This window comes from Lachnospira pectinoschiza, assembly GCF_020564355.1.
In the GTDB taxonomy this organism is placed as follows: domain Bacteria; phylum Bacillota; class Clostridia; order Lachnospirales; family Lachnospiraceae; genus Lachnospira; species Lachnospira intestinalis.
Window position 1 is genome coordinate 346029 of record NZ_JAJCRR010000003.1, and the last position, 199381, is coordinate 545409.

The window sequence follows — 199381 nt, forward strand, 5'->3', positions numbered from 1 at the left end:
TTCACATTTAGGCACAAGGGCAAGATATGGGAACTACAAAGCAAAGATTTCCTACTCTCCCCATATGCCCGAAGAATATAAAAAGGCTTGGAAACCGCACCAGAAAACAAGGGGAATCTTAGCGTTGTATTACTATTGGTGCTATCAGTTGGGGATATTTCCCAAAGGCACGGACTACAAGCCGACAAGCCCGCTTATGAAAGAGGAGCTTCGGAAACTGGATGAGATTACCACACAGGTACGCTATATGTCGGAGCATAACATCTCCACCCTCTCCGATTTGCACGCCGACAGGGAGAAGAACCAGACGGAAATGGACAGGCTTACCAACTATCGGCGGCATTTGCAGAATAAGATACGGCGTGCTTCACCCGCCGAGAAAGAAACGCTCCGAGAAGAAAAAAACGGGGTGACGGAACGGATAACGGAGCTGCGAAAGCGGCTGAAATATGCGGACGGGATTGAAAAACGCTCTGCCCACATTGATGACTGCTTGAACCAAATCCACGATACGGTTGAAAATCAAAGGTCAAACCAGAATGGCAGGACAGACCGCAAGAGGGAGGACGCATTGCGATGAGCAGACTGACAGAACAGGAACTTACGGAAATTTTAGACGAAAATAAGGGTATCTCAATGGTAAACCCGAATAGGGTGTACCCGCCCCTGCCGCCTGCTGAAAACATTATGCCCCTTATGCGTATCCCTGAACAGGCAACGCTCTGCGAGAAAATCGGCGGCACGGAATATACAGTGACCGCACATTTCCGAGAGGACGGGAGGGACTTGCTTGGGCTTCTCAGCAGGATATTCATGCGGGACACAGCAGATTACAGTTTTGATTCCGAGGGTTATGATGAGGATTAAGAAATATCGGAAAGATTATCGCTTTAAAGCGTTGAAGTTTGACCGCAGGCGTGGTATACTGTATCTACACTTCATACTATCGTGTCTGCTGTCGGAAAGGAGAAAGCATTGCAAAGACAGCAGGAAGAAATCACCGCCTTGTACTGTCGTCTGAGTCAGGACGATGGACGTGAAGGCGAGAGCAACAGTATCGTAAATCAAAAAGAATATCTATTCAAGTACGCTAAGGAACACGGGTTTCCAAATCCCACCTACTATGTGGACGATGGCTATACGGGTACGAATTTTGCTGGGGTTAGATAGCGATACTTTTTACATCTACCATGTTACGGCGGTCATGGTTGACAACTTGCGTCGGCTCCTGCTCGGTATCAACCTGTCCGACAAAGCTGTAATGGATTTCGATTTTCCGGGTGTTGGTTTCCCGGTCTAATTCATGTATCAAAATACGGTCGATAAACTCATGGACGTTTTCATAGGTCAATTCCTGTATGTCGCTGTATTTCCCGACAATCTGAATAAACCTTGATATATCCCTTTTTCGCTCGGTAACGGTTGCGATCTGCTGTTGTAACTCGTCTATCCTTGCGGCAAGGGATTTCTTTTCGTCCTCGTAGCCGGAAGTTAGAAACACAAACCGTTCATCTGTCAGTCTGCCTAATGCGTTGTCCTCGTACAGCTTGCGGAAAAGCGTGTCAAGTTCGGTCATACGCGCCTGTGCTTTGGAAAGTTCCTTTTGCTGCTGCGCTAATGCCTTTCTCGCTTCCATGTCGCCGTACTCGGTAGCTTTACAGATAAAGTCCTGTTCGTGTTCCTTAACATACTGCAAAACCCGCCGCATATCTTCCAGCACTAAATCAAGAAGTACGTTTTTGCGGATATAATGAGAGGTACACTCGCTGCCTGTCCTTGCCCTGTTGCGCCATGCGCCGCAAGAATAGGAAAACCTGCGCGGCTCGATATTTACGCCCTGTTGGTAATACATCTTATGTCCGCAACCAGCGCAAAACAGCAAGCCGGAAAAAATATCAATCTCCGCTGCTTTTGTCGGGCGGTGGCGGGTAGCAATCCGCTTTTGCGCAAGTTCAAAGGTTTCCTCGTCAACAAGCGGCTCATGGGTGTTTGGGAAGAAATAGCGTTGTTCTTCTTCGTTCTTCCGGGTCTTTTTCGACTTGTAGGATACCTTGTGAGTTTTCGCGGTTATGGTATGCCCTAAATATTCCTGCCTTGCTAATATGTCATAGAGCGTTTTGTCCGGCCAAGTATAGGGGGCGATCATTGCCCGCTGATACCGCGCCTGTCCTGTGCGCTGATAGCGCAACGCTCCAATCGTCAAGACTTTGTTTTCCGCAAGCCATTTTTGGATTTCGCACATACGCACGCCGCTAACAAACATAGCGAAAACCTGTTTGACAATCGGCGCGGTTTCCGGGTCGGGTATAAGGTGGTGGCGGTTGTTCGGGTCTGGGATATAGCCGTATGGATATTCCCCGTTGACACGCTCGCCTTTTTGCGCCTGTGCCTGTTTAACTGCACGGATTTTCTTGCTTGTATCGCGGGCGTAAAACTCGTTAAACCAGTTCCGCAAGGGGGTAAACTCGTTATCCTCCCGCGCTGTGTCAACTCCGTCGTTAATCGCGATATAGCGCACTCCGTTTTCGGGAAATACAATCTCTATGAGTTCGCCCGTTTTCAGATAGTTTCTGCCAAGACGGGAGAGGTCTTTGGTAATAACCGTCGCCACTCGTCCGGCTTCCACTTCCTGCAACATCGCTTGCAGCCCCTCGCGCTCAAAACTCACGCCGGAAAATCCGTCGTCCACAAAAAACTTTGTGTTCAAAAAATGGTGTTCGTCCGCATAGCGTTGAAGTATCATTTTTTGGTGCTGTATGCTTCCGCTTTCTCCGGCCTGCATATCCTCTTGACTTAAACGGCAGTAAAGGGCGGTGATTTTATTCGACTGTAACATTAGTCCTCCTTTCCGACAGCCGAATAAACAGGTATAATGTGTTGCTATCATTATACCATATCCCGCCGCCTAATGCACTACTCGGACGCTAAAAAGCCCGGATTTCCGGGCTTTTTCTGCAAATCCTTTACAATGAGTTTTTCAATCTTTTTATGGATTGTATCGGTTGCCTTTTCACTCGGCAACGCTTGAACAAGATAGGTGATTTTCCCTATTTTGCGTTCGGTTGTAATTGTCTGTTTTTTATCCATTAGAAAAACCTCCTTTTCCTGTATGGATAAACTATATTCGTCAAAAGGCAAAACGGGCGGTTGTTAGCTGCAACCTCACGGGAGTTTCACCCCGGCCCATGCTTATGGGTGCGCCGCGCAATACTTTGAGGGTGTTCAACGCGGGAGTATCATTGTGCCGCCTTGTATGTCGTCGCCCACAAGCTGCTAAACTTGTTTTACGGCGCGGTAGTTCTCGCTCGACTTTTCCCCAACGGGGAAAAGCGGTCATGGCGTACCCGCCGCCCGGCTCGGTACAGACGGAATGTACCCGTTGCCTGTTATGCTGCGCACCAAAGGCCGCTTTCTTTGTCAAGGAACAATAGGCTTTGTCGGCCTGTAACAGTACACCGTTTCCGATGTGCTGTTACGGAACGACAAATAGCCCATAACGGGAAGCGTGGAAAGGGGACACGCTCCCCGCATGGGCTAAAAGATTATCCTACATGAAAAGCAAGGGTGCGGGTAATAAGGCGCACTTGCAGCCTGTTACGCATTTCCTCGTCCACATAGGAATAGGTATTGCCCGCGTCGTCTTTCAGCGTGCGGGTACAAAGTTTCGCTATGTAACCCTCGTAATGCTTCAAGATCGCGCACATGGCGGTTGTGTCGCCGTTTGCCGCTGCGGAAATGACAGGGAACGGCAACAGATTTTCAGATTTCCTAACGGTATTCATCATCTGCTTTTCCCTCCAAATACTGTTTGATTTTCGCAAGCGCGGATTTCCTGTGCCGGAAAACCGTCGTGCGTACAACATTCAGCAGTTCAGCAATTTCCGCGTCGCTCATGTCCAAGAAGTAGGACAAAAGGATAATGTCGCGTTTCCTTTCGGGCAAAGCGTTAAGGGCTTCGGCAAGCAGTTCATTTTTGACGAGTACATCAAAGCCGGACACTTGAAAACGGAAATAATCGCTTTTGTATTCGTCCGTTGTGAAAAGCTGCGCGAGTTCGCTTTCGCTCAAATCCGAAAAAGGTACTTCGCGTGCTGCGCGTTTCGCAAGAGTGCGGCGGTGGCTTTTCGCTTCGCCAACCAAAGTTTTCTTTGCTAATGCGTCGTACTGATGTTGTATTCTTTCCTTGTCGGAAGAAGATAGCTCCATAGAGTTCACCTCCTTCCCGCGTGGAGTAGAGGACGGGAGTTAAGGGCTTGTCCTCTCTGCCCCTTTCGCTCCGTACCCGTTCGGGAGATGGCTCTTGAGTGCGTTTTTCAGAAAAAAGTTGAAAAAAGCAAAATGCGCCCGTCCGCAAGACGCGGACGAGCGCAAAGGAAATGTAAGAAGTATTTAGATGTATTGACAGTTCATACTCATAGCCGGAATATCCCGCTTGCGGAGCATAGCTTTTTTTGACCGCAAAGCATTAGGCGGGTTACAGTAAATAAAAATGGACACGGCGATACCTCCCCGATACCGCCGTATCCTTAAAAAAGGGCGACTTTAATACACTACCCGCAATCCATTCTATAATAGGGAACAGCGGCTTTTGCGCAATATTAAATAAAAAAGCCGATAACACATAGGTTTTTTGACCTAATGCGTTATCGGCTCTGCGTCTATGCGTCTGGCACTTTTAATCATTTTTTTTTGAATTTATTATATGTGTTAGCTAACTGTCCACAAGCCGCGTTAATCTCTCTGCCATGAGAAACTCTCATAGTAACTTCAAGTCCTGCTTGCTCTAATTGATGTTTGAATGCAACTATTTCCCGTTTCTGTGGTGCTTTAATTCTTGAATTGCTTGTTGGGTTGTATTGTAACACGTTAATCATAACTTTTTTGCCCCGAAACCATTTTGCAAGTTGTCTTACATCTGAGGGCCGGTCATTTATACCCGGTAAAAGCAAATACGCAAAGACAATTTTGCGATTATGCCTTTCAGAATAGGATAAGGCTTGCTTAACAACATCTTCAATAGCATATATGCGCATGTGAGGAATAATACGATTTCTTGCAGATTGTGTTGCTGCGTGTAAAGATATTGTCAACTGAATTTTAAGATGTTCCTCGCGCAATTTTTTTAATTGATCGACCGGACCAACTGTTGATATGGTAATGCCGTCGGTTGGAAAGTTGAGCCCATATCTATCTCGGAGAATATGGATTGCTTTTATCAAGTTGTCATAATTGAATAAAGGCTCTCCCATACCCATAAAAACGATACGGTTTACTTTTCGACGCAACAATATAATCTGTTGTACGATTTCTGACGATGTTAGATTACGAACAAAGCCATTTCGCCCGGACTCACAAAAAATACAACCAACAGGACAACCGACTTGTGTGCTCACGCAAACAGTTCCACCATCTCGCCGCTTGATAAAAACCGTTTCAATGTATTTGTTGTCTTTCAGTTCGTAAACATACTTTTCAGTATCACTGCTTTTGCAAATATTTTTTACCAACATTGATAGATTTTTTTTGCGTGGTAATTGCTTATATAATTCTTCATATAAGGCTTTTGCTTCATTCTCGCCAATAACTTCCGACATTTCTTTGTAAGTAAATCCGTATGGATCATTCCGTACTTCCGCAGGCGTATATTTAGGTAAACGTTTCATTTTTATATCCTTTCTTCTAAATAATAAAAGTTTGTTTTTCTGTATTTTTGATTACAATCTCTAATTTTTCTACATCAATGATATGCGTCAATTTGCATTTAGGGCAGAAAAGAGGAAAATCTTTTAATACAGTATTATGAAATACTTGAACTCTCGTCTTTCCGTTACAAATCGGACATTTTATCCAATATTTTTTAAGCATTATATTTCACTCGTCCTTTTTACACAAAAAAATGCAGGTCAATCCTCAACATGAGCATTGACCTGCATTTATAATGCACAGAGCAGTACAACAAAACTAAGGCATAGCTTGCACTATGTCTATACTATATCTATACGTCGTTAGTTTTTTGTATAGCATCCGCAAAATAAGCATGACAAAAAAGCCCATGTTGAAAATGGGAAAATCCTTTTTTTCAATGCTTATCTAATACGCATGCTATGCAACATAAACGCCGCCTCCTTTTACATAAATTTTATTTTATCAGAAAATCAGTCTACTGTCAATACACAACAGGAAGTATTTAACCTAATGATATGAATTGTGTGGACATATCCAAAAAGAAAGGTGAACTGTAAAATGTAACAGGGTGAATGAAAGTCCTCTTGTTTATTCTATGTGTCGAGCCCGTCTATGTGTCAGATTGCATTTTCTGATAGACTGTTTCTTTTCGTGACTTATCAAAGAAAGTTCTCCTGTCGGGTATGTTCCAATTGTTTATTTCGGATATAAGCGTCTAATTCACAATTATATTCGTAGAGGCGAAAGACTACTTTGTTCTAAAAGGTATTTCTATATCTCTAATGAATCTTCCGCGTTCACCCACATCTGCAAATTTCCATCAAGATATAATCTTGCATATTCAAGTGGTTCATCAACTGCAAGTGAAGTTAATGCACAGTCTGATCCGGGAGTGGTTTTTAAATTCTTTTCTGCTTCCCAACAATCAATGCGAAGCATATAGCCAGCACTGGTATAAACATCAATACTGTTTCTGTGTGGATTGTATTCTGAAAATATCGTTCTCATCGTATCCTATCTCCTTATCATTCAATCAATCATCAGATACAAAAATCAGAAGCATTTCAATCAGTTCACCATGTCACTTTTATTTTGTGTTATACTGTTTTATATGATTTTCTTGCCCTTGTATTTGCCCTTATCAGAATTCGTAAACACTGATGGGACGATATAACACAAGGGAAAGAATAAGGGAAAGCTCATCTGCGATAAATCCAGTGTTTTCAAGGGTTGGCAGAGAATTTAATAACAAGATATAACAGTTATCAAATCTCTTAAAACAGGTGAAATCTCAATCGGAATTTGTAAAGGAGATATACAACATGAAGAAAGTCTGCTTAGCGGTTTTGCCAGCTTTAACAATAGTGTTAGAATTATTACCCTTGGGAGCAGTTTGTATTTTTGCAACATCTCCAACAGAAAGAGTAAAAGAAACATTCTCATACTTTAGCCTTACACCGTTTGGCTATGCAAATTTTGCTCCACTTATTACAGCCACACTTACTGTTGCCATCTTCTTACTTTCATTGTTTTCATTGAAGAAGAAAGGTGTTCTCAAAGCATTGTTTGTCCTTTCCATTATTACAGTAGTTATTTCTCTTTTGCCATTGATGTATGGCTTAAACTACTATACCCTTGTAGGAGCCTTTATAACAGTAACACTTGTAATAGAAAGTATTTTGGCTAAGATACAACAAAAGTAAAGCGATAACTTCCAATTTTTGAAACTGAGAAATCGGGATTTGTCGTTTTATTAATTTACATATATGCCTTTTACATAAAAAAGTGTTATTTTAGTTCCGCAACCGTTCGCAACCAAAGAAATATCGTGATAGTTGGTGGTAGCAACCATGAAATTTCGCTATCATGAAGTCACGAAAGGAGGTAATTAAGTGAAATATGATTTTTTAGGAGTTATTGTTTTTGGTATTGTACTGCTAATTGGGGTGGCGGTGATAGCGGCATTTATCACTGTGGGAATTTTCCTCATAAGAGCATTGAGTAGATATGTCAAATCAGGCAATGTCAGAAAAGAAAAGTCCAGCATCAAGAAATCTCTCGGTGAGGTTTTGAAGCAGCATCGTGAAGAGTGTAAGATGACGCAGGAGTTTGTTGCAGAATCTATCGGCGTAAGCAGGCAGGCTGTCTCTAAATGGGAGACCGGAGCATCTGACCCAAGCACTTCCAATCTGCTTACACTTGCAAAATTGTTCAACACTACGGCAGAAGAACTATTACGTGAAGTACAATAAGCGTGTAAAACGGATGTAAGACAACTGATTCATTATAAAGGAAAGGTCTATTAGATATGAAGAATAAAAAGACAAGAAGATTTAAGATAAGATATATCGTTTTTGGATTATTAGGTGTTATGGCTTTAGCGGCACTTGTATTTATGCGTTTTGGAGGTTTTGGCACAGGAGAAAATGTGAATCCAAAAGAGTTTTTAGCTTATGCTGAACCCGTGGAAAATATAACCGTGCCTGAAAGTGCAAAAATAATTGCATTGGGAGAAGCTACTCATGGAAATGCAGAATTTCAGCAGTTGAAGCTGGAAGTGTTCAAGCAGCTGGTAAAAAAGAATGGTGTTAGGGCGTTTGCCCTTGAAGGTGACTACGGCGGTTGCGAGCAGGTAAACCGATATATACACGGCGGTGAGGGGACAGCACAGGAAGCAGCCGCAGCGATTGGATTTTCCATTTATAGAACGGAAGAGATGGCAGAACTTATCTCCTATATGCGCCAGTACAATGAAAGTGCATTGGAAGGCGAAGACCTTCGCTTTTACGGTTTTGATATGCAGAGGCTTTCTTACAGCATGAGGTTTTTGAAAGAATCCTGCAAAGAACTGGAAGTGGACACAACAAACTTGCAGAAACTTGTGGAAGGTGAAAACTGGAGCAGTGAATGCGATTTATCTACTCGAATTGAAACCCTTACACAAGTGAAGAAAGAATTGGAAAGCAAGAACGGTTCGGAAAATGCAATTCACTTTGTAGATATTTTAATGCAGCATTCCGAGCTTCAAACTCTGACAAATGCTGATGGTGCTACATTAAGAGATCAATTTATGGCAGAAAATGTACAGTGGATTTTACAGCAGGAGCAGCGAAATGGGCATGAAAAAATCTTTGTGACAGGTCACAACAGCCATGTCGCAAAATGGGGCAGTTCTGACTCGATGGGTAAACTTCTTTCCAAGGACGCAGCAAACGGTTACTATGTCATTGGTACCGATTTTTATAAAACCCATTGCAATATGCCGACCCGTTCGCCTGAAAAGCGTACAATTCAGGTGTTTTATTCCCATGACCCTTTAGCAAAGGCGGCAAAACTGGCGGGATTTGATATTTGTTGGTTGGATTTTACTAAAGTCCCGGAAAATTCTGAACTGGGTAGGCAGGCTTCTGAATACACCTATATGGGAACACTTGGAGAAAGCTACTCAATCATTATGCGACTTCTTCCTCCAAGTTATCGAATGTTTCAACCTCCTGCGGTGCTTTATGATAGTATGATATTTGTAACGGATGCGAACCCTACAAAAATATTAGAAGAATAACGTATGCAAAACTTCAAGTTTATCAAATCATATAAAATAAAGAACAAATGGAGAACAACACAATGAGCAAAGCAGTTATTTACTATTCATTAACAGGAAATACAAAAGAAGCCGCCAAAGAGATTGCAAGAAAACTGGGCGCAAAATTATTTGAGATCGATTTGGCAAAGCCGCTTCCGCGAAAACCGGCGGCGAAAATGCTTGTCGGCGGAATGCAGTCCACATTTGGAAGAACACCGAAAATAAAAGGCGTTCCCGATAATATAGATTATTACGATGAAATTATATTGGGAACACCCATATGGGCGGGCTTACCGGCATCTCCGGTAAACACCTTTATTAAAAAGTACGGAGTGGCTGATAGAATAAATGCTGTCTTTACATTCAGCGGCGGCGGGGACAATGACAGATGTATTGCACAGTTGTCAAAGAAACTTAAAAATTTAAAAAGTGAAGTCGCCCTCGCAGACCGTCACAGTGATAAGGCAAAGGATAATAAGGAAAAGCTGGAGCAGTTTGTAAAGGATATTAAGTGAGCAGTCTTTCTGAATCAGGGGGATTTTTAAGGCAGTGTGTATTCCCGGATACGTGCTGTACATTCTGGTGTGTGTCTATGGAATAAACGGCGCACGGGTATTGTAAATGTAATAAAAGAAAAAAGGGCGGTACCGTATAGATAAAATGTCTATGCGGCACCGCTTTTGCTATACATAAAAAACATACAACTATATGCACAATAGATATTGGACATTCCAAAAGAAAGATCATTATAATAAAAGTGTGAAATTTAAGTAAAAAGCTTGACTTAAAGTGAACTTTAACTATTACACTAAAAAGGCATTAAAAATGCCTGCGGAATAGGAGGAGTGTGAATAATCCTTATATTATAGATTATTCACACGGCGAATTGCTTCCGGACGAAAGCAATTCACCAGACAAAATTGTTCAGCGAAGGAGTATGCTATGAAAAAAACAAAAACACTGATTATCACAGCGGCGGCGGTTTCTATGTTTGCGCTGGCTGCGTGTACACAGACGGCAACGGAAGATAAAAATGTGCAGACGACACAGGCACAAATTGATGTACAAAAAGACAGGACTGTGAATTTAACACAGGATAATTCTTACCCGGAATCCTACAAAGAGGAAGTGTTAAAGACGATTCAGACCGTGCAGGACGATATTACGGGCGAAAGTGTTTCATACATTTTCATTACCGATTTGCATTTTGACACGTCAGAAGATACGGAAACGGCGGCATTCCGCCAGCTCCATGCGATTGTGGATATTGCCAACAATACCGATGTGGATTTTGTCTGTGTCGGCGGGGATTTATACAACGGCAGAGATGCAGAAGAAAACGGAAAGCAGATAGCAATGAACAAGATTGAATCCATTTCCGAAGTGTTAGAGGCATGTGAAAAGCCGGTATTTATCTTAAAGGGCAACCACGATGACAACAGTTTTTCGGCGCAGGAAGACGGTAATCTGCTGTTTGATGCCGATTATATCATCAACCGTGAGGAATGGTATTCGGTTACGATGGAACATTTTCCTCAATATGCTGCAAAATATCAGAATGGGTATTATTATTATGACCTGCCGGGAAAGAATACGCGTGTTGTCTGCCTGAATATGAGTGACAGCGATGATACCGTAACCGACGGAAAGCAGGCGCAGATGGGAATGTATTTTTACGGTTATTCGGATGAACAGATTGACTGGCTGCTGAATACGGCAATGGCAAGACAGGACTGTAACTATCTGTTTATGTGCCATGATGCGTTTGATTATCCGCAGGGGTATGTGGCAGGCGATAACAGGGATGTACTGCGTGAAATTTTAACGGCGGCATATACGCATACACCCTTTGAATCAGGTGCGTTTGAAAAAGATTTTTCGCACTGGAACGGAAATGTTGTGCTGTATAATTGCGGACATCTTCATATGGAACGTGCTATCCGGGACGAAGAAACAGGAGGACTGCCGATTTTAAATACACAGATATCCATGTATTCGGAAAAAAGCCAGACATGGATGCAGGATAAAGGATATTCGGCGGTCAGCGGACGTGTAAAGGATACGGCATCGGAAGCCCTGTTTAATGTTGTTATAAGCAACGGCGATAAGATTCAGATTGTGCGGTTCGGTGCAGGCGAAGACCATGAACTACAGTAAAGCTATTAAGACTATCAAATCCTGCCAAACAGAATAAAAAACCGGCAGAGTTTTAATGTATCGGATACATTTGAAATTCTGCCGGGTTCAATTTATTAATTTATCAATTTTTAAAATGTGCAATAACGATTAGAGTGTTTCCGGTTCCGGATAATCGACACCGAAAGTTTCAACCGTAACCGTCTTCATAACCTGAGGATTGCGTGGTCTGTCGCTCCAGTCCGTATCGGTTTCGGCAATCTTATTTAAGACGTCAACGCCTTCTGTGAGCATGCCGAATGCCGCATACTGTCCGTCTAAGTGCGGTGCGTTTTCATGCATAATGAAAAACTGTGAACCGGCAGAATCAGGGTGCTGTGCACGCGCCATGGAAAGAACACCCTTTGTATGCTTTAAGTCATTCTGGAAACCGTTGATGTTAAATTCACCCTTGATAGAATATCCCGGACCGCCCATGCCGGAACCTTCCGGGTCGCCGCCCTGAATCATGAAACCTGCAATAATTCTGTGGAAAATTAATCCGTCATAAAAGCCCTTCTTTACAAGGCTGATGAAGTTGTTGACAGTGTTTGGTGCAACTTCCGGATAAAGCTCGGCTTTCATAATATCGCCATTTTCCATTGTAAATGTAACAACTGGATTTTGATTTGCCATAATAATAATTCCTTTCTGAATATCAAGTATATTCGTTATTGTATCCAGTCATTGCATAAAAGTCAACGTAAATTTTTTGCAAATGTACTATACAATGTATCAAAAAATGTGCTATAATACGACACAAAATGAAATAAGTGGAAAAAGGTATTTTGACACTCATATCAATATATAGAAAATGGAGAAAGAATAAAATGAAGGAAAAAATTATTACATTTGGTGAAATTATGCTGCGTCTTTCACCGGAAAACAGTGAGCGTTTTACACAGTGTCATTCGTTTGAAGCCGTATACGGCGGCGGAGAAGCCAACACAGCCGTTTCTTTATCCAACTTCGGTGTGGATGCGGCTTATGTAACCAAGCTTCCAAAACATGCAATCGGTCAGAGTGCAGTCAATGCATTGCGCCAGTACGGTGTGGACATCAGTAAGATTGTACGCGGCGGCGACCAGATTGGTATTTATTTTCTGGAAAAGAAGACCAGCCAGCGACCATCAAACGTTATTTATAATAGAAGCGGTTCAGCGATTGCACTGGCAGAAGAAAGTGATTTTGACTGGGATGCCATTTTTGCAGATGCAACATGGTTCCATTTTTCAGGAATCACACCGGCAATCAGCGATACACTGGCTAAGGTCTGCTTAACAGCCTGCAAAAAAGCAAAGGAAAAGGGAATGACCGTCAGCTGTGACTTAAATTACAGAAGCAAGCTCTGGAGCGGTGAAAAGGCAAACAAGGTTATGACGGAAATCTGCCAGTATGTAGATATCTGTATTGCCAATGAAGACGATGCGATTGGTATTTTCCAGCTTGAGCCGGTCGGAGAAGGCACAGAAAAGAACGAGTATATTGCAAAAGAACTCATGAAGCGTTTTCCGTTTAAAATGGTGGCAGCAGTTTGGCGTACAGAAACTTCTATCACAACCTTTAAGTTACAGTCTATGATTTATACAGACGGAAAGGCTTATTACAGCAAAGAATATTTCATGCACATTTTAGATTATATCGGTGCGGGCGATGCGTTCTGTGCAGGTCTGATTTATGCCTGCTTACAGAAGTACGATGCTCAGAAAATGGTTGAATTTGCAAATGCAGCCAGCTGCTTAAAGCATACCGTAAGCGGTGATTTCAACCTTGTTACGGCAGATGAAGTCAGCCAGCTCGCATTTTCTGAAAGCGGAAATGAAGTACAGAGATAAAAAAATTTTATAAACTGACATCAACGCTTGAAGCGTCAGCGGGTGCGCAGCCGGTATCAGCCGTAACCGCAACGTCAATGACACTGCCGGGCGTAGTCATATCAGAGGAAGATGAGGGATTGGATTCGTTGTCTTCCTCTGTTTGTTTTTTATACGGTGTTATGGCATTTGCGGCATCGGCGCGTTCCTCGGCTTTGCGGGCGCGTTTTTTCTTTTTAAGCTGTTTGGACGTCAAAGCGGCTTTTTTCTTTGCACCGCAGGATTCTTCAATCTGTTTTTTCTGACGGAGCAGCTGTTCCTTTTTTAAACGGCTGATTTTTAAAGTCCCTTTATTTTCAATCGCATCGGCAATTTTTTGGGCTTCGGCAATGGCTGTTTTTCCTGCATCTGAATTTTTCATGGCGTTGGCATCGGCGCGTGCGGCACGGATAATGCCGGCAACCTGTGCCGGGGATTTGGCATTTGCCATGCGGATCAGATACCCCTGTGCGGTCATGTTCTTTTTAACGACAATTTTACCGGACTGCGTAGTTTTCTTTTTCGTTCTTGACTGTGATTTCGTTTGTGTTGTTGTAAGGCTGCCAAAGCTGCTGCCCAGTGAATTTATAAAAGCAGATGACATTTGCAGGTCCTCCTTATCTTTGATATTATAACGGTATAAGTTTGTGTTGGTTATTCACCCACCTATGAGCAAGCTCATGTGGGTGAATAACCCTTTGACCCTGATATCATATATATATATTATGTGTATCGGCAAAAAATAAAAAAGATTGAGAAAATAAGAAAGTGGATAAAAAATATGCAGAAAAATGTGCGGGAAATCGCAGTCATCATGCAGGATAAAGAAAAAGAATATAAGATATGTGAAAAACTGCGCAGACAGCCGGAACTAAGGGACTTAAAAATTCTCTGCCGGGAGCAGCTGCAGTCCTTAGGACCGTCTGAAACATTTAATAAGCGGTTGAAACGGTTACAACCGTTGGCGGGGCGGGTGCTTTTAACAGACTTACAGGATACGGAACTGCCCGAAGTTGTAAAAAATATTCCGTCAATCGGTTACGGCTTTGATTACAGGGGTAGTGCAAAATATGTCGTGGAAAATACCGATTCAATCGACAAAATGTACTTGGAAACCGTTTATTGCAGATATTACAGATTTCCCCTTGAGATTGCAGAAACCGACAGGCTGATTTTACGGGAAATGCAGCTTGCGGATTTAGACAGTCTGTACGAGGTCTATGATACACTGCGGGACTGTCCGTATATTGAACCGCTGTATGAAAGGGCTGAGGAAGAAGAATTTACAAGACAGTACATCAAAAATATGTACGGCTTTTTCGAGCATGGTTTGTGGCTGGTGATCCGTAAGGAAGATAATAAAGTCATCGGACGGGCGGGGATTGAAAACCGCGAAATTGACGGAGAATTACAAAAAGAACTGGGCTATCTTATCGGAAAGCCGTGGCAGGGCATGGGGTATGCCGCGGAAGCGTGCCTTGCAATTCTTGATTATGTAAAGGAGCGAGAGCTTTGCAGTCATTTATTTTTATGCTGTCATCAAAAAAATATTCCGTCAATCAGCCTCGCACAAAAACTGGGATTTACAGTTTATGCGGAGGATATTGACGGAATAAATCTGTATGTTTGCAGTATCAATTAACGGAATGAATCGGTACTGCTGCAGTATCAACTTATAAGTCGAATGCGTAGCGGATAAAGGCGACAGCATTTTCTAAGTTCGGCGCGGTTACAACGATGCCGTAGCACGGATTATCCATGGTAAAGTCCGTTTCGGTCTTGATCTTGGTATCGGTTAAATCCAGTGCAATCGGAATTTTTGTACCGTCTTCTTTGGTATAGTAAATGATTTTACCGGCTAAGGTTTCCAGTTCCTTATCGGTTAAAACTTCTCTTAAATCCGTTAAAAACGGCTCTTTATCCGTAGAGAAGTAATCGATATAATCAGGACTTGCGATATAACCGTCAATCGAGCCGGTGGATGCCAGTGTGTAGATTTTCTGCTGGCTGGCGCTGACATCCTGGTCTAAAAGTTTTGGAATCAGGGAATAGTTGTAATCACATTCCACACGTTCCTTTTTGCCGTCAATGCCAAGATATCCGGTAAAACCGGTCGTAATGGCATCGGTTCCGGTATCGTAGCCGGTCATTTTACCGTCAATAATAACCATACTGAAAGCGGTTGTATAATTGTTACGCTGAAAAGAGATGACAAAGCTTACAACAGCAATGATTACAAGTACTGCCGCAAGCATAAAATATTTGTAATATTCCCAGATATAGTGAACTTTTTCGGAGAAAGTCAAATCTTTAAACGGAGTCATCTGTTCCTTTACAGGTTTCTTTTTAAAAAATGGCTTCATAGTACTCCTTTCTGCAAATGTTTACAGTTCCATTTTGAAAGACATTAGTCAGTGTAACATAAATTTGTATAAAAGGCACTTGCTTTTAGAAATATTTAATGAAAAAGTAAGAAAAATGCTTTGCTTTTTCGACAGTATCCATATATAATCATACATGTTATCAATACAGAGAGTGAAAGGTAGAAGAATGGGCGTATTTGACATAAACGGTAAATTTTTTAAGACACTCACCAAAGCCGGTGATTTTATTATTCTGACCCTGCTGGCGATGGTGTGCAGTATTCCGGTTATTACAATCGGTGCATCGCTGACGGCGGTGTTTTATGCGGCATTGAAAATGGCAAGGGATGAAGAAGGCTATGTCTGGAAGGAATTTTTTAAATCCTTTAAGCAGAATTTAAAGCAGAGTATTTTGATTGAACTGATTTTAGCAGCGTTTGCGGCAATCCTTCTGGTAGACATTAATGTCTGTGCAAAATGGGCAGCAGACGGCGGCGGTACGCTGGTACAGCTGCTGATGTTTGCGGCAATCGGTATTTTAATTGTGCTGGCAGCGGTTGTGCTGTATGTATTTCCGGTGCTTGCAAAGTTTGACAATACCGTATTTGCAACGATAAAGAATGCACTGGTGCTTTGCATGCACCATCTGCCACAGACCATCAGCATGATGATTGCTACATATGGGCTGATTTATTTTACAACGCAGTATGTCGGTATTATGTTTATATCGATTCCGTTGATTTTTTATATTGATTCATTTATTTTTTCAAGAATTTTGCAGCAGTATGTGAAAAAAGATGAAGCGGATACAGATGAGCTGTAAATATAAAATGCAGTGAAAATGAAAGCAGTAAAAGACCAAAATAAAAAGTCCCGCAGGATTGGGTAGTATCCTGCGGGACTTTTTTTGGAATAAAATATTCCGTCTATATCTGTACGGTTATGGGATACAGATAACGAAAATAATATACAAAAAGGGGATAATTACTCTGTCGAAACAGTCTGTAATTATCCCCGTTGATAATCGTAAAATATATTCTGTAAAAAAAATGTACTATAATGCATCAACACCGCGCTCGCCGGTACGGATACGAACCGCATCGCAGACATCGTAGACAAAGATTTTACCATCGCCGTAAAGACCGGTATTAATTTCTTCAATAACTAAATCAATAATCTTTTCTGCGGTATCATCATCGACAATCGTTTCAACCTTAACCTTCGGAAGCAGGTTACCGCCAAAATCAACACCGTTGTAAGCCTGTTTATGCCCTTTCTGGCTTCCGTATCCCATGATATTGGTAATCATCAGACCGTGTGCATTACAGCTGTTTAAAATTGTCTTTAAATCGTCAAGACGCTCAGGTCTTATAATAATTTCAAGCTTTTTCATTTCTAATCTCCATCTCTATGTGCTTATTTTATCTACAACAGCTGTATCTGTCAATGTGGTACAGACAGAAACGAAGAATGTAAATACAGCAATTGCCTGCACTTATTTTTTTGAAGCTTTTTCTGCGGAAATGTCCATATGCTTTGTAGGAAGACCTTCCATATAAAGCTGCTTACAGGCAGTCAGCATGGTTGAACAGTAGTAAATGGCACAAATGCCGGAACCTGCACCGACAAGAATCGAGGCAAGGGAAATATTGGACATAAATGCGATATAATGAATAAATACCAATGCACCCAGCAACAGCCATACGATTCTGAAAGAACGTGTTGTGGCAGATTTTTCCTGAAATTTTGCTTCTAATATGATGGCTTCCGTAAAATAATAAGTAAAGTAAATTGTAAAAATAGTAGAAAGACCGGCAGCCATTGTGCGCATCTGAGAAGCGCTGTCACCCCAGTCCTTAAAAAGCAGTGCCTGACCGATAACGGCGGCAGCCGTTCCTAAAATAGCGGCAAGTCTTGCTTTTTTAAATAACACATTACGTGGGGCAAGCGGTAAAATACCAATGACAATCAGGATAAAGCCGATGACGTCAGAAAAGACATCAATTGTGGCATTGCCGACCCGGACATAGAACTGTAACACAAGCAGTAAAATGCCAATTAAAATCAGTGAAATATTTTTTTTATTCATACGTTTTTTAAGAGCTCCTTTCAATATGCTAATAATCTATTTTACTGGAAACAAAATGCAGGGTCAATGTATTTGACGGATTTTAGAGAAATTTTATGGCGCGTTGGTTGTGAAGTACCGGTCGATATGCTAAAATAGGGCAAAATATGGATATTAAATGCGTAAGGCGCTTAATAATGATAGAACGGAGAAGCTTTAAGGTTATGCTTGAATGGTCAACACCTTCCATTTCCGATGGTGACTGGATTCGGAAAATAATTGCGGAATCAGGAAATATGGGCAGTGATGTTTCATTTGCCAATATGTATCTGCTTCGTGAAAAATATGACATACAGATTTGCAGTTACAGAGGCTTTTTACTGCGGCACTACAACGGCTATTACGGAAGAAAGGGATATACCTTTCCGATAGGCACAGGCAGCCAGGAAAAAGCACTGCAAGCATTAAAAGAGGATGCAGAAAAACGCAGGGAGCCGCTGTGCTTCTGTCTGCTCACGGAAGAACAAAAGCAGATGTTAGAGGAGTTTTTCCCGGATACATTTGTATTTGAGAGCAATCCGGGGGACAGCGACTACATTTATTCGCAGGAAGAACTGGCAAATCTGGCAGGAAAGGCATTTCATAAGAAGAAAAATCATTTTTCAAAGTTTGTAAGGACGTATCCGGAATACCGCTTTGAGCAGATAGGCGCGGCAAACTGGCAGGATGCGGTGCTTGTGGAAGATATGTGGTATTATGAACATTTGCAGGAAGAAGACGAGTCGCAGAAAAAAGAATATGCGGCGGTCAAAGAAGCGCTGGAGCATTTTGAACAGTTAGAGCTTTCAGGCGGGCTTTTATACGTCAATGATACACCGGCGGCGATGACGGTTGCTTCTTATATTAATGAAGATACGTGTGATATTCATTTTGAAAAGGCGGTCGGTGAATGTGTGACAAATGGTGCATATGCGGCGATTAACAGGCTGTTTGCACAGACGTTAAACTGCACATGGCTGAATCGCGAAGAAGATATCGGAATTGAGGGGCTTCGTAAGGCAAAAATGTCCTACCATCCTAAAATGCTGGTTAAGAAATATAATGCACATTTAAAATGACAGGACACTACAGAATAAATCTGCGGGTCTGATTGGAAAGAAGGAGAGAAAATGCTTTCAAAAGTTTTGAAAAAAGAAACGTGTGCCGAGTGCCGTTTCTGCTGTTCGTTCAGAAGATGCAGTCTTTGGGAAACACCACTGTTTCCGAAAGAGGTTATGGATTCACTGGAAAAGAAGGGCAGTCCGGTTGTGTTTAAAAAGCAGACGGTTTCGGGAAAAGAATACGGTCAGATGGATTTAACAGGGAAATATCGTACGCAGGATTCCGAGGAGGAAGCCGCCTGTGAATTTCTGGATGCGCACAAGGGCTGTACGTTAAATAATGAAGAAAAGCCGTTTGACTGTAAAATATGGCCGCTCCGGATTATGAAGGAAAATGAAAAGTATGTCATTGCACTGACACCGACCTGTCCGGCAATCAATCAGGTGCCGCTGGAACAGATGAAGGCGTTGGTTGAAGACGGACTTGGAAAAACCATTTATGAATATGCGAAGGAGCATCCGTACATTGTAAAGGAATACCGGGAAGGGTTTCCGGTTTTGATGACATTTAAAAAAATAACAAAGAAATAAATGCCGGGAAGCCGCATGAATACTGAAATTGCAAAAAAATAACAAAAAATTTCAAAAAAAATGAAAAAAGTGCTTGCATTTTATTTTTTGTTATTATATAATACATCTTGTCGTTACGACATACGGCAAACGACATTGGGCTTTCGCCAAATGGTAAGGCACTGGATTCTGATTCCAGCATTGTGGGGGTTCGAGTCCCTCAAGCCCAGTCCTTTATCCCTCGCATGATTGCGAGGGATTTTTTGCATTATAGAACTATTTGTTTCGGAGCAAAACAAATAGCTATGATGGCAGATGAGAAATCGCCTTCGCGAATTTCTCATCGCCGCTTCGCAACAAGTTGCTCAGAATGGAGATTGGTGTGAAAATCCTTAAATCTAAGATTTTCACACAACAGTTTTGTGCCGCAGGCGTCACAAAACTGTCCTTATCGCAGAACTGAATAGATTCAGTTCGCGATTCCTCCGGCATTAAAATGCCTGCGGAATGGAGATTGGTATGATTGAATTAGGAAAAACACAATGTTTGAATGTTGTAAAAATCGTAGATTTTGGTATTTACCTTGGTACAGAAGAAGATAAAGTTTTACTGCCAAAGAAGCAGGTTCCGCAGGACATTGAAGTGGGCGATGCACTGACGGTTTTTGTTTACCGTGATTCCAGTGACCGTCTGATTGCGACGACGAAGACACCGAAGCTGGAACTGGGACAGATTGCAAAGTTAAAGGTTTCGGAAGTCGGTAAAATCGGTGCATTTTTAGACTGGGGACTGGAAAAGGATTTGTTCCTTCCATTTAAAGAGCAGACAACGCATGTGGAAAAAGGTGATATCTGTCTGACGGCACTTTATGTTGATAAGAGTAACCGTCTGGCAGCAACCATGCGCGTATATGATTATTTAAGCTGTGACAGTCCATATGTAAAAGACAGCGCCGTACAGGGAACAGTCATTGAAATTAACCCGGATTACGGTGTGTACGTAGCGGTAGATGACCGTTATTTTGGCATGATTCCGAAAAATGAAGTATTCGGAAAGATTCAGATAGGCGATACAATTCACGGCAGAGTATCGAAAGTGCGCGATGACCATAAACTGTCAATCAGTCTGAAACAAAAAGCCTATATACAAATGGATGAAGATTCCAGTATAATATATCATGCAATTGAAAAAAGAGGCGGAAGTCTTCCTTTTACAGATAAAGCAGCGCCTGAGATTATCAAAGCCGAATTTGATATGAGTAAGAATGCGTTTAAACGTGCGGTCGGGCGTCTGTTAAAAGAAGGAAAAATTGAGATTGCAGAAAGCTGTATCAAGCTGAAAAAGTAAAAAGGAGAGAAAGTATTATGCAGAAAGTTATCAGTACAAAGAGAGCACCGGGGGCAATTGGACCTTACTCACAGGCAATTGAAATTAATAATATGGTATTTACATCAGGTGTCATTCCTGTAAATCCTGCAACCGGTGAAATTGCAGAGGGTGTGGAAGCACAGGCAGAGCAGGCATTTGAAAATCTTTGCCATCTGGTAGAAGATTCAGGCTCTAAGGTAGAAAATATTGTAAAGACAACCGTATTTATCAAGGAAATGAACGATTTTGGCAAAATCAACGAAATTTATAAGAAATATTTCAAAGAACCGTTCCCGGCACGTTCCTGTGTAGAAGTTGCAAGACTGCCAAAGGACGTTTTACTTGAAGTTGAAGCGATTGCATGGAAGTAATCTATGTGTAAACGAATTAACAGATTTATTCCGGTACTTTTTGTAAGCAGTATTGTGCTGACGATTCTTGCAGGAGCTGTTATTGCGGTAACGGGTGTGAATATACCGCTTTGGGGCAGTTATCTTATCAGTCAGGCAATTGTACTGCTTCCGGCACTGGTTTACGTAGCAGTCCATAAGATTAATATTATTGCGTGTATGCCGTACCGGAAACTGCGGATATCGGACGGACTGTTAAGCCTGCTGATTGGTTATACGCTGATTCCGCTGATGTTATTTATCAACAGTGTATCAGGACTGTTTTCAACAAATTATGTGCAGGGATCTGTGCAGGAACTGGTTGCATATCCATTTTGGCTGCAGCTTCTGATTATTGCAGTACTGCCTGCGTGTGTGGAAGAATTCGTTTTCCGTGGATTGATTTATCATTCTTACAGAAAAAATGGAATTTTAGGGGCAGCGGTGCTTAGCGGATTGGTCTTTGGGCTGATGCATTTGAATATCAATCAGTTAAGTTATGCGGCGGTAATGGGAATTATATTTGCACTGCTTGTAGAGGCTACAGGCTCTATGTATTCTTCAATGCTGGCACATTTTGCAGCGAATTCCTATTCGGTGATTCTGATGCAGCTGGTGTCAATGACATCAGGCGGCAGTGAACTGCTTGAACAGAGTGCGCGAGCAGCGGAAAGTTCAATGAACAGTGTGCCGGTGATTATTGCACAGCTTGTGATGCTTGGACTTGTGGCGGCAGGGTTTTTAGGAATTGCCTATCTGCTGTTTAAAAAGATTGCAGTCAGAAACGGACGATGGGAGTATCTGAAAGAACAGCTGCATAAGGGCTTTAAACCGCAAAACGGCGAGCGTTTTATAACACCTCCGCTGATTGCAACAGTTGCGGCGGCACTTGCATATATGCTTTATATAGAATTTATATAAAGTTTCCGGATGAAAATGCTTTGGATAAAAATATTTTGGGGACAGTATTGTGATAGAAATGTCACGATATTGTCCTTTTCTGTGAAAAGATGAAGTGGATGGGGTGAATGAACTTTTCGGATTTGGCACATTAAAATGTTTTTGAAATGAGGATATGAAAAATGAATGCAGCAAAAAAACTTGTAACATTTGTTAAAAAAGAAACGGTTTTGTGCATTGCGGGTCTGCTGGCTGTGGTGAGCATGTTTATAATTCACCCGTCAGCAGACTATTTTCGTTATATCGATTACTGCGTGCTTACACTGTTGTTTTGTTTTATGGCAGTAGTTGCGGGCTTTCGCAGTGTGGGACTGTTTGAATGGCTTATTAAAAAAATGCTGTGCTATGTAAAAAATGCAAGACAACTGGAGCTTGTACTGGTACTTGGCTGCTTTTTTGCCAGTATGTGGATTACAAATGATGTCGCCCTGCTGACTTTTGTACCGTTTGCGGTGGCGGTATTACAGGCGGCAGGTCTGACAGAAAATCTGATTTTTGTCATTGTTATGCAGACGATTGCGGCGAATCTCGGCAGTATGTGTACGCCAATCGGGAATCCACAGAATCTCTATTTGTATTCGCTGTCGTGCAGTCCGGTTACAGCGTTTTTAAAGCTGATGTTTCCGGTGACGGCGGTGTCACTTGGATTACTGCTGGTGACGTCGCTTTGTATTCCTAAAAGGGAAATTAAGGTGCAGGCGGAGAGAGCTATTTTGGAACAGGGAGCGGCAGACAGAAAAGCGGCAGGCAGGGCTATATCAGACAGAAAGGCAGCAGACAGAGGGTTGTCAGACAGAAAGATGTCAGGGGCGGAAGTATCGGATAAAGAGGAAATGGTCCGGGAAAATGCAAAAGATGAGAAAGTACGGCTGTGTGGATATTTGACACTGTTTTTCCTGTGTATTCTGACAGTGCTTCATGTACTGGATTACAGAATGTTACTGGCTATTGTTATCGGTGTCCTTTTTGTATTGGACAGACAGTTGTTCACAAAGCCGGATTATATGCTGTTGATAACATTTGTGGCATTTTTTATTCTTGTGGGTAACATTAAAAATATGGACGGCTTCAGTGCTTTTTTAAGGACACATGTGGGCGGACACGAACTGGCAGCATCAATTTTTGCAAGCCAGATAATCAGTAATGTACCGGCGGCGGTGCTGCTGTCGGGCTTTACGGAAAATATCAATGCGCTGATTCTCGGCACGAATATCGGCGGACTGGGAACACTGATTGCATCAATGGCAAGTCTGATTTCTTATAAGCAGTATGCGCTTACGCCACAAAGTGAAAAAGGAAAGTATATGTTGGTATTTACCGGCTGGAATGTTGTATTTCTTGTGATTTTGTGGATTGTGGCGGCTGTATTTTATTAAAGAGAAAAAACGAAAATTGGAAGCGAAAAACACAAACCGGAATCCGCAGGAAAAGCAGGAATGCCGGGACAGAGCGAGAGTGGGGGATACATAGAGGAAATGCATAAGTTAAAAAGAATATAAAAGTTTCTGAACCTTATATCAAAGTAAGGTTTAGAAACTAAATAAAAAAGGAGTTGTATATGAATTACTTCATAACAACTCCCTTTTTATAAGAAAATGAGAAAGGAAAAAATAATAAGAAAAACTAAACGTAGTAATCTATATTCTGTCCAAGATAAGGAGTAACGGAAGATTCCATAATCTTTACCATTCCATCGCCCATATCTTCGACGGTATCTAACGATTTACTAAGCATCGCAACACTGACATCGTTCAAAATGTTCTGTGTGCTCATTGCTGTTGATAAAGAAGCTATATCCATATTGCACCTCTTTCAAATATCTTATCAACTGTTTGTATCTTATGTATGTATTATAATACAAGGATTTGGAAAATGCAACACTTTTTTACAAAAAAATGAAGAAAAAAGAGAAAAAATGTCACATTTTATACAAATATGGTCCAGCAAATGTGCTGTCCCTCAACGTGTTACTTAACTTCGGTCCAGCACATTTGCTGGACTGTGGCGATGCCGAACGAACTATTTTCGCTGGAGTAGGGTGGCAGCCCGGAGGGATTTTATCATAGTGTTACTTGACTTTGGTCCAGCACCTTTGTTGGATGGTGGAGGAAAACTTCGCCGAACGAACTATTTTCACTGGTTAGTATAGTCCGCACATTTTCCGGGCATACTGTGGGAAAAGTAAGGAAAGCGGAGTGTGGGATGAAGCGGTATTTGTATTTGGCGGCAGGGACATTTTTGATGGCGGCAGCATATAAGAGCATTTATCAGTCGGTGGGTATGGTGACCGGCGGATTTTCGGGAATTGGAGTCATTGTAAACCGTGTAACAGGTGGCGTATGGGCGGGCGGCGTGCCACTGTGGATTACCAATGTTACATTAAATGTGCCATTGTTTATTGCTGCATTTTATATAGAAGGAAAAGAATTTATAAAAAACACTGTTACCGGGGCGGTACTGCTTACACTGTACCTGGCGGTGCTTCCGGCAGTTCCCGTAGATGCAGCGGATTATCTGCTGGCGGCAGTGTATGGCGGGGCAGCCTGCGGAGCCGGTATCGGACTGGTGTTAAAATCCGGATTTACAACCGGCGGAACGGATATGCTGGGGGTATTGCTGCACCGGTTTTTCCGCCAGTATGCACTGGCAAGTATTATTCAGGTGCTGGACATGGCGGTTATTATTGCAGGTGTGCTGGTATTCGGAATGAGTGTCAGTCTGTATGCCATTATTGCCGTTTATGTCACGGCGCTGGTGACAGATACGGTGCTGGAAGGCACGAAGCAGGCAAGGGCAGTGTGGATTATTTCCGATAAAAATGAGCAGATTGCACCGGTGGTTATGGAAAAAATGCACCGTGGCATTACACGGTTTCCTGCAAGCGGGGTCTATACGCAGCAGGAAAAAAGTGTGCTGCTGTGCGTGGTTTCAATCAAACAGATACCGTATCTGAAAGAAATCGTAATGGAAATAGACGAAAACAGCTTTTTAATCGTTGGTGATGTTCGTGAAGTAATGGGGAATGGTTTTGTACAAAAGTTACAGTAAATCAGTGTCTATAGTAAATTTGACGAAAATATCCGCAGATATTTGTTGAAATACAATATGGTAATTATCGGCTGATTATTGTATTATTTATAACAACAACAGACGCGGGCAAGATGCGAAAGCGAAAGGCGTCATTTATTTAGGAGGATATTTTAAAATGGCAAGTTTATCACTTAAAAATGTTTGTAAAGTATATCCGAACGGTTTTGTTGCCGTAAAGGATTTTAATCTTGAAATCGCTGATAAGGAATTCATCATCTTCGTAGGACCTTCAGGTTGTGGTAAGTCTACAACTCTTCGTATGATCGCTGGTCTTGAAGAAATCAGTTCAGGTGAATTATGGATTGGTGATAAGTTAGTAAATGATGTAGAACCTAAGGATAGAGATATCGCGATGGTATTCCAGAACTATGCTCTTTATCCACATATGACAGTATATGATAACATGGCATTCGGTCTGAAGTTAAGAAAAGTACCAAAGGCTGATATCGATAAGGCTGTTCATGAAGCTGCTAAGATTCTTGATATTGAACATTTACTTGATCGTAAGCCAAAGGCTCTTTCAGGTGGTCAGAGACAGCGTGTTGCCATGGGTCGTGCAATCGTTCGTAGCCCTAAGGTATTCCTTATGGATGAACCTCTTTCAAACCTTGATGCAAAGTTAAGAGTTCAGATGCGTGTCGAAATCTCTAAGCTTCATCAGAGACTTGAAACAACAATCATCTATGTAACACATGACCAGACAGAAGCTATGACACTTGGTACAAGAATCGTTGTATTAAAGGATGGTATCATCCAGCAGGTAGATACACCAAGCAACCTTTACAACACACCAAACAACCTTTTCGTTGCTGGTTTCATCGGATCACCTCAGATGAACTTAATTGATGCTGAAGTTGTTCAGAGCGGTTCACAGGTAACATTAAAGATGAGCGATACAGTATCTATTACACTTCCGGCTGAAAAGAGCGAAAAGCTTAAGAGCTATGTTGGTAAGACTGTAGTAGTTGGTATCCGTCCAGAAGATATCAAGGATGATGAAGAGTTTGTTGCAGCTCATGCTGATCATACATTTGAAGCTCAGGTTAAGGTATATGAACTTCTCGGTGCAGAAGTTAACCTTCACTATGATATTGCACAGACAACATGTACAGCAAAGGTTAATCCTCGTACAACAGCTCGTCCTGGTGATACAGTTAAGTTTGCGATGGATATTGCAAGACTTCACGTATTCGATAAGGAAACAGAACAGGTTATTACTCACTAATTTGAATAAGTTACGTAATATGAAATCTGTAGAAATGGTTCCAAGAATCGTAATGTAAATCTAAAATTCATGAAATTTTTGAGGAAATGTATAGAAATTGTGCATTTCCTCTTTTTTTTTTTGGCAAATTGCATTACAATAGTAAAAGAACTAGCTAAAATCAAAGGAAAGGAAGTTTGGGATGATATCGAATCAGATTTTACAAACGACAGTTGATGGATTGAAGGCTATATCAAGAGTTGATTTCTGTGTAATAGATGCTGATGGTAAAGTGGCAGCGAAAACATTTGAGGATGCGCAAAACTGCATTGCAGATGCGATTGCATTTATGGACTCTCCGGCAGAAAGCCAGGTAGTGAATGGATATCAGTTTTTCAAGGTATTAGATGACCAGAATTTAGAATATATTCTTTTAGCAAAAGGAACAAGCGACGATGTGTATATGCTCGGAAAGCTTGCAGCATTTCAGATTCAGAATCTGTTTGTGGCATATAAGGAGCGGTTTGACAAAGATAATTTCATTAAGAATTTATTGCTGGATAACCTGCTGAGGGTAGATATGTATACAAGAGCTGAAAAGCTTCATATTGAAACAGATGTGAAACGTGTCGTATATATTATTGAAACAAAACATGAAAAGGATACGAGTGCGCTGGAAACAGTGCGTACATTGTTTGCGGGAAAAGTGCGTGACTTTATCACGGCGGTCGATGAGAAAAATATCATTCTCGTAAAGGAAGTCAAAGGTACGGAAACTTACGATGAGCTGGATAAGACCGCAGAGGTTATTATTGATATGCTTAATACGGAAGCGATGAGTGCTGCACATATTGCATACGGTACGATAGTCAATGATATCCGTGAAGTTTCGCGTTCTTATAAGGAAGCGAAGATGGCACTGGATGTCGGAAAGATTTTCTACAGCGACAAGAATGTGGTGGCATACAACCGCCTTGGAATCGGACGCCTGATTTATCAGCTGCCGATGCCGCTGTGCCAGATGTTTATTAAGGAAATTTTTGATGGCAAATCGCCGGATGAATTTGACGAAGAAACACTGTCAACCATCAATAAGTTTTTTGAAAACAGCCTGAATGTTTCAGAAACGTCCAGACAGCTTTATATCCACCGGAATACACTGGTGTATCGTCTGGATAAGCTGCAAAAGAGTACAGGACTGGATCTGCGTATATTTGATGATGCGATTACATTTAAAATTGCGCTGATGGTTGTAAAATATATGAAGTATATGGAAAGTATTGATACATTTTAATGGAGGAGATTACGGATGATAATCTTAGAGGATGTTACAAAGACGTATTCTTCTGGTGTCCCGGCGTTGAACGGGATTAATCTGCATGTCCAGAAGGGTGAGTTTGTATTTATAGTAGGTAAGAGTGGTTCTGGTAAGTCTACACTCATTAAGCTGTTGTTAAAGGAATTAGACCCGACAACAGGAAAGATTTATGTTAATAAAAAATATCTGAATAAAATTACAAGAAAGAAGCTGCCTTATTTAAGAAGGGATATCGGTGTTGTTTTTCAGGATTTCCGTCTGTTACCGGACAGAAATGTATTTGAAAATATTGCATTTGCACAGCAGGTCATTGAAGCACCGACAAGACAGGTTAAAAGCCGTGTATTGTCCATGCTTTCCATGGTTGGTCTGCTGGACAAGTATAAGGCATATCCGAATGAATTATCCGGTGGTGAACAGCAGAGAGTTGCGATTGCCAGAGCGTTAGTGAATCGTCCGGCGATTTTACTGTGCGATGAACCGACCGGTAATCTGGATCCTGCTAATTCGGCCGAAATCATGAAGATTTTAAATCAGGCAAATAAGCAGGGAACAACGGTGCTTGTGGTAACACACAATATGGAAATTGTACAGCAGATGAAAAAGAGAACAATTACCATGAGTGAAGGTAAAATAATCAGCGATTTGGAAAAAGGTGGATATTTCTATGAAGATTAGGTCAATATTTTATCATTTGAAACAGGGTTTCAAAAATATTTATAGAAACAGGCTGTTTTCCCTGGCTTCAATTGCCACCATTACAGCGTGTGTATTTTTGTTTGGCGTTTTTTATTCTATTATGATGAATTTTGAGTATATGGTAAAGAAAGCTGAAAATGAAGTCTGTGTTACGGTGTTCTTTGATGAAGGACTTTCGGATACAGAGATTAAGAAGCTGGGTGATACAATCAGCAACCGTGTAGAGGTTTCAAGCGTTCATTATACATCGGCTGAAGAAGCATGGAATAACTTTAAGTCAGAATATTTTGCAGCATATCCGGATCTTGCGGAAGGCTTTAAGGATAATCCGCTGATTAATTCGGCATCCTATGAAGTTTATTTAAGTGATGCGGGAATGCAGGGAACGCTGGTTACATATCTTGAAAATCTGGACGGCGTGCGTCAGGTCAACCGTTCCGAAGCAACAGCGAGCGGTCTGTCAAGTGCGGCAAAGCTGGTTGGATATGTGGCAATTGCAGTGATTATAATTCTGCTCGCAGTTTCCATCTTCCTGATTACCAATACGATTGTCATTGGTATTACAGTCCGTAAAGAGGAAATTTCGATTATGAAATTTATCGGAGCAACGGATGCGTTTGTTAATGCACCGTTCTTCGTAGAGGGTATTGCAATTGGTATCATCGGTGCGATTATTCCGATTGTGATTTTCCGTTATATGTATCAGAATGTTATTGCATATGTTTTGAATAAATTCTCAATTTTGAATAACATTCTGGCATTTCTCCCGGTATCAGAAGTATTCCGGATTCTTACACCGGTTGCAATCGCGCTGGGTATTGGAATTGGTGCACTGGGCAGTTTCTTTGCTGTACGGAAGCACGCAAACGTTTAATGAACAACAAGGTGCTGTCGCAGGAAAGCCACGAGATGACTCTTGCGTGGCACCTTTCGTTTTTGGGGCGAAACATATACCCTGATGGGCATAGTCGCTTAAGAATGGAGGAAAGTATGGCACATAGGCGAATAAAAAGAGGGATTTCCGTAGTTCTTATTCTGTTTATGCTGGTCATTTATGTCAATGCGCCGTTTGGAAACGGAATCCGCGCATTTGGGGATACAGTAACAGATTTGAATCAGGCAAAAGATAAGCAGGACCAGTTAAGCAGTCAGTATGAAGATACGAAAAAACAGCTGGAACAGCTCCAACAGGAATCTGCGGATACGAAAAGTTATATCGAACAGCTGGACGGAAAAATGTCAACGCTGGATAGCAGTCTGCAGTCACTGAATACGCAGATTGAGGATATGCAGAATCAGATAGAAGAAGCCAGGGTCAATCTGGAACAGGCTGAAATTGATGCAGATGTGCAGTATGATTCGATGAAATTAAGAATCCAGTTTATGTATGAGAGAAATGAAGATACATATCTGGACATTTTACTGTCTTCATCGAGTCTTGCGGATTTGTTAAATAAAGCGGATTATATTACAAAAATTTCAGAGTATGACAGACAGAAGCTTCAGGAGTATGAAGAAACGATTCAGTATATTGAGCAGACAAAACAGAATTTGGAAAGCGATTATGCGGAACTGGATATGATGAAGATTTCACTTGAAGATCAGAAGTCAGCGCTGGCTCTGGTACAGCAGGCAAAGGAACAGGAACTTGCGGCGCTGTCAACACAGACGACACAGACAGCATCGACAAAGGCGCAGCTTGAAAAAGAGATGCAGGAGCAGGAGAATGAAATCTTAAATCTTGTAGCGAAGAAGCAGCAGGAAGATGCGGCAGCAAAAAAAGCCGAGAAAGAAAAGAAGAATCAAAACAGCAGCTCGGGACAGAATAGCAATAGTAACAGTAATAGCAGCAGTAACAGCGGAAACAGTTCAACACCGTCAAGCAGTGGATTTATCTGGCCAACGGTTTCAAAGCGTATTACATCGCCGTTTGGTGATACGGAGGATCGAAGTTCGCCGCATAAGGGACTGGATATCGGTGCAGTCAGTGTTGGTGTTGCCGGTGATCCGATTTATGCTTCAGCATCAGGAACTGTTATTATTGCAAAATATAGTGCAACTGCGGGCAATTATATTACGATTGACCATGGAAACGGATTCAGTACGGTTTATATGCATTGTTCGGCTTTGAAGGTTTCGGTCGGTGATACCGTAACGCAGGGACAGACCATTGGATTGATGGGAACAACAGGAAATTCAAATGGTGTCCATCTGCATTTTGCAATGATTAAGAATGGAACGTATGTGAATCCACAGTCGTATTTGTAAAGAAAATTACTTATAAAGAACGGCATAGGTGAAGATATATAGCTGCAGAACAGCATATTTATAAGGAAGGAAGCCGTAAAAACAGCAGGAAGGATTTAGACAGCGCATGAATGAGTTAGAAGAAAATCAGCAGACGGTGAAAAAGAGCGGATTTGGCAGAGGTCTGATATTCGGTGTGATAGCCGGTTTGTCAATTGCCATACTGGCAGGTGTTGTTCTTTTAAACGTTTTTTATCACAAAGGATTTGTCCATATAGGCGTAAATGGTGAAATTTATGTGCAGGATACAGCAACGACAGAAGATGAAGGCATTGGCAGCGAGGTAGAAGCAAAGCTGAATGCAATGGATTCTTTAATGGATTTGTTCTACATGGAAGATGTGGATACGGACACGGCAAAAGAGATGATTTACAAGGCGTATCTGGCATCTTACGGTGATAAATATACGGTTTATTATACACCGGATGAATATCAGAGTCTGGTGGAATCCACAACCGGAAAGTTTTATGGTATCGGCGCGGTCTGCCAGAAAAGTGATGACGGTGCAGTGCTGGTGATTGACGCGTATGAAGACGCACCGGCTTATGCGGCGGGACTTCGCAATGGCGATAAAATTACAACGGTGGACGGAACTGATATTACGGACATGGATTTAAGCAGTGCGGTGGCGTTGATAAAAGGTGACAAGGGAACCAGTGTCCATTTGGATGCAATCCGTGATGAAACAGCTTTTTCCGTTGATGTGGTGCGGGATGAAATTCATACCCAGACCGTAAAATATGAAATGCGGGAAAATCAGATTGGATATTTGTCAATTTCGGAATTTGACGATGTTACGACGCAGCAGTACAAGGATGCGTTGCAGGCGTTGGAAGATGCAGGCATGCAGGGACTTGTGATTGATTTGCGGGATAATCCGGGTGGTGTGCTGGATACGGTTGTCAAAATGCTGGATTATACACTTCCGGATGGGCTGATTGTGTATACAGAAAACAAAAGCGGCAAAAGGACAGAGTATAAGGGGACAGACGGTCATGAACTGGATATACCGATAGCAGTTTTAGTCAACGGCAACAGTGCCAGTGCTTCGGAAATTTTTGCAGGTGCCATGCAGGATTACGACAAGGGTGAAATTATCGGAACACAGACCTTTGGAAAAGGAATCGTTCAGACGATTAAGCCGTTGACGGACGGAAGTGCCATAAAACTGACAACGGCAAAATATTACACACCAAACGGTCAGAATATCCATGGACAGGGTGTGACACCGGATATTACGGTAGAACAGGGAACAGATGAAAATGAGGACGCTCAGTGGAATACAGCGGTTGAATATCTGATGGAGGAAATGCAGAAATAGATATGAATTTTCAACCTGTACAAAATAAATAAAATGAATATATAGTAGATAAAGAATAAGCCCCTTTGGCAGACATGGTAAATTGTACCGGTTCCAAAGGTTAGACGTAAAAATCTAATCTTTTGGAGAGCGGTACAAAGAACCCGGACTGCTGCAGGGGCTTTAATTATTACAAAAAATCGTCAATGCACAGCGGGCTGCCGAGCGGTTCACGTAAGACCTGAAGACACATATCGCTGCGTGTGCCCTGTGACCATTTGATAAGTGTCATACAACGGTTTTCGATTTCAATCGCAGTAATGCCGGCGGGGGATACACAGCTTCCGGTGTTGCAGTACGGAGAGGTACGGTTTCCGATAACGGGGCGGTGGGTGTGACCGGCAATCAGAATCAGTTCGTGCTGTTTTGCCCATGCGGACAGCTTCTTTTCCGTAGTATTTTTCTTTGTGTGGTTTTTGGCGGCACTGGTTGGATCAGGGATTCCAAGGGATTCCAAAGGACGCCATACATAGCGGACAAGAAACCGTGAAAGCCGCCAGAAGGTGCTGTTTAACAAATCACTTTGATGTCCGTGCAGTAAAAAGAGGTCTTTTCTTTTGGCGCAGTCTTTTAAAATAATTCCGGGATAAAATGTAATTTCGGGAAACAGCGGGATTTCACACTGCTCCTGCCAGCAGAAGCACGAAGAAAAACAACGTCCGCTAAAGTGGGCACTGCGTTTGGTAATATCGTGGTTACCGTAGACGGCGTAAAACCGGTGTTTCGCATAAAAGCGGGAGAGCAGTTCAAAACTTTGGGCATGCATTTCGCGAATCGGGCACATGGAGCGGTTTTCCCAAAGTTCATCGCCGTCACCCAGTTCAATATAAGTAAAGCCGTGGGAAAAGTAGTATTTTAAGGCAGCAAGATAGAGATATTCATTTTTCAGGAAATTATCATTGCTTCTGCCTGTTCCGCGGTGGCAGTCACTAAACAGTACATATTTTGACGAAGGATTTAAGGGCAGGCAGAAAGCGTTTTCATAGGCATTTGTAATACGTGAATTGGCACTCATAGACAGGTCACCTCCGGCATCGGTGGAATTTCTGCGTTTTGTGGCGTTTCATCCGCAGCAGGCGGCGGAAGGCAAACGGCAGATAAAAGTACAGATATAGAATCTGTTCATAACAGTCGGCAAAAGGTCGTGTGATTTTATTAAAAATACGACAATAAATGCGGTTTACGCGCTGTGCCATGTGCGTAACAAACGGACGTTTACAGCGCGGCTGGAAGCTGTGCGGTATGCCGAAGGTAAAGGCAACGGAAGCACTGCACAGTTCAATATCGTAAGGGCAGTACCCTTTGGCAATCAGTGCATCGGCGAAGCTGTCCGCCATTTCACGGTCTAAAAAGGTGATGGAAATGCGCAGTGACAAATCCTGCGGATAGGCAAAAAATCCCGGACGGAAGCCCGTCAGCCACCAGTGGGTCTGTCCGATGCAAAACAGTGGTCTGCCTTGATAAAAAAGCTGCATGGACAGCGGCAGCATGAGGGAATTGGAAATGCTTTCAAAGCGGGCATTGGTAAGCCGGTCCGGTGACAAAATTGTATCGGCACGGTAGATGCCGATTTCGGCACCGCAGCTGATACCGTACTGACCTTTCCAGAATTCAATCAGCCATGTTCTGTTATCATAGTCAAAATAAACCGGTTCGCAGTCAAATACCATTTTAAAATGTGGTGCTGAGTAGTCAAAAAGGCGTGTATAGCCAAAGGTGCGCTGCCACGAATCAATATCGGATGTGATAATATTCTGCTGTGGGCAGGAGAGAAATCCAAACGGCTGCATCAGTTCGTCAAGCAGCTTTTTCTGTGCACAGGGGCTCATATTGCGGATTTTTTGGATAATCCGTTTTCTGCGCCGGTGAAAAAAGACCGCAAAAAAAATACATATCAGGATGAAAATGCCGAAGAAAATGTACATAGGAAAATCCTTGAGCTTGTTTTTATTATGATATGCGGGTGGAGATGAAATGTGTGCCGAAAGAAACCGGGATAAAATGAAGATGAAACGGATTCGTATAAAGTGTGGCCTATGTTGAAATAATTAAATGAAGTACATTTATAATAGAAAGAAAATAAAAATAGAACAAATGTTTGAAAATGCTGTACATTAAAAAATGGGTGTGGTATAATCCAGTTAGAAAAGAAGCCGCAGTGTTGAAAGTAGAGGATAGAGGTTATGGAGCGTTTTAAATTAGTATCAGAATATCAGCCGACCGGCGACCAGCCGCAGGCAATCGAGAAGCTGGCGAAGGGTTTTGAGGAGGGAAACCAGTTTGAAACGCTGGTGGGCGTTACCGGTTCGGGCAAGACATTTACAATGGCAAATATTATTGAGCGGGTGCAGAAGCCGACACTGATTATTTCGCATAATAAGACACTGGCGGCACAGCTGTACGGGGAGATGAAGGAGTTTTTCCCGGAAAATGCAGTAGAGTACTTTGTTTCCTATTATGACTACTATCAGCCGGAAGCTTATGTGCCGTCCAGTGATACGTATATTGCAAAGGATTCGGCAATTAATGATGAGATTGATAAACTGCGCCATTCGGCAACTGCCGCACTGTCAGAGCGGCGGGATGTGATTATTGTAGCTTCGGTTTCGTGCATTTACGGTTTAGGTGCGCCGGTGGATTATCAGAACATGGTGATTTCGTTAAGACCGGGCATGGAAAAGGATAGGGACGACGTAATCCGCAAGCTGATTGACATTCAGTATGTCAGAAGCGATACGGATTTTAAGCGTGGTACATTCCGTGTGCGCGGGGACGTTTTGGAGGTGTATCCGTCAGCATCCAGCGGCGACGCGGTCCGTGTGGAGTTTTTCGGGGATGAAGTAGACCGGATTGCACAGATTGATTCACTGACAGGTGAGGTCAAGCTGGAATTAGACCATATTGCCATTTTCCCAAACTCCCATTATGTTGTTGAGAAAGAAAAAATGGAACAGGCGATTGTGAATATCAAAGCGGAGTTAGAGGAGCGTGTAAAGTTCTTTAAAAGTGAAGATAAGCTGATTGAGGCACAGCGGATTGCGGAACGGACGAATTTTGATATTGAGATGATGCAGGAAACGGGATTTTGTTCGGGTATTGAGAATTATTCCAGACATCTTGCGGGACTTCCGGCAGGGGTGCCGCCGTATACACTGATGGACTACTTTCCGGATGATTTTTTAATTATTGTCGATGAGTCGCATATCACGATTCCACAGATACGCGGCATGTATGCAGGCGACCAGTCCAGAAAGTCGACACTGGTGGATTACGGCTTCCGTCTACCGTCTGCGAAGGATAACAGACCGCTGAATTTTACAGAATTTGAAAATAAGATTTCGCAGATGCTGTTTGTATCGGCAACACCGGCAGCATACGAGCGGGACCACGAACTGCTGTCTGCCGAGCAGATTATCCGCCCGACAGGTCTGTTAGACCCGGAAATCAGCGTGCGTCCGATTGACGGACAGATTGACGATCTGGTATCGGAGATTCACAAAGAAACTGAAAAACATAACAAGATTCTTGTGACAACACTGACAAAGCGCATGGCAGAGGATTTAACGGATTATCTGAAAGAACTGGGAATCCGTGTAAAATATCTGCATGCGGATATTGATACACTGGAGCGACAGCGCATTATCCGCGATATGCGCCTGGATGCGTTTGATGTGCTGGTCGGCATTAACCTTTTAAGAGAAGGTCTGGATATTCCGGAAATTTCGCTGGTTGCCATTCTTGATGCGGATAAGGAAGGCTTTTTAAGAACGGAAACCTCACTGGTACAGACGATTGGACGAGCCGCACGAAACAGCGAAGGACACGTTATCATGTATGCGGATAAGATTACGGAGTCTATGGAAAAGGCAATCGGGGAAACAGAGCGCCGCAGAAAGATTCAGCAGGCATATAATGAAGAACACGGGATTACGCCGCAGACAATCCGCAAAGCAGTGCGTGATTTAATCAGTATTTCAAGAGCGGCAGAGGCAGATGACAGACCGTCCGACACGTTAAAGAAGGATTATGAATCCATGAGTGTCAAGGAACTGGAAAAGGTAAAGAAAGAAATTGAAAAGAATATGCATAAGGCGGCGGCAGAATTAAACTTTGAGGAAGCTGCGGCCCTGCGTGATAAGATGATAGAGATTAACCAGTATCTTTATGAAAATAAGTAGATGATAGTAAATAAAGGAAAAACATTGTCAGAAAATGGAGGAAACAATGGAAAAGGGAAAATTCAGGCAGTTTATTAAAATACGCGGAGCAAATGAACATAATCTGAATAATATTTCGGTCGATATTCCAAGAAACGAGCTGGTTGTGCTTACAGGGCTGTCCGGTTCGGGAAAGTCTTCATTGGCATTCGATACCATTTATGCGGAAGGTCAGCGAAGATATATGGAATCCCTGTCTTCTTATGCAAGACAGTTCCTCGGACAGATGGAAAAACCAAATGTAGAGAGTATTGAAGGCTTATCTCCGGCGATTTCCATTGACCAGAAATCTACGAACCGCAATCCGCGTTCAACGGTCGGTACGGTGACGGAAATTTACGATTATTTCCGACTGCTGTATGCAAGAGTCGGCATTCCGCATTGTCCGAAGTGTGGCAGGGAGATTAAGAAACAGACGGTTGACCAGATGGTAGATGTGATTATGCAGCTGCCGGAGCGGACGAAAATCCAGCTTCTGGCGCCGGTTGTCCGCGGACGAAAAGGTGAACATGTCAAGTTGTTTGAACAGGCTAAAAAGAGCGGTTATGTCCGTGTAATTGCAGACGGCAATATGTATGAACTGACCGATGAGATTAAGCTGGAAAAGAATAAAAAGCACAATATTGAAATTGTAGTGGACCGCTTATCCGTGCGGGAAGGAATCCAGAAGCGTCTGACCGATTCGATTGAAACTACACTGAAACTGGCAGATGGCCTGATGACAGTGGATGTCATTGACGGTGAGCCGATGCATTTCAGCCAGAGCTTTGCCTGCCCGGATTGTGAAATCAGTATTGAAGAAATCGAACCGAGAAGCTTCTCGTTTAACAATCCGTTCGGTGCGTGTCCGGAGTGTTTCGGACTGGGCTATAAAATGGAATTTGATGTCGGACTGATGATACCGGATGAGCGGTTAAGCATTGATGAAGGTGCGATTGTGGCAATGGGCTGGCAGTCGGTGACGGACGAGGGCAGTTTTACAAGAGCGATTATGAAAGCACTTGCGGAAGAATATCATTTCAGCCTTTCTACACCGTTTCAGGATTATCCGCAGGAAATCCGCGATATTATTATTCACGGAACAAACGGACATTCCGTAAAGGTGCATTACCGCGGACAGCGCGGCGAAGGTGTGTACGATATAGCGTTTGAGGGCTTAATCCGCAATATGCAGAAGCGTTACCGTGAAACCGGTTCGGATACAATGAAACAGCAGTATGAAGAATTTATGCAGATTACACCGTGTAAGGCATGTAAGGGTCAGCGTTTAAAGCCGTCTTCCCTTGCCGTGACTGTTGCGGATAAAAATATTTATGAGATTACCAATCTTTCGATTGTTAAATTGCAGGAGTTTTTACAGAATATGCAGCTTTCGGAAAGACAGCTTGCAATCGGCAGTCAGATTTTAAAGGAAATTAAAGCACGAATCCAGTTCTTAATGGATGTCGGACTGGATTATCTGGCACTGTCCCGTGCAACAGCGACCCTGTCGGGTGGAGAAGCGCAGAGAATCCGTCTGGCAACACAGATTGGTTCGGGGCTGGTAGGTGTTGCGTATATTTTAGACGAGCCGAGTATCGGACTGCACCAGCGTGACAATGACAAGCTGTTAAAGACACTCCTGCATTTGCGTGATCTGGGAAATTCCGTGCTGGTGGTGGAACATGATGAAGATACGATGCGTGCCGCCGATTATATTGTGGATATCGGTCCGGGTGCCGGTAAGAATGGTGGAAATGTCGTGGCAGTCGGAACGGCTGAGGATATTATGCGCTGTAAGGAATCGGTGACAGGTGCGTATTTAAGCGGTAGAATTAAGATTCCTGTACCGAAGGAGCGCAAAAAGCCGACAGGCTGGATTACGGTCAAGGGCGCAAGAGAAAACAATCTCAAAAATGTAGACGTGGATATTCCGTTGGGTGTGCTGACCTGCGTAACCGGTGTTTCCGGTTCGGGAAAGAGTTCACTGGTCAACGAGATATTGTATAAGCACCTCGCAAAGTCTTTAAACCGTGCAAGATGTATTGCAGGAAAGCATGACGACATTGTCGGAATTGAGCAGTTGGACAAGGTCATTGATATTGACCAGTCACCAATCGGACGGACACCGCGTTCTAATCCGGCAACATATACCGGGGTATTCGATATGATTCGTGATTTGTTTGCGGCAACAACCGATGCTAAGGAACGCGGATACAAAAAAGGACGTTTCAGCTTTAATGTTAAGGGCGGACGCTGCGAAGCCTGCTCCGGTGACGGTATTATTAAAATTGAAATGCACTTCCTGCCGGACGTTTATGTGCCTTGCGAAGTCTGCGACGGCAAGCGTTACAACAGGGAAACGCTGGAGGTTAAGTACAAGGGCAAGAACATTTACGATGTACTGGATATGACGGTGGAAGAAGCCGTTACCTTCTTTGACAATGTGCCGAGTATCCGCCGTAAAATCGAAACACTCAATGATGTCGGACTGTCTTATGTCAAACTGGGACAGCCGTCTACAGAGCTTTCCGGCGGTGAAGCACAGCGTATCAAGCTGGCAACGGAGCTTTCAAAGCGAAGCACGGGAAAGACGATTTATATTTTGGACGAGCCGACAACGGGACTGCATTTTGCCGATGTGCATAAGCTGGTTGACATTTTGCATAAGCTGACGGAAGGCGGCAATACAGTGGTGGTAATCGAGCATAATCTTGATGTGATTAAGACGGCTGATTATATCATTGATATGGGACCGGAAGGCGGCGACCGCGGCGGCACAGTGATTGCCAAGGGTACACCGGAGGAAGTTGCAAAGGTCAAGAAGTCCTATACCGGGCAGTATGTGAAGAAGTATCTGGAGACGGAGTAGTTCGGGAATGAAAAGTAGTGTGGCGATACAGCCGATTGAGAAAGAGTGGAAAGACAGATGATTCGCGGAGTAATATTTGATATGGACGGTGTGATGATTGATTCGGAGCGCCAGTCTAACGAAGGGTGGCTTTGGGCGGCAGAACAGCTTGGCGTTGAAATGCCGATGTGGCTGATTGACAGCTTTAAGGGCGCACCCAACACATTGAGCTGTCAGTTTTTTGACAATTATTACCATGGCAAAATTGACTATTGGGAAGCACGAAAACTCAGAACGGAGCATATTTATAAAATTCGGGAAAAAGAAGGTTTGCCGATAAAAAAGGGACTGTTTGAATTGTTGGATTATATCCGTGAAAACGGAATAAAGTGTGCAGTTGCAACGTCTACCCGCAGGGAAAGTGCTGAAAAGACCCTGCATACGATTGGTGCATGGGAATATCTGGACAATGTGGTTTATGGGGACAGCGTGGAACACGGCAAACCCGAACCGGATATTTTTCTGGCGGCGGCAGATAGAATTGGTGTGCCGCCACAGGAGTGTATTGTCATTGAAGACAGCATTAACGGCATTAAGGCGGGACATGCCGCAGGCATGAAAGTCGTGCATGTGCCGGATACGATTCAGATTGATGATACAATTCGTGCGCTGACTTACTGCGTGTGTGAGCATTTAGGCGAGGTGCCGGACGTGATTGAAAAATTAAATGCGCAGGTGTAGATTTGCCGGGAGTTGACAAAGAGGATTACAAAATGACTTTTTAAAAATCAGATTTTAAAAGTGAAGTAAAACAGGCAGAATAAGGCAGAATTGGCGGTTGCCAAGTATGGATTTGTTTTGTATAATGAAATAATACAATGAGCAGCAAAAGTAAAAGTTTCTGTTAATTAGGAAATGATTGCGCAATAAGAAGGAGGAAAACAGTGAACAGCGAATTAGTGTTGGTTCTTGATTTTGGCGGTCAGTACAATCAGTTGATTGCAAGACGTGTCAGAGAATGTAATGTATATGCAGAAGTGATTCCATACACAACAAGTCTGGAAGACATTAAAGCTAAAAATCCAAAGGGTATTATTTTTACCGGTGGTCCAAACAGTGTTTATAAGGAGGATTCACCGTCTTATGATAAATCAATTTTTGAAATTGGTGTGCCGATTCTCGGAATCTGTTACGGTTCACAGCTTATGGCATATAAGCTGGGTGGAGAAGTTGCGACAGCACCGGTCAGCGAGTACGGAAAGACAGATGTTGAAGTAGATACGTCTTCCCTGCTTTTTGAAGGAGTGTCTGCAACGACAACAACATGGATGAGCCATACGGATTATATCGCAAAAGCACCGCAGGGTTTTAAGATTACAGGCCACACAGGCAACTGTCCTGTTGCGGCTATGGAAAATGCAGAAAAGAAGTTATATGCGGTACAGTTCCATCCGGAAGTAATGCATTCCGTAGAAGGTCAGAAGATGTTGCACAATTTCTTATTTAATGTATGTAAATGTACCGGTGACTGGAAAATGGATTCTTTCGTGGAAACAACGATTGCACAGATTCGTGAAAAAGTCGGTGACGGTAAAGTACTTTGTGCGTTATCAGGCGGTGTGGATTCATCTGTTGCGGCCGTTATGCTTGCAAAAGCAGTCGGCAAGCAGCTGACCTGCGTATTCGTAGACCACGGTCTGTTACGTAAAAATGAAGGTGATGAAGTAGAAGCTGTATTCGGACCGGATGGTCCATATGACCTGAATTTTATCAGAGTCAATGCACAGGAACGTTTCTACAGCAAACTTGCAGGAGTTACAGAACCGGAAGCAAAAAGAAAGATTATCGGAGAAGAATTTATCCGTGTATTTGAAGAAGAAGCAAAGAAAATCGGTGCTGTCGATTATCTTGTACAGGGAACGATTTATCCGGATGTCATTGAATCCGGTCTTGGAAAATCTGCAACGATTAAGTCCCACCATAATGTAGGCGGACTTCCTGATTATGTAGATTTCAAGGAAATCATTGAACCGCTTCGTATGCTGTTTAAGGACGAAGTAAGAAAAGCCGGACTGGAGTTAGGAATCCCAGAATATCTGGTTTACCGCCAGCCGTTTCCGGGACCGGGACTTGGTATCCGTATTATCGGAGAAGTAACGGCAGATAAGGTTCGTATCGTTCAGGATGCGGATTACATTTACCGTGAAGAAATCGCTAAGGCAGGAGTAGAAGGTCTTGGACAGTATTTCGCCGCCCTGACGAATATGCGCAGTGTCGGTGTTATGGGCGATGAGCGTACTTATGATTATGCCGTTGCACTCCGTGCCGTATGCACAGCTGATTTCATGACTGCCGACTGCGCCCAGATTCCATGGGACGTTTTAAGCACAGTTGCAAACAGAATTGTCAACGAAGTCAAAGGGGTAAACAGAGTGCTGTACGACTGCACGAGCAAACCGCCGGCTACGATTGAGTTTGAATAAATCGAGTTGCTTAAAAAAGCCAGTGTTTATGCGGGTTTCAGCGATTTCGATTAGTCTTTTGATAACAAATTGATAACAGTCATAGCAAGTGCCATTATTCTTGTTATCCAGTGGTTTATGGGTAACGGAACAATTAACAGGTGGCTTGCAGACTAAAGTTCGGAGCTTGGCTCTGAACAAATTCCATATTATAAACTAAGCCCTTAGCTGTGGTTAATAACCATAGTTAAGGGCTTTTTTGTCGTTGCCAAAGCATCTGTAGGGAGCTGCCAGTGGCAGGTCCTGTAGGTGCTTATTTATCTTTCAAGTGGTCTTTGAATGCTTCCACGAGAGCGTCACTTAATTCCTGTGATGGAACTTTTGCCCAACGCTGTGTGGTGTCGAACTCTGGATAATGGTAACGCCAGTTATCGTATTCTTCTCTGTTGATTTCTTCGGAAGATAGCTTGTCTGCCTGTTCTTTCCAAGCATACAGCATTTTGAGGAGTTCATATGCTTCTCTGCCTTTGTCCTTGTTGACCTTTAAGCATACCTCTCCGTCTGCTTCACTGACAGTAAGACCGTAAATATCTTCAAGGGTAAACAGAGTGTGCATAAGACCGATATAGCTGTCTATGTCAGGAACATCAAGAGCCTGTGGAGAAACATCAAGCACCTGTGCCAATGCATTTGTAAGGTCTGCTTTCGGTTTGCGTGTACCAGTTTCGTACTGTGCCAAACGCACATCAGCACTCTTTTCTGGAAAACCGATTGCTGTACCGAGATACTTTTGTGTCATACCACGCATTAGTCTGAAAAAATGTATTCTTTCGCTGATAGCCATAATGATACGCTCCTTTTATATTTAGTGAAATAAGTATAGCAGAAATGTTTAGTGGAAGTCAAGAAAAACCGAAACAAAAATGTTTAATATTTTCTTTGCAACCACTTGACAATAGCAAATATGTTTAGTAAAATAAATTACGAATTAAACAAATATGCTTAATGCGACAACTGAATGACCGTCCGAAAAGCCAAACCGCCAAGACCTCGTCGGAGCAAGTTCCGTATCGTTCGCTTGTGTGCAAGCACAAAAGCTCATTCGCTGCACTGCTCCTCCTCTTCCCCAAAAGTCTCCGACTTTTTGGGAACCCCTATACGAGCGAGCGCCTGATGTACTGCGGTGCATTGGGACAGCACAGCGCCTGCCGACAAGCAGGAGTGCCTGTTGGAACTTTAACACGGAGAAAGCGGCAAGCAAAAAATTATTTTAAGAAAGGAAGAAAAAGGATATGGAAAACAGATTTATCCGAGCCGAAGATGTGGCTCAGGAACTAAACGTATCAAAACCTTATGCATATAAACTCATCAGACAATTAAATGAGGAATTGAAAGCAAAGGGCTTTATTACGATTGCAGGGCGTGTAAATCGCCAGTATTTTTACGAAAGGCTCTACGGAGCAGGAAAGGGGGAAATGTAAATGCCGGTATTTAAGAATGAAGATAACGGTACTTGGTATGTGATGGCAAGGTATGTGAACTGGAAAGGGGAACGCAAGCAGAAATGCAAGCGTGGCTTTGCTACCAAACGAGAAGCACAGGAATGGGAAAGAATGTTCAAATTGCAGACTTCTTCAGACCTTGATATGAGTTTTGAAGCCTTTACGGAGCTTTATATCAATGATGTGAAGAACCGTTTGAAGGAAAACACGTGGCTTACCAAAGAGCATATCATACGCACAAAGATACTTCCGTATTTCGGGAAACTGAAAATCAGCGAGATTTCCACAAAGGAGATTATTACTTGGCAGAATGAAATGCTTGCCTATCGTGATGAGAAGAAAAAGCCTTATTCACAGACGTATCTGAAAACGCTGCACAATCAGTTGTCCGCCATTTTCAATCACGCTGTCCGCTACTATGAACTGCGTTCCAATCCTGCGGCAAAGGTGGGAAATATGGGACGTGAGGAACACAAGGAAATGCTGTTCTGGACAAAGGAAGAATACAAGAAATTCTCTTTTGAGATGATGGACAAGCCTGTTTCCTTTTATGCGTTTGAAATGCTTTACTGGTGCGGTATCCGAGAGGGCGAGCTGTTAGCTTTGACTCCGGCAGATTTCAACTTTGATAAGGAAACAGTCACAATCAATAAATCCTATCAGCGTTTGAAAGGGCAGGATGTGATTACTTCTCCGAAAACGAAAAAGAGCAACCGCACGATTAAAATGCCGAAGTTTCTGTGTGAGGAAATGAAAGAATATCTCGGTATGCTTTACGGATTGAAGAAGAAAGACCGTATCTTTACGGTGACGAAAAGCTATCTTCATCACGAGATGGACAGAGGGGCAAAGGCGGCAGGCGTGAAGCGTATCCGCATTCACGATCTCCGTCACAGCCACATTTCACTCTTGATTGATATGGGCTTTTCTGCGGTGGCGATTGCTGACCGAGTTGGTCACGAAAGTATTGATATTACTTATCAGTACGCACACCTCTTTCCGTCAAAGCAGATTGAGATGGCAGAAAAATTAGATGATTTAGGGAAAGGAGATTTTGAAAATGTCAGCTAAGAACAGAGATAACAAAAATCGTTGGAGGAATATCACAGTAGGGTTTCGAGTATCGCCCGAAGAAAACGAACTCATTAACAGAGCTGTAGCTCTATCAGGATTGCCAAAACAGGAGTATTGTTACCGCCGTTGCTTAAATCAGGATGTGGTGGTACAGGGCAATCCGAGAGTGTATAAGGCGTTGAAAACGGAATTTGCCACAGTCCTTGCGGAACTGAAAAGGATTGAAGCAGGAAAAGGTGTGGATGATGAACTGCTGAGTGTAATAGAACTGATTTCCATTATTCTCGGCGGTTTGAAAGGAGAGGATGCGAATGGAGAATAAAAAAGAAATGACTATTCCAAATGTATCTGCGGCAACAGATGCGGAACAGTCACTTTCCAAATGTACTGACAATAGTATAGTCAATCAGGATACGGATTTCAAGGGGTACGAGCAATCTTTTGAAGAAATGCAAAGGGAAATACTCAGACAGTTAGACCCTTCCTATCTGAAAACAGTATCAATGACAACGCTGTATGATACGGTGTTTGAGGTTCAGACACCACTTATCGACGGTCTGCTCCAAAGGGGAACTTACCTTTTCGTAGGTTCCCCGAAAGTGGGAAAGAGCTTTATGATGGCACAGCTTGCCTATCATATCAGCACAGGCACACCGCTTTGGGAGTATAAGGTGCGTAAGGCAACGGTGCTTTATTTTGCCCTTGAAGATGATTACCCACGTTTGCAGAAGCGATTGTTTCAGATGTTCGGTGCAAAGGAGACAGGCAATCTGTATTTCGCAACGGAATGTAAAACGGTCAATGGCGGACTGGAAGAACAGATAAGAGGGTTTATGAGGGAACACCCAGACACAGGCTTGATTATCATAGACACCTTAAAGCGTGTGCGTGAAGCAGGCGGAGCAGATTACAGCTACGCAAGTGATTATGATGTTGTGGCAAGGCTGAAAGCGTTGGCAGACAGTTACAAGGTTTCAATGCTTATTGTTCATCATACACGCAAACAAAAATCGGAAGATATATTCGATATGATTTCAGGCACGAATGGTCTGATGGGTGCGGCAGACGGTGCATTTGTTCTCAGTAAGGACAAGCGTACTTCCAACAATGCCACACTTGATGTTGCTGGCAGAGACCAGCAGGATATGAAAATCCATCTTGTAAGGGACAGCGAGCGATTGGTGTGGAACTTTGCAAAATCGGAAACGGAGATGTGGAAAGAACCGCCCGAACCTCTGCTTGAGAAGATAGCGGATACGCTCTTTTCGGAAAGTGACAGATGGGAAGGAACTGCTTCGGAACTTTGCGAAAGGCTTGCGGTGGATATAAAGCCGAATGTACTTTCTTTAAGGCTCAGTATCAACGCAAGCAGGCTGTTTCGTGATTACGGTATCCGTTATCAGAACAGCCGCACACACGACGGAAGAAAGGTTTCACTTTGGAAAGAAACCGAGCAGACGGCGTGACAAACGGTGTCAAAGGTGTCAATGTTTTTGAGAGCAGCACGCTGTGAAAAACATTGTCACCATCGTCACACTTTGACACCGGATAAAGTTTAGGGGAGTGTGCAGAGAGTGCCTTTTCAAAGGCGGCTCTTTGGTCTCGCCTGCTGGCTCGGTCGGTTCGCAGGCGTGTGTGCCACCGGCACACGCTCACCCCTCGGAGAGCCTTCGGAGAACGCAAAACCTGTTTACAGGTCGCATTTTTGATGGGTGTACCCGTCAAAAGTGCTTTTGCGTTACTTTTGACAAAAGTAACAAAACCTGAGAATGTTGAAATTTACAGATGGGAGATGAAAAAATGCAGAGAACGATAAGTGCAATGGTCGGTAAAGGCTCGGTCAATCACAATAGCCGAAAGTTCCGAGCAGAAAATGTAGACGGAACTCGTACTCATCTCAATATCGACTACTGCAATGAAAATATAAAGACAGTTTATCACGAATTGTTTGATGAAGCATTGGAAAGATACAATGCCAAGCAGATAAGGTCAGACCGAAAGATAAAAGATTATTATGAAAAAATCCGAAGTTCCAAGCAGGAAAAACCGTTCCACGAAATCATTTTACAGGTGGGCGGTAAGGGAAATATGAACGCCGATACGGAAAACGGAGAACTGGCAAAGCAGATTTTAGATGAATACTATCAGGGTTTTCAGGAGCGAAATCCACAGCTTCGGGTGTTCTCGGCTCATCTGCATATGGATGAAGCTACACCACATCTGCACATAGATTTTGTACCTTTTACCACAGGCAGCAAGCGTGGACTTGATACAAGAGTGTCACTAAAGCAGGCTCTTGCAACGCAAGGTTTTAAGGGCGGCAGTCGTGGCGATACGGAGTGGTCGCAATGGATACAGTCCGAAAAAGAACAGCTTGCGGCGGTGATGGAACGTTATGGGATTGAGTGGGAACATTTAGGCACACACGAAAAACATCTTTCTGTTTTGGATTATAAAAAGCAGGAAAGAGAAAAAGAAGTGGCGGCATTAGGTGCGAAAATCGAGCAGAAACAGATTGAATTTGATGTGTTGTCGGAACGAGTATTGAACTATGATAAGGCAAAAGACGAGCTGTCAAATCTTGAAATAGAGCTTGATACTGCACCGAAATATCAGTTGCCAGAACCAGAGAAATTTATGACTGCAAAGGCATATAAAACCAAAATGGCAGAGCCGGTTGTAAGGAAATTGAAGCAACTTGTCAAAACGGTGCTTGCCCGCTGCTTTGAGGGGTGGGACAACTATCATAGGCTGAATACAGCGAATGCACAGTTATACCGCACCAATCAGCGTTTGGAGAAAGTCAATGAAAGATTGACCGAAGAAAACAAAATCCTAAAAGCAGAAAATAAAGATTACAGCCTGCTCCGTAAGGTTTTTGGTCGCAAACAGATAGATGATTTGTTGGAGCAGGCAAGAACAGTTAAAGGTCGCAAGCGTGATAATACACGATCACGATAGACAAAAATCACAGGAGGAAAAGGAAAATGACAAAGACAATTTTTGAAGAAATGGGCGGAACTTATAGACAGGTGGGTGATTATTTATTGCCGAACATCACAGTACCAGCCGAAGAAGAAATAGAGCCGATTGGTTTATGGGGGAAACGACATGCAAGGCATTTAAAGGAACACTATAAAGTGTTATATATGAACCTGCTGACAAGCGGAAAGCTGCATAGTTATCTTGCAGAAGTCGATAAGCAAGCAGAGGATATGTTTCTTCGACTGGTAAAGGAATATGCCGACAGACAAGATGTGACGGAACAATTAAAGAAAGATAATCCCTACGAATGGATTGGAAGAATGAATAATATTCAGGCTTGTGTGAGGGAAGTTGTAGGAACGGAGTTGATTTACACATAAGCGTTTTACGGTATGGTGCTCCTGCGTTTGCTGGAGTGCTGTGGTTGTGGTTGTAAAGAGGTTGTGAAAGATTGAATTTCGTAATGGTTGGATGTATAATTAGGAAGTGAAAATTTTAATTTGCACTTCCATAAGGTGAAATGTATTGACACAAAAAATACAGTATGATAGTATTGCCATTAGAAGAAAGAAAGGCACATTTTGTGTAAGGTGAGGAAATGATTAATAGATAATTTGATTTAAGTAAGACACATATAGTTATTGAGCCTGTAGAGAATAGGTTTGTTTTGTGTACGCTTAAGTTGGATTATCGCAAGAGGCATTTCCTTTGTTTTCCTTTTGGAAAAGAAATAAGGGTCTATTTAGCGAGTCTATTTTTGCGTATGCAAAAAAGACTCGTTTTTGTGTGTTCAAAATAATAATTGGCTCAGACTTCGAAAAGGAGAAACTTTAATGTTGCAGATAAAAAAATTAAATTTAACACATAAAAAAGACCTGAGAATAATTCTTAATGATTTCAACCTTGTGCTAAATGATGGAGATAAGGCAGTTATTATTGGAGAAGAGGGAAATGGGAAATCGACATTAATGAAGTGGATATACAATCCGTCGCTTGTAGAAAACTATATAGAAGCAGATGGGGAAAGGATAATGGGACACGAACGTCTTGGTTATCTTCCGCAGGAGATGCTCGATGAAGATAAGGAAAAAACAATATACGAATATTTTTCTGAAGAGGAAATATTCTGGGAGAAAACGCCTAAAGAATTGTCTGTTATTGCGGGAAAATTTGGAATGAAAAATGATTTTTTCTACAGTAACCAGACAATGGGTAGTCTTTCAGGAGGCGAAAAAGTCAAGACACAACTTATGAGGCTTTTCATTCGCGATGTTTCTGTGCTGTTGTTGGACGAACCTTCCAATGACATCGACATTGCGACGCTTACATTACTGGAAAAAATCATAAATGACTGGAAGCACATTGTGCTTTTTATTTCACACGATGAAACGCTGATAGAGCGTACTGCCAACATGGTGATACATATCGAGCAGATTATACGAAAAACAAAGGCGAGATATACCGTGGCAAAGCTTCCCTATAGACGCTATGTGGAAGAACGGCTTCATAAATTTGAAATCCAAAAACAGCGGGCACTGAGTGACCGTAGGGAGAAAAAGATTCGCGATGAAAAATATCAAAGAGTTATGCAGAGTGTACAAGGTGCATTAAGAAGTTGTACCAGACAAGCACCGTCTGTTGCCAAAAACTTAAAGGACAAAATGCATACGGTTAAGGCAATGGAACGAAGATTTGAAAAAGAAGATGAAAATATGACTCAGATGCCGGAACAGGAAGAAGCAATCTTTGTCAAATTAGGGGATGAAAACTCACACATTCCCGCAGGAAAAACGGTCATAGAATATGAACTTTCAAAGCTTGTGACTCCGGATGGCAAAAGAATTTTAGCAGAAGGAATTCATTTAAAAATAAAAGGTTCAGAAAAAATCTGTATGATAGGAGCCAACGGGGCAGGAAAAACGACTCTTCTAAAAAAGATAGCGGAAGAACTCCTAAATCGGAATGACATTAAAGCAGAATATATGCCTCAAACTTATGAAGACCTGCTGGATTTGGATGTTACACCGGTTGATTACCTTGATAAAACAGGAGATAAAGAAGAGCGTACAAGAATTAGAACATACCTTGGTTCACTTAAATACACACCAGATGAAATGGAGCATCCGATTCGGGAGTTATCAGGCGGACAAAAGGCGAAAGTGCTTCTCTTGAGGATGAGCTTAAGTGGTGCAAATGTTCTTATTCTGGATGAACCGACAAGAAATTTTTCACCATTGTCCGGTCCGGTAATAAGAAAAATGCTCCGAGAATTTCCGGGGGCTGTCATTAGCATTTCTCACGATAGAAAGTATATTGAAGAGGTGTGCGATAAAATATATCAGCTAAATCCTAATGGATTACAGCTAATTGGTGATTGATAACAAAAAGGATGAAAGACTGACAAATTTCAGGCTTTTAGTGAGTTGGAAAGCATACAAAGATTTGAATTTGGAGGATAGATTATGGTACGTACAGAAGATGCATGTGAAATTATAAAATATGCTTTGCAAAACGAAATTAAAGTATATTTAGATGGCGGATGGGGTGTTGATGCACTTCTTAAAAGAGAATCAAGAATACACAATGATATTGATTTGTTTGTTGAACTGAAACATTATCATGATTATATTTATGTGATTAAGCAGCATGGATTTGAGGAAGTAAATACTGATTATACAACGGATGGTCATACTGTCTGGAAAGATGATAAACAAAGAATCATTGATTTACATTGTTTTGAATTTACAGATGACGGAATTGTTTATGAGGGAGATATATTTCCATCAAAAACTTTTTCCGGTATTGGAAAAGTTGGAGATATAACTGTTTCTTGTATTGAACCATTGAGTCAGGTAATGCTTCATTTGGGATATGAACACGATAAAAATGATGTGCATGATGTGATGCTGTTGTGTGAAACATTTCAAATAGCAATACCAGATGAATATAAGGAAAAGTAAAATTTCAGTTTTGTGTTGAATCTCTAAGCAAAATAGCTTATAATTTGACATGCTACATATAGTTATTATCCACAGTTATCGAGTAGGTGTTATCAATGCCGATAACAAAATGATAACATTAGCTCGTATAGGCAGGATAATATGGATATATCAAATAATCAAAAGAACGAGAAACATTACAGAGAATAATTCCTAAACAAAAAGCGTTAGTCTTTGTAGAGTTTGAATAATTTCAATTTGACTCTGATTATTTTATATGGCAGGTAGTCTATAGGATTGCCTGCTGTATTCTTATTGTTGCAAATGTAAGATCGTTTTTGTTGCCATTGGAGTTGATAATTGTCAAAAGATTAATATAAAAGGTTAAGTGCCTTTTAGTATAATTATAAAGGAACATAGGAGGAAATTATGGCTGAAGAAATTAATGTAAATAAGATAAGTGCAGAAGTGATTAGTGAGTTGGCAAAAAATACAGCGTGTTTTGTTGTTAAAAAATTAGGTAAAGTATATAAAGATATTGTAAACAAGGAAGATATCGACTATGGTACTGCGTTTGAGAAATATTTACTAGAAGCGGAACAGCATATAGGCATGGCTAAAACTATTTTATATGGACAAACTCCACATTATCTGTATTCTTTTTTTGAGTGTATGGGAATAAGTAATCGGCAACATATTATTGATACGTCCAATGTGAATAATATATTGGATATAGGGAATAAAATAATTATCACAGGTACTGGTGGAATAGGAAAAAGCATGTTGATGAAACACTTTTTTTTAAATACTATACATGCAACATCATATATACCTATATTGGTAGAATTAAGGGGATTGAATGAGTATATACCAGAAAATATATCTATTGAAAAGTATATATATAACACACTTGGAATTTTTGGATTTAAGCTTGAGGAAGAATATTTTAGATATAGTTTAGAAACGGGGTGTTATGTAATTTTATTTGATGGTTATGATGAAGTGAAGAATGCAAATGCACAAAAGGTAACGCAAGAAATAATTGATTTCAGCAACAAATATTCTGAGAATCATATTATTTTGTCTTCTAGACCGTTAGATGAATTTGTAGGCTGGTCAGACTTCAAAGAATATTCAGCAATTGCTTTAAACAAAGAACAAGCGTTATCTTTAATTTCTAAATTAGATTATGATATAGAAATAAAAAATAAATTCTATAAGCAATTGGATGAAGAATTATTTGAAAAGTATGAATCCTTCGCCTCTAATCCCTTACTATTAACGATAATGTTGATGACTTTTGAAGAACGAGTTTCGATACCGGATAGCAAGACGGATTTTTATGAGCAGGCCTTTTCAGCTCTATTTCACAAACATGATGCTATGAAAAAGGGTAAATACAAAAGGGAGAAACTATCTGGGCTGGGGTATGAAGATTTTAAAAAAGTATTCTCGTATTTTTGCTTTAGATCTTTCTTTAAAAATCAATATGAATTTACAGAAAAAAGTGCTTTAGAGAATATACAAAAAGCTAAAGAGAAAGTGTATTCTTATGGTACTTTTAGAGAAAGTGACTACTTGGAGGATATGACAAAAGCAGTGTGTATGTTGGTACATGAAGGATTAAATTATCGCTTTTCACATAGATCGTTCCAAGAGTACTTTGCAGCTGTTTATACAACACAGTTGAGTGATGAAGAACAACGTCAGTTTATTTTATCTTGGTTGAGAGCAATGTCTGGGAGAATGACTACAGATTTTCTTGACATATTATGTGAACTCCAGCCAGATAGATTTATGAAGAATATTTTGTACAATCCACTTTGTGAGTTATACGATTTATATGAGGCAAATGGATGTTCCGAGGATTGGTTTATAGAATATATGTATTCAGGAATATCAGTTCATTTTTCTGAAAATCGAGGGGAAAGAATATACGTCCAGATTAATCAAGCATACTACCACACGATATTTGTATGTATGTTGCATTATTTGCATTATGAGTATGTAGATATGGAATGTGATGAGGAGTATGGAGAAACTATTAGTGAATTAAAAGAGAAATATGGGAAAAAAGTTGTGCAAATAGGAATAACGTTTGAACAACTTAGGGAGGACGCATTATATGATAAGGTAAAGAGAGCAATAAAGTGGGTAACACAAAGAATGAATTATGTTTTTGGTGAATTAGATAAAATAGATATTAATACTTTTGGAAAAAAGAGAAAATTTGAATCCATGTTAGATGAATTGTAATAATGCTCATGGCAACACTTTGGCAACAGAAAATCAGTAAGCCAAAATAAAATGTGTAAATGAAGAAAAATATCGGCAGATTTTTAATGAAAATCAAACAAAATAGTTTAATACAAAACAACAACTTGCCGAGTTTGAATAATTTTCAAAAGCTCGCAAAGCCTAGTAAAATGGGCATTTGCGGGCTTGTTTTTTGTCTTGTGGTACTAAAATGGTACTAAAGTGAGCTGTGCGTGAATAGTTTCATTTACGCTTGAGGCCATGTTATTTTCCACTCAAAATATTCGTTAGGAGAAATCTCTCCATTATTTAATTTCGTTTTCATTTCACACCATTCCGTAAGGAAATCATTTACCAATCCATATTCAAAAGTTAATGCGACAGGTGAGCCTGCACTTTCATAATCATCTTCATTGTAAGTTGGTCTGGCAGCCTCGGAAGGTTTTGCCGGAGTCATTGCAGTCAGATGAATCAGGTTGCCGGGAGCTGTGTACTCTGGGAATCTTGTACCTTTTCCACGTGCAGGAAGTGATGTGGCACTTTCTTCAAGCCAGAAAAGTGTTTCGATAATATCTTCAGCAGCACCAAGGCTGTAATCAGAGATTGCCTTGTAATTGCAGTGCAAAGCATCAGCAAGTTTTAGAATCATATCTTCACCGGGAATGCGGGCACCGGTTTCATACTGGGATATGCGGACAGACATATTTTTGCCTTCAAAGCCAAGTGCACCGCCCAGCTCATCCATTGTCATTTTACGGAATACCCGTATTTTCTTTATTCGTTCACCAATTGTCATAGTGTAGTCACCTCCGTTTATCTGTCCCTGATGGACTGTTAAAGACAGTATAACACGAAAAAAATGAAAATGGAATTTTTTCTATACGAGAACATTAGAAAAACCTCTTGACAATTCAATACAACACGGTATAGAATAATATCAATTTAATTATCTATACGATATGGTATTGAAAAATTACTAAATGAGCGGTACCAGAAATCTAACAGGCATTTGCCAAGACATTCATAGGAATCGAGCGAATGCAGACACTCCCCCAAGCGGACCGAGTACCTCGAGCAGGAGCGGGCGGTATTACAGGAGATTATCTCAGGTAAGGAGGCTGGTAGTGACATCAGCAGAACTGGTATGGAGAAACGCCAAAACAAATATTTAAAGGAAAGGTGGTGAAAGGCATGAACGAAAAGTTTTTAGAAGTAGGAGATGTGATGCAGATTCTTGGAATTTCAAGATCAGCAGCATACAAGCTTATGAGACAAATTAACAGTGAACTTGAAAAGAAGGGTTACATTGTGATTCGTGGAAAAGTAAGCAGAAAGTATTTTGAAGAACGCATTTATGGTATGAGTGATGCAGGATAAGCAACAGGTAAGAAGATTGTGACAGGGGCAGGTGCAGAAGCGATACGGCTTAGGCATCTGCTTCTTTCATATGGAAAGAAGCAGATGATGAATATGCCAGCTTATAAAGACAGTAAGACAGGCACCTGGTTTGTCAAATTCTATTGTAAGGACTGGACTGGGGAAAATAAACAGATAAAGAAGAGAGGATTTGCAACAAAGAGGGAAGCACTTGATTATGAGCGTAATTACAAAATACGGCAGGAGAATAATCTGGATATGACATTTGGAGAGTTCTGGAAGCTGTATACAGAGGATGTGAAAAATTATGTCAAACTCAACACATGGCTTACCAAAGAACACATTGTGGATACAAAGATACTTCCATATTTTAAGAATCTTAAGATGAATGAGATTACACCGGGAGATGTACGCAAGTGGCAGAATGAGATAGTTGCATTCCGTAATGAGAATGGGAAGAGTTATTCCCAGACTTACAAGAAGACAATGCACAACATTTTAAGTACGATATTCAATCATGCGTGCAGGTTTTATAATCTGAAATCAAATCCGGCAAGACAGGCCGGAAATATGGGCAGGGAAGAAAAGAAGGAAATGCTTTTCTGGACAACTGAGGAATATAAGAAGTTTTCAGAAGCGGTGATTGACAAGCCGGTTTCATTTTATGCATTTGAAATGCTGTACTGGACGGGAATGAGATTAGGTGAACTGCTTGCTCTTACAATGGAAGATTTTGATTTTGAAAAGAACCCAGTCAGAATAAATAAATCGTATCAGCGGCTGCAGGGGCAGGATGTTATTACAACACCGAAAACACCTAAGAGCAACAGGGCAATTAAGCTGCCGAAGTTCCTTGCCGAAGAAATGCAGGAATATTTTGCAATGTTATATGACCAGACACCAACAGACAGGATTTTTCTGGTAACAAAGAGCTTTCTTCCTCATGAGATGGAGCGTGGTTGCAAATTATCCGGTGTGAAGAAAATCAGAATCCATGATCTAAGGCATTCGCACATTTCACATCTGATTGACCTCGGGTTTTCCGCAGTTGCAATAGCTGACAGGGTTGGTCATGAGAGTATTGATATCACATATCGTTATTCACATCTGTTTCCGTCAAAGCAGGTGGCAATGGCAGACAGACTTGATGCTGTCAATGCAAGCTTTGAGGATTGTGAAGAGCAGGATGAAGATGTAGATATTATGGAGGCAGAGGAAACAGAACCTATGATTGATATGGATGCGGCTGCGGAAAAGATTATAAGCATTGATAAGTACAAGGCAGTCTGATAATGCCTATGCAAAACATTATGAATCATGCTGGTACAAGTTTTGCAGGATATATGGATCAGGAATTAAAAGAATAGATTTTATATCGGAAGGAGCAGATTATTATGAGCGAGAAAAGGCTGGATGCCAAGAACAGATGGAGAAATGTCGTGGTAGCATTTCGGATGTCACCGGAGGAAGCACAAGAGCTGAATGTGAAAGTTTAACTCAGCGGACTTTCAAAACAGGATTATATCATCCAATGTCTGCTGAAGCATGAAATCAGGGTTGTTGGTGGAATGAAGGTGGCAAAGAAAGTACGGGTTCATCTTGATACGATACTGGAAGAATTACAGACGTTAGATGAAGCAGACAGAGGTATAGATGTTGAAGAACTGCTGGTTTCATTAAAGCATGTGCTTGATATCCTGCAGAGTGATGAGAAAGGCGGTAATCGTTATGAGTAAGACAACATTTGAAAAGCTTGGCATCCCATATGAAGAAAGAGATGGAATCTTCTATCCGGTTCTTGTCGCAGGAACAGAGAAGGCAGATATAGATGTAGGAAAGTATGGGCGTATGTGGATTAAATATATCAAGGAAGAATATCCAATGAGATATAAGAGTCTGGTGCGGTTCGGCGAGCTTGAAGAGAGAGCGAATGAAGTCAATGATACAGCATATGAGCTGCTCGATGATATTGAAGCTAAGTGGCTAAAAAAGCATAAGCCAAAGAATCCAAATTCCTTTACGGAACAGTTACAGCTAAGAACACAGACCAGGATGATGGCAGAGGAAATCGTTATTATGGATGTGGTGATGCAGTTTCATTAGTGTGGGGGCAAAAAGTGCCGCCAAAACATGAAAATGGGGGCAAAAAGCGCCACCATATCAGTAATTGTGGTGGAATATTAACCACCACATATCATATACAGGGTGCAGGTGCTCCTGCCAAGACGAAAAATTATGTAAACGCTGATGGCGTTTATATTTTTTCGGGAAAAGGTCCGACCTTTTCCGCATCTTGCAAAACCAGTGAACACTACTTTTAGAAAGGATGAAAAAAGCAATGGTACAGATAAAAAGAGATTGGTTTGATACAGCATTAGAAAACTACGAAAGGGGAGAAACGTATGGCAGATGGAAAGCGAAGATACAAGTCTGACAGGAAAGATCATAAGGTATCTGTGAAGCTGTCGGAGAAAGATATGGATATTCTAAAAGCGGCACTTAACCGGACGGGAATGACAGCAAGTGCCTATATAAGAGAATTGATCCGGACGGGCGGCAACATAGATACAAGTTATCCTGAGGACAGGGCAAAAGCAATCCGTATCATAGCAGGTATTGCAAATAATATTAATCAGACGGTAAAGCTTGGCAATTCACAGGGGAGATTGTATTACAGCGATATTGATAAATTGCAGAACAGTCTGGATGATGTAAAGAAAACATTCGGGGAGGTGCTGGAAGTATGGCGATTACAAAGATCTTAAATATACAGGAGTCAGATGGCAGAAATCCGGCATCACACCTGAAGAATGCTTTGGAATATATACAGAATCCGGATAAGACAGAAGAATGTGTACTGGTGGGCAGTATTAACTGCCTGCCGGATACGGCATTTGAGCAGATGGAGGAAACGAAGAATATATTTCATAAGACAGGTAAAAGGCAGGGCTATCATGTGATCATATCATTTTCACCGGAAGAAAAAGTGACGGCAGAACAGGCAATGTATGTGCTGGAGCACTTTGCAAAGGATGTGCTTGGTAATGATTATGAGGCGGTGTATGCAGTTCATACTGACAGGGAACATATGCATGGGCATCTGATCTGGAATAGTGTGAGTATGACAACCGGCAAGAAGTATAATTCACCTAAAGGCAACTGGAAGAATCATCTGCAGCCGATTACAAATAAATATTGTGATGAACTTGGACTTTCCATTATGCCGGCAGAGTACAGCAGGAATCCAAAAAATATCAGCAGGGATAAGTGGGAAAAGGAAATGTCAATGAAAGAGATAATTCTAAGGGATGCCAAGATGTGTGCATATGCAGCCGGGAATGTGGAGCATTTTAAATATATGATGAAAAGACTTGGATATGTATTTAAGAAAGACGCATGGATGGAGGTGCAGGCACCGGGATTTCGGTATTATCATAAACTGGCAAAGCTGGACGAGATGTTTTCAGAAGATATGTTACGGCATTATGTGGATATGCCTTGGATGGCAAAGCCTTACTTTTATTCGTCGGATATCAGGAGACTACACAGGGCGAAGCTGTCACCATTCCAGAAGAAGTTTTATGCAAAGCTATACAGATTAAGGGTTGTAGAACAGAAGCGTTTTGTAGTTTGTGGAGCAAAGTATGCAGAGGATTTGAAGCGGTTTCATCAGTTACAGGATGAATATCTGCTGCTTGTGAATAATGACATCAAAAGTATTGTGGAGCTTATGGATTTCATAAGTGAGAAAGAAGATAGGATTCAGCAGATTGAGGACAGGCAGAAGGAGATATACAGAGAAAGTTCTAGTCGGAAACGCATTATAAAGAATGAAGAGCAGTACCGGGAATATCAGATATGGCACATGGAAGTGCAGGAAGAACTGGATGAGCTGAAGCAGGAGAAGAGAAATGTTAAGAGGCAGATACAGCTTGCTGATGACATTATAAAAGAAGATTTGTATACGGCTTATTATGCGGTGTCGGGGAATGAGGAGATTGTTGTTGACAGGGATGTTGAGATACCGGGGATGGATGAAGAGACTGAGGTTGAGAAAGCAACGGCAGTAGTTGTTGAGCATGATGCAAATGTTGATGTGATGAATCCTAACAATAAGCAGAATGAAATAGGCAGACTGAGAGAGCAAGCTGATAGTGCGAGAAAACAACAGACTGATTTAGATGGCATAGGAAAACCAGAGATTCATAATTCGTCTGATGTGAATGTGACAAGAATGGACGAAAGTATAACTGATGTAACAGATAAAAGTGAATTTGTTGGAACTAGAGAAACTGAATCTGTGGATAAAACAGACTGGATTGTCAGGAGAATATCAGAGTTTGGTGGTTATGAGAATGTCAGTGATTCTGTTAAGGCTGATATATTCGGATTTGATATTGCTGATGTAAGTGGAAGCATAAGGTTGTTCTCGGATGTGATGAAAAGGCTGGGGATAAAACTGGATGGAGATGGGCTTTATGAGGAGTTTCAGAGGATTTAAGATGAGAGTGTTGGTAGAGATACTAATAATGAAAAAGTAGAAGACAAGATGTGGAATAGGGGCAGAGGAAGATGATTCCTCTGTTTATTCTATAAATATGGGTTAGATATAGACAGATGTATAACAGATTGAAAAAATCAATTTCAAATTGTAATAAATTGGATTCGATGATATAATGAAAAAGAAATGATAAATAGTTGTAATGATACGAAAGGGATAATAATGGCAATCAGATACAACAGATTATGGAAAAAATTAATAGATGAAAATATGATGAAGATAGACCTTAGAGAAAAGGCTGGAATTACCACAAATGCTTTGGCTAAATTAGGAAAGAATGAGCATGTAAATACACAGGTTCTGGAAAAAATATGTAATGTATTGCATTGCAATATACAGGATATTATGGAATTTGTTCCAGACGAGGAAAGGGAAGAACAGTAATATGGCTAAGAAGAAAACAACTGAAAAGGCATTGAACATAGATAACATTTTATTTAATTGTAGAGATTATTTACGTGCGGCACGTAATTCCGGCTCATTCTTTGAAAAAAGAGATATGATGCTTACGCTAGTGTTTTTGAGGTTTATCGGCGAAAAGTATGAGGATGGAATTGAAAATCTAAAACAAACACTTAAAGAGCAGGGATTAGATCCGGAAGATGAGAACATTAGAGCAGCATTCTTTGATGATGCTACTTTTGCAGATGGTACATATAATTTACCACCAGAAGCAAGATGGTCGACTATTATCAGTACACCGGCACCACAGCTTAATGTTGCACTAGATACAGCTTTGCAAAGGCTTGAGGAAGAAGATCCACAGTTGAAAGGCTGTTTTGTTAAAGGAACATTTACAGCACGCAATTTAGCAGCTAATGATATAAAGAAAATTGTTGATGAAGTGAACAAAATCAGTCATAAGACATTTGGAGAGGAAAAAGACCTTATTGGTCGTGTATACGAATACTTTCTTAAGGAGTTCGCAGTAAATGCTACAAAGGAGGAAGGAGAATTTTATACACCTCATGACGTAGTTCAACTTATTGCAACGATGATTGAGCCTTATGATGGCACCTTATATGATCCTTGCTGTGGTTCGGGAGGAATGTTTATTCAGAGTGCTGAACTTGTAAAGTCAAAGCAGGGAAACTTAAATGGTATCAATGTATATGGTCAGGAAAAAGAACCGGCTACATATCGCCTTGCAAAAATGAATTTGGCTTTGCGTGGAATTAGACATAATCTAGGAGAAGAAGCAGATTCATCATTTACACATGATTTACACAAGGGGTTGCACTTTAACTATATTATGGCAAATCCCCCTTTTAATCTGAAGGGCTGGTATAATGACAATTTGAAAAATGACGGTCGATGGTCTGACTATCAAACGCCACCTGAAAGCAACGCAAATTATGCATGGATTTTGCATATACTTTCACATTTGAAGAAAACTGATGGAGTAGCAGGATTCCTTCTTGCGAATGGTGCATTGAATGATAGCGATACATTGGAAATACGTAAGGAACTGATTCAGAATGATAAAATTGAGGCTATCGTTGTTCTGCCAAGAGAATTGTTTATTACTACAGATATCAGTGTTACTCTGTGGATTCTGAATCAGAATAAAAAAGGCGGAAAATATCATGGAAGAAATCTCCGAAACCGCGAGCATGAGATGCTCTTTATGGATTTACGCCAATGGACAGAAAATGCTGTTAAGGGTGAGAGCAAAAAGAAAGTTCGGTTGGATACAGAACAAATTGAGAAGGCAGCAGATATTTATCACACATGGCAATGTGAGGGAACTGATGGAGCAGACTATGAGATGCCAGAACTTTACCGTAGTGTGTGCATTAATGAAATAGAAAATAAAGGCTGGGCTCTCACACCAAGCAAATATATTGAGTTTATTGACCATGATTTAGATATTGATTATGAAAAGGAAATGGTTCGTATTCAATCTGAAATGAAAGATATATTAAAGCAGGAAAAGAAATCCCAGCAGATGCTGGAAGCGGCATTTAGGGGGATTGGTTATGGGATTGATTAATATTAGATTGGGAGATTACATTGAACGCTCCACGATAAACAACAAAGACTTAAAGTATGGGGTTGATTTGATAGTTGGTGTAAATAGTCAAGGTGTTTTTGCAACTCCTAAAGGGAATACAGATGGAGTAGATTTAAAACCTTATAAAATTGTCGAAAATGGAGCTTTTGTGTACAACCCAACTCGACTTGAATTAGGTTCAATTGCCTACCGTACTGAGGGATTATGTATAGTATCTCATTTATATATGGTTTTTTATCTGACGGATGAGGGAAAGAAAATCATTGATCCAATGTGGTTATATATTTATTTTAGGCGTTCAGAATTTTGCAGAGAAGTGACTTTTAGAAATTTTGGAAGTCAAAGACCAGAATTCAATTTTAATGATATGAGTGACATAGTTATTCCACTACCGGATATTGAAATACAGAAAAAATATGTAGATGTTTATAATGCTATGCTCGAAAATCAAAAAAGCTATGAACGAGGACTGGATGATTTAAAACTTGTTTGTGATGCGTATATTGAGGATTTAAGGAGACAAATGCCTTGTGAGGCTATTGGTCCATATGTTGAAGAAAGAAATGAAAAGAACATTGATAATGCTATTGATTTATTTCAAGGTGTAAATGTTGATCATGTGTTTACAGAGCCTAAACGTGTTGCTGAAGATTCTGAAAATGGCAGTGTTGTAAGAACAGGACAATTTGCTTTTAATAAAGTAATGAAGGCACATAATACAAAATTACCAATTGCACTACGTGAAGGACCAGATTGTGTTGTTTCTAATTCTTATCAGGTGTTTGAAGTTACTAATACTAGCAAGTTATTGTCAAAATATCTTTTGTTATGGCTTAATCGTGATGAAACTCAAAGATATGCTGGATTTATTTCATTCGGAACGACGAGAGATATTTTTACCTTTAAAGATATGAAAGAAATATCTATTCCTATACCAGAAATTAAGATTCAACAATGCATAGTAGACATATTTTCATGTTATCAAGCTAGGTGTGACATCAATGAACAACTCAAAGCACAGATAAAAGATGTCTGTCCTATTCTTATCAAAGGTTCTATAGAAGAGGTGACAAAAGCAAAGGAGGCATAGTCTATGGCAAGATTAAAAGAATACAATGGTCATTATTGTGAATCAGAATATGAATATGCCTTTATTGGCTTTTTAGAAGCAGAAGGTTGGAAGTATTCTTCTGGTAATAATATCCGTCGTGTCACAAAAAGAGATGTACTGATTGCTGATGATTTCAAGAAGTTTATAGCAGACACCAACCCGGATTTGACAGAAGACGAGGTGACACAGATATATGATAATGTTCGTCTTGTAGGTGCGGAAAGTGATTTTGCCACTTTGCACAAAGTGTATGGTTGGATGGTAAATGGTGTTCAGTTTACACAGCAGGATGGGCTGCCAAGAATGATACCACTTATTGATTTTGATAATTGGGATAAGAATATCTTCCGTGTAGTGAATCAGTTTACAGTAGAATATACAAATAATGGTCAAAAAGAAAATCGCAGACCGGATGTGCTTCTGTTTGTAAATGGTATGCCCTTGTGTGTCGTTGAACTTAAAAATCCCGCTGATGCAAATGCGACTATTTATGATGCTTGGGAGCAAATTAATATTCGTTATTGGAGGGATATTCCGCATCTTTTACACTATTGTCCTTTGGCTTGCATTTCAGATGGTGTGAAAACAAGATTAGGTACAGTGCGTACACCTTACGAGCATTTTTATGCTTGGCGCAGAGTAACTGAAAGAGATGCTGTATCCACGCTTCCTTTTGCAGAAACAGAAACTATGATAAAGGGTGTTTATGCACCAGAGCGGTTCTTGGAGATTTTCAGAGATTATATTTATTTTCAGGATAGTATTTACGATAGTGATGAGGTAGAAATCGTATGCCGATATCCTCAGTTTTTTGCTGCAAGATTACTCAAACAAAGTATTATTAAATCAGTAGTTGAAAAAAGTGGTAAAGGTGGAACATACTTCGGTGCAACCGGATGCGGTAAAACATATACGATGGCTTTCCTTGCACGTCAGCTTGCGCTTCGTTGTATTGATATTCCGGAAATCGGTTCACCAACAATTATATTAATTGTTGACAGAGATGAACTGCAAAAACAAGGTTCAAAGCTTTTTACAAAGAGTAAAGAGTTTCTTAATCTTGGTGAAGTATCTGTTGTAAAAAACAGAACACAGTTAAGGCAGGAACTTGGTGCAAGACAAAGTGGTGGTTTTTATATTTGCACCATTCAGAAATTCTGCGACAGAGAAGATGACAAAATCGGACTTATCAATGATAGGCAGAATATTATATGTTTTTCAGATGAGGCTCACAGAACTCAGCTGGAGCACTCTAAGAAAATTCAGTTTAGTAAGGATGCCGATGAAAATATGAAAGCTATGGTTTCAAAACCATATGCAAAAGTATTGAAGGAAGCATTTCCACATGCTACTTTCGTCGGTTTTACCGGAACACCTATTGCGGAAACATATCAGACCTTTGGTGATGAAATTGACCGATATACAATGGATCAGGCAGTTGCAGATGGACTTACTGTTTCCATTAAGTATCATCCGCGTATTGCAAAGGTATTGCTTGATAATAAAAAAGTAAAAGAAATTGAGAATTATTATAAAAAATGTGCGGATGATGGTGCAACATATGAGGATATCGAAGCAAGTAAGAAGGCAATGAGCTCCATGGAAATAATTCTTGGTGAGCCTTCCAGACTTGAGCGTCTTGCTACAGATATCCACGACCATTATGTTGCGTCTTGCGCAGGTGATCCGGATAGAATACAAAAAGCAATGGTTGTATGTTCTAATAGAAAGATTGCTTATGCATTATTACAGAAGTTTAAGGATAAATACCCAGAATGGTTTGAGGAAAAGAAATCACCAGATGGGGTTTCTGTAACGGAAGAGGAACTGAAAGAATTGAAACCAATGCCATTTATGGCAATGGTATCCAGTGTTGGCAGTAACGATGAAAAAGATATGTATGATTATCTTGGCGGAGTTAAAAATGATAAGCGTTCAGAAGAATTGGATGCTGCTTTTAAACAGGAAAAATCAAATTTCAGTATTGTCATTGTTGTAGATATGTGGATTACGGGCTTTGATGTTCCTTGCCTTACATATTTATATAATGATAAACCTCTCAAAAAGCATTTGCTGATACAGACAATAAGCCGTGTAAACAGAAAATATCCGGGGAAAGAATATGGTATGGTTATCGACTATATTGGTATTCGCGACAATATGCGTGAAGCCATGAAGGTATATGGAGGCGATACATCTGTTGCACCGACAGCCGATGATGTAGAGCAGGCTACATCAGTCTTTAGAGAAGAACTTGAAGTATTGAAAAACATGTTCACAGGTTATGATTTATCACCATTTTTAAATCCGGAATGTGATCCGATAGAACGATATAGACTTCTTGCAAAAGTAGCAGAATATGTATTTGTATCAACAGAAGAATTACAGTCGGAAGGAAATAATGGTGTTCAGAAAGTTTCCTTCAAAACCTACTTTTTAAAGACAGTAAAACGAATGAGGGCAGCTTTTGATATTTGTCAGCCTTCCGGATATCTTGGAGAAGAAGAATCTGCACTTGCACAATGCTTTATGGCTATAGCAGGTTTTGTTCGTAAGATGAGCGGAACAAGTGAAGTAGACACTGATACGATGAATCGTGCAGTTTCAAAGATGGTTGAAGAAGCATTAAAATATAATCAGGTGGAAAGTGTTCTTGAAAGCGGAGAGGAAGAAGATATTTTTTCTCCGGAATATTTTGAAAAATTATCTGATGTCAAAATGCCGGCAACTAAATTGGAACTTCTTGTGAAAATGCTCCGTAAACAAATTAAGGAATATGGAAAAGTTAATCAGTTAGCTGCAAAATCATTTCAGGAAATGTTGGAAAAGACGATTGCAGAATATCATGAAAGACGTAAACATCTTACTGCTGAAGAAGCCGGTGAGACACAGGAAAAGGCATCAGAGGATATCATTAAGATTGCAACGGAACAGGCTTTAGCTATTCTTCGTCAGATGAACGAAAATAGAGAGAGTTTTCGAAAAATTGGCTTAACATTTGAGGAAAAAGCATTCTATGATATTTTGATTTCTCTGCGTGACCAATATAACTTTGAGTACGGAACAGATAAAGAGGTAGATGGTGTTGCAGTCAATGATAAATGTAAAGCATTAGCTAAGAAGATAAAGGATATTATTGATACAAAATCCTCATTTGCTGATTGGCTCAATAATCAGAATGTTCGTAACCAATTAAAACTTGATATAAAAATCTGCTTGGTGAAGAATGGTTATCCACCACAGTATAGTCCGGAAGTATTCAATAAAGTTATGGAACAGGTGGAGAATTTTGAGGAGTATTCCATAACAGAAGATATAGGAAATGAAGTAGATAATTCTGCAAAGATTTATCAATATGAGCCAGAGTATAAGGTGATGAAGGTTGCGGAAGATTCGATACATTATGGTGATTCAAAAAATAATCAGTAGGGAGGCGTTGAAGATGAAGTACATTTTTTTCTATGATGAAACAGAGCATAGTAGAAAGATTAATTATGAAACTGTTACCGCGAATAATTACTATGATAATTTCATAACAGGAATTGTAGGGTGGAAAGCAGAAGATGATGAATGTATTTCTGACAGATACCTTGCTTTTGAATCGAAGTATGATTATAGAAAAAAAGACGGAGAATTAAAGAGTCAGACTATGAAAGTAAAAGATTTTAGGCTTGGGTTTGCTTCTCTTAATAATCATACGATTGAGTTATATGAAGACCTTGTATCACTATTTGACGAGAAAATAATTATTTATTTCTCTGTGTTTAGCAAAATAGAGTATGTTATTAGCCAGCTGTTTGTAAATTATCATAATTCTATGTTTGTTGATGTTGATTACATGAAATACTCAATAATTAAGGCTATCAATGTATATCGACCACAAAATGTGATAGAAGCAATTTATAAAGAGCCACAAATATTTGTTAAAGAACTACGGTCTTTTTTAGAAGATAGGATTATTAAAAATCAAGCGAATACTGCTTTGAAAGAGCATGAGAATCAAGCATTTCAGGAAATACTTTTACTGCTTGAGGACACAGAGGTACCCGAAACATTAGATTGGTCCTATTTTGCACCTTTTGAAGGATTTAAGAAATTGTTGACAGAGATGAATGTTAATGAATATCAGTTGATGATTGACCGAGAAGGAAAAGAATCGCATACATTGAATTCTGCAAAGAATGTAGGACTTAAAAATGTCATCGAAGAAGATTCTAAGGATTATATTGGAATCAGAATGGCTGATATGCTTGCTGGATTGATATCTCGATTGATGCAATCATTGAAGATATCGTTAACTGGAGATTATAAAGATGGGAAAATGAAGAAGACACTTTTAGATTCGGGCTGGTTTGCATTGAATCAAAGACAGCTTGAGTTGTATAAAAAATTATATCGGGTAATTTGTGAGATTAATGACTATTGGTACAAATCTTTTTCTGGAATTTATTCGGATGATTTAGTGGCTTTTGTAGCACTTCTTCAATTTATGAATCATTTTTCAGATGCAGATGAGATTCGTAATAGTAAGATAGAAATGCAACCAGAATATTACAATGCTTTTGTCTGCGAGAACTTGAACGAACGTTATAAAATAATGAGAAACAAATTACCGATTGATCCTATAGTAGAAGATGGCAAAGATTATTTTTATAATCAAAGAGGTGCAAAGGTTTATAAGGATATTAACAAGCAACCCATGTTGCCATTACATAGTGGACAAAATGAGTTTTATGTTCTTTCTGTTGGATTTTCACAGAATGGAACTCCATTAGTAACAATCTCTGAAAATGATAAGCCTATATGTTATAGGTTGCCAAATGAGTACAGTGATTGGACTATGACTGTTGCTGGGGTTTCCAGTATGGGTGAAAGATTATTTCCATCAAAAGTGTTATTTTCATTAATTGGTGGAAGGTATTTGGTTGATATTTTATAGATTTTAGGCATTTTAGAAATTTAAATATATAGTTTTGAAAAGTAGGTGAATGATGGAAAAGATTTTTTCGTATAATGTAGATATAGACAAAACAGCATATATGAATTGGAGAACCAGACAGCATCAACCCATTCATGATATGATGATTATTGCTGATGGATACATGAAGGCAGCGATAATGCTCGCACAGGACTGTTTGCAGGACAATATGGATAAGAAGGCTGATAGTGTGGTTTTCCCAATGTTGTTTTCGGCAAACCATGCAATAGAGTTGTATCTAAAATCTATAAACTGGTCTTTGAATATGTTGCTTAATGCGAAAGAGTCCTTTTGTGGAGGGCACGATATCAGGCAGATATGGAATACAGTAAAGAAACGTATGATAGGTTTTGAAACCGATAAAGAACAACGAAAACAATTTAAGGAAATGACCAAAGAGCTGGACGATTATATTTCAGAATTATATGATAAAATCGATAAAGATCATAATGCTAATGCAAAGATGAAAAATATGGATTTTTCACGTTACCCGTTTAATGCCGATGACGAATATCATTTTTATATCGAAAATTATGGAAATGAAGTTGTTGATTTAGAGATGTTTGTGGAGATATTCAAAAAGATAGGTGATAACTTAAATTGTATTGCTGGATATTATGAAGAAATGGCAACATTTGTTCCTGATTATGATTGAGAGAAAGCATGGTAATAAGTTAGGGTACATATCTGTATAAAAGAGTGTTCACTATGTGAAGTAAGGATAGGAGGAAAGCATGAAAGTAATAGACGCTAACACATTTGTAAATAGTTTTAAAATTAAGCCGGATAAAAGTATGTCTTTCCTCCTGGGAGCGGGAGCATCTGTATCATCTAATATTCCATCAGGTGGGCAAATGGTATGGGATTTTAAAAGAACGTTGTATTGTACAGACAATAACATTCGGACAAGTTTGTATAGTGATTTGTCTAAGGAGAATGTACAGAAGGAGATACAATCATACTTTGACGGGCGAGGGGGATACCCGGAATTATGGTCGCCAGAAGAATATTCATTTTATTTTGAAAAGTGTTATCCGTCAAGAAGTGATCGAGAGTATTATATTCGAAATAAAGTACGAGATATAAAACCGTCATTGGGATATTTATGTATGGGGGAATTGATAGTCAATGGAAAAATAGATTTAGTTTCAACGACTAATTTTGATGATTTAGTACAAGCTGGTGTTCATTCAATTAATCCAGGGTTTTCAATTAAAACAATATCATCTGCGGTTAGCAATAGTGTCGGATTTGCGTTGAATGAGGGATTCCCTAATATAATAAAGTTACATGGAGATTATCTATTTGATAAACTAAAAAACACAGAGTCAGAATTGCAAAAGCTAGAGGATAAAATTGCAGATATTTGGAAGACCTCTATAAAACAAAATGGATTAATAGTTATAGGATATGCTGGCAATGATAATTCTGTTATGTCTGTATTGGAAGAATTAATCAATGAAGGCGGTATAAAGAAAGGGGTATATTGGTGTAAACCAAGAGGCAGTAAACTTAGTATAAGAGCATGCAAATTTATGGAGAACGCATGTAATGTTAATGAACAGTCAGCTGTGGTTGAAATTGATGGTTTTGATGATCTCATGTATAGTCTATATTTGGCTATGAATTTGGAAAATACCAATATTGATGAATTATGGAAGGGGCATGATAAAAAACAAGAGATTTTATATGATGCGATAGGAAGGCATACAGCATCAGCAATTACTAATGCATTACCAGCAATACAGTTTCCAAGAAAATGTTATGTATTTAGTTCAAACATTACCACTTGGAAAGAATTACGGGCAATAACAAATAATTCTTGTGTTGCTATTTTACATAAAGGAAAAGTATGGGCATTAGGTAGCAAAAACGGAATTTTAGAGGCTTTTGCAGATAAAAACATTAGTGATATTGAGGAAGTGGATATTCCAATATATATGATGAAATTGGAACATTCGGATGTTATTGGTATGTTTTATGAGATTATAGAAAATAATTTGTTAAGCAAAGGCTTGTCTTCATTTGGAAAAAATAAGTACTTTGATAGAAATAGCAGGCGATTAAGAAACGGTTATTTTGTTTATGATGCAATTAAAATAGCGATGACATTTGTTAAAGATAATGTAGTTATGAATTTATTGCCTACAGTATATGTATTAAAAAGTGACGGATCTCAATTAGATAGATTTGCGTATCAGAATATTGTAAACAATGAAATGTCAACACTATATAATAAGCAGATGAATGAAAAGGTAGAAATATGGGTACAGAAATTATCAACGAACAGGAAATTAATCTTTGAATTAGGAAATGCTATATTGGAGTTTAGTACACAACGAATTCGATTTGCAGGAACAGGCAGCATTGATAAATGTTATCAAGCAAAGGAAACTGAACTTGCTTTTGACTATGAAAATGACAGTTGCATTGCAGTCAATCAATTAAAAGGTTTAATTAATTATGGACCATTAGAATCATATGCTAATCGAAGTGTACGATTAGCAGTGCTGTCGCCTAGAGAATGCGCAGCAGATATATGGAGGCACTTAAATGAACTAAATAAGCACCATGCAACAACTTTAAAGCAGGATAAGGCATTTTTACCAGAATATATAGGATTTCAAGATGTTTTTAGATGTGGATTGAATATTCCAAATGGAAATGATACCAAAAGATTTAAGGGTTATTCTTTAAGCGATGCTTTAAAGGCATCTGCTGAAGAGTTTTTTAATGGAATTTGTCGATATATTGATGTGATGGAAAGAGAAAAGCATGAATTTGATGTTTTGGTAATCTATATTCCAAATCGGTTAAGTAAAATGCGAGAACTGAAAAATGAAAATGTTTATTTTGATTTGCATGACTCACTAAAAATATATTGTGCAGGAAAAGGTATTGTTACACAGATAATAGAAGAAAGATCAGTCCATACTAATAGTGATATGGCAAAGATTATGTGGGGGCTTTCCACGGCTATATATACAAAGGCTGTTGGAAAATTGTGGAAACCAAAGATGACAAGATATGACACGGCGTATATTGGATTAAGTTATGTACAATCAATAAAGAATAATGAAAAAATATCAATTGGTTGTAGTCAGTTGTTTGACTCAGAAGGAAATGGGATGGAATTGTACTTGCGTCCGTTAAAAGATCCACAGATTATACAGAAAAATCCGTATATGAGAAGTGGAGATGCTTGCCGCCTTATGAACAATTTGAAAAGAATTTATGACGAGTCGGTTCCTTTGCATAAACTAAATCGAATTGTAATACATAAGACAACACATTTCACAAAGGAAGAAATGGAAGGAATAACAAAAGGACTTGCAGGTGTGGATAATATTGAGCTACTGCAAATTCAAGAATTTTCTGCGTGGCGGGCTATAAGATTTCAGAATGATGTTGCAACACTATTTCCGATTCAAAGAGGAACGGTTATTCCACTTGATAAAGATACATTTTTAATCTGGACACATGGAAGTGTTCAGCATGATGAATTGGCTGGAAAAAATTTGAATTATTACAAAAATGGTAGAGGAATACCTGCACCATTATTGGTAAAAAGATTTATGGGAAAATCATCGGCTCTGGAATTGGTCAATGAAATTCTAATGCTTACTAAAATGAATTGGAATAGTGGGGACGGATTATATAAAATATTGCCTGTAACGCTGGATTTTGCTAAGGCATTGTCCCGTGTTGCTAAGCAAGACTTAGTGGTCTATGATAGACCGTATAATTTTAGATATTTTATGTAAGGATTATCAATAATCAAGAATGAAATCTGTTTAAAGGAGTGGCATCGAATGATTAATATATATACAGAAAAAAAAGAGTCAAAAGATTGGATTCTTCAAAATGACTTGTATTTCAATTTGAATACATGTAATGAAGAAATGTCTGAAAATGAAATAAACCTCATTCGGCAAGTGGATGAGGCAAAACTGACACCAGATAAGCACATTGAAACAAAATATGGATTGGGCACAATACGTAATTTGTCATCTGGATGTAAGACATTACTCAATATAGTAAAGCATCCTGATAAGGTGGTGTGCGTAGAGGAATGTGGTCCAAATGTATTAAAATTTATATTTGCGATGGATGATATAAAGATATATATGTCACGCCCCACACTTGCAGAGATTCCGGATAATGTAGAAATCAGGTTTAATGATAAAGATATAGTAACCGGTAATTCAGGATACAATGCTTGGTGGAGTAAAGAGTATGAAAGGAGAGAAGCGGATGATCTATAAGAATATTACATTTAAAGCGGATCCGTTTTCATACGATTTGATGTTTGATGACAGAATAACTCTCGTTGGTGGAGATAGTGGCACAGGTAAAACTGTTCTGTATGAAATGTTAGAAGATTTAAGACTTACCGACCAATATAAAGCAATTAAACTGTTCAATTACAAATCAGATAATCTTTTAGAGGCAGTTAAACAGTGTAAGGACAATTTTATCGTGATTGATAATGCGGATATTTTGATTAATGATGAAATCAGAAGATTCATTAATTTTGAATTTTCCAATCAATATATGCTTTTTTTGAGAAATTGTGATGGGCTCAATGTATCGGATAAGAGCTTTAAAGTGTTGAAACTTGAAGATAACAGGATAACACTAGAAGAGGAGTTGTGATATGAAATATTTATGGACAGAAGATACAGGTGCAGGACTTCACTTCTGGAAACTGCTTAATCAACTTTTCTTTGAAAATGCATTTGTAGTTGAAAGTAAAGAAAGCAATCAGGGAATCTTGGATGCCCTTACAGTTTTGAAACTAGAAAATGATGACGAGTATTATATTGCATTTGATTATGTAGTTGACAATCAGGATATTCGTAATAAGTATCGCTTGTTGAAATCAATAGCAGAAAAGTCAAAAGGAAAGATTATACTTCTAGATATGATTTGTTTCGAACACTTAATTCTTGCATTTGACAAGCTGGTTACTTGGACGGGCACCGGTAAGGTAGATAAAATCAAGATTCGTGAAGATGTTTTGTCGGCAATTGAGGATCATAGAATAAATTTGTCAAAGATTGATGACGAGAAGACTTTACAGTATTTGGCTAGTTTTAAGAGATATTCTACAGAGCGAGTGATGAAATCACTGGTAGGCGAATTTACACAAAACGAGAAGTGGTCTGTTAAAGGTCCACTTATGGGTGAATGTTGGTATAAAGATTGCTGCGTATCTGAACATCCGGATAGTCTTAGGTGTGGAAAGCCAGAAGTTGAAGGTGGAAGTGAGAAGATGCGGATGTTGATGCAGTCGGAAACAGTCAGAAAGGTACTGCAAGTAGTAAATTAGGTATTATAAAAGTGAAAAGGAGGAGGCATTATGGAAAATGTAGGGTTAAGATGGTATAAATGCGATTTTCATTTACATACAATGACTAGCAGTTGCTATCAGAATAAAGATAATGACACAGTTAATGATTGGATTACGGAAGTAAAAAATAAAGGATTAAATTGCATTGCAGTTACAGACCATAATGATTATAGAGAAATTGATGAAATAAAAAAGCTTGGAGAGGAAAATAATATAGTTGTATTTCCTGGTGTTGAATTATCTTGTGACACAAGTAAAATTCACATTTTGGTATTATTTGATATAGACTGTGATGGTAATACTGTACAAGAATTTTTAAATCAGTTAAAGATCTTTAAATCAAATCTTGGGGACAGTGGACATACAGCAGACGGAGATATTTTTCATGCATGTGAAACTGCTCAATCAATGGGTGCATTAGTAATTCCTGCACATATAGATGAATTTAGTGGACTCTCAGATATGAGTCATGATAATATATGTAAGCTTTTAGATAGAAAATATATTAATGCTGTTCAAGTGGTCAATAATGATATTTGGGATAATTACGCTAATGAAGGAATTGCTATGATTTCAAAAAAATTAACGGAAAAGTATGGAAAACCAATATCAGAGGAACAAGCAAAGAAATGGCGTAAAGTATATGAAATGGCAAAAAATATAGATGTCCCTATGTTAAGATTTTCAGATAATCCATTTTCGGATAAATCGTCAAAACATGGATTGTGGGGAATAGGAAAATCGTATACATGGTTAAAAATGTCCCAAACTCCTAACTTGGAAAGTGTAAGACAAGCCTTAATTTCATATGATATGAGAGTTAGGAAAGATGTAGAGTGTTCTAATATACCGGATAAGCAGCCAGATATGATTATAAGAAAAATACAAATTTCTGATTGTATTTTGAATGAAAAAGAAGATATAAAAATTTCCTTTAATCCGCAAATGAATACAATTATTGGAGGTAGAGGAAGTGGAAAATCTTCAATAATTAGAACTATTGCTGGAGCGATGAATTCATTCTCTGGCGAAAATTTAAACGTTATATCAGAAGAACAGAAAAATTTTTATAAAGAAAATGGTAAGTCAAAGAGTAGTGGAACAAGAAAGGGAATATTCAAAAGAACATCTCAAGTTTCAGTATTTATTGAACGCTTGAGTGATTTATATAAAATAGAAGTCACCGATATTAAGGGAATGGAGAATCAGACTAGAAAATTATTTAAGTATATTGATGGAGAGTGGAATGTCATAGAGGATGAGCATTTTCTGGATTTATTTAAAGCACAAATATTTACGCAAAAGCAGATTTATGAACTTGCAATGGATTCAAATTCTTTAATGGCAATTATTGATGCAGATATAAAAGAATTACCACAATGTTTATCTGAGAAGGATGCTGCATTAAATAATTTAGTATCAAAGGCATTGGAGATTAGCAATAGTAAACGAATAATTCTTGATAAGCCAAGATTGGAAACAGAATTATTAGATATTGAGAGCCAAATTTCTAAATATGAAAAAAGTGGTATTTCTGACACACTTAAGGAAAAACAATTATTTGATGATCAGGAAAAAGCTCTTTTATCTTATATTGACAGAAAAAAGAATAAAATAGATGAAATAAAGAAATATTTGGATGAAGTAGTTATAGCATATGATGATGTGACAGATTCTGAAATAAAGTTGCTATTGGAAGAAGATTTGAACGAGTTTAAGTTAGATATTAATCGTTTGAATCAATTTTGCAATGAAATGTTATCGAAAAATGACAAGTTATTTGAAAAAGTTGATAATACTGAATGGAAAAAGAAAAGAATAGCAATTCAAAATAAGTATGTATCTGTTATGCAAAATCTACAAGATAATGGATTGGATACTGTTAAGCTCGATACTCTTATGGAGCAGAGAAATAATAAGAAAGAAGAAATTGATAGGATTCTAATCAAGGAAAAGGAATTATGTAAACTAGAAGCGGAATATGAATCATTAGAAAGTGTGTATAGAAATAAAGTTGATATAATATATAAACTAAGAAATGATTTTATTCAAGAAGTTATTGGTAATGATAAGAATGTTAAGTTCCAGTTAGCTAAGAATAGGAACAGAAATTCATTTATTAACACTTTGAAAGCTATTATGCAAAAGGAAATCACATCTGTAGATGATGATATTAATGAACTAGCGGATTTATATTTAAAAAAAGAAGATGGAATTGAAAAGTATAAAAAAATGCTCATATCTATTAGAAATAAAGAAGATCAGAAATCATTAAGTAAAAAGACAAGAGATATTATAACAAGTATAGCAGAAGACTCGTTTGCAAGAATGATTGCGTTTATACCAGATGACGATTTGATTGTATCTTATAGACCAGAAAAGGCAAAAAAATTTATTCCTTTATCAAATGCATCAGCGGGACAAAAAACAACTACGATTTTGACATTTTTGCTTGCTTATGGAAATCAACCGTTATTGTTGGATCAGCCAGAGGATGATTTGGATAATAGATTAGTATATGACTTAATAGTTGCTAGACTTAAGGTTGCAAAATCGAAGAGACAAATTATTGTTGTTACACATAATGCTAATATACCAGTGAATGGAGACTCTGAATATATTATTTCGATGGACTCTGAAACAGATATTATTCAAGTTAATCAAACAGGAACAATGGATGATGAAAGTATAAGACAAGAGATTTGTGATGTTATGGAAGGTACAAAAGATGCATTTGAAATGAGAGCAAAAAAATATCATTTCCATATCAAGGAATAATTGAATATTGCATATACGCAAGTTTAATATTATAATATCCTTGTGGCAACAGTTTGGCAACAACCATTCAGTAGGTCAAAATAAATAGTGTAATTGATATATTAATATGCCCCATACTCAATCAAAACTTAACTAAAATAAGTTAAGTGCAACCTGGGACATAATGAGTTTGAATAACGGACTAAAATGCCGAAAGCCTGTATTTATGCGGGTTTCCGGCATTTGTTTTATCAAATGACTCTAGTTTGGCTCTATTTGTGGGTGGAGTAATGACTTTCGTAAATCAATATATTGCTTTGCTAGGTTGATTAGGAGAAAAGATGACAGATAATGAAAAGAGATTTATAAAAAGTATATTTTCGGGAGACAGTAGTGGTCATGACTATTATCATACAATACGAGTATATAAACTGGCTACTAAAATCGCAAAACAGGAAAATGCAGATGTTAAAACAGTGCAGTTGGCAGCTCTGCTACATGATGTGGACGATATTAAGCTTTTTCACGACAATTATGCTACCAAGAAAAATGCAGTTGATTTTATGACAATTAATAAAATAGATGGTAAAAGGATAGAGGCGGTACGCAAAATTATAGATGAAGTTTCATTCGCAGGAACTGATTCGGTCGTACCTGATACCATAGAAGGAAAATGTGTGCAGGATGCAGACCGACTTGATGCTATAGGAGCTATTGGAATTGCCAGAACATTCGCATATGGTGGTAGTAGGGGAAGAAAGATTTATGATCCGGAAATAAAATCTAAAATGGGAATGAATAAAGAAGAGTATCGGAATAATCAAGATTCTACAAGCATTAATCATTTCTATGAAAAGTTGCTTTTGTTGAAAGACATGATGAATACGACTGAGGGAAAGAAACTGGCAGAACATAGACAGGTTGTAATGCAGGAATTTCTGAATGAGTTTATGCTGGAATGGGAAGGGAAAATGTGATGGAAGTAAAATTTTATGATACAGTTAATGATGAACTATTGAAATTTGCAGTAATTATCTCACAGAGTAACGGAAAGTGGGTATTTTGCAAACATAAAGAAAGAGATACATATGAAGTGCCGGGAGGGCATAGAGAAGCTGGGGAGAATATTTTTGAAACAGCTAAAAGGGAGTTGCAGGAAGAGACTGGGGCTATCAAATTTGAGATAAAACCAATATGCGTATATTCGGTGACAGGTAAGACTAGAGTAAATGATACTGGTGAAGAAACATTTGGACTGCTTTGTTTTGCAGAGATAACAGAGTTTGCGAAAGAATTACATAGCGAGATGGAGAAAGTTGTGCTTATGGATGAGTTGCCTGAGAACTTGACATATCCGTTGATACAGCCGAAATTGATAGAAAAGTATTTACAGGTAAAGATAATTCTATAATTGGAGCAACAGTAACTGTCACAGTCGATAGACCATTAGGAAGTTATCATCCTGAATATAAGGATATGTATTATCCAATAAATTATGGTTACATTGAAGGAGTTATGGCACCAGATGGAGAAGAGCAGGACGCTTATATATTAGGTGTAAATGAACCACTAAAGAAGTTTACAGGTAAAATTATTGCCATTGTTCGGAGAAAAGATGATATAGAAGAAAAGTGGGTAGTTGTGCCAGACGGGGTAACTTTTTCAAAGGAAGAAATCAGGAGACAGATTCATTTTCAGGAACAATATTTCGACAGTGAAATTGTGATGTAATATTAAGGAGATTGCTATGTCATTAGGATTAAAAAGAGGAATAGTGCAGCTTGAACCACATGATAAACAGTGGGATGAGGCTGCCATTCAAACAATCAAAATACTTAATTCTATATTAGGAGATGATGCTATTGATATACAGCATATTGGAAGTACAGCAATACCGGCAATTAAAGCAAAACCGATTATTGATATTGTCGTTGGGGTAACTGATTTTGATAAAGTAATGTTACATAATGAGCAATTACGACAAGTGGGAATATTTTATCGAGGTTCAGATGTGGAACGTCAGCTTCTTTATGTAATGGGCGATATGGAAAATGATACAAGAACGCACCATATTCATATTGTGAAATGGAACGGAACTGAGTGGAAAAATTATATTCATTTCAGAGATTATCTAAATGATAATGAGAATATGGCTTTGCAGTATCAGAAGGTAAAGGAAGAACTGGAAGGTAAGTATGCAGATGATAGAGTAGCATACACTAATGGAAAGCAAGAAATGATAGATATTATTCTGAATGGCAAATAGATTGTTGACATCAATTGCCAAGACTGGTATATTATTCAACAAAAACAAGGAGAACATACACATGAATCAGAACTTATATTCAAGACATTATATGTACATGTATTACGGACGTACACGGCTATAAACATGCAAGGTTAGTGCATTAGGTTATAGCGTGTAGGTCTTTTAGTCTAGTGCATAAAACCAGAATATAAGAGAAGATTTTACATACATTGCATCTTATTAAATTGGAGTTATCGCACTGGACATTGAATGTTTGGTGCGATTTTTTATGTTTACAAGAAAGAGGTGCAGAAAATGAATGATTTAATTGAACTTAAACTGATAACAAGAAAAGATGCTGAATGTCTGCATAAACTGCAGATAGAAGCGTTTATGCCATTATATGAAAAATATCAGGATGATGCTACAAGTCCGGCGAAAGAAAGCCTTGAAACAATAACAAAGAAGATAGTTGATGATAATTCGGATTTCTATTTTATTTTGTTTAATGGTGAGAAAGCAGGAGCTGTAAGAGTTAAATGGCATAAAGGGCAAAAAGTACACAAGAATGTAAATTGGATATCTCCTATTTTTGTTATTCCAAAGTTTCAAAATAAAGGAATTGCCAGTAACGTAATCAAACAATTATTTGATATTTATCCGAATACAATAGAATGGTGGTTATCTACTATTAAGCAGGAAGAGAAAAATTGCCATTTGTATGAAAAATGTGGATTTGTTCGAACTGGAGATGAAATAGTTGTAAACGAAAATATGACATTAGTTTTTTATGTAAAGAGTTATATTGAGGTAAGGAGATTTAAGGAAGAGGATGCAAAAGAGGTCAGAAATCTTATTGTCAGGAATTTCTTAGAGGTTAATAGTAAAGATTATGGCATATCAGCAATGGAAAAACTTGCAAAGGTTTACAATGTGGAAAAGGTTTTGAATGTGGCAAGTTATGCGCATATGTACGTCTTTGAATTTGATGGAAAAATAGTTGGAACAGGTTCTATCTCAAGTTTTTGGGGAAGTGAAACAGAAAGTATACTTTTGTCCATTTTTGTCCTCCCGGAATTTCATGGAAAGGGTGTTGGAAGAAAAATCATAAATACATTAGAAACGGATGAATTTTATGTAAGAGCAAGCAGAATTGAGATACCAGCATCTATTACAGCAACGGAATTTTATAGAAAATTTGGATATGATTACAAAAATGGTGTTAAGGAATTGGATGATGAACACCATTACAGATTGGAAAAGTTTAAGGCGGCAGGGTTGAAATAACAACAGATAATCAATTATTTTTATTTGGATAGGCTACAATTAACTGGACAGATTTTTTAAGGCCATATAATCTATAATAAATACACAAAGGAGCACTCATTATGACCGAACCAAAACAACGAAGAAAACCTCGTAAATATACCGATGAATTCAAACAGCAACTGGTGGAACTATATCGTTCCGGCAAACGCAGATGCGATATCTGCCGTGAATATGACATTGCTACTTCCCTGTTTGACAAATGGGTAAAGCAGGCATCCAATTCCGGCTCTTTCCATGAAAAAAATAACCGGACTCCAGAGCAGGAAGAACTGATCTGGCTTCGGAAAGAAAACCAGCAGTTAAGAATGGAAAATGATATTTTAAAACAAGCGGCGCTGATCTTAGGACGAAAGTAAATGTGATCAAAGCAAATGATCACAAATACTCTGTATCAGCAATGTGCCGCGTCCTACAGGTAAATAGAAGCACTTATTATTATGAAGCAGCAACAAAAAAAGATGAATCAGAACTTACTGCAGACATTCAGGAAATTTTTAGAAAAAGCCGGAACCATTATGGTACACGAAAGATCAAGAAAGAACTGGTTGATTGCGGGAAACAGGTATCATGGTGCTAGAATATAAATAGTACAAGCCAAAATGAGAAATTCCAAATACACATAAGCATGGTACAATAGAGATATGCTGAAGGAGGATCTCATATGGCAACGCAACATGACAAACAATTTAAACTTGATGCAATCCAGTATTATCAAGATCATAAAGATCTCGGTGTACGTGGATGTGCTGAAAATCTTGGCATCAGATACAGCACACTAACAAAGTGGCTGAAAGACTTCCGGGAATCAGGTGATATTCTTGCTCGGGGTTCTGGTAATTACGCATCCGATGAGCAGAAGGAAATCGCTCGTCTCAGACGTGAATTACGTGATGCCCAAGATGCTCTTGATGTATTAAAAAAGCAATCAACATTCTGGGAAAATGACGGAAGTCATTTATCTCAAAGTATCTGAAAAGACGGAAGCTGCCCAAAAGGCTGGACGCCGGGTTTCCGTCTCCGGAATGTTGAAATTTTTAGGTGTCTCACGTTCAAGATATCATGCATGGCTCCACCGCGTGCCTTCTGATACAGAAAAACGCCGTGAATCTGTAAAAGAAAAAATACAGGATATTTATGATGATTCCAAGCAGAACTACGGTGCTCCAAAAATCACTGTAGAATTGCGTAAAACAGGTGAAGTCATTTCGGAAAGAACCGTTGGTACATATATGCGCCAAATGGGAATCCGTGCCCAGTGGAGCAAGTCATGGACAATCACCACTAAAGATTCTGATTTCAGCACTGAATTACAAAATATCCTTGATGAGCAGTTTAATCCTGACCGCCCGAACACCGTCTGGTGTTCGGATATCACTTACATCTGGACAATAGACGGATTTGTCTATCTGACCAGTATTATGGATTTATTTTCCAGAAAAATCATAGCCTGGACACTTTCAGAAACATTGGAAGTATCCTGCGTGATTGATACAATAAACAAAGCCAAAGCTCGCCGAAATATCGACCAGCCATTAATCATTCACTCAGATCATGGCAGTCAGTATGTTGGAACGGAATATAAAAAAGCAACAGAAAATATGCAGCGTAGTTACTCAAAGAAAGCGTTTCCGTGGGATAATGCATGCATTGAATCCTTCCATTCAATTATCAAACGTGAATGGCTCAACCGCTTTAAAATTCGCGATTACAAGCAGGCATACCGTTTGATTTTCGAATATCTGGAAGCTTTCTACAATACGAAACGAATTCATAGCCATTGTAACTATATGTCACCAAATGAATTCGAACGAGTATATGAAAGAACACACTGAGGCTGAGCTTCTGGCGGGTTAAAATGGGGAAAAATTTCTCATTTTAACTTGTACTAAATCTTGACATAGAACCAATGCAGAGGTGGAAATCGCCTATGACCCCATGAATACAGAGACTATAAAGGTTGTGTATCAGGACATGAAACCAATCATGGCACACCGGGTAAGTATCGGAGCTTTCTGTGATAAAACGGTGGATGTACCGGTTGGAATGACGGACAAGATACCGGAAACATCCAGATTTCTGGATGCTCTGGAAAAGAAATACAAAGAGGATCACAGGCTGATAGCAAATGCCCTTTCTTTTGGTGATTATGGAAAGGCAGGTGGCAGCCATGTATGAGGAATTCTTTGAGCTGATGCATACGCCGTTTACAAGAGATATTCCGGCAGACAGGCTGTATGGTTCGAGGCAGATAGAAGATGCCCTGGGGAGACTGACATACGTGGCAGACAGGCAGTTGTTTGCGGTAGTTATTGCGGATCCGGGATGTGGAAAATCAACGCTTATCCGGATGTTTGAAAGCAGACTCCCAAAGGATAAATATATGCTGCTGTATCTGTCTGATTCGAAGCTGACACCGAGGTGGCTGTATGCAGGACTTTTTGACTAGATGGGACTGGAGGCAAGGTTCTACCGGGGAGATTCAAAGAGGCAGCTGCAGAAGGAAACTTTGGAAGAATTTCGTTTCCTCTTGAATTACAGGTTTGATTCAGCCAGCCCCATGAGTCTGATACTGGTAGGACAGACAGAGTTGTGGGATCAGAAGCTAAGGCTGCAGAGCTACGCAGCTATCCGACAGAGAATCGATATGAATATCGTATTGAACCGCCTGGACAGGGCAGAAACTGGCAAATATATCGCGGCACATATGGCGTATGCAGGAGTGAAACAGGATCTGTTCACCAGTGGAGCAGAAGATGAAATCTTCAAGGTATCCGCAGGCATACCACGGATGATCAACAGAATCTGCGAGAAAACACTGATGTACGCATATCAACAGCAGAAACGGCTGATAGATGAGCATATGGTGCGATTTGTAGCTGACCATGAAATGGTTGGAGGAATAGAGTAAGAAATCCGGGGCGAGAGCCCCGGAAGCAGTGACAGAAAGAAGAGTGAGTTTGTGACAACGTGTGAGAGCAGAGTTGTGACAGCTCATGGAATTTTTAACAGCAATAACACAACACAGGGAGAAATAAACATGACAGCATATACAGTAAGAGATGCAAAAATAGAGGATGCACAGCGGATACTTGAAATCTACGCGTATTATGTGGAAAATACGGCGATTACATTTGAATATGATGTGCCGTCCAAGGAAGAATTCAAACAGCGCATGAGGAAGACTATGCAGAAGTATCCGTATCTTGTCATTGAAAAAGAGGGAAGGGTATACGGATATGCCTATGCAGGACCATTTAAGGAGCGCGCGGCATATGACTGGGCGTGTGAATTGTCTATTTATGTAGACCATGTTGCGAAGAAATGTGGACTGGGAAAACAGCTATACGCCGCTTTAACAGAGTGTTTAAAGCAAATGGGAATCACCAACCTGTATGCGTGTATCGGATATCCGCAGACGGAAGACGAATATTTGGATAAGAACAGCGAGCAGTTTCATGCACATCTGGGATTTCAGACAGTCGGCACATTTCACCGGTGCGGATATAAATTTAACCGTTGGTACGACATGATCTGGATGGAAAAGATGATTGGAGAGCATCAGAGCCAGCAGCCGCCGGTGGCATACCGGACGGCACAAAAAAACAGGATATAGCAGAAAAATATCGAAAGAATAATGAAATCGGTAAAGCAAAAATAAGCCGCAAAGTATGTATATACCGCCTATAAATCGTCAGATTCAGGTCTGAATGTCTGATTTTATGGGTGGGTATAAAGCGCTTTGCGGCTTATTTTAATAAGTACATCAGTCTGCTTATGCGTCAGCAGAGTCATCAGAAGCGGCAGGTGCGGCTTCCATGTTTTTCGGTAAAACCAGATTTAAAAGAATGGCAACGAGGAAAACAACAGCAACGCAGTTTTCGGCGAAGACCGTCTTTACAATCTGTGGAAAAATATCAAAAATTTCAGGAACCTGTGTAAAACCGATGCCGATACTTAAAGAAAGTGCGGCAATGGTGATATTTCTCTGGGAGAAACCACATTTTCCAATCATCTGAAGTCCGCTGATAACGATGTTACCAAACATCATCAGTGTACAGCCTCCAAGAACCGCATCCGGCAGTGTCGCAAGTAGTGAACCGAAAAACGGGAAAATTCCGGCTAAAATCATAATCACGGCACCGGCGCCAATCGCATAGCGGTTGACAACCTTTGTCATGGCAACCAGTCCGACATTCTGGCTGAATGACGTAATCGGCAGACAGCCAAAAACAGAAGACAATGCACTGATAAAACCGTCACAGGCAATAGAACCGGAGGTTTCCTTTAAAGTCGCTTCGCGGTTTAAACCGGCGGCGGCAAGGGCGGAGGTATCACCAATTGTTTCTGTTGCTGATACAAGGAAAATTAAAGTAACAGAAATAATAGCGTTTATGTTAAATTCCGGTTTAAACGGCAGTAGCTGTGGAAATGCAATGATAGAAGTGCCTTCCAGAGAAGAAAAATCCACCGCACCCAGAATCACAGCCGCAATATAGCCCATAATCAGTCCGAATAAAACGGACAACTGCTTGAAATATGATTTTGCAAAAATATTAAAAAGGATACAGCAAAGCAGTGTAAATGTACCGAGAATCCAGTTCGTGGCAGAACCGAAGGTTTCACTGCCGCTGCCGCCGCCAAAGGAAGCCGCACCGACGGATAATAAAGAAAATCCGATAGCGGTTACAACGGTTGCGGCAACAATCGGTGTAATCAGGCGGATCCAGTATTTTGCAAGAAGTCCTAAGATACCTTCAATAATACCGCCGACCAATACCGCGCCGACAATTGCATTATAGCCGTAGGTTGGTCCGAGGTAGCAGAATACGGATACAAACGTAAAACTGATACCCATAACAATCGGGAGTCCCGAACCGATTTTAAAAATCGGGAAAAGCTGTATTAAAGTACCGATACCGGCAATCAGCATGGCACTCTGGATTAAAGAGGCGCTGTCAGCTGTGGACAGCCCGCTGGCTGCGGCAACGATAAAAATAGGTGCGATATTGGCAACAAACATTGCCAGTATGTGTTGTAAGCCAAAAGGAATGGCTTGTTTTACGGAAATCTTACCATTCAGATGATACAGATTTTCCGTTGAGGTCGTTGTATTTTTGTTCATGATATTCTCCATTTGCAGGCAGTGCGTTTTACCGCCGCTGCCTTTTTACATTAAGTTGTTTTGTATTTTATTTCTGTTTTATTCCTGGCGGAAAGTAATTGTACCAGTTGCGGCATCCATGCTGTCTACAATTGCAAGGGATTCCAGATGATAACCGAGGTTGCGGATAATGCGTCCGCCGGACTGGAAGCCTTTTTCAATGACAATGCCGATACCCTCGACCGTTGCGCCTGCTTCATTTACGATAGAAATAAGCCCCTGTAACGCACAGCCGTTTGCAAGAAAATCATCAATAATCAGTACGTGGTCGTCCGGGCTTAAAAATTTCTTGGAAACAATCACCTGATTCTTGCATTTGTGGGTGAAGGATTCCACTTCCGCAACGTACATTTCACCTTCAATGTTAATGCTTTTTGACTTCTTTGCGAAAACGACCGGAACATCAAAATGGCGCGCTACCATGCAGGCAATACCGATACCGGAAGCTTCAATCGTCAGAATCTTGTTAATATGTTCGTTTGCAAAACGGCGCTTAAATTCTTCACCGATTTCATCAAACAGCTGAATGTCCATCTGATGATTTAAGAAGCTGTCTACTTTTAAGACATTTCCTTCTTTTACAATACCGTCTTTTGTAATGCGTTCTTCTAAGAAATTCATAATTCCTCCTAATAAAATGTGGTTGTTAAAATGACGGGCAGACCCGAATCACATTCGGTCAGGCACATCATTTATAGGATTTTAGATAAATTATAGTCTATCAAAATGGCATGGATGTAGCAATATAAAAGTTGAAATTGGGAGAAAATAACCTATATTAGTTCCGGAGTATTTGTGTTACAATGTCAGAAGATATCTTAGGTAAAGCCGGACATTGAAAAAATCGCAGGATACAGTATAATGAAAAGTAAAATAAAAGGATAAGCCGCAAAGCGGCGGAAACGGGGGTATTTTATGTTAAAGGACTGGAACAGATTGGAACAACCGTCAAAAGAGGAAATGGAACAGCGTTTAAAGAAGGCGCGTGCGCGCTTAGAACAGCAGCAGATTCTGATGAAGGAAAAGAAACTGCCGGTGCTGGTGCTGTTAGAAGGCTGGGGTGCGGCAGGCAAGGGCAGTGTGCTTGGAAAGATTATTAAAAATATTGACCCGCGCTTTTTTAAAGTGGCAGTTATGGATGAGCCGACAGAAGAAGAAGCACGCAAGCCGTTCTTATACCGTCATTTTGTAAAGATACCGGAAGCGGGCAAATTCGTCTTTATGGACAGCGGATGGATGAGCGAAGTGACAAGGGAAAAGCTGCGCGGGGAATTATCCGAGCAGGAGTATAAAAAGAAGATTGAGAGCATCAAGCGTTTTGAAAGACAGCTTACAGACAACGGTTATCTGCTGATGAAGTTTTTCTTCCAGATTGATGAAAAGGAGCAGAAAAAGCGGCTGGATAAGCTGGCGGATGACAAAAATACGAGCTGGAGAGTCAGTGAACATGATGTATGGCAGAATAAGCATTATGATAAATGCATGGATGTTTATGAGCAGTATCTGTGCGATACGAACCAGTCGAGCGCGCCGTGGTATCTGGTAGATGCCAAAGATAAAAAGTGGGCGCAGTTACAGATTTTGGAAACGCTGGTGCAGGGAATTGACACGGCACTTCAAAACAGTACGCTGGCAGTGCCGCTGTTACAGAATGCATTTCCGTTAAAACCGATTGAAAAGCTGGCAGACGTGGCGTTGGATAAGACTTTGACAGAGGAAGAATATGATACTTTGTTAAATCAGTATCAAAAGCGTCTGCGCGAACTGCACAATGAATTATACCGTAAAAAAATACCGGTTATCATTGCCTATGAAGGCTGGGATGCCGCAGGAAAGGGTGGAAATATCAAGCGTATTACCGAAGCGTTAGACCCAAGGGGGTATGAAGTACACCCGATTGCAAGTCCAGAACCGCATGAAAAGGCAAGACATTATCTGTGGCGTTTTTGGAACAGACTGCCAAAGACCGGACATATTGCGATATTTGACAGAACGTGGTACGGCCGTGTCATGGTTGAACGGCTGGAGGGCTTTTGCAGTGAAAATGACTGGCGGAGAGCCTATGTGGAAATTAATGAATTTGAAAAAGAGCTGGCAGACTGGAATGCAGTTATTGTAAAATTCTGGGTGCAGATTGATAAGGATACACAGCTTGCACGTTTTAAGGAACGTGAAAATACACCGGAAAAACGTTGGAAGATTACAGACGAGGACTGGCGCAACCGTGAAAAATGGGATTTGTATGAGGAAGCAGTCAATGAAATGCTGCAAAAGACCAATACAGCCTATGCGCCGTGGCACATTTTAGAGTCCAATGACAAAAAATATGCGAGAATCAAAGCATTAAAGACCGTTATTGAGGCAATTGAGAAAAAAATGGAATAAAAAACGGAGTATCTTATGAACATTTTTGACATCATCGGACCGGTCATGGTCGGACCGTCCAGCTCCCACACGGCGGGAGCGGTAAGAATCGGTTACATTTCGGGAAAATTGCTCGGAGAGCCGGTGAAAAAAGCAGCGATTTTATTATACGGTTCATTTCTTGCAACAGGAAAGGGACACGGCACACAGAAAGCCTTAGTGGCAGGACTTCTTGGCATGGTACCGGACGATATACGGATTCCGGACAGCTTAAAAATTGCAGCGCAAAAAGGAATTGAAATTACTTTCGGCACGGCACAGCTGCGGGAAGCCCACCCGAACTCCGCACAGATTTATCTTACCGGGGAAACGGGAAGGACGTTAGAGGTCATCGGAGAGTCGATTGGCGGCGGCAGAATCAACATTGCACAGATTGACGGAATCCAGACCAATTTTACAGGCGAATATCCGACGTTAGTCGTGCATAACCTCGACCAGCCGGGACACGTGACGGAAGTTACTGCCATGCTTGCAAAAGCTCGCATTAATATCGCAACCATGCAGCTGTACCGCTCGGCGCGCGGCGGCGATGCAGTTATGGTGCTGGAGTGCGACCAGGAAGTGCCGGAGCAGATTGTCCACCGGTTAGAACAGCTTTCGGGTATTAAAAAAGTAACGTATCTGAGCCTTGTATAAAAGCTGTATACAAAAAACAATGCGGAATGGAGAGTATATGATTTATCATTCAATTCAGGATTTATTAAATCTGGCAAAGGAATATCAGATACCTTTGTGGGAGGTTGTATGCCGGGCGGATATGGAAGAACGGCAGGTTACAAAAGAGCAGTCCTTTGAAACGATGCACCGGATGTATGAAGCGATGAAGCAGGCAGACAGCGCGTATGATAAAAATTTAAAATCGGCAAGTGGACTGGCGGGTGGCGACGGCGAAAAACTGCATTGCTATAATGCGGCAGGAAAAAATATTGCGGGAGAATACATTGGGCTTGTCATGGAAAAGGCAGTCAAAATGGGCGAGTCCAACGCCTGCATGAAGCGGATTGTTGCTGCACCGACGGCCGGTGCATGCGGCGTGATTCCGGCAGTTTTTCTGGCATATCAGGAATATTTCCGGGCAGAGGAACAAAAAATGGTGGAAGCGATGTATCTGACGGCGGGAATCGGCGCGGTGATTGCGGAAAATGCAAGCATTGCGGGCGCGTCCGGCGGCTGTCAGGCAGAAATCGGTTCGGCAAGCGCCATGGCGGCGGCAGGGCTTGCTTATTTGCAGGGCGGCGACGATGAACAGATTGTCAATGCCATGGCATTTGCCTTAAAAAATATGCTGGGGCTGACCTGCGATCCGGTCTGCGGACTGGTAGAAGTGCCGTGTATTAAAAGAAATTCAGCCGGTGCGGTCAATGCTGTCACCAGTGCGCAGATGGCACTCGCGGGCGTCTGCAGTGCGATTGCACCCGATGAAGTCATTGATACGATGCGCCGTATCGGCAATGCGCTTCCGGCATGTTTAAAGGAAACGAGCGAAGGTGGGCTTGCAACAACTCCTTCGGCGCAGAAGGTACGCGAAAAAATGGACGGAGAACAGTAACTATGCCTCTTGATTTAACACAACTGTCACAAATTACAGAACCGCTTCTTGCGTGGTATGAAAAAAATGCCCGTGTATTGCCGTGGCGTGAAAATACCGATGCTTACCGCGTGTGGGTATCGGAAATTATGCTGCAGCAGACAAGAGTGGATACGGTGATTCCGTATTACGAGCGCTTTTTACGGCGTTTTCCGGATGTGGCGGCACTTGCCGCGGCACCGGAGCAGGAGCTTTTAAAAATGTGGGAGGGGCTTGGATATTATTCGAGGGTGCGAAATATGCAGAAAGCCGCACAGCAGATTTGTGAAAAATATAACGGCATTTTCCCAAACGAATATGAACAGCTTTTGTCCCTGCCGGGTATCGGTGCGTATACGGCGGGAGCGGTCGCTTCAATTGCATGGAATAAGCCTTACGCTGCCGTGGACGGAAACGTGCTTCGCGTGGTGACACGTCTGACGGCAGATTCCAGAGAAATTTCCGATACAAAATTTAAAAATGAAATCACAGCGGCATTGCAGGAAATTTATCCTGTGGACAAGTGTGGTATCTTTACCCAGAGCCTGATGGAACTGGGCGCAGTTGTCTGCATGCCAAATGGTACACCGCGATGCACGGAATGTCCGCTACAAAGCTTATGCAGTGCCTGTGCAGCGGGCACACAGCCAGCGTATCCCGTAAAGAAAAAGAAAGCACAGCGCAGAATCGAAGAAAAGACCGTGCTTTTAATGATACATGCGGGCAGGCTGGCACTGCAAAAAAGAGCCAAGAGCGGATTGCTTGGTGGCATGTGGGAACTACCGAATCTTTCGGGAAAAGCAGATACAGCGCAAATTCAAAAGTGGCTTGAAAAGTGTGGAATCACGGACTGTCGGATACAAAAAGGCAGTCCGGTGTGCCACATTTTCACACATATCGAGTGGCATATGGACAGTTATCTTATCGAATGTGGAAAAGCAGCCCCGGATTCGGATTTTACGTGGATAACAGAGCAGGCTTTGGAAAAGGAATATGCACTGCCGACAGCCTTCAAAAAAGTGTATACACAAAACCGGCCATTGTGAGAAATTTGTTGACATTGGGCGGTAAGTGGAGTATAAAGTTTATATCGCTATTAACATACATTTATAATAGGAAGAAAATTTTTTGGAGGATGTAACGATGGAAAGTTACAAGTTTTTACTGGATTTGGCAGTGATACTGCTTTGTACAAAGGTATTGGGGCTGGCGACGAAGCGTGTACAGATGCCGCAGGTTGTCGGCTCATTGCTTGCCGGTCTTTTGTTAGGACCGTCTATGCTGGGGCTGCTTACGGAAACGGAGTTTTTAAGTAATGTAGCGGAGCTTGGCGTTATCGTACTGATGTTCTGCGCCGGACTGGAAACAGATATTAAAGAGCTGAAAAAGAGCGGAAAAGCTGCATTTGTTATTGCACTCTGTGGCGTTATCATGCCGATTATCGGTGGATTTGCCGTTGCATATTTCTTTAACAAGCCGGGTGTTATTGATTCGGATGCCTCATGCAGCGTTGTGCTTCAGAATGCATTTATCGGCGTTATACTGACGGCAACTTCTGTCAGCATTACGGTTGAAACCTTAAAGGAAATGGGCAAATTAAAAACTCATTCCGGCAACGCGATTTTAGGGGCTGCCATTATTGATGATATTTTAGGTATTGTGGCTCTGACAATTATTACAAGTCTTGCAGATGAATCGGTGAATGTAGCGGTTGTACTGTTAAAGGTTGTATTATTCTTTGTATTTGCAGGTGTTGTGGGTTTTGTATTTTACAAGTTTTATAAAAAATGGATTGAAAGCGCTGACCGCGGACGTCACAGACATGCCATCATAGCTTTTGTATTCTGCCTTTTAATGTCTTACGTGGCAGAAGCGTGGTTTGGTGTTGCGGATATTACAGGTGCATATATTGCAGGTCTGATTATTTCCAATACAGAGCGTTCTGAATTTATCCAGTCCCGTTTTGACACCCTTTCATTTTTACTGCTCTCACCGGTATTTTTTGCAAGTATCGGACTGAAGGTAGAACTGCCGAATATGACAGGAACGATTATTGCATTTACCGTTGTATTAGTTATTGTAGCGGTGTTGACCAAAGTTATTGGCTGCGGACTCGGTGCAAAGATATGCGGATACAAGCCGTATCAGTGTAAGCGCATCGGTGTCGGCATGATTTCACGAGGCGAGGTCGCCTTAATTGTAGCCAGCAAAGGTGCGGCACTCGGCATGATGGGCAGTGCCTTTATGGGACCGGTTGTTATCGTGGTTGTTATTACAACGATTATCACACCGATTTTGTTAAAAATAGTATTTAAGAAAGGTCCAAACAATTACATACCGGATTCAGAAAGCATTTCCACATATCATACAAAGATCAGCGATTTGAGAAAGAATCTGTTTGGATAGGTTAAAATAGAATGATTAGAAACTGCAGTCTGGAAGAAATTTCCGATGGAAAGTTATATAGTGAAAATGATATGGTAAAGACAGATACGAATCAGTGTCAGGGCTGCAATTCCGTATGCTGTCACGGCATGGGAGATTCGATTGTGTTAGACCCGTATGATATCTGCCGTCTGACAAGACAGCTTCAGATGCCGTTTGAAAGTCTGGTGGAGAAACATCTGGCGTTAAATGTCGTAGACGGCGTGATTCTACCGAATCTGAAAATGGCAGGGGAAAACGAAACCTGTACATTTTTAAATGAACAGCAGCGCTGCCGGATTCACGGTGCAAGACCGGGTATCTGCCGGTTGTTTCCGCTGGGAAGGTACTGGCAGGACGACACACATTTTCAGTATATCCTGCAAAAGGACGAGTGCCACAAGCACAATCTCACGAAAATCAAGGTGAAAAAGTGGCTGGATACGCCGGATTTAGAAGCGTATAACGCATTTCTTGTGACATGGCATGCTTTTTTAAAGGAAATTCAGGCGGCACAGCAGGGACTGGATGAAGGGCAGAACAGAATTTTAACAATGTATATTTTAAAAAGCTTCTTTGCACTGCCGTATGACGGACGCGATTTTTATGTGCAGTTTGAAGAACGCATGAAAAAAGCAAGACAGGATTTGGCAATGGACTAGCCGGAAAGAGAGGAAACATCAATGAAAATCGACTTGTTTCAAATCGGAAATTTTCATGTACGCGGATATGGCTTTATGATTGGACTGGGATTTCTTCTGGCGCTGGTGCTTGGCTGTAAGCGGGCAAAAAAGCTGGAGTTGAAAGACGAATCCGTGATTGATATCGCAATTCTTGCGATCATCGGCGGCTTCTTAGGCGCAAAGATTTTGTATGTGATTGTAAGCTTTAAGGATTTTTTAAAAGATCCGCTTGCGGTTTTGGGGTCTGAGGGCTTTGTTGTTTACGGTGGCATTATTGCGGGGGTGCTTGCGGCGTGGATTTACTGCAAAGTAAAAAAACTCGTATTTTTGGAGTATTTTGATTTAATCATGCCGGAAGTGGCACTTGCACAGGGCTTTGGCAGAATCGGCTGCTTTTTGGCAGGCTGCTGTTACGGACGGGAAACAACCGCCGCATGGGGTATTACATTTCCCGCAGACAGCATGGCGCCGACAGGCATAAAGCTTATTCCGACACAGCTTCTTTCAGCAGCAGGGGATTTTTTGATTGCCGCAATCCTGATATGGATTGCACACCGTTTTTTATATCAGCAGAAAAAGCTGATAACAGGCGATATCGGCAGTATTTATTTACTGCTGTACGGTATCGGAAGATTTCTGATTGAGTTTTTAAGAAATGATTACCGCGGGACGGTCGGATTTTTGTCCACCTCCCAGTTTATTTCCGTTTTTATCGTGGCGCTTGGGGTAACGCTGATGGTTTACCATAGAAAAAAGAATCCGGTAAAGTAAAAGAACAGGATACGGAGTAAAATTTCAAAGGAGAAAAGGGGTAGTGTATGAAAAGTGCAAAAAATGAATTAAAACAGTTTGTAGCCGGAGTTGTTATGTTGATTGTGGGGTTGTTTATTTTATCCCAGAAAGTGGTTGTATCGTCCGGCTGGTTCGGTTACGGCGGAACAATTATGCTTGGTGGTGTCCGTCTGAATTCGGGGATGATTATGATTCCGTTTATTATCGGTATTATATGGATGTTCGCAAGCGGAGCCTCTTTTGCATCGAAGTTGTTTACGGCATTGAGTGTCATTTTGATTGTAGCATCCATTATTTTAAATACAAATATTTACATGGTTTCAATATCAATGTATGAATGGGTTATTATGCTCGTGCTGATTTTTGGCGGAGCAGGATTTGTTGCAAAGGTCTTATTCTCCGATGCATATAAGGAAGAAAAGCATAAGGGGAAAAAGAAAGATGCAGCCGGTGAAGATTCAACACAGGATTCACTGGATGCGGAGATTGAACGCATGAAAAAAGGCTTAAAATAGGCAAAAAATAAAGATACTACTAAAAATACTACCAGGATTCGTCTATGGTAGTATTTTCATTTTCAGCCGGATTTGATAAATAAAAGGTGTAAACAAAATAAATCAACCGCCGCAGGAAGCGGCAGAAAGGAGAAAGTTATGGTTACAGTTGTATCTGTTCTTTCAGTTGTTGCAGCAATTTTTTGTATGGTATTTTTAAGTCAGGGGTCTTTTAGCATGATTGGATATTTTATAGACCTGCCGGGACTCATTTTTTTGGCACTGCTTGTAATTCCGGCTGTATGCATTTCGGGATTTGCAAAAGATTTTGGCAAAGGGCTTGCAATCTCTATGCACAAGAATTCGGAAGTTACATTATTACAGCTGAATAAAAGTATTGAAGCAGTAAAGCTGGTTCAAAAGCTGCTGATTTATGCAGGTGTATTTATCAGTCTGTTTTCATTTGTGGTTGTTGTACAGGTTATGCCGGATGCCGTGCAGTACAGTGCGCAGGAATATATGCAGGTTTTTGGCAATAATTTTGCAGTTGCAATTCTTCCATTGATGTATGCATTGGTATTCAGCCTGCTGTTACTGCCGGTATCAGCAGTATTACAGCGTAAAAAGATTGAATACATACAGAAGTAGCAAAAATGCCTGCGAAATGAGGATTCGTATGAAAAAATTTATTGTGAAATTTGCAACAGTGATACTGTATGTATTGATGGTGGCATATCTGTCAGGATTCAAAATCGGACTGCTGCTGGACTGGAAAGCGCTGGCAGCAGTGTTTTCCGGCAGTCTGCTGTTTTCAGTACCGGCAGTATTCAACGCGGAAAGCCGCAGCTCGTGGCGGGATATGGTCTGTAAAAATATTATTACAGCGGGATATATTGCAACGTTTTTGTTTTTATTTGCCCGCTTAAACCAGCCGAAAGGCTATGAAAATCTGCTCGCGGATATTGCACTGAACTGCCGTCCGCTGCTGTACAGCCTGATATTATATATCCTTTTAAAGCCCGAAAAGCCGGCGGAGGAAGATGAACCGGCGGGAGATATGACGGAGGAAAGTGAAAGTATACGGGAGGATTGTGAACCAGAGGGCAGTGTCCTACAAGAAAAGAATATGAAAAATATACAAAAAGAATATGCACAAAAGGAGGTCTTAAAAGAAAGTGCCATAGAGGTAAAGGAATCGACAGCCGGTAGATATGAAAGCGGTATCGGACAAAATACGGATAAGCGGGATAAAACGGCAGAACAGATTTATTATGCGTTCCGTAACAAAGGACTGACCCAGAGGGAGGCAGAGGTCGCAAGACTGGCATGTTCCGGGCGCTCTAATAAGGAAATTGCAGAAGAACTGGTCATTTCCGAAACGACAGTCAAAAAACATATGCAGCATATTTTTGAAAAACTGGAGATAGGGAGCCGGGAGGAACTGCGGAATATGTAAATAATGGTAAATAATAACAAGCGGTCAGTTCACCGTTGTCACTTGACTTGACTGACCGCTTGTTATTATTTCTGCTATACGGAATTGCTTTTTTTTGATAATATATATTAAAGATACAGTACATGTTTTAGGATATAAGAATGTCGGGTAGGTGATTTTGATGAAAGCAGATGAAGTGATATGTGAGGTTTCAAAGCTGTGCAGGGATTTTCAGGCAGATGAAGTGATTTTATATGGTTCAAGGGCAAAGGGGACAGCCAGAGAACGCAGTGATATTGATATAGCGGTGTCAGGAGTGGAATGTTTTGACGAACTTGTTGAAAAAATAGAAGAACTGCCGACACTTTACAGCGTGGATTTATTAAATATGGATACTTGCAGGAATGAATTGTTATTGGAGGATATTAAGCAATATGGACGAAAAATTTAGCAGACGTTTTAAATCTTTTTGTAATTCACTGGAGGCGTTGTCGGAGGCAAGGGAAAGAGATTTATCAGATTCTTTTGTATTAAGTGGGACAAGTGCTAAATTTAGTATAACATTTGATTTGTCATGGAAGGTTATGAAAGATATACTGGTGCAGTATTACGCGATAACAGGTTTTGTGGCAGGCTCGCCAAGGGAAGTCCTGCGGGAAGCTTTTAAGGCAAATTTAATTTCTGATGATGCATGGATGGATATGTTAAAAGTGAGAAATGAACTTGCGCATGATTATGATTGTGAAATTGTAAAAAAGCACTGCAATACAATTGTTGAAAAGTATATTGATTTGTTTTATGAGTTTGAGGAAGTCGTGAAAAAACTAGGGGATTAGAGGGAAAACAGGTATACAAATTATGAATATAAAACTTATAATATTTGATTTTGATGGAACGATAATGGATACCAAAAAGACGATTGTAGTTTCAAAACAGGAAACATTACGTCAGATGGGATTAGATGTGGCAGAAGAACAGGCTTGTGCCGATACAATTGGTATGTCAGCAAAAATAGGATTTCAGAAGTTATGTCCGGAATTGTCAGATGATATGATTGATTTATGTATGAAAAAATATCGTGAAATTTTTGATGAAACCAAGAAAACAATCCCGCCGTTATTATTTCCTAATATGATTGAAACATTAAACAGATTAAATGAAAAAGGTATTGTTTGCACAATTGCTACTTCAAGAGGACGAGATTCATTACTTGGTTTTCTTGAAAGCATGAACATTGCAAAATATTTTTCGTATTTGTTAGCAGCAGAAGATACTACTTTGCATAAGCCTAATGCAGAACCGGTAAAAAAGACATTAAATGAGTTGTCATATAATGCACAGGACACTTTAGTCGTTGGGGATATGCCATTTGATATACTTATGGGCAAAAATGCAGGTGTGTATACATGTGGAGTAACCTATGGGGTTTCAGGCAAAAATAGTTTGTTAGAGGCGGGAGCAGATTGGGTAATTGATGACATAAGCGAATTATTGGAAATTGTATAAGGAAAGTTTATTTTTTTATCGGCACGATTTCAGATATAGAATAAGTAAATGAATAATTACTTAATTTACAAACACTATTTATTTTATATAACAGAAAAAGTAAACGGAGAAACACACCATGTACTTATTAGCAGAAGTCTTTTTTTATGCCGGACAGCGAAGTAGTCTGCCGCAAGTGGGATACCGACCCGATGCCGTTTTTGATAACGCGGGAAATTACTGGGGAATTACATTTGTTGAATTGCAGGCTGACCGATTTGATGTTCCGATTCCGGCGATTATAAAATTTACATTTGAGGAGTATCATTATAGTGAGGTCAGTGTCGGAGCAACGTTTTCGATTATGGAGGGCGGACACAAGGTTGGTGTCGGAAAGATTATTGGAATGGACATTTAAAGGGGCGGGACAGCCAACACATGATATGAGATAGGGGGAAAAAATATGAAGAAGACAGCAGTAAAATTAAAACATACAGATTTTAATATGAAAGAACACGGTTTTGTGGGACACCTTGCAGAGCCGGAGCAGACCAACGGCAAAGCAGTCATTGTGATTATGGGCGGAGAGCAGAGCTTTCTTCCGGGGATTAAAATAGCAGAGCGGTTTGCGGATTATGGATTCACCGGCTTAGCCGTATCATTGTTTGGCGCAGAGGGGCTTCCGGACACGCCCGACAGATGTCCGCTGGAAATGAAAGGCTTCAAAATACTACAAAACAGAAAGCGTTTCGCACAAAGTTATGGGCATGTGGCTTGCGTATTATGAAGCTTATCAGGATAAGGCGGCGGAAGAAAAAGCACATTTAGAGATCAAAAAGACAAATGCAAGAATATTGATGATTGCGGGAGGTGCAGACGAAGCGTGGCCGGAGATTATACCGCATGATTCCGCTTGTCGGCATGATGTATAAAAGCTTTGGGAAACACAAAAAGGAATGTATGGCGGCGTTTGAACAGTCTGAAAAAGAAATAATAAACTGGTTAAGATAATAAGAATTGGCATGGCAAACTGCTATCCGCATGTACTGGCAGACCTTTGTGAAACCTTTGAAATAAAACCGTCTATTGTGAGGTGGTTGTTGAGAGGGAGATAGATTAGGCATATATAATGTTAATTATTAAAATTTCTGTACGAAAGGTAAAATTATATGATTACGATAAAAGAGTTCTATGGTGATGTTAAAGATATAGATGAGAGTGTTCTTGCAGTGAAATCAGATTGTTTATGGGAGAAAGGTTCACTATTGGATATAAAGAATCTGGTTACGCCACAGTTAGTTCATTTACATATTCTTGTTAATCTGATTGGAAATTGGAGATACGAAGGCTGGTGGTTTATAATGTGCGAAATGGTGCAATTTGTACCTTATATTGCTGAGACATTAAGCCAGGCAGGGGCAGAAGATATGAAAACAGCTTTTGAAAAGGTAATTGACTGCTTTCCCGGAGACACGAGATTTGAAGATTCAGAGGAATATTTTGATATTGTTAATTTTTTACAAAGCATGGCATATAAAGTAAAGAATGAAAGCTTGAAAACTATAACGCGGGAGGAGCGCAAAGCCAATATAAAAAAGCTGCAAAAGTGTGTAGACGAATTGGATGAGATAACCAGCAGGTATTGGGGCGATGATGCGCCTGGTCATGGGTGGAAACAGGCAATAGATTATATTGAATTGAACCGCTAGTATAAAATCAAAAATATATGTATTTATGGACGAAAAATCGCTTAGATATGCGATTAAAGCTCAAAGCATACGGAAAATTTGGAGGTTTTGTCCATTTTCCAGATGTAAAATCTGCCGAAACATGATGACACGTATGAACTGCACCGTCTGCTGGGAGCACTGTTATCCAAGGAACTTACAATAGATGAAAAACTAAACATAAATGGTTTTACTGTAGAGCAGATTGCATCTCAATTACCCTATCGACACATGCTGAACGTATGGCACAAATCAAGCTTTAAAGGTACGGGAGTAATCCTTTATTTATAAAAAATACCGCCAAAGAAATAGTCACCTTAAGCTGTCTGTTTCTTATGGCGGTTTTTGATTTTTTACCGGTATTTACAGAGGACAAAACAGTGTGCAATTAAAATTTTGTTGACAAATACCCCATTGGTGTATATAATTATCTGCGATATTAATACCCCACAGGGGTATATTTTAACCGGTAATATTAAAGGAAAATGAAACATGGGAATGGAAAGAAAAGTTCTTATTATCGATGGCATGACCTGTATTAACTGTCAGAATAAAATAGAGCAGGAATTAAAGAATACAGCAGGAATTTCTAAAGTGCAGGTTTCTTATAGCAAAGGACAGGCTGAAATAGAATTTAATCCGGAAATAGTGACATTAAACCGTATTGCTGCGATTATTGAGAAGCTGGATTATACAGTTATCGATAAAAAGCAGGCAGATTCTTTAAAATGGGTTAGAAGGATTGGAATACTGGCGGTTATTATTTTACTGTATTATCTGTTACAGCATTTTGGTATTTTAAATTTACTTGTTCCGTCAATGCTTGCCGATTCCCAAATGAGCTATGGCATGCTCTTTATTGTAGGGCTTTTAACATCCGTTCACTGTATAGCGATGTGCGGCGGGATTCATCTTTCACAGTGTATTCCTTCGAGGAACGCTGAGAATACAAGTTCATCCAGAATAAATGTCATCATGCCTTCGGTACTGTACAACGCAGGACGTGTAGTTTCGTATACGGCAGTCGGATTTGTGCTTGGCGGAGCAGGAATGATTCTGACAGGCGGTTCGGGCAGTGGAATGCCGCTGCTGTTACAGGGCATATTAAAAATAACAGCCGGATTATTTATGATGATAATGGGAATCAATATGCTGGGGATTTTTCCGGCATTGAGAAAGCTTCAAATCAGATTCCCGCGAAAGTCCGTCATAAAAATCAATCAGAAAAAAAGAACGGAAAAAAGACCGTTTGTTGTCGGACTGTTAAACGGTCTCATGCCATGCGGCCCGATGCAGTCCATGCAGATTATTGCACTCGGTTCGGGCAATCCCATATCGGGAGCACTGGCAATGCTGATGTTCAGCTTAGGCACGGTTCCGCTGATGCTGGGGCTTGGAAGCCTTGTATCGGCGCTTGGGAAAAAATACACGAAGCTTGTCATGCAGACAGGTGCGATACTGGTTGTGGTGCTCGGACTTGCAATGCTTTCACAGGGAGCGGGGCTGGCGGGTATCAGGCTGGATAGGATTTCTCAGGTATCTGACGGTGCAAAGGAATTGGATACGGCTGTGATTGCGCAGTCGGGGAACATTCAGTATGTGGAAAGCAATCTGGATTTCGGGACGTATCCTGAGATTACCGTTTATACGGGTATTCCGGTAAAATGGACGATAAATGTGCCGGAAGAAGTTATCAATGGCTGTAATTACAAAATGATAGTAAAGACCTACGGAATCACCCATGAATTTACACCGGGTAAAAATGTGATTGAGTTTACACCCGGCGAACCCGGCACGGTGCAGTATACCTGCTGGATGGGAATGATTTACGGAGAAATAAATGTTGTTGATAAACAAGGAGAATAAGGACATGAGAAAGAAAAAACTGATAAAACTGATACCGCTGGTGCTTGCAGTAACAGCGCTGACCGCCTGTGGAAATGCGGGTACAGAAGATAAAAGTGCAGGTTCTAAAAATACGGCGGCTCAAAGTACAGCTTCGACAGAAAACGCCGCAGCTGCGTCATACATAACGCCTGCCGTAGAAAACGGACAGTTAGCAATAGATATCGGTACACTGACAGAACATCCGTTATATGTAAATTATGATTCAAACGGAACCAATATACAGATGATTGCCGTAAATGCGTCTGACGGCTCAGCACGATTATCACTGAACACCTGTCAGACCTGCAATCCTTCTCCAAAAGCGTATTTCAAGAAGAGAAGCGGCAAATTAGTATGTCAGAACTGCGGAAATGTATTTAAAATGGACAGTGTAGGCGGCACTGCGGGCGGTTGTAATCCGATGAATATTCAATATACGGTTGCAGACGGGAAGATAACCGTAAATACGGCGGATTTAGACAGCCATGCAAAACTGTTTTCTTCATGGAGCGGTCCGGTAGAATAGAGTAAAATAGCGGTACGGTATATTTTTAAAATGAATATACCGTGCCGTTATTTTTATGATACAATACAGGTATGGTACAGAATTTTTTTAGAAGTTACAAAAAGAGGGGTGTGATAACGATGAAAATAAAACAGCAAAAGCAGATAAAAGCATTTTTAATTGAAGAATTCGGAAATAAAAAGGGATGTGCAGTATCTGACAGGCAGGAAAAAATGCTGGATACATTGATTCAGAATACAAAAAATAAATCCGAAAATCAGATGAAAACCCTTGCCCAGACGATACTTCCACGCATAGCGTTGCATAAGTGCTTGTCTGAGGAAGGCTTTTCAGAAGAAGATGTATATAAGTATATGAGAAAATATATGCTTGATAAAGTAGCAGCAAAAAAACACGCTTCAACGGCTAAAATGGAATTAGTACCGGGATTTTATGCCATTTACAGCAATATCTTTCTTAAAATTATGCGTACAACCGATTTGCAAGAAAGTACGCAGGCATATGGAAATGATTATTATGATGTTACGATTAAAAAATGCCTGTGGCACACCGCCTGCGTGGAAAACGGCTGTGAAAATCTGTGCCGCCTGTTCTGTGATGTCGATGATGTGACATACGGCGGCTTGAAAAAAATAGGTTTTACGCGGACAAAAACCTTAGGTTACGGCGGTGACTGCTGTGATTTTCATTTTTTCAAAAAATAAGCTCTTTTATAAAAACTTTTTTGTTTGACTTTTTTAAAAATCAGAAATATAATAGTCCTTGAACGAGTAGCAGACGAGCGTAAATCCAGTTTTGTTGCTCGTTTTTTTATTTTAAATCTATAACGCCATTAAAAAGTGTGTAGCTTATCAGCGTAAGTCCAGCTTATGCGGTAACTACACACTTTTTTTGTGCAAAAAAACAAAGAGGCAAATCCTCTGCTCCTGCAAAGGGCGCATGCTATGCAAGCTATTGGGCATAGCATACATAGCAGACATTTGCTTCGCAAACAAGGAGGACAAATCCTCTGCTCCTGCAAAGAGCAGTCGCATTTGCTTCGCAAACAAGGAGGATTAAAATGGCAGAAAGTAACAAAATGAAAGAAATTCCGGTAAATAAGCTTATGGTGCAGATGGGAATACCGATGATTTTATCCATGGCACTGCAGGCAGTCTACAATATTGTGGACAGTGCTTTTGTCGGCAATATGAAAGTGGGGAGTGAAGCGGCTTTGAATGCGCTGACACTGGTATTTCCGGTACAGATGCTTATGGTGGCAGTTGGAATCGGAACCGGTGTGGGAACGAATGCGCTTCTTGCAAGAACTCTTGGAGAGGGAAAAAAACAAAAAGCCGCGAAAGTCGCCGGAAACAGTCTGTTTTTAGGTGTGATAATTTGTGCGGTATGTCTGTTGTTTGGCATTTTTGGAGTGAAGGCATATATTTCATCACAGACGGCTGACACGGAAGTGATTGCAATGGGAACAAGTTATTTAAGAATATGCTGTGTGCTTTCTTTTGGAATTATTTTCTTTTCATTATTTGAAAAGCTGTTACAGGCAACAGGGCGTTCCCTTTATTCCACAATCGGACAGGTTGTGGGTGCTGTGGTCAATATTATTCTGGATCCGGTAATGATTTATGGTATCGGACCCGTTCCTGAAATGGGCGTAGAGGGCGCTGCGTATGCTACGGTAATCGGTCAGATTGTATCAGCAGGGTTGTTATTTATTTTTCATATGAAATTAAATAGGGAATTTGAACATGGAATAAAATTCATGAAACCGGATGGCAGAACGATTGCAGGAATCTATTCAATAGGTCTGCCTGCAATCATTGCACAGGCGCTGATGTCTGTCATGGTGTATGTCATGAATCTGATTTTGAAGTTCAGTCCTTCTGCACAGACTGCATACGGATTGTTTTATAAAGTCCAGCAGTTTGTATTGTTCTTAGCATTTGGTTTAAGAGATGCCATTACGCCAATCATAGCGTATGCATATGGAATGGGAAGTAAAAAACGAATCCGGGACGGAATCAAATATGGTCTGATATACACGACGGCACTGATGATTTTAGGGATTTTTATTACAGAAATTTTTCCGGCCGCATTTGCCACGCTGTTTAATGCGGGACAGTCAAGAACGTATTTTATCAGTGCAATGCGGATTATTTCAATCAGTTTTATTTTTGCGGGAATCAATGTCGCCTATCAGGGCATTTATCAGGCGTTGGACGGCGGTCTTGAATCGCTTGTGATTTCACTGCTTAGACAGCTTGTCATTATATTACCGCTAGCAGGAATTTTTTCAATTTTTGTAAAAAACGGAACAGCAGGCATTTCCCTGATTTGGTGGGCATTTCCGATAACAGAACTTGTTGCCTGTGCAGCAGGATATGCATTTTTAAAGAAAATCAGTAAGAATAGAGTGGAAAAATTAAGTTGAGGAGGAAGCAGCAATGGCAAAAAGAATTATTACAATCAGCAGAGAGTTTGGAAGCGGCGGACGTTTTATCGGTGAAGAAACAGCTAAAAAACCGGCATAGACTATTATGACAAAGATATTATCGGTCAGATTGCCGGACAGTCGGGGTTATCACAGGAGTATATCAGGGGAAGTTTGAACTGCTCCGGATTTTTGGGTTCACATACAGACAAATTTCATGTATAATAGAACTGCATGAAAGTGGGGGAAATCCGGCAAGTGTTTTCCCACAGCGTTGAAATCACGGCAGTGAAATGCCTGAGGAATGGAGATTAACATGGAAATTTATGAAATGATTGAATTAGAAGACTGTCCGAGATGTTTAGGACCTTCTATTTTAGAAGAAGAAAACAGCGGTTATTATGTCATGTGCATGGACTGCGGCTGCCAGTCGGCAACATTTGGCTTTAAAGACGATGCCGGAAGACTTGAGGCGGCAAAAAGAACAGCTGAACTGTGGAATGCCGGCAAGGTTATTTTCAATGGCTTTGGCGATTAAATTTGAAAAAGAAAAGGAGTAATGAACGCATGAAAAGTAAAGAAGAACTTTTTAATATGACTGTACTGGAATTAAAAGAATATGTGAATTCTTTATCAAACCCGGAAATTAAAGAAGTGGCAGAAATATTTGAAGACGATGAACATGAAAGAGACCCGCTGGAACTTCTTGCGGCACCGAAGCTGTTTGACTATATGAAATATGCTAATGGCACTGTGGATATTGATTTTAGCCTTTAATTTGACAATGAGGATTAATGTAAATGAAAATAGTAATTATAAATGGAAGTGCCAGAAAAGGCAATATTTTAACAGCAATCAATGCATTTATGAAAGGTGCTGCCGATAGAAATGCGATAGAAGTAATTCAGCCAGACAAATTGCATATCAGTCCATGTAAAGGCTGTGGTGTCTGTCAATGTCATAAAGGCTGTGTAGATAACGATGATACAAATCCTACAATAGATAAGATTGCTGCGGCAGATATGATTTTATTTGCAACACCAGTATATTGGTGGGGGATGTCCGCACAGTTAAAACAGGTTATTGACAAATGCTACTGTCGTGGAATGCAGTTGAAAGGGAAAAAGGCAGGTGTTATTGTAACGGGTGGTTCACCAGTAGATAATATACAGTATGAGTTAATCAGGAAACAGTTTGAATGTATGGCAGGTTATTTGTCGTGGGATATGCTGTTTCAAAAATCATATTATGCTACGGATAGAGATGAACTGGCTAAAAATACAGCGGCAATTGAAGAATTAGAAGATTTAGGGAAAAAGATTGGCTGACGGGTGTTTAAAACGAGAGGAAAATTCAAATTATGAAAAAACGTAAAGCAGCATTTATTTGTGTTCATAATTCGTGCAGAAGCCAGATTGCAGAAGCGTTTGGAAGACATCTGGCGGCTGATGTATTTGAAAGTTATTCAGCAGGAACGGAAACTAAGCCGCAGATTAATCAGGATGCGGTCCGCATTATGAAAGAATTATATGGAATAGACATGGAAGCGGAGGGACAGTATAGTAAGCTGATTGATGAGATTCCGGCTCCGGATACTGCCATTTCAATGGGCTGTAATGTAAGCTGTCCGTTTATTGGCAGACCATTCGATGATAACTGGGGACTGGACGACCCTACCGGAAAAAGTGATGAGGAATTCAGAAGAGTTATTGAAGAAATCAGAAAGAATATCCTTGCTTTAAAAGAAAAGCTGCAATAAAATCAAAAGCAGCCCTGACCGAAACTGCACAGCAGCGGCAGGGCTGTTTTTTCGTTATAGGAAATAGTATCTTATAAAACTTTCGATAAAAATTCTTTCAATCTCGGACTCTGTGGGTTTTCAAAAAATTCCTTTGGTGCATTTTCTTCGGTGATATTGCCGTCAGAAAAGAACATACAGCGGTTGGAAACTTCCTTTGCAAATCCCATTTCATGCGTAACAATTAACATTGTCATGCCGGACTGGGCAAGTTCTTTGATAATTGTTAAAACTTCGCCGACCATTTCCGGGTCAAGCGCAGAAGTCGGTTCGTCAAACAGCATGACTTCCGGATTCATTGCCAGCGCACGGGCAATTGCAACACGCTGTTTCTGTCCGCCGGAAAGCATGGCAGGATAGGTATCCGCTTTATCTTTTAAGCCGACACGCTCTAAGAGTTCATCAGCTTTTTTAGAAGCTTCTTCCTTTGTCATCAGCTTTAATTTGACCGGTGCAAGACAGATATTTTCACGGATGGTCATGTTCGGGAACAGATTAAAGTGCTGGAATACCATACCAATCTTTTCGCGGATCTGGTTGATGTTGACCGACTTATCGGTCAAATCCGTGCCGTGGAATAAAACGTGTCCGCCGGTCGGCATTTCCAGCATATTTAACGAACGTAAAAATGTGGATTTACCGCAGCCGGAAGGTCCGATGATGGCAATGACATCGCCTTTGCGGACGGTCGTATTGACATCATTTAAAACAACATGTTTGTCAAATGCCTTGTGCAGGTTTTTGACTTCGAGGAGAACATCTGATTTAGTTTCGCTCATTGCTTCTTAATCTCCTTTCCAGTTTCTTTACAAGTGCCGAAAGAATAACAACCAGTACAAGGTAAATAAATGCAACACCGAGTAATGGCAGGAAAGCATCATATGTAATGCTTCGGATAATATCACCGCCGCGGGTTAAATCGGTCAGTCCGATATAACCACTGATAGAGGTCTCTTTCAGTAACACGATAAATTCATTTGCAAGGGCAGGCAGTACATTTTTAAATGCCTGTGGCAGAATAACGCTAAGCATGGTCTGACGGTAGGTAAGGCCTAAGCTTCTTGCAGCTTCAAACTGTCCGTTGTCGATAGACATAATACCGGAACGGAAAATTTCGGCAACGTAAGCACCGGAGTTAATGCCGAATGCCAGAATTGCCACCAGCAGCTTGCTGATATTCATAGAGCCGAAAATAATATAGTAAATAATCAGCAGCTGTACCATACTTGGTGTACCACGGATAATGGTCAGGTAAACGGTGCAGATTGCATTTAAAATCTTTAAATTGCCGGTCTTATCATGGCTTGAACGGACAACGGCAACTAAAAAACCGATGACAATACCGATTAATGCGGCACAGGCTGCGATAATCAGTGTATTTTTCAGACCGGTCAGGATGAACTGATAACGGTTATCGGTTAAGAAGTCTGTTTTAAATTTTTCAGAAAGACTTGTACCGCCGGATACGGCATCGTTATTGCGCACAACAATAACCTGCTGTGAAGTGGTGTAAGAATCTGAAAAGTCAATATTTTTCTGACGTTCCGGTGTAACGGTCATACCTGCAATACCGACATCGGCTTTACCGGAAGATACGGCAGTGATGATGGAATCAAATTCCATATCCTCTACTTTTAAGGTCATTCCTAAAGTATCGCAGATTGCCGTGGCGACATCGACATCAATACCGACAATCGTGCCGTTTTCATAGTATTCATACGGCTGGAAATAAGCATTGGTAGCCATAACCAGTGTGCCGTTGGAACGGTTTACATTTTCAGGAGAGGTATACGGAGTTTGTCCGATATTTTCCCCGATGTAATTGTTTAAAATGGCATCAAGCGTGCCGTTGGCTTTTAATGTGTTTAAAGCGTCGTTGATAGAACTTGTCAGGGAAGAATTGCCTTTTGCAATTGCAATAGCGTAGTCTTCGTTAGCAAATTCTTCAGGGAGAATCATTAAGTCGCTGTTTGCGGCAACAAAAGACTGTGCCGGTTGTGCATCAATGACAACTGCATCAATCTTTCCCTGTTTTAATGCCTGAATGGCATCGTTTCCTTTGTTGAAACGTTCAACGGTTGTATTTGAACCGTCCGTTTCATAATCTGATACGAGCGTATCGCCGGTTGTACCAAGCTGGACACCGATTTTTTTGCCGGAAAGGTCGTCTACTGAAAAAACAGTGTTTTCAGCCTGCTTTTTGCCGCAGGAAGTAAACTGTAAAGACAGACCGATACAGAAAAAAATCAACAGCAGGCGAAATACGCGCCAAGCATGATTTTGTTTTGTACGTTGCATACTTTTATCCTTTCTTTGTCGATTTATTTTTTGACATTGTATCATATTATACACTGTAATTGAAAATGCTACAATCTGTATTTGTAAAAAAAATAAGATATGCTATACTAAAAATGCTGTTGGGGGCAAAAGCCTCCAATAATGATACCTGCGGATTGTTCCGTGCTGCGCACTCCCACAATCCTGCCCAATATTCGCATATCGCAGAACTATCGTCCTGCTTTTATGCTCATATTAGGGCGGGTCACAAGGTCATTCACCCACTTATGAGCAAGCTCATGTGGGTTTAGACCTTTTGACCCTGGTATCAAAGAAATTTAGAAAGAAGCAGGAAATGATGAAAATTAGAACACCCGAATATTATAAAGATTTTAAATGTATTGCAGGGGCATGTACGGATACGTGCTGTGCGGGCTGGGACGTGGATGTAGATGAAAAGTCGTATGACTATTACAAAACGGTTGCAGGAAGTTTCGGACAGCGCTTACAGTCGGTTATGGTGCCGGAGGAGGGCGGCGGCTGTACCTTTACGCTGCAAAACGGCAGATGCCCGTTTTTAAATGACAAGAACCTGTGTGATTTATTTATTGCACTGGGCGAAGATAAGCTGTGTGATACGTGCGCCGAATTTCCGCGGTTTATCAACGAATACGGCAGTGAGCGGGAAATCGGACTGGCGCCGTCCTGTAAAACAGCCGGCGAGCTGATGTTTAGCTATCAAAAGCCGCTGACATTTACGGTAGAAGAAACAGATGAAACCGTTTCTTCCTATAATAATATCGACCCGCAGTTATATTTTAAGCTGCGCCAGGCAAGGGTAACGGTGTATAATATCATCCGCAACAGGGCATTTTTAATAGAGGAGCGCTGTATGCTGTATCTGGATTTTGCAAAAAAACTGCAAAAGAAGCTGGATACCGACAGAGTGGATTTAATGGATTATGAAATACAGGCATACGCACAGGCGGATTATCTGCAAGACCGTTTAAAGGATTTGAAAAAGAAATACGGCGGAAAAAATCATACGGCATATGAAAATATCCCGCATTTTTTTGACTGCTTTGCCGGCATGGAAGTTATCAACCCGGACTGGTACGTCTGTCTTGAAAGAAACAGCAGATATTTTAAAAACTGTTGCGGTGCGGAGGACTATGAACGGGAGCTGTCTGAATTTGCGGCATATTATAAGGAGAAGGAATACGAATACGAGCAGCTGATGATGTATTATGTATACAGATATTTTTTGAATGCGGTCAATGACAGCGAAATTCTTTTAAAGGCGAAAATCGGTGTCATTGGATATCTCATTTTAAAACATCTGGATATGCAGTGCTGGCTTGAAAACGGGAAGACGTTGACCTTTACACAGCAGGTCGACCTGGCGCATTTGTATTCGCGCCAGTTTGAACATTCTTATACAAATTTTGAAGTGTATAACGGATATTTTAAGACGAAACGCAGATATGCGTGGAGCAGGCTTATGGAATATCTGGGTACAGGGTGTCCAGATACTCAATAAATGCGCGGGAGCATTCCGGCAGATAAGTGGAATTGTATGCAAGGACAACATCGGTTGCGATATCGCAGTTTTTAACCGGTCTGCATACAATTCCTTTTTTTTGAACCAGCGTGGCGGCAGACTGCGGGATAATACCGACCCCCATGCCCATTTCCACAAAATAAAGGGTCGTACGGGCATCGTCATTGATACAGAACCAGTTCGCACTCAGGTTCTTGTCCTCAAATTCTTTCCGCAAAAGGTGTTCCCAGCGGCGGTATACGATAAGCGGGAGCTTCGTAAGATCATCAAGCGTAATGGAAGAAGAACGGTCGTCGGCAAAAAATGATTCCTGCCCCACTGCAACCAGTGAATCCGTAAACAGCTTCTTGCAGGTCAGCGAGTCCGTGTGAAACGGCGTGCGCAGGAGTGCAAGGTGGATGGCATTGGTTTCAAACTGGGAAAGCAGGTGGTAGGTGTCTGCTTCATTAATTTCATAATGAATACCGGGATACTGCTTGGAAAAGCCGCACAGCCAGCCAAGCGCGTCCGAACCGATTAAGGAAGAAACAATACCGATACGCAGTACACCGTTAAAATGTCGTGCCGCATTCATGGTTTCCTGCTTTGCAACATTGCTTAACTGCAACAGTGAACGGCTGTAATTATAAAGGGTTTCTCCGGCTTCCGTCAGACGGATGGTACGCGAACCCCGCTCAAACAGCGTGCAGTCCAATTCAGCTTCTAGAAGCTTCATCTGACTGCTTAACGGCGGCTGTGACATAAACAGTTTCTTTGCCGCCCCCGAAATACTCCCTTCCTCCACAATCTTCACAAAATAAGAAAGCTGCTTCAAATCCATATCAAAAATCCTTCCTATATAAAAAACGTATATCACATATACATTATAAATATTTTCTGTATTGCTGTATTTATGATAAAATAACAAACGTATGAAATCAAGTCCTAAATCAGAACTGGTCCTATGATAATACAGGCGGTCTGGTGCGGATAGAAAAGGGGTAAAATATGAAGCGAATTTGGATGTATCTGAGTGCATACAAAAAAGAATGTGTCTTCGCGCCGTTGTTTAAAATGCTCGAAGCACTGTTTGAATTGTTTGTACCGCTTGTCGTATCGGCAATCATTGATACGGGTATCGGCAATGCGGATAAAGGTTACATTGTAAAAATGAGCCTGCTTTTAGTGACACTGGCAGTTATCGGGCTGACCTGTGCCATTACAGCACAGTATTTTGCGGCGAAAGCGGCAGTCGGCTGTGCGACCGGTATGCGCCATCATTTATTTAAGCATATCCAGAGCCTTTCCTTTACGGAAATGGACACCATCGGTACGTCAACACTGATTACACGTATGACAAGTGACATTAACCAGGTGCAAAACGGTGTCAATCTGGTACTGCGCCTGTTTTTGCGTTCACCGTTTATTGTATTCGGTGCAATGATTATGGCATTTACGATTGACGTCAAAGCGGCGCTTGTTTTTGTGGTAGCGATTCCGGTACTGGCAGTCATCGTTTTTGGCATTATGCTCTCCACAAGACCGCTTTACAAAAAAGTACAGGCGGGACTGGATAAGATTCTTGGCATTACAAGGGAAAACCTGACCGGTGTGCGTGTTGTACGTGCATTTAACAAGCAGGAAAATGAAATCAGAGAATTTAAACAGGCCAATGAACAGCTTAATCATTTACAGAAATTTGTCGGTAAGATTTCCGGACTGATGAATCCGCTGACCTATGTGGTTGTCAACATTTCCATTATCGCACTGATCTGGATTGGTGCGGTGCGTGTCAATGCGGGAACACTGACACAGGGACAGGTTGTGGCACTCTACAACTATATGTCACAGATTCTCGTTGAATTAATCAAGCTGGCAAACCTGATTATCAACATTACCAAGGCACTCGCCTGTGCGGGCAGAATTGAAAATGTATTTAGTATTAAGTCCAGTATGCAAAACGGCAGTACCACGGAAAGCACAGATACACAGGCTGCGGCAGTGGAATTTAAAAATGTATCCTTACGCTACAGCGGTGCGGGCGATGAATCGCTCACAGACATCAGCTTTACGGTAAAGAAAGGACAGACCATCGGTGTCATCGGCGGTACGGGCTCCGGAAAATCGTCCCTTGTCAATCTGATTCCGCGTTTTTATGACGTGACAAAGGGTGAGATTTATATTGACGGTGTCAACGTCAAAGACTACCGGATTGAAGTCTTACGAGAGAAAGTCGGCATTGTTTTGCAGAAAGCACAGCTTTTTAAAGGAACAATCCGTGACAATATCCGCTGGGGGAAAAAGGATGCGACCGATACGGAAATTATGGAAGCATTAGACATTGCACAGGCACGGGAATTTGTCGAGAAAAAAGACGGTAAACTTGATTCCTTTGTCGACCAGGGCGGTAAAAATTTATCAGGCGGACAGCGCCAGCGTTTAACGATTGCCCGTGCAGTCGTAAGAAAACCGGATATTTTGATTTTAGACGACAGTGCATCGGCACTCGATTATGCAACCGATGCGGCACTGCGCAAATCAATCCGTGAAATGAAAGATGCACCGACACTGTTTATCGTATCCCAGCGTGCGGCATCGCTTATGCACGCTGACCGGATTATCGTACTGGATGACGGAAATGTGGCAGGTATCGGAACACATGAAGAACTGCTTGAAAACTGCGAAGTATATCAGGAAATTTATTATTCACAGTTCCGGAAAGAAAAGGAGGCGTAAGTTATGGCAAAGGCAAATACAGGTACAACCGTAAAAAAAGTGCTGCTGCGCATTAAACGCTACTGGTTCTTTTTGATTCTGTCAATTTTAATGGCAGCAGTGACCGTGGCATCATCTTTATATGTGCCGATTTTAATCGGAAATGCGATTGATTACATTATCGGACCGCAGAATGTAGAATTTAAGGCAATTACGGCGATACTTTCCGAAGTCGGAATCGTTATTGCAATTACGGCACTGTCCCAGTGGATTATGAATATCTGCAACAACAAAATTACGTATCATGTGACAAGGGATATCCGTGACGAAGCGATTGAAAAGATTGAAGTGCTGCCGTTAAAATATATTGACGGACACTCCTACGGTGAAGTCGTCAGCCGTGTTATCGCCGATGTAGACCAGTTTGCGGACGGCCTGCTCATGGGCTTTACCCAGTTTTTTTCCGGGGTGCTGACGATTCTTGGAACACTCGGATTTATGTTATCTATTAATGTGAAAATTACACTTGTAGTTATTGTAATTACTCCGCTGTCCCTGTTTGTGGCAAGCTTTATTGCAAAGCATACGTATCAGATGTTTAAATTACAGTCTGAAACGCGTGGCGAGCAGACGGCGTTGATTGATGAAATGATTGGCGGACAGAAGGTTGTACAGGCATACTGCTATGAAGATGAGGCGCTTGAAAGATTTGATGAAATTAATGACCGTCTGCAGAAATGTTCACTCAAAGCCATTTTTTATTCATCGATTACCAATCCGTCTACCCGTTTTATCAACAGCCTTGTATATGCGGGGGTTGCGGTAAGCGGCGCAATTTCAGCCATTTACGGCAGATTGACGGTCGGACAGTTATCCTGCTTTTTAAGTTATGCAAACCAATACACGAAGCCGTTTAATGAAATTTCCGGAGTTGTGACAGAATTACAGAATGCGATTGCGTGTGCGGCACGTATCTTTGAATTAATCGAAGAAGAGCCGGAAATCCCGGACAGCAAAGATGCCGCAGTGCTTGAAAATGTAGATGGAACGGTTGATTTAGAACACGTAGCATTTTCTTATGTGCCGGATAAGAAGCTCATTGAAGATTTTAACCTGCATGTAAAGCAAGGACAGCGTATTGCAATTGTCGGTCCGACCGGCTGCGGAAAGACGACACTGATTAACCTGCTCATGCGTTTTTACGATGTGAATGACGGTAAAATTTCCGTATCGGGCATTGATATCCGTGAAATGACCCGACACAGCCTGCGTGCGGGATATGGCATGGTATTGCAGGATACATGGTTAAAGACCGGAACCATCCGTGAAAATATTGTCATGGGCAAACCGGATGCGACCGATGAAGAGGTGATTGCGGCAGCCAAGGCGGTTCACGCACACAGCTTTATCAAGCGACTGCCAAAGGGATATGATACCTTTATCACAGAAGATGGCGGTGGATTATCACAGGGACAAAAACAGCTTCTTTGTATTACAAGAGTGATGCTGTGCCACCCGCCGATGCTCATTTTAGATGAAGCGACTTCGTCCATAGATACAAGAACAGAAATTAAGATCCAGAACGCATTTGCAAAGCTGATGGAAGGCAGGACGAGCTTTATCGTTGCGCACCGCCTGTCTACGATACAAAATGCCGATGTCATTTTAGTCATGAAGGATGGCAAAATTATTGAGCAGGGCAATCATGAAGAACTGCTTGCAAAGCAGGGATTTTATGCAAATCTGTATCAGAGTCAGTTCGCAAAGTAAAAAATTATAAAAAAACAGTAGAAATATATTTATTTCCGTTGTATAATACGAATAATAATGTAAAGAAATCATACCGGTAGCCGTTTTATGCTGCCGGATATTTCTTTTTACTGTAAATTTTGGAATTGCCGGATACGGCAGAATGGAGGAACTAATGCCCGTAAAATACGTTTTTGTAACAGGTGGAGTCGTTTCAGGACTTGGAAAGGGAATTACAGCAGCATCACTCGGACGCCTGCTGAAAGCACGCGGCTTTTCTGTAACAATGCAGAAATTTGACCCATATATCAACATTGATCCGGGAACAATGAACCCGATTCAGCATGGAGAAGTTTTTGTAACCGATGACGGTGCGGAAACGGATTTGGACCTTGGACATTATGAAAGATTTATTGATGAAAGCTTAAATAAAAATTCCAATGTAACAACCGGTAAGGTTTACTGGTCTGTTTTACAGAAGGAGCGCCGCGGTGATTTCGGCGGAGGAACCGTACAGGTTATTCCGCACATTACGAATGAAATCAAGAGCCGCTTTTTCAGGGATTTCTCAACAAAGGATACAAAGATTGCCATTATCGAAGTCGGCGGTACAGTCGGTGATATCGAAAGCCAGCCGTTTTTAGAAGCAATCCGTCAGTTCCAGCACGAAGTCGGCAGGGAGAATGCGATTTTAATCCATGTTACCCTGATTCCGTATCTGAAGGCTTCCGGAGAAATGAAGACAAAGCCGACACAGGCGAGTGTTAAAGAATTACAGGGAATGGGTATCCAGCCGGATATTTTAGTATGCCGTACCGAACATCCGTTAGAGCCGGGTATCAAAGATAAGATTGCGCTGTTTTGTAATGTACCGAAGTCACATGTATTACAGAACCTCGATGTGGAAATCTTATACGATGCGCCGCTTGCAATGGAAGAAGAACATTTAGCACAGGTAGCCTGCGAATGTTTACAGCTTGAATGCCCTGAACCGGATTTAGACGAGTGGAGAGCAATGTGCAAGGCTTGGAAGAACCCACAGAAGAAAGTTACGGTTGCGCTTGTCGGTAAATATATCCAGCTTCATGATGCCTACATCAGTGTTGTTGAAGCATTAAAGCATGGCGGTGTATACAACTCAGCCGATGTAACAATCAAGTGGGTGGATTCAGAACTGGTTACGGAAGAAAATGCAGCCGAACTGCTTTCAGATGTATCCGGTATCCTTGTTCCGGGTGGATTCGGTGACCGTGGTATCGAAGGAAAGATTCAGGCAATCCGCTATGCAAGAGAAAATAAGGTGCCGTTCTTAGGACTCTGCCTTGGTATGCAGTTATCCATCGTGGAATTTGCAAGAGATGTTATTGGCTATTCCGATGCACACAGCGTTGAGTTAAAGCCGGATACAACACACCCGGTTATCCACTTAATGCCGGATCAGGAAGGGGTAGACGACATCGGCGGTACATTAAGACTGGGTTCTTATCCATGTGTACTCGATAAGACAAGCAAGGCGTATGAAGTATACGGTGAAGAAACGATTCATGAAAGACATCGTCATCGTTATGAAGTCAATAACGATTACAGAAATGTATTAGTAGAAAACGGTATGAAGCTTTCCGGTATTTCACCGGACGGAAGAATTGTGGAAATGGTAGAAGTAGAAGACCACCCATGGTTCTTAGCAACACAGGCTCATCCGGAATTAAAGTCCAGACCAAACAGACCACATCCGCTCTTTAGAGGATTCATCGGCGCGGCACTGGAATATCAGGAAAAACACAACTAGGTAAATGATAAATGCTCCTGCCTCAACGTTAGCACTTAACTTCGGCGGGAGCATTTATCATTTATGGGGTGGGTGGCAGTCGGGACTTTATTGGTGTTGGTTTATTTGCAGTGAATGTGAATTTACGGAAAGGTGGGACAGAGGTTATGTCTTCAGTGGCGGCATTTGACCTGCCGTTGTCGCGTCTGTTCCGGGGACACCATGACCCTGCAGGAGCGTGTGAAAGGACAGACCGAAGTCAAGTGACAACGTTGAGGGATGTTCTTTCACACGCTCCCCATTTAAAACTCAAAATCTGCATAGTCTTCCGGCAGAAACCGGTGATAGATGATATGACAGCCTTCATCTTTAAAGCAGTAGTAATACGGGTCGTCTGCGTTTCCGGTAAAACGCACCAGCCAGTCAAATTCGCCGTGATTCATTTCTTCAAAAATAACATTTTCAGAAGTATCCTTAAATAAGGAAAAAATATCGTCCATGGTACAGCCGTGGTGCTGTAAAAGTTCTACCAGACTGCGGATAAATTCGTTGGCATCGGTATGCTCATGCACATAGACGCTGCCGTCTTCCGGAATATGAAAGCAGAAGCGGTCTTTTTTAGCCGTAACCGTGACATTTCCCAGCTTTTTCGTAAGAGAAGCCGGAAATCCAGAAAGCCTTGCAAGCATTTCGGCTTCAGAATCCTCTGCTTCAAAAAAATGATTCAGGGAACTGAGTGGATAGTACAGGCGGATGGCTTCTTTGCGAAAACCCAGTTTTGCCTGTTCTTCTTTAATAATATCAATCAGATTTTTTTCAAGTCTGTCAAAATACATACATATCCTCCATATTTGTATTCACGTAAATCATACTACAATTATAGGAATTGCACAAGCGCATTACAAACAGAATAAAATTAAGGAATATATCAGAAAGCAGAATCCGACAGTACCGCGGCAATCCGCAGTCCGTTGTATTCGGCTTCTTTTATTTGAAAATGCGCGGCAGTTTCAGAATCTGCAAAGCACAGACCGTCGCTGTCCGTATCCGGGACATAGGACGCTGCGTAAATTTCTGCTGCAATCCCGTTTCCGGTGGCTTTGGCATAGGCTTCTTTTAAAGTCCAGAGGCGGAAAAAACGTTCCGCCTGTACAGATACATTTTCTGTATCATAAATCCAGTGATATTCTGTTTCTGAAAAAAATCTTTTTGCAACAGACGGTTTAAACGGGCGGTTTCCCTCAACGTCGATACCGCAGGGCATACCGGCAACAATACACACTGCGAAATTCCCGGAGTGGGAAAGGTTAAAATACAGATTTGCATGGCCTTTAAAGTAAGGTTTTCCGTTTGTGCCGCAGGCGGTTTCATAGTCGTATTCCTGCATATAGGTGCTGGCAGCATCTGAAACAGTGACCGGAAATGGAAGTTTTTTGGCAAGCGGTGTATTGTCTGCCAAAGAGCCTGTAACAGAGCCGGATATAAATGCGCGTGTTGTGTAATTGAGCAGAAGTCCGGCGGCAAGAGAGCGGCATTTTGCAGCATCGTTTTTTAAATTACAGATTTTTTGCTGCCGGTATCCGGGTACAAGTTTAAAAGCCTTGTCATACAGTGCCTTGTCGCCTGAAAGGCTGTCCGACAGCGGTGTTATATCCATAATTGAAATTAAAAATTGTGTCATTTTATCTGTTCCCATTTCTCAATCAAAGCCTGCGGTTATGATGCCTGCGGATTATTTTATGCGGTACACTTATGCAATACAGACATCTTGTTACTGGTTTAATCATAGCAGACCACAGCAAAAACGCCAACAAGAATCTAAAAAGATTATGAATACTTCATACAAATGCTAACAATAATAGTAAGGAATTTTACTGATTTTTTATTGATTTATCGTGATATTGTATTTATAATAAGAAATAAATGGGTACAGTGTACTGCCCTTTATAAAATAATGACGGTCCGGCGGAGGAATTTATGGATAATAACAACAGAAATAACCCCAATAACGGCAACAAAAATGACAAAAAGCCGAAAAATATGAATACTATCATTATTATACTGATTGCAGGCGTAATTACATTTATTGCGATTACGATGTTAAACAGTATGATAAAAGATGCAACGTATAAAGAAATTACGTATTCTGAATTTTTGCAGATGATAGATGAGGATAAGGTTTCAGAGGTCAAGTTTGACTCGGACAGAATCTTAATCCAGCCATCGGATTCACAAAAAGACAGTAACGGATTTTCCTATACGTATTATACCGGTTATATTAAAGATAAGGATATTACAGATAAATTAGACGATAAAGGTGTGACGTATTCAGGATATATTCCGGATCAGAGTTCGTCTATTATTGATTTTCTGCTGGTTTATGTACTGCCGATTCTGTTTATCTATCTGATGTTTACATTTGTATACAGAAGACTGTCTAAAGGCGGCGGTATGATGGGCGGCATGGGTGTCGGCAAGAATACAGCCAAGGTCTATGTACAGAAGCAGACCGGCGTGACATTTAAAGATGTAGCGGGACAGGATGAAGCCAAGGAGTCTCTGACAGAAATCGTCGATTTCCTGCACAATCCGGATAAATACGCAAGTATCGGTGCAAAACTGCCGAAGGGCGCACTGCTTGTAGGACCTCCGGGAACCGGTAAAACCCTGCTTGCAAAGGCGGTAGCCGGTGAAGCCAATGTACCGTTTTTCTCGCTGGCAGGTTCTGATTTTGTAGAAATGTTTGTCGGCGTCGGTGCATCACGTGTGCGTGACTTATTTAAGGAAGCACAGAAGCAGGCACCGTGTATCATTTTCATCGATGAAATTGATGCCATCGGTAAAAGCAGAGATTCCCGCTATGGCGGCGGCAATGATGAGCGTGAGCAGACATTAAACCAGCTGCTTGCAGAAATGGACGGTTTTGATTCTTCTAAGGGCTTATTTATCCTTGCCGCAACGAACAGACCGGAAGTGCTTGATAAAGCGCTGTTAAGACCGGGACGTTTTGACAGAAGAATTATTGTCGATAAGCCGGATTTAAAGGGCAGAATTGATACCTTAAAGGTTCACTCCAAAGATGTATTAATGGATGATACCGTTGATTTAGAAGCAATCGGACTTGCAACGAGCGGTGCGGTTGGTTCGGATCTTGCCAATATGATTAACGAAGCGGCGATTGCGGCAGTCAAGGACGGCAGAAAAGTGGTATCCCAGAAGGATTTATTTGAAGCCGTGGAAGTGGTTATTGCCGGTAAGGAAAAGAAAGACCGCATTTTAAGCAAGGAAGAAAAACGCACGGTTGCATATCATGAAGTCGGTCATGCGCTGATTACGGCATTAAAGAAAAATGCCGAGCCGGTGCAGAAGATTACAATTGTACCGCGTACAATGGGTTCTCTCGGCTACGTTATGCAGGTGCCTGAAGAAGAAAAGTACCTGATGACAAAGGACGAACTGATGACAAGACTGGTAACACTGCTTGGCGGACGTGCCGCAGAAGAAGTCGTTTTTGATACGGTAACAACCGGTGCGTCAAACGATATCGAAAAGGCAACACAGATTGCCAGAGCCATGATTACCCAGTACGGTATGTCGGAAAAATTCGGGCTGATGAGTCTGGAAACCGTTGAAAGCAAATATTTGGACGGTAGTGCAAGACTGAACTGTTCCGATGAGACAGCGGCAATGATTGATGATGAAGTTAAAGAACTGTTAAAAGAGTGCTTTGCGGAAGCGAAGAAGCTTTTATCCGAAAACCGCGATGTATTAGACGAGATTGCAAAATATCTGTATGAGAAAGAAACAATTACCGGAAAGCAGTTTATGGAAATTTACCGTAAGGTCAAAGGAATTCCTGAACCGGTAGATACAAGCCATATGACGATTTCAGAAAAGGTTGCAGAAAGCGTATCCTTTAATGAAGACGGAAGCTATTCCTCAACGGTCAATCAGGCACCGCCTGCACCGTGGGAACACCCGCAGCAGACAGAAGCACAACAGCCATCACCAGAGCAGACGGATAAAGATGTTCCGGCACAGAATACAGAAAAAGAGGAAGACCGGAACACAGAGCAATAAATCATAAAAGTTTCAGATATGAAATCCCCATTAGCAGTAAATAAGCTGCTGATGGGGATTTTTTAACAGTACGCTTGACAGCGCACGTTTTGAAATAAAGATTGACAGGGTAAAAGAAATGGGATAATATCAATTTATATTTAGGGAAGGAAAGAAAAGAATGTCATTAGTAGTGCTTGTACTTTTTGGAATTGTACTTTTTAATATGGTACGTGGATATCAAAGAGGTGTTCTTATGGTGCTTTATTCCATTGCAGCATGGGTTGTCATTTTGATTGCGGCGAATGGTCTTGCACCCAGAGTCAAAGATTTTATGGTAAATCACACAGGAATTTATCATTCGATTGAACAATCCTGTGAAAAAACTATCAATGACCGTTTGAGCCAGTCTGTAGATGAGCAGCTGGATCATACTGGAGAAGATACGGCAGGAGTACTGCAGAATCAGGGGATTTATCTGCCAAAGCAGATGGTTGAGCAGTTGGAGAACAACATGGCACAGGCAGGTAATAAAATTGTGCAGGAGAGCGGCATTGCGCAGTATGCTGCAGAATATATTACGCAGTTTATATTGACAGGTATTTCATACTTTTTGACGGTGCTGGTATTAAGCATTCTGTTGGGAATTGTAAAACGTATGTTTATTGTTGCCAACCATATTCCGATACTGGGTGGTGTCAATAGAATTCTGGGACTTTTACTCGGTCTGGTGCAGGGTGTTATGGCTGTCTGTATTATTTTATATTTTGTATCCTTAATCAGCACAACCGGATTAGGAAGCTGGCTCTATGGTCAAATAGAAGTGAATCCTGTCACGCTTGCCATATATAACAGCAATCCGATTGTGGTTTTTCTATTGTATATTTTTAACAGCTGGATTTAACAGCTGCGTTGAATAAGCCGGAAGGTTCCACTGCCGCCTGTATTTATAGAAAATAAATACAGGCGGCAGTGCTTTATGGCAGATTGTCAGTCTGTGTTATAGTTTTTTAAGTTCTCATTTTATTTGATTTATGCTACAATAAATTACAAAAGCTGGAGCAGGCTGCCTTGATGGCAGAAGAGAAATCGCCTGCGGAATGGGGATTAGTATGAATTTTACACATTTACATGTCCATACGGAATATTCACTGCTGGATGGTTCGAGTAAAATCGGAGAGATTACAAAGAGAGCAAAAGAGCTGGGAATGGACAGCCTTGCGATTACGGACCACGGTGTCATGTATGGTGTCATTGATTTTTATAAGGCGGCGAAGGAAGCCGGTATTAAGCCGATTCTTGGTTGTGAAGTTTACGTAGCGCCAGGTTCGAGATTTGAAAAGACACCGGGCGAATCTGAAGACCGCTATTATCATCTGGTACTGCTTGCGGAAAATAATACCGGTTATCAGAATCTGATGAAAATTGTTTCAAGGGGTTTTACAGAAGGATTTTATTATAAGCCGCGTGTAGACTATGAAGTGCTGACCGAGTATCACGAGGGCATTATTGCATTAAGTGCGTGCCTTGCAGGTGAAGTGCAGCGCTATCTTGCGCGTGGTATGTATGAGATGGGAATGGAAGCGGCAAAACGCTATGAGAACATTTTCGGAAAAGGCAATTTCTTTCTTGAATTGCAGGATCACGGCATTTCCACACAGCAGTATGTCAATCAGCAGTTAGTCCGTATGTCGGAAGAATTAAATATTGAACTGGTTGCGACAAACGATATCCACTATACGTATGCAGAAGATGCGGATGCACACGACATTTTACTCTGTATCCAGACCGGCAAGATGGTAACGGACGAGAACAGAATGAGATACGAGGGCGGGCAGTATTACTGCAAGTCGCCGGAAGAAATGGCAGAGCTGTTTTCGTATGCACCGCAGGCAATTGAAAATACGTACAAGATTGCACAGCGCTGTAATGTGGAAATTGAGTTTGGCGTGACAAAAGTGCCAAAGTACGAAGTGCCGGAAGGATATGATTCATGGTCATATCTGAATCATTTATGCTATGAAGGACTGGCAAAGCGTTACCCGGATATGAACGCAGACGGGGAGATTGACAGCACACAGGGGATTTACAACATCAAAGAACGTCTGGAATATGAACTTTCGGTTATTCAGACCATGGGATATGTCGATTATTTCCTGATTGTATGGGATTACATCAATTATTCGCGTGTCAACGGAATCCCGGTAGGTCCGGGACGAGGTTCGGCGGCGGGCAGTGTCGTTTCATACTGCCTTGGCATTACCGATATTGACCCGATAAAATATAGTCTGATTTTTGAACGTTTTTTAAATCCGGAACGTGTGTCCATGCCCGATATTGATGTTGATTTCTGTTATGAAAGACGGCAGGAGGTCATTGATTATGTTGTGGATAAATACGGAAAAGACCGTGTGGTGCAGATTGTTACATTCGGTACGATGGCAGCGCGTGCCGTTATCAAGGATGTAGGCCGTGTACTGGACCTGCCGTATGCCATGGTAGATTCCATTGCTAAAATGGTGCCACGCGAAATTGGGATTACGATTGATAAAGCATTAAAAATGAATCCGGATTTGAGGGCGGCTTATGAGTCCGATGAACAGGTGCGCGATTTAATTGATAAGAGTAAACGTCTGGAAGGACTGCCACGCCATGCCTCCATGCACGCGGCGGGTGTTTTAATCAGCCAGAAAGCAGTTGATGAATATGTACCGCTGTCAGTCGGCTCGGATGGTTCGGTGGTTGCCCAGTTTGTTATGACAACACTGGAAGAACTGGGACTGCTCAAGATGGATTTTCTGGGACTGCGTACCCTTACGGTAATCCATGATGCGGAGGAGCTGATTCGCAAGCACACACCGGAATTTTCGATTGAAGCGATTGATTACAGCGATAAGGCAGTTTACGATTTAATCGGTACGGGAAAATGTGACGGCATTTTCCAGCTTGAAAGTGCGGGGATGAAGTCGTTCATGAAGGAATTAAAACCGCAGAATATCGAAGATTTAATTGCCGGAATTTCACTGTACCGGCCGGGTCCGATGGACTTTATTCCGCAGTATATAAAAGGAAAGAACAGCCCGGATGCGGTTACATATGACTGTCCGCAGTTAGAGGCAATATTAAAGCCGACTTACGGTTGTATCGTGTATCAGGAACAGGTTATGCAGATTGTACGTGACCTTGCAGGCTACTCCTGGGGACGAAGCGATTTAGTGCGCCGTGCCATGTCAAAAAAGAAAGCTTCCGTTATGGAAAAAGAGCGGAAAAATTTTATTTACGGCAATCCGGATGAAAATGTGCCGGGCTGTGTCAACAACGGCATTGATGAAAAGATCGCCGGCAAAATTTACGATGAAATGATTGATTTTGCAAAATACGCCTTTAACAAATCCCATGCGGCATGTTATGCGGTGGTATCCTTTCAGACAGCATATTTAAAAACCCATTATCCGGTAGAATTTATGGCGGCGCTCATGACTTCCGTGGTCGATAATACGGCAAAAGTGGCAGGCTACATTTATGCCTGTCGTCAGATGAATATCCAGCTGTTACCGCCCGATGTGAATGAGTCCGAGCGTGGATTTTCCGTTGAAAACGGTGCAATCCGCTTTGGTCTGTCTGCGATCAAAAGTCTTGGCAGACCGACAATTGCAGCCATTATTAAAGAACGGAAAAACGCACCGTTTACGACCATGCAGGACTTTATCACGCGGATGTTTTCTGAATTAAATAAGCGTACCATTGAAAATCTCATAAAATCGGGGGCATTTGACACCTTTGGCAATAACCGGCGTCAAATGATGTTTGTTTATGCACAATTACTGGATAATGCCGTAAAACAGAGTAAAGATGCCATATCCGGTCAGATGTCACTGTTTGATTTTGTATCTGAGGAAGAAAAGACGGCTTATGAAGTGCAGATGCCGGACGTAGCGGAATATTATAAAGAAGAACTGCTCGCATTTGAAAAGGAGATTTTAGGCGTTTACGTCAGCGGACACCCGCTGGATGAATACGCGGCGATGTGGAAACGGCACATTTCTGCGATGACGACCGATTTTGAACTGGACGAGGAAACCGGCGAATTAAAGGCAAAAGACAATACGCGGGTTACAATCGGCGGCATGATTATGGATAAAACCGTAAAAACGACCAAAAACGGACAGCTCATGGCATTTCTTACGATTGAAGACCTTGTAGGTACGGTGGAAGTACTTGTTTTTCCACAGAGCTTTAACACCTACCGCAGTGTCATTGATACAAGCGATAAAGTATTTGTAACTGGACGTGTCAGTGCCAATGCCGATGAGAATGGAAAACTTATTTGTGAAAAAATTGTCAGCTTTGACAGTGTGCCGCAGAAGCTCTGGATTCGTTTTGCCAATATGGCAGAATATCAGGAAAAGCAGGAGGAACTGACAAAGATACTCGCACCGTCAGACGGACACGATAGTGTCATCATTTACTGTGCCGAGGAAAAGCTAAAAAAACAGCTCCCGCCGTCCATGAATGTCAAAGTAGAAGCCGGGCTGGTTGCACAGCTCCGGGAAGTGTTCGGTACAAAAAATGTCGAAACAACCTAGAAATTATATGGAAAATTGACAGAAATCATAGAATATTCATATTGAAATGCACATTTTTATGAGATACAATAGAAAACAGCAGGAATATAACAGATGATTGAGAAAGGAAGGGGAAGTTCTTATGGCAAAACAGATAAAAACAATTGGTATTTTGACAAGTGGCGGTGATGCACCGGGAATGAATGCGGCAATCAGAGCAGTTGTAAGAACGGCAATTAACAAGGGGCTGAAGGTAAAAGGAATCCAGAAGGGATACAATGGATTAATTAATGAAGAAATTATTGATATGGATAAGCGCAGTGTTGCCGATATCATCCAGCGTGGCGGTACAATTCTTTACACGGCAAGATGTATGGAATTTATGACACCGGAAGGTCAGAAAAAAGGCGCAGAAGTCTGCAAAAAGCACGGGATTGACGGTATTGTCGTTATCGGCGGCGATGGTTCATTCCGAGGTGCACAAAAGCTTGCGGAAGCCGGAGTCAACACCATCGGACTTCCGGGAACAATTGATTTAGATATTGCCTGTACCGATTATACAATTGGTTTTGATACGGCAATCAATACGGCAATGGAAGCCATCGACAAAATCCGTGATACATCGACTTCCCATGAGCGTTGCAGTATTATCGAGGTTATGGGCAGAAATGCAGGTTATATCGCGTTGTGGTGTGGCATTGCAAATGGTGCGGAAGACATTTTACTGCCGGAGCGTTATGACAATGACGAACAGGCATTAATTAACCATATTATAGAAGCAAGAAAGCGCGGAAAGAAGCATCATCTGATTATTAATGCAGAAGGTATCGGACATTCTACCGGCATGGCAAGAAGAATCGAGGCAGCCACAGGCATTGAAACAAGAGCAACCATTTTAGGCTACATGCAGCGAGGCGGTTCACCGACCTGCAAGGACAGAGTCTATGCTTCTGTAATGGGGGCATATGCGGTGGATCTGCTCTGCGAAGGCAAGAGTAACCGTCTGGTAGCGTATAAAGACGGTAAATTTGTCGATTTTGACATCGATGAAGCACTGGCAATGACAAAGGATATTGACGAATACGAGTTTAATATCAGCGCATTGCTTTCAAAATAACAGATAAGGATACAAAAAACTATGATTACAAGTACAAGCAGCAGTCAGGTAAAAACAGTCGTTTCCCTGCAAAAAAAGGCGAAAACCAGAAAAGAAACGAAGCAGTTTGTGGTCGAAGGCATGAAAATGGTGTCGGAAGTACCACAGGACAGACTGGTGAAAGTCTATTTTTCGGAAAGCTTTGCAGCGGCAAATGTATCGTTTTTAAACAAATTTGCAAAAGAACAGACAGAACTTGTCAGCGACATCGTTTTCGCGCAAATGTCAGATACCAAGACACCGCAGGGGGCGCTTGCCATTGTAAAAATGGCACAATATACGGTGCAGGATATGATGAAAGATAAACCGCTGCTTCTGCTTGTTGAAAATTTACAGGACCCTGGAAATCTGGGAACGATTGTGCGAATGGCAGAGGGTGCGGGCGTGACCGGCGTGATTTTAAGTCCGAACACCGTGGATATTTACAATCCAAAGACTATCCGCTCCACAATGGGTTCTGTCTATAGGGTTCCGTTCTTTTATGCAAAAGATTTTACACAGCAGCTTGCGGATTTAAAGCAGGCAGGTGTGCGGCTCTATGCGGCGCATCTGGATGGAAACTGTGAATACACACATCCGGATTATACCGGCTCCAGTGCATTTCTGATAGGAAACGAAGCCAACGGATTGACAAAAGCTTCGTCTGATGCGGCAGATGTACTTGTAAGGATTCCGATGCAGGGGCAGGTCGAGTCTTTTAATGCAGCAGTAGCCTGTACGATTCTTACATTTGAAGCAGTCCGCCAGCGCCGGACAGGGGTCAGGTAGAAAATGGATTTATAACGTGTTGTAATTAAGAATTGTAACTTTTTTAACAAATTTGTAATAATTTTGAAGGGATATGGATATAGTTATCTGTGTCCCTTTTTTAGTGTGCACTTGCGGTGTATACCGCTTATGCGGTTAAAACGACCTCATGGACAGCGCCAAAATCTTGATAAAAGACAGGCGGATTTCTAAAAAGGCGGTTTGTAAAATTAAATTTTTTATAAAAAAATCAATGAAACTGTCGGGGAATAAACGGAAACCCTAGAATCTATGCGGCTTTGTAACGAATTTGACAAATAAGTGTAACTTTGGTATTATACTTTCGTAACAAAATGTAACAATTCTGTAACATTTTGTCAGGTGTCGGAAAGGACACCGGAAAGGAAAAACTTTATGAAACTTAGAAGTAGCATAGCGGCGAAGTACGCTGGAGTAGCAATGGTGATGTGTCTTATGCCAGTAGTGCCAGTAGTAGCCGACGCACAAACTACCTATGAGCAGCAGCAAAGTACAGAACAGAATAATACATCAAATATTCAGGTATCTTACGTAGAAAAGGTATCCGATATTGTTGCAGCAGGTTACGAAACAGTATATGAAACCAATTTTGCAGGCGCGCAAGATTACGCAGCAGAAGCCGTTGCTTTAACCGATTCTTATATTGAAGTCAAAGCAGGTGCTGACGAAGATGCCGAAACAGTCGGAAGATTATATGACTATTCTTTAGTATATGTGGATGAAACAGGTACAGAATGGACAAAGATTACTTCCGGAAATGTTACAGGCTATGTAAAAAATGCGCAGTTATGTTTCGGACAGGAAGCCCAGGCAGTAATGCAGGAGAGTGAAGAACAGGACAAGGAGCTTGTTGCCGGTTATACGCTCGAAGAAGCAGAAGAAAAAGAGGCGAGAGAAGAAGCAGAACGGATTGCAGCAGAAGAAGCTGCAAGAAAAGCAGAGGAGGAAGCAGCCAAGAAAAAGCAGGCGCTTTCAAGTGTCGGCACGACATACGGTTCTTCTGTGGATGCATCCGACGAGGAAGTGTGGCTTCTGGCATGCATCATAGACTGGGAAGCAGGAAGCGAAAGCTATGAAGGAAAGCTTGCAGTTGCAAATGTTGTTTTAAATCGTGTAAAGAGCGGCAAGTGGGGCAGCTCCATTACATCAGTAATTTATGCACCAAAGCAGTTTTCAGGTGTATCAGACGGCAACGGCAATCCATCCGCAAAATTTGCAGCCAGATTGTCAAGCGGTCCGAACCAGGCATGTATCCAGGCAGCAAAGGAAGCTTTATCCGGTGTGAACAATGTAGGAAATTATACATTTTTCCGTTCGCTTTCCATTGCAAATTATTCATCTTATGACAGTTATATGATTATCGGAAGCCATTGCTTCTATTAATCATTTAAATAATAGTAGTTTTTATGGAACGGTATTTTTGTATACTGTATTCAGAAATAATGAATACAGTTCTACAGAAGTACCGTTTTCTTTATATTATTGGAATTTTCAGATACAAATCCATGTATTTTCATGGGAAACAGTGCTTGAATATTTACAGCTTTTTGATATAATATGAATAAATATAATGTGTACATGAGGTGATTCATATGATAAATATTAAAGATTTTTGTGATATGGAGCAGTTTGAACAGATTATGTCCAACTGGGCGAAAGCTACGGGACTTGCAACAGTCGCTGTAGGTGCTGATGGCAGATACATTTCCGAGTGTTATAATTTTACGGAATTTTGTATTGATTTGACAAGAAAAAGTCCGGAAGGGTGCAGACGATGCGAAAAGTGCGACAGGGAAGGCAAGGGCGTATATTTCTGTCATGCAGGACTGATTGATTTCGGTATCGAGTTAAAAATCGGGGACGAAGTGGTTGGCTCTGTGATTGGTGGACAGGTATTGTCCGAAACACCGGACGATGAAAAGTTCCGTGCGGTCGCAAGGGAAATTGGTGTCAATGAAGACCGGTATATTGCAGCATTACATAAGGTCACAATACGCAGTGAAGAAGCAATTCGTGCCAGTGCAGAACTGCTGGGGCAGGTTTTAAACAACTATATTAATGCCCAATATATGGAAAAGCACAATAAACAGATTATTGGAAAGCTGGGTACAGGCGCAAAGGATGCCGAAGAGCTGGTCAACAGGATTAAGGAAAAGACGGTACAGCTAAATACCGTTCACGGAAAGCAGAAGATTCTTGCGTTAAATGCGAGTATTGAAGCGGCAAGAGCCGGGGAGAACGGCAGAGGCTTTGCGGTGGTTGCCGGAGAAGTCGGAAAGTTATCCGATTTTATCAATGATATTAACAAAGATATCAATAAGCTTGTCGGAGAAATTGATACCGTTGTTCGTAAAATGAATGAATAAGAAAATGAGAACCCGGTCGTCAGGCAGGGGATAGGAGGACACATGAACTTAACAGGACGCGATTTTTTAACATTAAAGGATTTTACACCGGAAGAAATTCTGTACTTGATTGACTTATCCGCAAAGTTAAAGGATATGAAAAAGAAAGGCATTGTAGAACAGCCGCTGCGCGGTAAAAATGTAGCACTCATTTTTGAAAAGACAAGTACAAGAACACGCTGTTCCTTTGAAGTGGCAGCACATGATTTAGGCATGGGCGTGACCTACCTTGACCCGCAGGGTTCCCAGATTGGCAAGAAAGAAAGTATTGCAGATACGGCAAGAGTGCTTTGTACAATGTTTGAAGGCATTGAGTACAGAGGATTTGAGCAGACGATTGTGGAGGAACTGGCAAAGTATTCATCTGTACCGGTATGGAACGGTTTAACCAACGAATACCACCCGACACAGATGCTTGCGGATATGCTGACAATCCGTGAAAAGCTCGGCAGATTAAAGGGCGTGAAGTTCGTTTATATGGGCGATGCAAGATACAACATGGGTAATTCCCTGATGATTGTCTGTGCAAAACTCGGACTGCATTTCACAGCCTGCACGGCAAAAGAATATTTCCCGGATAAAGAGCTGGTAGCACAGTGTGAAGCATGGGCAAAGAGAAGCGGCGGTTCAATTACATTGACAGAAGACGTAGAAGAAGGCACAAAGGGCGCTGAAGTTTTATATACCGACGTATGGGTATCCATGGGTGAACCGGACGAAGTATGGGCAGAGCGAATCAAGGCACTGTTACCGTACCAGATTAATAAGAAAGTTATGGAAAATGCAGCACCGGATGCAATCTTTATGCACTGCCTGCCGTCTTTCCATGATTTAAAGACTAAGATTGGCAAGCAGATTCATGATAAGTTCGGCTTAGATGAAATGGAAGTAACGGACGAAGTATTTGAGTCTGAACAGTCCGTTGTATTTGATGAAGCAGAAAACAGAATGCACACCATTAAAGCGGTAATGGCAGCAACACTGGGTGCTTATTAATTCCAAAAAGAAACGGAGCAGAAGATGTATTATACCACGAGTGGAGCATACCGGAAATCTAAAATGCTGATTGACTATGCAACGATTGCGCTGACGGCAGTGATTATGATTTTATTTATCTTAATCCTGTTTCTGCGCAGTAACAGCGGAATCTTATTTCCAATCGTTTTCCTGGCAGGAGCGCTTATCAACGGCTTATCCGGGATAAAAGCATTTATGAATAAAAAAAGGCTGTCGGGAGTATTTCTGATAATTGCCGCAGTGATTCTGCTGATTGTAAGTGCAGCAGTCGGACTGGCGGTATTGTAAGATGTAAGAACCGGCAGAAGCATCAGCCGTAAAAATGGGCTGCCGTACTAAGAGAGAAAAGACAGATTCTTAGTGCGGCAGCCCTGCTATATGAAAGATTTTAATGGAGCAGGGATTCATGAAAACAAAGATATTAAGACAGTTAAGAACAACAAATGAATATGTTTCCGGTCAGATGTTATGTGATGAGCTGGGGGTGTCAAGAACTGCCGTATGGAAAGCAATCAACCAGTTAAAAGAAGAAGGTTATACGATTGAGGCGGTGCAGAATAAGGGCTATAAGATTACGGGATATCCGGACATTTTAACGGCAGAGGAAATTGAGAGCCAGTTAAATCCCGGCGATACGGTAAAAAAAGTGGTCTATGCGCCGGAAATTGATTCCACCAACAATGAAGCTAAAAGAAATGCAGAAAACGGAGCAAAAGACGGCACACTTTATATTACGGAAAGCCAGACCGGCGGCAGGGGCAGGCGGGGCAGACAATGGGTATCTCCGTCAGGAAGCGGAATCTGGATGACATTGCTGTTACGTCCGCAGATTAATCCTGCCAATGCCTCCATGCTTACAATCGTTGCAGCGATGGCAGTGACTATGGCAATCCGCCGTGCAGTTGCAGAAACAGGCGCAGACGTGGAATGTCATATTAAGTGGCCCAATGACGTCGTTATCAATAAAAAGAAAGTCTGCGGCATTTTAACAGAGATGAGTGCAGAGCTTGACTGTATCCACTATGTAGTGATTGGTATTGGAATCAATGTCAACACAACGGAATTCGCAGACGAAATCAAAGAAACTGCATCGTCTCTTTTTGTCGAAACAGGAAAGAATATCAAACGAAGCCGCATTGTAGCACTGTTTGCCGAAGAATTTACAAAATACTATCAGAAGTTTTTAAATACAGGCGATTTAAGCGGTTTGGTGCAGGATTATAATGAAATGTTAATCAATGCGGGCAGGCAGGTGCGGATTTGTGACGCAAAAGAAGAATTTAACGGTGTTGCGGCGGGGATTGACAGCCATGGGAAACTGCTTGTGACCAAAGAGGACGGCACACAGGCGGTCATATCGGCAGGAGAAGTATCAGTGAGAGGATTATATGGATATGTTTAATGAAAATGTAGTGCTTTGCGCATCCAGTGCGTATGAGAAAAAGTTTTATCTGAACGAAGCCTTTGACAAGCTTCCGGAGGATATTAAAAATGAATTAAAAATTATGTGTGTGCTGTTTACCGAGGAAGTCGGCGGCATTTTAACACTTGAATTTGACGAAAACGGCACGCTGTTATTTAAAACTGAAGCCGATGAAAATGACCTGCTCTATGATGACATTGCCTGCGGTATGCTGATTAAGAAATTACAGTATGAAAAGCGGGATTTGTTAGAGTCGATGGAAATGTTTTACCGGGTGTTTTTCCTTGGAGAATAACGAATAGGAGAGTGTGAATGTTTATAGGAAATGTAGAAATACAAAATCCTGTTGTACTGGCACCGATGGCAGGCGTTACAGACCTGCCATTTCGTCTGTTATGCAAAGAAATGGACTGCGGTCTTTTGTATACGGAAATGGTCAGCGCAAAGGCAATTTTATACGGCAATAAAAATACAGAAGCATTAATGCAGGTAACACCGAACGAACACCCGATTGCATTGCAGCTGTTTGGCTCAGATCCGGAGGTGATGGGTGAGATTGCAAAGCGTGTAGAGGAACGGCCGTTTGACATTATTGATGTAAATATGGGATGCCCGGTTCCAAAGGTTGTCAATAACGGTGAAGGCTCGGCACTGATGAAAAATCCGGTGCTGGTCGGAAAAATCGTAGAAGCCATGGCAAAAGCCGTTCAAAAGCCGGTAACGGTTAAAATTCGTGCGGGTTTTAACGATGAAAGCATTAATGCGCCGGAAATTGCCCATGTGATTGAGGAGTCCGGCGGGGCGGCAGTTGCCGTACACGGGCGTACAAGAGAACAGTATTATTCGGGAAAGGCAGACTGGGACGTTATCCGCAGGGTTAAAGAAACGGTTAAAATTCCGGTGATCGGAAACGGTGACATTTTAACGGGACAGGACGCTATCCGGATGTTTGAAGAAACCGGCTGTGATGCCGTGATGATTGGACGCGGTGCGAGAGGCAACCCATGGATATTTTCACAGGTGAGCCGCTATTTAAAAGATAAGACGGTGCTTGCACCGCCGGCAACAAAAGAAATCTGTGATATGATACTGCGCCATGCCAAAATGCTCATTGAAGCAAAAGGCGAATACACCGGAATCCGTGAAATGCGCAAGCATTTTGCATGGTACACGGCAGGCATGAAACATTCTGCGGCACTGCGCGGCAGGGTCAATCAGGTGGAGCATTTTGAAGAACTGGAACAACTGGTGGATATGGTACACGGGGCTGATGAAACAAAGTGAAGTTTGATACAGCTGATTGACAGATGAATATGATTAGGCTATAATATTATGACTAGTTTTAAAATGTTATAAATGTAGAAAGGGATAGATGAAAATGGCAGAGAAACAGTTTCTTACAAAGAAAGGTTACGAAGAACGTGTTGCATTACTGGAGAATTTAAAGGTTGTCAGAAGAAAGGAAGTTGCCCAGAAGTTAAAGGAAGCAAGAGAGCAGGGCGATTTATCTGAAAATGCAGAATACGATGCAGCCAAGGACGAACAGAGAGATATTGAAACACAGATTACAGAGCTTGAAGCAATTTTAAGCAATGCAGAAATCATTCAGGACAATGATAAGAGTACAGACCGTGTTAAAATGGAAAGTGTTGTAAAGCTGCATGACATCGAATATGATGAAGATATTGAGTATGTTATCGTCGGTTCTTCCGAAGCAGACAGCTTAAACAATAAGATTTCCAACGAATCACCGCTCGGTGCCGCTCTCATCGGCAAGAAGGTTGGAGAAATCGTAAAGGTAGAAGCACCGGCAGGCGAAATCGAGTATAAGATTGTAGAAATTATAAATGAATAGTCGATAAGGAGAAAGAACAGTGGCGGAGAAGAATAATACACAGATGCCTGATGTCAATGAACAGATTAAGAACCGTATGGATAAGTTAAAGACTTTGCAGGAAGAAGGCAGAGACCCATTTGAGATTACAAAGTACGATGTGACAAACCATACACAGGATATTAAAGAACATTTTGAAGATTTTGAAGGCAAGGAAGTATCCATTGCAGGACGATTAATGGCAAAGCGTGTCATGGGTAAAGCCTCTTTCTGCAATGTGGCAGATTTAAAGGGCAACATTCAGTTATATGTAGCAAGAGATTCTGTCGGAGAAGAACCGTATGCACGTTTTAAGAAATTTGACATCGGCGATATTGTCGGCGTAAAGGGTGAAGTTTTCAGAACACAGAAGGGTGAAATGTCTGTTCATGTATCTGAAATCACACTTTTAACAAAGAGCTTACAGGTGCTTCCGGAAAAGTTCCATGGCTTAACAGATACAGAAGTGCGTTACAGACAAAGATACGTGGATTTAATTGTAAATCCGGAAGTCAGAACAACATTTATGAAGCGTTCACAGATTATCAAGGAAATCCGTAACTTCCTTGATGGCAGAAACTTCATGGAAGTAGAAACACCAATGCTCGTTTCCAATGCAGGCGGCGCGGCTGCCAGACCATTTGAAACACATTACAATGCACTGGACGAAGATGTAAAGCTTCGTATTTCACTGGAATTATACTTAAAGCGACTGATTGTCGGCGGCATGGAACGTGTTTACGAAATCGGCAGAGTATTCCGTAATGAAGGTGTGGACACCAGACACAATCCTGAATTTACATTAATGGAACTGTATCAGGCATATACCGATTACAACGGCATGATGGAACTTGCAGAAACCATGTACCGTACAGTATGTGAAAAGGTAAACGGTTCACCGGTTGTAAAATACGGTGATATCGAAATCGATTTTTCAAAGCCGTTTGAGAAGATTACAATGGTTGATGCTGTTAAGAAATATGCAAATGTGGATTTCTCAAAGATTGAAACACTTGAAGAAGCAAGAGCTGTTGCAAAGGAACACAATATTGAATTTGAGGAAAGACATAAGAAGGGTGACATCTTAAATTTATTCTTTGAAGAATATGTAGAAGAACATCTGATTCAGCCGACATTTGTTATGGATCACCCGGTAGATATTTCTCCGCTGACAAAGAAAAAGCCGGATGCACCGGAATATACAGAACGTTTCGAGCTGTTTATGAACGGCTGGGAAATGGCAAATGCGTACTCTGAATTAAATGACCCGATTGACCAGAGAGAACGTTTTGCGGCACAGGATGCGCTGGCAGCAGCCGGTGATGACGAAGCCAACCACACAGATGAAGACTTCTTAAATGCGCTGGCATACGGTATGCCGCCAACGGGTGGTATCGGATTCGGTATCGATAGAATGGTTATGCTGCTCACAGATTCCGCAGCAATCAGAGATGTTTTATTGTTCCCGACGATGAAGAGTTTAGGCTCGGATAAGCAGGAAAATAAGGTGTCTAAGAGTAATTCAACAGAGAATTGCGACCAGATTGCGACTGTTGAAGAGAAGATTGATTTCTCAAATGTAAAGATTGAGCCATTGTTTGAGGAAACAGTTGACTTTGATACATTTTCAAAATCAGATTTTAGAGCAGTTAAGGTTAAGGAATGTGTAGCAGTACCTAAGAGCAAGAAACTTTTACAGTTTACTCTTGATGATGGTACAGGTGTAGATAGAACAATCCTTTCTGGTATTCATGCATATTATGAACCAGAAGAATTAGTTGGAAAAACATTGATTGCTATTACAAACCTTCCACCTAGAGCAATGATGGGAATTGAATCCTGTGGTATGTTACTTTCAGCAGTAAATAATCTTAAAGATTCAGAGGATGAAGAACTGCATCTGATTATGGTAGATAACCATATTCCAGCAGGAGCAAAATTATATTAAAAAGAGAACATGCTCAATAGTATGATAATGGGAGGATGGAAGGAAACTTCTATCCTCCTAATTGCATATATTTTAGAAGGAGAAGGTCTAATGGCAAATATTACAAAACAAAAAAGAGACCAGATGATAGCTTTCCTTGAGAAATTAAAGAAGGAACATTCGGATGATGCATCCGTGAGAGCATTTAATGAAATTGAGAATCACATTAAAGACAAAAAATTCGGATTAGTATTTGAAGAACATACTGAGGAAGTTGATGAATTACTGAAAGAAAATATTCCTGTTTTGTGTGAGGATAGACAAAGAAGAATTTGTAAAAAAATAGAAAATCCATGGAACTTTTTGATAGAAGGTGATAATTTGCAAGCCCTTTATCTTCTTGAGAAAACACATAGAGGTAAGATTTCGTGTATATATATAGACCCACCTTATAATACAGGTGCTAAGGATTGGAAGTATAATAACAATTATGTTGTAAAAGAAGATGTTTATAGACATAGTAAATGGCTGTCAATGATGAAGGTAAGACTGTTGATGGCAAAAAAATTGCTGAACCCGAATGATTCTGTTTTGATTTGTACAATAGATGAGAAGGAATATTTACACTTGGGATGTCTTCTAGAAGAATTATTCCCAGAAGCAAAAATTCAAATGATTACAGATGTGATAAATCCAAGAGGAACAAATCGAGCAAATGAATTTTCAAGAGTGGACGAATATGTTTATATTTGTAGAATAGGTAAAGCATCGGTAGTTAAAACAGAAGATAATATGTTAGGAAATACTGATGAGTCGAGAAAAGGAAGAGTGTGGGATTCATATAATCGTACAAATAATCTTAGATATAATCATAATAATCAGTTTTATCCTATATATATTGATGAGGAAAAAAAGCAGATTATTAAAGTAGGAGAACCACTTGATGTTAATTGTGGACAGGATGAATTCCCGAAATACGAAGGTTTGACAGCTGTATTCCCAGTTCGTAAAAATGGTGAAGAATCATCATGGAGGGCTGTACCTAAAACTACTAGAGAATGGATAGAAAAAGGATATGTTAGAGTAGTGGGTCAGGAGAAAAGTGGTAGATGGTTATTAAATTATATACCTTCAGGCTTACAAAAGAGGATTGAAGAAGGGGAAATAGTTGTTGGTGGAAAAACAGAAGATGGAGTTCTTGATTTGAAACGAATAGATTCTGTTCCGAAGGTTGTTAATCCAAAAACGGTTTGGAATTTAAAGCGGCATAATGCAACAGATTATGGAATTAATTTATTGAATCAAATTTTAGATGCACGGTCTTTTTCTTATCCCAAGTCTTTATATTCCGTTTTTGATGCTATTTCATTTTTTGTAAAAGACAAACCAGAAGCAATAGTGTTAGATTTTTTTGCAGGGTCAGGAACAACGCAGCATGCTGTTAATTTATTGAATAAAACTGATGGCGGAAATCGTAAATGCATTATGGTGACAAATAATGAATGTTCTGCAAAGGAAGAAAAGCAATTAGTTAAGGCTGGATATAAAAAAGGGGATGCTGAATGGGAAGCTTATGGTATTGCTCATATGGTTACTTGGCCAAGAACGAGAGGAAGTATTGAAGGTATTGATTTTCAAGGGAAAAAGTTAAAAGGGGAATATTTAGTAAATGGAATAGATGGCAAACCAATAAAAATGTCAGAAGGATTTGATTGCAATATTAAGTATCTTAAGTGTGACTGGACGCCTCGAAAACCTAAGGACTATTTATTAAGTAACGCATTATGTTTACATATAAAAGAAATGATTGAGCTGCAAAATGCATTAGAAATAGACGGAAAAGAAAATGTTTTGATTTTGAATAAGGATGACATAAATAAATATATTATGGACGATTCAAAATATTCATCAATTCGCAGAATATGGTTAAATCAGAATATAATCTTAAATGCAGAAGAATTAGAGTTGCTAAGAAATAAAGGATTTAAATATATTCCAAGAGAATTTTTTGGACAAGAATTAAGGGAGGCAGCGGAATAGTGTTTATTGGAAGACTTTTCGATTTTCAAACGAAACATGAAGAGAATTTGTTGAATAAATGTGCTGACCACGAAGAAATGGTCTTGTATGCTCCAACAGGTTCGGGTAAAACAGTAATAGCATGTAAATTTATAGACGATTATCTTGATGAAAACCCCAATACAGTGTTTCTTTGGTTGTGTCCTGGTGCAGGAGGATTACAGAAACAATCACAAGATAGTTTCGAAGAACTCACATCTGGTATTCAGTTTGGTGATGTGTATTCTTTTATAAATGAGCAAAACCCTAGTGGGCAAGTGTTTTTTATTAATTGGGATAAAATCAATAGTAAGTCAAATGTTGTTCTGAAAGAGGGTGAACATAAAGATTTTATGTCAAAGATTTATGCATGTCATAATTCTAATATTGACATATTTATGATTATTGATGAGGAACATAAATATCGGAATACAGCAAATCAATATGTAGCTAATATTCATCCTGCGCATGTTCTTAGAATATCAGCAACACCTGTAACCATAGCAGACCATGTGGAAATTATTTCAGATGATGAAGTTATTAAAGCTGGTCTTATTGCTATGGGAATATCAGTTAATGAGGGCGTTACACAGGCAATACAGGAGAATAATAATCTTGATGATGATTTAATGCTTCTTGAGTTGGCAGATAAGAAAAGAAAACAGGTTAAGGCAGAGTATGAAAAGCGTGGTTTAGACATTAATCCGCTTGTTGTTATTCAGTTCCCTAATGGAAATCAGGAATGGATTGATAAAGTAAAACAGGCACTTGATGATATGGGGTATCCAGAATCATCCGGTTTTGTTGCTTCTTGGTTTAGCGGAGATCATCCAGATAAACCAGAAGAAATTACAAAACTTAATGGAGAATACAGATTCTTATTGTTCAAACAAGCGATTGCAACAGGATGGGATTGTCCTAGAGCAAAGATTCTTGTAAAACTTCGTGAGGGTGGAACTGAAAGGTTTAATATTCAAACCGTTGGAAGAATTAGAAGAATGCCAGAGCGAGAGCATTACGATAGTGATTTATTGGATTGCTGTTATTTATATACACTTGATAGCCAGTTCTCGGAAGGTTTAACAAGTAGTATTAGCGATAGCTTCTATACATATCAGTACAAGAAAAAATCTGATGTATTTAATGTGACGCTAACAAGGGAAATGCTTGATGGTAACGATAGAATATCGGTTAATCCAGAAGCTGTTGTAAAGGTTGTTAGAGAACAGATGCTCTCAGAATGTGATTTGAATCATGATGGTAAGCTTGATAAAAGAGAAATGGAAGTAAGTAAGGGATATATGTTTGGTACTAAGCTTAAAACTTCGGCTATAGAAGGTGTAGCAAGAACCACTCACGATATGACGAAACTTAATTCCATCTTTGGTGGTGAACACCAGATTAACAATCATGATGATGGTTTCATTATCAGAGATGCTAAGAGAAGGATTGCAAGAGCTATTGGTATTGATGAAAATATTTCCAATAATGCGTTAAGGGTTCTTTTTGGTCCACAGGATATGCAGATGTCATTGTTCTCGCAGGAAGAAAAAGATTTTGAAGCTGAGAATAAATTATTAGAAGGGATGACTTTAAGAGAATATAATGCATTTCTTGTAAATAATAGAGATAGATTAGTTGAATTGTTTAGTAAGATTGATGAAAATAAAATTGCTGATGTTAAAGAGACAGAAGTTCTTGAAAAAGAATGGAGTATACCTCCATACCAATACTATAAACAGCATAAGAAAATTGCTTCAACCCAAAATATGAACACAAATGTTTTTGAGGGATACGGAAATAATATTCTAATTGCTCCAAATAGAACTTGCACTGAAATTGCATTTGAGCAATGGTGTGAAGATGATAAGCATCCTGTAAAACATGTTTATAAGAATGGTGATAAGGGTGATGAATATTTTGGAATCGTTTATAGAAAAGCATTTAGAAGAAATCATTTCTATCCAGATTATATCGTTCAAACTGAAAATGGTGATGTTTGGATTATTGAGGCGAAGGGTGGAATAACTTCGGATGGTAGTTCCAACAATATTGATGGATATGCAAGTAAGAAATTTGAAGCGTTGAAGCATTATGCAGAGAGAGTTGCAGAAGTTAAATGGGGATTTGTAAGAGCTGTTGGTTCTCAAATATATATATCAAATACTGAATGGGATGAAAATGTCATGAATAATGATATTTGGAAACCTATTGAAGATATTATAAGATAAGAATAAAAAGCGGAAATGGATCTGAAATAAATCAGTTCCATTTCTTTTTTATTCTTATTTTTCAAGATATTTCTCTAGCATATGAACAAAAAGTTGTCCGATTTTCTCTTTTTGAATATCTATTTTTTCTTTCGTAAGAAGAACATTAAAACAGTAATTAACAAGATAATCAATTAGAATTTGATAGTTCTGAGGATTATCAGTAACTATACCGAGTTTATTTAATATATTTGCAGATAAGCAGGTGTTTATATTGATGCATTCATCCATTTTTTTGATTGCAAAAGAAAACTTATCGTGAGGTAATGCAGAGATAAGATATTCTTTTAGGGATGTTTTGTCATATTGGCTTAATGGTGTGAATGCTTGATAACCTTGAAATATATCTGACAGCAAGGCTTTCAGAGGGTCATTTAGGTTGTCAACTTCACTATTCGCAAGAAAATCTTTCCATGCATTAAGAGTGGTCGAATTGACAAGCGCATAACAATTATCTGGATGCATAAAATAATTGAGAAAATCTCTATAATTATCATCACTCATGGCTTTATTTATAATATCAATGTTGATTGTGGAGTAGTGAGAAGCAATTGCGGAAGGTGTGAATCCAATGAGTTCTTCTGCCCCTAATAAGTAATCAATATTACAATCTAAGACATTACAAATATCTGCCACCTTGTCAATTGTAGGAATTGTTGTTCCGTTTTCCCATTTTCCATAAGTTCTGCGCTCAACATTCAGTTTTTCTGATAGAGTATCTTGTGATTTGCAGTAAGCATATTTTTCATAAGGATTGTTCCGTTTGTCCTGATTATTCTTATATTGTTTCCAACGAGATTTTCGCAAATTTTTTAATTGGGTTGAAAATACATTTTTGTCATACATAAGTGACATATCCCTCCTTATATAAAATACGATATGGTGTATGCTTGGTATTTATATGTGACATATTATAGCGTAAAATAAATATTGTCAAGAGCGCAAGACAATAGGTCAGCAACCATGGATAAGCTGATAAAAGAAAGGAGGCGCACAACTATGTTAATGCAGTTCGTTGGAATATCAGAAATGTCATTTGATACCAAAGAAGGTAATCACATAGAAGGTACAAACTTATACTTACTCACACAGAATCCTAATGTTGAAGGTTTAGAGGCACTCAAATTATTTGTTCCTAGAAGTATTGCTTTACCTAAGGGCATGGAATTAAATAAAAAGGTAGATGTTGAGTTTAATCATAAAGGAAAACTTGTAAAAATTAGTTTGGCATAATTTATAAAGAAACTCTACTGACATTATGTAAACAGATGACGCAAAGGGAGGAAATATTCCTCCCGATGCTTGTCTATTAAGGAGAACACAATAATGAATAAAGAAATTGAAACAAAGCTTATTGAATGTCATATCCTCATGGTTGAAGCTCTGAAAGGATATGAAGATAGAGCTTATCAGAGTAACAAGCTGTTTGAATTAAGACAGTATAGCAATCAGCTCCCAGATGAAATGAATAAAAAGATTACTGAATATGCAAATAATACAATTCGCCCTATGGTATATGACTCAGACTATTGGTCATTTATAGAAAAGGATGAGCAGTATGGTTCGTACAATGAAGATAATCATTTTGTTGTTGATAGCGACCGCTCGCTTGAATGCATCATATTTAGGAAATATCACAATATATGCGGTTTACATGAGAAGTTAAATGCATTTATGTCGAAAGAATTTCATTTGGATTATGGTTGCTAAGTATATTTTCTTGGGGGAGTGGATATTCTATTCCCTTGCTTGTTAAGAAAGGAGATATATGGATAATAAGCAGTTTAATGAACAGAGGCATAACAGGAAAAAACAGAAGTATAGACTTTTATTGGGAATTCAGCAGTTATGGAATTATCCAATATTGAATCTTATATGGTTGCTGTTTGGAATTGGAGTTGTGTTTTTGGTAATAGCTGAGAAAGAGTATATTGCCAATGTGGAAGTAGTTCCTGTGTTTGAATCTATATTCTCAGCATGCATGACAGCAATAATGATTATATTTCCAATTATATGCGCAATCGGAATAGTACAGTTTATAGGTTTCTGTTTTGCTATCAAAGATGAAGCCGATATGGAGCTTGTATTTGGTGATAAACGAGATGTGAAAAATCAACCGCCAATATTAATATCTAAGAAAAAAGATAGAAAATCGGGAGTTATTAAAAGAGAATTCTATACTACTATTCCGATGGAACGATGGCAGGAAAAGAAGGAAGCTATCTGTGACAGACTGGATGTGCATCTTATAGGTGATATTACTTATGGTGGTAGGAAAAAGGATAAAGGTAACCATATCTATTTTGAATCGGCTAAGGGCAGGAATCCAAAGGAACGAGGTGTGTTGTATGATGATACCTTCTAAGGAAGTGCTTATAGGCTATGATTATGATGCATGGTATGGATTTGGTAATAGAGTACCTGTAACTGTGGATGCATCCACTAAGAATAACTCCCAGACGCTTATATGTGGCATGAGTGGTTCTGGTAAAAGCTATTTGACAAATCAGTATTTTGCTCGAATTTGCATGCATGGTGGCAAAGATTCAGTTGTCTATTTTGCGGATTTTAAGCAGGATGATTCTTTTTCTCATTTGAGGAATTGTCCTCGATATTATCCATATAACAAAACCATTGAAGCTCTTGAAAAGGTATATGAAATTATGCATAAGCGTCAATGTGGAGAAGATGCATCAAGGCATTATGTAACGCTTGTATGGGATGAATATATGGCTAACATTTTGGCACTTCTTGGAACAGAAAAAAAGAAAGCGGAAGTAGTTATGCATAAGGTTTCAGAAATCCTTATGCTCGGACGCTCGTTAGCGGTAAGATTAGTGATTGCCTGCCAGCGCCCAGATGCCTCAGCTTTTCCAACTGGTTCAAGACTCAATTTTGGCGTGATCATCATAGTAGGTGCGACCTTAGAGAGCATATACTCAATGCTCATGCCGAAGGAGTTGATAGATAAGGTAGGCAATCGAGAATTTCATACTGGCGAAGGCGTTATGCTGTGGCAGGGTTCAGAACTTAAGTTTATAAAAGTACCTGTAATAAGGGATGAAGAGAAAATGAAGGCAATTTGTGTTGAGGCATTGACAAGATAACCAGAGGCGGTGGCGGTGGCGAAGCCACAAGCCATCCGCAACAGGTTTGGTTTAGTATTACCCAAACCTGCACAAACATGTGCACTCCTTGTATTTACAGGCTTTGTAGCCTGTTCGCAAGGCTGCACATAATGAACAGGAGGCGATAAAAATAAAAGATACTCAGAGCTTTATGTATCAGCTTACGATTAACGCTCCAGAGGAAAAAGGATGGACGCATGAACACATATTAGAGGTGATGCGTGGAAACTTCAAAACGCTTGTATATATCTGCATGGCGGACGAGCAGGGAAGCTGTTATCACACGCACATCTTTGTGGTATTTGCATCCAGAGTGAGATTCAGTATGGTTAAGCGTTATTTCGAGGAAGCGCATATTGAAAAATGCAAAGGTTCAGTATCTGATAATGTAAATTATGTTAAAAAGACTGGTAAATGGGAAACAGACGAGTCGAAGCAGGAAAAGAAAATAGAAGGAACTTTTGAAGAGTATGGAACACAACCGCCAGACAGTAAAGGAAAAAGAAGTGATATGTCTGAACTTTACCAGATGGTATTGGATAATATGACTAATGCAGAAATACTGGCTCAAAATCAAGATTATATTCTTCAAATTGATAAGATTGATAAAGTTAGAACGACAATATTAACAGAGAAATACAAAGAAACAGTCAGACTGGATTTGAAAGTGGTTTACATTAGCGGAGCTACTGGAACAGGAAAAACCAGAGGTGTTCTTGAAAAGAATGGATATTCAAATGTATATCGTGTAACGGATTATCTGCATCCTTTTGATTCATACAATGGACAGCCAGTAATCGCATTTGATGAATTCCGTTCTTCTCTTAGAATTAAAGAAATGCTTTTATTTTGTGATATATATCCTATCGAGCTTCCGAGCAGATATACCAATAAATACGCTTGTTACAACAAGGTGTATATAATCTCTAATTGGTCTCTGGAAAAACAGTATTATGAAGTCCAGAAGGATGATAAAGAATCTTGGGAAGCTTTTCTTAGAAGAATTCACAAGGTTGTAATCTATTCAAAGGATGGAAGTATTAAGGAATATGATTCAGTAAAAGCATATCTGGAAAGAGATGAATTCGTTGAGATAGACGATGATGTAGATTTACCTTTTGATTGAAGGGAGTGATTGTTATAGATAAGAAATATATTCCCTTATGGGAAAAAGCAAATTTGACACTTGAGGAAGCTTCCATGTATTTTGGAATCGGTCAGAATAAGCTTAGGGAATTAACTAATAGTGATAGTTGCCCTTATGTTATCTGGTGTGGGAATAAGAGATTGATTAAGCGTAAATTATTTTCAGAATACTTAGAAAAGATGTACTCAATATAATTTGATAGAGATGTAACTTTTAATAGACAATGAGAACATGTTGAAGCTATAATGTGCTTGAGCGTGTTCTCTTTGTTGTTATGAAAGGAGATTTTACATGGCAGTAGAGAGACGCAAAGATAATAAAAACAGAGTTTTGAAAGAAGGCGAATACCAGAGAAGTAGCGGAACTTATGAATTCAAATGGAGAGACAAGCGAGGCGGTCGGCACTCTATTAGTGCAGTTACTCTTGAGGAATTAAGAGAAAAAGAATTGGATGTGCTTCGAGATGTTTTAGATGGTGTTAGATCGGATAAGAATAATCTTACCATCAATGATTTGTATAATAGTTGGGTACAGCTTAAGAGAGGTCTTAAAGATAATACCTTCTCTAATTACAAATACATGTATACCATGTTTGTTGAACCAGATTTTGGCAAGAGCAGGCTCGTTGATTTGAAGCGTTCAGATGTTAGGGGATTTTATAATTATCTGGCGGATGAAAGAAATATACAGGTTAATACAATCGACAGTATCCACACTGTACTGCATCAAGTATTAGAGCTTGGAGTTGAGGATGATTATCTTAGATATAATCCTTCTGACAACGCTTTAAAAGAACTGAAGAAAGCTCGGAATTTTGAAGTCGAAAAAAGACGAGCATTAACAGTTCCAGAGCAGGAGTTATTCGAGAAGTTTCTCAGCAAGCATGGGCAGTATCACAGATGGTATCCTATTTTTACTATCATGTTATGGACTGGGATGCGTGTTGGAGAAATCACAGGGCTTAGATGGTGTGATATTGATTTAGAGGAAGAATTAATCAATGTGAATCATACATTGGTATATTACTGCACCAGAACAGAGGCAGGACAGATTTTCGCAATCAATACCACTAAGACAAAAGCAGGTGAGAGAACAATTCCCATGCTTCCAATCGTAAAAGAAGCTTTCCTCATGGAAAAGGAATATCAAGAAGAATGTGGAATTAAGAGTGAAGCTGTTGTTGATGGTTATCGAGATTTTATATTTGTAAATCGTTTTGGTAATGTTCAGCATCAAGGCACACTTAATAAAGCTCTTAGAAGAATTATTAGAGACTGCAATTTCGAGGTACTTGATAAAGATCACCGAGATAATGCAGTTATTCTTCCCAAATTTAGCAACCATTCTTTGAGACATACTTTTACAACCAGAATGTGTGAAGCAGGTGTAAACATTAAAGCTATGCAGGATATTCTGGGACATGCGGATGCAGAAACAACGATGCAGATTTATGCAGAAGCTAATAAGGATTTGAAGAAATCGGAGCTTATCAATTTTGACGAGTATTTCGCTAAACAGAAAAAGGCTCAGTCTGGTAATTAGCAGGTTGCGATATTATTGAAAAAATGATATTATATTTTTGCTAATTTGTTGGCAACAGGTTTTGGTTCGATTCCAAATATTCCCTACATAATTATGACATTGGTTTCCATTGTCTCCGCAGGCATCTGCTATGATGCAATTAAAGATATCTTTGATAATACAAAAGGGGGACACACTATGAAGAAAATGACACAAATTATTACTAGCTGGCTATGTTGCTGCGGGAATATGGTGTAATGGTAGCATGGTGAAAAGTATCACATAGTCAGCACCAAAAATAATCTGTGATGTTATCACGGTTGCGACATTGCGACCAATATGCGACTGATTTGCGACCAATTATGAAGATTTGTGTAGATTTATGAAATCAGAGCATAAAACACAGGTAACGGAAACACAGTTATAATAAGATATAAAGACATATTCGCAATATCGGACGATATTCCCGACAATGAAGACACTCGGCGGAAAGACACCTGCTAATAACTCAGATAGTTTGGTGGATAACTCATCTGATAATGGCGCAGCTTGTGGAAATAATAATGGCTTCTTTACAGCTAATGAAAAAATTGATTTTTCTAATGTAAAGGTTGAGCCTCTATTTGAAGAAGAGGTAGACTTTGATACATTCAGTAAGTCAGATTTCAGAGCCGTTAAAGTTAAGGAATGTGTAGCAGTTCCTAAGTCAAAGAAGTTGCTTCAGTTTACACTTGATGATGGTACAGGCACAGACCGTACTATTTTAAGCGGAATCCACGCTTACTATGAGCCAGAAGAGCTTGTTGGAAAGACACTTATCGCTATTACCAATCTTCCACCAAGAAAGATGATGGGAATTGAGTCTTGTGGTATGTTACTTTCAGCAGTAAACAATCTTAAGGATTCAGAGGATGAAGAGCTTCATCTTCTTATGGTTGATAACCATATTCCTGCTGGTGCAAAGCTCTATTAAGATGATGTAAAGATGTACCGTTTTACAAAATAGACGGGACGTACTTCATTTGATAAAAAACTAAAAAAACAGCGATTTACATCAAACTTACATCAATTGATGCAGAAATCGGTGCAAGCAAGAAAAAATCGCATAATTAGCAGAATGAATGGGCAGTCCTGAAATCGGGATTGCCCATTTTTAGAAGAAAGACGAAAAACTCTTGACCTGCACGCAGCGTATACGCTTATACTATCAACATAAATCATAAGGAGGTGCATTTGATGTTATTAAATGAAATTATAAATGAGGTTGGAATGACAAAGCGTGCAGTTAAGTATTATGAAGAAAAAGGATTGCTGTCAGTGGATAAAGATAACAATGGTTATCGTAACTATACTGCACAAGATGTTGAAACTTTAAAAAAGATTTCAGTATATAGAAAACTCGGTATTAGTATTAAAGACATACAGAGTCTTTTGGAAACTGGCGACAAAAGTATTCTTCTTCGTATTTATCAAGAAAAAGTGCAGGAAAAAGTTTTAAAAGACTCAGAACTTGAAGCTTTGAAGCAATTTATAGATGATGGTGACGCAGACAAAGCAAATGAGGCACTTGATTATCAAACCGTTGAAAATGCAATTGAGTCTTTGCTACCGGGAAAAGAATGGGGAGATTATTTTAAAAGTCATTTCAAACCATTTCTTAATGTAAGGTTGAAGACTCTGGAACAGAAGCAGGCACTACAGAATATATTAGAATATTGCGATGAAACGACATTGAAAGTTCCTTTTATTATGGGAATAGGTGCGAAGATGATAGGTGGGATTGCACAAGAAACCAGAACCGCAGATGAGATGATAGCCTATTATCGTGATATGAGTGAAAGTGAATATGAAAGACTAAAAGAAAAAGTATGGAAAGGTGCTAAAATAAAAAATGGTATAATGAAATACCATCCAGCATTTATTGCACAGAGAAAAATGCAGAAAGAGTTACAAAATAAAGGATATAACGATATATTCATTCCTAATTTAATGGTTCTGTCTCCAACGTATGCAGAATATAAGAAAGCGTTAGATAATGTGAACGATAGAATGTGTAGAGAACTTGGACTGTATTATGATAGCAATTATAACTTAGTTATTAAAGAAGATAATTCTAAGTAAAAGTTAAACTACCCTTTGGGAGAGGAAAAATCCTTTTCTCAAAGGGCTTTTTCTATTTATACGGATATTCGCAAACTACAAGATAAAGCCAAAACTTCATATACTCTAAGCACAAGGAGGTTGAGGTTTGGCTATGAACAACAATTTAGCAGAAGTACACCCGGAGCTTGTTTCGGAGTGGTCAGAGAAGAATTTACTGCTTACACCTGATGGCATTACTTTCGGTTCAAATAAAAAAGTATGGTGGAAAGGTACTTGCGGTCACGAATGGCAGGCAAGCGTTAAGGCTCGTTCTAATGGAGAAAAATGCCCGATATGTTCCGGTGCGAGAGTGATTGCAGGTATTAACGATTTGGCGACATTAGAACCATTACTGGTAAAGCAGTGGTCGAAAAAGAATAAGATAAAACCGACAGAGGTTTCTATTGGTTCTCTGCCGCATAGATTCAAAAAAGAATTTCTATGGGGTAGGGGAAGAGCGCTTTCTTTGCGCATGATTTCAGTCATTTATACACAACAGGTACAAAAATGGAGATGCGAAAAAACTCAATCGAGTTTTTTCACATCCACTATTACAACGATGGGGCAGCTCATTTGTGGCAGAATGGTATGGTTGAAGCGCGGAGCGGCATCATGAATGAAGGGTGATGTCGCTCGAAATTATACGCAATGAAATAAGCGCGGTTCAGCAGGAATTGCTATTGAAGTTGGAAATAAATTCAATCGCCATGCTAGAATATGCACCAAAACAAGATTCCGAGGCCTGCTGAAAACAGGATCATCAGAATTGGCGATGGAGCTGTTTTTCTGATTATTTTACAAATCAGATGTGTTGCTCCGAGCATGGCAAATACTGCGATAGAGCGCAAATCGGGCGCAAATCCGGCCTGTAAATCTGTGAGGCCAAACAGCGTAGACAGCGCCATGCTGAGCGCGGTCGCAAGGATCATCGCTACAACGCACGGACGAACTCCCGATAAAAAGGCGTTGACGGGTGCATATTTCATCAGATTCTTTAGTGCGGATGCAATTAAGAGAATAATCAAAAATGACGGCAACACCACGCCCAGCGTTGCAACAAATGAACCGAGGATTCCGCCCTGTGTTGAGCCGATAAAGGTTGCCATATTCACGGCAAGGGATCCCGGTGTGGATTCAGATACGGCAATAAAATTCAGAAACTCGTTCTCTGTCAACCAGCCGTTGGAAAGCACCCTTTCGCGTACCAGCGAAACCATTCCATAGCCGCCGCCGAAAGACAAGGCACCGATCATCAAAAAGTTCAGAAAGAGACGCAGATATATCATGACGTTTTCCCATCTCCTTTCCGGATTTTTCGCAGAAAGAAAACAACAAGCCCGACCGCGCCGCAGATCAGGATGTAAAACACAGAGGAAAACGAAACTGCCGTGATCGAGCAACAGAGCATGGAAGCCATGACCAACGTGAGAAGCGTCAAGTTTAGTGTGTTTTTGTCAATACTTTTAAGCATTTTCAGTCCTGCGGTAAGGATCAGATAGATCACACATACCTGAATCCCGCGGAATGCGCAGGAAACCCAGCGCAAACTGAGAAACTGATCAAAGAACAGCGAGATACCATAAATTACAAAGAAAGATGGAATGCAGACAGCAAGTGTGGACATGGTTGCACCCGCAAATCCTGCAATTTTGTAACCAATGTAAGTCGCACTGTTGATGGCGACTGGTCCTGGCGTGGATTCGGCTACCGCAACCATGTCCAGAAACTCGCTTTTTTCAAGCCATTTTTTCTTTTCAACGAACTCATTTTCAAGCAGCGCAATCATAGCGTATCCGCCGCCAAAGGTGAACGCACCGATTTTTAAGAATGTGATAAATAAAGAGCAAATTAGTTTCATGCCTGTATATCCCTCCTTCTGCGAATAATACCTACAAGAAAAACACCCAATAGAATCAGGCAGCCAGATAACACCTGCGACACGCGGACTCTTGGCATCAGATATAGACTGTCAGTACGAAGTCCCTCTACAAAGCAGCGTATCACGCCATAGCCAATCATGTAAAACGGAAGCAGATATCCTTTTTTCTGAAATGCGGATAGGAGATCAGCATGACAATCAGCAGCAGTGTATTCAGTGCAGATTCGTAGAAGAACGTCGCCTGATGCCACTGCCCGAGTTCCTCTATGTAAACATCATACGGAAAGAATTGGAGATCTAGATTTGTGATCAGATTTCCGTAAGTCTCCTGATTCACAAAATTCCCCCAACGTCCGATGGCTTGTCCAAGAACAAGGCTGGGAATCAGCGTATCTGCAAGCGAACAGAAGGAAAGTTCTTTGACCTTGCAGTAAATCAGTACAACAGCAACACCGCCGAGGATGCCTCCATAAATGGCAAGCCCGCCCTTATTGATTTGAAAAACGGAGAGAAGGTTATCCTTGTACTGCTCCCACTCAAAAAGCACATAGTATGCTCTGGCACAGAGAATACACACGGGAATCATCCCATCTACGGGTATCTGAAAGACCGGAGAACAAGCAGCGCTGGATTATCGACGAGGAAGCTACCGCCGTTGTGCGCCGCATCTTCCGCATGGTCAATGACGGCAAGGGCGTGTATCAGATCGCGGATATTCTGTCCGAGGAAAAGGTGCTTTGTCCGTCTGCCTACCTTGCTGCAAAAGGCGTGGGTAACCGTAGAAACAGCAAGTTTGAAGACCCCTACCGCTGGTGGGGTACGACGGTGAGCTATATTCTTGCCCGCGTGGAGTACATGGGGCATACCGTCAATTTCAAGACCTAACGCATTTCTTTGTTTTGGTTTCCATACCTATTTTTTTTAGGTTTTGGTAATATCCGTGCATACATTTTCTTCTCCTATATTATCGCAATTGGCCTGTTTCCTTTATAAAAATTCACCTTTAACTTGAATATTCATTCTACAGAGACTAAAGTCATATAGCGTAAAGACCCATTCGTTAAGATAAAAATGAAAACAGAATCCTCACATGGAATATATTAAACAACAGTACACTAAAAAGCAATAGACAGAAAGAAATTTTATGGCAGGTCGGATGAAATTCCTGCATCTGACAAAAAGGAAAATGAATAGGATATGAGTAGCTTGCCACGAGGGGGCTTAAAAGTGTAAGGAGATTATTGTAAATGATAAAATAAATATGTACATTTAGTGGAAAATAAAAAAAGATGAATTATGCTGCCCGAATGTATAGGAAGGTAGGATTTGAAATTGTTGATGAAAATGACGAAGAATATATTATGATTTGTAAGTTATAAGCACTTGCAAATTTCAGGTTTCGTTCCATTCTGTAAAGAAAAATGAATAAATGTCGATAAATATTATGAGCTAAGGATGGCGTCTGTTTGGATTGGAGGTTATATTATGAGAATACAAGCGGCAAATACATTTTATACAGGTACTTACTCTGTTTTGAATACGAAGTCATCATTTCCATATGCTGTAAAAGTTGAAGGTTACGGAAATACAAGAAACCAAAGGAGTTTATTTCAGTTTGCACATGTGACAATAACAGAACATATGGTAAACGCAAAATATGGTACAAAGATTACAAACGGTCTGAGAGTGCAGATGCAGACCGCAGGTAGTAAGAAAAAAGAAGATTGGACTGAGGTTTCCAAAGAACAGTTGGCAGAAGTAAAACTACCGGCATCATTTGATAAATTGAAAGAACAAAATTCTTATTTTTATCATGGAGAAAACATATCGGATTATGAACTAGTGCAAACTGCAGTAGCATTGGGGAAAATGGAATTACCAACAGATGAGAAAAAGTGTATCCCAGACAGAGTTGCAATGGATGCATTTGAAGTGCTTGTCAGAGACCAGGCGGCTCCAAAAAACTCATGGTCAAATACATTGTATTCGGAAGATGGAAAATATACCTTTACAAAGACTGAAAGCGGAAGATGGCAGATGCATTTGATTGATGATGCTGCCATAGGTGCATCTTTGGAAGATATAGCAAATTGGATGATGAGCGGCACGCCCAATAGAAATATTGAGACACGCTACCTAAATTATCTTCATACTGTTGATCCGGATTTATATAATGTGGCGATGCGAATAGGTACCGAGGTTCGTTCTTATGGTTTTATGGAGGATTTACATCAGCAGGGAGTATTAAGTGATAGTCAAAATCAGTATGATATGAGTCTGTTGGGTATGTTATTCGGTAAAGATGCGGATAGTATGCGTATGATATTGCATGGGTGTAAGGAGTCTGGTAATTTTTTGGAATTATTGGATTTGTATAGCCCGGATGGAGCAAAATCGTTGGATAAGCTTCGGGAACAGCAATATAAGCACGGTGGAATTGTTTAATATAGCGAGTTTTATGACAGGATATGAAAAAGCAATTAATTCTCGAAGTAGAAGAGTGTGAAACACTATTCGCTTGAAAATTTCAGTTTGCAGATTTGAAACAAAAGAACATAAATACAACAGCGTAAGGGCAGTTATAGACCGTAAAGGTTTGTAGCTGCCCTTTTTGCGTTTACGGAACTTTTGGACAAAATGTCCAGAAGTGGAAAGGAGAGCTTATGAAGTATTTACTGCACAGGCTGTATGTTCCACCATAGCGGAATTACAGCTATGGATTGTCAACACTTTTTCAGACAAATTTTTTTAGGTTATTTTCCCGATATTGTACAGGCGTTTGATACCCTAGGGAGGAATGTATACGGTGATGATTATACCAGTTTACATAATCCCATAGTTTTATCTTCAGTTCTTCTAGTGTATGGAATGTTTCATTCCACACAAATTCTGTTTTAATGACCTTGAACGTAGCTTCTGCCACTGCATTATCATAAGGACATCCCTTATGGCTTAGGGAACGTTCTATATGAAACGTTTCTAACAGTTCCTCAATCGTCTCATTTTTAAATTCATTTCCCCGGTCTGTGTGGAAGATATGGATTTCCGACAGATTGCCTTCTACTTTCCTAAATGCCTGTTTTACAAGCTCTGCTGTTTTATGTTCTCCTGCACTGTATCCAACGATTTCCCTGTTAAAAAGGTCTATCAGTATACAGATATAATTCCAGTGGTTTCCTACCCTTACATAAGTTAAATCACTTACCACCACATTACGGTATGGCTGGTTTTGAAATTGGATAGGCTACAATTAACTGGACAGATTTTTTAAGGTCATATAATCTATAATAAATACACAAATAGCAGAAGGAAATCCTATAAGGTTATATAGTTTGGATGAAATCACGGAGATATTCGGTAAATTAGGACTTCGTATTTGTAACAGCTTTGCTGATTTCAGTGGAAAGCCGAGTTCTGATAATGATATTCAATTGATGGTTTATTCCATACGAGAATAAAAATAGAGTAGACGAATTATTTAGCAATCTTCATCAAATCTTTATTTTTTTCTGTTAGGTTATATTTCAGTAAGAAATGAAATATAGAAGGAAGGATAGTAAAGATGGAAATGATGTTGCAGACACAAAATCTATGTAAATATTTTAGAAAACAGAAAGCGGTAAATAATGTTTCACTTAATATCGAAAAGGGACAGATTTATGGACTGCTTGGACCGAATGGCGCAGGTAAATCTACCACATTGAAAATGCTGACCGGTATGATGAAACCAACTGCAGGCAAGATTTACTTTGATGGAAAACTTTTGGATAGGAAAGATTTATCAAAAATAGGAGCGTTAATTGAAAATCCACCTATTTATGAAAATCTTTCCGCCAGAGAAAATTTGAAGGTAAGACAATTATTGCTTGGTACAGATGAAAACAGAATTGATGAGGTCTTGCAGATCGTATCACTTACAAACACCGGAAAGAAGAAAGCAGGGCAGTTTTCTTTGGGAATGAAGCAAAGACTAGGCATTGCAATGGCATTGCTTGGAGAACCGGAACTTTTGATATTGGATGAACCTACGAATGGATTAGATCCAATAGGCATCGAGGAATTACGAGAGCTGATCCGGTCTTTTCCGGAACATGGAATCACGGTAATTCTCTCCAGTCATATTCTCTCGGAGGTACAGTTACTTGCAGATAAAGTCGGGATTATTTCAGGTGGAATCTTAGGATACGAAGGAGAATTAAAGCAGGGAGATAATCTTGAAGATTTGTTTATGAATGTGGTAAGAAAAAACCAGAAAGCAGGTGAAATCCATGGTTAATATTATAAAAGCAGAACATCAAAAAGCCAAAAGAACCATGCGAAAGAAGTTTATCTGGGGATTTCCTCTTCTTACATTTGTCATGGCATTTATATTTACTCTTGGGATGACAAATGCTTATGCAGAAAGTGTTTGGAACTGGTGGTATACACTTTTGCTGCCGGGGATGATTGCTCTATTTTGTTATCTTTCTGTGGCGCAGGAGAAAAAGATAAAATACTATCATTTAATGACTATTCCCACAGACAGAAGAAAATTGTTGCTGGGGAAAATTATTTATATTGGGTACATGATTTTGTTTTCTAATGTGATTGTGTTTGCAGGAGCAACGCTTGGAGGCTTTCTTCTAACGACACATGTTCCAGTTGGAGGAGCGTTGATTGCAGTATTGTTTCTGACGGTTTCTGAGTTATGGGAGATTCCGGTAGCTTTATTTTTAAGTGAACGATTTGGAATGATTGTAAACCTGTTCGTCTGCCTATTTATTACCGTCAGCGGTGTGGTAATATCACAAACCAGAATCTGGTATGTACTTGTTTCTGCAATCCCTATGCGAATGATGTGCCCGTTGCTTCATGTTTTACCAAATGGACTTGCCGCAGAAGCAGGGAATCCTCTTTTGGATACGGGAGTCATTGTTCCGGGAATGTGTCTCTCAATCATCTGGTTTGTTTTAGTAACGGTTCTGTTTTTGAAATGGTTTGAGAGAAGAGAGGTGAAATAAGATGATTGGAAGATCTCTTAATGCAGACTTGCGAAAGATGAAAGGAACATCTGTGATTCTGGCACACTTACTGATTCCGATTATAACCAGCGTTATATTTTTAATATATTACTTTTTTTCACCATGGAATGAAAATATGAAAGTGATTGCATTTTATCAGGCAATAGGAGCAGGACTTCCGGTACTTATTGGAATTTTTACAGCAAGTGTGATGGAACAGGAACAAAATGCAGGTGATTTTCAAAATCTGTTGTCTTTACCGGATAAACCTGCAGCATTTTTATCGAAACTGTTGATGCTACTGGTTTTGTGTCTGTGCTCTATCCTATTGACAGCAATCATATTCGGAATTGGATTTGGAAGAATCGCATCAAGCGACATCGGAATCATGAAAGGATGTATATTTGCAGCAGTGCTGCTGTGGGGAAGCAGTGTTCCACTTTATCTGTGGCAGCTGATTCTGGCTTTTCAGTTTGGAAAAGGGGTATCCATTGGAGCAGGGATTATATCAGGACTAATTAGTGCACTGATGCTTACCGGACTTGGAGATTATGTGTGGAAATATGTATTTGTCTGCTGGACGGGTAGAGTACCATATACTTATCTGCAATCTGTATTGGGAGAAACTAGTGTAGGTGAATGGTTGTCATTCATACCAGGTTTCTTAATATTTACAGGGATTAGTATGGTATACTATTTTTGGTGGGTAAACCACTGGGAAGGAAACAGAATATCGGAATAGAATCGAGGGAAACTATGGCAAAAATACTGGCAGTTGATGATGAACCGGCAATTTTGGAAATGATAGAAAGCATTTTGAATAAGGATGGACATCTGGTTACCAAAGTAAGTAATCCACTAAAAATTAATATGGAAGAATTACATCGTTATGACCTGATTTTACTGGACATTATGATGCCTGGAATGGATGGCTTCGAATTATGCAAAAGAATCAGGGCACTTGTGGATTGTCCGATTTTGTTTCTTACGGCAAAAACGGAGGAAAACAGTCTGGTAAACGGACTTTCTTTAGGAGCAGATGATTATATTTCAAAGCCATTTGGAGTGATGGAACTTCGGGCAAGGATCAATGCACATCTACGGAGAGAGCACAGGGAACATTCTGTCCGGATGGTTTTAGGGAGAGTCTGCATTCAGATGTCTCAAAAGAAACTGTTGATGGATGATAAAGAACTTCCGTTTACGAAAGCAGAGTACGAAATCTGTGAATTTCTGGCTAAAAACAGAGGACAGGTTTTCTCGAAGGAACAGATATTGGAAGCGGTCTTTGGCTTTGACAATGAGAGTAATGACAGTACTATAATCACGCATATCAAAAATATAAGAGCAAAATTTGCGGATTATGATTATATGCCGATAAAAACAGTCTGGGGGATTGGATATAAATGGGAAGAGTAAAGAGAAGCAATACACTCAGCAGGATTTTTATGAGATATGTACTGGTCATGCTTGGATCATTAGTTGGTTTGGTGATTGTTGCTTGGCTGCTGCTTTGCCTTTTGATTAGTGTGGGCTGCATCTATCCGGCGAATTATGCAGAGCAAAAGATTAATGAAGCATATGATACGATTCTACGTGCAGATAAAGTGACTGCTGAGATGATTCCCGCACTTTGTGATTATGTAATCTTTTCAGAGAATGGAGAGAAAATAGGTGGAGATCTGTCAGAACAATACGAACAGATAGCATGGAATGCTGCAAAGTACGGAAACGCATCCGGGAAATATTTTTATAAAGTAATTGTAAGGGAAAATGAATATGTTGTATTGCAATATTGCCTGACACCTCAATATCATTCAGCTTTTTTGAGGGAGCATTTTATAGGACCTCAGAATGTGATGAGTATTATGTCTGTGATTGGAGCAGTAGCGATTATCATCATTCCGTCCATACGTTTTGGAAAAAGAATCAAAAAGCAGATGCAGCCTGTATTAGACGCAATCAGACAAATAAAGGATCAAAATCTGGAATATGAGACATCCTGTTCCGGTATCAAAGAGTTTGATGACTGTTTATCGGCAATCGATGATATGCGAGATGCATTGCGAGAATCTTTAGAAAAGCAGTGGAAAACAGAGCAGGAAAAGAAACAACAGATGTCTGCTTTGGCGCATGATATTAAAACACCTCTTACGATTGTACGGGGAAATGCAGAACTACTTTCAGAGACTGAACTGACCACAGAACAGAAGAATAATATCACTTATGTTTTGAACGGCACAACACAGATACAAAGTTATGTAAAACAGTTGATAGATGTCACAAAATCATGGAATTGCAGTGATGTTACCTATACAACGGTGAGGTTAGAAGATTTTTTCGCAGATATAAAGGAACAGGCGCTCGGACTGGCAGAAATCTATCACCAGAAGATAGATTGGAAGGCGGAACAAAGTGATAAAAAGGTAACGATTGCTTATGATCCAATGTTCCGAGCCGTAATGAATGTAATTCAGAATGCAGTGGAGCATACAAAAGAAAATGGAATCATTTATATTGACGCAAAGGAGCAGGATGGCCGGCTGACATTCATTGTGGAGGATAGCGGATCAGGATTTACAAAAGAAGCATTATTGCATGGCACAGAGCAGTTTTTTATGGATGACACAAGTAGAAATGGCGAAGCCCATTATGGGATGGGACTATTTTTTGCAAAAACTGTGGCTGAAAAATATGGCGGAGGGATTAAACTTTCAAGTTCTGAAAATACAGGTGGGGCGAGGGTAGAAATATTTTTCCTGAGTAGTCAAGAAACAAGCTAAATAGACCGCAATTAAGCTATGTAAAAGAAATTTTACATGCATTTATCTAATATGTAAAAGCCTTTTGATATACATTACTACTACGTTTGCTGTAATCTCATGGAAGAAGGAGGCATACAGAATTATGATAGCTGATTTTGCATTTATGCCAAATAAACTTGACCTTATCAGAGATATTGCATTAGGGACAGATAATGCAGAAAGAAAGGCATATTCCAACAATAAGTATGGTCTTGTGGAGTACTCAATCAGAAGCGGATATGTGAAGATCAGCTATAAGAACAGGAATGGTGTGCGTAAGGAAGGTGCACTCGATTGGCGTGAGTTATATGAAATCTTATCTTATATGGTAAAACAGCCATTTTACTGCGGAGAAGACCAGAAGAAGTATTATCAGGAGACAAAGCAGAAGGCTGACAGGGATAAGATGAATCCGGTCCATAAGAGATTCTTTGATATCGAGGATAGTGTAAAAGCCAATCGTCTTGAAACCAGGGAAAGAGCAATAGCGAATGGCTGGAATACCAAGATTGATGAGAATGGACATGTGGTTTCAGATGATACAGTACAGAAAAAACACAACTTCCATTACAACCTCTGGGAAATGGAAAAAGGTGGAGCTAAGACCAGATACCAGTGGAATATGGATGCAATCCGCACTCTAAAGCAGATTGAATCAGAAAACAGGCTTGCCACACCGGAGGAACAGAAAATTCTGTCGAAGTTTGTCGGGTGGGGCGGACTGTCACAGGCATTTGACGAGGAAAACGCAGGCTGGAGCAAAGAATATGCAGAACTGAAAGAACTTTTATCTGATGAGGAATACAGTGCTGCAAGGGCAACAGTAAACAATGGAACACATTTTACAGAAATGGATAAAGTACTTGTTCAGATGGAAAATGATTATGCCAATCAGGAGAAGTGGCAGAGCTACGCAGAGAATAATGACAGGGCAACCTTTATGTTGTTGTTTGAAAAGGATTTTCCGAATATGGCAGCAGACAGATATGAGCAGAATGCCCAGTTTTTCAGAAAACTATTTGATGATCCGGATATGATGAAACAGGTAATGGAAACGGTAGGTTCTGTACTGTATGAGAGATTGAAGAAGAAATATATCTTTGATCCAAAGTCTGGCGTAATTGAAGAGGCGACACCAGAGACTTATGTGGAAGATACATATTTGACGGAAAAATAAAGTGTAGTAGTTGAGGAATTGCTATGGGGAAACTAGATGTTATTGAGCGAGCTGCAAATAGGCTTCTGCAACATAATGTTGCAGAGGCAAGAATAGCGATAGAATTGATGCAGGAAAGTCATGACCAAAGAGTGCTGATCAAATCATATTTAGTTCCTATTTTTATATCATTTTAGCGGTAAAGATATTTACTCGATATTATCCACAATAACAAAATGCAGCATAGATGATTTTTGACTTCATATTGCTTCGATAGAAGAAGTAGCAGGTTTAGAGAAGATAATCGCAGAAAGCAAGTAGATCGTCGCTACTAATCTTGTGTTTCTCTTTATTAAGACTCTCAGAAATTTCATATATGACACAAAGAACCACCAAGATCAAGGCAGAAAGGTGGTTCTTATATTTTGCAGTGAATGAATCAATTATTTTGTGATGATATCACAGAAAATAATTTACCTTTTGCTTAGCTGTCATTAAGAAGAATAAAAAAATACAACACGAAAGGATGTGTCAAGGTAATGCCAGAATTATCGTGATACATCCTTTTGTATTTGGAATGATTATTTTTCTTTCCCTACTTGTCGAAAATAATGGATGGAATGTATAATATTGTTAATGATCCAGAGATATTTATTTTGGAAACAGCTTAATCAATTTGGAGGTATAAAATGAAAGCACATAAATATTGGTCAATCGGAGCAATAGTTACAATGGTTGGAACTTTTTATACAGGATATAAAGGGTTAAAAGCAGCACACAAATACTTTGCATTTGGCTCTCTGATATGCATGATTATGGCAGTCTATTCTGGTCATAAAATGATTTCAGGTAATAAAAGAACAAGAAAACAGGTGGAAAATACAAAAGCGGAGGAATAGTAAATGTTAGAGTTAGGAATAAAAGCACCGGACTTTGAATTGCCGGATCAGAATGGAGAAATGCATAAATTAAGCGATTATGCAGGAAAAAAAGTAATCTTATATTTTTATCCAAAGGATAATACACCAGGATGTACGAAGCAGGCATGTGGCTTTTCTGAGCGTTATCCACAGTTTACTGAGAAGGGAGCTGTTATTCTCGGAGTAAGCAAGGACTCTGTAGCGTCTCACAAGAGATTTGAAGAAAAATACGGACTGGCATTTACGCTATTAGCAGATCCGGAGCGTAAAGTTATTGAAGCATATGATGTCTGGAAAGAAAAGAAAAATTATGGAAAAGTATCTATGGGTGTAGTAAGAACTACATATCTTATTGATGAGCAGGGAATCATTATAAAGGCAAATGATAAAGTCAAGGCGGCAGATGATCCTGAAAATATGCTTAAGGAATTGGCATAATGAAGATTATTTTATCACCTGCAAAAAAGATGATTGTAGATACCGATAACTTAGCACCGGTTGAACTGCCTGTCTATATTGATAAGACAGCAGAAGTATTAAACTGGATGAAAAGCAAATCAAAAGAAGAACTGAAAGCTATCTGGAAATGTAATGACAAGATTGCAGAGCAGAACTTTAACAGATTGGAAAATATGGATCTTTATAACAGGCTTACTCCGGCTGTTTTAGCATATGATGGGATTGCATTTCAATATATGGCACCATCTGTGTTTGAAATCCAGCAGTTTGAGTATTTGCAAAATCATTTAAGAATCTTGTCTGCGTTTTATGGCATTTTAAAACCAATGGATGGTGTGACTCCTTATCGTCTTGAAATGCAGGCAAAGGTTGGAATTGGAGATGCAAAAAATCTGTATGAGTACTGGGGAGAATTGTTATACCGCTCAGTAATCGATGACAGTAGGATTATCATTAATCTTGCATCAAAAGAATACTCAAAATGTATAGAAAAGTATCTGACACCACAGGACAGATATATTACGATTGTATTTTGTGAGTTATCCGGAGATAAATTGGTAACAAAAGGTACCTATGCCAAGATGGCTCGTGGTGAAATGGTCAGATTCATAGCGGAAAATAATATTGAAAATCCGGTGGAGATTCAGAAATTTGACAGACTCGGATATTCGTTTAGGTCTGATTTATCTTCAGATTCAGAATATGTATTTGAACGCAAAATAAAATAGTTATTCAGGTAAAATATGCTCAGTTTGGCAGCTTTTATAATAATGAGAATTATTACTATTTTTATTGACAATAGGATGATAGTGGTATATAATCCTTATTAAGAACTAATCCTAATAAGGAGGATGAATGACAAGTAGGAGAAATACCATTCAAAAAGATCTCGTAAGAAATACCGTATACGAAATGAGAAGACACGTTACGGCAAATGAAGTGTATGAATTTATAAAAGAAGCATATCCATCAATTGGAAAAGGAACTGTATATAGAAATCTTGATATATTGGTAGAGGAAGGTGCATTAAGAAAGGTTGAAGTTCCGAATGGACCAAACCGATTTGATTTTACATTGAAAAATCATTACCATGTAAGATGTATAAAGTGCGGTGAAATTTTTGATGTGGATATGGATCAAATACCGGATTTGCTGGAAAGAATTCATAACACTCATGGAATTGAATTTGTGGATTACGATATTTCATTTAAAGGCATTTGCCCGAAATGCAGGGAGAAGGTAAAGGAGGAACAGCATGAATAGGAAAGCAATGTATAAGTTTAGTTATGGACTGTTTATATTGACCGCTAAAGAAGCAGAAAAAGATAACGGATGCATCATTAATACAGCCATTCAGGCAGCTTCGGAACCAAACCAGTTAAGTATCTGTGTAAATAAGGCAAATTATACGCATGATATGATTCAAAGAACCGGAAAATTTACTGTATCAGTCTTAAGTCAGAAGGCACAATTTGAATTGTTCAAACATTTTGGCTTCCAATCAGGAAGAGATACCAATAAGTTTGAAGCATTTGAGCAGTGTGCCAGGGGCACGAATGGTATTTATTATATTACAGAAGGTACAAATGCATACATTTCTGTGACAGTTACTAAAACAGAGGACTTGGGTTCACATACGATGTTTATCGGTGAGATAACCGATATGGAAGTTTTAAGCAATGTTCCTTCAGTAACATATGATTATTATCAGAATAATATTAAGCCTAAGCCACAGGAGGTTGGAAAAACAGAGGATGGTCAGACAATATGGCGTTGCAGAATTTGCGGATATGAATATGTAGGCGAGGAATTACCGGATGACTTTATATGTCCTTTGTGTAAGCACCCGGCATCAGATTTTGAAAAAGTAGTAAAGAAAACGGAGGTAAAAGAGATGGCAGAAAACAAATATGCAGGAACACAGACAGAGAAGAATTTACAGGAGGCATTTGCAGGGGAATCACAGGCAAGAAATAAGTATACCTATTTTGCTTCTGTAGCGAAAAAGGAAGGTTACGAGCAGATGTCAGCATTGTTTTTAAAGACTGCAGATAATGAGAAAGAACATGCAAAGATGTGGTTCAAGGAATTAGCAGGAATTGGTGATACAAAGGAAAACCTGGCGGCAGCGGCAGAAGGCGAAAATTATGAGTGGACAGATATGTATGATGGCTTTGCTAAAACAGCTGAGGAAGAAGGATTCCCTGAGCTTGCAGCAAAATTCAGGGCAGTAGGTGAGATTGAGAAGCACCATGAGGAAAGATATCGTGCACTTCTTAAGAATATTGAAACTGCACAGGTATTTGAAAAGAGCGAAGTTAAGGTATGGGAATGCCGTAACTGCGGACATATTGTGGTAGGAACTAAGGCACCTGAAGTATGTCCGGTATGTAATCATCCACAGAGCTATTTTGAAGTACATGAAGAGAATTATTAAGGAGATGAGATTATTACGAAGAAGAAAGTTATTAATTCAAAAAAAGCAGTAATGATAGGCTGTGGCTTTGTTGGTTCTGCATCGGTATTTGCTCTGATGCAGGGTGGCTTGTTTACAGAGATTGTCCTTATCGATGCAGATAAGAACAAGGCAGAAGGAGAAGCGATGGATATCAGTCATGGTATTCCGTTTGCGAGTCCGATGAAAATATATGCCGGAGATTATGATGATGTGGCTGATGCTGCAATTGTTGTCATATCTGCCGGAGCGGGACAGAAACCGGGAGAGACAAGGCTTGATCTCGTAAATAAAAATGTAGCAATATTTAAGTCAATCATTCCTGAAATAGCAAAGAGAAATTTTGCAGGTATCATGCTTGTAGTTGCGAATCCGGTAGATATCCTGACTCAGGTAGCCATAAAGTTATCAGGACTTCCAGAAAACAGGGTTATTGGATCGGGTACTGTGTTAGATAGTGCCAGATTAAGATATAAGCTTGGTGAGCATTTATCTGTGGACAGCAGGAGTGTTCATGCATTTATAGTAGGTGAGCATGGAGACAGCGAAGTTGTGGCATGGTCATCAGCCAATGTATCTGGTGTTCCATTAAGTGAAATATGTGAAATGCGTGGACATTACAAGCACAAGGAAAACACGGCAGAAATAGCTGCAGCAGTCAAGAACAGTGCTTATGAGATTATAAACAAAAAGCACGCTACATATTATGGAATTGCAATGTCTGTAAAAAGAATCTGCGAAGTGATTATGAGAGATGAAAAATCAATACTTCCTGTATCACACATGATTCATGGAGTATATGATATTGACGGAGTATCGTTAAGTATGCCAGCTATTGTAGGTGCAGATGGTATTGAGTCTGATATACCTATTAATTTAAGTGGCGAGGAAGCGTTAAAGCTTAAGGAATCTGCAGATTCATTGAAAAAGATTATGGAGACAATTGAATTATAAATTTTACACATGGAAGGAGAAAAAGGCATGGAAGTAAGATATTATGTTTGTAAGCATTGTGGAAACATTGTTGAAAAGGTAAAGGATAAGGGTGTACCTGTAATTTGTTGCGGAGAACCTATGCAGGAATTAAAAGCCGGAGTGACAGATGCTGCTGTCGAGAAGCATGTACCTGTATATACGATAGAAGGCAGTCATGTTCATGTCGTGGTCGGAGAGACAAAACATCCAATGCTTGAAGAGCATTTCATTGAGTGGATTACATTAAATACAAACCAGGGAATATACAGAAAACAGTTAAATCCAGGGCAGGAGCCGGTAGCAGATTTTTGTCTTTGCGATGGTGAACAGGTAGAAGAAGTATATGCATATTGTAATCTGCATGGATTATGGAAATGCTAAAAGCATTTATACATATTAAGGTTACAGAACAACACAAATATAACAGTAATATAGGCTGTGTATTAATATATTTACAAGGAGGAACAACGAATGAAATACGTATGTGATGTTTGCGGATGGGAATACGATGAGGAGAAGGGCTATCCAGAAGGTGGTATTGCACCTGGTACAAAGTGGGAGGATATTCCAGAAGATTTTGAATGTCCGTTATGCTTTGTAGGAAAAGACCAGTTCTCAGAAGAATAAATGTATTATGATAGGATTATACCAATGAAAGAAGAACTAAGTATAGATATCATCGGACTTGCAGGAGCCTGTTCTTATGCTTTGGACTGTATAGAAGCAGAGTTGGTAAATATCAAAAACAAACATGGAAAAAGAGTGGCTTATATAAGTATATGCATGGCTGAATATTGGAAAATTGAAGGTGATGAATTACAAGATTTAGCCATGTGTGCTTTACTGCATGATAATGCTTTGACACAATATATTTCGGAAGAACTGAAAAAGGATTCCGTCATTAATTGTAAAAAAGATTTATCCGAGAAAAAAACAAATCTTCATTGTATTTATGGTGAAAAAAATATTACTAAAATTCCATTTAAAACAGATGTGTCAAATGTGATTTTATATCATCATGAACATGCCGATGGAACTGGTCCTTTTCAAAAAAAGTGGAATGAAATTCCATTGTTTGCAAGGATTATTCATCTTGCAGATACCATTGATATTATAGGAAATAACCCGGGATCTGGAAATAACAGTTGGAATTTTATATGTCAGTACCTTTTAAAAAATAGGGATGGATTATTCGATTCAGAATGTGTGAATGCCTTTTTTCATGCATTCACACATTCTGAATCTTTTATATGTTTAAGTGATAATTCTTTTGAAATGAAGCTATGGGAGATTATCCCAAGACAAAAACAGGTTTTTGATTGGAAAACGTGTAAAAATGTCGCAGATTTTTTTGCAAAGATTGTAGATTATAAATCTTCTTTTACAAGCAGACATTCTATAGGAGTGGCTGAAAAAGCAGCTTTTTTTGCTCAATATATCGGATATGATTCTATTAATGTGCAAAAAATTTATCTGGCTGGTGCACTGCATGATATTGGGAAGATGGCAGTAGGCAATGAAATTTTGGAAAAACCGGATAAGCTTACGGATGATGAATTTTCAAAAATGAAGAATCATGCTGGCTATACATACCTTATATTATCAGAGGTTAATGATTTTGAAGAAATACGAGACTGGGCAGCTTTCCATCATGAAAAATTAAATGGAAAAGGGTATCCTTTTGGAAAAACCGCAGCTGAATTAAATGAGCCGGAACGTATTATGGCATGTATTGATATTTATCAGGCATTAACCGAGGACAGACCATATAAGAAAGGTTTATCGCACGAAAAAACGTGTGAGATGCTCGATGACATGGCGCAGAAAGGTTTTGTTGATTCTGATATTTCCAAGAAAATTAGGGAATGTTTTGGTGGAATCTAACATTAAAACGAGAAAATATAGGAAATTCATGAGAAATGCATTTGCCTATTATGAATAGTATTGAACAGGTTCATAAAACAAATAAAATGAAAGTAGGATTAATTTATGTATGAAATGAAACCAGAATATTATATCGGTATAGATATGATAGACGAAGAACACAAGCAGTTATTTAAATATGCAGATGAGGCATATGAATTGCTTCATGATGAGTTTACACCGGATAAATATGATAGGATTGATATAATATTAGAAAATCTTCGAAATTATACAGTAAAACACTTTAGTGATGAAGAGCAGTATATGGAATCTATTAATTATAAGAAGATATTTACACAGAAAGTTCAACATCAGGAATTTATACATAAACTTGATGAATTTATGGAACATCACAATGATGAGGTAGAAGATCAAGATGAACAGATTATGGGAATTTTAAAATATCTCACAGAGTGGTTAGTTAATCACATTCTGTATGTCGATGGTCAAATTCCAAAAGGCTGATATAGTAAGAAAGGCTGTTATTTTTAGAGAGTAGCAGCCTTTTTTATTTTGAATATAAAATATGACACATACACTTGACAATATGCATACATAGATGAAATAGGACATTTCTTCCTAAAAACAGTATGTTTATGGTATACTAGCTAATAGTAATGCGGTTTCAACCGACATTATATATTATTATGAGAAATTAATGCAAAGGAGTTATAATCAAATGGATAACAATGAAGTAGTACTCCATCATGATCATTCTCATATGTTATACAGCATTGAAATGCTGTAACATAAATGCACAAAAATTTTTTGTCAGTAATAGCAGAATGGTGCATAAATGTATTGAAGAGTCTTATGTCTGTCAAAACGAAAATCACGATGATACGTTCTATTATTTTTATACAATGAGCAGTCCTGAAAATGAGTTTTATAATGTTAAAATAGAAGTGAGAAATAACATATATTATTCACTTCCAGATTTGGATATCGGATATATAAAAATCAAAAATAGAAATAATAAAATTGTAATTAATTGGGATCATTATGGGTATAAGTTAAGCTATTCAATGAATATAAGCGAAGAAAATAGATGAATGCTTTTCGAAATAAATAATTACAAGAGACGACAGGAGGATTACATCATGGAACGAGTAGTACAATTTTTAAAAGAAGCAGAGACATATTATCTGGCAACAGTGGAAGGCGACCAGCCAAGAGTTAGACCTTTTGGAACAGCACACATTTTTGAAGGGAAGCTGTATATTCAGACTGGAAAGGTAAAGGATGTTTCAAAGCAGATTCACGCAAACCCGAAGGTAGAAATCTGTGCATTTAAAAATGGCGAGTGGCTTCGTGTAGCCGGAGAACTTGTAGAAGATGACAGAAGAGAAGCAAGACAGTCTATGCTCGATGCTTATCCATCTTTACAGAATATGTACTCAGCAGATGATGGAAATACAGAGGTGTTCTATTTTAAAAATGCGACAGCTACATTTTCATCATTTACACATGAGCCGGAAGTAGTGAAGTTTTAATGACGAAGGATGAATGGTATAGGCAGTTGTTTGAACGACTGGCTAATTCCAAGTTTCGTAGCAGTTTCCATCTGAAGCAGAAAGATATTGATTACATAAATGAAAAAGGTTGCGGTCGTCCAGTGGACGACCCTGCGTAGCAGGAGCAACGACCGAGTCGGGAGATGAGACCTGGATACAATAAGACAACATGCAAAGGATTTTATTGCAAAGAGAGAAGCTCCGGCATATATAGCAAATGATGGTAAACAGACACCAATGTGTGGACATCCAGTATTTATTGCCCAGCACGCAACAGCAACATGCTGCAGGGAGTGCATCCGAAAGTGGCATAAAATGCAGCCTGGCAAGGAACTAAGTCAGGTGCAGCAGGATTATCTTGTAGATGTAATTATGACATGGATTCAAAAAGAAATCGAAAGGCAGGAACATAAAATATGAGTTTGAAAAATGTATTGATTATTGTTGATAACATTGACGAATCAATTGATTTTTATGAAGAACTGTTTGGACTGCGTGTGATTACAAGGCAGGAAGGTAATGTAATAATGTCTGAGGGGCTTGTATTACAGGATGTAGATGTATGGTATGATAGTACAAAAATACCTACAACTCCACATAACAATATGACGGAACTTTATTTTGAAGATAATGATATAGAAGGTATTATTGAAAAACTGGAGTCTGGCAAGTATGTTGTAAGTTATGTTACGGAATTAATGGAACTTGAAGGTGGACAGAAGCTTGTAAGATTTTATGATCCATCAGGAAATCTTATAGAAGTACGAACACCAATTAACTATAACTGATATGAAATGGATTTAGGGAGAAAATGCAGATATTTGTAGATGCAGATGCGTGTCCGGTAGTGGGCATTGTCGAGACAATAGCAGAGAAATACAATATTTCTACCACCTTGTTGTGTGATACGAATCATATTTTGTATTCTGATTACAGCGAAGTGATTGTAGTAGGTGCAGGAGCAGATGCAGTAGATTATAAACTAATCAGCATATGTCATAAAGGGGATGTAGTAGTATCGCAGGATTATGGTGTTGCTGCGATGGCTCTTGGAAAAGGGCTCACAAGGTCCGGTGGACCTTGGCTTTGAGCCGACCGAAGCGGAGCGTAGACATATGCTATTCACCAATCCGGTAAGTGGTACACGAATGAGAACATAGATCAGATGCTTATGGAGCGGCATCTTAACAAAAAGGCAAGACGCAGCTCTCATAAGAATCATATGAAAGGGTGCACGATGTCCAGTGGACATCGGTTCTGCACGGACCGGAGTGGCAACGGAGACCAGGGAAAGCGTACAGAAGAAGATGATGTACGCTTTGCAAACTCCTTTGAAAAACTAATACTGATGGCAAAGTCAAAAGAAGGTGCTCAGAGTGGGACTATTTAAGAAAAAGACAGTTACAAAGACTTATGATAAAGAAAATAAGAAACCGGTAATCAAGGCGAGCATATGTAATGGCGAGCAGGTTGTGGGCTTTAAGGACATTCATACTGGTAAGATAGAAGAGATTATGCTGATTAAGAATCAGGCAGACCTTGATGCATTCAAGAAAATGTATGGAATAGATGATGAGATAGAGAAGGAATATTGATATGAGCATATTAGGAAATATACTTTGGTTTATATGTGGTGGATTGTTAAGTGGAATGTCGTGGGTTTTGGCAGGTTGCCTGTGGTGCATTTCAATAATAGGAATACCGATAGGCATACAGTGCTTTAAGTTTGCAGGTTTGGCATTTTTTCCGTTTGGAAAAGAAGTGGTATATGGTGGCGGTGCAGTTAGTTTAATTGCAAATATTATCTGGCTGATTGTATCAGGAATCCCTATGGCAGTTGGAAATGCTGTGGCAGGTCTGATATGTTGTATAACAATTATCGGAATTCCTTTTGGAAAGCAGTTTTTCAAAATTGCAAAATTGTCTCTGATGCCATTTGGGGCAGAGGTAATATAATTAATAGGCAGGTAGGAAAAATGTATTTGATTAAAACGATAAAAGGTGACATAACAAAAGTAACAGATGTGCAGGCAATCGTAAATGCAGCAAACAACTCTCTTCTTGGCGGAGGTGGTGTAGATGGTGCGATTCATAGAGCAGCAGGACCGGAGCTTTTGGTAGAGTGCAGGACACTTCACGGATGTGAGACTGGAGAAGCAAAGATAACAAAAGCCTATAATCTGCCATGTGATTATGTGATACATACTGTAGGACCGATATGGAATGGTGGCAGGGATAGAGAAGAGGAGCTTCTTGCTAACTGCTATTTGAATTCTATGAAGCTGGCAATGGATAATGGAATCAGGTCTATTGCATTTCCTTCCATATCAACGGGAGTATATAGTTTTCCGGTAGAGTTAGCGGCAAAGATTGCAGTACATACAGTAAATAGGTTTTTGCAGGATAAACCGGATTGGTTTGATCTGGTGGAGTGGGTGCTATTTGATACTCATACTGAATCGGTGTATGAATCTGAGGTGGATAAGATATATGAATAATAGAAACGAAATGTCTAGTATATCTGTTAATGATTTTGTTTTTGTCGATATAATATATTGTGAGAAATGAAGAAAAGGAGATTAACCAAATGGATAACAATGAAGTAGTAGTAGCAGAAGAAGTGGCAGCAGTTGCTGAAAATAATACAGGTATTGAAATTGAGCCTTTATTTGAAGAGCAGGTTGATTTTGATACATTTTCAAAGTCAGATTTTCGTGTTGTAAAGGTGAAGAATTGTGAAGCAGTTCCAAAGAGCAAGAAGCTTCTTAGATTTACACTTGATGATGGAACTGAGAATGAGAGAACGATTCTTTCAGGAGTACATGCTTTTTATGAGCCAGAGGAACTTGTTGGAAAGACATTATTGGCAATCGTAAATCTTCCACCACGTTCTATGATGGGAATAGATTCATGTGGTATGCTTCTTTCTGCAATTCACAATGTAAATGGAGAAGAAAAACTGAATCTGGTAATGTTAGATGATGCAATTCCAGCAGGTGCAAAATTGTATTAAGAGTATAAATGTCACATGGTTGTTAATAACTGTGTGGCATTTTATCGTTGTTGTTGATAAGAATGTGAAAAGCAGGAGGAACTACGGAGAGAGGTAAAACATATAAGGTTATTATGTGACTTTGATGATAAAGTAGCATATATCACTGGTTATGTTACATACAAATGAGGTTGCAGATATTAATGAAAGAATGATTGAGTAGAATAAATTATTAGTATTTTATTAGGAAGGTGGAATATATATGAAACAAGATACTTTAGAGGGCAAAGCAAAAACAAAAAATGGGGTAAAACGGCTGTGTTTTTCCATAATCTGCATTCTTCTGGAAGTGATTTTTATTATTACTATCGTAACACGCTTGAATGAATATGCAGAAATCATAAATTTATTTACAAGGATTTTGAGTGGAATCTTGGTTTTGGGATTGTACGCATCAAATAAGACATCCTCTATGAAAATGCCTTGGGTCATCTTAATTCTAATTTTCCCAATTATGGGTGTAGGCCTGTATTTGTTGATTGGTTTGAATGGTGGCACACATAAAATGCGTGAGCGATATGCAGAAATTGATAGCAAATTGTTACCAATGCTTCCGGACAGTCAGGAGTGTTTGAGCAGAATAAAAGAAACAATTCCGAAAGCAGGAAATATAGCAAGTTACATACAAAGAAATTCGCAGTATCCAATCTATCAGAATACGGATATTGTGTATTTTGATGAAGCAGTGAAAGGATTAGAGGCACAGCTTAAGGATTTGGAGAAAGCACAGAAGTTTATCTTTATGGAATATCATGCGATAGAAGACGCTGAAGCATGGCATAAGATTCAAGATGTTCTGGAAGAGCGTGTAAAAGCAGGTGTGGAAGTTAGAGTATTCTACGATGATATGGGTTCTATAGGCTTTATTAACACAGATTTTGTGAAAAAGATGGAGGCAATAGGAATTCATTGCCGTGTATTCAATCCGTTTATGCCAGGTTTAAATCTGTTTTTGAACAATCGTGATCATAGAAAAATAACAGTTATTGATGGAAAAGTCGGATTTACAGGTGGATATAATCTAGCAAACGAATATTTTAATTACACACACCCGTATGGACAGTGGAAAGATACAGGTATTCGTTTAGAAGGAGATGCTGTTCAGTCGCTTACGGTGACATTTTTGGAAATGTGGAATGCAGTAAGTGATAAGGATGCTAATGATTCTGATTTTAGTAAATACCTTTTCCACTATGATTATGCGGCACAGCAAACTGGGTTTGTTCAACCTTATGCAGACAGTCCTATGGATAATGAGCAAGTAGGAGAAGAAGTTTATATCAGTATGATAAATAAAGCTGAAAAATATTGTTGGTTTATGACTCCATATCTAATCATAACAGATGAAATGACGCATGCGTTATGTCTGGCTGCTAAGCGAGGGGTAGACGTAAGAATTATCACACCTGGTATCCCTGATAAAAAATTCATTTATAATATAACTCGTTCTTTTTATCATGGATTAGTTAAACATGGTGTTCGTGTTTATGAGTGGACTCCTGGTTTCTGTCATGCAAAAATGAGTGTGGCAGATGACTGTATGGCAACTTGTGGAACAATTAATCTGGATTATAGAAGTTTATATCACCATTTTGAAAACGGCTGTTTTATGGCAGATTGTCAGGCAGTTGTGGAAATAAAAAATGATCTGATAAGAACGATGGGAGAATGTCGTGATGTGACAGACCAATATCAAACCGGACGAAGTGCATATTTGCGACTGGGACAATTATTTATGAGATTATTTGCTGGATTGCTATAAGAATCTGATGAAACGACCTTTCAAAAAACAGTTGATTTAGAAGTTGACTGTTTTTGAAAGGCCGTTTTTGCTATATCTAACAGTCTGTTGTACAAAGAAGATTTTGCATGGATGAAAAAACAAACCTAGTTGAGGTTAAATTGAGTTTTCCATTGTATTGTATTGCTAATGAATAAGAATAAGAAAAAGAACAGACAATGCTGAATGCTCTGGAAACAAGAATATCTGAGTATAGTATGTAAGTTCGTAACAGAATGAAAGGAGCGATTCAAATGAGCAATTTGGAAAATTATATGAAACAGCAAGCAATTTTTTGTGAACAAAATGATAGCATTAGTAAGAATCTGTATTCAGAGTATGGTGTAAAAAGAGGCTTACGAGATGAAAAAGGCCAAGGTGTGTTGACGGGGCTTACAAATATTTCTGATATAAAAGCTTTTGAATATCGTGATGGAGTAAAGAGTCCATGTGATGGCGAGTTATCTTATCGTGGTTATAATATAAAAGATTTAGTAACAGGAAGTAAAGGAAAAAGGTTTGTCTTTGAAGAAGGAGCATATCTTCTTTTATTCGGAGAATTGCCAACTGATACACAGTTAATGGAATTTCAGGGAAGACTATCTGATTGTATGGAACTACCGACTAACTTTACCAGAGATGTCATTATGAAAGCACCTACATCAGATATTATGGGTTCTATGACTCGAAGTATTCTTACATTGGGCTCTTACGATAAGGAGAAAGAAAGTCTTGAAATTCCGAATGTGCTAAGGCAGAGTATGCAGTTGATCGCAGCATTTCCTATGTTAGCAGTATATGCATACCATGCTTATTGTCATTATGAAAAAAACGAAAGTATGTATATTCATAGACCTGAAAAAGATTTATCTATTGCTGAAAATTTCCTGCGCCTATTAAGACCAGATACAAAATTCACAGAACTGGAAGCAAGAGTACTGGATATAGCATTATTGTTACATATGGAACATGGTGGTGGTAACAATTCTACATTCACTACACGGGTAGTAACATCTTCAGGTTCAGATACTTATTCTGTTATTTCAGCAGCAATGTCATCCTTAAAAGGAAAAAAACATGGCGGTGCAAATCTGATGGTAATGAATATGATGGATGATATTAAAAGTCATGTGAAAGATTATGAAGACGAAGAGGAAATTGCATCATATCTGAGTAAGATTTTGAAGAAAGAGGCGTTTGATCAGAAAGGACTTATTTATGGAATGGGACATGCTGTATATTCTATTTCAGATCCGAGAGAAAGGGTGTTCAAAGGCTTTGTAGAACAACTCGCAAGGGATAAAGGACGTGAGAAAGATATGACCCTTTATAACAATATTGAGAAGATTGCACCTAAGTTGATTGCAAAGCAGCGTCAGATATTCAAAGGAGTAAGTCCTAATATAGATTTCTATAGTGGTTTTGTGTATGACATGTTGAATATTCCAAGAGAATTGTACACGCCATTATTTGCGATAGCAAGAATTGCAGGTTGGAGTGCACATCGCCTGGAAGAATTGATAACTACAGATAAGATCATTCGCCCGGCATATAAGAGTCTAGTCAGCAAAAAAGAATATATAGAAAGAGAGGAACGATAATATGGGAGCAGGAACCAGTGCAGAGGAGTTTTTTTTAAAGAGCATCAATGTTGAAAGTATATTTGAATTTGTTGAAAGAACAGATTATTTGTTTCTTTATAGTATAAAGGAATGTGTTGAAAAATCAGACTGTCATGAAGGAGTATATCTTTCAGAAGTGGCAGAATACATGAAATTATCGATTCCAGAAACATCTAAGATGGTAAAAAGTCTTGAAAATAAAGGATATATTATCTGGAAATTAGATGAAAAAAAAGAAAGAACGTACCTTGTTTTGACGAACAAGGCAATTGAATTAAGTAATTGTCAGAAAGAAAAAATGATAGAAGCTTATGAAAAAATCATATCGAATATACAAGAAGATGACCTGGCAGTTACACGGTGTACATTGAGAAAAATCCGACAGCTTATGGAAGAAATAAAATAGTGATTAATACAACGGAGTAAGAAAAGCTCCTTCATATATTAGAATAAAAATATGACTGTTTCTTTAAAAAGAAGCCTGTCATATTTTTTATGAAAAATAAATTTTGTTGAGGTTAAATTGAGATTGACTTTGTATTGTATCAGTATGAAATAAAAAGGAATCAGGTGATGTACAATGAAAAAGCATAAAATATGTAAAATCCTTCTTGTTATACTGGCAATTTTTTTATGTGTGGCTTTTTATGAATTGCTCGGAATCTGCGTTGCATATAAAAAGCAGCCGGAAGTGTCCAATACAACCAAAAAAGAAACAAAAAATGGGTCATGGAACGAATGCAGTGAAAATACAGAACGGGCAGTAATCATAGAAAAGAATCCAGAAGCGCTTTTACAAAGAGTGCGTTTGATCAAGAATGCAAAAAAGGAAATTATTCTTTCTACTTTTGCATTTCAATCCGATGAAAGTGGAAAATTGATTTTAGGAGCACTGCATGATGCGGCAGACAGAGGTGTACATATTCGTCTGTTAGTAGATGGAATGGAGAGCTGGATTGATATGGAAGGAAATCCGTATTTCTATGGATTATCTTCTCATGAGAATGTTGAAATTAAACTATATAATAAGGCCAATCCGTTGAAACCATGGAAGATGATGGGTAGAATGCATGATAAATATTTGATTGCAGATGGAAAGAGATATATTCTTGGGGGAAGAAATACATACAATTATTTCCTGGGTGATTTTCCGGGACATAAGAACTATGACAGAGACGTGTTAGTGGTTTGCGATGAACCTGAGAAAGAAAATTCAGTTAACCAGTTGTCAGAGTATTTTGAAACGATATGGGAACAAGAAGACAGTGGTTATTTTCATGACAATAAAAAACTGGCAAATAGAAAATCTGTAAAGAACGCAGTTTTAGAGTTGCAGAACGGCTATCAGAAATATTTTGAAGAGAATAAGGAAAGAATCTGCGATACCGATTACACGGACGAAACTTTTGAGACAGAAAAGATTGCATTAGTGTCAAATCCTATTCACACAGGTTCCAAAGAACCAGTAGTGTGGTATCAGTTGGGAGAATTGATGAAAAATGCAAAAAATCGTGTGAAAATTCATACACCATATATTATCTGTAATGATATGATGTATAATACATGGGAGGAGATTGCAGAGAACGTTTCAGATTTTTCTATCATGACAAATTCAGTTGCGAATAATGGGAATCCATTTGGGGCTGCCGATTATGCGAAAAACAGAAATAGAATCTTAAGTACAGGAATTAATATCTGGGAATATGAAGGCGGTTATTCATACCACGGAAAAAGTATTCTGATTGACGATGATCTGTCTGTAATCGGTTCCTTTAATATGGACATGAGAAGTGCATATCTGGATACGGAACTGATGCTTGTAATTCGCAGTAAAGATATTAATAAACAGTTGGAAGAGGGCATGATGGAATATGAAAGAGTGTCCCGACAGGTATTGGAAGATGGAACCTATCGTGATCCGTATCATGTAGAGCCAATTGAATTGACAAAGAAGCGTCAGAGAAACATACTTTTGGTACAGCATCTGCTTGGATGGGCAAGATATCTGTTCTGATAAAGGAGGAAGAAGATCGTGTTTCAAATATTAATTGTAGAAGATGATAAAGAATTAAGCCAGCTATTCCAAAAAGTGCTTGAGAAGAATGGATATCAAGTCAAAAGTGCATCGGATGGAGCACAGGCATTAGAAGTATTGGATAAGGAATATATTGATCTGATCATTTCTGATATTATGATGCCGGTTATGGATGGCTATGAACTGGTGTCAGAACTTCGTTCAGCAGGATATCAGATACCAGTGCTTATGATCACTGCGAAAGGTTCCTTTGATGATATGCGCCAGGGATTTCTTTCAGGAAGTGACGATTATATGGTAAAACCGGTAAATGTGAATGAAATGGTTTTAAGAGTCGGAGCACTGCTTCGCCGTGCACAGATACTGAATGAACACAAAATTGTGATCGGTTCAACAGAGTTTGATTATGATGCAATGACGGTTACAACTGATAAGGAAAGTCTTGTTTTGCCTAAAAAAGAATTCCTGCTTTTATATAAGCTTGCAGCTTCGCCAGGCAGAACATTTACAAAACAACAGTTGATGGATGAAGTATGGGGATACGAGACGGAGGCAGACCCACATACGATAGAGGTACATATAGGAAGAATCAGAGAGCGTTTTAAAGATAACCCTGATTTTGAAATCGTAACAATGCGTGGAATTGGATACAAGGTGGTGAAAAAATAATGGAACAAAAGAAAGAAAAAGGATTGCGGATCCGATCCTGTCTGACTGGTGCAATCTGGCTGGCACTTGTATTTTCAACAGTCATATCTGCTTTATTATTTGCTTTTATGAATCATTTTTTTAATCTGCCGGGCAGCATACCTGTGCTTGGCTGGCTTTTGATTTTCAATACATTGATTGCAGGGCTGATCACTTCCTTTATTAATGCAAAGTTACTAGAACCAATTACCAGACTTAGTAAAGCAATGAAGGAAGTTTCTCGGGGAGATTTTGAACAGCATTTGGAAACGAACAGCCGTATAGCAGAAGTTGGAGAATCTTATCAAAGTTTTAACGTTATGACAAAAGAGCTTCGTGCAACAGAGGTGCTGCAGATGGATTTTGTATCTAATGTTTCTCATGAGTTTAAGACCCCGATTAATGCCATTGAAGGGTATACAATGCTTCTTCAGGGAGAAGAACTGTCTCAGGAGCAAGAGGAATATGTAGAAAAAATCCTGTTTAATACCCAAAGGCTTTCCGGATTGGTTGGAAATATTTTGCTGTTATCCAAGTTAGAGAATCAGAACATACCAATGAAAAAAACAGAATATCGTTTGGATGAACAGATCCGTCAGGCATTTCTTTCCCTGGAGACAAAATGGACAGAAAAAGAAATTGGTTTTCAGGTAGAATTGGAGGAAGTTAAATATACTGGGAATGAAGGACTTTTTATGCATATCTGGATAAATCTTTTGGATAATGCGATTAAGTTCAGCCCTTCAAAGGGGACAATTACGATGTTTCTGAAACAAGAACAGGATTCTGTTAAGTTCATTCTGGAAGATGAAGGACCAGGAATAGAGGATGATGTAAAATCCAGAATATTTGACAAGTTCTATCAGGTAGATGGATCTCATAAAGCGGAAGGAAATGGGCTAGGTCTTGCACTTGTAAAACGGATTGTAGATAGTGCCGGAGGAACAATCAAAGCAGAAAACCGTGAATATGGTGGATGCAGATTTGTTGTAGAGCTTCCAATACAGAAAGATGAGGCCATATAAGTTTAAGAAAAACAGATAGAGGAGGAATTACATGACATTTTATCAGGAATTGCAGTTAAATCAGGCAGGTTCTAAAAATCTGTTGAAAAAGAGTGAAACAGTGAAAGAAAAATCATATCATATACTGGTATATTTGGTAAAGATAGCTGTTACAATGGCATTTTGTTTTTTATTTGTTACTATTTTCAGTATCTTATTTGGAAATGAGAATAGTATTGTGGGTGTAGTAGTTTTATTATGCCTTATGGTATTTCGGAATGCGGATCTGGGGATCCACACCGGACAATCTACAATGCTTTTGGCTTTGTTCTTTGTAATTATGACTGTATGTCCGCATTTAGCAAATCAGTTTTCACCGGTATTGGGAATGCTGTTAAATATTGCGGCACTGGCTGTGTTGATTCTGTTCGGATGCCATAATCCATTCATGTTTAATCAATCTACATTGGTTCTTGGGTATCTACTGCTATATGGTTATGATGTTACGGGAAAAAGCTATCAGATGCGATTAGTCGGAATGGCTTTAGGTGCAGCACTTACCTGCTTCGTATTTTATCGAAATCATAAAAACAGAACTTATAAAAGAAATCTGAAAGATCTGATACAAGAATTTGATATCACTTCTTCCAGAACAAAATGGCAGATATGTCAGATTTTATGCGTACCGATTGTCCTTTGCATTGCAGAACTTTGTAATATGCCACGTGCAATGTGGGCTGGTATTGCGGCCATGTCCGCGATTTTGCCGTTTATGGAAGATATGCACTACAGAGTCCGTAAAAGGATTGTCGGAAATATTGCAGGTGTTATATGTTTTACAGTATTATATTTTCTGCTTCCTTCGTCAATCTATGCATATATAGGAATTCTTGGTGGAATCGGTGTAGGATTTTCAGCACAATATGGCTGGCAGGCAGTATTTAACACATTTGGTGCTTTAGCCATTGCTGCAGAGACTTATGGACTACAAGGAGCGGTTAGTCTTAGAGTGATTCAAAATGTTTTTGGTGTTGTGTTTGCTTTAGCATTTTGTGTTATATTTTATTGGTTTATGTCTAAAAAAAAGGAAAGTGAAGTGACCGTACATGCAGAGTGAAGTGAATCAGGAAGAAAATTTGAATAGAATTATTACGGTTCCTAATCTTCTTTCTTTTTTTCGGCTTTGTCTGATTCCGGTAATTATATGGAGTTATTGTGTAAAGAAAAATCCTCTGTTAGCTGGTGAAATCTTATTGCTGTCTGGTCTTACGGATCTTGCTGATGGATATATCGCAAGAAGATTCCATAGGATTAGTAATTTAGGAAAAATACTTGATCCGGTGGCTGATAAGTTGACACAGGCAGCGATGTTAATCTGTCTGTTTACTCGTTTTCCGCATATGCTTGTTTTAATCGTAATAATGGCAGGTAAGGAGCTGTATATGGTAGTCAGTGGATGTCTTGTGATACGAAAGACAGGAAAAGTACATGGTGCAGACTGGCATGGAAAGATAGTAACCTTTTTATTATATGGAACTGCAGCGGTGCATATTATATGGTTCCAAATTACACCGATGGTATCAGATCTGTTGATTGGTTTGTGCGCTATAATGATGGTCATATCGGTCGCTCTGTATATTATCCAGAATACCAGGACTCTTAAGGGAGAGACTGTATAAGCAATTTTATATTGCAATGACTAGAAAAATATTTAGGAGAAGATAGATATAAACAGTAAGTCAAACACACAAACTATGGAGTCTTTATTCGGTTTAATAAAATTTTAGATAGAAAATAAATCATTCAATGTCATTTAGATAAGGTTTTTTATGACAAAAAGACAGATTGCTTATCTGCCTTATAATGCAGTATAATGGTAACGAGATTTATGCAACCTGATACATGAAATCCCTATTTCTCTTTGGACGGAGGTGGATAGGATATTTTCGATTGTACTTGACAGGTGTCAGATACTTTTGTATGAGAAGCATGGACTCTGTTTCGTTACCATCGTGTTTGAGATATGCTCTGCATATGTTTACTGCATTTGAAACGGATTTACTCTGCATCTGGAGCATAAACTGAATATACTCGCGGAAAGAAAGTTTGCGGTTCCTGGTAAAATCACTTTCCGGATTACGGCAGAACATGGAGTGAATTTCATCGAGTTCTGTGATGCAGTTGTCGAGTGTGGATTTTAAATTAGATAAGAAAAAATCAGCCATAATGAGTCTCCTTGAAATATGTTTATAATCAAGGCTTGCGCAACATATATTGGCTTACTTGTCAACTGTTTTTTGTAATATTTTTAAAGTTTTTAGGCATAAAAACAGTGGCTTTCTATGACAGAAAACCACTAAAATGATGCTTAACTGAATGGCATTGCTTTATCACCACTTTGAAAATGGTTGTTTTATGGCGGATAGTCAGACAGTTTTGGATATAAGAGATGATCTGGGAACAACCATGAATGAATGCAGGGAAGTGACCGAAAAGTACCGCACAGGACGGAGTGCATATTTACGGCTCGGACAGTTGTTTATGAGATTGTTTGCAGGACTATTATAGCAGAAAGAAGAGGTGTTCGATATGTGTACAGCAGCAACTTACAAAACAAAAGATTTTTATATGGGCAGAACGCTTGATTATGAATTTTCCTATGGGGAACAGATCACGATAACACCAAGAAATTACGAATTTGATTTCCGGTTTGCCGGGAAGATAAAAAGCCATTATGCTTTGATCGGAATGGCATTTGTTGCAGAAGGTTATCCGCTTTATTATGATGCTGTTAATGAAAAAGGCCTTGGAATGGCAGGTCTTAATTTTGTCGGCAATGCGGCATATGAAGAGGCTTTGCCGGAAGATGAAACAGAAGTCAGCCAGGTGGCACAGTTCGAGTTCATCCCATGGATCCTTACACAGTGTGCTACTGTAGCAGAGGCGAGAGAGAAGCTGGCAGCAATGAGACTGACAGGTACAGCATTCAGTGAACAGCTGCCGACAGCACAGCTTCACTGGATCATTGCAGACAAAGACTCCTGTATCGTTGTTGAGTCTATGAAAGATGGGCTGCATGTATATGATAATCCGGTAGGAGTGCTTACCAATAATCCACCATTCCCGAGTCAGATGTTTGCACTGAATAATTATGCCGGAGTATCCAGAAAACAGCCGGAGAGTACTTTTGCAGGAGTATTACAGCTTGATGCATATAGCAGAGGAATGGGTGGAATGGGAATACCTGGAGATCTTTCCAGCCAGTCAAGATTTGTGAAAGTTGCCTTTACAAAATTAAATTCGATCTCCGGTGAAGAAGAGGATGAGAGTGTAAGCCAGTTCTTCCATATCTTAGGATCCGTAGATCAGCAGCGTGGATGCTGTGAGGTGACAGAAGGCAAATATGAGATCACGATATACACGTCCTGTTGTAATACAGCAAAAGGTATTTATTATTATACGACTTATGATAATCGTCAGATCACAGCGGTTGACATGCATGCGGAAAATCTGGATTCAGATCAGCTGATCTGTTATCCGCTTCTGTCCAAGGGCGAAGTCAGATGGCAGAATAAATAATACGAAAATGCACGGAGAAAGCATAACGCAGAACAACAGGAGGAAAGACCATGAAAGAAGTTAAAACACCGAAAAAACCACTGGCATATTATGTTGTGGTCAAGCTTTTTTGTAACACTTGTGACTAAAAAATAGCGCTTATCAATTTATGCTGCCGTCCTTGCTTCATATGGGGTTCGATAACCATTATAACTGTGTGGACGAACATGATTATAATCAACGTATGCAAATTCTTCTACCTTTTGAAACTATTCGAATGATACGATGTCTTGGAGTTCTTGCTATGGGTGCTCTGATACTAGTACAACATTTTTTTGGGAATCACTCATTTGATGGAGAAACCTTTTTACCCAAGGAATCCTTTTATAATGGTGAGGCTGCGTATTTGTTAAATCAGTCATCTGCTACATGGGGACAGAATTTATCTTCGGAAAATTCGCTCCCAAATCCCTGTGCATCTGACAAGTATAAGGTTTATAAGGGGTGTACCGGATATACCAATGATGCAAGCGAGGCACATCACAATATCAAGAATGGCTTCTGTACCAATGCCGGATGTGATTATTATGAAAAACCACATTACAATGAAACAGATGGAGTCTACGAGATCAGTAATGCCGGACAACTATATGCCTACGCAGATAATGCACAGACAGTTTATACAAAGGGTGCAAGGCTTACAGCAGATATCGTAGTAAATGAAGGAACATTGATTCAGGAGGATGGTACTCCTGTTGCGAAGACGGATGACATTAGGATGTGGGACGAGGTGTTCAGAACATCTGGATATCCATACAATAACCAAAAGCTTGTATTTGATGGTAACAATCATTCTATCAGCGGACTGTATGCGAACGGAAGCGGACCGCAGGGTTTTGCGTTATATAATTATGGAATGATAAAGAATCTGCAGATTAAGAATTCGGTATTCATATCAACGGATGGCAACGCAGGAGGCATTGTTGCAGGTTTTCCTATTGGACCGGCTGACTATAAGGAGTGTTTGTTGGCGTTTTTACGGTTTGTTTTGGAATTTTGTCGACCGCGAGGGTCAAAAAAAGAGAGGTGTTTTTGTTGCGCAGCAAGGTGCTTTTTGCAAACAGCCTTTGCTATTTCAACACCTGTGTCTTTCCTATGTATTTTCCCATCGTTTCACCTTGTCGTTAAGGAACGGCAGGGCGCCGTACCTATGGCAGAGCGTTATTTTGCATTTCTTCGAATTCTTTTTCCGGAAGATACATCGGGGTCACCTCCTGTATGGATTTATTTGTTCGCGAGAAACAAAAAACGGCCGCACTATGCTTTGTGGCATAGTACGACCGCTTGCGGATGCAGACAGAAAAACTGTCTTGTTATGACGGCTGTGTGCCTTATGTTTTGAAAGTGTACACGGTTGTTAGGGACATCTCCTTGTTTTCATAACTACCTCGCTGTATGGGGGATTCTTTGATTTTATTCTATCCGATGCAAGAGCAACTGTGAAGAGCGCATAAGTTTGATATACACAGTATACATTGCATTCGGTAAAAAATTTGTCGGGTTAGGTAGAATGGAGCAAATTTTGTCTGTTTCAGGCGCCGAATGCTTACACATGGCGGGATTAGACCAAAAAAGCACAGCGAATGAATATCCGCTGTGCTTAAAAAGGATAGTTTATTTCTGCCGAGAACCTTGTTTAGATGACAAGGCTTCTCCTTATCGGGATTGCTTGTTGTGATTTCATATTTGACTGTTATTACGGCATTGTCAGCCGGCAATTACACCTTCTCGAATTTCTTAATCGGCACAGCGATTTGAGTAATATAATCGGCACTGTTATCGCCTCGGTTGGGTGGTCCCTCTAAATAAACGGAGCGCAACCGTCCTGCGGGTTTAATGCCGTTTTTGCTCACATGTTCCATCAGCACCCGCATGGCTTCGGCAGTTCCTTCATACGGTCCGCCATGGACATTTTTCCGGTTCTGGCGGCGGCAATGTAGGTGTCCCGCAGTTTAATAGCTGCCTCGGCAACATCTTTACACCGATATTCCCGACAAAAGCACACCTGACGCGGCAGAACGGTTTTATGCACTGTGAAATCGCCTTGCTTTGCCGAACGCACCTGAAGCATCTGAATATTTCTGTCCAGCATTTTCCGCAGCTCATAAAGCTTATCTAAAAGCTTATCCATATTTTCGGTGTCGTAGTAATATTCCGCTACCTCCTTTAAGGAAAGACCGAGCGCCTGTAGCGAACGGATAGAGCGGATCTGCGTCATGTTGTCTGCCGAATAATAGCGAAAGCCGTTGGTTTCGTCCTTTACTGCCGGTGTCAGAAGTCCCATATTTTCGTATACAAGCAGTGCCTTGCGGGTGACTCCGAGTATTTTTGTAACTTCTCCGATTTGAAATAGGCTGTTATCGTGTTTTTTCATCATTATTTCACCAAATTTCTGTAAAAGTTATTGACTCGTCCCCTAAGGTACGATTTACAATATAATATATCGTAAAAGAAAGAATAATGCAAGTTCAATGCAAAAAGGAGAATACCGCTATGAAGAAAAGATTATTAAGTGTATTTCTATGCTTGTGCATGGTGTTTAGTTTAGTTCCGGCCACGGTGTGGGCGGAAACAACAAACGGGCACACCCACTACCTTTGCGGGGGCAGCACCTGTAACGGCAGCGGTCACGAAAACGAAACCTACAAGACCACATTTGAAAAGGAGATTAAGCAGGAGGGCAACACGCTGAAAATAGGCGGTGAATCCTGGGCACCGACAAAAGGCAGTAACGATACATTCTACATACTTCCTACTGGCACTTACTACCTCGGCAGTGACATTAGCCCGGAGTATACCATTAAGATTGAGAACAATGTCACCCTCTGTCTCAACGGGCACAAAATCACGGCCGCAGACGGAATGGATGCCATCTATATGACCGGCGGCAGCTTCACCCTCACCGACTGCAAGGGCGTCGGCACGATCACCCATGCAAGCAGCAAGACCGGCAGAGGCGTGTATGTGAGTTCCGGCACCTTCAATATGTACGGCGGCTCTATTACTGGCAACAAAGCCCAAGACGCCCAAGGCAGAGGCGGCGGCGTGTATGTGTACAGCGGCAGCGGCACCTTCAATATGTCCGGCGGCAGCATCACCGGCAACCGTGCCACCGGCGATGGCGGCGGCGTGTATAAGAGCGGCAGCAATTCATCATTCAATATGTACGGCGGCAGCATTACCGGCAACACCGCCAACAGCTATGGCGGCGGCGTGTATGTGGACGGCGGCGGATTCACCATGTCCGGCGGCACCATCGGCGGCACGAAAACGGGTGAGACCAACACGGCCACCTATGGCGGCGGCGGCGTATATGCGAAGGCCAACTTCGAGATGACCGGCGGCAGCATCACCGGCAACAATGCATACAAATCTGATTACATATCAACCTTCGGCGGCGGCGTGTGTGTGGGCAGCGGTATCTTCACCGTCAGCGGCGAGGTGACCGTCACCGACAATACCAAGGGCGGCACAAAGGGCGCAGACGGCAAGTTCACCGGCGACACGAAGAACAATGTCTATCTTCCCACCGGCAAGACCATCACCATTGGCACCGACAAATTGTCCGAGGGTGCGCAGCTCGGCGTGACTGTGAGCGGAGACTATGGCGATTACCCGTTCACCTCCGGCTGGAATGCCAATATGAGTGACAAAACCCCATCCGACTACTTCATCTCCGATACCGACGGATATGTGGCCAAGTTGAACGGCAGTGAACTGAAAATGGTTACCCATGTGCATAACTGGACTTACACCGCAAGCGGTGATACCATTACCGCAACCTGCAAAAATTGTTCGAATAATAACGGTAACGATTTCAGCGGCGGCAGCGTGACCATTCAGAAACCCGAAAAAACAAAATTTAACGATGGAAAAGATGAAAATGCGAAAGTAGAAAGTGTAGGCTGGTTCGGCAAAGCCCCATCCGTCGCGTATGCGGTCAAGGACGGCAATGCACTGTCGGCTGCCCCTGTGAATGCGGGCACATACACGGCCGGCATTACCCTTGGCAATGTCACTGTCAGTGTGACCTATATCATTGATAAGGCTACGCAGACGGCTCCTACCGGTCTGACAACCAAAGGGGATATTAAGAACAGCGGCACCGGCGAGATTAAGAACACCGCCGAGGACATGGAGTATAACATTTCTGCCAATGCCACCACCGGCTGGATCACTTGCGACAATGGTAGCACCAGGGTCGCCCCCGGTACCTACTATGTGCGCTACAAGGAAACCGACAACTACTTAGCAAGCGCCGTTTCTGCCGCGCTGACAGTCAAGGCGCACACACATTCCGGCGGCAATGCGACTTGCCAGAAAAAAGCGGTTTGTGATGGATGCGGGCAGGAATACGGTGAGCTTGGCAACCATAAGTTTACCGAAACGGTTAGCAAAATGTATCTTAAATCGGCTGCGACCTGCCAAAGCCCCGCAGTATATTACAAAAGCTGCCTTGTTTGTGATGAAAAATCCTCCGAGACATTTGAATACGGTGAGAAGGATTTTTCAAATCATATCGGCAATACATATTTAGTGGGACAAAAGGAAGCCACCTGCTACGCAGAAGGCTATACCGGCGATACTTATTGCTCTACCTGCAATCATGAGATAGAAAGAGGAACATCTATTGCGAAAAACGCTCATAACCCTGCGTCGGTTTGGACAACGGATGAAACCGATCACTGGAAAGAGTGTCAGACTGTCGGCTGCGGCAATATCATTGATAAAGCACATCATTCCGGTGGAGAGGCCACCTGTGTGAACAAGGCTATCTGCGAGGTATGCAAGATTGAGTACGGTGATGTAGACGCAACCAACCACAAGAACACCGAAATTCGCGGCGCAACCGATCCCACCTGCTGTGAAGCCGGCTATACCGGCGACAAATGGTGCACCGACTGTAACACTAAAATCGAATCAGGCAGTGAAATTTCCTCAACCGGCAATCATACCGATGTTGACGGCAAGTGGGAATCCGACGGCACAAATCATTGGCATACCTGTTATTTCGGCACAAAGTTTGATATTACGGCACACAACGGCGGTGAGGCAACCTGCAAATCCCCGGCCGAATGCTCTGAATGCGGACATTCTTACGGACCGCTTGACGCAAACAATCATAAGGGCACAACATATCTAAAGAACCAAAAGGAAGCCACCTGCTTTGAGGAGGGCTATACCGGCGATACTTATTGCAGCGATTGTAATGAGAAAATCGCAGACGGACAGTCCATTGCGAAGAATGCTCATAATCCCGCATCTGTCTGGACTACCAATGAACACGATCATTGGAAGGAGTGTCAGACTGTCGGCTGCGGAAATGTTATAGACAAAGCGGCACACAGCGGTGGTGAGGCTACTTGTGTAAGTAAGGCAGTTTGTGAGGTTTGCAAGGCGCAGTACGGTGATGTAGACGCAACCAACCACAAGCACACCGAAATTCGGGATGCAAAGCCCGCTACCGAGCAGGAAAAGGGCTACACCGGTGACACATGGTGCATCGATTGTAATAAGAAAATTGCAACCGGTTCGGAAATTGCCATGCTTGAGCATAAACTTACGTTAGTAGAGGCAAAGGATGCTACCGTAACGGAGCAAGGCAATATAAAGTATTATTATTGCGAAAACTGCGGTAAATATTTTGCGGATGTAGCCGGCACAAAAGAGATTTCTCTCAGCGAAACCGTTATTAAAAAGCTTCCTCCTGAGATTATAGAAGGCAATAATGCTACCGTAAACAACGGAGAGAAGAAATCCTTGACATTCCGTTCCAATGCGGCATTTGCCGATTTCATTCGTGTAGAGCTTGACGGCAAAACTCTTGATGAAAAGGATTATACAAAGGCAGAAGGCAGCATTATAGTTACCTTGAATAACAATTTTGTTTCTACACTTTCCGTCGGTGAGCATACGCTCGGAATCGTTTCGGAAAGCGGAACGGCAACTGCAAAGTTCACGGTGAAAGCGTCCGAGATTCCGAACGAATCTCCCAAAACAGGAGATGACAACATGGTTGCCGTCTGGAGCTTTGCGGCGGTGCTCTCACTTGCTGTTCTCGGTTTCACTACCGTAGTATCAAAGAAAAAGCGAGCAAAATAAAAAGAATTGCGGCGGCAACGTAACTATACGCTGCCGCTGCAATTTTATATGGAGAGGGTTTTTATGGCAAAAGAATATTTATATAAAGCCTACGGCAGCAAGCTTGCTGCGCTGAATAAGCGGCGTAAAAAAAAGCGTAATACCATGAAGAAAGCAATGTTTTCGGCGGCGATAATAATCACTGTTGCGGCAGCTGTAATTTTAATTATTGCCCAATTCGGTAAAAAATCAAATGAATTGGTCGGCACCTGGAGATATGATGAGCATACGCAATATGTTTTTGAAAAGGACGGTACAGGCAAATTACTTGCCGATGATGTGACATATTCTTATGCCTACACCGTCAAGGGTAAAAAGCTCATCCTCGATTTTACAGAGGATATTGTCCGCGATTGCGATTATACCTTTTCGGTAAACGGAACCGCCTTAACACTTATCGGCGGTACAGGAACCGATGGCGGTAGCTACAAACTTAACAAAGAGTAAATGAGCAAATAACCAAAGGAGCCTTCAAACGGAACAAACAGTCAAAAAAACAGCACAAGCGGTAAAAAAATAATTTGATTTAACTCTTTCACAGCAGAAAGAAAAAAGGCAGCGGCGGTGAATGTGATTTCGCCGTTGCCTTTTGATAACAAGCTGTTTGCTGCGGCTTAATGGAACATTACTGTTTTTCTTTTCTGCTGATATATCTTTTCAGTTGGGTAGTTCACTTTCTCCTTCCACCGTGACAGGTGGCACCTGTCACCGAATGGGCGCAGTTGCCCCTTGGCGGAAAAATTCCTTGAAAAACTGTTCTTTTGAAGGTTATGTAAAAGGAGCAAAGTATGCAGGGGGAATCGCCGCAGTCGGCCATAAAATAAGCAAAAGCAGGACGCTGGGTTGGTGTAAAGAGCGGTATGTTTGCATGCCATGATAACAGCATAAAAACAGAAGCAGGATATGTTACTGTTGACTATGTAGAATACAAATAATTTATAGAAGAGAGTTCCAGAACCCTGAAATGATTTTAAAATTGATAGGGTTTTGGAGCTTTTTTTCTGTATTATTTGCATTTTTGATTTTTATTTACGTAGACGAAGATAACTGACTGTGTTAATCTTCAAGTAAAGATTATTTTAATAACGGAGGAAAAAAATGGCTAAAAGTTGTTGTAACAAAGCATGTATTGTTCAGGGGGAAAAATATCGTTTTTCGGTGTTTACGCCGTTTATGATGAGAATGGAATATTCAGAGACTGGTGTGTTTGAAGATTTACAGACGCAGACTGTGCTTAACAGGGAATTTCCGGTACCGGAATATTCAGTGACACAAAGTGACGACCGCCTTGAGATAGAGACAGAAGCATTTCATATGATATACGATAAAAAGAAATTTAGTGAAGAAGGACTTTTTATAGATGTAAAATATGATTTTACCAATTACGGTGGAAGGTGGTATTTTGGTGCAAAGACGTATAGTTTTCCGCCTCGGGAGCATAATCTCAAAGGCACAATGAGAACTCTTGACAGGGCTGACGGGGAAGTTGAACTTGAATACGGGCTTATGGATAAGAGTGGAAGGACGTTTTTTGATGACAGCAAATCGTTTGTGTTTGATGAAGAAAATATGCCATCAAAAAGGAAACATGAAGAGATTGATGTTTATTATCTTGCATATGGGCGTGATTATTTTGCGTGTCTGCGTGATTTTTATAAATTATCGGGGGCTGTTCCGCTTCTTCCAAGATACGCTCTTGGAAACTGGTGGAGCAGGTATTGGAAATACAGTGAAGAAAGTTACATTGAGCTGCTGACGGAATTTGAAAAAAGAAATATACCATTTTCCGTTGCTGTTATGGATATGGACTGGCATATAGTCGATGTGCCGATGGAATCTGGCGGCGGATGGACAGGATATACATGGAATAATGATTTATTTCCGAATCCGGAAAGATTTTTGTCATGGTTGCATGAACATAATTATCATGTAACACTTAATGTCCATCCGGCATCAGGTATCCGGAATTTTGAAAAAATGTATAAAGATATGGCAGAGTATCTAGGAATTAATCCTGACAGTAAAAAAACTATAGAGTTTGATATGACTAACAAAGAGTTTGTTGAGGCGTATTTTAAGTTTGTACATCATCCACATGAAAATGCTGGAGTTGATTTCTGGTGGATAGACTGGCAACAGGGCAACAACGGAGGAGCAAGCGGAATTGACCCATTATGGATGCTTAATTATTTTCATTTTAAAGATATGGAAAAAAGAGGCAGAAGAGGACTTATTCTTTCGAGGTATGGCGGACTTGGAAGCCATAGGTATCCGATAGGATTTTCTGGAGATACGATAGTTACATGGAAATCGCTTGAATTTCAGCCTTATTTTACAGCAACGGCATCAAATGTGGGATATACGTGGTGGAGTCATGATATAGGCGGTCATATGAACGGATATAAAGACAACGAGCTTGCATTAAGATGGTATCAGTTTGGTGTGTTTTCACCGATAAACAGGCTTCACAGCAGCTCTAATCCGTTCTGTGGAAAAGAACCATGGAATTATCCTGAGCCATACTGCAGTGATATGGAAAAGATTTTAAGATTCAGGCATGCACTTATTCCATATATGTACACACTTAATTACAGATGTCATTGCGAGCATATTCCTGTAATAATACCAATGTATTATTATTATCCATTTGAGGAGAAAGCATATAGTTATAAAAATCAATATTTTCTTGGTAGTGAAATGCTTGTGTGTCCTGTTACAACAAAGATTGATGAAGATTCACAAAAAAGCGGTGAGGAATGTTTTATACCAGCCGGAATATGGACAGATATATTTACCGGTGATGTATACAATGGCGGTAAAAATGGAAAAAGTCAGATTTTATGTAGAAATCTTCAAAGTATTCCTGTGCTTGGACGTGCAGGTGCAATAATACCGCTTGCTTCGGAATGTGGCAGTAATGATATTATTAATCCGAAAAAAGTTGATGTGGTTATATGTCCAGGTGCATCAAATACATTTGTTATGTACGAAGATTCTGGAGATGGATTTGACTACGAAAAAGGCGAATATGCTTTGACAGAGTTTGTGCTCGACTGGAATGAAGATAAGGCAAAAATAAGCATAGATGTAAGCGGTGACTTATCGGTAATTCCACGAAACAGAAAGTACCGTTTTATATTAAGAGGATTTGCACGTGGTATAAGATTTGAAAATGCAGATAATGCCAAATACGATATAAAAACAAATACATGGACAGTTACATGTAACTGTGATGGTGCGTCAGAGCTTGAAATATTTGCTGATAATGAAGAAAACAATCTTGTATACAACGGTGAAAATGTTAATGATAAAATATATGATTTTCTTCTGCAGGCACAGATGGATAATAATGACAAGAGAAGTATTTACAGATTATTTACATCCGGTGAGAACAAAAATGTTATTATATCAAACATTATGTCTATGAAACTTAATGATAAAGTTACAGCTGCAATTATAGAATATCTTTTGAGATAATGTATAATAATGCAAAAATAAAGTAAAATCTGAGTAAAATTTTATTTTTCTGTTGACATTAAAAAATGATATATTATAGTAAAAAAAGATTTGGATAAGAGTTATCCAACATGCAGACCACATGGTTATATTACATGTTAAGCCTTGCGGACGGGCGGGTCGGTTGCCGAGTGTGACAAGGGCACACATTATTGATTGGGTTAGAAGCCCAAGTTTTATAAGTTGATTTTTAAAATTATCATGCGAAGGTGCATATCATCTTGTGAAACGGTCAATAAGAGCGGTAACAGTGACTTACTTGGATAAACTCTGAAAGGTCAGAATCTCAGTGCTTTGTATATATGAAGTAATATGTATACGTACATGTACAGGGATTAATAAAAGAATGATTGAATATACCACAGGCGTGATTAATTTAAAATTAATCACGCCTTTTTGTGCCTTACAGCACACATTTTACGTTGGCAGCAAGCCAAAGTCCGTATTTTACGAAAATTTAGAATTTGTATTATACGGAAATCTGGCAACCGTTGCGATAATATAATGGCAGGGAGAGAGGAAATGGATTTAAAAAGACAGGCATCAGCTCCATTGTATGAGGCTATCGAAAGATTCAGGAAAAAAGAATAGTGCCGTTTGATGTTCCGGGACATAAACGTGGCAGAAGAGCTGACGGCAGATGCGTTTGGTGCAGAGCATGCTTTTTTCATGGTTGGTGGAACAACGCAGGCAGTACAGAATATGGTACTTTCAGTCTGTAAGGCAGGCGATGAGATTATTGTTCCAAGAAATGTTCATAAAAGTGGTTCTATGTCAAGATTTAGTACAAGTTAAAATGAGAAATTTTTCCCCATTTTAACCCGCCAGAAGCTCAGCCTCAGTGTGTGTTCTTTCATATACTCGTTCGAATTCATTTGGTGACATATAGTTACAATGGCTATGAATTCGTTTCGTATTGTAGAAAGCTTCCAGATATTCGAAAATCAAACGGTATGCCTGCTTGTAATCGCGAATTTTAAAGCGGTTGAGCCATTCACGTTTGATAATTGAATGGAAGGATTCAATGCATGCATTATCCCACGGAAACGCTTTCTTTGAGTAACTACGCTGCATATTTTCTGTTGCTTTTTTATATTCCGTTCCATAGATTAATCAGCTTTGCAATCACCTACATTTTTATTTTACAACAAACAGGATGGGCGAATCGAGGAAAGTATTGAATGGTATTTAAAAACGATAAAATCCTCTTGTGAAGAAAGTTGCATAAAAGCTAAGTATATTTTCGATAAAGTTGTGAAGTTTATTTCTCATGGAAGTTCATCTCCTTTCTGTTTACGCTGTCATTATAAAACACAAAGGGGGATATTACTTGCCAAAATAAAAAAATAAATAGACAAAAATTGCAACGGGCAGAGAGTATGTAAATATTCTCTGTCCGTTGCAGTTTATTATATATTTTTGCGGTATTCTGAGGGAGATATGCCTTTTATTTTTTTGAACATGCGGCTGAAATATAAAGAATTATCATAGCCAACAATTTGTGCAATTTCGTTTATGTTATATTCCGTATTCAAGAGCAGGGCTTCAGCATTGCAAATGCGTTTTTGTAAAATGAATTGCATTGGTGTAGAACCAACATAAAGTTTGAAATTGCGTATAAACCAGCTTGTACTTACATGTGTTTTTTTAGCGTATTCTTCAATGCTGATTGATTCACTGTAATGTTCATTGAAATAGGCAATAGCCATGTCAATAGCTTCTGTAGCACGGGAATTATCTATCCTTATGCTGTTATTAAAGTATCGCTGCAGTTTTATAAAAATTTGTCTTAAATACATTTCAAGCATTTCCTGATAACTATCATTACACATCTGTAATTCATTTATCATTGCACGAAAAAGATTCTGATAGGAGGGACCAGAACCACAGTAAAATACCTTTTTGCTATCGGTCAATCCATAAGAGCGTAATATATTTGTTACATCTCTACCTGTAAAATGAACCCAGTAGACTTCTGTCTGATCTTTGGCATAATATTCATATTTTTGAGCCTCCTTTGGACGATATAAAACCATATGTCCGGCATGAACAATAGTTTCTTCTTCACTATTACGACCAAAATGAAAATGGGCTTTTCCGGCAGCAATATAAATCAACTGGAAATCAAGTCTGCCTCGAGGTCTCCAGGTAGGTAGTTTAGGGCGTGTGTAGAGCTTATATGTTCCACACATAGTTACAACAAGCGGCTTGGATTTATCTTTTTTATCAATCGTTGAGTGATTGAGATATGCATTATTTGTGTACATGTGTGCCTCCTTGTATTGAAATATAAAAAAACATATGTTAAAAATGACTAAAAATCTATCCAATATAATACTTATGTTCATTAATTTTATCATTTTGTGCATATTTTGTCCAATTTATGATATATCATTTTTGGCTTATTTTTTATATACTAATCATAATAAAGTTGTGGAACAAAACGAGGCAAAAGAATAGGTATTTGTGAAAGGAGAAATTCTCATGGAAGAAAAAACATACCTGAAATGGTATAACAAAGTAGGTTACGGAACGGGAGATATTGCAGGAAATGTAGTATATGCTTTTCTATCATCATTTGTCATGATTTACCTGACAAATACAGTTGGGTTAAATTCAGGCATAGTAGGTACATTGATAGCAGTATCAAAATTATTTGATGGAGTTACGGATATATTTTTCGGTACAATGATAGACCATACAAAGAGTAAGATGGGGAAGGCAAGACCGTGGATGTTCTATGGATTCTTTGGTTGTGCCGTCACGTTGTTTGGTGTATTTGCAATTCCGACAAGTCTTGGAAAAACAGCTCAGTATGCATGGTTTTTTATAGCATATACATTGCTTAATGCTGTATTTTATACTGCTAATAATATTGCGTATGCAGCGTTGACATCACTGGTAACAAAAAACAGTAAAGAGCGTGTTCAGATGGGTTCTTTCCGTTTCATGTTCTCATTTGGTACAAATCTAGTCATACAGTCTGTTACTGTTGGTGCAGTAGAAATGTTTGGTGGCGGTGCAGCTGCATGGAGAACTATCGCATTTATTTACTGTATTATAGGTATTATTACCAATACACTTGCTGTATTTTCAGTAAAAGAGCTGTCAGATGAAGAATTAAAAGATAATAGTGTGACAGGAGAGAAAGATGACAAACTTTCTTTTAAGCAGATAATAAAACTTCTCTTTAGTAATAAATATTTTTCAATGATTTGCGTGATTTACATTCTTCAGCAGCTTCGTGCTTCTATGGTGAATGTAGGAATCTTTTTTATGACATATGTATTACTGAATGAGAATTTGTTCGGTGTATTTTCATGGGCGAATAATATTCCATTGATCATTGCACTTGCCATTACACCTGCACTTGTTTCAAAAATGAAAGGAATGTATAAGTTAAACAAGTATAGTTATATGCTTGCTACAGTATGTCGTCTGATGGTTGCAGTGGCAGGTTATCTGGGAAGTGTTCCGTTGATGCTCTTATTTACAGTTCTTACATCCCTTGGAGAAGGACCTTGGCAGGGAGACATGAGCGCAGTAATTGCACAATGTTCAGAACATACTTATTTAAAGAGTGGAAAGCGAATTGACGGTTCCATGTTCTCTTGTACTTCATTAGGCGTAAAACTCGGTGGAGGTATTGGTATTGCACTTTCAGGCTGGATGCTGGATATAAGTGGATATATTAACCTTGACAACGCAGTTCAGCCAGATAGCTGTATTAATATGATGTATTTTATGTATTTGTGGCTTCCGTTCATATTTGACATAATTATTACAGTCATTCTTTCATTCCTTAATGTAGAGAGTGCAAATATGAAATTAAAAGAAAATATGCAGAATCAGTAATGAAAATAGCCCCTGAAGTTTGTCTTTAGGGGTTATATAGAAAATAAGAAAAAAGGAGAATTATTATGAATGCTGATATGAAATGGTTAGACGATCCGGAAGTGTTCCGTGTAAACCAGCTGGACGCACACAGCGACCATTGCTACTATATAGATTATGCAGATATGGAGAAATCGGAGAATCCATTGATGCAGTCATTAAATGGACAATGGGAGTTTGCTTTTAGCAAAAATGTAATGGATAGACCGAAAAATTTTTATGAGGAAAATTTTGATGCATCTTCATTTGCTAAGATTATGGTTCCGGGGCATATCGAACTGGCAGGCTATGACAAAATACGCTATATCAATACAATGTATCCGTGGGAGGGAAAAGAATATCACAGGGGTGCGTATAGTATGGAGAGTACCGGGGACGAGGCAGGAATGTTTTCTGAGGCAGAGTATAATCCTGTCGGATCTTATATCAAACGATTTGATTTGAGCGGGCAAATGCGTGAAAAGAAAATCTGTATCTGTTTTGAAGGTGTGGAAGAAGCAATGTATCTGTGGCTGAATGGTCAATTTGTAGGATATGCGGAGGATAGTTTTACACCGTCAGAATTTGATCTGACACCATTTATCAGAGAAAAAGGAAATGTGCTGGCAGTTCAGGTCCACAAAATGAGTACAGCAGCATTTTTGGAGGATCAGGATTTTTTCCGCTTTTTTGGAATTTTCAGAAATGTAACTTTAAAAGCAGTGCCAGAGGTGCATTTGGAAGATGTATGGTTTCAGCCGACACTAAACAAAGATAATGTAAGCGGCAGGGTATCGGTAAAGATGAAAGTAACTGCTCCAGAAGGAAAGAAAGTAGCTGCCCATTTTGTTTTAAAAGACCGAGAAAATAATCAGGTGGCAGAGGACAATATCACCTTAGAGGAAAAAGCTGGAAGTCGTGTAGGAGTGATTGATACTGAGGTTGGAAGTGTTAAGGCATGGGATAATCACTGCCCATATCTGTATCACGCATATGTAGAGCTTAGAGGTGAAGATGAAGAAATATTAGAGATAATTCCATATGACATAGGTTTCAGAAGACTTGAAATGATTGACAAGGTAATCTATTTAAATGGTAAACGTCTTGTCATTACCGGCGTAAACCGTCATGAGTGGAGTGCAAAGACAGGAAGAAGCATCGGTATGGATGAAATGACAGCAGACATTGATTGTATGATTAGAAATAATATCAATGCGGTACGCACCTGCCATTATCCGGATCAGATACCGTGGTATTATCTGTGTGATAAAGCTGGTATCTATGTAATGGCAGAAACGAATATGGAAAGTCATGGAACATTCCAAAAACTTGGTGCGATTGAACCATCGTGCAGCGTACCTTGTTCTATTCCGCAATGGCGGGAGGCTGTTGTTGACAGGGCTAGGAGTAATTTTGAAACTTTTAAAAACCATACAGCAATTCTTTTCTGGTCTTTAGGAAATGAATCTTATGCGGGTGATGACATAGAAGCAATGAATACTTACTTCAAGGAAAAGCAGGATGGCAGATTTGTTCATTATGAAAGCTCTTTCTATGACCGTAATTATGAGGAAACCATATCAGATGTAGAGAGCAGAATGTATGCAAAGCCTTATGAAGTGGAGGAATATTTAAATAATAATCCAAAGAAACCTTATCTTTTGTGTGAGTATATGCATGATATGGGTAATTCGATGGGAGGACTTGGTACTTATATGAAGTTAATAGATAAGTATGAGATGTACCACGGTGGATTTATCTGGGATTTCATTGATCAGGCACTTCTCGTGAAAGATGAAGTGACAGGAAAAGAAGTTTTGCGTTATGGCGGAGACTTTGATGATAAGCCTTCTGATTATGAGTTTTCAGGAAATGGAATCGTATTTGCAGACCGTAAGGAAAAACCAGCTATGCAGGAAGTGAGGTATTACTATGGCTTATACAGATAAGAATAAATTGAGAGTTGTATATGGAGATTATACACTTGGCGTACATGGAGAAGGGTTTGACTATATATTCTCTTATTCACAGGGCGGTATAGAGTCTATAGTAAAAAAAGGTTATGAATGGCTGTATCGTTGTCCAAAGCCTACTTTTTGGAGAGCATTAACAGATAATGACAGAGGCAGCAGGTTTCATATTAAAAGTGGAAGCTGGCTCGCATCGGATATGTTCATTGACTGTAAAAAAACGGAAGTTATTATGGACGGTGAACGGCAAAAGCAGTATGCTCCGGACAATAATAGCTATGGCGGTGATGTGGCTGCCGGGGAAATAATTGTGAAATATACCTATGAGACTGTCAGCAATCCAGTAACAACAGTCATTGTATCTTATACAATTGATGTAATTGGAAATATCAAGGTGGATGTGGATTACACAGGAGTAAAGGGACTGCCAGAACTTCCGGTATTCGGAATGAGGTTTATTATGCCGACACTTGCAGATAAATATATGTACAAGGGATTATCGGGGGAAACCTATCCGGACAGAAAGGCAGGGGCAGAAAAAGGAGTTTATGAGGTATCAGATTTGAGACTGACACCATATCTGGTTCCACAGGAATGTGGTATGAGAATGGATACAGAGTGGCTGGAGATTACAAGACATACAAGTCTTGATAATAGCAGAACGGATAGTTCAGCACAGACATTAAGAATAGAGAAAAACGACAAGGCATTTGCTTTTTCATGCCTACCTTATACAGCATCAGAGATTGAAAACGCAACACACCATGAGGAACTGCCACCAGCAAGAAGAACAGTCCTTTGTGTCTATGGTGCAGTAAGAGGAGTTGGTGGAATTGATAGCTGGGGAAGTGATGTGGAAGATGATTATCGGATTAATGCAGAAAAAGACATTCACTATTCTTTCATTATCCGCTAAGTTTTGTTTGAAGTGAGGTGTTTGAGATGCAGATAGAGATATTGATTCGTAGTTTTCTGGATGGTGCATATGATGAAAGACTCGTAGACATTTATGCTGATGAGGCAAAGATTTCTTACCAGAGGGAACGCTATATCAATGCAATAAAGAAATTTGAGCAGTGCTATAAGCCGGGAGATGTGGAATTGTTCAGTGCTCCGGGAAGAAGTGAGATTGGCGGCAACCATACGGATCATCAGAACGGAGAGGTTTTGGCAGCCTCAGTTAATCTTGATACTATTGGGATCGTAAAAAAGACGGATGATAATGTAATCAGATTAGTTTCTGATAACTACGATGAAATCATTATCCGGCTTGATGATGTATCTGTAAAGGAAAAAGAAAAGGAAACAACAAAGGCTTTGATAAAAGGTGTGGTTTCTGGATTCCTTGAGAGAAAATATGCAGTTGGAGGTTTTCAGGCATATATAACAAGTGATGTGCTGATTGGTGCGGGACTTTCATCTTCGGCAGCATTTGAAACACTGATAGGAACGATTTTGTCTGGACTTTATAATTGTGGAAAAGTTTCAGCGACAGAGATAGCCATTATTGGACAGTATGCTGAAAATGTTTATTTCGGAAAGCCTTGTGGTCTGATGGATCAGATGGCAAGTTCTACGGGAAATCTTGTTCATATTGATTTTGCTAACCCGGAAAATCCACAGGTTGAAAAAATTGATTTTGATATGGAAAAGTATGGTTATAGACTATGTATTACGGATACAAAAGGCTCTCATGCTGATTTGACAGATGAATATGCGGCAGTTCCGAAGGAAATGAAACTTGTTGCAAAATATTTTGGGAAAAAAGTGCTGCGTGATGTATCTGCAAATGATGTACTGGAAAACATTCATAATTTAAGAGAAAAACTTGGGGATAGGTGTGTCCTTCGTGCGCTACACTTTATTTGTGAGAATGAAAGAGTACAGAAAGAAGTAAGAGCATTGAAGTCAGGAAATATAGGAGCATTTTTGGAGAATGTGAAAGCTTCTGGTAATTCTTCTTTTAAATATTTGCAGAATGTTTATTCAAATCAGGATATAAAAAATCAGAATGTTTCCGTTGCACTGATTGTAAGTGAAATGCTTTTAGGAGAAAACGGTGTATGCAGGGTGCATGGCGGTGGTTTTGCTGGAACAATACAGGCATTTGTGAAGAATGAATATGTAGAGTCTTATAAATCCGGAATGGATAATGTATTTGGTAACGGTTCCTGTAAAGATTTGAGAATAAGAAAATATGGCGGCATAAAAGTGTTATGAAATAGAAAGAAGGTTTTATTATTAGGATTTTGGTTTTAGGCGGGGCTGGCTATATTGGTTCACATACAGTATATGAGCTGATTGATGCAGGATATGAAGTGATTGTAATAAGATTGCAGGGAAGCAGCATTGGAAGACTTGCAAAAGCTATTATTGAAGAGAAAAATATTCATGATATAGAGGAAATAAATTGTCAGTATTATAAAAACTGGAAATGTAAAAAGTTAATGCCGGATTAGACAACTGACATTATAAATTAAAAGGAGTTGCTTGCGAGTGTTATTGGTATATGAGAACAAAACTGATGGAATAGCGGTAGAGTGGAAGAAAACAGTACATTTTCCACCACATTTACACGAAGCAATAGAGGTAGTGTATGTAACTGATGGGAATATTGAGCTTGGAGTTGGACAAGAATTGTATCACATGGACGAGGGTGATTTTGCAATCGTGTTCCCAAATGTAATACATCATTATCAGGTGTTTGGGGAAAAAGAAAATAAGGTAATATACCTGTATCTTGATCCAACTTTGTTTCCTTCCTATTATAAAGCGTTGCAGATATACAGTCCGAAGAACCCAGTTGTAAAAAAAGAGCGAGTGCATCCTGATGTAGTAAATGCCATAAAATATCTGGCAGAAATAACAGAGGAAAATTCCATGCTGATACTGGCATATGTGCAGATAATTCTTGCCCATGTTTTCACAGAAATGCAAATGATTGATAAAAGCACAGTAGGGAGTGATGACTTGATTTATAATGCGGTAGAATATGTAGCCAAAAATTTTAGAGAGAAAATCAGTCTTGAAAAAATGGCATACGATTTGTGTGTAAGTAAATATGTGTTATCAAGAATGTTTGCAAAAACATTTCACTGTAATTTTAGTAAATATGTGAATGGAGTCCGATTAAATTATGCAGTTGCGGCACTAGAAAATACAATGGATTCCATTACAAATATATGTCTTGATTGTGGGTTTGAAAGTCAAAGAACTTTTAACCGTGTTTTTAAGGATAGATACAAGATTACACCAAGAGAGTACAGAAAAAGAATGGAACACAATAATAAAAGCGTAGTAGTGGATGATATAATGGATGAATAGGTGAGTGCAATGTGGCAGACAGATTTTGGAATAACAAAAGAGGGAGAAAAAGCACATAGATTTCTATTGACGAATAACAGAGGAATGTGTGTAGAATTATCCGATTTTGGGGCATTGGTATTATCAGTTTATGTACTTGACAGGCATGGAAGAAATCGCGATGTGGTACTTGGTTATGATAATTTGACGGATTATTATGAACAGGATACAGGATTTGGTGCATATATCGGCAGAAATGCTAATCGTATTGCAGGAGCAGAAGTAACAATAGAAGGTACAAAATACCTGTTAGATAAAAATGATAATCAAAATAACCTTCACAGTGGTTTTAACAGATCGCACCATAAACTTTACAGCGTAAAAAATGGAAAGGATGATGTCTGTGAGTTTGTGCAAATGGAACGATACAGTCCCCATATGGAGCAGGGATTTCCGGGGAATTTAAAACAGACAATCAGATATAGCCTCACAGATAAAAATGAATTTATAATTGATTATGAAATGCTTAGTGATATGACTACTGTTGTTAACCCTACAAACCATAGTTATTTTAATTTGGATGGGCACAATTCAGGTACAATTCTTAAACATTATATGGAAATATATTCGGGACAGATACTTGAGATAGGTAACGATATGATTCCGACAGGCAGGATTATTGATATTTCTGATACACCATTTGATTTCCGTAAAAGAAAGCAGATAGGAAAAGATATAGATGCAGACAATCCACAGATGAAAATTGCTGGAGGTTATGATCATAATTATATATTTCAAAATGACAGAAAGTTGAGGAAAGTTGCAAAATTGTACGGGGCAGATAGTGGAATTGGAATGGATGTTTATTCTGATTTATGTGGATTGCAGTTTTATACAGGAAATTTTTTAAATGGTCAGATAGGAAAAGACGGTGCAGTTTATAAGAAACGAAGCGGTGTATGTTTTGAAACTCAATTCTATCCTAATTCATGTAATACTTCGGAATTTCCAAGTTGTATATTGCCAGCATATAAAGTATTTAAGTCCAGAACGATATATCATTTTTTTACAGAATATATATAGAAATGGCAGATGGAGGTACGCAGATGATTAAATATCTTACAATGACGATTGGAAAACAAAAAAATATAGCATTAATTGCCCATGACGGAAAAAAACAGGATATGTTAAAATGGTGTATGGAAAATAAAGAAATTTTACAGCAACATAATCTGTCCGGAACCGGAACGACTGCGAGGATGATAGCAGATTATGTAGGATTAAAGATAAAAGTGGTACATGGAACGGACGGATGAAACCCACAGTATTACCATGCCGGAGATTATTGAAGCACTCGTAGCATATGATATAAGTACGGAACGCAAAAGCTTGTATATTTCTTTGATTTTGAAATTATTTGGAACAATGGATTCACACAACTATTACAGGGCATCGGATGTTTATGGATTCCAGTGGGTGAGAAGCTGAGTGTTTTGTTTTTTTGGGTGAAACTGTTTTGATTGTTTTGACCATATGCAATAATTTACCCTTGACGGATCAGAATGACAAGAGTATAATACATTTTGACAATGAAAGTTGTCAAATAGACAAGCAAAATTGTCAGACGGAGGTGCTATATGATACTGCGAAATCGTTTAAAGGAACGCAGGGCTGCACTGAATGTTAATCAGCAGGAAATGGGACGCTTATGCGGTGTATCAAGGCAGACGATCAGTTTGATTGAACGTGGCGATTATTCGCCGTCCGTTACCCTTGCCTTAACGATTGCAAAAGTGTGCGGCGTCGCGGTGGAAGAAGTTTTTTATTTACAGGAGGAAGAAGATAATGGATAAAAATGAAATTAAGAGGGCAAATCGGAAAGCCCTGCCCCAATTTATGCTTATTATGGTAATCTGCTTCATTATCGGCGGAACAATAGGCTTTTGCTCGGCAAAATACGGGCTGAACACGCTGGCGGGCGGAATGAAAACCGCAGGAATGTTTTTTGGGACATATATCGCTCCGTGGCTGATGTTAGCGGCAGCGGTAATTGTGCCGGTGGTCTGCGTTCCTATTTATCAAAGCGCAACAAAACTACTTGCATCTTGGGACGGCGAAAATGAGGAAATGTCCGATACGATTGACGAAAAACTATCCATCGTGCTTTGGGTAACAAGCGCAGCCTTTATCCTCTCTTACTTCCTTATTGCGGCATCTTATGCCAACGGATTTGAAACTTTTAAAACTGAAACCAGTGGCGCTCTGTTTCTTGCGGGCATTATCGGTTTCTTGACCATTATGATCGAAGCGGTTATATTCCAGCAGAAATGCGTTGATACCACCAAAAAGATGAATCCCGAAAAAACGGCTTCCGTCTATGATACGAAGTTTCAAAAGAAATGGATGGAGAGCTGCGATGAAGCCGAAAAAATTATGATTGGCAAGTGTGCGTTTAAAGCTTACGCCGCCACAAACACAGTTTGTTCGATTCTGTCCATTGTGCTTGCCATCTGTGCGCTTGTTTTTGGCATAGGATTCTTACCATCTCTTGTAGTGTGCCTGATTTGGATTGTAAATCAGTCTGTATATTGCAAGGAAGCGTTAAAGTATTCAAAGGCAGGAAATAAGATTTCATGATGGAAACGCAGGAGGACAGGCAATGGGAAGTTATTTGGTGATTATAGCTGTGCTGATTATCTTTTTCTGCATCAGGAGAAGAAGACGAACAGCAGCGGTTGCGTGGCAGATACTAAATCAAAGAAAACAAAACAAGGAGAATGTTGTTATGAAAGAACTTGCAAAACAATTTATTGGGGAAGAATGCATCATTTATACAATTGCTTCAAATGACGGCAGCATACAGGGCGTCATTAAGGAAATTGATGATGGAGGCATGGTCATTGAGAGAAGTTACGGCGGACGGGAAATCGTCAATCTCGACTTTGTCACCCGTATCCGACAGTATCCGAGAAAGAAAAACGGAAAGAAAAAGGATATTGTGTGGGACTAAATCGATGTGATGGCAGTCAGCATGGGCGGGGACGATATGGTTCTATGTCAAGATTTAGTACAAGTTAAAATGAGAAATTTTTCCCCATTTTAACCCGCCAGAAGCTCAGCCTCAGTGTGTGTTCTTTCATATACTCGTTCGAATTCATTTGGTGACATATAGTTACAATGGCTATGAATTCGTTTCGTATTGTAGAAAGCTTCCAGATATTCGAAAATCAAACGGTATGCCTGCTTGTAATCG

The 199381-nt window shown here is 39.9% G+C and carries 200 protein-coding genes, 1 tRNA gene and 11 pseudogenes (1 of these 212 running past the window's edge); 178 read left to right on the forward strand and 34 right to left on the reverse strand.

What is annotated here, in order from left to right; translation table 11 throughout:
* Both LI288_RS07715 and LI288_RS07720 read left to right on the forward strand, forming a co-directional pair.
* On the forward strand, positions 1–580 hold the 3' portion of the coding sequence (locus LI288_RS07715) for a relaxase/mobilization nuclease domain-containing protein (RefSeq protein WP_033126095.1). It extends 776 nt beyond the left edge of the window; the window shows 580 of its 1356 coding nt (coding positions 777–1356); its start codon lies off the left edge, out of view; the stop codon is at positions 578–580.
* Positions 577–867 (forward strand): hypothetical protein, encoded by a 291-nt coding sequence (locus tag LI288_RS07720; RefSeq protein ID WP_033126094.1) that lies wholly within the window; start codon positions 577–579, stop codon positions 865–867. Before LI288_RS07715 ends, LI288_RS07720 begins: the two co-directional genes overlap by 4 nt.
* A gap of 295 nt (positions 868–1162) precedes the next feature.
* Here the strand turns inward: LI288_RS07720 and LI288_RS07725 are convergent, their stop codons facing one another.
* The 7 genes from LI288_RS07725 to LI288_RS07755 form a co-directional block, all read right to left on the reverse strand.
* Complete coding sequence (locus LI288_RS07725; protein WP_069989194.1) at positions 1163–2836, reverse strand: recombinase family protein; 1674 nt, start codon at positions 2834–2836, stop codon at positions 1163–1165.
* Positions 2837–2913: 77 nt separating this feature from the next.
* The gene (locus LI288_RS07730) at positions 2914–3087 is read right to left on the reverse strand and encodes a transposon-encoded TnpW family protein (protein WP_002604472.1); all 174 of its coding nucleotides are present in this window, start codon (positions 3085–3087) and stop codon (positions 2914–2916) included.
* 455 nt (positions 3088–3542) lie between these two features.
* On the reverse strand, positions 3543–3785 hold the full coding sequence (locus LI288_RS07735; RefSeq protein ID WP_002604473.1) for a helix-turn-helix domain-containing protein: 243 nt from the start codon (positions 3783–3785) through the stop codon (positions 3543–3545).
* A complete protein-coding gene (locus LI288_RS07740; protein ID WP_003502131.1) occupies positions 3769–4206 on the reverse strand; it encodes a sigma-70 family RNA polymerase sigma factor in 438 nt (145 codons plus the stop codon). The genes LI288_RS07735 and LI288_RS07740 overlap by 17 nt, the downstream gene beginning before the upstream one ends.
* A gap of 473 nt (positions 4207–4679) precedes the next feature.
* Entirely contained in the window at positions 4680–5663 is a 984-nt protein-coding gene (gene rlmN / locus LI288_RS07745; RefSeq protein WP_002584956.1) for a 23S rRNA (adenine(2503)-C(2))-methyltransferase RlmN, read from the reverse strand.
* 16 nt (positions 5664–5679) lie between these two features.
* Positions 5680–5865 carry a cysteine-rich KTR domain-containing protein gene (locus tag LI288_RS07750; RefSeq protein ID WP_003431289.1) on the reverse strand — a complete coding sequence of 62 codons (186 nt, stop codon included), beginning with the start codon at positions 5863–5865 and terminating at the stop codon, positions 5680–5682.
* A 591-nt stretch (positions 5866–6456) separates the two neighbouring features.
* The gene (locus tag LI288_RS07755) at positions 6457–6693 is read right to left on the reverse strand and encodes a DUF6061 family protein (RefSeq protein ID WP_227089995.1); all 237 of its coding nucleotides are present in this window, start codon (positions 6691–6693) and stop codon (positions 6457–6459) included.
* Positions 6694–7007: 314 nt separating this feature from the next.
* Between LI288_RS07755 and LI288_RS07760 the strand changes: the two genes are divergently transcribed.
* The 5 genes from LI288_RS07760 (at position 7008) to LI288_RS07780 (ending at position 11425) form a co-directional block, all read left to right on the forward strand.
* Positions 7008–7388 carry a hypothetical protein gene (locus LI288_RS07760; protein ID WP_117998218.1) on the forward strand — a complete coding sequence of 127 codons (381 nt, stop codon included), beginning with the start codon at positions 7008–7010 and terminating at the stop codon, positions 7386–7388.
* A gap of 189 nt (positions 7389–7577) precedes the next feature.
* Positions 7578–7937 carry a helix-turn-helix transcriptional regulator gene (locus tag LI288_RS07765; protein WP_014078281.1) on the forward strand — a complete coding sequence of 120 codons (360 nt, stop codon included), beginning with the start codon at positions 7578–7580 and terminating at the stop codon, positions 7935–7937.
* 56 nt (positions 7938–7993) lie between these two features.
* Positions 7994–9247: an erythromycin esterase family protein gene (locus LI288_RS07770; protein ID WP_227089996.1), complete on the forward strand. Its 1254-nt coding sequence runs from the start codon at positions 7994–7996 to the stop codon at positions 9245–9247.
* A 62-nt stretch (positions 9248–9309) separates the two neighbouring features.
* Positions 9310–9783, forward strand: coding sequence for a flavodoxin (locus tag LI288_RS07775; RefSeq protein WP_022432550.1), 474 nt, complete (start codon positions 9310–9312; stop codon positions 9781–9783).
* A gap of 427 nt (positions 9784–10210) precedes the next feature.
* A complete protein-coding gene (locus tag LI288_RS07780; protein ID WP_227089997.1) occupies positions 10211–11425 on the forward strand; it encodes a metallophosphoesterase family protein in 1215 nt (404 codons plus the stop codon).
* A gap of 129 nt (positions 11426–11554) precedes the next feature.
* Here LI288_RS07780 and LI288_RS07785 read toward each other — a convergent pair whose 3' ends face one another.
* The gene (locus LI288_RS07785; protein WP_227089998.1) at positions 11555–12079 is read right to left on the reverse strand and encodes a peptidylprolyl isomerase; all 525 of its coding nucleotides are present in this window, start codon (positions 12077–12079) and stop codon (positions 11555–11557) included.
* Between the two features lie 194 nt (positions 12080–12273).
* Between LI288_RS07785 and LI288_RS07790 the strand changes: the two genes are divergently transcribed.
* Positions 12274–13278, forward strand: coding sequence for a sugar kinase (locus LI288_RS07790; RefSeq protein WP_227089999.1), 1005 nt, complete (start codon positions 12274–12276; stop codon positions 13276–13278).
* Positions 13279–13285: 7 nt separating this feature from the next.
* Here LI288_RS07790 and LI288_RS07795 read toward each other — a convergent pair whose 3' ends face one another.
* Complete coding sequence (locus LI288_RS07795) at positions 13286–13900, reverse strand: hypothetical protein (RefSeq protein WP_227090000.1); 615 nt, start codon at positions 13898–13900, stop codon at positions 13286–13288.
* A gap of 177 nt (positions 13901–14077) precedes the next feature.
* Here LI288_RS07795 and LI288_RS07800 point away from each other — a divergent pair, with 177 nt between their 5' ends.
* Positions 14078–14938, forward strand: a complete 861-nt coding sequence (locus LI288_RS07800) for a GNAT family N-acetyltransferase (RefSeq protein ID WP_227090001.1) — start codon at positions 14078–14080, stop codon at positions 14936–14938.
* A 31-nt stretch (positions 14939–14969) separates the two neighbouring features.
* On the opposite strand, the gene LI288_RS07805 is transcribed toward LI288_RS07800, so the two are convergent.
* Positions 14970–15659: a hypothetical protein gene (locus LI288_RS07805; RefSeq protein WP_022432554.1), complete on the reverse strand. Its 690-nt coding sequence runs from the start codon at positions 15657–15659 to the stop codon at positions 14970–14972.
* A 187-nt stretch (positions 15660–15846) separates the two neighbouring features.
* Here LI288_RS07805 and LI288_RS07810 point away from each other — a divergent pair, with 187 nt between their 5' ends.
* Entirely contained in the window at positions 15847–16482 is a 636-nt protein-coding gene (locus LI288_RS07810; RefSeq protein ID WP_227090002.1) for a YesL family protein, read from the forward strand.
* A 231-nt stretch (positions 16483–16713) separates the two neighbouring features.
* Here LI288_RS07810 and LI288_RS07815 read toward each other — a convergent pair whose 3' ends face one another.
* Positions 16714–17052 carry a P-II family nitrogen regulator gene (locus tag LI288_RS07815; RefSeq protein WP_022432556.1) on the reverse strand — a complete coding sequence of 113 codons (339 nt, stop codon included), beginning with the start codon at positions 17050–17052 and terminating at the stop codon, positions 16714–16716.
* A gap of 102 nt (positions 17053–17154) precedes the next feature.
* On the reverse strand, positions 17155–17748 hold the full coding sequence (locus LI288_RS07820) for a hypothetical protein (protein WP_227090003.1): 594 nt from the start codon (positions 17746–17748) through the stop codon (positions 17155–17157).
* A gap of 203 nt (positions 17749–17951) precedes the next feature.
* On the opposite strand from LI288_RS07820, the gene LI288_RS07825 reads away from it, so the two are divergent.
* The 7 genes from LI288_RS07825 to LI288_RS07855 all read left to right on the forward strand — a co-directional run bounded on the left by LI288_RS07825 (position 17952) and on the right by LI288_RS07855 (position 23490).
* Positions 17952–18845 (forward strand): DUF2156 domain-containing protein, encoded by an 894-nt coding sequence (locus tag LI288_RS07825; RefSeq protein ID WP_227090004.1) that lies wholly within the window; start codon positions 17952–17954, stop codon positions 18843–18845.
* 51 nt (positions 18846–18896) lie between these two features.
* Positions 18897–19418: a hypothetical protein gene (locus LI288_RS07830; RefSeq protein ID WP_227090005.1), complete on the forward strand. Its 522-nt coding sequence runs from the start codon at positions 18897–18899 to the stop codon at positions 19416–19418.
* Between the two features lie 136 nt (positions 19419–19554).
* Positions 19555–19627: transfer RNA gene (locus LI288_RS07835), tRNA-Gln, on the forward strand.
* A gap of 289 nt (positions 19628–19916) precedes the next feature.
* Positions 19917–20744 carry a CvfB family protein gene (locus tag LI288_RS07840; RefSeq protein WP_227090006.1) on the forward strand — a complete coding sequence of 276 codons (828 nt, stop codon included), beginning with the start codon at positions 19917–19919 and terminating at the stop codon, positions 20742–20744.
* A 17-nt stretch (positions 20745–20761) separates the two neighbouring features.
* Positions 20762–21136 carry a RidA family protein gene (locus tag LI288_RS07845; protein ID WP_022432561.1) on the forward strand — a complete coding sequence of 125 codons (375 nt, stop codon included), beginning with the start codon at positions 20762–20764 and terminating at the stop codon, positions 21134–21136.
* Between the two features lie 3 nt (positions 21137–21139).
* Positions 21140–22075: a CPBP family intramembrane glutamic endopeptidase gene (locus LI288_RS07850; protein ID WP_227090007.1), complete on the forward strand. Its 936-nt coding sequence runs from the start codon at positions 21140–21142 to the stop codon at positions 22073–22075.
* Positions 22076–22236: 161 nt separating this feature from the next.
* A complete protein-coding gene (locus tag LI288_RS07855; protein WP_227090008.1) occupies positions 22237–23490 on the forward strand; it encodes an SLC13 family permease in 1254 nt (417 codons plus the stop codon).
* Positions 23491–23737: 247 nt separating this feature from the next.
* Here the strand turns inward: LI288_RS07855 and LI288_RS07860 are convergent, their stop codons facing one another.
* Positions 23738–23914: a YjfB family protein gene (locus tag LI288_RS07860; RefSeq protein ID WP_022432564.1), complete on the reverse strand. Its 177-nt coding sequence runs from the start codon at positions 23912–23914 to the stop codon at positions 23738–23740.
* 402 nt (positions 23915–24316) lie between these two features.
* Between LI288_RS07860 and LI288_RS07865 the strand changes: the two genes are divergently transcribed.
* From LI288_RS07865 to LI288_RS07895, 7 genes are all read left to right on the forward strand, one after another.
* Positions 24317–25162 carry a YitT family protein gene (locus LI288_RS07865; RefSeq protein ID WP_022432565.1) on the forward strand — a complete coding sequence of 282 codons (846 nt, stop codon included), beginning with the start codon at positions 24317–24319 and terminating at the stop codon, positions 25160–25162.
* A 157-nt stretch (positions 25163–25319) separates the two neighbouring features.
* Positions 25320–26429 (forward strand): ABC transporter ATP-binding protein, encoded by a 1110-nt coding sequence (locus LI288_RS07870; RefSeq protein ID WP_022432566.1) that lies wholly within the window; start codon positions 25320–25322, stop codon positions 26427–26429.
* Positions 26430–26610: 181 nt separating this feature from the next.
* Positions 26611–27702 (forward strand): PucR family transcriptional regulator, encoded by a 1092-nt coding sequence (locus tag LI288_RS07875; RefSeq protein WP_022432567.1) that lies wholly within the window; start codon positions 26611–26613, stop codon positions 27700–27702.
* 15 nt (positions 27703–27717) lie between these two features.
* Positions 27718–28404: a cell division ATP-binding protein FtsE gene (gene ftsE / locus LI288_RS07880; protein ID WP_022432568.1), complete on the forward strand. Its 687-nt coding sequence runs from the start codon at positions 27718–27720 to the stop codon at positions 28402–28404.
* Complete coding sequence (gene ftsX, locus LI288_RS07885) at positions 28394–29299, forward strand: permease-like cell division protein FtsX (protein WP_022432569.1); 906 nt, start codon at positions 28394–28396, stop codon at positions 29297–29299. Before ftsE ends, ftsX begins: the two co-directional genes overlap by 11 nt.
* A gap of 116 nt (positions 29300–29415) precedes the next feature.
* Entirely contained in the window at positions 29416–30693 is a 1278-nt protein-coding gene (locus tag LI288_RS07890; protein ID WP_227090009.1) for a murein hydrolase activator EnvC family protein, read from the forward strand.
* A gap of 106 nt (positions 30694–30799) precedes the next feature.
* A complete protein-coding gene (locus LI288_RS07895) occupies positions 30800–32053 on the forward strand; it encodes a S41 family peptidase (RefSeq protein ID WP_227090010.1) in 1254 nt (417 codons plus the stop codon).
* Positions 32054–32222: 169 nt separating this feature from the next.
* Here LI288_RS07895 and LI288_RS07900 read toward each other — a convergent pair whose 3' ends face one another.
* Positions 32223–33107: a metallophosphoesterase gene (locus LI288_RS07900; protein ID WP_227090011.1), complete on the reverse strand. Its 885-nt coding sequence runs from the start codon at positions 33105–33107 to the stop codon at positions 32223–32225.
* Positions 33108–33114: 7 nt separating this feature from the next.
* Positions 33115–33921: a DUF4474 domain-containing protein gene (locus LI288_RS07905; protein ID WP_227090012.1), complete on the reverse strand. Its 807-nt coding sequence runs from the start codon at positions 33919–33921 to the stop codon at positions 33115–33117.
* A 354-nt stretch (positions 33922–34275) separates the two neighbouring features.
* On the opposite strand from LI288_RS07905, the gene uvrB reads away from it, so the two are divergent.
* From uvrB to guaA, 4 genes are all read left to right on the forward strand, one after another.
* Positions 34276–36270 carry an excinuclease ABC subunit UvrB gene (uvrB, locus tag LI288_RS07910; RefSeq protein WP_227090013.1) on the forward strand — a complete coding sequence of 665 codons (1995 nt, stop codon included), beginning with the start codon at positions 34276–34278 and terminating at the stop codon, positions 36268–36270.
* A gap of 46 nt (positions 36271–36316) precedes the next feature.
* Positions 36317–39160 carry an excinuclease ABC subunit UvrA gene (uvrA, locus tag LI288_RS07915; RefSeq protein WP_227090014.1) on the forward strand — a complete coding sequence of 948 codons (2844 nt, stop codon included), beginning with the start codon at positions 36317–36319 and terminating at the stop codon, positions 39158–39160.
* Positions 39161–39217: 57 nt separating this feature from the next.
* Positions 39218–39880, forward strand: a complete 663-nt coding sequence (locus LI288_RS07920) for an HAD family hydrolase (RefSeq protein WP_227090015.1) — start codon at positions 39218–39220, stop codon at positions 39878–39880.
* A gap of 203 nt (positions 39881–40083) precedes the next feature.
* On the forward strand, positions 40084–41622 hold the full coding sequence (gene guaA / locus LI288_RS07925) for a glutamine-hydrolyzing GMP synthase (RefSeq protein ID WP_022432577.1): 1539 nt from the start codon (positions 40084–40086) through the stop codon (positions 41620–41622).
* 292 nt (positions 41623–41914) lie between these two features.
* Here guaA and LI288_RS07930 read toward each other — a convergent pair whose 3' ends face one another.
* On the reverse strand, positions 41915–42445 hold the full coding sequence (locus tag LI288_RS07930; RefSeq protein WP_009247529.1) for a helix-turn-helix domain-containing protein: 531 nt from the start codon (positions 42443–42445) through the stop codon (positions 41915–41917).
* A 448-nt stretch (positions 42446–42893) separates the two neighbouring features.
* On the opposite strand from LI288_RS07930, the gene LI288_RS07935 reads away from it, so the two are divergent.
* From LI288_RS07935 to LI288_RS07975, 9 genes are all read left to right on the forward strand, one after another.
* Positions 42894–43082 carry a transcriptional regulator gene (locus tag LI288_RS07935; protein WP_009247528.1) on the forward strand — a complete coding sequence of 63 codons (189 nt, stop codon included), beginning with the start codon at positions 42894–42896 and terminating at the stop codon, positions 43080–43082.
* A complete protein-coding gene (locus LI288_RS07940) occupies positions 43083–44174 on the forward strand; it encodes a site-specific integrase (RefSeq protein ID WP_009247527.1) in 1092 nt (363 codons plus the stop codon).
* Positions 44164–44499, forward strand: a complete 336-nt coding sequence (locus tag LI288_RS07945) for a plasmid mobilization protein (RefSeq protein WP_009247526.1) — start codon at positions 44164–44166, stop codon at positions 44497–44499. Before LI288_RS07940 ends, LI288_RS07945 begins: the two co-directional genes overlap by 11 nt.
* Positions 44489–45643: an AAA family ATPase gene (locus LI288_RS07950; protein WP_009247525.1), complete on the forward strand. Its 1155-nt coding sequence runs from the start codon at positions 44489–44491 to the stop codon at positions 45641–45643. Before LI288_RS07945 ends, LI288_RS07950 begins: the two co-directional genes overlap by 11 nt.
* 355 nt (positions 45644–45998) lie before the next feature.
* Complete coding sequence (locus LI288_RS07955; protein ID WP_019190307.1) at positions 45999–47138, forward strand: plasmid recombination protein; 1140 nt, start codon at positions 45999–46001, stop codon at positions 47136–47138.
* Between the two features lie 26 nt (positions 47139–47164).
* On the forward strand, positions 47165–47542 hold the full coding sequence (locus LI288_RS07960; protein WP_009247523.1) for a TnpV protein: 378 nt from the start codon (positions 47165–47167) through the stop codon (positions 47540–47542).
* A gap of 453 nt (positions 47543–47995) precedes the next feature.
* Positions 47996–49540 carry an ATP-binding cassette domain-containing protein gene (locus LI288_RS07965; protein WP_009247522.1) on the forward strand — a complete coding sequence of 515 codons (1545 nt, stop codon included), beginning with the start codon at positions 47996–47998 and terminating at the stop codon, positions 49538–49540.
* An 84-nt stretch (positions 49541–49624) separates the two neighbouring features.
* Entirely contained in the window at positions 49625–50122 is a 498-nt protein-coding gene (locus LI288_RS07970) for a nucleotidyltransferase domain-containing protein (RefSeq protein ID WP_009247521.1), read from the forward strand.
* Between the two features lie 408 nt (positions 50123–50530).
* On the forward strand, positions 50531–52357 hold the full coding sequence (locus tag LI288_RS07975) for an NACHT domain-containing protein (RefSeq protein ID WP_227090016.1): 1827 nt from the start codon (positions 50531–50533) through the stop codon (positions 52355–52357).
* Positions 52358–52604: 247 nt separating this feature from the next.
* On the opposite strand, the gene LI288_RS07980 is transcribed toward LI288_RS07975, so the two are convergent.
* Positions 52605–53153: a helix-turn-helix domain-containing protein gene (locus LI288_RS07980; RefSeq protein ID WP_117569843.1), complete on the reverse strand. Its 549-nt coding sequence runs from the start codon at positions 53151–53153 to the stop codon at positions 52605–52607.
* 395 nt (positions 53154–53548) lie between these two features.
* Between LI288_RS07980 and LI288_RS07985 the strand changes: the two genes are divergently transcribed.
* The 29 genes and pseudogenes from LI288_RS07985 (at position 53549) to LI288_RS08125 (ending at position 81698) form a co-directional block, all read left to right on the forward strand.
* Complete coding sequence (locus tag LI288_RS07985; protein WP_015560978.1) at positions 53549–53734, forward strand: AlpA family phage regulatory protein; 186 nt, start codon at positions 53549–53551, stop codon at positions 53732–53734.
* Positions 53735–53827: 93 nt separating this feature from the next.
* Complete coding sequence (locus tag LI288_RS07990; RefSeq protein ID WP_227090124.1) at positions 53828–55024, forward strand: site-specific integrase; 1197 nt, start codon at positions 53828–53830, stop codon at positions 55022–55024.
* A 284-nt stretch (positions 55025–55308) separates the two neighbouring features.
* A complete protein-coding gene (locus tag LI288_RS07995) occupies positions 55309–55470 on the forward strand; it encodes a hypothetical protein (RefSeq protein ID WP_227090017.1) in 162 nt (53 codons plus the stop codon).
* Positions 55463–55837 (forward strand): TnpV protein, encoded by a 375-nt coding sequence (locus tag LI288_RS08000; protein WP_227090018.1) that lies wholly within the window; start codon positions 55463–55465, stop codon positions 55835–55837. Before LI288_RS07995 ends, LI288_RS08000 begins: the two co-directional genes overlap by 8 nt.
* A gap of 299 nt (positions 55838–56136) precedes the next feature.
* Entirely contained in the window at positions 56137–56499 is a 363-nt protein-coding gene (locus LI288_RS08005) for a plasmid mobilization protein (protein WP_118149106.1), read from the forward strand.
* Positions 56478–58235 (forward strand): relaxase/mobilization nuclease domain-containing protein, encoded by a 1758-nt coding sequence (locus LI288_RS08010; protein ID WP_227090019.1) that lies wholly within the window; start codon positions 56478–56480, stop codon positions 58233–58235. The genes LI288_RS08005 and LI288_RS08010 overlap by 22 nt, the downstream gene beginning before the upstream one ends.
* A gap of 222 nt (positions 58236–58457) precedes the next feature.
* Entirely contained in the window at positions 58458–58679 is a 222-nt protein-coding gene (locus LI288_RS08015) for a helix-turn-helix domain-containing protein (RefSeq protein WP_118008679.1), read from the forward strand.
* Position 58680: 1 nt separating this feature from the next.
* The gene (locus LI288_RS08020) at positions 58681–60288 is read left to right on the forward strand and encodes an N-6 DNA methylase (protein WP_227090020.1); all 1608 of its coding nucleotides are present in this window, start codon (positions 58681–58683) and stop codon (positions 60286–60288) included.
* A complete protein-coding gene (locus LI288_RS08025) occupies positions 60275–61399 on the forward strand; it encodes a restriction endonuclease subunit S (RefSeq protein WP_227090021.1) in 1125 nt (374 codons plus the stop codon). The genes LI288_RS08020 and LI288_RS08025 overlap by 14 nt, the downstream gene beginning before the upstream one ends.
* Positions 61400–61402: 3 nt before the next feature.
* Entirely contained in the window at positions 61403–64849 is a 3447-nt protein-coding gene (locus tag LI288_RS08030; RefSeq protein WP_227090022.1) for a type I restriction endonuclease subunit R, read from the forward strand.
* 13 nt (positions 64850–64862) lie between these two features.
* A complete protein-coding gene (locus tag LI288_RS08035; protein ID WP_227090023.1) occupies positions 64863–66359 on the forward strand; it encodes a DUF3800 domain-containing protein in 1497 nt (498 codons plus the stop codon).
* Positions 66360–66408: 49 nt separating this feature from the next.
* Entirely contained in the window at positions 66409–67053 is a 645-nt protein-coding gene (locus LI288_RS08040) for a hypothetical protein (protein ID WP_227090024.1), read from the forward strand.
* A gap of 79 nt (positions 67054–67132) precedes the next feature.
* The gene (locus tag LI288_RS08045) at positions 67133–70162 is read left to right on the forward strand and encodes an SIR2 family protein (protein ID WP_227090025.1); all 3030 of its coding nucleotides are present in this window, start codon (positions 67133–67135) and stop codon (positions 70160–70162) included.
* A gap of 48 nt (positions 70163–70210) precedes the next feature.
* Positions 70211–70663 (forward strand): DUF4869 domain-containing protein, encoded by a 453-nt coding sequence (locus LI288_RS08050; RefSeq protein WP_117999881.1) that lies wholly within the window; start codon positions 70211–70213, stop codon positions 70661–70663.
* Positions 70635–71054: an ATPase gene (locus LI288_RS08055; protein ID WP_227090026.1), complete on the forward strand. Its 420-nt coding sequence runs from the start codon at positions 70635–70637 to the stop codon at positions 71052–71054. The genes LI288_RS08050 and LI288_RS08055 overlap by 29 nt, the downstream gene beginning before the upstream one ends.
* A gap of 1 nt (position 71055) precedes the next feature.
* Complete coding sequence (locus tag LI288_RS08060) at positions 71056–71730, forward strand: hypothetical protein (RefSeq protein ID WP_227090027.1); 675 nt, start codon at positions 71056–71058, stop codon at positions 71728–71730.
* Positions 71731–71760: 30 nt separating this feature from the next.
* Complete coding sequence (locus LI288_RS08065) at positions 71761–74529, forward strand: TrlF family AAA-like ATPase (protein WP_227090028.1); 2769 nt, start codon at positions 71761–71763, stop codon at positions 74527–74529.
* 320 nt (positions 74530–74849) lie between these two features.
* Positions 74850–75485 (forward strand): HD domain-containing protein, encoded by a 636-nt coding sequence (locus LI288_RS08070; RefSeq protein ID WP_227090029.1) that lies wholly within the window; start codon positions 74850–74852, stop codon positions 75483–75485.
* On the forward strand, positions 75485–75919 hold the full coding sequence (locus LI288_RS08075) for an NUDIX hydrolase (RefSeq protein ID WP_227090125.1): 435 nt from the start codon (positions 75485–75487) through the stop codon (positions 75917–75919). Before LI288_RS08070 ends, LI288_RS08075 begins: the two co-directional genes overlap by 1 nt.
* Positions 75920–75984: 65 nt before the next feature.
* Positions 75985–76239, forward strand: coding sequence for an inorganic pyrophosphatase (locus LI288_RS08080; protein ID WP_227090030.1), 255 nt, complete (start codon positions 75985–75987; stop codon positions 76237–76239).
* A gap of 16 nt (positions 76240–76255) precedes the next feature.
* The gene (locus tag LI288_RS08085; RefSeq protein ID WP_227090031.1) at positions 76256–76774 is read left to right on the forward strand and encodes a GrpB family protein; all 519 of its coding nucleotides are present in this window, start codon (positions 76256–76258) and stop codon (positions 76772–76774) included.
* 297 nt (positions 76775–77071) lie between these two features.
* On the forward strand, positions 77072–78043 hold the full coding sequence (locus tag LI288_RS08090) for a GNAT family N-acetyltransferase (protein ID WP_227090032.1): 972 nt from the start codon (positions 77072–77074) through the stop codon (positions 78041–78043).
* Between the two features lie 101 nt (positions 78044–78144).
* A pseudogene (locus LI288_RS08095) lies at positions 78145–78653 on the forward strand (transposase); the annotation flags it as partial.
* A 93-nt stretch (positions 78654–78746) separates the two neighbouring features.
* Positions 78747–79058, forward strand: a complete 312-nt coding sequence (locus LI288_RS08100) for a transposase (RefSeq protein ID WP_227090033.1) — start codon at positions 78747–78749, stop codon at positions 79056–79058.
* On the forward strand, positions 79027–79917 hold the full coding sequence (locus tag LI288_RS08105) for an IS3 family transposase (RefSeq protein WP_227090034.1): 891 nt from the start codon (positions 79027–79029) through the stop codon (positions 79915–79917). Before LI288_RS08100 ends, LI288_RS08105 begins: the two co-directional genes overlap by 32 nt.
* A gap of 103 nt (positions 79918–80020) precedes the next feature.
* Positions 80021–80260, forward strand: a complete 240-nt coding sequence (locus tag LI288_RS08110) for a hypothetical protein (RefSeq protein WP_227090035.1) — start codon at positions 80021–80023, stop codon at positions 80258–80260.
* A complete protein-coding gene (locus LI288_RS08115; RefSeq protein WP_331464619.1) occupies positions 80253–80531 on the forward strand; it encodes an AAA family ATPase in 279 nt (92 codons plus the stop codon). Before LI288_RS08110 ends, LI288_RS08115 begins: the two co-directional genes overlap by 8 nt.
* A 198-nt stretch (positions 80532–80729) precedes the next feature.
* On the forward strand, positions 80730–80993 hold the full coding sequence (locus tag LI288_RS08120) for a general secretion pathway protein (protein WP_227090037.1): 264 nt from the start codon (positions 80730–80732) through the stop codon (positions 80991–80993).
* Between the two features lie 129 nt (positions 80994–81122).
* Positions 81123–81698 (forward strand): GNAT family N-acetyltransferase, encoded by a 576-nt coding sequence (locus LI288_RS08125; protein ID WP_227090038.1) that lies wholly within the window; start codon positions 81123–81125, stop codon positions 81696–81698.
* A gap of 159 nt (positions 81699–81857) precedes the next feature.
* Here the strand turns inward: LI288_RS08125 and LI288_RS08130 are convergent, their stop codons facing one another.
* A complete protein-coding gene (locus tag LI288_RS08130) occupies positions 81858–83207 on the reverse strand; it encodes a uracil-xanthine permease family protein (protein WP_227090039.1) in 1350 nt (449 codons plus the stop codon).
* Positions 83208–83285: 78 nt separating this feature from the next.
* Positions 83286–83867: a xanthine phosphoribosyltransferase gene (locus LI288_RS08135; RefSeq protein WP_022431984.1), complete on the reverse strand. Its 582-nt coding sequence runs from the start codon at positions 83865–83867 to the stop codon at positions 83286–83288.
* Positions 83868–84161: 294 nt separating this feature from the next.
* Here LI288_RS08135 and pap point away from each other — a divergent pair, with 294 nt between their 5' ends.
* The 26 genes and pseudogenes from pap to LI288_RS08265 all read left to right on the forward strand — a co-directional run bounded on the left by pap (position 84162) and on the right by LI288_RS08265 (position 102877).
* A complete protein-coding gene (pap, locus tag LI288_RS08140; protein WP_227090040.1) occupies positions 84162–85631 on the forward strand; it encodes a polyphosphate:AMP phosphotransferase in 1470 nt (489 codons plus the stop codon).
* Positions 85632–85646: 15 nt separating this feature from the next.
* Positions 85647–86306, forward strand: coding sequence for an L-serine ammonia-lyase, iron-sulfur-dependent subunit beta (sdaAB, locus tag LI288_RS08145; RefSeq protein WP_227090041.1), 660 nt, complete (start codon positions 85647–85649; stop codon positions 86304–86306).
* Between the two features lie 37 nt (positions 86307–86343).
* Complete coding sequence (sdaAA, locus tag LI288_RS08150) at positions 86344–87219, forward strand: L-serine ammonia-lyase, iron-sulfur-dependent, subunit alpha (RefSeq protein ID WP_227090042.1); 876 nt, start codon at positions 86344–86346, stop codon at positions 87217–87219.
* Between the two features lie 2 nt (positions 87220–87221).
* Positions 87222–88283 carry an A/G-specific adenine glycosylase gene (mutY, locus tag LI288_RS08155; protein ID WP_227090043.1) on the forward strand — a complete coding sequence of 354 codons (1062 nt, stop codon included), beginning with the start codon at positions 87222–87224 and terminating at the stop codon, positions 88281–88283.
* A gap of 97 nt (positions 88284–88380) precedes the next feature.
* On the forward strand, positions 88381–89643 hold the full coding sequence (locus LI288_RS08160; protein WP_227090044.1) for a cation:proton antiporter: 1263 nt from the start codon (positions 88381–88383) through the stop codon (positions 89641–89643).
* 11 nt (positions 89644–89654) lie between these two features.
* A complete protein-coding gene (locus LI288_RS08165; RefSeq protein WP_022431978.1) occupies positions 89655–90323 on the forward strand; it encodes a YkgJ family cysteine cluster protein in 669 nt (222 codons plus the stop codon).
* 21 nt (positions 90324–90344) lie between these two features.
* Positions 90345–91115 (forward strand): prolipoprotein diacylglyceryl transferase, encoded by a 771-nt coding sequence (locus tag LI288_RS08170; RefSeq protein ID WP_227090045.1) that lies wholly within the window; start codon positions 90345–90347, stop codon positions 91113–91115.
* Positions 91116–91162: 47 nt separating this feature from the next.
* On the forward strand, positions 91163–91651 hold the full coding sequence (locus LI288_RS08175; RefSeq protein WP_227090046.1) for a hypothetical protein: 489 nt from the start codon (positions 91163–91165) through the stop codon (positions 91649–91651).
* A gap of 138 nt (positions 91652–91789) precedes the next feature.
* On the forward strand, positions 91790–92278 hold the full coding sequence (locus LI288_RS08180) for a hypothetical protein (protein ID WP_022431975.1): 489 nt from the start codon (positions 91790–91792) through the stop codon (positions 92276–92278).
* 28 nt (positions 92279–92306) lie between these two features.
* Entirely contained in the window at positions 92307–93086 is a 780-nt protein-coding gene (locus tag LI288_RS08185; RefSeq protein WP_227090047.1) for a response regulator transcription factor, read from the forward strand.
* Positions 93087–93246: 160 nt separating this feature from the next.
* Positions 93247–93516, forward strand: a complete 270-nt coding sequence (locus LI288_RS08190) for a nucleotidyltransferase family protein (RefSeq protein ID WP_227090048.1) — start codon at positions 93247–93249, stop codon at positions 93514–93516.
* Complete coding sequence (locus LI288_RS08195) at positions 93500–93901, forward strand: HI0074 family nucleotidyltransferase substrate-binding subunit (protein WP_227090049.1); 402 nt, start codon at positions 93500–93502, stop codon at positions 93899–93901. Before LI288_RS08190 ends, LI288_RS08195 begins: the two co-directional genes overlap by 17 nt.
* A gap of 22 nt (positions 93902–93923) precedes the next feature.
* Positions 93924–94571, forward strand: coding sequence for an HAD family hydrolase (locus tag LI288_RS08200; RefSeq protein WP_227090050.1), 648 nt, complete (start codon positions 93924–93926; stop codon positions 94569–94571).
* A gap of 118 nt (positions 94572–94689) precedes the next feature.
* Entirely contained in the window at positions 94690–94968 is a 279-nt protein-coding gene (locus LI288_RS08205; RefSeq protein ID WP_227090051.1) for a hypothetical protein, read from the forward strand.
* Positions 94969–95013: 45 nt separating this feature from the next.
* Positions 95014–95337 carry a dienelactone hydrolase family protein gene (locus LI288_RS08210; RefSeq protein WP_227090052.1) on the forward strand — a complete coding sequence of 108 codons (324 nt, stop codon included), beginning with the start codon at positions 95014–95016 and terminating at the stop codon, positions 95335–95337.
* On the forward strand, positions 95312–95482 hold the full coding sequence (locus LI288_RS08215) for a hypothetical protein (protein ID WP_227090053.1): 171 nt from the start codon (positions 95312–95314) through the stop codon (positions 95480–95482). The genes LI288_RS08210 and LI288_RS08215 overlap by 26 nt, the downstream gene beginning before the upstream one ends.
* Positions 95483–95719: 237 nt before the next feature.
* On the forward strand, positions 95720–96259 hold the full coding sequence (locus tag LI288_RS08220; RefSeq protein WP_227090054.1) for a hypothetical protein: 540 nt from the start codon (positions 95720–95722) through the stop codon (positions 96257–96259).
* A gap of 510 nt (positions 96260–96769) precedes the next feature.
* A complete protein-coding gene (locus tag LI288_RS08225) occupies positions 96770–98143 on the forward strand; it encodes an urease accessory protein UreH domain-containing protein (RefSeq protein WP_227090055.1) in 1374 nt (457 codons plus the stop codon).
* A 4-nt stretch (positions 98144–98147) separates the two neighbouring features.
* The gene (locus LI288_RS08230; protein WP_227090056.1) at positions 98148–98690 is read left to right on the forward strand and encodes a DUF2318 domain-containing protein; all 543 of its coding nucleotides are present in this window, start codon (positions 98148–98150) and stop codon (positions 98688–98690) included.
* A gap of 119 nt (positions 98691–98809) precedes the next feature.
* Positions 98810–99394, forward strand: coding sequence for an L-2-amino-thiazoline-4-carboxylic acid hydrolase (locus LI288_RS08235; protein ID WP_227090057.1), 585 nt, complete (start codon positions 98810–98812; stop codon positions 99392–99394).
* A 356-nt stretch (positions 99395–99750) separates the two neighbouring features.
* Positions 99751–101118 carry an MATE family efflux transporter gene (locus tag LI288_RS08240; protein ID WP_227090058.1) on the forward strand — a complete coding sequence of 456 codons (1368 nt, stop codon included), beginning with the start codon at positions 99751–99753 and terminating at the stop codon, positions 101116–101118.
* A 13-nt stretch (positions 101119–101131) separates the two neighbouring features.
* A pseudogene (locus tag LI288_RS14610) lies at positions 101132–101304 on the forward strand (cytidylate kinase family protein); the annotation flags it as partial.
* A 130-nt stretch (positions 101305–101434) separates the two neighbouring features.
* Positions 101435–101656 carry a Lar family restriction alleviation protein gene (locus LI288_RS08250; protein WP_227090059.1) on the forward strand — a complete coding sequence of 74 codons (222 nt, stop codon included), beginning with the start codon at positions 101435–101437 and terminating at the stop codon, positions 101654–101656.
* 29 nt (positions 101657–101685) lie between these two features.
* The gene (locus tag LI288_RS08255; RefSeq protein ID WP_022431970.1) at positions 101686–101895 is read left to right on the forward strand and encodes a hypothetical protein; all 210 of its coding nucleotides are present in this window, start codon (positions 101686–101688) and stop codon (positions 101893–101895) included.
* A 23-nt stretch (positions 101896–101918) separates the two neighbouring features.
* A complete protein-coding gene (locus LI288_RS08260; RefSeq protein ID WP_227090060.1) occupies positions 101919–102446 on the forward strand; it encodes a flavodoxin family protein in 528 nt (175 codons plus the stop codon).
* A gap of 32 nt (positions 102447–102478) precedes the next feature.
* A complete protein-coding gene (locus LI288_RS08265; RefSeq protein ID WP_022431968.1) occupies positions 102479–102877 on the forward strand; it encodes an arsenate reductase ArsC in 399 nt (132 codons plus the stop codon).
* A 71-nt stretch (positions 102878–102948) separates the two neighbouring features.
* Here LI288_RS08265 and LI288_RS08270 read toward each other — a convergent pair whose 3' ends face one another.
* Positions 102949–103695, reverse strand: coding sequence for an amino acid ABC transporter ATP-binding protein (locus LI288_RS08270; protein WP_227090061.1), 747 nt, complete (start codon positions 103693–103695; stop codon positions 102949–102951).
* Entirely contained in the window at positions 103682–105214 is a 1533-nt protein-coding gene (locus LI288_RS08275; RefSeq protein WP_227090062.1) for an ABC transporter permease subunit, read from the reverse strand. Before LI288_RS08275 ends, LI288_RS08270 begins: the two co-directional genes overlap by 14 nt.
* Before the next feature lie 337 nt (positions 105215–105551).
* Here LI288_RS08275 and fliB point away from each other — a divergent pair, with 337 nt between their 5' ends.
* Positions 105552–106733 (forward strand): flagellin lysine-N-methylase, encoded by a 1182-nt coding sequence (gene fliB, locus LI288_RS08280; RefSeq protein ID WP_227090063.1) that lies wholly within the window; start codon positions 105552–105554, stop codon positions 106731–106733.
* Here fliB and LI288_RS08285 read toward each other — a convergent pair.
* Positions 106693–107574, reverse strand: coding sequence for a LysR family transcriptional regulator (locus LI288_RS08285; protein WP_227090064.1), 882 nt, complete (start codon positions 107572–107574; stop codon positions 106693–106695). The genes fliB and LI288_RS08285 overlap by 41 nt on opposite strands.
* Before the next feature lie 167 nt (positions 107575–107741).
* Here LI288_RS08285 and LI288_RS08290 point away from each other — a divergent pair, with 167 nt between their 5' ends.
* The 3 genes from LI288_RS08290 to LI288_RS08300 all read left to right on the forward strand — a co-directional run bounded on the left by LI288_RS08290 (position 107742) and on the right by LI288_RS08300 (position 112986).
* Positions 107742–109469 (forward strand): ABC transporter ATP-binding protein, encoded by a 1728-nt coding sequence (locus LI288_RS08290; protein ID WP_227090065.1) that lies wholly within the window; start codon positions 107742–107744, stop codon positions 109467–109469.
* A 3-nt stretch (positions 109470–109472) separates the two neighbouring features.
* On the forward strand, positions 109473–111218 hold the full coding sequence (locus tag LI288_RS08295; protein WP_227090066.1) for an ABC transporter ATP-binding protein: 1746 nt from the start codon (positions 109473–109475) through the stop codon (positions 111216–111218).
* 154 nt (positions 111219–111372) lie between these two features.
* Positions 111373–112986, forward strand: coding sequence for a CTP synthase (locus LI288_RS08300; protein ID WP_022431961.1), 1614 nt, complete (start codon positions 111373–111375; stop codon positions 112984–112986).
* A 281-nt stretch (positions 112987–113267) separates the two neighbouring features.
* Here LI288_RS08300 and LI288_RS08305 read toward each other — a convergent pair whose 3' ends face one another.
* Both LI288_RS08305 and LI288_RS08310 read right to left on the reverse strand, forming a co-directional pair.
* Complete coding sequence (locus tag LI288_RS08305) at positions 113268–113801, reverse strand: DUF3877 family protein (protein ID WP_022431960.1); 534 nt, start codon at positions 113799–113801, stop codon at positions 113268–113270.
* A 92-nt stretch (positions 113802–113893) separates the two neighbouring features.
* Positions 113894–114646, reverse strand: coding sequence for a 4'-phosphopantetheinyl transferase family protein (locus tag LI288_RS08310; RefSeq protein WP_227090067.1), 753 nt, complete (start codon positions 114644–114646; stop codon positions 113894–113896).
* 296 nt (positions 114647–114942) lie between these two features.
* Here LI288_RS08310 and ftsH point away from each other — a divergent pair, with 296 nt between their 5' ends.
* The 16 genes from ftsH to LI288_RS08395 all read left to right on the forward strand — a co-directional run bounded on the left by ftsH (position 114943) and on the right by LI288_RS08395 (position 136465).
* A complete protein-coding gene (gene ftsH, locus LI288_RS08315) occupies positions 114943–117045 on the forward strand; it encodes an ATP-dependent zinc metalloprotease FtsH (RefSeq protein ID WP_022431958.1) in 2103 nt (700 codons plus the stop codon).
* Positions 117046–117205: 160 nt separating this feature from the next.
* The gene (locus tag LI288_RS08320) at positions 117206–117928 is read left to right on the forward strand and encodes a CvpA family protein (RefSeq protein ID WP_022431957.1); all 723 of its coding nucleotides are present in this window, start codon (positions 117206–117208) and stop codon (positions 117926–117928) included.
* Positions 117929–118136: 208 nt separating this feature from the next.
* Positions 118137–121610 (forward strand): DNA polymerase III subunit alpha, encoded by a 3474-nt coding sequence (locus LI288_RS08325; protein ID WP_227090068.1) that lies wholly within the window; start codon positions 118137–118139, stop codon positions 121608–121610.
* A gap of 121 nt (positions 121611–121731) precedes the next feature.
* Positions 121732–122706 (forward strand): 6-phosphofructokinase, encoded by a 975-nt coding sequence (pfkA, locus tag LI288_RS08330; protein ID WP_022431955.1) that lies wholly within the window; start codon positions 121732–121734, stop codon positions 122704–122706.
* 21 nt (positions 122707–122727) lie between these two features.
* On the forward strand, positions 122728–123513 hold the full coding sequence (locus LI288_RS08335) for a TrmH family RNA methyltransferase (RefSeq protein WP_227090069.1): 786 nt from the start codon (positions 122728–122730) through the stop codon (positions 123511–123513).
* 393 nt (positions 123514–123906) lie between these two features.
* Positions 123907–124914, forward strand: a complete 1008-nt coding sequence (locus LI288_RS08340) for a cell wall hydrolase (protein WP_227090070.1) — start codon at positions 123907–123909, stop codon at positions 124912–124914.
* Between the two features lie 209 nt (positions 124915–125123).
* Positions 125124–125897: a PocR ligand-binding domain-containing protein gene (locus LI288_RS14425; RefSeq protein ID WP_320055230.1), complete on the forward strand. Its 774-nt coding sequence runs from the start codon at positions 125124–125126 to the stop codon at positions 125895–125897.
* A 42-nt stretch (positions 125898–125939) separates the two neighbouring features.
* Positions 125940–126932: an ornithine carbamoyltransferase gene (argF, locus tag LI288_RS08355; protein WP_022431951.1), complete on the forward strand. Its 993-nt coding sequence runs from the start codon at positions 125940–125942 to the stop codon at positions 126930–126932.
* 24 nt (positions 126933–126956) lie between these two features.
* Positions 126957–127241, forward strand: coding sequence for a hypothetical protein (locus LI288_RS08360; protein WP_022431950.1), 285 nt, complete (start codon positions 126957–126959; stop codon positions 127239–127241).
* 118 nt (positions 127242–127359) lie between these two features.
* Complete coding sequence (locus tag LI288_RS08365; protein ID WP_022431949.1) at positions 127360–128355, forward strand: biotin--[acetyl-CoA-carboxylase] ligase; 996 nt, start codon at positions 127360–127362, stop codon at positions 128353–128355.
* A complete protein-coding gene (locus tag LI288_RS08370; RefSeq protein ID WP_227090126.1) occupies positions 128348–128671 on the forward strand; it encodes a DUF6145 family protein in 324 nt (107 codons plus the stop codon). The genes LI288_RS08365 and LI288_RS08370 overlap by 8 nt, the downstream gene beginning before the upstream one ends.
* Before the next feature lie 17 nt (positions 128672–128688).
* The gene (gene dusB / locus LI288_RS08375; RefSeq protein ID WP_227090071.1) at positions 128689–129660 is read left to right on the forward strand and encodes a tRNA dihydrouridine synthase DusB; all 972 of its coding nucleotides are present in this window, start codon (positions 128689–128691) and stop codon (positions 129658–129660) included.
* A gap of 94 nt (positions 129661–129754) precedes the next feature.
* Positions 129755–130231 carry a transcription elongation factor GreA gene (gene greA, locus LI288_RS08380; RefSeq protein WP_022431946.1) on the forward strand — a complete coding sequence of 159 codons (477 nt, stop codon included), beginning with the start codon at positions 129755–129757 and terminating at the stop codon, positions 130229–130231.
* 43 nt (positions 130232–130274) lie between these two features.
* Complete coding sequence (gene lysS / locus LI288_RS08385; RefSeq protein ID WP_264473951.1) at positions 130275–132197, forward strand: lysine--tRNA ligase; 1923 nt, start codon at positions 130275–130277, stop codon at positions 132195–132197.
* Between the two features lie 90 nt (positions 132198–132287).
* Positions 132288–134216: a site-specific DNA-methyltransferase gene (locus LI288_RS08390; RefSeq protein WP_227090073.1), complete on the forward strand. Its 1929-nt coding sequence runs from the start codon at positions 132288–132290 to the stop codon at positions 134214–134216.
* Positions 134216–136465, forward strand: a complete 2250-nt coding sequence (locus tag LI288_RS08395; RefSeq protein ID WP_227090074.1) for a DEAD/DEAH box helicase — start codon at positions 134216–134218, stop codon at positions 136463–136465. Before LI288_RS08390 ends, LI288_RS08395 begins: the two co-directional genes overlap by 1 nt.
* Positions 136466–136519: 54 nt before the next feature.
* Here LI288_RS08395 and LI288_RS08400 read toward each other — a convergent pair whose 3' ends face one another.
* Positions 136520–137350, reverse strand: a complete 831-nt coding sequence (locus tag LI288_RS08400; RefSeq protein ID WP_227090075.1) for a helix-turn-helix domain-containing protein — start codon at positions 137348–137350, stop codon at positions 136520–136522.
* A gap of 153 nt (positions 137351–137503) precedes the next feature.
* Between LI288_RS08400 and LI288_RS08405 the strand changes: the two genes are divergently transcribed.
* The 10 genes and pseudogenes from LI288_RS08405 to LI288_RS14510 all read left to right on the forward strand — a co-directional run bounded on the left by LI288_RS08405 (position 137504) and on the right by LI288_RS14510 (position 145058).
* Positions 137504–137737, forward strand: a complete 234-nt coding sequence (locus LI288_RS08405) for a hypothetical protein (protein WP_117440992.1) — start codon at positions 137504–137506, stop codon at positions 137735–137737.
* 93 nt (positions 137738–137830) lie between these two features.
* The gene (locus tag LI288_RS08410) at positions 137831–138214 is read left to right on the forward strand and encodes a hypothetical protein (protein ID WP_227090076.1); all 384 of its coding nucleotides are present in this window, start codon (positions 137831–137833) and stop codon (positions 138212–138214) included.
* 58 nt (positions 138215–138272) lie between these two features.
* On the forward strand, positions 138273–138869 hold the full coding sequence (locus LI288_RS08415) for a hypothetical protein (protein WP_117440990.1): 597 nt from the start codon (positions 138273–138275) through the stop codon (positions 138867–138869).
* Positions 138853–139611, forward strand: coding sequence for a hypothetical protein (locus LI288_RS08420; RefSeq protein ID WP_227090077.1), 759 nt, complete (start codon positions 138853–138855; stop codon positions 139609–139611). Before LI288_RS08415 ends, LI288_RS08420 begins: the two co-directional genes overlap by 17 nt.
* Before the next feature lie 172 nt (positions 139612–139783).
* Complete coding sequence (locus tag LI288_RS08425; RefSeq protein ID WP_227090078.1) at positions 139784–140758, forward strand: hypothetical protein; 975 nt, start codon at positions 139784–139786, stop codon at positions 140756–140758.
* 5 nt (positions 140759–140763) lie between these two features.
* A complete protein-coding gene (locus tag LI288_RS08430) occupies positions 140764–140973 on the forward strand; it encodes an excisionase (protein WP_330379191.1) in 210 nt (69 codons plus the stop codon).
* A 97-nt stretch (positions 140974–141070) separates the two neighbouring features.
* Complete coding sequence (locus LI288_RS08435; RefSeq protein WP_227090079.1) at positions 141071–142321, forward strand: tyrosine-type recombinase/integrase; 1251 nt, start codon at positions 141071–141073, stop codon at positions 142319–142321.
* A gap of 535 nt (positions 142322–142856) precedes the next feature.
* Positions 142857–143273, forward strand: a pseudogene (locus LI288_RS08440) (hypothetical protein); the annotation flags it as partial.
* A 263-nt stretch (positions 143274–143536) separates the two neighbouring features.
* Positions 143537–144421, forward strand: a complete 885-nt coding sequence (locus LI288_RS08445; RefSeq protein ID WP_227090081.1) for a MerR family transcriptional regulator — start codon at positions 143537–143539, stop codon at positions 144419–144421.
* A 133-nt stretch (positions 144422–144554) separates the two neighbouring features.
* Positions 144555–145058 carry a zinc-ribbon domain-containing protein gene (locus LI288_RS14510; protein WP_227090127.1) on the forward strand — a complete coding sequence of 168 codons (504 nt, stop codon included), beginning with the start codon at positions 144555–144557 and terminating at the stop codon, positions 145056–145058.
* A gap of 94 nt (positions 145059–145152) precedes the next feature.
* Here the strand turns inward: LI288_RS14510 and LI288_RS08455 are convergent, their stop codons facing one another.
* The 3 genes and pseudogenes from LI288_RS08455 to lgt form a co-directional block, all read right to left on the reverse strand.
* A complete protein-coding gene (locus LI288_RS08455; protein WP_227090082.1) occupies positions 145153–145728 on the reverse strand; it encodes a chromate transporter in 576 nt (191 codons plus the stop codon).
* Positions 145725–146300, reverse strand: a complete 576-nt coding sequence (locus tag LI288_RS08460) for a chromate transporter (protein ID WP_109257243.1) — start codon at positions 146298–146300, stop codon at positions 145725–145727. The genes LI288_RS08455 and LI288_RS08460 overlap by 4 nt, the downstream gene beginning before the upstream one ends.
* Positions 146297–146907 (reverse strand): annotated as a pseudogene (gene lgt, locus LI288_RS08465) (prolipoprotein diacylglyceryl transferase). The gene LI288_RS08460 and the pseudogene lgt overlap by 4 nt, the downstream one beginning before the upstream one ends.
* Here lgt and LI288_RS08470 point away from each other — a divergent pair.
* The 3 genes and pseudogenes from LI288_RS08470 to LI288_RS08480 all read left to right on the forward strand — a co-directional run bounded on the left by LI288_RS08470 (position 146874) and on the right by LI288_RS08480 (position 148766).
* On the forward strand, positions 146874–147206 hold the full coding sequence (locus LI288_RS08470; RefSeq protein ID WP_227090083.1) for a recombinase family protein: 333 nt from the start codon (positions 146874–146876) through the stop codon (positions 147204–147206). The pseudogene lgt and the gene LI288_RS08470 sit on opposite strands and share 34 nt — an antisense overlap.
* A 398-nt stretch (positions 147207–147604) precedes the next feature.
* Positions 147605–147700: pseudogene (locus tag LI288_RS14615) on the forward strand (GNAT family N-acetyltransferase); the annotation flags it as partial.
* Between the two features lie 106 nt (positions 147701–147806).
* Positions 147807–148766 (forward strand): hypothetical protein, encoded by a 960-nt coding sequence (locus tag LI288_RS08480; protein ID WP_227090084.1) that lies wholly within the window; start codon positions 147807–147809, stop codon positions 148764–148766.
* 289 nt (positions 148767–149055) lie between these two features.
* On the opposite strand, the pseudogene LI288_RS08485 reads toward LI288_RS08480, so the two are convergent.
* Positions 149056–149559 (reverse strand): annotated as a pseudogene (locus tag LI288_RS08485) (IS3 family transposase); the annotation flags it as partial.
* Positions 149560–149883: 324 nt separating this feature from the next.
* Here LI288_RS08485 and LI288_RS08490 point away from each other — a divergent pair.
* From LI288_RS08490 to LI288_RS08655, 34 genes and pseudogenes are all read left to right on the forward strand, one after another.
* Entirely contained in the window at positions 149884–150597 is a 714-nt protein-coding gene (locus LI288_RS08490; protein WP_227090085.1) for a lantibiotic protection ABC transporter ATP-binding protein, read from the forward strand.
* The gene (locus tag LI288_RS08495; protein ID WP_227090086.1) at positions 150590–151321 is read left to right on the forward strand and encodes a lantibiotic immunity ABC transporter MutE/EpiE family permease subunit; all 732 of its coding nucleotides are present in this window, start codon (positions 150590–150592) and stop codon (positions 151319–151321) included. Before LI288_RS08490 ends, LI288_RS08495 begins: the two co-directional genes overlap by 8 nt.
* A gap of 1 nt (position 151322) precedes the next feature.
* Positions 151323–152063, forward strand: coding sequence for a lantibiotic immunity ABC transporter MutG family permease subunit (locus LI288_RS08500; RefSeq protein WP_227090087.1), 741 nt, complete (start codon positions 151323–151325; stop codon positions 152061–152063).
* Positions 152064–152077: 14 nt separating this feature from the next.
* Positions 152078–152740: a response regulator transcription factor gene (locus LI288_RS08505; RefSeq protein WP_118390766.1), complete on the forward strand. Its 663-nt coding sequence runs from the start codon at positions 152078–152080 to the stop codon at positions 152738–152740.
* Complete coding sequence (locus LI288_RS08510; protein WP_227090088.1) at positions 152728–154104, forward strand: sensor histidine kinase; 1377 nt, start codon at positions 152728–152730, stop codon at positions 154102–154104. The genes LI288_RS08505 and LI288_RS08510 overlap by 13 nt, the downstream gene beginning before the upstream one ends.
* A gap of 124 nt (positions 154105–154228) precedes the next feature.
* On the forward strand, positions 154229–155302 hold the full coding sequence (locus tag LI288_RS08515) for a hypothetical protein (RefSeq protein ID WP_227090089.1): 1074 nt from the start codon (positions 154229–154231) through the stop codon (positions 155300–155302).
* Between the two features lie 23 nt (positions 155303–155325).
* On the forward strand, positions 155326–155478 hold the full coding sequence (locus LI288_RS08520; RefSeq protein WP_227090090.1) for a hypothetical protein: 153 nt from the start codon (positions 155326–155328) through the stop codon (positions 155476–155478).
* A 492-nt stretch (positions 155479–155970) separates the two neighbouring features.
* Positions 155971–156180, forward strand: coding sequence for a DUF6219 family protein (locus tag LI288_RS08525; protein ID WP_015516636.1), 210 nt, complete (start codon positions 155971–155973; stop codon positions 156178–156180).
* Positions 156181–156183: 3 nt separating this feature from the next.
* Positions 156184–156639 carry a thioredoxin-dependent thiol peroxidase gene (bcp, locus tag LI288_RS08530; RefSeq protein WP_015516635.1) on the forward strand — a complete coding sequence of 152 codons (456 nt, stop codon included), beginning with the start codon at positions 156184–156186 and terminating at the stop codon, positions 156637–156639.
* Positions 156639–157388: a peroxide stress protein YaaA gene (yaaA, locus tag LI288_RS08535; protein ID WP_227090091.1), complete on the forward strand. Its 750-nt coding sequence runs from the start codon at positions 156639–156641 to the stop codon at positions 157386–157388. Before bcp ends, yaaA begins: the two co-directional genes overlap by 1 nt.
* A gap of 127 nt (positions 157389–157515) precedes the next feature.
* Positions 157516–157923, forward strand: a complete 408-nt coding sequence (locus tag LI288_RS08540; RefSeq protein WP_227090092.1) for a Fur family transcriptional regulator — start codon at positions 157516–157518, stop codon at positions 157921–157923.
* Positions 157916–158536 (forward strand): annotated as a pseudogene (locus tag LI288_RS14620) (flavin reductase); the annotation flags it as partial. The gene LI288_RS08540 and the pseudogene LI288_RS14620, both read left to right, overlap by 8 nt.
* 18 nt (positions 158537–158554) lie before the next feature.
* Positions 158555–159097, forward strand: a complete 543-nt coding sequence (gene rbr, locus LI288_RS14625; protein WP_226969065.1) for a rubrerythrin — start codon at positions 158555–158557, stop codon at positions 159095–159097.
* A 12-nt stretch (positions 159098–159109) separates the two neighbouring features.
* Positions 159110–160069: an L-lactate dehydrogenase gene (locus LI288_RS08555; RefSeq protein WP_320055234.1), complete on the forward strand. Its 960-nt coding sequence runs from the start codon at positions 159110–159112 to the stop codon at positions 160067–160069.
* A gap of 27 nt (positions 160070–160096) precedes the next feature.
* Positions 160097–160471: a desulfoferrodoxin family protein gene (locus LI288_RS08560; protein ID WP_227090093.1), complete on the forward strand. Its 375-nt coding sequence runs from the start codon at positions 160097–160099 to the stop codon at positions 160469–160471.
* 90 nt (positions 160472–160561) lie between these two features.
* Positions 160562–160717, forward strand: a complete 156-nt coding sequence (locus tag LI288_RS08565) for a rubredoxin (protein ID WP_227090094.1) — start codon at positions 160562–160564, stop codon at positions 160715–160717.
* Positions 160718–161974, forward strand: a complete 1257-nt coding sequence (locus LI288_RS08570) for an HD-GYP domain-containing protein (RefSeq protein WP_436970296.1) — start codon at positions 160718–160720, stop codon at positions 161972–161974. It begins immediately after the preceding gene.
* Positions 161975–162079: 105 nt separating this feature from the next.
* Entirely contained in the window at positions 162080–162478 is a 399-nt protein-coding gene (locus LI288_RS08575) for a bacteriohemerythrin (protein ID WP_055288227.1), read from the forward strand.
* A 635-nt stretch (positions 162479–163113) separates the two neighbouring features.
* Complete coding sequence (locus LI288_RS08580; protein WP_227090096.1) at positions 163114–163506, forward strand: pyridoxamine 5'-phosphate oxidase family protein; 393 nt, start codon at positions 163114–163116, stop codon at positions 163504–163506.
* Positions 163506–163947, forward strand: a pseudogene (locus LI288_RS14775) (DUF4186 domain-containing protein). Before LI288_RS08580 ends, LI288_RS14775 begins: the two are co-directional and overlap by 1 nt.
* A complete protein-coding gene (locus tag LI288_RS08590; RefSeq protein WP_227090097.1) occupies positions 163944–164315 on the forward strand; it encodes a VOC family protein in 372 nt (123 codons plus the stop codon). Before LI288_RS14775 ends, LI288_RS08590 begins: the two are co-directional and overlap by 4 nt.
* Positions 164316–164338: 23 nt before the next feature.
* Positions 164339–164917 (forward strand): annotated as a pseudogene (locus tag LI288_RS08595) (DUF188 domain-containing protein).
* On the forward strand, positions 164904–165122 hold the full coding sequence (locus LI288_RS08600; RefSeq protein WP_227090098.1) for an aspartate dehydrogenase: 219 nt from the start codon (positions 164904–164906) through the stop codon (positions 165120–165122). Before LI288_RS08595 ends, LI288_RS08600 begins: the two are co-directional and overlap by 14 nt.
* A gap of 1 nt (position 165123) precedes the next feature.
* A complete protein-coding gene (locus LI288_RS08605; RefSeq protein WP_227090099.1) occupies positions 165124–165483 on the forward strand; it encodes a YccF domain-containing protein in 360 nt (119 codons plus the stop codon).
* Positions 165484–165503: 20 nt separating this feature from the next.
* Positions 165504–166025, forward strand: coding sequence for an O-acetyl-ADP-ribose deacetylase (locus LI288_RS08610; RefSeq protein ID WP_227090100.1), 522 nt, complete (start codon positions 165504–165506; stop codon positions 166023–166025).
* A gap of 89 nt (positions 166026–166114) precedes the next feature.
* Complete coding sequence (locus tag LI288_RS08615) at positions 166115–166540, forward strand: EMAP domain (RefSeq protein WP_015559630.1); 426 nt, start codon at positions 166115–166117, stop codon at positions 166538–166540.
* Between the two features lie 241 nt (positions 166541–166781).
* On the forward strand, positions 166782–168341 hold the full coding sequence (gene cls / locus LI288_RS08620) for a cardiolipin synthase (RefSeq protein WP_014080824.1): 1560 nt from the start codon (positions 166782–166784) through the stop codon (positions 168339–168341).
* A gap of 254 nt (positions 168342–168595) precedes the next feature.
* Entirely contained in the window at positions 168596–169960 is a 1365-nt protein-coding gene (locus LI288_RS08625; RefSeq protein WP_172679323.1) for a citrate/2-methylcitrate synthase, read from the forward strand.
* A gap of 1 nt (position 169961) precedes the next feature.
* Positions 169962–170387, forward strand: coding sequence for a MarR family winged helix-turn-helix transcriptional regulator (locus LI288_RS08630; protein WP_006858455.1), 426 nt, complete (start codon positions 169962–169964; stop codon positions 170385–170387).
* Positions 170388–170561: 174 nt separating this feature from the next.
* Positions 170562–171995, forward strand: coding sequence for a phospholipase D family protein (locus LI288_RS08635; RefSeq protein ID WP_227090101.1), 1434 nt, complete (start codon positions 170562–170564; stop codon positions 171993–171995).
* An 18-nt stretch (positions 171996–172013) separates the two neighbouring features.
* Positions 172014–172685: a response regulator transcription factor gene (locus LI288_RS08640; protein ID WP_003698938.1), complete on the forward strand. Its 672-nt coding sequence runs from the start codon at positions 172014–172016 to the stop codon at positions 172683–172685.
* Positions 172685–173728, forward strand: a complete 1044-nt coding sequence (locus LI288_RS08645) for a HAMP domain-containing sensor histidine kinase (RefSeq protein ID WP_227090102.1) — start codon at positions 172685–172687, stop codon at positions 173726–173728. Before LI288_RS08640 ends, LI288_RS08645 begins: the two co-directional genes overlap by 1 nt.
* A gap of 31 nt (positions 173729–173759) precedes the next feature.
* Complete coding sequence (locus LI288_RS08650; RefSeq protein ID WP_118237443.1) at positions 173760–174824, forward strand: FUSC family protein; 1065 nt, start codon at positions 173760–173762, stop codon at positions 174822–174824.
* Entirely contained in the window at positions 174814–175386 is a 573-nt protein-coding gene (locus tag LI288_RS08655; RefSeq protein WP_227090103.1) for a CDP-alcohol phosphatidyltransferase family protein, read from the forward strand. Before LI288_RS08650 ends, LI288_RS08655 begins: the two co-directional genes overlap by 11 nt.
* A 207-nt stretch (positions 175387–175593) precedes the next feature.
* On the opposite strand, the gene LI288_RS08660 is transcribed toward LI288_RS08655, so the two are convergent.
* Positions 175594–175932: a hypothetical protein gene (locus LI288_RS08660; protein ID WP_227090104.1), complete on the reverse strand. Its 339-nt coding sequence runs from the start codon at positions 175930–175932 to the stop codon at positions 175594–175596.
* A gap of 151 nt (positions 175933–176083) precedes the next feature.
* Between LI288_RS08660 and LI288_RS08665 the strand changes: the two genes are divergently transcribed.
* The 3 genes from LI288_RS08665 (at position 176084) to LI288_RS08675 (ending at position 178667) form a co-directional block, all read left to right on the forward strand.
* Positions 176084–176275 carry a hypothetical protein gene (locus LI288_RS08665; protein WP_320055232.1) on the forward strand — a complete coding sequence of 64 codons (192 nt, stop codon included), beginning with the start codon at positions 176084–176086 and terminating at the stop codon, positions 176273–176275.
* 21 nt (positions 176276–176296) lie between these two features.
* On the forward strand, positions 176297–177286 hold the full coding sequence (bsh, locus tag LI288_RS08670; protein ID WP_227090105.1) for a choloylglycine hydrolase: 990 nt from the start codon (positions 176297–176299) through the stop codon (positions 177284–177286).
* 283 nt (positions 177287–177569) lie between these two features.
* On the forward strand, positions 177570–178667 hold the full coding sequence (locus LI288_RS08675; protein ID WP_227090106.1) for a hypothetical protein: 1098 nt from the start codon (positions 177570–177572) through the stop codon (positions 178665–178667).
* Positions 178668–179186: 519 nt separating this feature from the next.
* Here LI288_RS08675 and LI288_RS08680 read toward each other — a convergent pair.
* A complete protein-coding gene (locus LI288_RS08680) occupies positions 179187–179702 on the reverse strand; it encodes a MerR family transcriptional regulator (RefSeq protein ID WP_227090107.1) in 516 nt (171 codons plus the stop codon).
* Between the two features lie 116 nt (positions 179703–179818).
* Here LI288_RS08680 and LI288_RS08685 point away from each other — a divergent pair, with 116 nt between their 5' ends.
* The 4 genes and pseudogenes from LI288_RS08685 to LI288_RS14640 form a co-directional block, all read left to right on the forward strand.
* Positions 179819–183427 carry a hypothetical protein gene (locus LI288_RS08685; protein ID WP_227090108.1) on the forward strand — a complete coding sequence of 1203 codons (3609 nt, stop codon included), beginning with the start codon at positions 179819–179821 and terminating at the stop codon, positions 183425–183427.
* A 63-nt stretch (positions 183428–183490) separates the two neighbouring features.
* Positions 183491–183913 (forward strand): DUF5640 domain-containing protein, encoded by a 423-nt coding sequence (locus LI288_RS08690; RefSeq protein WP_227090109.1) that lies wholly within the window; start codon positions 183491–183493, stop codon positions 183911–183913.
* An 867-nt stretch (positions 183914–184780) separates the two neighbouring features.
* Positions 184781–186943 carry a glycoside hydrolase family 31 protein gene (locus LI288_RS08695; RefSeq protein ID WP_227090110.1) on the forward strand — a complete coding sequence of 721 codons (2163 nt, stop codon included), beginning with the start codon at positions 184781–184783 and terminating at the stop codon, positions 186941–186943.
* Positions 186944–187504: 561 nt separating this feature from the next.
* A pseudogene (locus tag LI288_RS14640) lies at positions 187505–187747 on the forward strand (arginine decarboxylase); the annotation flags it as partial.
* A gap of 51 nt (positions 187748–187798) precedes the next feature.
* Here LI288_RS14640 and LI288_RS14645 read toward each other — a convergent pair.
* Both LI288_RS14645 and LI288_RS08710 read right to left on the reverse strand, forming a co-directional pair.
* Positions 187799–188056, reverse strand: a complete 258-nt coding sequence (locus tag LI288_RS14645) for an integrase core domain-containing protein (protein WP_227090111.1) — start codon at positions 188054–188056, stop codon at positions 187799–187801.
* 335 nt (positions 188057–188391) lie between these two features.
* Entirely contained in the window at positions 188392–189249 is an 858-nt protein-coding gene (locus tag LI288_RS08710) for a helix-turn-helix domain-containing protein (protein ID WP_227090112.1), read from the reverse strand.
* Between the two features lie 217 nt (positions 189250–189466).
* Here LI288_RS08710 and LI288_RS08715 point away from each other — a divergent pair, with 217 nt between their 5' ends.
* From LI288_RS08715 to LI288_RS08770, 12 genes and pseudogenes are all read left to right on the forward strand, one after another.
* Positions 189467–190837 (forward strand): MFS transporter, encoded by a 1371-nt coding sequence (locus LI288_RS08715; RefSeq protein WP_227090113.1) that lies wholly within the window; start codon positions 189467–189469, stop codon positions 190835–190837.
* 65 nt (positions 190838–190902) lie between these two features.
* Positions 190903–192804: a glycoside hydrolase family 2 TIM barrel-domain containing protein gene (locus tag LI288_RS08720; protein WP_227090114.1), complete on the forward strand. Its 1902-nt coding sequence runs from the start codon at positions 190903–190905 to the stop codon at positions 192802–192804.
* Positions 192788–193741, forward strand: coding sequence for a beta-galactosidase small subunit (locus LI288_RS08725; protein WP_227090115.1), 954 nt, complete (start codon positions 192788–192790; stop codon positions 193739–193741). The genes LI288_RS08720 and LI288_RS08725 overlap by 17 nt, the downstream gene beginning before the upstream one ends.
* Before the next feature lie 26 nt (positions 193742–193767).
* Positions 193768–195045, forward strand: a complete 1278-nt coding sequence (locus tag LI288_RS08730; RefSeq protein ID WP_227090116.1) for a galactokinase — start codon at positions 193768–193770, stop codon at positions 195043–195045.
* A gap of 20 nt (positions 195046–195065) precedes the next feature.
* Positions 195066–195284: an NAD-dependent epimerase/dehydratase family protein gene (locus tag LI288_RS14325; protein WP_320055235.1), complete on the forward strand. Its 219-nt coding sequence runs from the start codon at positions 195066–195068 to the stop codon at positions 195282–195284.
* A 37-nt stretch (positions 195285–195321) separates the two neighbouring features.
* Positions 195322–196149: a helix-turn-helix transcriptional regulator gene (locus tag LI288_RS08740; RefSeq protein ID WP_227090117.1), complete on the forward strand. Its 828-nt coding sequence runs from the start codon at positions 195322–195324 to the stop codon at positions 196147–196149.
* A 9-nt stretch (positions 196150–196158) separates the two neighbouring features.
* Positions 196159–197211, forward strand: coding sequence for an aldose epimerase family protein (locus LI288_RS08745; protein WP_227090129.1), 1053 nt, complete (start codon positions 196159–196161; stop codon positions 197209–197211).
* Positions 197212–197234: 23 nt separating this feature from the next.
* A pseudogene (locus tag LI288_RS08750) lies at positions 197235–197420 on the forward strand (methylglyoxal synthase); the annotation flags it as partial.
* 7 nt (positions 197421–197427) lie between these two features.
* Positions 197428–197616, forward strand: a complete 189-nt coding sequence (locus tag LI288_RS08755; RefSeq protein WP_320055233.1) for a hypothetical protein — start codon at positions 197428–197430, stop codon at positions 197614–197616.
* Positions 197617–197765: 149 nt separating this feature from the next.
* On the forward strand, positions 197766–197981 hold the full coding sequence (locus LI288_RS08760) for a helix-turn-helix domain-containing protein (protein ID WP_186836461.1): 216 nt from the start codon (positions 197766–197768) through the stop codon (positions 197979–197981).
* Positions 197974–198765, forward strand: a complete 792-nt coding sequence (locus tag LI288_RS08765) for a DUF3169 family protein (protein WP_227090118.1) — start codon at positions 197974–197976, stop codon at positions 198763–198765. Before LI288_RS08760 ends, LI288_RS08765 begins: the two co-directional genes overlap by 8 nt.
* A gap of 22 nt (positions 198766–198787) precedes the next feature.
* Positions 198788–199138, forward strand: a complete 351-nt coding sequence (locus LI288_RS08770) for a hypothetical protein (RefSeq protein ID WP_227090119.1) — start codon at positions 198788–198790, stop codon at positions 199136–199138.
* Between the two features lie 89 nt (positions 199139–199227).
* On the opposite strand, the gene LI288_RS14650 is transcribed toward LI288_RS08770, so the two are convergent.
* A partial coding sequence (locus LI288_RS14650; protein WP_264473952.1) for an IS3 family transposase occupies positions 199228–199381 on the reverse strand: 154 nt, incomplete at its 5' end.

Coding starts and splice junctions, on each gene's coding strand:
- LI288_RS08320 (WP_022431957.1), top strand. CDS start 117,206: ATGTCATTAGTAGTGCTTGTACTTTTTGGAATTGTACTTTTTAATATG.
- LI288_RS08470 (WP_227090083.1), top strand. CDS start 146,874: ATGCTCTGGCACAGAGAATACACACGGGAATCATCCCATCTACGGGTA.
- LI288_RS08560 (WP_227090093.1), top strand. CDS start 160,097: ATGGAAGTAAGATATTATGTTTGTAAGCATTGTGGAAACATTGTTGAA.
- LI288_RS08635 (WP_227090101.1), top strand. CDS start 170,562: ATGAAAAAGCATAAAATATGTAAAATCCTTCTTGTTATACTGGCAATT.
- LI288_RS08040 (WP_227090024.1), top strand. CDS start 66,409: ATGATGGAAAAGATTTTTTCGTATAATGTAGATATAGACAAAACAGCA.
- LI288_RS07990 (WP_227090124.1), top strand. CDS start 53,828: ATGCCAGCTTATAAAGACAGTAAGACAGGCACCTGGTTTGTCAAATTC.
- LI288_RS08160 (WP_227090044.1), top strand. CDS start 88,381: ATGGAAAGTTACAAGTTTTTACTGGATTTGGCAGTGATACTGCTTTGT.
- LI288_RS07905 (WP_227090012.1), bottom strand. CDS start 33,921: ATGAGCCCCTGTGCACAGAAAAAGCTGCTTGACGAACTGATGCAGCCG.
- LI288_RS08715 (WP_227090113.1), top strand. CDS start 189,467: ATGGAAGAAAAAACATACCTGAAATGGTATAACAAAGTAGGTTACGGA.
- LI288_RS08205 (WP_227090051.1), top strand. CDS start 94,690: ATGTACTTATTAGCAGAAGTCTTTTTTTATGCCGGACAGCGAAGTAGT.
- LI288_RS08010 (WP_227090019.1), top strand. CDS start 56,478: ATGGCGATTACAAAGATCTTAAATATACAGGAGTCAGATGGCAGAAAT.
- LI288_RS07775 (WP_022432550.1), top strand. CDS start 9,310: ATGAGCAAAGCAGTTATTTACTATTCATTAACAGGAAATACAAAAGAA.
- LI288_RS07930 (WP_009247529.1), bottom strand. CDS start 42,445: ATGGCTATCAGCGAAAGAATACATTTTTTCAGACTAATGCGTGGTATG.
- LI288_RS08755 (WP_320055233.1), top strand. CDS start 197,428: ATGGAACGGACGGATGAAACCCACAGTATTACCATGCCGGAGATTATT.
- LI288_RS08295 (WP_227090066.1), top strand. CDS start 109,473: ATGGCAAAGGCAAATACAGGTACAACCGTAAAAAAAGTGCTGCTGCGC.
- LI288_RS08360 (WP_022431950.1), top strand. CDS start 126,957: ATGTATTATACCACGAGTGGAGCATACCGGAAATCTAAAATGCTGATT.
- LI288_RS07750 (WP_003431289.1), bottom strand. CDS start 5,865: ATGCTTAAAAAATATTGGATAAAATGTCCGATTTGTAACGGAAAGACG.
- LI288_RS08480 (WP_227090084.1), top strand. CDS start 147,807: ATGAGAATACAAGCGGCAAATACATTTTATACAGGTACTTACTCTGTT.
- LI288_RS07940 (WP_009247527.1), top strand. CDS start 43,083: ATGCCGGTATTTAAGAATGAAGATAACGGTACTTGGTATGTGATGGCA.
- LI288_RS08425 (WP_227090078.1), top strand. CDS start 139,784: ATGTATCAGCTTACGATTAACGCTCCAGAGGAAAAAGGATGGACGCAT.
- LI288_RS07840 (WP_227090006.1), top strand. CDS start 19,917: ATGATTGAATTAGGAAAAACACAATGTTTGAATGTTGTAAAAATCGTA.
- LI288_RS08130 (WP_227090039.1), bottom strand. CDS start 83,207: ATGAACAAAAATACAACGACCTCAACGGAAAATCTGTATCATCTGAAT.
- LI288_RS08760 (WP_186836461.1), top strand. CDS start 197,766: ATGATACTGCGAAATCGTTTAAAGGAACGCAGGGCTGCACTGAATGTT.
- LI288_RS08625 (WP_172679323.1), top strand. CDS start 168,596: ATGAAAGGAGCGATTCAAATGAGCAATTTGGAAAATTATATGAAACAG.
- LI288_RS08025 (WP_227090021.1), top strand. CDS start 60,275: ATGGGATTGATTAATATTAGATTGGGAGATTACATTGAACGCTCCACG.
- LI288_RS08285 (WP_227090064.1), bottom strand. CDS start 107,574: ATGGATTTGAAGCAGCTTTCTTATTTTGTGAAGATTGTGGAGGAAGGG.
- LI288_RS08020 (WP_227090020.1), top strand. CDS start 58,681: ATGGCTAAGAAGAAAACAACTGAAAAGGCATTGAACATAGATAACATT.
- LI288_RS07785 (WP_227089998.1), bottom strand. CDS start 12,079: ATGGCAAATCAAAATCCAGTTGTTACATTTACAATGGAAAATGGCGAT.
- LI288_RS08710 (WP_227090112.1), bottom strand. CDS start 189,249: ATGTACACAAATAATGCATATCTCAATCACTCAACGATTGATAAAAAA.
- LI288_RS08090 (WP_227090032.1), top strand. CDS start 77,072: ATGAATGATTTAATTGAACTTAAACTGATAACAAGAAAAGATGCTGAA.
- LI288_RS08045 (WP_227090025.1), top strand. CDS start 67,133: ATGAAAGTAATAGACGCTAACACATTTGTAAATAGTTTTAAAATTAAG.
- LI288_RS07740 (WP_003502131.1), bottom strand. CDS start 4,206: ATGGAGCTATCTTCTTCCGACAAGGAAAGAATACAACATCAGTACGAC.
- LI288_RS08575 (WP_055288227.1), top strand. CDS start 162,080: ATGTATGAAATGAAACCAGAATATTATATCGGTATAGATATGATAGAC.
- LI288_RS08125 (WP_227090038.1), top strand. CDS start 81,123: ATGACAGCATATACAGTAAGAGATGCAAAAATAGAGGATGCACAGCGG.
- LI288_RS08650 (WP_118237443.1), top strand. CDS start 173,760: ATGACATTTTATCAGGAATTGCAGTTAAATCAGGCAGGTTCTAAAAAT.
- LI288_RS08645 (WP_227090102.1), top strand. CDS start 172,685: ATGGAACAAAAGAAAGAAAAAGGATTGCGGATCCGATCCTGTCTGACT.
- LI288_RS08655 (WP_227090103.1), top strand. CDS start 174,814: ATGCAGAGTGAAGTGAATCAGGAAGAAAATTTGAATAGAATTATTACG.
- LI288_RS08745 (WP_227090129.1), top strand. CDS start 196,159: ATGTGGCAGACAGATTTTGGAATAACAAAAGAGGGAGAAAAAGCACAT.
- LI288_RS08690 (WP_227090109.1), top strand. CDS start 183,491: ATGGCAAAAGAATATTTATATAAAGCCTACGGCAGCAAGCTTGCTGCG.
- LI288_RS08305 (WP_022431960.1), bottom strand. CDS start 113,801: ATGTATTTTGACAGACTTGAAAAAAATCTGATTGATATTATTAAAGAA.
- LI288_RS07795 (WP_227090000.1), bottom strand. CDS start 13,900: ATGTCATCTGCTTTTATAAATTCACTGGGCAGCAGCTTTGGCAGCCTT.
- LI288_RS08000 (WP_227090018.1), top strand. CDS start 55,463: ATGAGTAAGACAACATTTGAAAAGCTTGGCATCCCATATGAAGAAAGA.
- LI288_RS08225 (WP_227090055.1), top strand. CDS start 96,770: ATGGGAATGGAAAGAAAAGTTCTTATTATCGATGGCATGACCTGTATT.
- LI288_RS08250 (WP_227090059.1), top strand. CDS start 101,435: ATGGAAATTTATGAAATGATTGAATTAGAAGACTGTCCGAGATGTTTA.
- LI288_RS07855 (WP_227090008.1), top strand. CDS start 22,237: ATGAATGCAGCAAAAAAACTTGTAACATTTGTTAAAAAAGAAACGGTT.
- LI288_RS08110 (WP_227090035.1), top strand. CDS start 80,021: ATGAATACAGAGACTATAAAGGTTGTGTATCAGGACATGAAACCAATC.
- LI288_RS08370 (WP_227090126.1), top strand. CDS start 128,348: ATGTTTAATGAAAATGTAGTGCTTTGCGCATCCAGTGCGTATGAGAAA.
- LI288_RS08730 (WP_227090116.1), top strand. CDS start 193,768: ATGCAGATAGAGATATTGATTCGTAGTTTTCTGGATGGTGCATATGAT.
- LI288_RS08070 (WP_227090029.1), top strand. CDS start 74,850: ATGACAGATAATGAAAAGAGATTTATAAAAAGTATATTTTCGGGAGAC.
- LI288_RS08170 (WP_227090045.1), top strand. CDS start 90,345: ATGAAAATCGACTTGTTTCAAATCGGAAATTTTCATGTACGCGGATAT.
- LI288_RS07810 (WP_227090002.1), top strand. CDS start 15,847: ATGGGCGTATTTGACATAAACGGTAAATTTTTTAAGACACTCACCAAA.
- LI288_RS08460 (WP_109257243.1), bottom strand. CDS start 146,300: ATGAAACTAATTTGCTCTTTATTTATCACATTCTTAAAAATCGGTGCG.
- LI288_RS07780 (WP_227089997.1), top strand. CDS start 10,211: ATGAAAAAAACAAAAACACTGATTATCACAGCGGCGGCGGTTTCTATG.
- LI288_RS07945 (WP_009247526.1), top strand. CDS start 44,164: ATGTCAGCTAAGAACAGAGATAACAAAAATCGTTGGAGGAATATCACA.
- LI288_RS08605 (WP_227090099.1), top strand. CDS start 165,124: ATGAGCATATTAGGAAATATACTTTGGTTTATATGTGGTGGATTGTTA.
- LI288_RS08120 (WP_227090037.1), top strand. CDS start 80,730: ATGAATATCGTATTGAACCGCCTGGACAGGGCAGAAACTGGCAAATAT.
- yaaA (WP_227090091.1), top strand. CDS start 156,639: ATGAAGATTATTTTATCACCTGCAAAAAAGATGATTGTAGATACCGAT.
- LI288_RS08240 (WP_227090058.1), top strand. CDS start 99,751: ATGGCAGAAAGTAACAAAATGAAAGAAATTCCGGTAAATAAGCTTATG.
- rlmN (WP_002584956.1), bottom strand. CDS start 5,663: ATGAAACGTTTACCTAAATATACGCCTGCGGAAGTACGGAATGATCCA.
- LI288_RS08065 (WP_227090028.1), top strand. CDS start 71,761: ATGGAAAATGTAGGGTTAAGATGGTATAAATGCGATTTTCATTTACAT.
- LI288_RS08445 (WP_227090081.1), top strand. CDS start 143,537: ATGTTATTAAATGAAATTATAAATGAGGTTGGAATGACAAAGCGTGCA.
- rbr (WP_226969065.1), top strand. CDS start 158,555: ATGGCAGAAAACAAATATGCAGGAACACAGACAGAGAAGAATTTACAG.
- LI288_RS07860 (WP_022432564.1), bottom strand. CDS start 23,914: ATGGATATAGCTTCTTTATCAACAGCAATGAGCACACAGAACATTTTG.
- LI288_RS08540 (WP_227090092.1), top strand. CDS start 157,516: ATGACAAGTAGGAGAAATACCATTCAAAAAGATCTCGTAAGAAATACC.
- LI288_RS07895 (WP_227090010.1), top strand. CDS start 30,800: ATGAATGAGTTAGAAGAAAATCAGCAGACGGTGAAAAAGAGCGGATTT.
- pfkA (WP_022431955.1), top strand. CDS start 121,732: ATGGCAAAACAGATAAAAACAATTGGTATTTTGACAAGTGGCGGTGAT.
- LI288_RS07970 (WP_009247521.1), top strand. CDS start 49,625: ATGGTACGTACAGAAGATGCATGTGAAATTATAAAATATGCTTTGCAA.
- LI288_RS08255 (WP_022431970.1), top strand. CDS start 101,686: ATGAAAAGTAAAGAAGAACTTTTTAATATGACTGTACTGGAATTAAAA.
- LI288_RS08590 (WP_227090097.1), top strand. CDS start 163,944: ATGAGTTTGAAAAATGTATTGATTATTGTTGATAACATTGACGAATCA.
- LI288_RS07755 (WP_227089995.1), bottom strand. CDS start 6,693: ATGAGAACGATATTTTCAGAATACAATCCACACAGAAACAGTATTGAT.
- LI288_RS08215 (WP_227090053.1), top strand. CDS start 95,312: ATGGGCATGTGGCTTGCGTATTATGAAGCTTATCAGGATAAGGCGGCG.
- LI288_RS08235 (WP_227090057.1), top strand. CDS start 98,810: ATGAAAATAAAACAGCAAAAGCAGATAAAAGCATTTTTAATTGAAGAA.
- LI288_RS08685 (WP_227090108.1), top strand. CDS start 179,819: ATGAAGAAAAGATTATTAAGTGTATTTCTATGCTTGTGCATGGTGTTT.
- LI288_RS08510 (WP_227090088.1), top strand. CDS start 152,728: ATGGGAAGAGTAAAGAGAAGCAATACACTCAGCAGGATTTTTATGAGA.
- LI288_RS14510 (WP_227090127.1), top strand. CDS start 144,555: ATGAACAACAATTTAGCAGAAGTACACCCGGAGCTTGTTTCGGAGTGG.
- LI288_RS08580 (WP_227090096.1), top strand. CDS start 163,114: ATGGAACGAGTAGTACAATTTTTAAAAGAAGCAGAGACATATTATCTG.
- LI288_RS08565 (WP_227090094.1), top strand. CDS start 160,562: ATGAAATACGTATGTGATGTTTGCGGATGGGAATACGATGAGGAGAAG.
- LI288_RS08610 (WP_227090100.1), top strand. CDS start 165,504: ATGTATTTGATTAAAACGATAAAAGGTGACATAACAAAAGTAACAGAT.
- LI288_RS07790 (WP_227089999.1), top strand. CDS start 12,274: ATGAAGGAAAAAATTATTACATTTGGTGAAATTATGCTGCGTCTTTCA.
- LI288_RS08400 (WP_227090075.1), bottom strand. CDS start 137,350: ATGTATGACAAAAATGTATTTTCAACCCAATTAAAAAATTTGCGAAAA.
- dusB (WP_227090071.1), top strand. CDS start 128,689: ATGTTTATAGGAAATGTAGAAATACAAAATCCTGTTGTACTGGCACCG.
- LI288_RS08015 (WP_118008679.1), top strand. CDS start 58,458: ATGGCAATCAGATACAACAGATTATGGAAAAAATTAATAGATGAAAAT.
- LI288_RS08720 (WP_227090114.1), top strand. CDS start 190,903: ATGAATGCTGATATGAAATGGTTAGACGATCCGGAAGTGTTCCGTGTA.
- LI288_RS08165 (WP_022431978.1), top strand. CDS start 89,655: ATGATTAGAAACTGCAGTCTGGAAGAAATTTCCGATGGAAAGTTATAT.
- uvrB (WP_227090013.1), top strand. CDS start 34,276: ATGGAGCGTTTTAAATTAGTATCAGAATATCAGCCGACCGGCGACCAG.
- LI288_RS07800 (WP_227090001.1), top strand. CDS start 14,078: ATGCAGAAAAATGTGCGGGAAATCGCAGTCATCATGCAGGATAAAGAA.
- LI288_RS07890 (WP_227090009.1), top strand. CDS start 29,416: ATGGCACATAGGCGAATAAAAAGAGGGATTTCCGTAGTTCTTATTCTG.
- sdaAB (WP_227090041.1), top strand. CDS start 85,647: ATGAACATTTTTGACATCATCGGACCGGTCATGGTCGGACCGTCCAGC.
- LI288_RS07900 (WP_227090011.1), bottom strand. CDS start 33,107: ATGAGTGCCAATTCACGTATTACAAATGCCTATGAAAACGCTTTCTGC.
- LI288_RS08310 (WP_227090067.1), bottom strand. CDS start 114,646: ATGACACAATTTTTAATTTCAATTATGGATATAACACCGCTGTCGGAC.
- LI288_RS08075 (WP_227090125.1), top strand. CDS start 75,485: ATGGAAGTAAAATTTTATGATACAGTTAATGATGAACTATTGAAATTT.
- LI288_RS08180 (WP_022431975.1), top strand. CDS start 91,790: ATGGTTACAGTTGTATCTGTTCTTTCAGTTGTTGCAGCAATTTTTTGT.
- LI288_RS08365 (WP_022431949.1), top strand. CDS start 127,360: ATGAAAACAAAGATATTAAGACAGTTAAGAACAACAAATGAATATGTT.
- LI288_RS07820 (WP_227090003.1), bottom strand. CDS start 17,748: ATGAATAAAAAAAATATTTCACTGATTTTAATTGGCATTTTACTGCTT.
- LI288_RS07770 (WP_227089996.1), top strand. CDS start 7,994: ATGAAGAATAAAAAGACAAGAAGATTTAAGATAAGATATATCGTTTTT.
- argF (WP_022431951.1), top strand. CDS start 125,940: ATGAACTTAACAGGACGCGATTTTTTAACATTAAAGGATTTTACACCG.
- LI288_RS07985 (WP_015560978.1), top strand. CDS start 53,549: ATGAACGAAAAGTTTTTAGAAGTAGGAGATGTGATGCAGATTCTTGGA.
- LI288_RS08675 (WP_227090106.1), top strand. CDS start 177,570: ATGGGTGCTCTGATACTAGTACAACATTTTTTTGGGAATCACTCATTT.
- LI288_RS08665 (WP_320055232.1), top strand. CDS start 176,084: ATGGCATTGCTTTATCACCACTTTGAAAATGGTTGTTTTATGGCGGAT.
- LI288_RS08265 (WP_022431968.1), top strand. CDS start 102,479: ATGAAAAAACGTAAAGCAGCATTTATTTGTGTTCATAATTCGTGCAGA.
- LI288_RS07975 (WP_227090016.1), top strand. CDS start 50,531: ATGGCTGAAGAAATTAATGTAAATAAGATAAGTGCAGAAGTGATTAGT.
- LI288_RS07965 (WP_009247522.1), top strand. CDS start 47,996: ATGTTGCAGATAAAAAAATTAAATTTAACACATAAAAAAGACCTGAGA.
- fliB (WP_227090063.1), top strand. CDS start 105,552: ATGAAAATTAGAACACCCGAATATTATAAAGATTTTAAATGTATTGCA.
- LI288_RS07950 (WP_009247525.1), top strand. CDS start 44,489: ATGGAGAATAAAAAAGAAATGACTATTCCAAATGTATCTGCGGCAACA.
- LI288_RS07830 (WP_227090005.1), top strand. CDS start 18,897: ATGCTTTCAAAAGTTTTGAAAAAAGAAACGTGTGCCGAGTGCCGTTTC.
- LI288_RS08660 (WP_227090104.1), bottom strand. CDS start 175,932: ATGGCTGATTTTTTCTTATCTAATTTAAAATCCACACTCGACAACTGC.
- LI288_RS08185 (WP_227090047.1), top strand. CDS start 92,307: ATGAAAAAATTTATTGTGAAATTTGCAACAGTGATACTGTATGTATTG.
- LI288_RS08275 (WP_227090062.1), bottom strand. CDS start 105,214: ATGCAACGTACAAAACAAAATCATGCTTGGCGCGTATTTCGCCTGCTG.
- LI288_RS14645 (WP_227090111.1), bottom strand. CDS start 188,056: ATGCAGCGTAGTTACTCAAAGAAAGCGTTTCCGTGGGATAATGCATGC.
- LI288_RS08765 (WP_227090118.1), top strand. CDS start 197,974: ATGGATAAAAATGAAATTAAGAGGGCAAATCGGAAAGCCCTGCCCCAA.
- LI288_RS08680 (WP_227090107.1), bottom strand. CDS start 179,702: ATGATGAAAAAACACGATAACAGCCTATTTCAAATCGGAGAAGTTACA.
- uvrA (WP_227090014.1), top strand. CDS start 36,317: ATGGAAAAGGGAAAATTCAGGCAGTTTATTAAAATACGCGGAGCAAAT.
- LI288_RS07935 (WP_009247528.1), top strand. CDS start 42,894: ATGGAAAACAGATTTATCCGAGCCGAAGATGTGGCTCAGGAACTAAAC.
- LI288_RS07825 (WP_227090004.1), top strand. CDS start 17,952: ATGCTTGAATGGTCAACACCTTCCATTTCCGATGGTGACTGGATTCGG.
- pap (WP_227090040.1), top strand. CDS start 84,162: ATGTTAAAGGACTGGAACAGATTGGAACAACCGTCAAAAGAGGAAATG.
- LI288_RS08515 (WP_227090089.1), top strand. CDS start 154,229: ATGATAGCTGATTTTGCATTTATGCCAAATAAACTTGACCTTATCAGA.
- LI288_RS08725 (WP_227090115.1), top strand. CDS start 192,788: ATGGCTTATACAGATAAGAATAAATTGAGAGTTGTATATGGAGATTAT.
- LI288_RS08570 (WP_436970296.1), top strand. CDS start 160,718: ATGTATTATGATAGGATTATACCAATGAAAGAAGAACTAAGTATAGAT.
- LI288_RS08115 (WP_331464619.1), top strand. CDS start 80,253: ATGTATGAGGAATTCTTTGAGCTGATGCATACGCCGTTTACAAGAGAT.
- LI288_RS08335 (WP_227090069.1), top strand. CDS start 122,728: ATGATTACAAGTACAAGCAGCAGTCAGGTAAAAACAGTCGTTTCCCTG.
- LI288_RS08495 (WP_227090086.1), top strand. CDS start 150,590: ATGGTTAATATTATAAAAGCAGAACATCAAAAAGCCAAAAGAACCATG.
- LI288_RS07805 (WP_022432554.1), bottom strand. CDS start 15,659: ATGAAGCCATTTTTTAAAAAGAAACCTGTAAAGGAACAGATGACTCCG.
- LI288_RS08410 (WP_227090076.1), top strand. CDS start 137,831: ATGAATAAAGAAATTGAAACAAAGCTTATTGAATGTCATATCCTCATG.
- LI288_RS07955 (WP_019190307.1), top strand. CDS start 45,999: ATGGTCGGTAAAGGCTCGGTCAATCACAATAGCCGAAAGTTCCGAGCA.
- LI288_RS08290 (WP_227090065.1), top strand. CDS start 107,742: ATGAAGCGAATTTGGATGTATCTGAGTGCATACAAAAAAGAATGTGTC.
- greA (WP_022431946.1), top strand. CDS start 129,755: ATGGCAGAGAAACAGTTTCTTACAAAGAAAGGTTACGAAGAACGTGTT.
- LI288_RS07815 (WP_022432556.1), bottom strand. CDS start 17,052: ATGAAAAAGCTTGAAATTATTATAAGACCTGAGCGTCTTGACGATTTA.
- LI288_RS08615 (WP_015559630.1), top strand. CDS start 166,115: ATGGATAACAATGAAGTAGTAGTAGCAGAAGAAGTGGCAGCAGTTGCT.
- LI288_RS08190 (WP_227090048.1), top strand. CDS start 93,247: ATGAAAGCAGATGAAGTGATATGTGAGGTTTCAAAGCTGTGCAGGGAT.
- LI288_RS08030 (WP_227090022.1), top strand. CDS start 61,403: ATGGCAAGATTAAAAGAATACAATGGTCATTATTGTGAATCAGAATAT.
- LI288_RS07865 (WP_022432565.1), top strand. CDS start 24,317: ATGAAGCGGTATTTGTATTTGGCGGCAGGGACATTTTTGATGGCGGCA.
- LI288_RS08300 (WP_022431961.1), top strand. CDS start 111,373: ATGCCCGTAAAATACGTTTTTGTAACAGGTGGAGTCGTTTCAGGACTT.
- LI288_RS07980 (WP_117569843.1), bottom strand. CDS start 53,153: ATGACAATTGGTGAACGAATAAAGAAAATACGGGTATTCCGTAAAATG.
- LI288_RS08005 (WP_118149106.1), top strand. CDS start 56,137: ATGGCAGATGGAAAGCGAAGATACAAGTCTGACAGGAAAGATCATAAG.
- LI288_RS08035 (WP_227090023.1), top strand. CDS start 64,863: ATGAAGTACATTTTTTTCTATGATGAAACAGAGCATAGTAGAAAGATT.
- LI288_RS08695 (WP_227090110.1), top strand. CDS start 184,781: ATGATATACGATAAAAAGAAATTTAGTGAAGAAGGACTTTTTATAGAT.
- LI288_RS07875 (WP_022432567.1), top strand. CDS start 26,611: ATGATATCGAATCAGATTTTACAAACGACAGTTGATGGATTGAAGGCT.
- LI288_RS08630 (WP_006858455.1), top strand. CDS start 169,962: ATGGGAGCAGGAACCAGTGCAGAGGAGTTTTTTTTAAAGAGCATCAAT.
- LI288_RS08455 (WP_227090082.1), bottom strand. CDS start 145,728: ATGATATATCTGCGTCTCTTTCTGAACTTTTTGATGATCGGTGCCTTG.
- LI288_RS07870 (WP_022432566.1), top strand. CDS start 25,320: ATGGCAAGTTTATCACTTAAAAATGTTTGTAAAGTATATCCGAACGGT.
- LI288_RS07850 (WP_227090007.1), top strand. CDS start 21,140: ATGTGTAAACGAATTAACAGATTTATTCCGGTACTTTTTGTAAGCAGT.
- LI288_RS07720 (WP_033126094.1), top strand. CDS start 577: ATGAGCAGACTGACAGAACAGGAACTTACGGAAATTTTAGACGAAAAT.
- LI288_RS08100 (WP_227090033.1), top strand. CDS start 78,747: ATGGCAACGCAACATGACAAACAATTTAAACTTGATGCAATCCAGTAT.
- LI288_RS08505 (WP_118390766.1), top strand. CDS start 152,078: ATGGCAAAAATACTGGCAGTTGATGATGAACCGGCAATTTTGGAAATG.
- LI288_RS07960 (WP_009247523.1), top strand. CDS start 47,165: ATGACAAAGACAATTTTTGAAGAAATGGGCGGAACTTATAGACAGGTG.
- LI288_RS08270 (WP_227090061.1), bottom strand. CDS start 103,695: ATGAGCGAAACTAAATCAGATGTTCTCCTCGAAGTCAAAAACCTGCAC.
- LI288_RS08230 (WP_227090056.1), top strand. CDS start 98,148: ATGAGAAAGAAAAAACTGATAAAACTGATACCGCTGGTGCTTGCAGTA.
- LI288_RS08435 (WP_227090079.1), top strand. CDS start 141,071: ATGGCAGTAGAGAGACGCAAAGATAATAAAAACAGAGTTTTGAAAGAA.
- LI288_RS08050 (WP_117999881.1), top strand. CDS start 70,211: ATGATTAATATATATACAGAAAAAAAAGAGTCAAAAGATTGGATTCTT.
- LI288_RS08770 (WP_227090119.1), top strand. CDS start 198,788: ATGGGAAGTTATTTGGTGATTATAGCTGTGCTGATTATCTTTTTCTGC.
- LI288_RS08525 (WP_015516636.1), top strand. CDS start 155,971: ATGAAAGCACATAAATATTGGTCAATCGGAGCAATAGTTACAATGGTT.
- cls (WP_014080824.1), top strand. CDS start 166,782: ATGAAACAAGATACTTTAGAGGGCAAAGCAAAAACAAAAAATGGGGTA.
- LI288_RS14425 (WP_320055230.1), top strand. CDS start 125,124: ATGATAAATATTAAAGATTTTTGTGATATGGAGCAGTTTGAACAGATT.
- LI288_RS08220 (WP_227090054.1), top strand. CDS start 95,720: ATGATTACGATAAAAGAGTTCTATGGTGATGTTAAAGATATAGATGAG.
- LI288_RS08415 (WP_117440990.1), top strand. CDS start 138,273: ATGGATAATAAGCAGTTTAATGAACAGAGGCATAACAGGAAAAAACAG.
- ftsH (WP_022431958.1), top strand. CDS start 114,943: ATGGATAATAACAACAGAAATAACCCCAATAACGGCAACAAAAATGAC.
- LI288_RS08500 (WP_227090087.1), top strand. CDS start 151,323: ATGATTGGAAGATCTCTTAATGCAGACTTGCGAAAGATGAAAGGAACA.
- bcp (WP_015516635.1), top strand. CDS start 156,184: ATGTTAGAGTTAGGAATAAAAGCACCGGACTTTGAATTGCCGGATCAG.
- LI288_RS08135 (WP_022431984.1), bottom strand. CDS start 83,867: ATGAATTTCTTAGAAGAACGCATTACAAAAGACGGTATTGTAAAAGAA.
- LI288_RS08055 (WP_227090026.1), top strand. CDS start 70,635: ATGAAAGGAGAGAAGCGGATGATCTATAAGAATATTACATTTAAAGCG.
- LI288_RS08340 (WP_227090070.1), top strand. CDS start 123,907: ATGAAACTTAGAAGTAGCATAGCGGCGAAGTACGCTGGAGTAGCAATG.
- LI288_RS07725 (WP_069989194.1), bottom strand. CDS start 2,836: ATGTTACAGTCGAATAAAATCACCGCCCTTTACTGCCGTTTAAGTCAA.
- LI288_RS08080 (WP_227090030.1), top strand. CDS start 75,985: ATGTATTATCCAATAAATTATGGTTACATTGAAGGAGTTATGGCACCA.
- LI288_RS08175 (WP_227090046.1), top strand. CDS start 91,163: ATGAAAAGTGCAAAAAATGAATTAAAACAGTTTGTAGCCGGAGTTGTT.
- LI288_RS08085 (WP_227090031.1), top strand. CDS start 76,256: ATGTCATTAGGATTAAAAAGAGGAATAGTGCAGCTTGAACCACATGAT.
- ftsE (WP_022432568.1), top strand. CDS start 27,718: ATGATAATCTTAGAGGATGTTACAAAGACGTATTCTTCTGGTGTCCCG.
- LI288_RS08520 (WP_227090090.1), top strand. CDS start 155,326: ATGGGGAAACTAGATGTTATTGAGCGAGCTGCAAATAGGCTTCTGCAA.
- LI288_RS08105 (WP_227090034.1), top strand. CDS start 79,027: ATGACGGAAGTCATTTATCTCAAAGTATCTGAAAAGACGGAAGCTGCC.
- LI288_RS08405 (WP_117440992.1), top strand. CDS start 137,504: ATGTTAATGCAGTTCGTTGGAATATCAGAAATGTCATTTGATACCAAA.
- LI288_RS08195 (WP_227090049.1), top strand. CDS start 93,500: ATGGACGAAAAATTTAGCAGACGTTTTAAATCTTTTTGTAATTCACTG.
- LI288_RS07735 (WP_002604473.1), bottom strand. CDS start 3,785: ATGATGAATACCGTTAGGAAATCTGAAAATCTGTTGCCGTTCCCTGTC.
- LI288_RS08490 (WP_227090085.1), top strand. CDS start 149,884: ATGGAAATGATGTTGCAGACACAAAATCTATGTAAATATTTTAGAAAA.
- LI288_RS08260 (WP_227090060.1), top strand. CDS start 101,919: ATGAAAATAGTAATTATAAATGGAAGTGCCAGAAAAGGCAATATTTTA.
- lysS (WP_264473951.1), top strand. CDS start 130,275: ATGCCTGATGTCAATGAACAGATTAAGAACCGTATGGATAAGTTAAAG.
- LI288_RS08210 (WP_227090052.1), top strand. CDS start 95,014: ATGAAGAAGACAGCAGTAAAATTAAAACATACAGATTTTAATATGAAA.
- LI288_RS07920 (WP_227090015.1), top strand. CDS start 39,218: ATGATTCGCGGAGTAATATTTGATATGGACGGTGTGATGATTGATTCG.
- bsh (WP_227090105.1), top strand. CDS start 176,297: ATGTGTACAGCAGCAACTTACAAAACAAAAGATTTTTATATGGGCAGA.
- ftsX (WP_022432569.1), top strand. CDS start 28,394: ATGAAGATTAGGTCAATATTTTATCATTTGAAACAGGGTTTCAAAAAT.
- LI288_RS07760 (WP_117998218.1), top strand. CDS start 7,008: ATGAAGAAAGTCTGCTTAGCGGTTTTGCCAGCTTTAACAATAGTGTTA.
- LI288_RS07845 (WP_022432561.1), top strand. CDS start 20,762: ATGCAGAAAGTTATCAGTACAAAGAGAGCACCGGGGGCAATTGGACCT.
- LI288_RS08420 (WP_227090077.1), top strand. CDS start 138,853: ATGATGATACCTTCTAAGGAAGTGCTTATAGGCTATGATTATGATGCA.
- sdaAA (WP_227090042.1), top strand. CDS start 86,344: ATGATTTATCATTCAATTCAGGATTTATTAAATCTGGCAAAGGAATAT.
- LI288_RS08325 (WP_227090068.1), top strand. CDS start 118,137: ATGAATTTTACACATTTACATGTCCATACGGAATATTCACTGCTGGAT.
- LI288_RS07730 (WP_002604472.1), bottom strand. CDS start 3,087: ATGGATAAAAAACAGACAATTACAACCGAACGCAAAATAGGGAAAATC.
- LI288_RS08390 (WP_227090073.1), top strand. CDS start 132,288: ATGGCAAATATTACAAAACAAAAAAGAGACCAGATGATAGCTTTCCTT.
- mutY (WP_227090043.1), top strand. CDS start 87,222: ATGCCTCTTGATTTAACACAACTGTCACAAATTACAGAACCGCTTCTT.
- LI288_RS08200 (WP_227090050.1), top strand. CDS start 93,924: ATGAATATAAAACTTATAATATTTGATTTTGATGGAACGATAATGGAT.
- LI288_RS08060 (WP_227090027.1), top strand. CDS start 71,056: ATGAAATATTTATGGACAGAAGATACAGGTGCAGGACTTCACTTCTGG.